Annotated in this window: 208 protein-coding genes, 20 tRNA genes and 1 riboswitch (2 of these 229 only partly in view); of the genes, 124 read left to right on the forward strand and 104 right to left on the reverse strand. The window is 45.0% G+C overall.

The window, feature by feature from the left end; translation table 11 throughout:
* Nucleotides 1-576, reverse strand: the 5' end (the start) of a protein-coding gene (gene recN / locus FLM53_RS11240; protein ID WP_176681901.1) for a DNA repair protein RecN. The gene continues 1,089 nt to the left of window position 1, outside the view; the window shows 576 of its 1,665 coding nt (coding positions 1-576); the start codon lies at nucleotides 574-576; its stop codon lies beyond the left edge, outside the window.
* A 593-nt stretch (nucleotides 577-1,169) separates the two neighbouring features.
* Here recN and FLM53_RS11245 point away from each other — a divergent pair.
* A complete protein-coding gene (locus FLM53_RS11245) occupies nucleotides 1,170-1,457 on the forward strand; it encodes a GIY-YIG nuclease family protein (protein ID WP_176681900.1) in 288 nt (95 codons plus the stop codon).
* 312 nt (nucleotides 1,458-1,769) lie between these two features.
* Here FLM53_RS11245 and nadK read toward each other — a convergent pair whose 3' ends face one another.
* Nucleotides 1,770-2,654 carry an NAD(+) kinase gene (gene nadK / locus FLM53_RS11250; RefSeq protein ID WP_017066747.1) on the reverse strand — a complete coding sequence of 295 codons (885 nt, stop codon included), beginning with the start codon at nucleotides 2,652-2,654 and terminating at the stop codon, nucleotides 1,770-1,772.
* A 143-nt stretch (nucleotides 2,655-2,797) separates the two neighbouring features.
* Between nadK and grpE the strand changes: the two genes are divergently transcribed.
* From grpE to dnaJ, 6 genes are all read left to right on the forward strand, one after another.
* Nucleotides 2,798-3,379, forward strand: coding sequence for a nucleotide exchange factor GrpE (gene grpE / locus FLM53_RS11255; protein ID WP_017629405.1), 582 nt, complete (start codon nucleotides 2,798-2,800; stop codon nucleotides 3,377-3,379).
* Nucleotides 3,380-3,759: 380 nt separating this feature from the next.
* Nucleotides 3,760-5,034 (forward strand): dicarboxylate/amino acid:cation symporter, encoded by a 1,275-nt coding sequence (locus FLM53_RS11260; RefSeq protein ID WP_017629404.1) that lies wholly within the window; start codon nucleotides 3,760-3,762, stop codon nucleotides 5,032-5,034.
* A 120-nt stretch (nucleotides 5,035-5,154) separates the two neighbouring features.
* A complete protein-coding gene (locus FLM53_RS11265; protein WP_176681011.1) occupies nucleotides 5,155-6,168 on the forward strand; it encodes an IS110 family transposase in 1,014 nt (337 codons plus the stop codon).
* A 445-nt stretch (nucleotides 6,169-6,613) separates the two neighbouring features.
* Nucleotides 6,614-7,651, forward strand: coding sequence for a polysaccharide lyase family 7 protein (locus FLM53_RS11270; RefSeq protein ID WP_176681899.1), 1,038 nt, complete (start codon nucleotides 6,614-6,616; stop codon nucleotides 7,649-7,651).
* A gap of 386 nt (nucleotides 7,652-8,037) precedes the next feature.
* Complete coding sequence (dnaK, locus tag FLM53_RS11275) at nucleotides 8,038-9,951, forward strand: molecular chaperone DnaK (protein WP_017631959.1); 1,914 nt, start codon at nucleotides 8,038-8,040, stop codon at nucleotides 9,949-9,951.
* Nucleotides 9,952-10,235: 284 nt separating this feature from the next.
* On the forward strand, nucleotides 10,236-11,384 hold the full coding sequence (gene dnaJ / locus FLM53_RS11280) for a molecular chaperone DnaJ (protein ID WP_176681898.1): 1,149 nt from the start codon (nucleotides 10,236-10,238) through the stop codon (nucleotides 11,382-11,384).
* 200 nt (nucleotides 11,385-11,584) lie between these two features.
* Here the strand turns inward: dnaJ and FLM53_RS11285 are convergent, their stop codons facing one another.
* Nucleotides 11,585-12,016: a type IV pilin protein gene (locus FLM53_RS11285; protein WP_176681897.1), complete on the reverse strand. Its 432-nt coding sequence runs from the start codon at nucleotides 12,014-12,016 to the stop codon at nucleotides 11,585-11,587.
* A gap of 102 nt (nucleotides 12,017-12,118) precedes the next feature.
* Here FLM53_RS11285 and FLM53_RS11290 point away from each other — a divergent pair, with 102 nt between their 5' ends.
* The 7 genes from FLM53_RS11290 to tadA all read left to right on the forward strand — a co-directional run bounded on the left by FLM53_RS11290 (nucleotide 12,119) and on the right by tadA (nucleotide 19,044).
* A complete protein-coding gene (locus FLM53_RS11290) occupies nucleotides 12,119-12,625 on the forward strand; it encodes a GspH/FimT family pseudopilin (protein WP_017631958.1) in 507 nt (168 codons plus the stop codon).
* Complete coding sequence (locus tag FLM53_RS11295) at nucleotides 12,606-13,238, forward strand: PilW family protein (RefSeq protein WP_176681978.1); 633 nt, start codon at nucleotides 12,606-12,608, stop codon at nucleotides 13,236-13,238. The genes FLM53_RS11290 and FLM53_RS11295 overlap by 20 nt, the downstream gene beginning before the upstream one ends.
* Nucleotides 13,235-14,575, forward strand: a complete 1,341-nt coding sequence (locus FLM53_RS11300; protein ID WP_176681896.1) for a hypothetical protein — start codon at nucleotides 13,235-13,237, stop codon at nucleotides 14,573-14,575. Before FLM53_RS11295 ends, FLM53_RS11300 begins: the two co-directional genes overlap by 4 nt.
* Nucleotides 14,565-15,014 (forward strand): prepilin-type N-terminal cleavage/methylation domain-containing protein, encoded by a 450-nt coding sequence (locus FLM53_RS11305; protein WP_176681895.1) that lies wholly within the window; start codon nucleotides 14,565-14,567, stop codon nucleotides 15,012-15,014. Before FLM53_RS11300 ends, FLM53_RS11305 begins: the two co-directional genes overlap by 11 nt.
* Nucleotides 15,015-15,312: 298 nt before the next feature.
* Nucleotides 15,313-16,875 carry an AbgT family transporter gene (locus FLM53_RS11310; RefSeq protein ID WP_048663708.1) on the forward strand — a complete coding sequence of 521 codons (1,563 nt, stop codon included), beginning with the start codon at nucleotides 15,313-15,315 and terminating at the stop codon, nucleotides 16,873-16,875.
* A gap of 186 nt (nucleotides 16,876-17,061) precedes the next feature.
* Entirely contained in the window at nucleotides 17,062-18,351 is a 1,290-nt protein-coding gene (locus tag FLM53_RS11315) for a hemolysin family protein (RefSeq protein WP_176681894.1), read from the forward strand.
* 126 nt (nucleotides 18,352-18,477) lie between these two features.
* The gene (tadA, locus tag FLM53_RS11320; RefSeq protein ID WP_176681893.1) at nucleotides 18,478-19,044 is read left to right on the forward strand and encodes a tRNA adenosine(34) deaminase TadA; all 567 of its coding nucleotides are present in this window, start codon (nucleotides 18,478-18,480) and stop codon (nucleotides 19,042-19,044) included.
* Between the two features lie 62 nt (nucleotides 19,045-19,106).
* Here tadA and FLM53_RS24020 read toward each other — a convergent pair whose 3' ends face one another.
* Together FLM53_RS24020 and mltF are read right to left on the reverse strand one after the other, a co-directional pair.
* Nucleotides 19,107-19,238 carry a hypothetical protein gene (locus FLM53_RS24020; protein ID WP_017059878.1) on the reverse strand — a complete coding sequence of 44 codons (132 nt, stop codon included), beginning with the start codon at nucleotides 19,236-19,238 and terminating at the stop codon, nucleotides 19,107-19,109.
* 301 nt (nucleotides 19,239-19,539) lie between these two features.
* On the reverse strand, nucleotides 19,540-21,108 hold the full coding sequence (gene mltF / locus FLM53_RS11325) for a membrane-bound lytic murein transglycosylase MltF (RefSeq protein WP_176681892.1): 1,569 nt from the start codon (nucleotides 21,106-21,108) through the stop codon (nucleotides 19,540-19,542).
* Between the two features lie 329 nt (nucleotides 21,109-21,437).
* Between mltF and purL the strand changes: the two genes are divergently transcribed.
* The gene (purL, locus tag FLM53_RS11330) at nucleotides 21,438-25,334 is read left to right on the forward strand and encodes a phosphoribosylformylglycinamidine synthase (RefSeq protein WP_176681891.1); all 3,897 of its coding nucleotides are present in this window, start codon (nucleotides 21,438-21,440) and stop codon (nucleotides 25,332-25,334) included.
* Between the two features lie 264 nt (nucleotides 25,335-25,598).
* A complete protein-coding gene (locus FLM53_RS11335) occupies nucleotides 25,599-26,132 on the forward strand; it encodes a DUF3332 domain-containing protein (protein WP_008223831.1) in 534 nt (177 codons plus the stop codon).
* 104 nt (nucleotides 26,133-26,236) lie between these two features.
* On the opposite strand, the gene dapD is transcribed toward FLM53_RS11335, so the two are convergent.
* From dapD to FLM53_RS11365, 6 genes are all read right to left on the reverse strand, one after another.
* Nucleotides 26,237-27,268: a 2,3,4,5-tetrahydropyridine-2,6-dicarboxylate N-succinyltransferase gene (gene dapD / locus FLM53_RS11340; protein ID WP_009848346.1), complete on the reverse strand. Its 1,032-nt coding sequence runs from the start codon at nucleotides 27,266-27,268 to the stop codon at nucleotides 26,237-26,239.
* A gap of 258 nt (nucleotides 27,269-27,526) precedes the next feature.
* Entirely contained in the window at nucleotides 27,527-28,168 is a 642-nt protein-coding gene (locus FLM53_RS11345; protein WP_048663700.1) for a MarC family protein, read from the reverse strand.
* Between the two features lie 228 nt (nucleotides 28,169-28,396).
* Nucleotides 28,397-29,386 (reverse strand): GGGtGRT protein, encoded by a 990-nt coding sequence (locus FLM53_RS11350; RefSeq protein ID WP_017631946.1) that lies wholly within the window; start codon nucleotides 29,384-29,386, stop codon nucleotides 28,397-28,399.
* Nucleotides 29,387-29,410: 24 nt separating this feature from the next.
* Nucleotides 29,411-30,103, reverse strand: coding sequence for an iron-sulfur cluster assembly scaffold protein (locus tag FLM53_RS11355; protein WP_017068533.1), 693 nt, complete (start codon nucleotides 30,101-30,103; stop codon nucleotides 29,411-29,413).
* A 194-nt stretch (nucleotides 30,104-30,297) separates the two neighbouring features.
* Nucleotides 30,298-30,382, reverse strand: a riboswitch (Fluoride riboswitch).
* 155 nt (nucleotides 30,383-30,537) lie between these two features.
* Nucleotides 30,538-30,831, reverse strand: a complete 294-nt coding sequence (locus FLM53_RS11360; protein ID WP_008223840.1) for a YebG family protein — start codon at nucleotides 30,829-30,831, stop codon at nucleotides 30,538-30,540.
* 88 nt (nucleotides 30,832-30,919) lie between these two features.
* Entirely contained in the window at nucleotides 30,920-31,816 is an 897-nt protein-coding gene (locus FLM53_RS11365) for a LysR family transcriptional regulator (RefSeq protein WP_123284286.1), read from the reverse strand.
* A 205-nt stretch (nucleotides 31,817-32,021) separates the two neighbouring features.
* Here FLM53_RS11365 and FLM53_RS11370 point away from each other — a divergent pair, with 205 nt between their 5' ends.
* From FLM53_RS11370 to recD, 4 genes are all read left to right on the forward strand, one after another.
* Nucleotides 32,022-32,972 carry a TDT family transporter gene (locus FLM53_RS11370; RefSeq protein WP_176681977.1) on the forward strand — a complete coding sequence of 317 codons (951 nt, stop codon included), beginning with the start codon at nucleotides 32,022-32,024 and terminating at the stop codon, nucleotides 32,970-32,972.
* A gap of 127 nt (nucleotides 32,973-33,099) precedes the next feature.
* Complete coding sequence (recC, locus tag FLM53_RS11375) at nucleotides 33,100-36,576, forward strand: exodeoxyribonuclease V subunit gamma (RefSeq protein WP_176681890.1); 3,477 nt, start codon at nucleotides 33,100-33,102, stop codon at nucleotides 36,574-36,576.
* A 393-nt stretch (nucleotides 36,577-36,969) separates the two neighbouring features.
* Complete coding sequence (recB, locus tag FLM53_RS11380) at nucleotides 36,970-40,644, forward strand: exodeoxyribonuclease V subunit beta (RefSeq protein WP_176681889.1); 3,675 nt, start codon at nucleotides 36,970-36,972, stop codon at nucleotides 40,642-40,644.
* A complete protein-coding gene (gene recD / locus FLM53_RS11385) occupies nucleotides 40,644-42,836 on the forward strand; it encodes an exodeoxyribonuclease V subunit alpha (RefSeq protein ID WP_176681888.1) in 2,193 nt (730 codons plus the stop codon). Before recB ends, recD begins: the two co-directional genes overlap by 1 nt.
* Before the next feature lie 52 nt (nucleotides 42,837-42,888).
* Here the strand turns inward: recD and FLM53_RS11390 are convergent, their stop codons facing one another.
* Together FLM53_RS11390 and argA are read right to left on the reverse strand one after the other, a co-directional pair.
* On the reverse strand, nucleotides 42,889-43,080 hold the full coding sequence (locus FLM53_RS11390) for a hypothetical protein (protein ID WP_008223046.1): 192 nt from the start codon (nucleotides 43,078-43,080) through the stop codon (nucleotides 42,889-42,891).
* Nucleotides 43,081-43,361: 281 nt separating this feature from the next.
* The gene (gene argA / locus FLM53_RS11395) at nucleotides 43,362-44,699 is read right to left on the reverse strand and encodes an amino-acid N-acetyltransferase (RefSeq protein ID WP_176681887.1); all 1,338 of its coding nucleotides are present in this window, start codon (nucleotides 44,697-44,699) and stop codon (nucleotides 43,362-43,364) included.
* Between the two features lie 161 nt (nucleotides 44,700-44,860).
* On the opposite strand from argA, the gene FLM53_RS11400 reads away from it, so the two are divergent.
* The 4 genes from FLM53_RS11400 (at nucleotide 44,861) to csdE (ending at nucleotide 47,921) form a co-directional block, all read left to right on the forward strand.
* Nucleotides 44,861-45,334, forward strand: coding sequence for a DUF2850 domain-containing protein (locus tag FLM53_RS11400; RefSeq protein WP_176681976.1), 474 nt, complete (start codon nucleotides 44,861-44,863; stop codon nucleotides 45,332-45,334).
* An 81-nt stretch (nucleotides 45,335-45,415) separates the two neighbouring features.
* Nucleotides 45,416-46,528 (forward strand): murein transglycosylase A, encoded by a 1,113-nt coding sequence (mltA, locus tag FLM53_RS11405; RefSeq protein ID WP_176681886.1) that lies wholly within the window; start codon nucleotides 45,416-45,418, stop codon nucleotides 46,526-46,528.
* A 113-nt stretch (nucleotides 46,529-46,641) separates the two neighbouring features.
* The gene (gene tcdA, locus FLM53_RS11410) at nucleotides 46,642-47,451 is read left to right on the forward strand and encodes a tRNA cyclic N6-threonylcarbamoyladenosine(37) synthase TcdA (protein WP_008223054.1); all 810 of its coding nucleotides are present in this window, start codon (nucleotides 46,642-46,644) and stop codon (nucleotides 47,449-47,451) included.
* A gap of 41 nt (nucleotides 47,452-47,492) precedes the next feature.
* Nucleotides 47,493-47,921, forward strand: coding sequence for a cysteine desulfurase sulfur acceptor subunit CsdE (gene csdE, locus FLM53_RS11415; RefSeq protein WP_176681885.1), 429 nt, complete (start codon nucleotides 47,493-47,495; stop codon nucleotides 47,919-47,921).
* Nucleotides 47,922-48,073: 152 nt separating this feature from the next.
* On the opposite strand, the gene FLM53_RS11420 is transcribed toward csdE, so the two are convergent.
* The 4 genes from FLM53_RS11420 to FLM53_RS11435 all read right to left on the reverse strand — a co-directional run bounded on the left by FLM53_RS11420 (nucleotide 48,074) and on the right by FLM53_RS11435 (nucleotide 52,031).
* A complete protein-coding gene (locus FLM53_RS11420; RefSeq protein ID WP_017631933.1) occupies nucleotides 48,074-48,553 on the reverse strand; it encodes a porin in 480 nt (159 codons plus the stop codon).
* Nucleotides 48,554-48,912: 359 nt separating this feature from the next.
* Nucleotides 48,913-50,124 (reverse strand): cysteine desulfurase CsdA, encoded by a 1,212-nt coding sequence (csdA, locus tag FLM53_RS11425; protein WP_176681884.1) that lies wholly within the window; start codon nucleotides 50,122-50,124, stop codon nucleotides 48,913-48,915.
* Between the two features lie 86 nt (nucleotides 50,125-50,210).
* Nucleotides 50,211-51,104, reverse strand: coding sequence for a 2-dehydropantoate 2-reductase (panE, locus tag FLM53_RS11430; RefSeq protein ID WP_176681883.1), 894 nt, complete (start codon nucleotides 51,102-51,104; stop codon nucleotides 50,211-50,213).
* Nucleotides 51,105-51,215: 111 nt separating this feature from the next.
* The gene (locus FLM53_RS11435; RefSeq protein ID WP_137001984.1) at nucleotides 51,216-52,031 is read right to left on the reverse strand and encodes an outer membrane protein OmpK; all 816 of its coding nucleotides are present in this window, start codon (nucleotides 52,029-52,031) and stop codon (nucleotides 51,216-51,218) included.
* Nucleotides 52,032-52,619: 588 nt separating this feature from the next.
* On the opposite strand from FLM53_RS11435, the gene FLM53_RS11440 reads away from it, so the two are divergent.
* Complete coding sequence (locus FLM53_RS11440) at nucleotides 52,620-53,966, forward strand: DUF4397 domain-containing protein (protein ID WP_176681882.1); 1,347 nt, start codon at nucleotides 52,620-52,622, stop codon at nucleotides 53,964-53,966.
* Between the two features lie 78 nt (nucleotides 53,967-54,044).
* Here the strand turns inward: FLM53_RS11440 and FLM53_RS11445 are convergent, their stop codons facing one another.
* The 4 genes from FLM53_RS11445 to FLM53_RS11460 all read right to left on the reverse strand — a co-directional run bounded on the left by FLM53_RS11445 (nucleotide 54,045) and on the right by FLM53_RS11460 (nucleotide 57,792).
* A complete protein-coding gene (locus tag FLM53_RS11445; protein ID WP_048657901.1) occupies nucleotides 54,045-55,403 on the reverse strand; it encodes an MFS transporter in 1,359 nt (452 codons plus the stop codon).
* A gap of 53 nt (nucleotides 55,404-55,456) precedes the next feature.
* Nucleotides 55,457-56,005, reverse strand: a complete 549-nt coding sequence (locus FLM53_RS11450; protein WP_176681881.1) for a peptidylprolyl isomerase — start codon at nucleotides 56,003-56,005, stop codon at nucleotides 55,457-55,459.
* Nucleotides 56,005-56,574, reverse strand: a complete 570-nt coding sequence (locus tag FLM53_RS11455; RefSeq protein ID WP_017631927.1) for a YajG family lipoprotein — start codon at nucleotides 56,572-56,574, stop codon at nucleotides 56,005-56,007. The genes FLM53_RS11450 and FLM53_RS11455 overlap by 1 nt, the downstream gene beginning before the upstream one ends.
* 66 nt (nucleotides 56,575-56,640) lie before the next feature.
* Nucleotides 56,641-57,792: a methyltransferase gene (locus tag FLM53_RS11460; protein WP_176681880.1), complete on the reverse strand. Its 1,152-nt coding sequence runs from the start codon at nucleotides 57,790-57,792 to the stop codon at nucleotides 56,641-56,643.
* A gap of 174 nt (nucleotides 57,793-57,966) precedes the next feature.
* Here FLM53_RS11460 and bolA point away from each other — a divergent pair, with 174 nt between their 5' ends.
* The 9 genes from bolA (at nucleotide 57,967) to nqrM (ending at nucleotide 66,086) form a co-directional block, all read left to right on the forward strand.
* Nucleotides 57,967-58,275 carry a transcriptional regulator BolA gene (bolA, locus tag FLM53_RS11465; protein ID WP_017064186.1) on the forward strand — a complete coding sequence of 103 codons (309 nt, stop codon included), beginning with the start codon at nucleotides 57,967-57,969 and terminating at the stop codon, nucleotides 58,273-58,275.
* Between the two features lie 521 nt (nucleotides 58,276-58,796).
* On the forward strand, nucleotides 58,797-60,137 hold the full coding sequence (locus FLM53_RS11470; RefSeq protein WP_128644399.1) for a Na(+)-translocating NADH-quinone reductase subunit A: 1,341 nt from the start codon (nucleotides 58,797-58,799) through the stop codon (nucleotides 60,135-60,137).
* Nucleotides 60,138-60,142: 5 nt separating this feature from the next.
* Entirely contained in the window at nucleotides 60,143-61,387 is a 1,245-nt protein-coding gene (locus FLM53_RS11475; protein WP_123306317.1) for an NADH:ubiquinone reductase (Na(+)-transporting) subunit B, read from the forward strand.
* Nucleotides 61,377-62,144 (forward strand): Na(+)-translocating NADH-quinone reductase subunit C, encoded by a 768-nt coding sequence (locus FLM53_RS11480; RefSeq protein WP_176681879.1) that lies wholly within the window; start codon nucleotides 61,377-61,379, stop codon nucleotides 62,142-62,144. Before FLM53_RS11475 ends, FLM53_RS11480 begins: the two co-directional genes overlap by 11 nt.
* A complete protein-coding gene (locus FLM53_RS11485; protein WP_008223083.1) occupies nucleotides 62,144-62,776 on the forward strand; it encodes an NADH:ubiquinone reductase (Na(+)-transporting) subunit D in 633 nt (210 codons plus the stop codon). The genes FLM53_RS11480 and FLM53_RS11485 overlap by 1 nt, the downstream gene beginning before the upstream one ends.
* A gap of 7 nt (nucleotides 62,777-62,783) precedes the next feature.
* A complete protein-coding gene (gene nqrE, locus FLM53_RS11490; RefSeq protein WP_009848375.1) occupies nucleotides 62,784-63,380 on the forward strand; it encodes an NADH:ubiquinone reductase (Na(+)-transporting) subunit E in 597 nt (198 codons plus the stop codon).
* 29 nt (nucleotides 63,381-63,409) lie between these two features.
* Nucleotides 63,410-64,636, forward strand: coding sequence for an NADH:ubiquinone reductase (Na(+)-transporting) subunit F (gene nqrF / locus FLM53_RS11495; RefSeq protein ID WP_017631923.1), 1,227 nt, complete (start codon nucleotides 63,410-63,412; stop codon nucleotides 64,634-64,636).
* Between the two features lie 174 nt (nucleotides 64,637-64,810).
* Nucleotides 64,811-65,815 carry an FAD:protein FMN transferase gene (locus FLM53_RS11500; protein WP_176681878.1) on the forward strand — a complete coding sequence of 335 codons (1,005 nt, stop codon included), beginning with the start codon at nucleotides 64,811-64,813 and terminating at the stop codon, nucleotides 65,813-65,815.
* 16 nt (nucleotides 65,816-65,831) lie between these two features.
* Nucleotides 65,832-66,086: a (Na+)-NQR maturation NqrM gene (nqrM, locus tag FLM53_RS11505; protein WP_004737624.1), complete on the forward strand. Its 255-nt coding sequence runs from the start codon at nucleotides 65,832-65,834 to the stop codon at nucleotides 66,084-66,086.
* A 135-nt stretch (nucleotides 66,087-66,221) separates the two neighbouring features.
* Here nqrM and FLM53_RS11510 read toward each other — a convergent pair whose 3' ends face one another.
* Nucleotides 66,222-67,463, reverse strand: coding sequence for a diguanylate cyclase (locus FLM53_RS11510; protein ID WP_176681877.1), 1,242 nt, complete (start codon nucleotides 67,461-67,463; stop codon nucleotides 66,222-66,224).
* 162 nt (nucleotides 67,464-67,625) lie between these two features.
* Between FLM53_RS11510 and dinB the strand changes: the two genes are divergently transcribed.
* Nucleotides 67,626-68,702 carry a DNA polymerase IV gene (gene dinB, locus FLM53_RS11515; protein ID WP_176681876.1) on the forward strand — a complete coding sequence of 359 codons (1,077 nt, stop codon included), beginning with the start codon at nucleotides 67,626-67,628 and terminating at the stop codon, nucleotides 68,700-68,702.
* A 64-nt stretch (nucleotides 68,703-68,766) separates the two neighbouring features.
* On the opposite strand, the gene FLM53_RS11520 is transcribed toward dinB, so the two are convergent.
* Nucleotides 68,767-70,701: an ATP-dependent DNA helicase RecQ gene (locus FLM53_RS11520; RefSeq protein WP_176681875.1), complete on the reverse strand. Its 1,935-nt coding sequence runs from the start codon at nucleotides 70,699-70,701 to the stop codon at nucleotides 68,767-68,769.
* A 145-nt stretch (nucleotides 70,702-70,846) separates the two neighbouring features.
* Between FLM53_RS11520 and FLM53_RS11525 the strand changes: the two genes are divergently transcribed.
* The 3 genes from FLM53_RS11525 to FLM53_RS11535 all read left to right on the forward strand — a co-directional run bounded on the left by FLM53_RS11525 (nucleotide 70,847) and on the right by FLM53_RS11535 (nucleotide 73,823).
* On the forward strand, nucleotides 70,847-71,320 hold the full coding sequence (locus FLM53_RS11525) for a GreA/GreB family elongation factor (protein ID WP_176681874.1): 474 nt from the start codon (nucleotides 70,847-70,849) through the stop codon (nucleotides 71,318-71,320).
* Between the two features lie 88 nt (nucleotides 71,321-71,408).
* Nucleotides 71,409-72,185 carry a YggN family protein gene (locus FLM53_RS11530; protein ID WP_176681873.1) on the forward strand — a complete coding sequence of 259 codons (777 nt, stop codon included), beginning with the start codon at nucleotides 71,409-71,411 and terminating at the stop codon, nucleotides 72,183-72,185.
* Between the two features lie 276 nt (nucleotides 72,186-72,461).
* Nucleotides 72,462-73,823: a sodium-dependent transporter gene (locus tag FLM53_RS11535; protein ID WP_176681872.1), complete on the forward strand. Its 1,362-nt coding sequence runs from the start codon at nucleotides 72,462-72,464 to the stop codon at nucleotides 73,821-73,823.
* A gap of 156 nt (nucleotides 73,824-73,979) precedes the next feature.
* On the opposite strand, the gene lipA is transcribed toward FLM53_RS11535, so the two are convergent.
* From lipA to leuS, 12 genes are all read right to left on the reverse strand, one after another.
* Entirely contained in the window at nucleotides 73,980-74,945 is a 966-nt protein-coding gene (gene lipA, locus FLM53_RS11540) for a lipoyl synthase (protein ID WP_017059920.1), read from the reverse strand.
* A 4-nt stretch (nucleotides 74,946-74,949) separates the two neighbouring features.
* Nucleotides 74,950-75,609, reverse strand: a complete 660-nt coding sequence (gene lipB, locus FLM53_RS11545; RefSeq protein WP_004737632.1) for a lipoyl(octanoyl) transferase LipB — start codon at nucleotides 75,607-75,609, stop codon at nucleotides 74,950-74,952.
* 195 nt (nucleotides 75,610-75,804) lie between these two features.
* Entirely contained in the window at nucleotides 75,805-76,083 is a 279-nt protein-coding gene (gene ybeD / locus FLM53_RS11550) for a DUF493 family protein YbeD (protein ID WP_026084358.1), read from the reverse strand.
* Between the two features lie 232 nt (nucleotides 76,084-76,315).
* Entirely contained in the window at nucleotides 76,316-77,497 is a 1,182-nt protein-coding gene (locus FLM53_RS11555) for a serine hydrolase (protein WP_017068508.1), read from the reverse strand.
* 93 nt (nucleotides 77,498-77,590) lie between these two features.
* Nucleotides 77,591-78,430 (reverse strand): septal ring lytic transglycosylase RlpA family protein, encoded by an 840-nt coding sequence (locus FLM53_RS11560; protein WP_176681871.1) that lies wholly within the window; start codon nucleotides 78,428-78,430, stop codon nucleotides 77,591-77,593.
* A gap of 3 nt (nucleotides 78,431-78,433) precedes the next feature.
* Nucleotides 78,434-79,555 (reverse strand): rod shape-determining protein RodA, encoded by a 1,122-nt coding sequence (rodA, locus tag FLM53_RS11565; protein ID WP_017631913.1) that lies wholly within the window; start codon nucleotides 79,553-79,555, stop codon nucleotides 78,434-78,436.
* A complete protein-coding gene (gene mrdA / locus FLM53_RS11570; protein ID WP_176681870.1) occupies nucleotides 79,555-81,447 on the reverse strand; it encodes a penicillin-binding protein 2 in 1,893 nt (630 codons plus the stop codon). The genes rodA and mrdA overlap by 1 nt, the downstream gene beginning before the upstream one ends.
* 6 nt (nucleotides 81,448-81,453) lie before the next feature.
* Nucleotides 81,454-81,924, reverse strand: a complete 471-nt coding sequence (rlmH, locus tag FLM53_RS11575; RefSeq protein WP_017068506.1) for a 23S rRNA (pseudouridine(1915)-N(3))-methyltransferase RlmH — start codon at nucleotides 81,922-81,924, stop codon at nucleotides 81,454-81,456.
* A 3-nt stretch (nucleotides 81,925-81,927) separates the two neighbouring features.
* Complete coding sequence (gene rsfS / locus FLM53_RS11580) at nucleotides 81,928-82,245, reverse strand: ribosome silencing factor (protein WP_004735247.1); 318 nt, start codon at nucleotides 82,243-82,245, stop codon at nucleotides 81,928-81,930.
* 66 nt (nucleotides 82,246-82,311) lie between these two features.
* Complete coding sequence (gene holA, locus FLM53_RS11585) at nucleotides 82,312-83,337, reverse strand: DNA polymerase III subunit delta (protein WP_176681869.1); 1,026 nt, start codon at nucleotides 83,335-83,337, stop codon at nucleotides 82,312-82,314.
* Between the two features lie 12 nt (nucleotides 83,338-83,349).
* Nucleotides 83,350-84,003, reverse strand: coding sequence for an LPS assembly lipoprotein LptE (lptE, locus tag FLM53_RS11590; RefSeq protein ID WP_176681868.1), 654 nt, complete (start codon nucleotides 84,001-84,003; stop codon nucleotides 83,350-83,352).
* 234 nt (nucleotides 84,004-84,237) lie between these two features.
* Nucleotides 84,238-86,814 carry a leucine--tRNA ligase gene (gene leuS / locus FLM53_RS11595; RefSeq protein ID WP_176681867.1) on the reverse strand — a complete coding sequence of 859 codons (2,577 nt, stop codon included), beginning with the start codon at nucleotides 86,812-86,814 and terminating at the stop codon, nucleotides 84,238-84,240.
* Between the two features lie 263 nt (nucleotides 86,815-87,077).
* On the opposite strand from leuS, the gene FLM53_RS11600 reads away from it, so the two are divergent.
* On the forward strand, nucleotides 87,078-87,548 hold the full coding sequence (locus tag FLM53_RS11600) for a zinc ribbon-containing protein (RefSeq protein WP_017631908.1): 471 nt from the start codon (nucleotides 87,078-87,080) through the stop codon (nucleotides 87,546-87,548).
* Nucleotides 87,549-87,658: 110 nt separating this feature from the next.
* Here FLM53_RS11600 and lnt read toward each other — a convergent pair whose 3' ends face one another.
* The 5 genes from lnt to miaB all read right to left on the reverse strand — a co-directional run bounded on the left by lnt (nucleotide 87,659) and on the right by miaB (nucleotide 93,386).
* A complete protein-coding gene (gene lnt, locus FLM53_RS11605) occupies nucleotides 87,659-89,173 on the reverse strand; it encodes an apolipoprotein N-acyltransferase (RefSeq protein ID WP_176681866.1) in 1,515 nt (504 codons plus the stop codon).
* 32 nt (nucleotides 89,174-89,205) lie between these two features.
* Complete coding sequence (gene corC, locus FLM53_RS11610; RefSeq protein WP_017631907.1) at nucleotides 89,206-90,096, reverse strand: CNNM family magnesium/cobalt transport protein CorC; 891 nt, start codon at nucleotides 90,094-90,096, stop codon at nucleotides 89,206-89,208.
* Between the two features lie 118 nt (nucleotides 90,097-90,214).
* The gene (ybeY, locus tag FLM53_RS11615) at nucleotides 90,215-90,676 is read right to left on the reverse strand and encodes an rRNA maturation RNase YbeY (protein ID WP_017631906.1); all 462 of its coding nucleotides are present in this window, start codon (nucleotides 90,674-90,676) and stop codon (nucleotides 90,215-90,217) included.
* Nucleotides 90,677-91,798 carry a PhoH family protein gene (locus FLM53_RS11620; RefSeq protein ID WP_176681865.1) on the reverse strand — a complete coding sequence of 374 codons (1,122 nt, stop codon included), beginning with the start codon at nucleotides 91,796-91,798 and terminating at the stop codon, nucleotides 90,677-90,679. It abuts the gene before it with no gap.
* Nucleotides 91,799-91,961: 163 nt separating this feature from the next.
* Nucleotides 91,962-93,386, reverse strand: a complete 1,425-nt coding sequence (gene miaB, locus FLM53_RS11625; protein ID WP_176681864.1) for a tRNA (N6-isopentenyl adenosine(37)-C2)-methylthiotransferase MiaB — start codon at nucleotides 93,384-93,386, stop codon at nucleotides 91,962-91,964.
* A 307-nt stretch (nucleotides 93,387-93,693) separates the two neighbouring features.
* Here miaB and FLM53_RS11630 point away from each other — a divergent pair, with 307 nt between their 5' ends.
* Complete coding sequence (locus FLM53_RS11630; protein WP_176681863.1) at nucleotides 93,694-94,869, forward strand: 2-octaprenyl-3-methyl-6-methoxy-1,4-benzoquinol hydroxylase; 1,176 nt, start codon at nucleotides 93,694-93,696, stop codon at nucleotides 94,867-94,869.
* Between the two features lie 68 nt (nucleotides 94,870-94,937).
* On the opposite strand, the gene FLM53_RS11635 is transcribed toward FLM53_RS11630, so the two are convergent.
* From FLM53_RS11635 to lolB, 25 genes are all read right to left on the reverse strand, one after another.
* Nucleotides 94,938-95,984, reverse strand: coding sequence for a lactonase family protein (locus FLM53_RS11635; RefSeq protein WP_176681862.1), 1,047 nt, complete (start codon nucleotides 95,982-95,984; stop codon nucleotides 94,938-94,940).
* 157 nt (nucleotides 95,985-96,141) lie between these two features.
* Nucleotides 96,142-96,226: transfer RNA gene (locus FLM53_RS11640), tRNA-Leu, on the reverse strand.
* Between the two features lie 81 nt (nucleotides 96,227-96,307).
* Nucleotides 96,308-96,382 (reverse strand) — tRNA-Gln (locus FLM53_RS11645).
* Nucleotides 96,383-96,424: 42 nt separating this feature from the next.
* Nucleotides 96,425-96,509, reverse strand: a tRNA-Leu gene (locus FLM53_RS11650).
* A gap of 81 nt (nucleotides 96,510-96,590) precedes the next feature.
* Nucleotides 96,591-96,665 (reverse strand) — tRNA-Gln (locus FLM53_RS11655).
* A gap of 42 nt (nucleotides 96,666-96,707) precedes the next feature.
* A tRNA-Leu gene (locus FLM53_RS11660) sits at nucleotides 96,708-96,792 on the reverse strand.
* A gap of 55 nt (nucleotides 96,793-96,847) precedes the next feature.
* Nucleotides 96,848-96,922 (reverse strand) — tRNA-Gln (locus FLM53_RS11665).
* A 42-nt stretch (nucleotides 96,923-96,964) separates the two neighbouring features.
* Nucleotides 96,965-97,049, reverse strand: a tRNA-Leu gene (locus FLM53_RS11670).
* 55 nt (nucleotides 97,050-97,104) lie between these two features.
* Nucleotides 97,105-97,181, reverse strand: a tRNA-Met gene (locus tag FLM53_RS11675).
* Between the two features lie 51 nt (nucleotides 97,182-97,232).
* Nucleotides 97,233-97,317: transfer RNA gene (locus tag FLM53_RS11680), tRNA-Leu, on the reverse strand.
* A gap of 69 nt (nucleotides 97,318-97,386) precedes the next feature.
* Nucleotides 97,387-97,461, reverse strand: a tRNA-Gln gene (locus tag FLM53_RS11685).
* 42 nt (nucleotides 97,462-97,503) lie between these two features.
* Nucleotides 97,504-97,588 (reverse strand) — tRNA-Leu (locus FLM53_RS11690).
* Between the two features lie 55 nt (nucleotides 97,589-97,643).
* Nucleotides 97,644-97,720 (reverse strand) — tRNA-Met (locus FLM53_RS11695).
* A 51-nt stretch (nucleotides 97,721-97,771) separates the two neighbouring features.
* Nucleotides 97,772-97,856: transfer RNA gene (locus FLM53_RS11700), tRNA-Leu, on the reverse strand.
* 69 nt (nucleotides 97,857-97,925) lie between these two features.
* Nucleotides 97,926-98,000: transfer RNA gene (locus tag FLM53_RS11705), tRNA-Gln, on the reverse strand.
* A gap of 42 nt (nucleotides 98,001-98,042) precedes the next feature.
* A tRNA-Leu gene (locus FLM53_RS11710) sits at nucleotides 98,043-98,127 on the reverse strand.
* 72 nt (nucleotides 98,128-98,199) lie between these two features.
* A tRNA-Met gene (locus FLM53_RS11715) sits at nucleotides 98,200-98,276 on the reverse strand.
* 77 nt (nucleotides 98,277-98,353) lie between these two features.
* Nucleotides 98,354-98,428: transfer RNA gene (locus FLM53_RS11720), tRNA-Gln, on the reverse strand.
* 28 nt (nucleotides 98,429-98,456) lie between these two features.
* Nucleotides 98,457-98,541: transfer RNA gene (locus FLM53_RS11725), tRNA-Leu, on the reverse strand.
* Between the two features lie 65 nt (nucleotides 98,542-98,606).
* A tRNA-Met gene (locus tag FLM53_RS11730) sits at nucleotides 98,607-98,683 on the reverse strand.
* Nucleotides 98,684-98,963: 280 nt separating this feature from the next.
* Nucleotides 98,964-100,055 carry a redox-regulated ATPase YchF gene (gene ychF / locus FLM53_RS11735; protein ID WP_017632894.1) on the reverse strand — a complete coding sequence of 364 codons (1,092 nt, stop codon included), beginning with the start codon at nucleotides 100,053-100,055 and terminating at the stop codon, nucleotides 98,964-98,966.
* A 10-nt stretch (nucleotides 100,056-100,065) separates the two neighbouring features.
* Entirely contained in the window at nucleotides 100,066-100,656 is a 591-nt protein-coding gene (pth, locus tag FLM53_RS11740; RefSeq protein WP_176681861.1) for an aminoacyl-tRNA hydrolase, read from the reverse strand.
* 200 nt (nucleotides 100,657-100,856) lie between these two features.
* Nucleotides 100,857-101,801: a ribose-phosphate pyrophosphokinase gene (locus FLM53_RS11745; protein ID WP_004739814.1), complete on the reverse strand. Its 945-nt coding sequence runs from the start codon at nucleotides 101,799-101,801 to the stop codon at nucleotides 100,857-100,859.
* Between the two features lie 27 nt (nucleotides 101,802-101,828).
* A complete protein-coding gene (gene ispE / locus FLM53_RS11750; protein WP_176681860.1) occupies nucleotides 101,829-102,704 on the reverse strand; it encodes a 4-(cytidine 5'-diphospho)-2-C-methyl-D-erythritol kinase in 876 nt (291 codons plus the stop codon).
* Nucleotides 102,701-103,348 (reverse strand): lipoprotein insertase outer membrane protein LolB, encoded by a 648-nt coding sequence (gene lolB / locus FLM53_RS11755; protein ID WP_176681859.1) that lies wholly within the window; start codon nucleotides 103,346-103,348, stop codon nucleotides 102,701-102,703. Before lolB ends, ispE begins: the two co-directional genes overlap by 4 nt.
* A 160-nt stretch (nucleotides 103,349-103,508) precedes the next feature.
* Between lolB and hemA the strand changes: the two genes are divergently transcribed.
* The 9 genes from hemA to ybaK all read left to right on the forward strand — a co-directional run bounded on the left by hemA (nucleotide 103,509) and on the right by ybaK (nucleotide 113,115).
* Nucleotides 103,509-104,768, forward strand: a complete 1,260-nt coding sequence (gene hemA, locus FLM53_RS11760; protein WP_017062312.1) for a glutamyl-tRNA reductase — start codon at nucleotides 103,509-103,511, stop codon at nucleotides 104,766-104,768.
* Between the two features lie 28 nt (nucleotides 104,769-104,796).
* Nucleotides 104,797-105,885 carry a peptide chain release factor 1 gene (gene prfA / locus FLM53_RS11765; RefSeq protein WP_017632898.1) on the forward strand — a complete coding sequence of 363 codons (1,089 nt, stop codon included), beginning with the start codon at nucleotides 104,797-104,799 and terminating at the stop codon, nucleotides 105,883-105,885.
* 4 nt (nucleotides 105,886-105,889) lie between these two features.
* Entirely contained in the window at nucleotides 105,890-106,762 is an 873-nt protein-coding gene (prmC, locus tag FLM53_RS11770) for a peptide chain release factor N(5)-glutamine methyltransferase (protein ID WP_176681858.1), read from the forward strand.
* A gap of 225 nt (nucleotides 106,763-106,987) precedes the next feature.
* Nucleotides 106,988-107,371, forward strand: a complete 384-nt coding sequence (locus FLM53_RS11775) for a SirB2 family protein (RefSeq protein ID WP_009848726.1) — start codon at nucleotides 106,988-106,990, stop codon at nucleotides 107,369-107,371.
* Between the two features lie 28 nt (nucleotides 107,372-107,399).
* A complete protein-coding gene (locus FLM53_RS11780) occupies nucleotides 107,400-108,209 on the forward strand; it encodes a SirB1 family protein (protein ID WP_176681857.1) in 810 nt (269 codons plus the stop codon).
* A gap of 22 nt (nucleotides 108,210-108,231) precedes the next feature.
* Entirely contained in the window at nucleotides 108,232-109,086 is an 855-nt protein-coding gene (kdsA, locus tag FLM53_RS11785; RefSeq protein ID WP_174571129.1) for a 3-deoxy-8-phosphooctulonate synthase, read from the forward strand.
* Between the two features lie 109 nt (nucleotides 109,087-109,195).
* Entirely contained in the window at nucleotides 109,196-110,209 is a 1,014-nt protein-coding gene (locus FLM53_RS11790) for an IS110 family transposase (RefSeq protein WP_176679512.1), read from the forward strand.
* A 652-nt stretch (nucleotides 110,210-110,861) separates the two neighbouring features.
* A complete protein-coding gene (gene ushA / locus FLM53_RS11795) occupies nucleotides 110,862-112,523 on the forward strand; it encodes a bifunctional UDP-sugar hydrolase/5'-nucleotidase UshA (RefSeq protein ID WP_176681856.1) in 1,662 nt (553 codons plus the stop codon).
* A 118-nt stretch (nucleotides 112,524-112,641) separates the two neighbouring features.
* A complete protein-coding gene (gene ybaK, locus FLM53_RS11800; protein ID WP_176681855.1) occupies nucleotides 112,642-113,115 on the forward strand; it encodes a Cys-tRNA(Pro) deacylase in 474 nt (157 codons plus the stop codon).
* A gap of 132 nt (nucleotides 113,116-113,247) precedes the next feature.
* Here ybaK and rluF read toward each other — a convergent pair whose 3' ends face one another.
* The 3 genes from rluF to FLM53_RS11815 form a co-directional block, all read right to left on the reverse strand.
* On the reverse strand, nucleotides 113,248-114,381 hold the full coding sequence (rluF, locus tag FLM53_RS11805) for a 23S rRNA pseudouridine(2604) synthase RluF (protein ID WP_176681854.1): 1,134 nt from the start codon (nucleotides 114,379-114,381) through the stop codon (nucleotides 113,248-113,250).
* A gap of 191 nt (nucleotides 114,382-114,572) precedes the next feature.
* The gene (smrA, locus tag FLM53_RS11810) at nucleotides 114,573-115,154 is read right to left on the reverse strand and encodes a DNA endonuclease SmrA (protein WP_029405392.1); all 582 of its coding nucleotides are present in this window, start codon (nucleotides 115,152-115,154) and stop codon (nucleotides 114,573-114,575) included.
* Nucleotides 115,155-115,325: 171 nt separating this feature from the next.
* Nucleotides 115,326-115,466 (reverse strand): DUF3149 domain-containing protein, encoded by a 141-nt coding sequence (locus FLM53_RS11815; protein ID WP_004739790.1) that lies wholly within the window; start codon nucleotides 115,464-115,466, stop codon nucleotides 115,326-115,328.
* A gap of 255 nt (nucleotides 115,467-115,721) precedes the next feature.
* On the opposite strand from FLM53_RS11815, the gene FLM53_RS11820 reads away from it, so the two are divergent.
* Nucleotides 115,722-115,798, forward strand: a tRNA-Pro gene (locus tag FLM53_RS11820).
* 88 nt (nucleotides 115,799-115,886) lie between these two features.
* Nucleotides 115,887-117,124, forward strand: a protein-coding gene (locus tag FLM53_RS11825; RefSeq protein WP_176679224.1) for an IS3 family transposase whose coding sequence is annotated in 2 segments (ribosomal slippage) — nucleotides 115,887-116,259 and nucleotides 116,259-117,124 — 1,239 coding nt in all. Because the reading frame shifts where the segments join, the coding sequence is not laid out codon by codon here.
* Between the two features lie 452 nt (nucleotides 117,125-117,576).
* On the opposite strand, the gene FLM53_RS11830 is transcribed toward FLM53_RS11825, so the two are convergent.
* From FLM53_RS11830 to FLM53_RS11840, 3 genes are all read right to left on the reverse strand, one after another.
* On the reverse strand, nucleotides 117,577-118,245 hold the full coding sequence (locus FLM53_RS11830; RefSeq protein WP_176681853.1) for a LuxR C-terminal-related transcriptional regulator: 669 nt from the start codon (nucleotides 118,243-118,245) through the stop codon (nucleotides 117,577-117,579).
* Between the two features lie 494 nt (nucleotides 118,246-118,739).
* Nucleotides 118,740-119,597 carry a curlin gene (locus FLM53_RS11835; RefSeq protein ID WP_176681852.1) on the reverse strand — a complete coding sequence of 286 codons (858 nt, stop codon included), beginning with the start codon at nucleotides 119,595-119,597 and terminating at the stop codon, nucleotides 118,740-118,742.
* Nucleotides 119,598-119,680: 83 nt separating this feature from the next.
* Entirely contained in the window at nucleotides 119,681-120,295 is a 615-nt protein-coding gene (locus tag FLM53_RS11840; protein ID WP_256867708.1) for a curlin subunit CsgB, read from the reverse strand.
* A 311-nt stretch (nucleotides 120,296-120,606) separates the two neighbouring features.
* Here FLM53_RS11840 and FLM53_RS11845 point away from each other — a divergent pair, with 311 nt between their 5' ends.
* The 3 genes from FLM53_RS11845 to FLM53_RS11855 are packed head-to-tail and all read left to right on the forward strand — an operon-like array spanning nucleotide 120,607 to nucleotide 122,358.
* A complete protein-coding gene (locus FLM53_RS11845) occupies nucleotides 120,607-121,083 on the forward strand; it encodes a curli production assembly/transport protein CsgE (RefSeq protein WP_239847249.1) in 477 nt (158 codons plus the stop codon).
* 10 nt (nucleotides 121,084-121,093) lie between these two features.
* Nucleotides 121,094-121,504 carry a curli assembly protein CsgF gene (locus FLM53_RS11850; RefSeq protein ID WP_176681849.1) on the forward strand — a complete coding sequence of 137 codons (411 nt, stop codon included), beginning with the start codon at nucleotides 121,094-121,096 and terminating at the stop codon, nucleotides 121,502-121,504.
* 17 nt (nucleotides 121,505-121,521) lie between these two features.
* Complete coding sequence (locus FLM53_RS11855) at nucleotides 121,522-122,358, forward strand: CsgG/HfaB family protein (protein ID WP_176681848.1); 837 nt, start codon at nucleotides 121,522-121,524, stop codon at nucleotides 122,356-122,358.
* A 76-nt stretch (nucleotides 122,359-122,434) separates the two neighbouring features.
* Here the strand turns inward: FLM53_RS11855 and FLM53_RS11860 are convergent, their stop codons facing one another.
* On the reverse strand, nucleotides 122,435-122,857 hold the full coding sequence (locus FLM53_RS11860; protein WP_176681847.1) for a hypothetical protein: 423 nt from the start codon (nucleotides 122,855-122,857) through the stop codon (nucleotides 122,435-122,437).
* Between the two features lie 119 nt (nucleotides 122,858-122,976).
* Nucleotides 122,977-123,864 carry a TraB/GumN family protein gene (locus FLM53_RS11865; protein WP_176681846.1) on the reverse strand — a complete coding sequence of 296 codons (888 nt, stop codon included), beginning with the start codon at nucleotides 123,862-123,864 and terminating at the stop codon, nucleotides 122,977-122,979.
* A 407-nt stretch (nucleotides 123,865-124,271) separates the two neighbouring features.
* Between FLM53_RS11865 and FLM53_RS11870 the strand changes: the two genes are divergently transcribed.
* Nucleotides 124,272-126,923 carry a beta-N-acetylhexosaminidase gene (locus tag FLM53_RS11870; RefSeq protein ID WP_176681845.1) on the forward strand — a complete coding sequence of 884 codons (2,652 nt, stop codon included), beginning with the start codon at nucleotides 124,272-124,274 and terminating at the stop codon, nucleotides 126,921-126,923.
* A gap of 536 nt (nucleotides 126,924-127,459) precedes the next feature.
* Nucleotides 127,460-128,152 carry an oligogalacturonate-specific porin KdgM family protein gene (locus tag FLM53_RS11875; RefSeq protein WP_017064150.1) on the forward strand — a complete coding sequence of 231 codons (693 nt, stop codon included), beginning with the start codon at nucleotides 127,460-127,462 and terminating at the stop codon, nucleotides 128,150-128,152.
* A gap of 239 nt (nucleotides 128,153-128,391) precedes the next feature.
* Here FLM53_RS11875 and FLM53_RS11880 read toward each other — a convergent pair whose 3' ends face one another.
* Together FLM53_RS11880 and FLM53_RS11885 are read right to left on the reverse strand one after the other, a co-directional pair.
* Nucleotides 128,392-128,832 (reverse strand): DUF411 domain-containing protein, encoded by a 441-nt coding sequence (locus tag FLM53_RS11880; RefSeq protein WP_176681844.1) that lies wholly within the window; start codon nucleotides 128,830-128,832, stop codon nucleotides 128,392-128,394.
* The gene (locus tag FLM53_RS11885) at nucleotides 128,822-131,635 is read right to left on the reverse strand and encodes a heavy metal translocating P-type ATPase (protein ID WP_176681843.1); all 2,814 of its coding nucleotides are present in this window, start codon (nucleotides 131,633-131,635) and stop codon (nucleotides 128,822-128,824) included. The genes FLM53_RS11880 and FLM53_RS11885 overlap by 11 nt, the downstream gene beginning before the upstream one ends.
* Nucleotides 131,636-131,936: 301 nt before the next feature.
* Here FLM53_RS11885 and gltX point away from each other — a divergent pair, with 301 nt between their 5' ends.
* Nucleotides 131,937-133,364: a glutamate--tRNA ligase gene (gltX, locus tag FLM53_RS11890; protein ID WP_176681842.1), complete on the forward strand. Its 1,428-nt coding sequence runs from the start codon at nucleotides 131,937-131,939 to the stop codon at nucleotides 133,362-133,364.
* An 89-nt stretch (nucleotides 133,365-133,453) separates the two neighbouring features.
* Here gltX and FLM53_RS11895 read toward each other — a convergent pair whose 3' ends face one another.
* From FLM53_RS11895 to FLM53_RS11980, 18 genes are all read right to left on the reverse strand, one after another.
* Nucleotides 133,454-133,918, reverse strand: coding sequence for an Sbal_3080 family lipoprotein (locus FLM53_RS11895; RefSeq protein ID WP_176681841.1), 465 nt, complete (start codon nucleotides 133,916-133,918; stop codon nucleotides 133,454-133,456).
* An 8-nt stretch (nucleotides 133,919-133,926) separates the two neighbouring features.
* Nucleotides 133,927-135,150, reverse strand: a complete 1,224-nt coding sequence (locus tag FLM53_RS11900) for a beta-ketoacyl-ACP synthase (RefSeq protein ID WP_176681840.1) — start codon at nucleotides 135,148-135,150, stop codon at nucleotides 133,927-133,929.
* Nucleotides 135,147-135,872, reverse strand: a complete 726-nt coding sequence (locus tag FLM53_RS11905; protein ID WP_176681839.1) for a 3-ketoacyl-ACP reductase FabG2 — start codon at nucleotides 135,870-135,872, stop codon at nucleotides 135,147-135,149. The genes FLM53_RS11900 and FLM53_RS11905 overlap by 4 nt, the downstream gene beginning before the upstream one ends.
* Nucleotides 135,869-136,333 carry a hotdog family protein gene (locus FLM53_RS11910; protein ID WP_176681838.1) on the reverse strand — a complete coding sequence of 155 codons (465 nt, stop codon included), beginning with the start codon at nucleotides 136,331-136,333 and terminating at the stop codon, nucleotides 135,869-135,871. The genes FLM53_RS11905 and FLM53_RS11910 overlap by 4 nt, the downstream gene beginning before the upstream one ends.
* Complete coding sequence (locus FLM53_RS11915; RefSeq protein WP_176681837.1) at nucleotides 136,326-137,525, reverse strand: beta-ketoacyl-[acyl-carrier-protein] synthase family protein; 1,200 nt, start codon at nucleotides 137,523-137,525, stop codon at nucleotides 136,326-136,328. Before FLM53_RS11915 ends, FLM53_RS11910 begins: the two co-directional genes overlap by 8 nt.
* Before the next feature lie 5 nt (nucleotides 137,526-137,530).
* Nucleotides 137,531-138,154, reverse strand: a complete 624-nt coding sequence (locus FLM53_RS11920) for a DUF3261 domain-containing protein (RefSeq protein WP_176681836.1) — start codon at nucleotides 138,152-138,154, stop codon at nucleotides 137,531-137,533.
* Nucleotides 138,151-140,523: an MMPL family transporter gene (locus tag FLM53_RS11925; RefSeq protein WP_176681835.1), complete on the reverse strand. Its 2,373-nt coding sequence runs from the start codon at nucleotides 140,521-140,523 to the stop codon at nucleotides 138,151-138,153. The genes FLM53_RS11920 and FLM53_RS11925 overlap by 4 nt, the downstream gene beginning before the upstream one ends.
* On the reverse strand, nucleotides 140,495-141,181 hold the full coding sequence (locus FLM53_RS11930; protein WP_176681834.1) for an outer membrane lipoprotein carrier protein LolA: 687 nt from the start codon (nucleotides 141,179-141,181) through the stop codon (nucleotides 140,495-140,497). The genes FLM53_RS11925 and FLM53_RS11930 overlap by 29 nt, the downstream gene beginning before the upstream one ends.
* A complete protein-coding gene (locus FLM53_RS11935; RefSeq protein ID WP_176681833.1) occupies nucleotides 141,168-141,671 on the reverse strand; it encodes a thioesterase family protein in 504 nt (167 codons plus the stop codon). The genes FLM53_RS11930 and FLM53_RS11935 overlap by 14 nt, the downstream gene beginning before the upstream one ends.
* 72 nt (nucleotides 141,672-141,743) lie before the next feature.
* A complete protein-coding gene (hutH, locus tag FLM53_RS11940; RefSeq protein ID WP_176681832.1) occupies nucleotides 141,744-143,288 on the reverse strand; it encodes a histidine ammonia-lyase in 1,545 nt (514 codons plus the stop codon).
* The gene (locus tag FLM53_RS11945) at nucleotides 143,266-145,065 is read right to left on the reverse strand and encodes a glycosyltransferase (RefSeq protein WP_176681831.1); all 1,800 of its coding nucleotides are present in this window, start codon (nucleotides 145,063-145,065) and stop codon (nucleotides 143,266-143,268) included. Before FLM53_RS11945 ends, hutH begins: the two co-directional genes overlap by 23 nt.
* Complete coding sequence (locus tag FLM53_RS11950; RefSeq protein ID WP_176681830.1) at nucleotides 145,058-145,420, reverse strand: 3-hydroxyacyl-ACP dehydratase; 363 nt, start codon at nucleotides 145,418-145,420, stop codon at nucleotides 145,058-145,060. Before FLM53_RS11950 ends, FLM53_RS11945 begins: the two co-directional genes overlap by 8 nt.
* An 88-nt stretch (nucleotides 145,421-145,508) precedes the next feature.
* Nucleotides 145,509-146,897, reverse strand: a complete 1,389-nt coding sequence (locus tag FLM53_RS11955; RefSeq protein ID WP_176681829.1) for an AMP-binding protein — start codon at nucleotides 146,895-146,897, stop codon at nucleotides 145,509-145,511.
* 6 nt (nucleotides 146,898-146,903) lie between these two features.
* Nucleotides 146,904-147,461, reverse strand: a complete 558-nt coding sequence (locus FLM53_RS11960; RefSeq protein ID WP_176681828.1) for a septation protein IspZ — start codon at nucleotides 147,459-147,461, stop codon at nucleotides 146,904-146,906.
* Nucleotides 147,461-147,718: an acyl carrier protein gene (locus tag FLM53_RS11965; protein ID WP_004739745.1), complete on the reverse strand. Its 258-nt coding sequence runs from the start codon at nucleotides 147,716-147,718 to the stop codon at nucleotides 147,461-147,463. The genes FLM53_RS11960 and FLM53_RS11965 overlap by 1 nt, the downstream gene beginning before the upstream one ends.
* Before the next feature lie 10 nt (nucleotides 147,719-147,728).
* Nucleotides 147,729-147,989: a phosphopantetheine-binding protein gene (locus tag FLM53_RS11970; RefSeq protein ID WP_176681827.1), complete on the reverse strand. Its 261-nt coding sequence runs from the start codon at nucleotides 147,987-147,989 to the stop codon at nucleotides 147,729-147,731.
* A gap of 105 nt (nucleotides 147,990-148,094) precedes the next feature.
* Nucleotides 148,095-148,865 carry a 1-acyl-sn-glycerol-3-phosphate acyltransferase gene (locus tag FLM53_RS11975; RefSeq protein ID WP_176681826.1) on the reverse strand — a complete coding sequence of 257 codons (771 nt, stop codon included), beginning with the start codon at nucleotides 148,863-148,865 and terminating at the stop codon, nucleotides 148,095-148,097.
* Nucleotides 148,866-149,648 (reverse strand): beta-ketoacyl synthase chain length factor, encoded by a 783-nt coding sequence (locus tag FLM53_RS11980; RefSeq protein WP_176681825.1) that lies wholly within the window; start codon nucleotides 149,646-149,648, stop codon nucleotides 148,866-148,868.
* A gap of 72 nt (nucleotides 149,649-149,720) precedes the next feature.
* Here FLM53_RS11980 and FLM53_RS11985 point away from each other — a divergent pair, with 72 nt between their 5' ends.
* The 3 genes from FLM53_RS11985 to FLM53_RS11995 are packed head-to-tail and all read left to right on the forward strand — an operon-like array spanning nucleotide 149,721 to nucleotide 152,480.
* A complete protein-coding gene (locus FLM53_RS11985; RefSeq protein WP_019824137.1) occupies nucleotides 149,721-150,110 on the forward strand; it encodes a hypothetical protein in 390 nt (129 codons plus the stop codon).
* A gap of 29 nt (nucleotides 150,111-150,139) precedes the next feature.
* Nucleotides 150,140-151,213, forward strand: a complete 1,074-nt coding sequence (locus FLM53_RS11990; RefSeq protein ID WP_176681824.1) for a methyltransferase — start codon at nucleotides 150,140-150,142, stop codon at nucleotides 151,211-151,213.
* Nucleotides 151,214-151,238: 25 nt separating this feature from the next.
* Nucleotides 151,239-152,480, forward strand: a complete 1,242-nt coding sequence (locus FLM53_RS11995) for an NAD(P)/FAD-dependent oxidoreductase (protein ID WP_176681823.1) — start codon at nucleotides 151,239-151,241, stop codon at nucleotides 152,478-152,480.
* A gap of 125 nt (nucleotides 152,481-152,605) precedes the next feature.
* Here FLM53_RS11995 and FLM53_RS12000 read toward each other — a convergent pair whose 3' ends face one another.
* Both FLM53_RS12000 and FLM53_RS12005 read right to left on the reverse strand, forming a co-directional pair.
* Complete coding sequence (locus FLM53_RS12000; protein WP_016791308.1) at nucleotides 152,606-153,112, reverse strand: hypothetical protein; 507 nt, start codon at nucleotides 153,110-153,112, stop codon at nucleotides 152,606-152,608.
* 139 nt (nucleotides 153,113-153,251) lie between these two features.
* Nucleotides 153,252-154,385 (reverse strand): flagellar assembly protein FlgT, encoded by a 1,134-nt coding sequence (locus FLM53_RS12005; protein ID WP_176681822.1) that lies wholly within the window; start codon nucleotides 154,383-154,385, stop codon nucleotides 153,252-153,254.
* Nucleotides 154,386-154,577: 192 nt separating this feature from the next.
* On the opposite strand from FLM53_RS12005, the gene FLM53_RS12010 reads away from it, so the two are divergent.
* Together FLM53_RS12010 and flgP are read left to right on the forward strand one after the other, a co-directional pair.
* Nucleotides 154,578-155,213 carry a FlgO family outer membrane protein gene (locus FLM53_RS12010; protein WP_016791310.1) on the forward strand — a complete coding sequence of 212 codons (636 nt, stop codon included), beginning with the start codon at nucleotides 154,578-154,580 and terminating at the stop codon, nucleotides 155,211-155,213.
* Nucleotides 155,214-155,222: 9 nt separating this feature from the next.
* On the forward strand, nucleotides 155,223-155,654 hold the full coding sequence (gene flgP / locus FLM53_RS12015) for a flagellar assembly lipoprotein FlgP (protein ID WP_016791311.1): 432 nt from the start codon (nucleotides 155,223-155,225) through the stop codon (nucleotides 155,652-155,654).
* A gap of 294 nt (nucleotides 155,655-155,948) precedes the next feature.
* Here flgP and FLM53_RS12020 read toward each other — a convergent pair whose 3' ends face one another.
* The 3 genes from FLM53_RS12020 to flgA all read right to left on the reverse strand — a co-directional run bounded on the left by FLM53_RS12020 (nucleotide 155,949) and on the right by flgA (nucleotide 157,679).
* Complete coding sequence (locus tag FLM53_RS12020) at nucleotides 155,949-156,374, reverse strand: flagella synthesis protein FlgN (RefSeq protein WP_016784737.1); 426 nt, start codon at nucleotides 156,372-156,374, stop codon at nucleotides 155,949-155,951.
* A gap of 62 nt (nucleotides 156,375-156,436) precedes the next feature.
* Nucleotides 156,437-156,754: a flagellar biosynthesis anti-sigma factor FlgM gene (flgM, locus tag FLM53_RS12025; RefSeq protein ID WP_017631743.1), complete on the reverse strand. Its 318-nt coding sequence runs from the start codon at nucleotides 156,752-156,754 to the stop codon at nucleotides 156,437-156,439.
* A 178-nt stretch (nucleotides 156,755-156,932) separates the two neighbouring features.
* On the reverse strand, nucleotides 156,933-157,679 hold the full coding sequence (gene flgA / locus FLM53_RS12030) for a flagellar basal body P-ring formation chaperone FlgA (RefSeq protein ID WP_176681821.1): 747 nt from the start codon (nucleotides 157,677-157,679) through the stop codon (nucleotides 156,933-156,935).
* 77 nt (nucleotides 157,680-157,756) lie between these two features.
* Here flgA and FLM53_RS12035 point away from each other — a divergent pair, with 77 nt between their 5' ends.
* The 60 genes from FLM53_RS12035 to FLM53_RS12330 all read left to right on the forward strand — a co-directional run bounded on the left by FLM53_RS12035 (nucleotide 157,757) and on the right by FLM53_RS12330 (nucleotide 218,793).
* Nucleotides 157,757-158,683: a chemotaxis protein CheV gene (locus FLM53_RS12035; RefSeq protein WP_017631741.1), complete on the forward strand. Its 927-nt coding sequence runs from the start codon at nucleotides 157,757-157,759 to the stop codon at nucleotides 158,681-158,683.
* 11 nt (nucleotides 158,684-158,694) lie between these two features.
* Nucleotides 158,695-159,522: a protein-glutamate O-methyltransferase gene (locus FLM53_RS12040; RefSeq protein ID WP_017631740.1), complete on the forward strand. Its 828-nt coding sequence runs from the start codon at nucleotides 158,695-158,697 to the stop codon at nucleotides 159,520-159,522.
* 255 nt (nucleotides 159,523-159,777) lie between these two features.
* Complete coding sequence (gene flgB / locus FLM53_RS12045; RefSeq protein WP_004736175.1) at nucleotides 159,778-160,173, forward strand: flagellar basal body rod protein FlgB; 396 nt, start codon at nucleotides 159,778-159,780, stop codon at nucleotides 160,171-160,173.
* Nucleotides 160,174-160,177: 4 nt separating this feature from the next.
* Nucleotides 160,178-160,591, forward strand: a complete 414-nt coding sequence (flgC, locus tag FLM53_RS12050) for a flagellar basal body rod protein FlgC (protein ID WP_017631739.1) — start codon at nucleotides 160,178-160,180, stop codon at nucleotides 160,589-160,591.
* Nucleotides 160,592-160,608: 17 nt separating this feature from the next.
* Complete coding sequence (flgD, locus tag FLM53_RS12055) at nucleotides 160,609-161,322, forward strand: flagellar hook assembly protein FlgD (RefSeq protein ID WP_010439286.1); 714 nt, start codon at nucleotides 160,609-160,611, stop codon at nucleotides 161,320-161,322.
* Nucleotides 161,323-161,371: 49 nt separating this feature from the next.
* Complete coding sequence (gene flgE / locus FLM53_RS12060; RefSeq protein ID WP_176681820.1) at nucleotides 161,372-162,676, forward strand: flagellar hook protein FlgE; 1,305 nt, start codon at nucleotides 161,372-161,374, stop codon at nucleotides 162,674-162,676.
* A 269-nt stretch (nucleotides 162,677-162,945) separates the two neighbouring features.
* Nucleotides 162,946-163,695, forward strand: coding sequence for a flagellar basal-body rod protein FlgF (gene flgF, locus FLM53_RS12065; RefSeq protein ID WP_017056855.1), 750 nt, complete (start codon nucleotides 162,946-162,948; stop codon nucleotides 163,693-163,695).
* Between the two features lie 21 nt (nucleotides 163,696-163,716).
* A complete protein-coding gene (gene flgG, locus FLM53_RS12070) occupies nucleotides 163,717-164,505 on the forward strand; it encodes a flagellar basal-body rod protein FlgG (protein WP_004739713.1) in 789 nt (262 codons plus the stop codon).
* A gap of 89 nt (nucleotides 164,506-164,594) precedes the next feature.
* Nucleotides 164,595-165,371 (forward strand): flagellar basal body L-ring protein FlgH, encoded by a 777-nt coding sequence (gene flgH / locus FLM53_RS12075; protein ID WP_176681819.1) that lies wholly within the window; start codon nucleotides 164,595-164,597, stop codon nucleotides 165,369-165,371.
* Nucleotides 165,372-165,464: 93 nt separating this feature from the next.
* Nucleotides 165,465-166,556 carry a flagellar basal body P-ring protein FlgI gene (locus tag FLM53_RS12080; protein ID WP_008218243.1) on the forward strand — a complete coding sequence of 364 codons (1,092 nt, stop codon included), beginning with the start codon at nucleotides 165,465-165,467 and terminating at the stop codon, nucleotides 166,554-166,556.
* A 10-nt stretch (nucleotides 166,557-166,566) separates the two neighbouring features.
* Nucleotides 166,567-167,484, forward strand: a complete 918-nt coding sequence (gene flgJ, locus FLM53_RS12085; protein ID WP_176681818.1) for a flagellar assembly peptidoglycan hydrolase FlgJ — start codon at nucleotides 166,567-166,569, stop codon at nucleotides 167,482-167,484.
* Nucleotides 167,485-167,694: 210 nt separating this feature from the next.
* A complete protein-coding gene (gene flgK, locus FLM53_RS12090; protein WP_176681817.1) occupies nucleotides 167,695-169,575 on the forward strand; it encodes a flagellar hook-associated protein FlgK in 1,881 nt (626 codons plus the stop codon).
* A 9-nt stretch (nucleotides 169,576-169,584) separates the two neighbouring features.
* Complete coding sequence (gene flgL, locus FLM53_RS12095; RefSeq protein WP_048661936.1) at nucleotides 169,585-170,775, forward strand: flagellar hook-associated protein FlgL; 1,191 nt, start codon at nucleotides 169,585-169,587, stop codon at nucleotides 170,773-170,775.
* A 410-nt stretch (nucleotides 170,776-171,185) separates the two neighbouring features.
* Nucleotides 171,186-172,322, forward strand: coding sequence for a flagellin (locus FLM53_RS12100; RefSeq protein ID WP_076651682.1), 1,137 nt, complete (start codon nucleotides 171,186-171,188; stop codon nucleotides 172,320-172,322).
* Between the two features lie 674 nt (nucleotides 172,323-172,996).
* The gene (locus tag FLM53_RS12105) at nucleotides 172,997-174,130 is read left to right on the forward strand and encodes a flagellin (RefSeq protein WP_102300543.1); all 1,134 of its coding nucleotides are present in this window, start codon (nucleotides 172,997-172,999) and stop codon (nucleotides 174,128-174,130) included.
* 587 nt (nucleotides 174,131-174,717) lie between these two features.
* A complete protein-coding gene (locus FLM53_RS12110; protein WP_017066381.1) occupies nucleotides 174,718-175,848 on the forward strand; it encodes a flagellin in 1,131 nt (376 codons plus the stop codon).
* 81 nt (nucleotides 175,849-175,929) lie between these two features.
* Nucleotides 175,930-176,355, forward strand: coding sequence for a flagellar protein FlaG (flaG, locus tag FLM53_RS12115; protein ID WP_176681816.1), 426 nt, complete (start codon nucleotides 175,930-175,932; stop codon nucleotides 176,353-176,355).
* Nucleotides 176,356-176,377: 22 nt separating this feature from the next.
* Nucleotides 176,378-178,405: a flagellar filament capping protein FliD gene (gene fliD / locus FLM53_RS12120; protein WP_176681815.1), complete on the forward strand. Its 2,028-nt coding sequence runs from the start codon at nucleotides 176,378-176,380 to the stop codon at nucleotides 178,403-178,405.
* A gap of 3 nt (nucleotides 178,406-178,408) precedes the next feature.
* The gene (locus FLM53_RS12125; RefSeq protein WP_132762574.1) at nucleotides 178,409-178,714 is read left to right on the forward strand and encodes a flagellar protein FliT; all 306 of its coding nucleotides are present in this window, start codon (nucleotides 178,409-178,411) and stop codon (nucleotides 178,712-178,714) included.
* 12 nt (nucleotides 178,715-178,726) lie between these two features.
* On the forward strand, nucleotides 178,727-179,137 hold the full coding sequence (fliS, locus tag FLM53_RS12130; RefSeq protein WP_004736194.1) for a flagellar export chaperone FliS: 411 nt from the start codon (nucleotides 178,727-178,729) through the stop codon (nucleotides 179,135-179,137).
* Nucleotides 179,138-179,366: 229 nt separating this feature from the next.
* Nucleotides 179,367-180,833, forward strand: a complete 1,467-nt coding sequence (locus FLM53_RS12135; RefSeq protein WP_017631778.1) for a sigma-54 dependent transcriptional regulator — start codon at nucleotides 179,367-179,369, stop codon at nucleotides 180,831-180,833.
* A 183-nt stretch (nucleotides 180,834-181,016) separates the two neighbouring features.
* Nucleotides 181,017-182,057: a PAS domain-containing sensor histidine kinase gene (locus FLM53_RS12140; RefSeq protein ID WP_017631777.1), complete on the forward strand. Its 1,041-nt coding sequence runs from the start codon at nucleotides 181,017-181,019 to the stop codon at nucleotides 182,055-182,057.
* Between the two features lie 33 nt (nucleotides 182,058-182,090).
* Complete coding sequence (locus tag FLM53_RS12145) at nucleotides 182,091-183,500, forward strand: sigma-54 dependent transcriptional regulator (RefSeq protein WP_176681814.1); 1,410 nt, start codon at nucleotides 182,091-182,093, stop codon at nucleotides 183,498-183,500.
* A gap of 132 nt (nucleotides 183,501-183,632) precedes the next feature.
* On the forward strand, nucleotides 183,633-183,944 hold the full coding sequence (fliE, locus tag FLM53_RS12150; RefSeq protein WP_017060684.1) for a flagellar hook-basal body complex protein FliE: 312 nt from the start codon (nucleotides 183,633-183,635) through the stop codon (nucleotides 183,942-183,944).
* 16 nt (nucleotides 183,945-183,960) lie between these two features.
* Nucleotides 183,961-185,703, forward strand: coding sequence for a flagellar basal-body MS-ring/collar protein FliF (gene fliF, locus FLM53_RS12155; protein WP_176681813.1), 1,743 nt, complete (start codon nucleotides 183,961-183,963; stop codon nucleotides 185,701-185,703).
* Nucleotides 185,696-186,757 carry a flagellar motor switch protein FliG gene (gene fliG / locus FLM53_RS12160; protein WP_176681812.1) on the forward strand — a complete coding sequence of 354 codons (1,062 nt, stop codon included), beginning with the start codon at nucleotides 185,696-185,698 and terminating at the stop codon, nucleotides 186,755-186,757. The genes fliF and fliG overlap by 8 nt, the downstream gene beginning before the upstream one ends.
* 125 nt (nucleotides 186,758-186,882) lie before the next feature.
* The gene (gene fliH, locus FLM53_RS12165) at nucleotides 186,883-187,683 is read left to right on the forward strand and encodes a flagellar assembly protein FliH (RefSeq protein ID WP_176681811.1); all 801 of its coding nucleotides are present in this window, start codon (nucleotides 186,883-186,885) and stop codon (nucleotides 187,681-187,683) included.
* The gene (gene fliI, locus FLM53_RS12170) at nucleotides 187,683-189,002 is read left to right on the forward strand and encodes a flagellar protein export ATPase FliI (RefSeq protein ID WP_176681810.1); all 1,320 of its coding nucleotides are present in this window, start codon (nucleotides 187,683-187,685) and stop codon (nucleotides 189,000-189,002) included. The genes fliH and fliI overlap by 1 nt, the downstream gene beginning before the upstream one ends.
* 18 nt (nucleotides 189,003-189,020) lie before the next feature.
* Nucleotides 189,021-189,458 carry a flagellar export protein FliJ gene (gene fliJ, locus FLM53_RS12175; protein ID WP_176681809.1) on the forward strand — a complete coding sequence of 146 codons (438 nt, stop codon included), beginning with the start codon at nucleotides 189,021-189,023 and terminating at the stop codon, nucleotides 189,456-189,458.
* 182 nt (nucleotides 189,459-189,640) lie between these two features.
* On the forward strand, nucleotides 189,641-191,791 hold the full coding sequence (locus tag FLM53_RS12180; RefSeq protein ID WP_176681808.1) for a flagellar hook-length control protein FliK: 2,151 nt from the start codon (nucleotides 189,641-189,643) through the stop codon (nucleotides 191,789-191,791).
* A 53-nt stretch (nucleotides 191,792-191,844) separates the two neighbouring features.
* Nucleotides 191,845-192,333, forward strand: a complete 489-nt coding sequence (fliL, locus tag FLM53_RS12185; RefSeq protein ID WP_176681807.1) for a flagellar basal body-associated protein FliL — start codon at nucleotides 191,845-191,847, stop codon at nucleotides 192,331-192,333.
* Nucleotides 192,334-192,340: 7 nt separating this feature from the next.
* Nucleotides 192,341-193,384 carry a flagellar motor switch protein FliM gene (gene fliM, locus FLM53_RS12190; protein ID WP_017631770.1) on the forward strand — a complete coding sequence of 348 codons (1,044 nt, stop codon included), beginning with the start codon at nucleotides 192,341-192,343 and terminating at the stop codon, nucleotides 193,382-193,384.
* Nucleotides 193,385-193,413: 29 nt separating this feature from the next.
* The gene (fliN, locus tag FLM53_RS12195; RefSeq protein ID WP_004739851.1) at nucleotides 193,414-193,824 is read left to right on the forward strand and encodes a flagellar motor switch protein FliN; all 411 of its coding nucleotides are present in this window, start codon (nucleotides 193,414-193,416) and stop codon (nucleotides 193,822-193,824) included.
* Nucleotides 193,824-194,264: a flagellar biosynthetic protein FliO gene (gene fliO / locus FLM53_RS12200; protein ID WP_176681806.1), complete on the forward strand. Its 441-nt coding sequence runs from the start codon at nucleotides 193,824-193,826 to the stop codon at nucleotides 194,262-194,264. The genes fliN and fliO overlap by 1 nt, the downstream gene beginning before the upstream one ends.
* Nucleotides 194,251-195,180, forward strand: coding sequence for a flagellar type III secretion system pore protein FliP (gene fliP / locus FLM53_RS12205; protein WP_176681805.1), 930 nt, complete (start codon nucleotides 194,251-194,253; stop codon nucleotides 195,178-195,180). The genes fliO and fliP overlap by 14 nt, the downstream gene beginning before the upstream one ends.
* 12 nt (nucleotides 195,181-195,192) lie before the next feature.
* A complete protein-coding gene (gene fliQ, locus FLM53_RS12210; protein ID WP_004739854.1) occupies nucleotides 195,193-195,462 on the forward strand; it encodes a flagellar biosynthesis protein FliQ in 270 nt (89 codons plus the stop codon).
* A gap of 6 nt (nucleotides 195,463-195,468) precedes the next feature.
* Nucleotides 195,469-196,251, forward strand: coding sequence for a flagellar biosynthetic protein FliR (gene fliR, locus FLM53_RS12215; protein ID WP_176681804.1), 783 nt, complete (start codon nucleotides 195,469-195,471; stop codon nucleotides 196,249-196,251).
* A 9-nt stretch (nucleotides 196,252-196,260) separates the two neighbouring features.
* On the forward strand, nucleotides 196,261-197,391 hold the full coding sequence (flhB, locus tag FLM53_RS12220) for a flagellar biosynthesis protein FlhB (RefSeq protein WP_017631767.1): 1,131 nt from the start codon (nucleotides 196,261-196,263) through the stop codon (nucleotides 197,389-197,391).
* Between the two features lie 256 nt (nucleotides 197,392-197,647).
* Nucleotides 197,648-199,747 carry a flagellar biosynthesis protein FlhA gene (flhA, locus tag FLM53_RS12225; RefSeq protein ID WP_176681803.1) on the forward strand — a complete coding sequence of 700 codons (2,100 nt, stop codon included), beginning with the start codon at nucleotides 197,648-197,650 and terminating at the stop codon, nucleotides 199,745-199,747.
* 27 nt (nucleotides 199,748-199,774) lie between these two features.
* The gene (flhF, locus tag FLM53_RS12230; protein ID WP_176681802.1) at nucleotides 199,775-201,286 is read left to right on the forward strand and encodes a flagellar biosynthesis protein FlhF; all 1,512 of its coding nucleotides are present in this window, start codon (nucleotides 199,775-199,777) and stop codon (nucleotides 201,284-201,286) included.
* Nucleotides 201,287-201,299: 13 nt separating this feature from the next.
* The gene (locus tag FLM53_RS12235) at nucleotides 201,300-202,187 is read left to right on the forward strand and encodes a MinD/ParA family protein (protein WP_017631764.1); all 888 of its coding nucleotides are present in this window, start codon (nucleotides 201,300-201,302) and stop codon (nucleotides 202,185-202,187) included.
* Entirely contained in the window at nucleotides 202,180-202,914 is a 735-nt protein-coding gene (locus FLM53_RS12240) for an RNA polymerase sigma factor FliA (protein ID WP_017631763.1), read from the forward strand. The genes FLM53_RS12235 and FLM53_RS12240 overlap by 8 nt, the downstream gene beginning before the upstream one ends.
* 42 nt (nucleotides 202,915-202,956) lie before the next feature.
* Nucleotides 202,957-203,325 (forward strand): chemotaxis response regulator CheY, encoded by a 369-nt coding sequence (cheY, locus tag FLM53_RS12245; RefSeq protein ID WP_008218307.1) that lies wholly within the window; start codon nucleotides 202,957-202,959, stop codon nucleotides 203,323-203,325.
* Nucleotides 203,326-203,438: 113 nt separating this feature from the next.
* Nucleotides 203,439-204,170 carry a protein phosphatase CheZ gene (locus tag FLM53_RS12250; protein WP_176681801.1) on the forward strand — a complete coding sequence of 244 codons (732 nt, stop codon included), beginning with the start codon at nucleotides 203,439-203,441 and terminating at the stop codon, nucleotides 204,168-204,170.
* 9 nt (nucleotides 204,171-204,179) lie between these two features.
* Nucleotides 204,180-206,360 (forward strand): chemotaxis protein CheA, encoded by a 2,181-nt coding sequence (locus FLM53_RS12255; protein ID WP_176681800.1) that lies wholly within the window; start codon nucleotides 204,180-204,182, stop codon nucleotides 206,358-206,360.
* 13 nt (nucleotides 206,361-206,373) lie between these two features.
* On the forward strand, nucleotides 206,374-207,504 hold the full coding sequence (locus tag FLM53_RS12260) for a chemotaxis response regulator protein-glutamate methylesterase (RefSeq protein WP_176681799.1): 1,131 nt from the start codon (nucleotides 206,374-206,376) through the stop codon (nucleotides 207,502-207,504).
* Nucleotides 207,505-207,514: 10 nt separating this feature from the next.
* Nucleotides 207,515-208,297 (forward strand): ParA family protein, encoded by a 783-nt coding sequence (locus FLM53_RS12265; RefSeq protein ID WP_176681798.1) that lies wholly within the window; start codon nucleotides 207,515-207,517, stop codon nucleotides 208,295-208,297.
* Nucleotides 208,284-209,420, forward strand: a complete 1,137-nt coding sequence (locus tag FLM53_RS12270) for a chemotaxis protein CheW (protein WP_176681797.1) — start codon at nucleotides 208,284-208,286, stop codon at nucleotides 209,418-209,420. The genes FLM53_RS12265 and FLM53_RS12270 overlap by 14 nt, the downstream gene beginning before the upstream one ends.
* A 70-nt stretch (nucleotides 209,421-209,490) precedes the next feature.
* Nucleotides 209,491-209,985 (forward strand): chemotaxis protein CheW, encoded by a 495-nt coding sequence (locus tag FLM53_RS12275; RefSeq protein WP_004739873.1) that lies wholly within the window; start codon nucleotides 209,491-209,493, stop codon nucleotides 209,983-209,985.
* Complete coding sequence (locus tag FLM53_RS12280) at nucleotides 209,985-210,497, forward strand: DUF2802 domain-containing protein (RefSeq protein WP_176681796.1); 513 nt, start codon at nucleotides 209,985-209,987, stop codon at nucleotides 210,495-210,497. The genes FLM53_RS12275 and FLM53_RS12280 overlap by 1 nt, the downstream gene beginning before the upstream one ends.
* A gap of 278 nt (nucleotides 210,498-210,775) precedes the next feature.
* Nucleotides 210,776-211,393 carry a cytochrome c biogenesis heme-transporting ATPase CcmA gene (gene ccmA, locus FLM53_RS12285; protein WP_176681795.1) on the forward strand — a complete coding sequence of 206 codons (618 nt, stop codon included), beginning with the start codon at nucleotides 210,776-210,778 and terminating at the stop codon, nucleotides 211,391-211,393.
* Between the two features lies 1 nt (nucleotide 211,394).
* A complete protein-coding gene (gene ccmB, locus FLM53_RS12290; RefSeq protein ID WP_004736228.1) occupies nucleotides 211,395-212,063 on the forward strand; it encodes a heme exporter protein CcmB in 669 nt (222 codons plus the stop codon).
* 147 nt (nucleotides 212,064-212,210) lie between these two features.
* On the forward strand, nucleotides 212,211-212,951 hold the full coding sequence (locus tag FLM53_RS12295; RefSeq protein WP_176681794.1) for a heme ABC transporter permease: 741 nt from the start codon (nucleotides 212,211-212,213) through the stop codon (nucleotides 212,949-212,951).
* Between the two features lie 14 nt (nucleotides 212,952-212,965).
* A complete protein-coding gene (gene ccmD, locus FLM53_RS12300; RefSeq protein ID WP_009848525.1) occupies nucleotides 212,966-213,172 on the forward strand; it encodes a heme exporter protein CcmD in 207 nt (68 codons plus the stop codon).
* A complete protein-coding gene (ccmE, locus tag FLM53_RS12305; RefSeq protein ID WP_017060655.1) occupies nucleotides 213,169-213,651 on the forward strand; it encodes a cytochrome c maturation protein CcmE in 483 nt (160 codons plus the stop codon). Before ccmD ends, ccmE begins: the two co-directional genes overlap by 4 nt.
* Nucleotides 213,648-215,618, forward strand: coding sequence for a heme lyase CcmF/NrfE family subunit (locus tag FLM53_RS12310; protein ID WP_017631755.1), 1,971 nt, complete (start codon nucleotides 213,648-213,650; stop codon nucleotides 215,616-215,618). The genes ccmE and FLM53_RS12310 overlap by 4 nt, the downstream gene beginning before the upstream one ends.
* 5 nt (nucleotides 215,619-215,623) lie before the next feature.
* Nucleotides 215,624-216,175 carry a DsbE family thiol:disulfide interchange protein gene (locus tag FLM53_RS12315; RefSeq protein WP_017631754.1) on the forward strand — a complete coding sequence of 184 codons (552 nt, stop codon included), beginning with the start codon at nucleotides 215,624-215,626 and terminating at the stop codon, nucleotides 216,173-216,175.
* A complete protein-coding gene (locus FLM53_RS12320) occupies nucleotides 216,172-216,663 on the forward strand; it encodes a cytochrome c-type biogenesis protein (RefSeq protein ID WP_132762565.1) in 492 nt (163 codons plus the stop codon). Before FLM53_RS12315 ends, FLM53_RS12320 begins: the two co-directional genes overlap by 4 nt.
* The gene (gene ccmI, locus FLM53_RS12325) at nucleotides 216,663-217,883 is read left to right on the forward strand and encodes a c-type cytochrome biogenesis protein CcmI (RefSeq protein ID WP_176681793.1); all 1,221 of its coding nucleotides are present in this window, start codon (nucleotides 216,663-216,665) and stop codon (nucleotides 217,881-217,883) included. The genes FLM53_RS12320 and ccmI overlap by 1 nt, the downstream gene beginning before the upstream one ends.
* A 124-nt stretch (nucleotides 217,884-218,007) precedes the next feature.
* The gene (locus FLM53_RS12330) at nucleotides 218,008-218,793 is read left to right on the forward strand and encodes a VacJ family lipoprotein (RefSeq protein ID WP_123301859.1); all 786 of its coding nucleotides are present in this window, start codon (nucleotides 218,008-218,010) and stop codon (nucleotides 218,791-218,793) included.
* 96 nt (nucleotides 218,794-218,889) lie between these two features.
* Here FLM53_RS12330 and FLM53_RS12335 read toward each other — a convergent pair whose 3' ends face one another.
* The 5 genes from FLM53_RS12335 to FLM53_RS12355 form a co-directional block, all read right to left on the reverse strand.
* Nucleotides 218,890-220,194: an outer membrane protein transport protein gene (locus tag FLM53_RS12335; protein WP_176681792.1), complete on the reverse strand. Its 1,305-nt coding sequence runs from the start codon at nucleotides 220,192-220,194 to the stop codon at nucleotides 218,890-218,892.
* A 255-nt stretch (nucleotides 220,195-220,449) separates the two neighbouring features.
* A complete protein-coding gene (locus tag FLM53_RS12340; protein ID WP_178992104.1) occupies nucleotides 220,450-221,643 on the reverse strand; it encodes an ISL3 family transposase in 1,194 nt (397 codons plus the stop codon).
* Nucleotides 221,644-221,790: 147 nt separating this feature from the next.
* Nucleotides 221,791-223,053: an outer membrane protein transport protein gene (locus FLM53_RS12345; protein ID WP_081230574.1), complete on the reverse strand. Its 1,263-nt coding sequence runs from the start codon at nucleotides 223,051-223,053 to the stop codon at nucleotides 221,791-221,793.
* A 297-nt stretch (nucleotides 223,054-223,350) separates the two neighbouring features.
* Nucleotides 223,351-224,079, reverse strand: coding sequence for a DUF3379 domain-containing protein (locus FLM53_RS12350; protein WP_176681790.1), 729 nt, complete (start codon nucleotides 224,077-224,079; stop codon nucleotides 223,351-223,353).
* Nucleotides 224,072-224,620, reverse strand: coding sequence for a sigma-70 family RNA polymerase sigma factor (locus tag FLM53_RS12355; protein WP_176681975.1), 549 nt, complete (start codon nucleotides 224,618-224,620; stop codon nucleotides 224,072-224,074). Before FLM53_RS12355 ends, FLM53_RS12350 begins: the two co-directional genes overlap by 8 nt.
* Before the next feature lie 562 nt (nucleotides 224,621-225,182).
* Between FLM53_RS12355 and fadI the strand changes: the two genes are divergently transcribed.
* Nucleotides 225,183-226,490, forward strand: a complete 1,308-nt coding sequence (fadI, locus tag FLM53_RS12360) for an acetyl-CoA C-acyltransferase FadI (protein WP_048607862.1) — start codon at nucleotides 225,183-225,185, stop codon at nucleotides 226,488-226,490.
* Nucleotides 226,490-228,706 carry a fatty acid oxidation complex subunit alpha FadJ gene (gene fadJ / locus FLM53_RS12365; protein ID WP_176681789.1) on the forward strand — a complete coding sequence of 739 codons (2,217 nt, stop codon included), beginning with the start codon at nucleotides 226,490-226,492 and terminating at the stop codon, nucleotides 228,704-228,706. The genes fadI and fadJ overlap by 1 nt, the downstream gene beginning before the upstream one ends.
* Before the next feature lie 301 nt (nucleotides 228,707-229,007).
* Here fadJ and FLM53_RS12370 read toward each other — a convergent pair whose 3' ends face one another.
* On the reverse strand, nucleotides 229,008-230,686 hold the 3' portion of the coding sequence (locus FLM53_RS12370; protein WP_176681788.1) for an insulinase family protein. It continues 1,099 nt past the right edge of the window; 1,679 of the gene's 2,778 nt are visible here — the last part of the coding sequence; its start codon lies beyond the right edge, outside the window; the stop codon is at nucleotides 229,008-229,010.

The raw sequence follows: 230,686 nt of genomic DNA on the forward strand, positions 1-230,686 counted from the left end.
ATACTCAAGAAGCTGCTTTTGAGCTTGGTTTTGTTGGCTGTTTTCACGTAACTCTTTTAGATGGTTATCCGCTTGTCGCCATGATTGGTAAGCGTTACGTGTCGACTTCAATAGGTTCAAGTGGCCTGCGTATTGATCAAGCATGGCCATTTGGTAGTCGCTCTTCATCAACTGATGGTGTGCGTGTTGACCATGAATGTTGATCAACAGTTGTCCCAGTGATTTCAATTGCGAAAGAGGAACCGGGCTGCCGTTGATGAACGCGCGAGAACGACCTTCTTTAGAGATGGTTCTACGTAGGATGCATTCACCGCCATCAAGCAGTTCATTGTCTTCTAACCAGCGAGTTGCATGCAGATTGTTCTCAAGTAAAAAAGCGGCACTGACTTCGGTTTTTTCTTCACCTTGTCTAACCATTCCTGCATCTGATCTTCCTCCAAGACATAAGCCTAAAGCATCGATAGCGATAGATTTACCCGCACCCGTTTCCCCGGTGATTGTTGTCATGCCTTTAGAGAGTTCTAGCTGTAAAGACTTAACAATAGCGAAATTATTAACACTTAAATGAGCCAGCATTTTTATTTACCTGTATAACCGAACAATACTGTATATAAGCTCAGTATATACTGTTTCTTTATACAGTAAAGTCGATAGGTGAAAATTTTTTGCGATAGCTCTCAGAATTGAATTTGTCTGTAGATCACTGAAAGCACGATAGATTCCCAACTCGGTCGTTCCTCCCTCTTGGGAATGACGGTTTAGTATGTGCTTGAGGTCAGTCAGAGTCATTCCCTAATGCGACGAAGGAACTAGATAGGGAATCTGTTTTTGTAGTTTGTTTGAGTGTCAGAGATTCCAGACACCTCACTCTTCGATTCTGGAGTGACGGTTCGTTTTGAGATTTTTGTTCGTTGTCGTCATTCCCTACAGCAACGGAGGATCGTGGTAGGGGATCTGTTTTTATAGTTTGTTTCAGTTGGAGAGATTCCAGATACCTCGTTCCTCGGTTCTGGAATGACGGTCATTTTTGATTTTGGTGCGGTTTTTCGTCATTCCATACAGCGACGGAGGAGCGTGATAGGGAATCTACTTAAGGCTGTTTCGCACTTATCTCGCACTTTTGAGAGTTAAATGTTTGCTAGCTTCAGGAAAAACGAACAAGAATTTCTATGAAAAAACCTACCGTTTACATTATGACTAATCGCACCAATTCAGTCCTTTATGTTGGTGTTACTGGGAACCTTAAGCAAAGGATCTGGCTACATAAAGCGGGAGAGGTAGAGGGGTTTACTAAGAAGTACAATGTTCACAAGTTAGTATATTTTGAGTCTTTCGAAGACTTCAGGGCTGCGATTGGGAGAGAAAAACAACTAAAGAAATGGAATCGTTCATGGAAGGAAGCGTTGATTAGTAAGCTGAATCCTAGTCGGCGCGATCTCTACGACGAACTATTATGAGATTGCCAACTAAGTCGTTTCTCCTTCTTGGTAATGGCGACGTTTTGAGGCTTGATGTTCGTTGCCGTCATTCCCTATCGTGACGAAGGTGCATGATAGAGATAGGTTCTGTGAGTGTGTATTTAGATGAGTAGGAGATTCCAGATACCTCGTCCCTCGGTTCTGGAATGACGGTCATTTTGAGTTTTAGTGTGAGTTATCGTCATTCCCTACAGCGACGAAGGAACGTGATAGGGAATCTCTCAGGTATTAAAAAAGGCTGACGAATGTCGTCAGCCTTTAAAATTTTCGGTTATTACTAGAGTCGTTTAGTTAAAACAACTTACTCGACCAGCCCAGTTTGTTACGTAGGACATGATAGTAGTTGTAGTCTTTCGGGTGGATCAGCTTGAGCACATTTGGGCTTTGGTAAATGTGGATCTCGTCACCAGGAGAAACGGGTAGTGAGATTTGACCATCGCAGCTGACTTCTTGAGTACCGCGGTTATCAGGCGATACGATCAGCTTGATGCGGCGTTTGCCATCGACCACCAGTGGGCGGCTTGAAAGCGTATGCGGGAACATTGGTACCAATGAGATCGCATTCAAACTTGATGACAAAATAGGACCGCCACCAGAAAGCGAGTAGGCAGTAGAGCCTGTCGGAGTGGAAACGATCAAACCATCGGAACGTTGAGAGAAAGCAAAGCTGTCATCGATGTACACTTCAAACTCGATCATGTGGGCAACTTGACCGGGGTGAAGTACTGCTTCATTGAGTGCGGCGTTGTGGCTTTTTATTTGGCCGTGGCGATGAATTTCCGTTTCAAGTAAGAAGCGCTCTTCTTCCATGAACTCGCCTTTAAGAACATCCGTCAGCGCGCTCTGGAAGTTTTCAGGGTTAAGATCGGTTAGGAAACCAAGGTTGCCTCGGTTAACACCGATCACTGAAATATCGAAACGTGACAAGATTCGAGCTGCACCCAGCATATTTCCGTCACCACCGACCACAATCGCGAGATCGGCGCGTTTACCTAATTCAATCAGGCTAGAAAAATGTTCTTTTGGGATATCGTCTAAAATTGTGGCGAGTCTGTCATCAACAAACACTTGATAACCCTCAGCACTTAACCACTGATAGAGCTCTCTATGAGTCTGAATTGCTTGCTGATCTCGAGGTTTACCGATAATGGCAATGACTTCAAATGGCTTTTTCATAACGTTTCCAAACGAATTAGGCTTGAATCAAAATTCTTCATCCCCATAATAAAGGCAAGTTGAACGTCTATGCGAGTGTTTTATATCAATTTGGGGTGCAAACACGCCTGTCACTTGCATTGAAAACGAATTCTGGAGATATCATGAGCAACGAAGAAAACAAAGTAACCGAAGAAGAGCTAGATCAGATCATTGCTGAAGCAGAAAAAGTGGAAGCTGCTGAGCTGAGCGAAGACGCTGCTGATGAGCAGGAAGCAAAAATCGCTCAACTAGAAGCTGCACTGCTATCTAGCGAATCTAAAGTGAAAGAGCAGCAAGATTCTGTTCTTCGCGCGAAAGCTGAAGTTGAAAACATGCGTCGTCGTAGCGAGCAAGAAATTGATAAAGCGCGTAAATTCGCTTTGAACAAGTTTGCTGAAGGTCTACTTCCTGTAATCGACAACCTAGAGCGTGCAATGCAAGCTGCAGATGCTGAAAACGAAGTGGTTAAGCCTTTGTTTGAAGGTGTTGAGCTAACGCACAAAACGTTCGTAGACACAGTGGCTAAGTTTGGTCTTAAAGAGATCAACCCTGAAGGTGAAGTGTTCAACCCTGAATTCCACCAAGCAATGTCTATCCAAGAAAGCCCAGATCACGAATCAAACACGGTTATGTTCGTGATGCAAAAAGGCTACGAACTAAACGGTCGTGTAGTTCGTCCTGCAATGGTTATGGTTGCTAAGTAATTAAGTCGCCAAGTGATTGTCTGGCACACTTACTGAATAAGTAGGGGCTGCAACATAATTCACTGGCTACCGTAAGATGAAAGAGAGGCATAGGCCTCTCTTTTTTTGTGCCTGTCATTTGAGAGTCCACGTAAATAGTCATCAAAATCGCATTAAGAATGTCGTTCTTTTTATTTTATCCATATCAACGATTTAGAGTTTTATATTATGAAACTGGTTGTTAATGAAGAAATGTTTTGATGTCACATTTGTAATGTTTTTGTAAATAAATACTTTTAATTGTTATCTTTGTATGTAAAATCCACTGCCATATAGCGATTTTAGTCGCATATATAACTATAAAAGTACAAATTTTAAACACAACAGACTGGAGAAGAACGATGGATAAATCGCTCTCAAGTAAGATTTTTGTAGGCTTGTTTGCCGGCCTACTTATTGGTACTGCTATTCAGTACCTATTCAGCGGTATTGCTATTTTTGACACTTACCTACTTGGTGCTGCGGAAGGCGCTGGTGGTATGTTCGTATCACTTATCAAGTTGCTGGTAGTGCCTCTTGTATACGTGTCTATTGTTTGCGGTATCGTTGAACTAAAAGATATCCGTTCATTTGGTCGCCTTGGTGGTAAAACCTTTGGTCTTTACATTATTAACACCATCATTGCGATTTCAGCTGCTCTAACGATTGGTCTTATTTTCCAACCTGGCGCTGGTGCAAACCTAGCAGGTACGGTTTCTGAGACAATTGCGCTTACAACAACTGAAACACCAGACATCTTCTCTCTTGTTGTTAACATCGTTCCTAGCAACCCTGTAGAAGCGTTCGCAAGCGGCGATATGCTACAAATCATCTTCATGGCAATTTTGACAGGTCTTGCTATTCAAGCGCTTGATTCTCGTGGTGGTCCAGCTATCAAGACATTCAAGATGGCTAACGAAATCATGATGAAGCTTATCGGTCTAGTAATGAGCTTGGCGCCTTACGGTGTATTTGCTCTGATGATTCAGCTAGGCGCAACACTGGATGCAGACACGCTAATGTCAGTTGCTGGCTATGTGGCACTTGTGGTTGCAATGCTTGTGTTCTGGATTTTCTTCTTCTACCCGATGATGGTTGGTTCATTCACTGGCATTTCTCCAAAGCAGTTCCTACGTGCAACTCGTGAGCAAGTTCTATTCTCACTATCTACAGCAAGTTCGAATGCAACAATCCCAGTAACAATGCGTACTCTAACTGACAAACTAAACGTATCTAAGTCAGTAGCAGGTTTCGGTGTACCACTAGGCGCAACAATGAACATGTCTGGTGTATCTATCTACATCGCACTAGCGACAATGTTCGTTGCGAACGCATTCGGTCAACCAATCAATACAGCTGATATCTTCACTCTAGGTCTAACTATCCTGCTACTGTCTATCGGTGCTGGTGGTGTTCCAGGTGGCGGTGTTGTGATGGTAGGTGTTCTATTACACCAACTAGGTTTGCCACCAGAAGGTCTAGCGATTGTTGCTGCTGTTGACCGTATCTGTGACATGTTCTGTACTTCATCTAACGTAGTGGGTGACACAGCGGTTAACACTATCGTTGCTAAGTCTGAAGGTGAAATTGGCGTTGAAACAAACGAAGAAGCTGAACTACAGAAAGCAGAAGCTTAATTCTTAATTAAGACTCGATAACTGGAAGCCCCGCTCAATGAGAGCGGGGCTTAATTATATGGTCCGCCTCACTCTCAAGCCCTTAAGCTTAGAGTAGGCTCTCAGAATGAGGTGAACCATATGTCTTCTATTCATATTTTAGGTATCGACCTAGGTAAACATTGCTTCCATGCTATCGCACATAACCGTTGTGGAGTGGTGGTTCTTCGTCGTAAATTTAATCGTAACCAACTCTTAATCTTTCTTAGCAAAATAGAACCAACAACTATTGCTTTCGAAGCCTGTGGCGGTGCTCATTGGCTTGCTCGAAAGTGTAGTGAGTTTGGGCATCAACCCCGACTTATTCCTCCTCAGTATGTTAAGCCTTATGTCAAAGGCAATAAAAACGATTTCATCGATGCTTCAGCGATCGCAGAGGCTGCGGGTCGACCGACCATGAGGTTTGTAGCTGTAAAAAGTGAAGAGGCTCAAGTCATCGCAGCGATTCATCGAGTCAGAGATAGTTATATCAAGGAGAGAACTGCCACTATGTCGCGGATCGGAGCGATCTTACTTGAGTTCGGCCTTAGCTTTCCCAAAGGGCATGCAAAGATGAAGTCTTTGTTTCAATGGTTAGCAGAACAAACCGTCTCATTACCAAAAAGCTTGCTATGTGAATTGATATCTATCCACGAGCATTACAAGTACCTTAATGAACAAATCAAAACTCAAGATAACAAGCTTCAAACTATTGTTAATAACAACGAAAGTGCTCAATTATTAAAAACTATCCCTGGAATTGGTGATCTTACCTCCACATTGTGTATTGCCGATGTAAGCTCTCCGAGTAACTTTACCAATGGCCGTGAGATGGCGGCTTGGTTGGGGCTTGTGCCAAGGCAATTCTCAACGGGAGGAAAGACCAAGCTACTTGGTATGAGTAAACGAGGGAATAAACACCTCAGAACTCTGTTTGTCCATGGGGCAAGGGCTGTACTCTCTAGACTAGAGACGACAGGGAAAGTGTTTGGAGAGTGGCTTGTGAATCTACGAGCCACCAAACCATTTAATGTAGTGGTAGTCGCATTAGCCAACAAGCTAGTGAGGATAGCTTGGGCGGTGTTATACCACCGCCAAGCTTTTAAGGCTGTTTAGCTATAACCAAGTTTGCAACGTCAATGAACGTGATGACAAAAACGGTCAATCGGCCAGATTAAGAACCTGACACAAAAAATAGCAATCAATGCTTTGGGCTTTTTAAGGATAATCTGGCGCGGATATCATCGTGGAGCTGGGAAGCTAGTGCTCCCAACAAGGACTCCGAATACATTAGCGCAAACCAACTCCGTTATTACTTAATTGTAGTTGCAATAACGGGGCGGACCATACATTTTTGTTGCTGCTAATAAGTGCTCGGTGTTGCTTGGCTAGTTAGTAGGTTAAAGAGGATCTCTGGTTGGTGCTAAGTCTCATTTTTTATTTTTATAGACACCTTATCGGTCATCAGTTTTCAATATTTAATGTAGATCACATATAATAATACAATATTATTTTATTGTTCTGGCAACCTATATTATGACGACATAAAGGAAACCAAATAATGAAGTTGTCCTACCTTAGCCTACTGACTGCTGGTCTTTTAGCGGCGCCTGTTCTTGCTTCTAATCACGATGTTGGTCAACAGTTTGACCTTGATCCGGCAAAAGCACCGGCACAGAACTTCGATTTATCTAAATGGAAAATTAACTTACCTGAGCTGACAACCGAGGGAGACCGTAAAGGTAAAACTCTGGAGATTGGTAAGAAGGAATTGTCGAATGTAGAAACGCCTTATGTTCACCCTAAATGGTTCTACACAGATGCTGAATCTGGTGCGATGGTGTTTGTGGCTCCAAATACCGCGCCAACCACACCAAACAGTAAGAATACACGTAGTGAACTGAGAGCAATGCTGGCAGACAGTTACTCAGCGCCGAACAACAACTTCGCGACTTCAAGCCATGACAATGCAGAAGAGTTTGGTTCTATTGGTGGTCAAATGACGGCAACGCTTTCTGTCGACCAAGTTAGTACTAGCGGCAACTACAAAAAGACAGGCGCATTCTCAGTGGTTATTGGTCAGATCCATGGCTCGGATAATGAGCCTCTGAAAATTGTTTACCGCAAATTGCCAGAGCATGAACACGGTTCTTTAACGTGGAACTATGAACTGAACCCGCCGACAGAAATGAAAGATGCGAAGGACGAAAACGGTAAGAAACTTCGTAAAGACATTCGCCATGATGTGTTTGGTCAATACAACTTGAAGAAGGGCAGTGCTGATCCTGCCGATGGTATTAAATTAGGTGAGGTGTTCTCATACGATGTGAATATCAAAGACAACATCATGCACTTAACCTTTACTAAGAATCCAAACTCATCTGACCCAGTCGTGAAGACATACGATGTTGATTTGGCAAAGGGTAAATATCAAGGACACGACATCGACCTTGGTTACGGTCAAGATTGGATGTATTTCAAAGCGGGCGCCTACAACCAGTGCAACACCAAGAAGTCGAGTTCGGCTTGTGAATGGCGTGGTATGGAGGCGGGTGACTACACTCAAGCAAGCTTCTACCAGTTAGTGCTAAATCAATAATTATTCCAGTGATATCGATATTGGCTGATACCCATATCGATTAACATCTATTTTAAAAAGACCTTCAAAGTGAAGGTCTTTTTTTATGTGAAAGAGAATATGGCGGATATTTTCTTTGCATAGCAAACACGCGAATATCTCTACTTTCGAGCCATAAGGGGGAAGGGGGGGGCCACTTTTTATATTTATGTAAAAAGATGCGCGAAAAAATAGATTTTTTTCACTTATTCCCTTGAAAACCAGTTTGCAGCCCTTATCTATGGTGCATACGAAAGCAAATTACATTTGCACTTTAATTTTGTGTATTAGGGTTGATTCTCTAATTACCACCCCCACATATGTGGGTATAGCAAAAACTTAATAGAATATATTTCGGAGATGGCCTGATGGGTAAAATCATTGGTATTGATTTAGGTACTACTAACTCTTGTGTTGCTGTTCTTGACGGCGACAAACCACGCGTAATTGAAAATGCTGAAGGCGAACGCACAACAGCATCAGTAATCGCATACACAGAAGGCGAAACGCTAGTTGGTCAACCTGCAAAACGTCAAGCTGTTACTAACCCTCAAAACACACTGTTCGCTATCAAGCGTCTAATCGGTCGTCGTTTTGAAGATGAAGAAGTTCAACGCGATATCGAAATCATGCCTTTCAACATTGTTAAGGCTGACAACGGTGATGCATGGGTTGAAGCGCAAGGCCAAAAAATGGCTGCTCCTCAAGTATCTGCTGAAGTTCTTAAGAAAATGAAGAAAACAGCTGAAGACTTCCTAGGCGAAGAAGTAACTGGCGCAGTAGTAACTGTTCCTGCTTACTTTAACGATGCTCAACGTCAAGCAACTAAAGATGCTGGCCGTATCGCTGGTCTAGATGTTAAACGTATCATCAACGAACCAACTGCTGCTGCTCTAGCTTACGGTCTAGACAAGCAAGGCGGTGATCGCACTATCGCTGTATACGACCTTGGTGGTGGTACATTCGATATCTCTATCATCGAAATCGATGAAGTAGAAGGCGAGAAGACTTTCGAAGTTCTTTCAACTAACGGTGACACTCACCTTGGTGGTGAAGATTTCGATAACCGCATGATCAACTACCTAGTAGATGAGTTCAAGAAAGAGCAAGGTATCGACCTTAAAGCTGATCCACTAGCAATGCAGCGTGTTAAAGAAGCAGCAGAAAAAGCGAAAATCGAGCTTTCTTCTACTACTCAAACTGACGTAAACCTACCTTACGTTACTGCTGATGCGACTGGTCCTAAGCACATGAACATCAAAGTGACTCGTGCGAAGCTTGAGTCTCTAGTTGAAGACCTAGTTCAACGTTCTCTTGAGCCACTAAAAGTAGCTCTAGCAGATGCTGACCTATCTGTAGGCGAAATCACTGACGTTATCCTAGTTGGTGGTCAGACTCGTATGCCTATGGTGCAAGCTAAAGTAACTGAATTCTTCGGTAAAGAGCCACGTAAAGACGTGAACCCTGACGAAGCTGTTGCAATGGGTGCTGCTGTTCAAGGTGGTGTATTAGCTGGTGACGTTAAAGACGTTCTACTACTAGACGTTACTCCTCTATCTTTCGGTATCGAAACGATGGGTGGCGTGATGACTAAGCTTATCGAGAAAAACACAACTATCCCTACTAAAGCGGATCAAGTGTTCTCTACAGCTGAAGACAACCAAAACGCAGTAACTATCCACGTTCTTCAAGGTGAGCGTAAGCAAGCGACTTACAACAAGTCTCTTGGTCAGTTCAACCTAGAAGGTATCCAACCAGCACCACGTGGCATGCCACAAATCGAAGTAACATTCGACCTAGATGCTGATGGTATCCTGAACGTATCTGCTAAAGATAAAGCGACAGGTAAAGAGCAGAAGATCACTATCCAAGCATCAGGTGGCCTGTCTGAGGAAGAGATCGAAGCAATGGTACAAGAAGCAGAAGCTAACAAAGAAGCGGACAAAAAGTTCGAAGAGCTAGTAACTGCACGTAACCAAGCTGACCAAATGATTCACGGTACTCGTAAGCAAGTAGAAGAAGCTGGTGAAGCTCTACCTGCAGAAGAGAAAGAGAAGATCGAAGCAGCTATCACGGCACTAGAAGAAGTTAAGTCTGGTAACGACAAAGAAGCTATCGACGCTAAAGTTCAAGAACTTATGCAAGCAGCTCAGAAGCTAATGGAAATCGCTCAACAACAAGCTCAAGCACAGCAAGCTGGCGCTGAAGCGGGTGAGCAACCTAAGCAAGACGACGATGTGGTAGACGCAGAGTTTGAAGAAGTTAAAGACGACAAAAAATAATTTCGTCGCAGAGTAGCCTGATTTCGTTGTCGGAAGTGCTCACCTACTAGCGTAGGCTCCGCGCTTCCTCCTAGAACTCAAGCTATCTGCTTAGAAATTTGTCTCGAAGACTTATTAATACGGGCGTCAGAGGTAACTCTCACGCCCGTAAATTTGTATTTAGACTTGTCGATCTAGATAATAGCTTTATTCGGCGTTTCAGCCGGCAGAACTTTTATCTAGATTGATACACAGACTACTGAAGTGATCATTCGGTAGTAGCAATTATTTTGGTGACCTAGAACATGTCAAAACGTGATTTTTACGAAGTATTAGGCGTAAGCCGCGATGCATCAGAGCGCGATATTAAAAAAGCGTACAAACGCTTAGCGATGAAATTCCACCCGGACCGTAACCAGGGTGACGACACCGCAGCAGATAAGTTTAAAGAAGTAAAAGTAGCGTACGAGATCCTAACCGATCCTCAAAAGAAAGCAGCTTACGACCAATACGGCCACGCAGCTTTTGAACAAGGCGGCATGGGTGGCGGCGGCGGTTTCGGCGGCGGTGGCCAAGGTGACTTCGGCGATATCTTCGGTGACGTATTTGGTGACATCTTCGGCGGCGGTCGTCGTGGTGGCGGTCAAGCGCGTGCACAACGTGGTTCTGATTTACGTTACAACATGGAGCTTTCTCTAGAAGAAGCGGTTCGTGGTGTTTCTAAAGAAATCGAAGTTCCAACACTTGTTGAGTGTGATACCTGTGACGGAAGCGGCGCGAAGAAAGGTTCTTCAGCGCAAACTTGTGGCACTTGTCATGGCCACGGCCAAGTACAAATGCGTCAAGGTTTCTTCGCGGTTCAACAGACTTGTCCTACTTGTAATGGTAAAGGCAAGATCATCAAAGACCCATGTAACTCTTGTCACGGCCAAGGCCGTAAGCAGAAGACCAAAACACTTAATGTTAAGATCCCTGCTGGTGTTGATACTGGCGATCGTATTCGTCTATCTGGCGAAGGCGAAGCGGGAGAGCAAGGCGCTCCAGCTGGCGACCTGTACGTACAAGTACACGTAAAAGAGCACAACATCTTTGAGCGTGACGGCAACAACCTTTACTGTGAAGTACCAGTAAGCTTCTCTATGGCTGCTCTAGGCGGTGAAGTTGAAGTTCCAACACTGGATGGTCGTGTGAACCTTAAAGTGCCAGAAGAAACACAAACGGGCCGTATGTTCCGTATGCGTGGCAAAGGCGTGAAAGGCGTTCGTGGCGGCGGTGTAGGTGACCTAATCGTTAAGCTAGTGGTAGAAACACCAGTTAAGCTAAGCTCTCGTCAGAAAGAACTACTACGCGAATTCGAAGAAACATGTTGTGGCGAAGCGGCAAGCAAGCACAAGCCAAAGTCTGAAGGTTTCTTCAGCGGCGTTAAAAACTTCTTCGATGACCTAACTAAGTAATCCCTTACTTAGCAACTTAGGTTGTTGATACCTTAAGTTATTGATGCTTTAAATTGTTGATACTTAAAGTTTTTGATAACAATAGAAAAGCCTGCTCATGTAGCAGGCTTTTTTGTGTCTGTAGGTTAGAGAAAAGAAGCTCATATAGGAAAGAACTGAGGTGTACGGGCAAGTTCTAGTTTTCTTGCAGGGTTATCTTGCTATTTCCAACATGCTTCCGGTTCTGAAATACCTGAGTGGTGCAATTCCAAAATATCGGTGGTCGACTCTAAGCAGTCATCGTTTGTTTGTTGTGAAAGTGGTTCAGCCTGAATCGAATAGGTGGTACTGCTAGCCGAAACTGCTAGCGTGTAGCGACTGGTATCCGTATCGCAAAACAAGCATGTCCCTCCAGAAATAACACTCTCCGCTGCCGACGCGTAGTTTCCCGTGTACAGCGTTTCTATCTCCAATTGGATCTTTGTCATATCAGCCATCGCTGTAACTCGATGCGCCTTGATTACATGGTTTGTATAACTTGGGTAGGCAATGGCGCCGAGTATCCCCACGATGGCGATAGCGATCAATAATTCGATCAATGTCATTCCTTTAATGCTTAAGTTGTTGTTGTTGCATATATTTCTTCGAATCATCGCGAGTAGTTTCCTTTCATAACTCTGTCTATTTTTCTCCGGTGGTAGCATCGGCGCAAGATTAAATACGGTTACGCATCAGATTACATAGGAATTTGGGAAATGACTCGCGGGTTTACTTTATTAGAGCTGTTAATAACAGTATCGGTTTTGTCGATACTGATAGCGACGGCTGCCCCGAGTTTTAGTTCGGTGACTCAAACCGTCAAGATGCAGCGACTCGCTGGTGAGTTGAATGGTTTTTTAATTCAAGCTAAGTCGGAATCGGTGAAAAGGAATCAAGATCTTTGGGTTCATTTCTCCATGGATAAAAATGAAGAGCAATCAACAGGGGAATGGAGCTTGTTGTTGAAACCGACCGAAGATCTCTCCGGCGAAACGCTGGTGATGTTATCGGGTCAACCGTTTCGAGATGTCTCGTTTTCTCATAACTATACAGGCGCAAGAATTAGTTTTGAGAGTGTGAGAGGGCGGCCAGCCAGAGGGACGATTTACCTTTCTCCAAACACGGCGTCTACAGACCGACTGTTGGTTAAATTATCTAGCCCTCCAGGGCGAATTAAGGTGTGCGGAGAGTCCAGTGCGCAGTATGGCTATGATGCGTGTTAGACCGACCGCGATAGCGCCGAGTAAACAACAAGGCACATCATTAATTGAGTTAATGGTGGCGTCTGTGATTGGTGTATTTGCGATTTCGATTATCGGTAGTGTCTTTATAACAGGGCAGAGAATTGCCAAAGACAAAGGCATTGAATTATTGCTGCTACAAAATCTAACAAGCACCATGCAGGTGATGAAAGAGGATATCCAACGAGCGGGTTACGATGGCTCAAACGGTTACTCAATCAAGTTATCTGGCGCGACTGATACCATTCAAGTCAGTGGCGGTGTGGCGGTGGGTTTTGTTTATTTCCGAGAAGGGTCGAGTAGCGATAAAGATCATCGACATATCGTTTACCGTAAGGATGGGACTCGGCTACAAATATGTGAAAAAGGCATGCTTGTTTCAGATGACCTCCTTTCGTTCAATGACGTCACATCGTGTTATTCATTGTTCGATGACAGTCTTATCGAAGTGGACGAGTTCAACATTAATTCTCAGGTATTAGAGCAAAACTCTATCAAGACCACGCTCACTGATATCAATATCACAGCTTCAATTCTAACCGCGGGTGTTTCCAAATCGCTTTCGGTCTCCATTAAACAAAGGAACTGGCAATGATGATGTTAAGAAACCAGCGTGGTGTGGTGACCTTGTTGATTACATCTGTGCTTTTAATTGGTGCGCTGGTGGTGACGTTAGGTTCATACCGCAGTGTTTTTCATCAGATCAAAGTGGCCCAAAATGAGGTCGAAGGTCGCAAAGCCCACTGGCGATCGGAAGGTGGCTTGGAGTGCACATACTCTTATCTACTCGAGTTAAATAAAACCATTCCTGACATCAAAGATTCGAGTACTCGCCCTGCTGATTTTGCCGATTGGTGCTCCCCTTATACAGGCCAACCTAAAGTCGAGATCTCTGATAGTGTGAGTTCTAATGCTTATATTGTGACGTCATCAATGGATACACATTCGCTCTATAAGACAATAAAGGAAAGCTCCTTGCTAGGCAGTGGGGCGATTCAATCAACAGGGCCGATTGAGCTCATCGGTACACTGAGTCTTAAACCGACAGCGAAAGAAGATCCTATTGATGGTAATGAATATGAGTGTGTCAGTGTTACTTTTGCTGATCTGTTCACCTATCAATATGATGCAACCCATAGTAATTCAGGGCAGGCATTGGGATTAGAGGTGCTTGATCCTAGTGCTGATGGCCCATTTTCTGGCTTCGATGGTATTTGCCATAGCGACTATAAAACAGCGATCCCTAAAGGTACCTCCGGCAGCTCTCATTCGATTTATGCTCCTGATTACTATGAAAAAGCGAACCCACCTCCGTTCCAGAAAGACTTTAACCCTGACCCAAATATGAATCCGTTTTACACCTTCTTTGGTGTTGCTAAAACCGACCAAAATATTGTCGACTTGTCACAAGATGCTGATTTGTTTAAGCATGTTCAGCTATTGAATGCGACTGACTGCGGTACTGAGATCATGGACCACTTTACCGCAGGGCAAAGCAAGGGGCTGTGGATTGAAGGCAACTGCCATATCAACGCTGCGGTGGCGGCCACAATCAATCCATCGCAGCTTCTGGTTGTGCAAGATGGTGTGTTCGCCTTGAATGGAGCCATGGCTTACAACGGAGTGATTTATCACTTGGTTGATTATCAAAAGAGCCATGTGAAAACTCGTGTCGATGACTTTTGGAAGGGGCTTGTGGCGAACAATGTATTTGCTCCTTTTATCAAAGACATCGATGACGTCAACGTTATTAAAAAAAGTGTCGGGATTCAGTTTGCGTCGGGTCTTCCTTCCGGTGGCCTTATCTTTGATTCCCCACTTGGTGTGACGACCATTGTGGGTGACATGGACTTAGATTTTCGTTCTGAATCTAACCCAAGCGATCCGCCTTCGATTTACCAATGGAAGCGAGGTTCATGGAATGACTTCTAAACAACAAGGTTTCAGCCTGATCGAGGTGCTTATCTCCTTTATGCTCATTGGTGTTGCTTCATTAGGGCTGGTTAAATTGCAGGTGTACGCGGAACAAAAATCAGAGTTTGCACTCCACAGTGTTGAAGCGTTGCATTTTGCAGAAAGACAGATGGAATATTATCGAACTCGCGTGTCGGATGTGAGTGGGGCGGTTGGGCTTATTTCTTTCTCGGAACTAAGTGAGGCGAACCATTGTCTCAACATAGCAAGTTCAGATCCCTTATCCGGTTTATCGGGCTCTGCGTATGCGATGACATGTGATGTAACCGATGCCAACGGGGCTTTGTATGGCGCTCTGAAAAACATTACTGTCACAATTGCATGGCAAGATCGTATGAACCGCGCACAAAGCATTTATCTAGAAACTATGCTCTCCAAATACAGTGAGTTTGATTGACCCTCAAGCAAACGTTTACTGCATGCCAAGGCTTACGCGACTCCTTTTACTGATAATTTTCACTCCTCGGACATTGTTTACGTACTAGTTAAATGACTGTATATGGAATGGTGTTTTTTGTGTTTTTATATTGTTGCTGTTGTATGGTATTTTTGCAAAATATGTCTCCATTTATGGAAAATGAGGTGGAATCTTGTGCTTTTTAATGGCGATTTAAATAGAATATGTGCTGTACCAATAGGCCGTGGTCAAAACTTATATTAGGCCTAAACAAAACAACATCACATATGGAGTTACAATGAGTAACCAAGCCGTAAAAAAAGCACCATCGACTGAGAAAATCAGTGGAATGGACCGCTTTCTAAACTTCATTGAACGCGCCGGCAACAAAATTCCAGACCCAGCAATCCTGTTCTTCTGGGCTCTAGTTATCGTATGGGTAGCATCTGCACTTTTGTCGAACCTTTCATTCGACCTAATCAACCCTCAAACGGGTGCTGCTCTAGAAGTTAACAACCTACTGACTGGTGAAGCGCTTGCTAGCTTCCTAGCGAATATGGTTACCACGTTCACAGGCTTCGCACCGCTAGGCATCGTACTTGTTGCTATGCTAGGTGTTGGCGTTGCAGATTCTTCAGGCTTCATTACGACTGGCCTTAAGAAGATGCTTAACTTCACGCCAGCTAAGCTACTAACGCCAATGCTAATTCTTGTTGCTATCGTGTCTCACACAGCAGCAGATGCAGGTTACGTTCTAGTAATCCCTCTTGGCGGTATCATCTTCCACGCAGCGGGTCGTCACCCTCTAGCGGGTATTGCAGCAGCGTTTGCTGGTGTATCAGGTGGTTTCTCAGCGAACTTCATTCCTTCAGGTATTGACCCGCTACTAGCTGGTTTCACTCAAACAGCGGCAAACGTTCTTGACCCTGAATACGTGATTAACCCTCTAGCGAACATCTTCTTTACTGGCCTATCTTCAGTGCTTATTGTTGCTATCGGTTGGTACGTAACTGAGAAGATCATCGAGCCTCGTCTTGCTAACACGCCAGTTGATGAAGATGCAGAAGCTGCACCAGATCTTGGTACTTTCACTGCAATCGAATCTAAAGCATTCAAGTTTGCAGGTTGGGCAATGGTTGCAGGTATTGGTCTGCTTATCGCGGCTCTTATTCCTGAAAACTCAGCGCTTCGTTCGCCTGAAGGTGAGCTAACAGCATTCTCTGCACCAGTAATGAAGTCTATCGTTCCTCTGATCTTCATCCTGTTCATCATTCCAGGTATCGTCTACGGCCGTGTAGCGGGTACTTTCAAGAACAGTAATGACGTAATCAAAGCAATGTCTGAGACGATGGCAACGATGGGCGCATACATTGTAATGTCGTTCTTCTGTGCACAGTTCCTATCTGCATTCGGTCAATCAAACATCGGTACTATGCTTGCGCTTTACGGTGCTGAAGGCCTGAAAGCGATGGACCTTCCTGGTGAAGCAACGGTTGTTGGTATGATTCTACTAACAGCTTCAGTTAACCTTCTTGTAGGTTCTGCTTCAGCTAAGTGGGCTCTTATCGGTCCAATCCTAGTTCCAATGCTAATGGTTGTGGGTATCTCTCCTGAGCTATCTCAAGCGGCTTACCGTGTAGGTGACTCTGTGTCTAACATCATCTCTCCACTAATGGTGTTCTTCCCACTGGTTGTTGTTTACTGTCAACGCTACGTTAAGTCGACAGGTATCGGTACTCTAGCTTCTCTAATGATGCCATTCTCGATTGCTATGCTGATCGGTTGGTCTATCTTCTTGCTAGCTTACTGGGCTCTTGGTATCCCACTAGGTATCCAAGCACCTTACACTTACACAATGTAAGATTGAACTAAGCAAAATTAAGCTTTATTCATTGCTAAGCCCGCACCGAAATGTGCGGGCTTTTTTTCGCTATTTTTTCGCTATTTTTTCATCTCCAAAACTTTTTATATCCAAGATAAAGGCACTCAGCTTATACTCCGGATTACGGCTAATTGTTGGCCGGTAAATTTAGGAAATCCAAACCACATGAAGATTCTGCTTTTAGTAGGGTTAATTGTTTTAAATGGTCTGTTTGCCATGTCAGAGATTGCATTGGTAGCAGCAAAGAATAGTCGGTTGAAACGCTTAGCCGAAAAACACCGTTCCGCTCAGGTTGCGCTTGAGCTCAAAGAAAACCCAACCCGCTTCCTCTCTACAATCCAAATCGGTATCACGGTAATCGGCCTACTCAGCGGTATTGTGGGTGAGGCGACGCTGTCTGCTCCATTGGCCGTTCAACTTGAACTGTGGGGATTGGACCCAACACAAGCGAACATCTTGTCTACTGCGGTTGTGGTGGTTGGTATTACTTACTTCGCGATCGTTGTCGGTGAGTTAGTACCAAAACGTTTCGCTCAATCTCAAGCTGAAAACATCGCCGTGTTAGTGGCGCTACCTATCTTCTGGTTATCTAAAATCGCAACGCCGTTTGTGTTTGCGCTATCGGCTTCAACCGAAGGCATTCTTAAGCTGATGGGGCGTGGCGGCGAAGAAGACAGCGTGACTGAAGATGATATTCATGCGCTCGTGAAAGAAGGCTCTGAATCTGGTGTGATAGAGCGTGGTGAGCAAGAGATGATTCGCAATATCTTGCAGCTTGATGATCGTCTTGTCAGCTCATTGATGACTCCTCGCAGAGACATCGATTTTCTGGATATCGACCAGCCTGTCGAGAACATTTTTAAGCAATTGCGTTCATCAAAGCACAGTGTGTTTCCATTGTGCCAAGATCACCTGAATAAAGTGGTCGGTACGGTGTCAGCCAAAGCCTTGTTAAATCAAGCTGGCAATTTAAGTATTCAAGTGATCATGGGGTTATCTAAATCTCCGATCTACGTGCCTGAATCGATGAAGGCATTGCGTCTACTTGGTTACTTTAAAGAGTCGGGCAGTGAGATGGCATTCATTGTTGATGAGTATGGTGATGTGCAAGGCCTAGTGACTCACTACGATATTCTTGAGGCGATTGCCGGAGAGCTATCGAACAACCCGAAAGATCTTTGGACAGAACAAGTCGAAGACGGACTGCTAGTGGATGGATTAATCCCCCTCAGTGAGCTTAAAAACCGCTTAGAACTTTCAGATCTAGAAGGTGAAAACGAGGGCTTCCAAACTCTGAATGGCCTCATCACATGGCTGCTAGGCCGCTTACCAGAAACGGGTGAGTTCGTTGAGTGTCAACAGTGGCAGTTTGAAATCATCTCAGTCGAGAACAACCGTATTGTGAGCGTTAAAGCGACGCAAATCGTTAACGATGTCGTTGAAGCGGCAAGCTAAATAGAGAGTTAACTCTCTAGATGGTGGCGATTGTTCATTATCTCTTTGTTGTTCATAGCCACCAAGATTAGGTATGCTTCACCGCATACCTATTTTCGTTTTTATCCTTTGTTTCTGGAGTTCCCTTTGTCAGACCATCAATTCACCCCTCAAGATGAAATCTTCATGCGACGTGCCATTGAGGTAGCCAAGCAAGCTGAGAGTGAGGGAGAGGTTCCCGTGGGTGCCGTGTTGGTAAAAGATGGTGAGATTGTTTCTGAAGGGTGGAACCGTTCGATTGGTAGCCACGATGCCACGGCACACGCAGAAATCGAAACCTTGCGTAAAGCGGGGCAAGCTCTGGAAAATTACCGACTGCTCGATACCACCTTATACGTCACGCTAGAGCCGTGCCCTATGTGTGCCGGAGCTTTGTTACACAGCCGAGTAAAACGCATTGTCTTTGGTGCACCTGACTTAAAAGCGGGTGCGGCGGGTACTGTCTTGAACTTGTTTGAAAGCCAAGCCTCGTACCACTATGCCGATGTTGAACACGGCCTATTAGAAGAAGAGTGTCGTGAGCAGCTGCAGGCGTTTTTCAAGCGCCGTAGAAAAGAGATCAAAGAGGAGCGAAAGCAAGAGCGTCTGTTGGAAGAGCAGCGTCTAGAAGCTGATAAGGTAAGTAGCGATAATAAGGTCAGTAATAAGAAATAGCTGCGAGCTTTAGGCACTCTCAACTCCAAGAGTGCCCGCGCCAAGTGACTTGGTTATCGTATTTACTCAGCAATCATCTGCATGAACGCACGGTTGCGCCAAATGATCTTCTTCTTGTTATTTGAAAGCATACGCTTACGACGGTTTGCAGCAACGGTCTTATCAAGGCGCTTCGATTTCAGTTTCTTCATCATTTCAATGATTTCCTATTTGTCGTCTGACTTTGTAGTTTGGACTAACGATTTAATTATAGTGTTGTTCGTTTATTTGGCTTGTCGCGCGCTTGGCTTACCCAGAAGAGCAGTTCTAGCGAAAACCCAGCACTGAAGTGCAACAGAGCGTAATTTTGATTATGGTGTGCCGTTATAAAGTTCGATTGTTACTGCAATATGACACATCGAGTTTCACGGCCTTTGTCGAGCTTATTCTTTTGCGCGCAGTTAAAAAAAGCACAATAAAAAAGAGCAATGCTTAATGGCATTGCTCTTTTAGTATCTATTGCGAAGACTCTGAAATGCTTACTGTCGATTCGGCAGCGCTAATGCTTGATTCGGCACCAGAAGTCTCTAGAGGTGGGATGACGATCAACCCTTCAAGACTCTCTTCTTGTTCCTTATTACGCTTATTTACATGGCCGATGATGCTTTGGTAATAACGGCGAATGTTCTCAACGTAATTTCTAGCTTCATCACCACGGGCATAGCCGTAACGAGTTTGGCTGTAGTACTTCTTCTGTCTTAACAGCGGCAGTCTGTCTTTCACATCGCCCCAAGCATCAGGATCGCCACCTTGTGCCTTCGTGAGGCGACGCGCGTCCATCATATGCCCGTAACCGACATTGTATGAAGCAAGGGCAAACCAGATCTTTTCATGTTGTGTGATTGAATCTGGTACTCGGTTCACGATACGACGAAGGTATTCAACACCACCTTGTACCGATTGTTTCGGGTCGAGACGGTTAGTCACGCCAACGCTTTTTGCAGTAGGTAGTGTCAGCATCATCATGCCACGTACACCCGTTGGCGAGCGTGCGACAGGGTTCCAGTGTGATTCTTGGTATGCCAATGCAGCAATCAAGCGCCAATCAAATTCTTGCGAGTACTTCTGAAACAGCGGTGACCATTTTGGTAACTTACTGTCCAGTGCGCGGATAAAGGCACGAGTATCAACGTAGTCAAAGGTGCCGATATGACCGATGTATTTCTCTTCCAGTGAAGCCAGTTCACCAGATTGTTTTAGGTTACCGAAGAACTCAATCAGCAACGCATACAGGCTTTCATCTTCCGATCTATTTAGGTACCAAGAGATAGGTTGGTCTTCTGTCAGCTCAAATGCCAAGGCTACGTCTGGATACAAACGCTGCGCCAGTGATAGCTCGATAGAGTCTGCCACCGTGAATAAACGTTCGCCTGTTGATACCTCTTTTAACAGGTCATTGATGTCTGCATTGCCGACCGCGTCGTAGATGAAGTCATCGTGTGTTTTCTGCAGCAGTTTAAGTGTTGGTTCAAAGTGTGAGTCTTTCACCACAACCAAAGATGGCGATAGCGTGTCACTTGATACCGCAGCTTCTGATTCAGCTTGTGCTTTTACAAACTCAGCCTGACGATCATTCTCAAAATTGATCAATTGCTCAAGGTTTCTTGGGCGCCATTGTCCCTTTTTGTACACGACCTGTTGGCTTACATAGTAATAAGCAGGCGCGGCGCGATAAGCGCGTGTCAGTTTGTTATTTTGCGTTAAACCTGTCGCGATAAGGTCGATTTCGCCTTTCTTCAACGCTGGAAATAAGCCAGATAGACGGTAAGCGGGTTTAACCTCAAGCTTTACACCAAGCTCCTGCGCAAACTCACGAGCTAACTCGTAATCTAAGCCTGCTGGACCATCAGGACCAATGTAATAAGAGAGTTGGTTGTTAAGGGTGCCGACACGAAGAACGCCGCGATCTCGTATCTGCTCAAGGACACTTTTAGGTTCAGATTCAATCTGGCATCCCGCTAGCCCAACCAGAGCGATAACGAGCAGAATGAATTTAGACGAAAAGATGAGCGTAAATTTAGGCATCAAAATGAAATCTCGAAAAGTGGAAGCCCCTTTATACCAAACCCCGCAAGGCTGGCAAAGCAGGTTTAATTAAACAGATGTAAAAGTGGTGATAAATGCAGCAAAAATACCATTTACGCAGAAAGATAAAAAAAATAACGCAAACGGTTGCTTTTGGTGTTACGTCACAAAAAGAAATGCTTTATAATGCGCTCGCATTGAAGAGGTGGAATCGGCATAGGTTTGGCAACCTTCGGGAATAGCTTCGAAGAAAACAGTTAGGTTGTTCCTATAACCCACTGAATTTATTCCAATACTACCTTAATCAACTGCATAAGAGACCTAAGCACATGAGAATTTTGCGTGGCTCCCCAGCTCTATCTGAGTTTCGTGTTAACAAGCTTTTAGAGCTTTGTCGTGAATTAAGCTTACCTGTAACAGGTATTTACGCTGAGTTTGCCCACTTTGCTGATTTAACGGCAGACCTAGATGAGTCTGAAGTTGAGAAGCTAGAAAAGCTACTGACTTACGGTCCAACGATTGAAGAGCATGAACCTGAAGGTTTATTGCTGCTTGCAACGCCACGCCCGGGCACTATCTCGCCTTGGTCTTCAAAATCAACAGATATCGCACATAACTGTGGACTGGCTAAAGTGTCACGTCTAGAGCGCGGTACTGCTTTCTACATTGAAACGTCTTCTGAACTTTCTGAGCTTCAACTTGTTGAGCTGAAAGCGATTCTGCACGATCGTATGATGGAAGTGGTTTTCACTGACTTCGAATCGGCAGCGGCACTATTCAAAGTTGCTGAGCCTGCTCCTTATGCGGAAGTTGACCTATTAACTGGCGGACGTAAAGCGCTTGAAGAAGCAAACGTTACCCTAGGTCTTGCACTTGCAGAAGATGAAATTGATTACCTTCTTGAAAGCTTCACTGAAAAGCTAGGTCGTAACCCGACTGACATCGAGCTAATGATGTTTGCACAAGCGAACTCAGAGCACTGTCGTCACAAGATCTTTAACGCTGATTGGACTATCGATGGCGTTAAGCAAGAAAAATCATTGTTCAAGATGATTAAGAACACCTTTGAAACAACACCAGAACACGTTCTGTCTGCTTATAAAGATAACGCAGCGGTAATGACAGGTTCTGAAGTCGGTCGTTTCTTCCCAGATCCAAAAACTCGTCAGTACAACTACCACCAAGAGAAAACACACATCTTGATGAAGGTTGAGACGCACAACCACCCAACGGCAATCTCTCCGTGGCCGGGCGCATCTACAGGTTCAGGCGGTGAAATCCGTGATGAAGGCGCGACTGGTATTGGTGGTAAGCCAAAAGCTGGTTTGGTTGCGTTCTCTGTATCTAACCTTAAGATCCCGAACTTCGTTCAACCTTGGGAAACTGATTTTGGTAAGCCAAGCCGTATCGTTACTGCTCTGGATATCATGCTTGAAGGTCCTCTTGGTGGCGCGGCATTCAACAACGAATTTGGTCGTCCAAACCTACTAGGTTACTTCCGTACTTACGAAGAGAAAGTAAACTCTCACGCAGGTGAAGAAGTACGTGGTTACCACAAACCAATCATGCTAGCTGGTGGTCTTGGTAACATCCGTGATGAGCACGTTCAGAAGAAAGAGATCCCAGTAGGTGCAAGCCTAATCGTTCTTGGTGGTCCTGCGATGAACATCGGCCTTGGTGGCGGTGCAGCATCTTCTATGGATTCGGGGTCTTCTTCTGAAGATCTAGATTTCGCTTCTGTACAACGTGAAAACCCAGAGATGGAACGTCGCTGTCAGGAAGTTATCGACCGTTGTTGGCAACTAGGTGATGCGAACCCAATCGCATTCATCCACGATGTGGGTGCGGGCGGTATCTCTAATGCACTTCCTGAACTAGTAGACGATGGTGAGCGTGGCGGTATCTTCAACCTACGCGACGTGCCAAACGATGAACCGGGCATGAGCCCACTTGAGATCTGGTGTAACGAATCTCAAGAGCGTTACGTAATGGCCGTTGCTGACGAAGACATGGCAACGTTCGACGCTATTTGTAAGCGTGAACGCGCACCTTACGCAGTGGTTGGTAAAGCAACGGAAGAGCGTGAACTTAAACTTGAAGATTCACACTTCGACAACACGCCAATCGACATGCCAATGGACATCCTTTTAGGTAAAACACCTAAGATGCACCGTGACGCGAAAACGCTAAAAGCAAATAACCCAGCGATTGACCGTTCTGGTATCGAAATGAACGAAGCGGTTGACCGTGTTCTTCGTCTACCAACAGTGGCTGAGAAAACATTCCTTATCACTATCGGTGACCGCTCGGTAACTGGCCTTGTTGCTCGTGACCAAATGGTTGGTCCATGGCAGGTTCCTGTTGCTAACTGTGCAGTAACTGCTGCAAGTTACGACTCTTACCACGGTGAGGCGATGTCTCTTGGTGAGCGTACGCCAGTGGCACTACTAGACTTCGGCGCATCGGCTCGTCTAGCGGTTGGTGAAGCAATCACTAACATCGCTGCGACGAACATCGGCGATATCAAACACATTAAACTGTCGGCTAACTGGATGTCTCCAGCGGGTCACCCAGGTGAAGATGCAGGTCTTTACGAAGCGGTTAAAGCAGTTGGTGAAGAACTATGTCCAGCACTGGGTCTAACTATCCCAGTGGGTAAAGACTCAATGTCTATGAAGACTAAGTGGGAAGAGAACGGCGAGCAGAAAGAAGTCACTTCTCCGCTATCTCTTGTTATCACTGCATTTGCTCGTGTTGAAGATGTTCGTAAAACAATTACGCCTCAGCTTCGCACTGACAAAGGCGCTTCAAGCTTAGTACTTATCGACCTAGGTAACGGCAAAAACCGTCTAGGTGCTACGGCACTAGCGCAAGTTTACAAGCAGCTTGGTGACAAGCCAGCAGACGTAGACAACGCAGCACAGCTAAAAGGTTTCTACGAAGGCGTTCAAGCACTTGTGGCTAACGACCAAGTTGTGGCTTACCACGATAAAGGCGACGGTGGTCTATTCGTTACTCTAGCTGAAATGGCATTCGCAGGTCACTGTGGTGTTAATGCTGATATTGCGGCGCTAGGCGAAGATGCTCTAGCAGCACTATTCAACGAAGAGCTAGGTGCGGTAATTCAGGTTCGTAACGACGACCTAGACGCTGTTCTTTCAACTCTTGCAGCAAACGGCCTAGAAGCGTGTTCACACGTAATCGGTTCTGTTGAAGCATCTGATGAGCTAGTGATTAAGTCTGGCGAGTCTGTAGTGATTGAACGTAACCGTACTGAACTTCGTACTATCTGGGCTGAGACAACGCATAAGATGCAAGGTCTACGTGATAACCCAGCATGTGCTGACCAAGAGCACGAAGCGAAGAAAGACAACTCAGACCCAGGTCTGAACGTGAAACTAAGCTTTGACGTAAACGAAGATATCGCTGCACCGTTCATCAACACAGGTGCTAAACCTAAGATGGCAATTCTACGTGAGCAGGGTGTTAACTCTCACGTTGAAATGGCAGCAGCATTCGACCGTGCAGGCTTCGAAGCAACTGATATTCACATGAGCGACATCCTAACGGGTCAAGCAGTACTAGAAGAGTACAACGGCCTTGTGGCATGTGGTGGCTTCTCTTACGGTGACGTACTAGGTGCTGGTGAAGGTTGGGCTAAGTCGGTTCTGTTTAACGACTCTACTCGTGACCAGTTTGAAAACTTCTTCAAGCGTGAAGATACCTTCTCTTTAGGTGTATGTAACGGTTGTCAGATGCTGTCTAACCTGCGTGACCTAATCCCTGGTGCTGAGTACTGGCCACGTTTCGTTCGCAACGAATCTGAGCGTTTTGAAGCGCGTTTCAGCCTAGTAGAAGTTCAGAAATCTGATTCTGTATTCTTCAACGGCATGGAAGGTTCTCGTATGCCAATCGCTGTTTCTCACGGTGAAGGCCGCGTAGAAGTGCGTGACAACGACCACCTAAACGCGATTGAAAACTCAGGTACAGTTGCTCTACGTTACGTTGATAACAACGGTAACCAAACGCAGCAATACCCGAACAACCCGAACGGTTCACCAAACGCTATCACAGGTTTAACAACGACTGACGGCCGCGTGACTATCATGATGCCTCACCCAGAGCGTGTATTCCGTACGGTTGCAAACTCTTGGTCTCCAGAAGGTTGGGGCGAGAACGGCGCTTGGATGCGTATGTTCCAAAACGCTCGTAAGAATGTAGGCTAATCACTTTCTTACAGGTCGCATTAATCTAGGCTAGGTTAATCAAAAATGAAAAGCGCAGATCGAAAGGTCTGCGCTTTTTTATTTCCTAAGATTTAGGAACCAGTGCGAAACAATTGAGGTTTGCAGTTTGCTGTTCTAAAAATCTCCACTACGCTAAATGTTATGGAATCAATTTGTTAGGCGAATAATTCTTGCACTCGAGCAAGGAAAGCTTCGTTCGGCTATGCAAAAACTGAATCAATCATCGTGGCATAAGAGGGATCTATGAAAACAACAATTACAAAAGCCGTTGCAGTGGCAGCGATTGTCATGTCGTTAGCTGGGTGTGTAGGTAGTAACGCGGTTACTGGGAAATTAATGAAGTTCAACGTCGAGGTGGTGGATAACCGTTACGCTCGTGCGGGCGTCAACTTCTTGCTTGCTCCGGTTTACGCACTAACCACCGCAGCCGATTACATTGTCTTTAACTCAATCGAATTCTGGGCGGGTAAAAACCCACTCACAGGCGCACCTCACATCTTTGATAGCAAAGTCGATACCATGATTGATGTGAACGACAGCCTAGACGATTCACTAAAAGAAGCGCCACTTGGTTTCAATAATCGTCAGATCGAATGGGGTGAAATGCAACAAATCGATGAGAATACGATTCGCATGGACATTACCTACAACGATGGCCAAAAAGCCGTTCTGACAGGTGTTCGTGATGGCGACAAGGTCAGCTACTACATGGATGGCACGCTAGTATCAGAAACTTCTATTCAAGCGCTTGAGCAGCTAGCCGCAGAGAAAGCGTAACCCTTTTAGTTTGATACCAATAAAAGAAAAGCCGCTGGATTTAACCCCAGCGGCTTCGTATTTTCTAGCATCTAGCATCTAGCATCTAGCATCTAGCGCTTAGATTAGTTGTTGCTGTGTAGCTCGCTGTTTAGTTCAACAGCAGACTTGTTCGCTAGACATTCAATTTGACCAGTGATCGAGTTGCGGCGGAACAGAAGATCAGAAACGCCAGCTAGGTCGCGAGCTTTAATGATTTCTACTTCGTTGCCTTCTTTATCTAGCATGCGAACCTTAGTACCTGCAGTTACGTAAAGGCCAGACTCAACAGTACAACGGTCGCCCATTGGGAAGCCAAGACCCGCGTTTGCGCCTAGTAGGCAGTTTTCGCCGATAGAGATAACCATAGTACCGCCACCAGACAGAGTACCCATGATAGAAGCGCCGCCGCCGATGTCTGAACCGTTACCTACAACAACACCTGCTGATATACGACCTTCAACCATGCTTACGCCAGTTGTACCTGCATTGAAGTTGATGAAACCTTCGTGCATAACCGTTGTGCCTTCACCCACATGTGCGCCAAGACGAACACGAGAAGTGTCAGCAATACGAATACCTGTTGGTACCACGTAATCCACCATTTTAGGGAACTTGTCTACGCAATCTACAGATAGAGCGCGACCAGCTAGGCGTGCTTCGATTTGACGCTCAGCCAGTTCAGGAAGATCGATTGGACCTTCGTTAGTCCATGCGATGTTGTGCAGTAGACCGAAGATGCCGTCTAGTACTGTACCGTGTGGTTGAACTAGGCGGTTAGAGATAAGTTGCAGCTTAAGGAAGCCTTCAGCAACTGATGCTGGCTTTTCGTCAGTCGCAAGAACAACAAGAACAAGTGGCTGCTCAGATGCTGCTGCTTTTTCTGCGAAAGATGCGTTTGCTGCATCGTCGTTTGCTGCGAATGCTTTCGCTAGTTCTGCACTTTGTGCTGCAGAGATTTCGATAGCTTGGTTGCCTTCAGTGTAACCTGCAACTTCACCAACAGCCGCTACTAGAGCATCGCTTGGGTTTAGAAGTGGGTTAGGGAAGAACGCTTCAATGATTTTATTGTCGCGGTTTTTGGTTGCCGTACCGAAGGCTAGTGAAAAGTAAGCCATGTTGAATCTCCATGTGTTGAGTCTTGATTTTGCTATTTCATAACAGCGGCTCGAATAACAAGCGCTGCCGTTAGCAAAGTTAATTTAATTGCGTTCATCATAAAGAGAGCGCCCTCGTTATGAAAGGGCGCATCGGGATAAAGTCTGTAAAATGATATTGCTTGTCTTTTGAGAGATGTTGATCTGCAATGAGAAAACACTGCAGATCAACACAAATTGATTGGTGCGTTAATCAACATTCTCCTGTGAATAGCCTCTTTAGATAAACAACGCCTTATAAGCTTGTTCAATCCCTTCAATCAACATCTGCATACCGATAACTGCGAGTATCAACCCCATCATTCGAGTAATCACGTTCAGTGCGCTTGGCCCTACGGCTTTCACGAAGCGTTCGCCGAATACAAATAATACGTAGGTTAATGTGCACAGAAGACCAAAGGCGACGATGGTAATTATGGTTTCGTAAATGCCTTCAGTGCTGGCGAAGTTCATCGCAGTGGCGATGGTGCCCGGGCCTGCCAGTATCGGCATGGCTAAAGGTGATACTGCGATGCTAAGCGCTGCGTCGCGTTGAGCGTCTGAGTTTACTTTCTCTTTCGCTTTGGCGTGTGTTGAATCACCTTGTAGCATGTGAAAGCCAATCAAAAAGACCAGAATACCGCCCGTGATGCGCAGTGCGTACAGCGTGATACCAAAGAGGTCAAAAATCAGTTTGCCAGATAGCGCAAACGTACTGACGATGACAAATGCGATAAACACTGAACGGAAGGCGATGGACTTGACCGTTTCCCTGTCGTTATCACCAGTTAATCCAAGAAAGATTGGGGTGTTGGCGATTGGGTTCATGATGGCAAAAAAGCCCATGAACACAGTAATGGTATGAATGATGAGCTCTTTCATATTATTCCTTTGAAAATATGCAGTTAAATACTAATGGTTGGTGTATTTAATCTTAGATACAAATAATTATTAGAAATAGATAGTAGAGCAAGTGTGAATAAAAAACAGCCAGCATAAGGCTGGCTGTTTGGTTTTAGTGATAGGTGTAGAGTTTTGGTCGCGCGTTATTGCTAGTTTCTCAATTAACAAGCTCTATACAACAGGTCGACAGTAGAGCTCACTTTGCCGTTATGCGTTTTGAGATTCACTCACTGCGACAGCCAATGCAACCGTAGCACCCACCATTGGGTTGTTACCCATACCGATGAAGCCCATCATTGCTACGTGAGCAGGAACAGAAGAGCTACCAGCGAATTGAGCGTCAGCATGCATTCTGCCCATGGTATCTGTCATGCCGTAAGACGCAGGGCCAGCGGCTACGTTGTCTGGGTGTAATGTACGGCCTGTACCGCCGCCAGAAGCAACTGAGAAGTAAGGCAAGCCTTGGCGAGTACGCTCTGCTTTATAGATACCGGCAACAGGGTGTTGGAAGCGTGTTGGGTTGGTTGAGTTACCCGTGATACTCACATCCACTTCTTCTCTGTGCATGATCGCTACGCCTTCACGTACATCATCAGCGCCGTAACACAAGATCTCGCCACGAGGGCCTTGTGAGAAGCGGCGACGTTCTGTTTCAACTAGCTCACCCGTTTGGTAATCAAATTGAGTGCGAACATAGGTAAAGCCATTGATGCGAGAGATTAGGTAAGCCGCATCTTTACCTAGACCGTTCAAGATAACTTTCAATGGTGTTTTGCGTGATTTGTTCACGTTCAGTGCAATCTTGATCGCACCTTCTGCAGCAGCAAAAGACTCATGGCCTGCAAGGAAAGCAAAGCAGTGGCTCTCTTCATTTAGTAGACGAGCAGCCAGTGCGCCGTGGCCGATACCGACTTGGCGTTGCTCTGCAACACTACCGGGTTTTGTGAATGCTTGAAGACCTTCACCAATGATATTCGCCGCTTGTTCAGCGTTGTTCGCTTTACGGAACAGAGCTAATGCAGCACCAAGAGTATAAGCGTCAGCGGCGCTTTCAAATGCGATAGGTTGAGTGTCCATCACTAATGCTTTTGGGTCGACATTGTGTGATAAACAGTATTGGTTTGCTTGCTCTAAAGAGTCGAAGTTCATTTCTGCCAATACGCGAGTTACTGATTCATTAAATTGAGTGTTCATCATATCTTTCCTCTTAATTGGCAAAAATTATTGTTGGCGTGGGTTAATGGTGGTTACGGCTTCGTCGAAGCGACCATAAGTCCCTGTCGCAAGGTCAGCAGCTTCGTTCGCTGGTACACCTTGGTTAATCGCCTTCATCATTTTGCCGAGGTTGAGATATTCGTAGCCAATCACTTCGCTGTGATCATCAAGTGCAAGCTTGGTCACGTAACCTTCTGCAAGCTCTAGGTAACGAACGCCTTTCGCTGAGGTTGAATAGCTGGTGCCGACTTGGCTGCGCTGTGTTTGACCTAAGTCTTCCAACGCTGCACCGATTTCTAGGCCACCTTCAGAGAAAGCAGACTGAGTTCGACCGTACACAAACTGCAGGAAGATTTCGCGCATCGCTACGTTGATAGCATCACATACTAAGTCAGTATTGAGTGCTTCAAGAATGGTTTTTCCGGTGAGGATTTCAGCGGCCATCGCGGCTGATTGAGTCATACCTGAACAACCAATCGTTTCGATTAATGCTTCTTCGATGATGCCGTTTTTTACGTTAAGAGTTAGTTTTGCTGCACCTTGTTGTGGTGCACAAGTGCCTACGCCATGGCTTAAGCCAGAAATAGCGATGACATCTTTTGGGCTAACCATTGCGCCTTCAACTGGAATTGGAGCTGAATTGTGAAGATCACCCCTTTGAATAGGGCACATTGATTGAATTTCTGAAGAGTAGTGCATAATGTTTTCTCACTTATAGAGCCATTTAAGACCTAGGGCGTTGAGAAAACAGGACGTGTTGGAAGAGGTGCGGCTAATTCACTACAGATCTTGAGTATCGATAATCCAAAGGTGTCATGGATCTTGGTCTTGATAGACTAAGTCCATTTCAAAATGGAGGAATAGCGATACGTCCAACAGTATTACCTGTTTTCGATTCTGTAGGAGTCATTAGCACTGTTCGGAAAGAACGGGCGGTTGAAGCAAAAGCTTAGGTGGAACCCCATCACCTGATGGCTATAGATTAGATCTTTATCACACTTTCATGCAAGCGAATGTTTAGAGCGATTTCGACTATAAACAAGCTTCATTATATTTCGATAAGTATAAAAAAACGCCAATAGCGAACTCTGATTAGAGGCGTCATTGACGTTTTTTAGAAAGCGATCAGCTAGTTATGCTGCATCTTCTTCTGCGTCTTCAACAGCTTCAAGCTTCTTAGCTTTTTTAGGAGCTGGCTTACGCTTAGCACCTAATGCGTAAAGAACTTCTTCTTTGTTCTTCGCTAGGTACATTGCAAGTTCTTCTTGCTTGCCTTCATCTTCAACTAAATCGCTTTTGCCTAACAGTTCAAAAAGCTCATCAGCCATATCCAGCATTTTGTCGTATGCGTCAGCTTCGGCTTTAGAGGTAAAAGTCATTTTCTCTTCTCCGTTGCGTTCCACCACGTACTTGACGATAACAGCCATGGTTAATCCTCTAAGTTTGATAAATTTTACTGGCTTTTTATACAGTTTCTGATGCGAAAAGTCCAGTTGGAGCCCGAACTATGCGGCCTCAATCTTGATGTGTAGCCCAGTCTTCACAATAACCCATGAAAGATTTCAGCAGTGGGCTTTGATATTTGTCTTTATGGACCAGCATCCAGAATCGACGTTTCATGTCGAGTGGTACATCAAGTGCTTTCACTCGGCCAGAATCAATCGCGCGTTGTGCCGCTAAACGCGATAAACACGCAAAGCCCAGACCTGCAGAAACAGAGTTGATGATCGCTTCCGTGGTGTTGAGCTCAAATGATTCGTACCAGTGCTCGATACGCGGTGCAACGGCACGCAAGAAAAACTCACGAGTACCTGAGCCTGATTCGCGCAATATCCAATGGCTGTCTTCTAAATCATGCAGAGCAACTTTGTCTTGTGAAACGAGAGGGTGTTGATTACTAACGATAATACACATCTCATCGCTACTGAACTGGCTAGATATCAATTCAGGGTGGAGTGTTTTTCCTTCAATTAGCGCGATATCCAGTTCATAATCCACCAACTTTTGGCAGATCAGCGCACTGTTTGAAATGAACAAGCTTTGATCTTGATGCTGAGTTCGTTCGCGAAAGCCAGACAGAATAAAGGGTGCGACCTGATTACCAATCGTGTCACTCGCGCCAACCTTGAGATTGCCACTTAATGGTTGGTCATCGCGGAACAAAACATCGATGCCTGCAGCTCTGTGAAGTATCTCATCGGCCAAAGGAAGTAACTTTTGTCCCTCCTGATTGAGAATTAATCGGTTGTTGACCCGGTCAAATAGAGAGTGACCTAACTGTTTCTCCATTTCGCCTAGTGCCATGCTGACCGCAGCTTTAGACAAAAACAGCGCTTCTGATGCGGCAGTAAGTGTCGAATGCTGGGTAATGGTGACAAACACTTTGAGTTGTTTGATTGAAATATTAGCCATCAGGTTCCTAGTTTTACGCTGCTGGTGGAAAGGGTCGTTCAGTATTGATGAACACTTGTTATATATAATTGGATATTGTTTAACGAAGCGCAAGCGTATTATGGCTTCAACAAGCTGATGAGTTCACAAGTTTAGTGAATTAAGTTTAAGAGAGGCTGACATGATTCAACGTATTAAATATAGATTAACAGGAGCTCCAACACCCATGGCAGGGTTAGCACTAGCAATCGCAAGCTTAGGCTGGTGCTGGGATGGCGTTTTAGTCGCACAAGGTATTTTGCACACTCCAGGCTTAGTGCAGTGGATAAGTGCAGGTATTGCAGCGGTATTGCTTCTTGTTTTAGCTGTGAAATTTTTGATTCATGGTCACCTATTGCGTGAAGATCTTGCTCACCCTGTTGTTGGCAGTGTGGTACCAACATTTGCTATGGGGTGCATGGTGGTATCAGCGTCTTTGGCGCCAATTTCTCAATTTTTACAAGAAGCGATGTGGTTGGCTTCTGTGGCTTTACACGTTGTGTTTCTAGTGAGCTTTTTGTACCACAGAGCTAAAAACTTTGAGATTCACCACATGGTACCAAGTTGGTTTGTACCACCGATTGGTATTATTGTGGCTGACGTGTCTTTCTCTGGTAATCCAGTTTTAGAGCCAGTAGCGAACGCGACTTTGGTATTCGGTTTATTGGTTTATGCTGTGATGCTGCCACTGATGGTTTACCGTTTGATGTTCTCTCACGAAGTGCCAGATGCTGCAAAACCAACGATTGCGATTATGGCAGCACCAGCGAGCCTATCTTTGGCGGGTTACTTAACCGTTACTGCTAGCCCTTCACCAGTGATCATTGGTTTATTATTTGGTATTGCAGTGTTGATGACGTTTATTATTTACATCGCGTTCTTCAAACTACTTCGTCTGCCATTCAGCCCAGGCTATGCAGCGTTTACTTTCCCAATCGTGATTGGTGCAACAGCGTTATTTAAATTGGCGGCTTGGATGCAAGTACAAGGTATTGAAGCGCACTACATCAGCCAAGTGTTCAATCTAGCGTACCTAGAACTGATTGTGGCAACCTTCGTCGTCGGTTATGTCGCGATTCGTTACTACATGAACTACAAACCTCATCGTGTTTTAAGTGCGGTAGCCGGCAGATTGTAAAGGCCAATAGTTCAAAAGATAAACGGACCTTAAGCTTTCGGTATTTCACAAGCTTATATTCCTCATCCAAACTCAGCACTTATGCTAATCTGGCAGTATATTGTGGCAAGATTAGCGTGAGTGCACTTTGTTTACTGTTTACCATTCCAATAAAGTTGATACTTTAAAAATTCTTCTCGTTCACTTGATCAAAAGTGACCCTTTAGCCAATCCTTTCGAAAAAGAGCAAATTCTGGTTCAGAGCCCGGGCATGTCTCAATGGCTTAAGATGGAACTCGCCAAAGAGTTTGGTGTAGCAGCAAATCTCGATTTTCCTCTTCCAGCAACCTTCATTTGGGATATGTTTACCCAAGTGCTTCCTGATGTACCTAAACGCAGTGCTTTTAATAAAGAAGCGATGACGTGGAAGCTGATGAGTTTGCTACCCGCGAAACTTGACCACCCTGATTTCTTACCCCTGCAGCGCTATCTTGAAAACGACGAAGATGATTCAAAGCTGTATCAATTAGCCGAGAAAATTGCCGATATCTTCGATGGCTACTTGGTATATCGACCTGAGTGGATGGCGATGTGGGAAGCGGGCGAGCCCGTTGCAGAGTTGATTGATAGTGAAGGGCAGCAAGAGCACCCTTGGCAGCCCATTTTGTGGAAGGCTCTCTATGATCAGACACTGTCTCAAGGCCAATCGAAGTACCACCGTGGTAACTTGTATCACGACTTTATTGAAGCGCTAGCCAACCAACAAGGGCAGCTACAACACCTGCCGAAACGTCTGTTTGTGTTTGGTATTTCGTCACTGCCTCCCCGCTACATGGATGCCTTGAAAGCGCTTGGCGAGCAGATTGATGTCCACCTGATGTTTACCAACCCTTGCCAACATTATTGGGGTGACATCCGCGACCGTAAATACTTGGCAAGAGTGGAAGCGCAGCGTCGCAAGCAGTTTGCATTAGTTGATGGTTTACCTCAGCTTGAAGGCGAAGTATCGCCACTGAAAGATGGTATCGAAGCCAACGTTGAAGATGAACTACACACCAGCCAAGCGGTAGGTAATAGCTTGCTTGCGTCTATGGGTAAGCTGGGCAGAGATAACCTGTTCTTGCTGTCTCAATCAGACAGTGAAGAACATGAGTTCTTTATTGATGTTGAGAGAGACAGTCTGCTGCATCAACTGCAAGCCGATATTCTCCAGTTAGAAGAACATCAAGATGATCACATCTTAGATTCCAGCAACCACAAACAAGTGGTTGAACTGGGTGATCGCTCGTTGACTGTGCATGCTTGTCACAGCCCAATGCGCGAGGTGGAAGTTCTCCATGATCAGCTATTGGCGATGTTTGATGCCGACCCAACATTGAAGCCACGCGATATCATCGTGATGGTGGCAGACATCAATGCTTACAGCCCTGCGATTCAGGCGGTATTTGGTAATGCTCCGGGTGAGCGCTACATTCCTTACTCGATCTCGGATAGAACGGCCGATCAAGAGAGCCCAATTCTGACCGCGTTCATGCAGTTGGTCGCGCTACCAAACACGCGCTGTTTAGCTTCTGAACTTCTGGAATTATTAGAAATCCCAGCGATGATGGCACGCTTTGGCATTGATGAATTTCAATTTGAGCAAGCTAAGCAGTGGGTTGAAGAAGCGGGTATTCGTTGGGGCGTCGACTCGTCTACCGCAACGGAGTTTGATTTGCCTGCTACTGAGCAAAATACCTGGCTATTTGGTATTCAGCGGATGCTGCTGGGTTATGCGATGTCGGATTCTGCAGGTTTGTTTGAAACTGAACACTCTCCAATTGCAGCTTATAACGAAGTTCAGGGCATTAACGCCGAACTTGCGGGTAAGTTAGCGCACTTTATTGATCGTATTGCCCATTACCGTCAACGCCTCACTGAGACGCAATCAATCGATATGTGGCGTGAAACCTTGCTGCAAATGATTGATGACTTCTTCGCCGTTGAGCTAGAAGGCGAGGTAGTGCTTAAGTCGATTCGCGATGCACTTTCTCAACTGAATGAACAGCTTGATGATGCCTTATACGAACAAGAATTATCACCAAGCATCATTTATCAGTACTTGAATAACAAACTGTCGGGCGCGCGCATTAGTCAGCGTTTCTTAGCGGGGCAAGTTAACTTCTGTACCCTGATGCCGATGCGTTCCATCCCGTTCAAAACCGTTTGTCTATTAGGAATGAATGATGGTGTTTACCCTCGATCAATGCCGCCAGAAGGTTTTGATTTGATGAATGGGCGCACTCGTCCGGGAGACCGTTCTCGTCGTGATGATGACCGTTACCTGTTTTTAGAAGCAATGTTGTCAGCACAAGAGTGTTTATACATTAGTTATGTCGGTCGCTCGATTCAAGATAATACTGAGCGAGTACCGTCGGTATTGGTTTCAGAGTTGATTGAGTACTGCCAGCAGAACTACTGCCTAAGTGACGATCAAGCGCTACCAAGTGATGATTCTGGTATCAAACTGACTCATGCGATCAGCTTTGAGCACACCATGACCCCGTTCAGCCCGGCAGCCTTTACACAAGGTGATGCGAGCCATGTATTGAGCTACGCCAAAGAATGGCTTCCTGCGGCTAACCGTTCCGGTGAACGCAGTGGTGAATTCAATCGTGCCTTGGATGACTATTTACTTGGTGCGACCTATCCATTAGAGCTCGATCTAGTTGAGCTACAGCGTTTCTGGCGCTTGCCGGTGCAATACTTCTTTAATCGCCGCTTAAAGGTAGTGTTTGAGCCACCGCTTCCGGTTATGGAAGACGATGAGCCGTTCGTGCTTAATGGCTTAGAGAGCTTCCAGCTTAAGGATGCCTTGCTCCAAGTACTACTCGATCACCAAGAAGGGGCAGATGAAGCGGTTTGCTTGTTTGTCTCTGAGCAAAAAGCCCAAGGTCGCTTACCGGTTGGTGCTTTTGGTGATATCGAGTTTGAAACTAATCGCGTTCAAGCGGAAGACTTAGCCAAAGAGATTCGATTTGTAAGTGGGCAGCCACAGCAAGATCTTGAGGTGAATATTGAGTTTGATGTGTTAGGTGAGGGGAAACCGGTTCGTTTGATGGGTTGGCTCACTCAAAACTATCAATCGGGCTTGGTGCGCTTCCGTAGCGGTAAAATTCGCTCGCAAGATTATTTGGCCGCATGGATCGATCATCTATGTGGTGCAGTGATGGGGCATGGCAAAACAACCCATATTATTGGCTACGACAGAAAAGAAGGCGTGGTTCACCAAACGCTACAACCGATTGCTGATGCGCAGCAGGCAAAGAGTTTATTGGCAGAGTTGGTAAGACTGTTTTATCAAGGTATGACTGCACCACTGCCTTACTTCCCGAAAACCGCATTGGCCGGCGTTGAAGCGGGCTTTAGCCGTGGTAAATGGGTCGATGATGAAGAGAAATCGCTCAAGAAAATGGCCGATACTTTTAATGACAGTTTCGCTTTCACTGGCGAGGGTCGAGATACCTACATCTCACGTATTTGGCCTAAGTGGGACGATGGGTTAGCTGCTGAGTCGCGTATGTATTCAACGCTTGTATTACAGGCGGCAAGGTTGGCGGCTGCCGATCTGGAAGATCAGGAGTAAGCTGCTGTGATCGATACGATCAATCGCGGGTGCGCTGAATTAATGAAAGACAAAAAAGAGTCGCTGGTAAGCATTTGGGATGCTTGCTTTCAATGTGAATGGAATCAAGGTACAGGAAATAAAGTGGCCGCCAGTAAATCATTATTAGTGTAGGGCGTTCGCTGTACGGCCACAGGTCAGAGGGACCATTATTCTGTGGTTCAAAGTAGGCAATGAGCATAAAACTCGAATCGCGCTCCTGAACTCGTGGGCGCATAGTAGCGAGGCGATCCGAATTGATCCGTGAGAGAGATCGCACTAACTATTAACAAATCAGCGTAGGACGTAAATTGAATGACGTTTTCCACGCTAGGTCACATTTGTAACAACATATTTATCAGAAGGCAGTAAGGCATGACGACCACAAGCAGTGTTCAGGTAATTGCTCCACAGACACTCAATACCATGACGTTTCCACTTCATGGCGCGCGTTTAATTGAAGCATCGGCGGGTACAGGTAAAACATTTACCATCGCTGGCTTGTACTTACGCTTACTGCTCGGACATGGCACGGCAGCACCACAAGGGGAGCTGTCGGAAGCAACCCGACACCATGAGCCGCTGACAGTAGACCAAATCTTGGTTGTGACCTTTACCGAAGCGGCAACCGCAGAGCTGCGAGATCGTATCCGTGCCCGAATTCATGATGCGCGCATCGCGTTTGCTCGCGGGCAAAGTGACGACCCAGTGATTGCGCCTCTGTTGCAAGCAATCGAAGACCACGCAGGCGCTGCAAAAACACTGCTCAATGCGGAAAGGCAAATGGATGAAGCGGCGGTATACACCATTCATGGCTTCTGTCAGCGAATGTTGACTCAAAATGCCTTCGAATCTGGCAGCCGATTTGATAATGAATTTGTGACCGATGAAAGCCACTTGAAAGCTCAAGTGGTAGCTGACTATTGGCGTAAGCAATTTTACTCGCTACCTATTCAACTGGCTGGTGAGGTTCGTAATATTTGGGGTTCACCGGCTGCATTATTAGCAGACGTAAATCGTTATCTGACAGGATCGCCGCTGAAATTGACGGTAGATGCTATGTCGGGTGATTTGCAAACTCTGCACAACCAGAACCTAGACAAAGTGAAGCAGCTCAAAGCGCTGTGGTGTGAATCTGAAGCGGACTTTTTGGCTTTGATCTCAGGTTCAGATGTGAACAAGCGCAGCTACACCAAGAAGTCTCTGCCGACATGGTTAGAAGCAGTGACGGCATGGGCGCAAAGTGACACCCATGATTATCAATACCCAGACAAATTAGAGAAATTCTCGCAAGCCACTTTAATCGAGAAAACACCGAAAGGCACCGCACCTCAGCATGCCGTTTTCGAAGCGATTGAAGATTTCTTAAATCACCCAGCCGACTTGAAAGCTCCGTTATTGGCACATGCGATTACCCATTGTCGAACTATGCTCGCTAAGGCTAAACAGCAAAAGCAGTGGTTATCGTTTGATGACTTGCTGACTCAGTTATCTGCATCGATTGATGTCGATGAGCAATCATTGCTGGTGGAAAGAATTCGCACTTTATACCCGGTGGCGATGATCGATGAATTTCAGGATACCGACCCACTGCAATACAGTATTTTTAGCCGAATTTATCTCGATAATCCGCAGTGCGGCTTGTTTATGATCGGTGACCCAAAGCAGGCGATTTATGGCTTCCGTGGCGCAGATATCTTTACCTATATCAAGGCGAGAAACCAAGTTAGTGCTCACTACACCTTAGGCACTAACTGGCGCTCAAGTGCCGATATGGTCAGTGCAGTAAACCAAGTGTTTATGAATTCGGACAGCCCGTTTATCTACGACCAAGACATCCCATTCTTACCCGTAGCTGCCAGTCCATCAGCCGACAAACGCCAATGGGTGATGAACGGAGAAACTCAGCACGCACTTACCTTTTGGCTGCAAGAGGCTGAAGACAAGCCGTTGCCAAAGGGCGAATATCACAATGCAATGGCAGAGGCGACGGCGAGTCAAATTCAAACCATTCTGACCTCTTCTCAAAATCAGCAAGCTTATTTCGATAACGGCAAAAAACAACATGCCGTGAATGCGGGCGATATTGCTGTCTTGGTTAGAACTGGTAGTGAAGGTCGTCTGATCAAGAATGCGCTATCCGAACAAGACATTGCAAGTGTGTATCTTTCTAACCGAGACAGTGTGTTTACCAGCTTAGTCGCACAAGATATCCAACGCTTGCTACAAGCTGTGCTGACACCTGAAAACGATCGAGCATTGCGCGCGAGCTTGGCCTCTGAGTTGTTCGCTCTGGATGCGGCTTCATTGGATGAACTCAACAATGATGAAGTGGTGTGGGAAAACGTTGTTAACGAATTTCGTGAGTATCGTAAGTTATGGCTACAGCGTGGTGTGTTGCCAATGCTTCGTAGCGTGATCAGTAAACGACATCTCGCGGAACGCTTACTGGAAGAAGAAAATGGTGAGCGCTCACTTACCGATTTGATGCACATTGGCGAATTGCTGCAACAAGCAAGGCAGGAACTCGACAGTGATTATGGTTTGTTGCGCTGGTTAGCAGAAGCGATCTCAGATGCGCAAAATGGTCTAGGCGGCAGTGAAGATGATATTCAGCGTCTTGAATCTGAAAGAAACTTGGTTCAAATCGTTACCATTCACAAATCGAAAGGTTTGGAATATGACTTAGTATTCCTGCCATTTGTGGCGAGTTACCGAGAAGCGAGCGAAGGAAAATTCTACGACCATGATTCAGATACCACGGTACTGGATATCACAGGTAGTGACAGTGCCTTAGCGCAAGCCGATAAAGAGCGACTCGCGGAAGACTTGCGTTTGATTTATGTAGCGCTGACTCGTGCGGTTTATGGCTGTTTCATTGGCATGGCGCCACTGCGTAAAGGGCGTTCAACCAAAGAACCTACCGGTGTGCATTTGAGTGCGATGGGCTACTTGGTTCAAAACGGACAAGAGCAGGGTATTGCCGAATTACACCAAGCTTTAGCGGCCATTGAAGGCAAAAATTCAAGTGTGCTGTTAGCCGAAACACCAACCGCGCATGAGCAAGTGTTTGTACAAACAGAGCAAGTGAGTGAAGACTTACATGCGAACGAGCTCAAGGCTTCAATCGACAGGGCTTGGCGTATCACCAGTTACTCGGGGCTTGTAAAGCAAGGCAGTCACGGTGCGAGTCATGACGCGACCATTGAGGTATCTGGCTTCGATATTGATTCGGCTGATGAGCAGGATGAGTCTGAGTTGATTGAACCTGAACGTTCTATTTTTACGTTTCCTCGTGGTGCGCGCCCAGGTACTTTCTTGCACACCTTGTTTGAGGATGTTGAATTTACCGAGCCAGCAACCAGCGAACATAACACGCAAGTAATTACTCACTTATTAGAGTCTGAACAATACGAACTAGAGTGGCTACCTGTGCTTCAGCAACTGGTCGATATCGTTCTTAACACAGCATTGGATGGCAAGAACTTAAAGCTAAGTGAGAAAGATTCGACGCAACGCTTAGTTGAGATGGAGTTCTTACTACCGATCGAAGTATTGGCCGCATCTGAACTGAATCAAACCATTCAATATCATGATCCATTATCGGCCAAAGCGGGCGACCTAGGTTTCCAAACTGTGCAAGGTATGCTGAAAGGCTTCATCGATTTAGTGTTCGAGCATCAAGGTAAATACTATGTACTTGACTGGAAATCGAATCATTTAGGTGATGATGTTGCCGTCTACCATGGTGAGGCATTGAAATCGGCGATGGCCGACCACCGTTATGACCTGCAATATCAAATTTATGCATTGGCGCTGCACCGTTTCTTACGTAGTCGTGTTGCGAATTACAGCTATGAACAACATTTTGGTGGGGTTTATTACTTGTTCTTGCGAGGCATGGACGGCCAATCTCAGCAGGGCATTTTCTCGGCTAAACCAACACTGGCGTTACTTGATGAAATGGATCAATTGATTGACGGTAAAGTGATAGACAGACGTTCAGCACAACTGAATGACGATGAAACTGGACAGATGGGGCTTTTATAATGACAACAACGACCATTAATACCAGCATAGAAGCTGCGAACACGGTGAAGCCCGTTTCACTTATTCCTGAGCAACTTATGGATGTACTCAAGTTTCTTGCGGATAAGGGTTCGATTCGTCAGTTGGATTATCAATTTGCCCGTTTTATTGCTCAGCAATCCACGAGTCACTCTCAAGAGATCGGCTTTCTCGCTGGGGTAGTAAGCCATGAATTAGGCAAAGGGCACATTTGTACTCAGCTTATACAAGCTCAAACAGCAGATTTAGCTCAGTTACTCGGTTTGTACGGTGAAACGGCACTGCAATTGAACCAAAAATTGTTAGGCATTGACTGGGTGACGGTACTTCAATCGTCAAACCTAGTAGGCACAACCAATGACTGTGTTAAGCCGCTGATGTTTGATGGACAGCGTGTCTACTTACAGCGTTATTGGAACTACGAGGTGGTACTGGCAAACACGTTAAACCGTTTAAGTAAGCCAGTTGAGTTTAATGTTGAACAGAAGAAGGCGCTGACAGAAACGCTCAATCAGCTCTTTGCTCGCAGTTATCATTTTCTGTTTAACGCTTTAGCGAAGGCTGAAGCAAACCAACAAACGTCTCAGGTATTACGCCAACAGCTGGTGTGTGATCATCTTGATATCGTCGATGAGCAACCTCTGAATTGGGGGGCAATTGACCAAGCGATTGTACAAGCCAAGCAAGTGACGGACTTAGATGTTCTAGACAGTTTGGTACCATTATCTGCATGTTTGAACTGGCAAAAAGTGGCGGCAGCGGTAGCGCTGAGTCGTCGTTTTGCAGTGATTTCTGGTGGACCGGGTACCGGTAAAACGACCACGGTCACCAAGTTATTGTCGGCTATGGTCGAGCAATCATTAAGCCAAGGCAAAACGCCAACGATTAAGCTAGTTGCACCAACGGGTAAAGCGGCGGCACGTTTAACTGAGTCGATTGGTAAAGCGATTGAGCAACTACCTCTAGCACCTGAAGTTAAGGCTAACATACCAACAGAATCGAGCACTTTGCACCGCTTGCTTGGCGCGATCCCTAATCGAGCGGAATTTAGGCACAACCGACGTAATCCACTTCACCTTGATATCTTGGTGGTGGATGAAGCTTCGATGGTTGATCTGTCCATGATGTATAAATTAGTGGATGCACTTCCTGAGCACGCAAGGCTTATCTTGTTGGGTGATAAAGACCAATTGGCTTCCGTTGAAGCGGGCGCGGTGTTAGGTGATATCTGCTCATTTAATTCAACAGGCTACAGCACGGCGCAAGGTAACTTGATTGCGGAGATGACAGGTTTTGACGCGATAGCGAATACACAGCAGGCAAAAGCTGGATCGGTTAACCCTCCGGCGATTGCGGATAGTCTGTGTATGCTGCAGAAGAGTTATCGTTTCGATGCTCGTTCAGGTATCGGGCAGTTGGCAAAAGCAATTAACAACGGGTCTGCGAATCAAGTCGACCAAGTGTTTGCTAAAGGATTTGGCGATATTGAGAACCATCCTCTATCGAGCGATAGCTACAACTTGATGTTGCGTACCTTGGTTAATGAATATGGTGCGTACCTCAACCGAATGAATGTGCCGTTGGAAGAGTTAGAAACTCAAGAAGCGAGAGCCAAATCTGTACTCGATTTGTTCAGCCAATGCCGACTGTTGTGCTCTATTCGAGAAGGTGATTTTGGTGTTAAAGGCCTCAACCATCGTATTGAAAGGGCGCTTGCCGCAAGACGTTTAGTGAATCCACACAACGATGAACTTTGGTATCACGGGCGACCAGTAATGGTAACGCGTAACGATCATGGCTTGGGCTTATACAATGGTGATATTGGTATTTGTATGCTTGAAGCGGATTCAAACCAGTCTGACTCAACTCCTCGCTTGAAGGTCTATTTTGAGTTGCCCGATGGCAGCGTAAAAGCGGTGCTACCAAGCCGAGTGCCTGATCATGAAACGGCTTATGCGATGACGATTCACAAATCTCAGGGCAGTGAATTTGATTTGACCTTAATGATCCTGCCGCCAGACTTCAGTCAAATTTTGACGCGAGAGCTTATCTACACAGGTATTACGCGTGCGAAGAAACGACTGATGATGTTCAGTGATACTAATGTATTAAAGCGTGGGATTAAGGTGAAAACAGAGCGAGTGAGTGGTTTAGGAAGCCGCTTAACTAGCTAAAGGTGATGTCGATGTATGTACAAAGCAACCATCCCTGGTTGCTTTGAGCGTGCTAGGAATCAGTGCCTAAAAACGCTCGAGTAAACGATATGTGGTTTATTTTGTATTTTGCTTGGCAATTCAAAATAAACTCTTTTAGATTCTCGCTCACAGGGAACACGCAGTGTACGTCTAGCCCTTCTAAGAATTGGTTATCAGCCATATCCCAAAAACTTTGCAGCGAGTTACAAACAATGGTTCTCATATCAATGTTGCTCTTTTTGCTGTTGTACTAACGGCAGAGCTACTGCTAGCGTGCTGACCGTTAACGGGTATAGCAATCCGTGCAGTTACCACCTCAATAAGTTCGATGTGACTATCGAGATGGCAATTCCTATAAAAACATTTGTTAATATTATTAAAGCGCTTAAATTCTATACAATAATTCGTGTGAGTGAAAGTGCATACTTAATAAATCTCATATAGAAAACGATTACATTTGCAATTATTTTTCTTTTGAACTGAGATTCTAGTCCAAAACTTTATTTACACATTTAACGCTAACATCTTTGAGTTGCGTTGATAGTTGTATAACCCCTGTTTTTCCATCGGTAACTCGTCCACACCGATCTCGTAAAATCCTTGTTCACGGAACCAATGAAGGCTATGTGTCGTTAGGACAAAAATCTGGTCGATATCGCGAGATTTCGATTGATGACGCATGTAATCCAGCAATAACTGCCCACGATTTCCATCACGGTAATCAGGGTGGATAGCCACACACGCCATTTCTGCCATGTGATCTTCCGGATACGCATAGAGTGCTGCACAGCCGATGATCAGCCCGTCCTTCTCAATAATGGTAAAGCGGTGGATCTCTTGTTCTAACTGCTCTCTTGAGCGACGCACGAGAATGCCTTGTTCTTCAAGCGGGCGAATAAGGTCAAAGATGCCGCCAATATCGTCGATCTGAGCTTGTCTTACTTGCTCGGCACTCGCCATAACCACTTGGGTTCCAATACCATCGAAAGAGAACAGTTCTTGGATCAGTGCGCCATCGACTTTGTAGCTGATTAAGTGACAACGAGGTACGCCTGCACGACACGCTGAGATAGCACCTTTCAGGAATCGCAATGTGCCAGTGCTCATGTCTTCGGCTGGGTTTTGAGATTGAGTTAAGCGCTCTAGAATAAGTTTGGCGTCTTTTGGGAAAAGTTCGGCGAGTACATTGCCGTTTTGATCCGTGACCCCTTGCTCAGAGCAAAAGCCAATGAGTTTGTCGGCTTTTAAACGAATGGCCACTTGAGTCGCAACCTCTTCAGAAAGTAGGTTAAAGCTTTCGCCTGTTACGGAACTGGCAATAGGGCCAAGCAGGACGATGGATCCTTGGTCGAGTGTGCGATTAATCCCTTCAATATCGATTCGACGGATACGTCCGCTGTGACAGTAATCCGTACCATCATCAACACCCAATGGCTGAGCTGTAATAAAGTTGCCACTCATCACGTTGAGTTGAGTGCCCGCCATAGGTGTGTTGTTTAAGCTCATTGAAAGACGAGCTGTAATGGCAAGCTGTAATTGACCCGCTGCCTGCATAGCAACACCCAGAGAATATTCATCGGTGACTCTAATATTCTTGTGATATGGCGTATGACAATCTTGTTTTGCTAACAGTTGGTTGATCTGCGGTCTTGCGCCATGAACAAGCACAATCTTGACCCCAAGGCTGTGGAGTAGGGCAATATCACTAATAATGTTGCCAAAGTTTCTATCGGCAACGGCTTCGCCTCCCAGCATAATTACCATGGTCTTGCCACGGTGAGCATTTACGTAAGGGGTTGATTGTCTGAAACCTTTTACTAGCGCTGTACTTCTTAATTTCACAGAACAAGTCCATTTTGTTTATTTATTCGATAATTTAGCATTTAAATTCAAATTTAAACAACACCTTTTTGGAATAAAGCGCAAACTATGCTCATCTAGGGTTCATTATATAAACGGTCTCAGTGTAGAATGCGCATAGCATCTTCATGAGTAGTTACCGAATGCAACAAGCTCCAGCAACAAAGAACAAAATCGACGAGATAACCACAGGTCTCTACAGTGAGGCAGAACAACGCAACCAATCTAAGTTTAAGCGTAAGATCATCGAACGTTGTCTCATGGTTTTGGCTCTGGTCGGTTCGTTCGCAGTGGTGTCACTTTTTGGTGATGTGATCACTCGATTGCAAGATGCAGCAACGCCAAATCACTTGCTTTATGGTACTTGGATTGAACAAGATGTTGCGCATTACGCGACGGATGAGTTTGTGTTGAATGCGAATGGTGTATCAGTGGCGGGTTCTATTGTTGCAACTAACTTTGAGTTTGATGGTAACTACTTTGAATATAAGACGGGCGATCAAACGTATCGTTTCCGCATGACCAATTCCGACAACACTGAAATGGTGCTTGATTCGGACAGTCACTACAATCCTGTCTTCCGCCTTAAAGGCCATATCGATCACTCAGTCCGATAGGTTATCTTATTGTAAACTCTTACAATCTAAGATTGTGTTATCTGACTGTTTTTGTCATCCTCGATGCATAGAATTTTTAGGATGACTCTTGTGATTAAAAAATGGCTTTCCCTTGTTGCCGCCTCTTTACTATTTGGCTGTGCTCAACCCACCGATCTTGCTCAACAACATCTTGATGATGAATTTCCTCGCACCTTAAATAAGGTCGATCAGGTTGAATCCAATAAACCAAGAGACTACACCGCATTCGCAGAACAAGCTGAGATGGTGGTATCCAAATCCCCTTCGATGGCGAAAATCTATGAGCCGCTTTATCAGCAACTCAATGAGTGGGCGCTGCAAAGCGGTGATCCAAGCCAATTAGCAAACTTTGGCGTTCAAACTGCTCAACTTGGTGGTGGCGATAAGCAAGGCAATGTTTTGTTCACGGGCTACTTCTCGCCAGTGATGGAATTACGCCATGAAGCGAATGAAGAGTATCGATTCCCTGTATATGGGCTTCCTGACTGTGATAAAAACTGCCCAACTCGCGAAGAGATCTACAACGGCGCTCTAGAAGGTCAAGGTCTTGAACTTGGCTACGCTGCTAACCGAATCGACCCATTTATGATGGAAGTGCAAGGCAGTGGCTTTGTGCATTTTGGCGATGATGACACGTTGCAGTATTTCGCTTACGCGGGTAAGAACAATAAGGCTTACGTGAGTATTGGTCGTGTTCTGATCGAGCGAGGCTTAGTTCCGCGTGAGAAGATGTCGTTGAAAGCAATCAAAGAGTGGGTATTGGCGAACGAGCCTGAAGTGGTGAAAGAGCTGCTTGAGCAAAACCCATCTTTCGTATTCTTTAGTGCGAGAGATGACTTATCGGTCATGGGTAGCGCTGGCATTCCACTGTTACCAATGGCCGCAGTTGCAGGTGATCGCTCTATCTTACCTATGGGAACGCCGATTTTGGCTGAGGTACCACTATTAAATGCTGATGGTACTTGGAGCGGTGCGCACCAACTAAGACTGTTACTGGTTTTGGATACGGGCGGCGCGGTTAAGCAGAACCACTTAGACCTTTACCATGGCATGGGCCCACGCGCAGGTACTGAAGCGGGTCATTACAAGCATTTTGGTCGAGTGTGGAAACTTGGCTTAGATGGCAGCGCGACTGAAGCACCTTGGGCTTTACCACCTGAAAAGGTCGAGTAAGCGACAATAAAATAGGGCATTGAAAGCGAATCGCTAATCCCCTAGACTTTTTATTCAAGAGTGCGTATAAAACGCACTCTTTTCTTTTTCTCAGAAATAAATTGGCGGCAACAATGCGTGAATTGACCACTCCAGCTTCAGAAAACTATGACCAACGATTCGGTGGCACTCGTCGCCTATATGGTAATAGTGAAGTCGACATACTTAGAGCGGCACATGTGTGTGTGATCGGTATTGGTGGTGTCGGTTCATGGGCTGTTGAAGCGCTTGCTCGCACGGGTTTAGGTGAGCTAACGTTGATCGATATGGATGACGTGTGCGTGACTAACATCAACCGTCAAATTCACGCAATGTCGGGCACGGTCGGTAAGAGCAAAATCGAAGTGATGGCCGAACGCGTTAAGCTGATTAACCCTGAGTGTAAAGTTAACCTGATTGACGATTTCATCGGCCCGGACAATCAGGCTGAATACCTGTCGAAAGAGTTCGATTTTGTTCTGGATGCGATCGATAGCATGAAAGCTAAGGCTTCGCTGTTGGCGTATTGCCGTAGTAACAAAATTAAAGTGATCACCACTGGTGGCGCGGGTGGTCAAGTCGACCCGACTCAAATCAAAGTGGCTGATCTGACCAAGACGATTCAAGATCCGCTCGCGAAGAAACTGAAAGACACGTTGCGTCGTCACCATAACTTCCCTACAAATCCTGCGCGTAAGTTTGGTATCGACTGTGTGTTCTCGACAGAACAGCTGAAATACCCGCAAGCTGACGGCAGTGTATGTGCTGCGAAAGCGACAGCCGAAGGTCCAAAACGAATGGATTGTGCGACAGGTTTTGGCGCAGCAACGGTGGTAACGGCGACTTTTGGTTTTGTTGCTGTTTCACGTATCGTAGAAAAGATCATTCAAAAGCACAGTAAGTAACTCATTACTTTACGCTTACTAAGAATTTACTGGACATAAAAATGACGTCATTCCCAAGTTCTCCATTCGGCCAAGAGATTACCAGTGATGATATTGTCGCAAAAATGCAGACTTTCAGCGGTTGGGAAGACCGTTATCGCCAAGTGATTCAATGGGGAAAGAAACTGCCAACTATGCCTGAGGGACTGAAAAGTGAACAGGTTGTGGTCTCTGGTTGTGAAAGCCAAGTGTGGCTAGTTTCCCAGAACATCGACGGTGTTTGGTACTTTTGCGCCGATTCAGATGCACGTATTGTGCGCGGCCTTATTGCGTTAGTGATGGCAGCATATGATGGTAAAACATCGGAGCAAGTTCAAGTGTTCGACATTGATGGCTATTTCGCAGAGATTGGCTTGATTACGCATTTGAGCCCTTCAAGAGGGAATGGCCTTAAAGCGATTGTTGAGCAGATTAAAAGCCTCTCAGTTTAAGCGCCTATCTGCTTGAGAACTCCTTTCTGTTTGAGAGCTGCTTTGTTTAAGAATTTCTCCGTACAGATAAGCAAGCGACAGTATTAAAAAGAAACGGTGCCCAGTGGCACCGTTTTTCATTTTAGCGGTTAACGAAATAAGTCGATAGAAAATTAGAAGTGGAATTCAGCGCTTACCGCGTAGCCATTCTCGATAACTTTTGCTTCGTACATTGTATATTCAAGAGCAACACGAGCAGGGCCAATCATTACACCCGCACCCACACCGTAGTAAACGTCGTTGCTGTCACCTAGGTTACTTTCAAAGTGTCCAATACCCGCACGGCCATAAATATCAAAGATAGTGATTGGCAAAGAAACTTTTGCGCTAGTTAGCCATGCATTCGAGTAAACGTGCTCGAAATCTTTGTGCGTATCGACAAAGTCAGCGTAGCCAGCTTCGATAGAAAGTAGGTCGTTGAATGCGTAACCCAAGTACAAGTTGTATCCGCTATTCTCATCTGTCATATCGATGTTTTCGTTCTCTACTTGGTACTCAGAATACAAGTAGCTTGCGCCAATGTATGGATCTGCTGAAGCTTGTTGAGCGGCAGTTAGCATTACTAGAGGAAGAACGATTGTTTTAAGTTTCATTGTGTTGTCTCTATCTAAAAAATTTGTATTTAAAGTGCTATTCCGTCAGCTCTAGGTCACCCATGATAAATGGCGGTTCTTGTTATTAATGGCGATAGTCAGTTTGTTATCTGCGGTTAACAAGAACGGGGTGCATTGTGTCTTTTTTTAGAAATGACTCATCAATGAAGTCTTAGAAATCGATAAAAACGAATAAGATGGATATCAAGAAAATATAAAGTCACTTAATATCAGTATTTTATGTTGAAAGTCTTTGGGCTGAAAAGAGAGCAGTATTTATTGGGGAAGTGGAACTATTCTGGAGGAGGGGACGTCTGGCTCAATTAATTGAACCAGACATTAATATCTTTGGTGGTGATTTAGAGCATATCGACGGCTTTTTCAATAGCTGCAATGAGCTTTTCGACATCATCCATATTGTTGTAAATGCCAAAAGAGATTCGCACGGTTCCTTTTACCTTGAGCGCATCCATTAATGGGTGTGCACAGTGGTGACCAGCTCGAACGGCAATCCCTTGTTGATCCAATAGTGTCGCAATGTCTTGATGGTGAACGCCATCCATTACAAACGTAATCACACTCGAGTTTGGCTTATAACCAAGGATCTGGATGTCATCTAACTGATTGAGTACTTGATAGGTTTTCTGTTGTAGCTGGTGGATGTGCTCTTCGACATCTTGTTGGTCAAACTGATGTAACCACTCAATTGCTGTACTCAAAGCAATAGCCCCTGCGACATTAGGTGTACCTGCTTCAAATTTGCCCGGTAGTTCAGAAAACGTCGTGCCAGAAAAAGATACACGCTCAACCATTTTGCCACCACCATGCCAAGGTGGCATCGCCTCGAGCAATTCAAGTTTGCCGTAAAGCACACCGATACCAGCAGGAGCATAGAGTTTATGCCCAGAGAATACGTAGAAATCCGCACCTAAAGTAGCGACATCCACTGGCTCATGAACAATGCCTTGCGCGCCATCGACCACAACAATGGCATCCATCTTATGGGCCTTCTCGATCACTTGCTCAATCGGTTGGCGAGTGCCAGTGACATTGGTTATCTGAGCCAGAGCAACAATTCTAGTTCGCTCTGTTAATAGAGAATCGAATGTATCAAGGTCTAATTCGCAGTCTGATGTCATTGGTACTTTGATGACTTTAGCACCCGTTTGTTCAGCCACAATTTGCCAAGGCACGATGTTGGCGTGGTGTTCCATTTCACCGACTAAGATCTCATCGCCAGGTTGAAGGGTACTTCTTGCGTACGTTTGAGCTATGAGGTTAAGTGCTTCGGTTGCACCGCGAGTCCAGATAATTTCCCTTGAAGACGTAGCGCCAATAAACTGAGCGACTTTATCTCTTGCTGCTTCAAACTGACTGGTTGCTTGCGCGGTTAAGCTGTGACTACCGCGGTGAACATTGGCATTTTGCTTAGAGTAATATTGGCTAATGGCATCAATAACCACCTGAGGTTTTTGTGTGGTTGCCGCGCTGTCTAAGTAAATCAACGGTTGTTGGTTGATGGTTTGTGATAGCGCAGGAAACTGCTCTCGGATGTGATTGATATCAAGCATCTATTCTTACCTAAATCTTGGAAATTGGTGCCAGCATTACGCTAAGCGGTATCGTTATTTTATCGCGACTTGTTAAGCGTTGCTGACTAATCTTGATGATTCCAGCTATTTTCTCGTTCTTTAACCATTGCGAACAGCTTTTGGTTAGTAGGTACTTCTATTTGATGCTTGAGTGCAGTCTTTAAAAGGTGCCCGGTAATGAAGTCGATCTCAGTCTTTCTTTGATAGAACATATCTTGCTTCATTGAAGAGTTGTTCTGTGCAGTGGCGCGTATAACCTTGTTGACGCTTGCTTCTAACTCATCAAATGAACAAGTAATACCTTCCGCCTGCATTACTTGCGTGAGTTCGTGAACGATGGAATTTAGCGTTTCGCTGAAGCGTTGATCGGCCAGTTCCCCATTCTTGACCTGTTCCAATCCTGTCAGTGGGTTGATAGCACAATTGATGGCGAGCTTAGTCCAAAGCGCAGTTTTTATCTCAGGGTTCCAATTCACGGTCGGTAGAGCGTGTTCCAACACATCAACCAAAAAAGTGCATTGCTGACCTTGGAGGTTAAAAGCCCCCAGTTGAGTTTGGCCTAACCCTGTGTGAGAGACACTGTTACGGCCAGGTTTAAAAGCTGCTTGGGTGGTGGTCGCCAATACTACCGGGTGAGCATCAATTTGAGCGTCTATCTCGTCTACTGCTCCCATTCCGTTGTGCATGAACATAAGGATGGTGTCAGGGTCGAGATATTGAAGTAACGGAGTGGTTGCTTCTTTTACTTGCCAAGCCTTGACCGTGACGATCACTAAGTCACTCGCAGATAGCTTTTCGATATTGTTGTTACTGAAGGAGAGTGAGGTTTGCTCATCAAGTGATAGGTCTATAGAGATGTCAGAAGATCGACTCCACAAAGAGACATTATGACCAGCTTGAAGTAGTTTTACGGCCCACAAAGAACCAACCGCTCCGGGTCCAACAATCGTGATGTTCACAGCAATACCGAGATAAGAAAGTGATGCTGCAAGGATAGCGAGGCATTAAATGAAAGCAATAAAAAATGGCACCCGAGGGTGCCATTTAGGAAACTTTTCTTAGAAGTTCGATTAGAACTTGTAAGTTACTGCAACGTAGTGACCTACGCCAGAAGAGTCAGCTTGTGAAGAAGCATCCCATGGTAGGTCTGCGCCATCTTTAAAGCCGTATACATCGCTGTATAGTTTCAGGCCGTAACCAACTGCGAAACGATCTGAGTGCCAGTAGATACCGTTGAACATTGCGCCGCCGTTGCTTACTTGAGCGTATTCATCTTTCATGCCGAATTGGTAATCAATGTAACCTTGGTAAGAGATGAATGAACCGTTCTCGAAGAAGTAGAAAGGTTTGAACCAGTTAGTCGAGATTTGGAAACCGTTCCAATCTTTAACACCTGAATCGTATGTACCGTAAAGGTTTAGACCCATTTTACCGAACCATGGAACCATTACGTCAGAACCTAGACCAACTTTCTGAGTGTTAACACCACCGTTGTTACCATCCCACTCGAAAAGAGTTGAAAGGTATAGCTCTTCAACTGGACCGAAAGAAAGATCTTTACCAGTTAGGCCGTCAAGAGACATACGAGGAGCAAACTTCATGAAGATTTTGCCATCTTTGTCTGCTTTGTCGCTGCTTGAGTCTGATGTTAGGTTAAATACATCAACATAGCCGTAAAGGTCGAAGATTCCAGAGCGACCACCAAATTCCATCTCTAGGTAATCATGAGTAGATTCGTAAGGACCTTTCTCGTTGATTGCACCCATGATGTTGAACTGCATCCACTTGTAATCGTTTTTGTGGATGTCGCCGTCAGAATAATCTGCTGCCATTACTGGAGCAGAAGTTGCTGCAAGTAGGCCAAGAGTTAAAAGTGATTTACGCATAATGGAACTCTCTATGTTTGAAATAAGTAACCCGCTAATCCGTGCGTGTTTATATGTCCGAATGCCGAGCATCATAGCGATTTTGTTCTCAAATAAAAGTGAGACGGAGTGAAAATTGCAATTATTATAGTGAGGTTGATCACACTAACGATCTAAATGATGGAACTTTAAGGTGGCAATGCATCTTGATGCACCCTGAGTTCTATTGATTTTGTGAAATCTGATTATTTTGTAGATAAATTGGTGAATTGCTGCTCTAAGCAAACGATTATACTAAATAGAGTGATATGCATATCAAAATCAACAGTATTCTTTTCTATGTAGTTTATCCCCAGAAAACGACTAAATCTCTCCTCAGTTAGATCCTCTCTTTGATCTATTTTTAACCAACTCCGTAATGGTGGTGGAATCAATTGATGAACAACTCATGTGATAAGTAATTTGGAATGTGAGCCTTATTACTTTTCCCATCACAGATATTATTGAGACAGTTCACTGCACTAAATACTGAGAGAGAGTATTTGAAGATTTTTTACTGAGCTTATCTTTTGTGTGACGAACTGGTCTAACTTTTTGGAGAGAAGACCGATGAAATATTCACCATTACTAGCGGTAGCAATATCAGCGCTGTTCATTGTCGGGTGTGATGATGACGATGAACCTACCACACAACTTCAAGCTGTTCATGCATCACCCGATGCTCCTTTGGCTAATGTTATCGTCAACAGTCAGGCTCGATGGACTGGTGTCGATTATGCTCAAGCGTCTGGGTACGCTTCAGTGACAGAAGGGCAGACTTCAGTGCAAGTTGATGTTCAACTTCCCGGAGAGGCTGTCGCAACCGTCATACCTCAAAGCCAATTTAACCTGAGCCAAGACCTCGATTATACTGTGATGGTGGTGGGCGATGCTGATGGTTCCAACAACCCTGTAGAAGCTTTAGTTGTTACTCGTCCTGCTGTGGGCACGGCAACCAGTTCTAGTTTAGATGTGCAAGTGGTTCACGCTGCTACAGGAGTCGGCGATGTAAACTTGTATGTCACAGGTCCTAGCGATCCATTGGGTGCACCGTTGGGGACGTTGGCTTATAAAGATTTTACCGATGTGCTTAATATTCCTGCTGGTCAATATCGTGTGAGACTTGAAACAGTCAGCGGTAGTGCTATTGCGTTTGATTCAGGAGAGATCACACTCTCAGCTGGTAGTGAGTTAACCATTGCAGCCGTACCGAGAGCAGATTCTAATAGTGCTTCACCTGTTAAATTGATGGTAATGGATGGTTCGGGCTCATCTTTAATCTACGATATGGCAGAAACGGCAGAAGTCAGAGTAGGACATTTAGTTGATGGTGCTCCGGATGTAGACCCATTTGTAAATGGTTCGGCTTTTGCGCCTTTAGCCGATTTGATGTTCAAGGAAATCCGAGGATTCATCGATTTGGCTGTCGGAAGCTACGATATTGATATCTTTGCAGATGGTACTACAACTAATGCACTGATTGATGCAGATGGTGTCGCTGTATTTGCTGGTATGGATTACAGCATCTATGCGGTGGGGACCGTGAGTCCACTGAATCTGGAAGCTTTGGTTGTTCCAGAAAACCGTCGCCCGGTTGCGACCAGTGCAGTATTGAATATTACCCATGCTGCGGCTAATCCAATTGCGGCTTCGGTTGATATTTACTTGACCGAGAATACGGGTATTGCTGGCAGCACTCCTGCGCTGAGTGATGTGAAATTTAAAGATTATGTGAATGGTATTTATGTTGCAGCGGGAACCTATTATGTAACGATTACCGTTGCAGGTGACCCATCAACAATAGCGGTTAATTCAGCACAGGCGATATTAGCTGATGGCGTGGTGTATCAAGTTGTGGCGATTGACGATTCGGCTGGCACAGGCTTCAACCTTATTGTGAGTGATACAACAGACTAGCGTTTACTAAATCATTAGTGACAAAGTAAAAGAGGGTAGCGTGATGCTACCCTCTTTCTATTCTGTCTTCTTTTTCTCTTATTCGTGGTTGGTTTTCGCTTTTTCTAGTAAATCTGTGAAAAAGTGGCGTAACGAATAGAGCATGATCAAACTTGGTATCACCATGAGAGCAGTAAGTATAAAGAAGGTTGACCAGTCATTGAGGTAATCAACCAACTCACCGCTGAAGGAAGCCAGTGTGGTGCGACCGAAGTTACCTAAGGATGCGAGTAAGGCATATTGTGTTGCCGAAAAAGCTTGGCCTGTTAATAACGTTAGGAAAGAGACAAACGCAACGGTAGAAAAGGCAGTTGTGAAGTTGTCGACAATGATGGTTGCCAAGAACAAGGTTTCACTCGGGCCAGTCTGAGCGATCCACGCAAACATTAGATTACTTGCCGCCATTGCCACACCGCCGATCATCAGCCCGCGTACAATACCGAATTTCACATTGAAGACACTGCCTACCAAAGTGAAGAATATGGTTGCTCCCCAGCCAATTAACTTGGAGTAATGACCGATCTGCTCGTTACTGAAACCTATCTCTTTATAGAAGGTAATCGACATGCGACCTAGGAAGGCTTCACCTATCTTAAATAGGAACACAAACAGCAATAGAGTAATGGCAACTTGAACGCCGTTTCTTTTGAAGAAATCATAAAATGGTTCAATTACCGTTACACTGAACCAAGCGACAAGCTTTGAGCCGACCACTTTATTGTGGCGCTGTTGTGCTTGCTCTTGTAGGGCTTCGCGTTGTGTATTTGGCTCTCCGACAAAAAGAGTAAACAGCATTAATACAACAACGACACCTGCCATTCCGTAATACACGCCATTCCAACCGATGGAGTCTGCATTAATAAAGGCAAGGTAGCCTGGTAGAGAATACCCTGTCCACCAACCAATTACCGCCATTGCAGAAGCTTGCGGCAGTTTTGATGCTTCGGATTTTGGGAAGGTATCAATACGAAATGCATCAATCGCGATATCTTGCGTGGCTGAGGCAATGGCAATAGCGAGCGCCAACATTGAGGTAAACGCCAAATTCTCTGCGGGATTGACGCCTGCGATGAATAAGGTGCCGATTAAAACAATGGTTTGGCAGAAAAAGATCCAACTGCGGCGCTGGCCGAGTATGGCGTGAAGAACCGGCAGTTTTACTCGGTCTACCAATGGTGCCCATAAAAAGTTAATCGCATAGACGGCAAACACACTACCAAAATAGCCAATGGCTGCTCGCGTTAAACCTGCATCTTTTAGCCAACCAGACATGTTGGATCCAATAAGAACCCATGGGAAGCCGCTCGAACAACCGAGCATAAACACCCAAAGTAGGCGTTTATCAAGGTAGCTGCGGAAAGTCTGCATCCAAGAAAGAGAGGGAGTGCCTGATGACATGGGGCGTCCTTGTATAGAAAAACGCCCTTAAGAAATAAGGGCGTTACATTGGATTACTTAAGAAGGGTCACTTTAGTGATGACGATTGGGTCGACTGGGATGTCTGACATGCGGCCCATTCGCTTGGTTGGAATCGTTGCCATCTTTTGAACAACATCAAAACCTTCAGTTACTTTGCCGAATACTGCGTAACCTGGGTTACCGCCTTTTGCGTTCAAGAAATCATTATCAGAGAAGTTAATGAAGAACTGGCGAGTCGCAGAATCTGGTGCATTAGTACGAGCCATCGCGATTGTTGCTGTATCGTTCTTCAAGCCATTGCTGCCTTCATTCTTGATAGGAGCATAAGTCGCTTGTTGATTCATGTCTTGATCGAAACCGCCACCTTGTGCCATGAAACCAGGAATAACACGGTGGAAGATAGTACCTTCGTAGCTGCCGTCAGCAACGTACTTTAGAAAGTTCTCAGCACTCACTGGTGCTTGCTCTTGGTTAAGCTCAATAGTGAAGTTGCCTAATGTTGTTTCTACGTTCACTTTAGGACCAGCCCAAACGCTCACGCTCACCAGCATTAGTGCAATAGAAGATAAAATGCGACCCATTAGAAACGTTCCTTCATGTAAGTTTGTAGTTCTTGGTCATTGGCAATCTCTTTCAATACCAAGTTGATTACATCGTTAAGCACCATCGCGATATCATCATTTGAAGCGCTTAATGCACCTGTGCGAGTTGCAGTACCATTGAATGTTTTAACGAGCTTACCTTCCGGTGTCTCAGCCGTTACTTCAAGCGTTACCTTACCGTCCATTTGGTTTTCCATAATGGTGTGTTCTACGGTAACAAGCGCCTCTTGAATCTCTAAAACAATCGAGTTTTCGCTGTTTACGCTTGCACGGTAACCTTGAGACTCTAACTGTTGTGCTACAGCGTTCTCTAGAGAAATACGCATGTTCTGCTTAGCGTGAATTGGCTGAATATTTGAACGGCCACTATCAACCAGTGCAACGTATTGAGCGGCACGAACATCTTTACTTGTTAGTGTGTATGTTTTGCCTTGTACTAGGTTGCTTGAGCTTAGTGAAGCTTCTGGCATTACATTGATCTGTTCTTGCTGAGGGGCTGAACATGCTGTCAAAGCCATAATAGAAGCAGCCAAAATCAGTTTTTTCATTCCTTTATCCTTTCTAAATTCACACCAGAAGCTCGGTATCTTAAATTCTTGTGAAGTCGTTTCTGCTTATTTATTAAAATTCGCAGGTTCTCTTGTTGCTTGTAATATCTCAAATTTTTGGTTTAGTTCAAGCGTTTCAACGTTAGCTTCACCAAATAGTCTTGCTAGTTTGACATCGTATCCGAGGTGTCGGTTGCCAATAACAATTAATTTGCCTCCATTGCTTAGAACATGCTTTGCATCACAGAACATTTGCCACGCAATGTGATCCGTAATCGCTTGTTGCTGATGGAATGGAGGATTACACATCACTAAGTAGGTGCTGTTTTTCTTGAAGCCATCTAAACAGTTGTTGGTGATGAACTGGAAGTTACCTTCTTCACCAAGGTTATCCTTGACGTTTTGGCGTGCTGATTCCACTGCCATAAAGCTTTCATCCACACAAGTGATACGAGCTTGTGGGTTCAATTGCCCAGCTTTTACACTCAATACACCGTTGCCACAGCCTAGGTCGATGATATGACGCAGCTCAGGATCTTGAGGGATGTGCTCTAGCATATAGCGAGCGCCTTGATCGAGTGCTTCGCCTGAGTAAACATTCGGTAAATTTTTCAAACGGATATCTTCACCGTCTACATCCCACTCAACAAACGGCTCAACGGTTTGAATCGGTTGGCAATTTGGAGAAGAGAAAACCAAGCGGTGCTTTTTCTTCGCTAGCGAGGTTTTGGTCTCGCCTAGGTACTTCTCGAAAAGGTTAAGTGTAGAGGTGTGGATCTCTTTTACTTTGTTGACACCGATCACTTGGCAGCCTTCAGGCAGTGCTTGGCGTAACTGACTTAACTGCCATACAAGGTGGCGGTTGGTCTTTGGTAGTTGCATGATCACAAGGTCGATACCGTGTGGGATATCATCCATGGTGTTTAAAAAGTTGACTCGATTACATTGATTACGCTGTAAGTTTTTTAGCGCACCGCGATGAGAAATAAATGAGTCGCTCATCATGGTGACATCATGATCTTTTGAGAACCAAGCGGATAGGGCACCAAAGCTGTCGTTCATGATCAGAATGTGTTTGCCGGGTTCAAGGTCCATCTCTTCAACATGACTGATCAGGTATTCGTCGCCCGCATCCCAAGCTTGAAGGGTTTCATTTGAACGTTTAGGGAAACGATGTAAGGTCAAAGTTCTATCGTGAAGGGTAAGTTCGGTTTTCATTGCTTGAGATACTTATGTAAGGAATAACAAGGATATTGTCTCAAATGCAGGCTGAACAAGATAGAAAAAACTCAAGCAAACCTATGCCATTCGCTATCAAATACTCAGACAGTCGACCGCTTAGGGTTTATACTCACCCCACGGATAATGCCAATACGTTATTAAGGAATCACAATGATCCAAGAAGTTATCGAAACAAAATTGCACAATGAGTTTTCACCAAGTCATTTAAACGTGGTCAATGAGAGCTATATGCACAATGTTCCGGCCGGTTCTGAGAGTCATTTTAAAGTGATTGTTGTCAGTGATGTGTTTGAAGGTTTACGTCTTATTGCTCGTCATCGAGCGGTAAATAAAGCACTTTCAGAAGAGTTAGCGAATAATATTCACGCACTGTCCATTCACACTTATACAAAAGATGAATGGATGAAGCAGCTCGATAATGTGCCAGACAGCCCTATGTGTATGGGTGGTGGCAAGTAACACAACGAGCATATTGAGAAAAGGCGGCGATGCCGCCTTTTTTGTCGCCAAACCTATGTGTTTTTCGTTGTTATATCACTCAAACTGATGGCAATTTGAACGGCTAAAAATACCTACAATGAGTAATGTTTTTATTAACAGTGTTTCAACATAACTCGTAAAATATTAGTTTGTGACAGAGTATTAATCTCTTGTTTAAAACACGTTTCAAAAGCCATTTTATCTGTGCGGCTCGTCAAATTTATACATATTTGAGAGTCCATATGCTTCAAATCTCACCAAATAAAGGCGGTATTCAAGTTATTGGTCATGGCATCAAGTTGTCAAAAAATGCTAGAATACGGCACCTGATAAATCTCACATGTTTTGTGTGATGAGTTTATTAAGATAATGTTGCGATTTTGGTATCTCAAATTTACCAAAACCGGACACTGTAATGTCGTGTCTAAGGGCGATTTTAAAACGTCCTGAATTTACGCAATTAAAAGAATCTTTTTCCCGATAAAGTAGTGCAAGTGCGTATGATTACAATAAAGAAGGGTTTGGATCTTCCTATCGCAGGAACTCCATCCCAGGTGATTAATGATGGTAAGTCCATCACTAAAGTCGCCTTGCTTGGCGAAGAGTACGTTGGTATGCGTCCTACGATGCATGCTCGCGTTGGTGATGAAGTGAAGAAAGGCCAAGTTCTTTTTGCAGATAAAAAGAACCCAGGTGTTGTATTTACTTCTCCAGCAAGCGGTAAAGTTATTGAAGTGAACCGTGGTGCTAAGCGTGTTCTTCAATCAGTAGTGATTGAAGTAGCAGGCAATGAGCAAATCACGTTCAATAGCTATGAAGCTAACCAACTAGCAGGTCTTGACCGTGAAACGGTTAAAACTCAGTTAGTTGAGTCTGGCGCATGGACCGCTTTGCGAACTCGTCCGTTCAGCAAGGTTCCAGCAGTTGATTCTGAAACTCAGGCTATTTTCGTTACTGCTATGGATACTAATCCACTAGCAGCTGAGCCAGAATTAATCATTAACGAGCAGTCTGATGCTTTCGTTGCTGGTTTAGATCTTCTTTCAACTCTGACTAACGGTAAAGTGTACGTTTGTAAAAAAGGTACTAGCTTACCTCGTTCAGCTCAGTCTAACGTTGAAGAACATGTTTTTGATGGCCCACACCCTGCAGGTCTTGCCGGCACGCATATGCATTACCTATACCCGGTAAATGCACAAAATGTAGCGTGGAGCATTAACTACCAAGATGTTATCGCATTCGGTAAGCTTTTCCTTACTGGTGAGATTTACTCTGAGCGTGTTGTTTCTCTGGCTGGTCCAGTGGTAAACAACCCACGTCTAGTTCGTACTCAAATTGGTGCTAGCCTTGAAGAGTTGACTGACAGCGAGTTAATGCCAGGCGAAGTTCGTGTGATTTCTGGTTCTGTACTTACGGGTACTGAAGCAACAGGTCCACATGCTTTCCTTGGTCGTTACCATCAGCAAGTTTCTGTTCTACGTGAAGGTCGTGATAAAGAGCTATTCGGCTGGGCTATGCCTGGTAAGAACAAGTTCTCTGTTACTCGTTCATTCCTTGGTCACCTGTTTAAAGGTCAGTTGTTCAACATGACAACGACTACAAACGGTAGTGACCGCTCAATGGTTCCAATCGGTAACTACGAGCGCGTAATGCCTCTAGATATGGAACCTACATTGCTGCTTCGTGATCTATGTGCTGGCGACGTTGATAGTGCTCAAGCACTAGGTGCGCTAGAGCTAGACGAAGAAGATGTAGCATTGTGTACCTTTGTATGTCCAGGTAAGTACGAGTACGGTCAACTACTTCGTGAATGCCTAGATACGATTGAGAAGGAAGGGTAATTTTCATGGGCCTTAAAAAGTTTCTTGAAGACATCGAGCATCATTTTGAGCCAGGTGGTAAACACGAGAAGTGGTTTGCGCTTTACGAAGCAGCAGCGACAGTGTTCTACACGCCAGGTCTTATTACAAAGAAAAGCTCGCACGTTCGTGATAGCGTTGATTTAAAACGTATCATGATCATGGTTTGGTTCGCGGTATTCCCAGCAATGTTCTGGGGTATGTACAACGCGGGTGGCCAAGCTATCGCAGCACTTAACCATATGTACGCAGGCGCTGAACTAGCATCTGTTATCGATGGTAACTGGCACTACTGGCTAACCGAAATGCTTGGCGCCTCCTTAGGAGCCGATGCTGGTGTTGGCAGTAAGATGCTACTTGGTGCGACATACTTCCTACCTATCTACGCAACGGTATTCATCGTTGGTGGCTTCTGGGAAGTTCTGTTCTGTATGGTGCGTAAGCACGAAGTAAACGAAGGTTTCTTTGTTACTTCTATCTTATTCGCGCTTATCGTTCCGCCAACACTTCCTCTATGGCAAGCAGCACTAGGTATTACCTTCGGTGTTGTTGTAGCGAAAGAGATCTTCGGTGGTACGGGTCGTAACTTCCTGAACCCTGCACTTGCTGGCCGTGCGTTCCTATTCTTTGCATACCCTGCACAGATTTCAGGTGACGTAGTTTGGACTGCTGCAGACGGTTTCTCTGGTGCAACGGCTCTTAGCCAATGGGCTCAAGGCGGCGGTAGTGCACTAATGAACGTGACATCTGGTGAAGCAATCACTTGGATGGACGCATTCATTGGTAACATCCCAGGTTCTATCGGTGAAGTATCGACTCTAGCACTTATGATTGGTGCAGCGATGATCGTTTACATGCGTATCGCTTCATGGCGCATCATTGCTGGTGTAATGATCGGTATGATTGCTGTGTCTACGCTGTTTAACGTGATCGGTTCTGATACTAACGCAATGTTCAGCATGCCTTGGCACTGGCACCTAGTTCTAGGTGGCTTCGCATTCGGTATGTTCTTCATGGCGACTGACCCAGTATCAGCTTCATTTACCAACAATGGTAAGTGGTGGTACGGCATCCTAATCGGCGCAATGTGTGTAATGATCCGTGTAGTTAACCCTGCATACCCAGAAGGCATGATGCTTGCGATTCTATTCGCAAACCTATTTGCTCCTCTGTTTGACCACGTTGTAATCGAGAAGAACATTAAGCGGAGACTAGCGCGCTATGGCAAGTAATAACGATAGCATTAAAAAGACGCTGTTTGTTGTTATCGCATTGAGCCTAGTGTGCTCAATCATCGTTTCAACAGCTGCAGTTGTTCTTAAACCTAAGCAACAAGCTAACGCAGTTCTGGATCAGCAAACTAAGATCCTTGAAGTTGCGGGCATTGACCTTGCAGGTGATATTCCAGCGTTGTACGCAGAGAACATCGAACCTCGTCTAGTTGATTTCGCTACTGGCGATTTCGTTGACGGCGATGCTGCTGCATACGACCAACGTAAAGCGGCAAAAGATCCAGCTCAGTCAATCAAGCTTTCAGCTGAAGAAGACATTGCTAAGATCCTTCGTCGTGCTAACACAGGTACTGTATACCTTGTGAAAGATGGCGCTGAAACTTCTAAAGTTATCATCCCTGTTCACGGTAACGGCCTATGGTCAATGATGTACGCATTCGTTGCGGTAGAAACTGATGGCAACACAGTTTCTGGTATCACTTACTACGAGCAAGGTGAAACTCCTGGACTTGGTGGTGAGGTTGAGAACCCAACTTGGCGCGCTCAATTCGTTGGTAAGAAATTATTCGACGAAAACCACAAACCTGCTATTCAGGTTGTTAAAGGTGGCGCTCCTCAAGGTTCTGAGCACGGTGTAGATGGCCTTTCTGGTGCAACACTGACTAGCGTTGGTGTTCAACATACATTTGACTTCTGGTTAGGTGATATGGGCTTTGGTCCGTTCCTAGCAAAAGTTCGTGACGGAGGTCTGAACTAATGTCTAGTGCAAAAGAAATTAAAAAGAGCATCTTAGCGCCGGTGTTGGACAACAACCCAATCGCGCTACAGGTTCTTGGTGTGTGTTCTGCTCTTGCGGTAACCACTAAGCTAGAAACAGCATTTGTTATGACTATCGCGGTAATGTTTGTTACTGCTCTGTCTAACTTCTTCGTTTCTTTGATCCGTAACCACATTCCTAACAGTGTGCGTATCATCGTTCAGATGGCAATTATCGCATCACTAGTAATCGTGGTAGACCAAGTGCTAAAAGCATACCTATACGATATCTCTAAGCAGCTATCTGTATTCGTAGGCCTAATCATTACTAACTGTATTGTAATGGGTCGTGCTGAAGCATTCGCAATGAAGTCTGCGCCAATCCCATCTCTAATCGATGGTCTTGGTAACGGTCTTGGTTACGGTTTCGTTCTTATCACTGTTGGTTTCTTCCGTGAGCTTCTAGGCTCTGGCAAACTATTTGGTATGGAAGTACTACCTCTAGTGAGCAACGGTGGTTGGTATCAGCCAAACGGCTTGATGCTTCTAGCACCTTCTGCGTTCTTCCTAATTGGTTTCTTGATTTGGGCAATTCGTGTGTTCAAACCAGAACAAGTAGAAGCGAAGGGGTAAGGTAGTCATGGAACATTATATTAGTCTGCTAGTTAAATCGATTTTCATCGAAAACATGGCGCTTTCTTTCTTCCTAGGTATGTGTACATTCCTAGCGGTATCTAAGAAAGTTAAAACTTCTTTTGGTCTTGGTGTTGCGGTAGTTGTAGTACTTACAATTGCTGTTCCTGTAAACAACCTTGTTTACACGCACATCCTAAAAGAAAACGCGCTTGTTGAAGGTGTCGATTTAAGTTTCCTTAACTTCATCGCATTCATCGGTGTTATCGCGGCACTTGTACAAATCCTAGAGATGGTTCTAGACCGTTTCTTCCCACCTTTGTACAACGCACTAGGTATCTTCCTTCCACTGATCACAGTTAACTGTGCAATCTTTGGTGGTGTATCTTTCATGGTAACTCGTGACTACAACTTTGCTGAATCTGTTGTTTACGGCTTCGGTTCTGGTGTGGGTTGGATGTTAGCTATCGTTGCTCTTGCGGGTATCCGTGAGAAGATGAAGTACTCTGACGTTCCTCCAGGTCTACGTGGCCTTGGTATCACGTTCATTACTGTTGGTCTGATGGCGTTAGGCTTTATGTCTTTCTCTGGTGTTCAACTGTAGGGTAAGCACCCAGTAATAAGGAATAACAAATGCAAAGCATTATTCTTGGCGTAGCGATGTTTACCATTATTGTATTGGCTCTAGTACTAGTGATTCTTTTCGCTAAGTCTAAGCTGGTACCATCAGGTGACATCACTATTGCTGTAAACGGCGACCCTGAAAAGGCGATCGTTACTCAACCTGGTAGCAAGCTACTTGGTGCCTTAGCTGGCGCTGGTATCTTCGTATCTTCTGCTTGTGGTGGCGGTGGCTCTTGTGGTCAGTGTCGTGTAAAAGTTAAGTCTGGTGGTGGCGACATCCTTCCAACTGAACTTGACCACATCACAAAAGGCGAAGCTCGCGAAGGCGAACGTCTTGCATGTCAAGTTGCTATGAAAACTGACATGGAGATTGAACTAGACGAAGATATCTTTGGTGTTAAAAAGTGGGAATGTACTGTTATCTCGAATAACAACGAAGCTACTTTCATCAAAGAACTTGCACTAGCAATCCCTGAAGGCGAAGAAGTTCCGTTCCGCGCGGGTGGTTACATTCAGATTGAAGCTGAACCACATCACGTGAAATACGCAGATTACGATATTCCTGAGGAATACCGTGGTGACTGGGATAAGTTCAACTTGTTCCGTTACGAGTCTATCGTTAAAGAGCATTCGATCCGTGCTTACTCTATGGCTTCATACCCAGAAGAGAAAGGCATCATCAAGCTTAACGTGCGTATCGCAACTCCGCCGCCAAACAACCCTGACGTAGCTCCTGGTGTGATGTCTTCATACATCTGGTCTCTTAAAGAAGGCGACAAATGTACTATTTCTGGTCCATTTGGTGAGTTCTTTGCTAAAGACACAGACAATGAAATGGTATTCATCGGTGGTGGTGCAGGTATGGCGCCAATGCGTTCACATATCTTCGACCAACTTAAGCGTCTTAACTCTACTCGTAAGATGTCTTACTGGTACGGTGCGCGTTCTAAGCGTGAGATGTTCTACATTGAAGACTTCGACGGCCTAGCGGCTGCAAACGAAAACTTCGTGTGGCACTGTGCACTGTCTGATCCTCAACCTGAGGACAACTGGGACGGTTACACTGGTTTCATCCACAACGTATTGTACGAAAACTACCTGAAGGATCACGAAGCTCCTGAAGACTGTGAGTACTACATGTGTGGTCCACCAATGATGAATGCTGCTGTTATCGGCATGCTGAAAGATCTTGGTGTAGAAGATGAAAACATCCTACTAGATGACTTCGGTGGTTAATCCACTTAAGTGATTGATATTATGGCTGACTCCTGCGAGTCAGCCATTTGTTTTTCTAAGACTGATTTTGACAACATACTGACTTATATAAGAAAGAGTAAGGTATTCAAAAGACCTATTTTTTACTCTTATTTTTCCTTATATAAATCCTCAACATTAGACAGGAGTAAGCAAGTGAGAATTTGGCTTGTTGCATTAACTTCTTTGATTTTTCTTGCGGGCTGTGAACAGCCAAGAGAGCAAGTGCATTTAAGTGGCCCAACTATGGGTACTAGTTACAATATTAAATACATCAACGGTGATGAATTTCCTGAGTCTAATAAAGTTCATACCGAGATCGATCGTCTACTTGAAGAAGTGAACGACCAGATGTCGACCTACCGTGAAGACTCTGAACTCAGCCGCTTTAACCAACACAAAGGCGCGGATGCTTTCGAAGTATCGGAACAAACTGCGACTGTTGTGAAAGAAGCGATTCGTTTGAACGGTCTTACTGAAGGTGCATTGGATGTGACGGTTGGTCCACTCGTTAACCTTTGGGGTTTTGGTCCTGAAGCGCGTCCTGAAGTGGTGCCAACAGATGAAGAACTGGCAGCTCGTAAAGCAAAAGTGGGCATTCACCACCTAAGTGTTGAAGGCAATAAGCTGACTAAAGATTTACCGAACCTGTATGTCGACCTTTCAACCATCGCAAAAGGTTGGGGTGTTGACGTGGTAGCTGACTATCTTGATTCAATCGGTATTCATAACTACATGGTTGAAGTTGGTGGTGAAATCCGTCTGAAAGGCCTAAACCGTGAAAGTGTGGGCTGGCGTATTGCTATCGAGAAGCCAAGTGTCGATGAACGCAACATTCAAGAGATCATCGAGCCTGGTGATATGGCAATCGCAACGTCGGGTGATTACCGTAACTATTTTGAACGTGATGGTGTTCGTTACTCACACATCATCAACCCAGAAACAGGAAAGCCTCTTCATCATAAAGTGGTTTCTGTGACTGTTTTAAACCCGTCCTCAATGACTGCGGACGGCTTATCTACTGGCCTTATGGTCTTAGGTGAGGAGAGAGGAATGGAAGTCGCAAACCAACATAACATCCCTGTGTTCATGGTGGTAAAAACAGCAGATGGCTTTAAAGAGATTGCTTCTGAAGCATTTAAGCCATACTTAGGTAAATAAGGTAAGCGAGATAATTATGAATACATTTCTGATTACATTTGGTGTTTTTCTAGCAGTGATCACAGCAATGTCGATTGGCTACATTATCCAAAAGAAAGTTGTGAAAGGCAGCTGTGGTGGCTTGGGTGCAGTTGGCATTGATAAAGTATGTAACTGCCCAGAACCTTGTGATGCACGTAAAAAACGTGAAGCACGCGAAGCATACCGCGAAGAGAAGCTTGCGGAGCGTCAGCAAAAAGAAGCGGCTTGGAACAAAGATCGTATCGCTTAACTGGCGATTCTGACTAGGGGCTAATTCAGCTCTCTAAAAAGCAAAGAGCCCAAGGTTAACGCCTTGGGCTCTTTTCGTTTCTACGCTTTCTTAGTGCTACACAATTTTCTGTATTAAATTCCTCGAGTATTGGAGCTACTCGTTAGCGAGTTGAAGATTATTACGAGCACATACTAACTGGTTTCGGCCTTGCTCTTTTGCGGTATAAAGCAGCTCGTCAGCGGCTTTGATTTGTTCATCTAAGCTACCAACCAAGTCAGTGACGCCGATACTCATAGTGACTTTGATAAGCTGTGAATCATGCACGACGTCTTGGTTTTGTATCGCCACTCGCATCGACTCTAAGGTTTCGACAAAGTCCTCAAATGGACCGCATGATTGAATACAAAACTCTTCACCACCGAAACGAACCGCAACATCATCTTTAAAGTGGTCTTTGATGATCTTGCCGACTTCCACCAGTACAGCATCACCACCATCGTGACCGTAGGTGTCGTTCACTTTCTTGAAGAAGTCGATATCCATCATGGCGATACTGCGCTGCTCACACCCCTTACACGTTTGATTGAACAGGTAACGACGGTTCCATAACCCGGTGAGGGCATCTTCATTGGCATGACGAAATAGTTCATTAGTGGCTTCTTTCATATCCAATAATTGGTGGATGCGGCAGAAAAACTCTTCTTGGTTGAAAGGTTTATATAGGAAGTCGTTAGCGCCAGCTTTGAGGAAGCGTGCTGTCATGGTGCGATCATCGCTACCAGACAGTCCAAGAATCGCGAGTTGATTACGGTCGTGATGAACTCGAATATCGCGGGTCATCGAAATGCCATCTTTATTCGGCATATCATGGTCGGTCACAACAAAAGTGATATCAGGATCGTTCTGAAGAAGCGTTAGCGCTTGCTCACCGTCTTCCGCTTGAACTGTTTGAATGTATTGATGTTCGAGAAGTTGGACGACATATCGGCGAACCACAGCAGAATCATCAACGACCAGCGCTTTATGGTGACGATTATTGGAGATTCGATTAACCAGAGGAAGCAAGTAGCTGACTGATGACATGCTGTCTTTGAGGATGTAATCAAGCACACCTTTGGCAAGCACTTGCTCTCGAAGTGTATTGTTGAACATGCCGGTTAGCACGATGATCTTTTGCTGGTAACCGAGTACCAGATCAATGATCTCGCCATCTTGGCCGTCAGGTAAACAGTAGTCGAGGACTGCACACAAGAAATCCGTTTCTTGCTCTAATATCGCTTTGGCTTCTTCTACAGATTCCGCCAGCGCAACTTCATAGCCATCGTTCTTAAATTGCTGGTAAAGATAGTTTCTGAATGCGCGACTATCCTCTACCACTAGTATTTTTTCACTCAAAAGCTATCCCTACTTATAGACTAAATACTCCTAACAATACTATCAGAATAGTGGGCGGCGAATGAAGTGAAACCTGTTGAGCTGGACTCCAGATCATTTTAAATCTGAGAATAATTGATTATACTGTTCATAGATACAGTTGTAAGGTTGAGTTATTTCCAAATGTGCAGTTCGGACCAAGAGAAAGTCAGAAAAATAATCCATGTCGATATGGATTGTTTTTACGCAGCTGTAGAAATGCGAGACAACCCGTCTTACCGAAATCGACCGCTCGCAGTGGGTGGGCATGAAAAACAGCGCGGCGTGTTGAGCACGTGCAACTACGAGGCGCGTAAGTTTGGTGTTCGCTCTGCTATGCCTACTGGTAAAGCGCTGCAACTTTGCCCTAATTTGTTGGTTGTGCCGGGAAGAATGTCAGTCTATGTCGAGATATCTAAGAAGATCCGCGAAATCTTTTCTCGATATACCTCAGTGATTGAGCCGCTTTCTTTGGATGAAGCGTTTCTTGATGTGACTGATTCAAAGCAATGTCATGGTTCGGCGACTCTCATTGCGGAATCGATTCGTCGTGATATCTGGAATGAACTCAATCTAACAGCGTCTGCCGGTATTGCTCCGATAAAGTTCTTGGCGAAAGTCGCCTCGGATATGAATAAGCCCAATGGTCAATTTGTTATTCCTCCTCAAGACGTGCAAGCGGTGATCGATGAATTACCCCTCGAAAAGATCCCGGGCGTTGGCAAGGTGAGTATTGAAAAGCTGCATCAAGCGGGCTTCTTTACCTGTAAAGATATTAAAGAATCTGACTATCGCGACCTGCTGCTCAAGTTTGGCCGCCAAGGTGCGTCACTTTGGAAGCGCAGCCACGGCATTGATGACCGAGAAGTGATCATTGAGCGTGAAAGAAAGTCGGTAGGCGTAGAGCGAACCTTCACTCAAAACATATCGACCTATGCTGAGTGTTGGCAGGTGATAGAAGACAAGCTCTTTCCTGAGCTCGAAACTCGCTTAGAAAAGGCTAGCCCAAGTAAAGCGATCATAAAGCAGGGGATAAAACTCAAGTTCGCTGACTTTCAGCAAACCACTATTGAACACATACATGCTTCACTCGATCGCGAACATTTCAAAGAGCTCTTGAGTGAAATACTGAAAAGGCAACAAGGACGAGAAATTCGCCTGCTTGGCCTAAGTGTGATGCTACAACCTAAAGATCAGATGCGTCAGTTGAGCTTCTTTTAAAGACAATGAGTTAGATGAATACCGACTAAGCCTCAAAGCCTAGTCGGTTTTTTATAGCTCAAAATTACCTAGGAAGCTGTTTTACTCGCGCTAAGGTATCACTGAATGGTTGTTGCTCTAACTTACCGTAGCCGACCATTTTGCTGGCTTTAAGCTTGGTTGAAAGTGGGGTGGCGATTCCACATAGAAAACGAGTAATCGCTTCGTCGGTAATCAATTGTTGGCTTGCTGAAATGAACTCATGGATCCATGTCATTACCGTTTCATCATCAATAGGATCAACATCAACGGTTGGCAAGGTTGCAACTTGACCGCGACATACAGAACAGTGACCACACTTGGTTGGCGCTTTATCATCGGCAAAGTAACTTGCAAGGCGTGAGCTTAGACAGGTATCGGCTTCAAAGAAGCTCAGCATCTGATTAAGACGATTGATTTCACTGTTCTCTTTTGCCTTAAACAACTTAGTTAATCGTTCAGATAATTGCATCATATCTTCAGAGGTATTGTGAATCGCGTAGACATCCGTGATCTGTTTGCTTTCTAGCTCGATCCAACCCTGTTCATTGAAGTAATCAATAGCGGCAATCACACGCTGGCGATCTGCTTGGAAGTGAGTCCATAGCGCCTCGAAGTCGACTTGGCACCAGACTCTTGCTTGTGGTGAACATTGGAAAATCGCTTCTACGAAATTACGACGTTCGCCTTGGAACTGTTCGCAGATCTGCTGCTTAGGGCGAATGAACTTAAATTTGTAATCCGCGAAGTAGCTGTACTTTGGCTCAATCACTCCTTCAATTTCGAGGTAAACCAGCAGTGTTTTAAGCGGCAGCTGACGAATGTTGGATTCACGCGATAGCTGATTAAGCATGATCTCCCATTGATTCGAACCTGAAGCATTAGTGCTTTGGTTTTCGTAGATCTCTTTTAATACAGCCTGGATTGATATGTTGTCTGGCGTATCGCCAAATACAAAGTTCTCTAGTGTGCTCAAGCCGTGTTTGTTCGCGAGCAAGATACACTCAGAAGCTTGTCCGTCTCGTCCTGCTCTACCTATCTCTTGCGAGTAGTTCTCTATCGATTTGGGTAAGTCAAAGTGAATTACTCGGCGAATATTCGACTTGTCCACACCCATACCAAATGCAATGGTTGCGACGATACAGTTGACGTCATCACTCATGAATTGATGTTGGATGGCATCTCTGTTTTCTGGCTTAAGGCCGGCATGATAAGCCACGGCATTTACGCCAGCATTACGAAGTTGTTGAGCGACCATTTCTGCTGTTTGTTGAAGAGTGACATACACAATAGTCGGAGCGAGAGAAGCTTGGTTAACAACATTACACAAGGTTTCTAGTTTGCTGGCTTGTTCGCAAGGTTGAATTGAAAGGTCTAGGTTCTGACGATAGAAGCCAGTAACCACAACGCGTTCTTCATCGATATCAAACTTAGACTTCATATCTTGGATAACAGAGGTTGTCGCGGTTGCCGTGAGCAATAGCACTTGAGGAATATTCAGTTGTTTTTGGTATTGAGGAAGTTTTAGGTAGTCTGGTCTGAAGTTGTGACCCCATTCCGAGATGCAGTGCGCCTCATCGACCACAAGTAACGAGATAGGTACTTGGGAGATAAACTGACGAAAGCGTTCGTTCTTCAGGCGCTCAACCGAGATCATTAGGATTTTTGTGTCACCGTTGCGTACGGACTGCATAACCTGTTGTGTGGTTTGTCTGTCTTGGCTTGATTCGATGGCAGCCGCGCTGATGCCTTTACTGTGTAAGAAGCTGAGCTGGTCTTTCATCAAGGCTAACAGCGGCGATATCACCAAGGTTAAATGAGGAAGCTCTAACGCGGGCAATTGGTAGCAAAGTGACTTGCCTGATCCCGTCGGGAATATCGCGGCTGTCGAATGACCAGATAGAACATTATCAATGACTTGCTTTTGCCCGTTTCGCAGTGAATCGAATCCGAATACTTGTTTTAGCTTCTGCTCAATCATTTATGTTCTACCTGATTTAATAAGTGTCGTATTGATGCTAAAGCGGGCGTCTATTCATGATAGCGTCGCTTGTTGAATCAAATGTCTTGCACCTGATTGTACCTAATTCTATTCTGTAGCTCCTATAGAAAAGCACCCCAATAGTATGAATAAGTCTGAGCTTCGACAAATAATCATTGAGCAACTCGAAACCCGATTACGTATCGCACAGTCCGCTACTCAGCGTGCCATTGACGCCGCAACCGATGAAGAGACAGTGCCAGAGCACAAGTACGACACCTTAGCTCTAGAAGCCTCGTATCTTGCCCATGGACAGGCGGTGAGAGTGCAAGAGTGTGAAGATGATATTCAGTGCTATCGAAACCTTGTATTGCGAGACAGTGAAAAAATTACGGTGAGCAGTTATGTGGTTGTGATTGACGAGCATGACCAATATAAACACTTTTTTATGGGGCCGAGAGTTGGTGGACTCTCTGTTATGTGGAATGATCATGAAGTTGCTATCGTGACCTCGAACGCGCCGTTTGGTCAGGCTCTAATGGGTAAAGAAGTTGGCGATGAGATTGAGTTTAAGGTTGCTGATAAACAGTTTTGCTACGAAGTTATATCTATCGACTAACTAACGGACTAATAGATATAAAACGTTTCTCTGACAAAGAAGCATAAACCCAAGGTATAGTAATTTGTCAGATTGATGAGAGGATGTTATGAAAAGCAATGTATTTATGAAAAATAATTTATTAATTGCATCACTAACAGCGGTTATTGCTGTTGTGAGTCTGCCAACGTTTGCAGCGCAGTGTCGAGTTGATTTGAAGAATGAATTACGAATCGATGACCAAAAAGTCGAAATCCATCAGTTGAATGGTGATACTGCGGTCTTCGATGAAAACAATGACCTCTATATCCATGGCGAGAAAGTTGAGCTCGATGCTGACCAACAAGCTGCGATAGAGAAGTATCGTGACAGCATGAGTGAGTATTTACCTCGCGCAAAGCAAATGGCTAACGAGAGTTTAGCATTAGCCAATGACGTTATTGATGATATTGCTGCTAGCCTAGATTCGCCTGAGTCGTTTGATAACGTAAAAGAGTCAATGAAGACGTATTTTGCTGAACTTGAGGCGCGTTACTACAAAGATGGCGAGCTAGTACTGCCAGCAGACAGTTTCGACTCGATGGCAAATAGCTGGTCTGAAGATTTCGAGAAGGCTAAAGAGATCTTTAACCAAGAGTTTATCTCGAGTGCTTTCAATGCGATGTCTGAAAAGATGAAGCAAGAGGGCGGGCTAAACCTGACTGAATTGGCTGATAGCATGGCGGATCTCAAGCTTAAAGTTGAAGAGCGAATGAAAGAACATGCTCAGCAAATGCAAGAAGAAGGCACCGAGTTCTGTGATTCGCTTGATGAGATGGCAGAACAAGAGCAAGAACTGCATGAAATCATTCCGAACCTGAAAGATTACCAAGTATTCACGATTTAATTCGAGTCTAGTGATGAATAGCAAGGGCACCAGTTGGTGCTCTTTTTGTTTGTATTGTTCACTCAATGATAAGTATCAATTTTGTGGTCGGACTCTGTTGATAATACTTTGGTGTCTATAGATGGAAAACTATCGAACTGGGTTGTTGTTAATTTTGTGGTTCTAAATAGCGTATTGATTGTAAAAATTAGAGAATTGTTCATTTATTGGTTGTGTCTATCATTGCTTTTGATTACTGTACTTCTCAACTAGTTCACTGATTTTTATGCGGGCAATATGGACCAACAATCTTCCTCTTCAAGAGAGCTATTTAGTTCTCGTTTGGGTTTTATTTTAGCAGCGGCTGGTGCAGCGGTTGGCTTGGGTAATATTTGGGGTTTCCCAACTCAAGTTGCAAGCAATGGCGGTGGTGCTTTTCTGCTTGTTTACCTAATCATGATCTTCGTGGTTGCTTTCCCTATGCTGGTGGTTGAGATGGCGATTGGTCGTCATGGTCAAGCGAACCCAGTCGATAGTATGCGTTCATTAACGGCTAACCCGCTAGGCAAGAAAGTCGGTGAATTTGTTGGTTGGATTGGCCTCAGTGTTCCAAGCGCAGTATTAGCATTTTATAGCATTGTCGGCGGTTGGTTGATCTGCTTCCTAATCGGCGCTGTTGCTGATCTTATTGGCCTAGAGGCGATTGCGGATTGGTTTAAAGGCTTCAGCGTTGAGCGTAATGTCTTTGGTACAGTTGCGTTCTACGTACTGACGATTTTGATTGTGCAGGGCGGTGTTAAGCAAGGTATCGAGAAGTGGTCGACGCGTTTAATGCCGGCACTGTTTGTGTTGTTCGGCCTATTGTTTGTCTACATCATGACGCAATCAGGCGCGATGGAAGGACTAAAACATTACCTAGTGCCAGACTTTGAGAAAGTGTGGGATAGAAAGCTGATTCTAGCTGCTATGGGACAAGGCTTCTTCTCGCTAACCATTGGTGGTTGTTCAATGCTGGTTTATGGCTCTTACTTAAGTAAGAAAGAGAACCTGCCAAAAATGGCGATGAACGTAACCTTGGTTGATACTGCTGTTGCCTTTATTGCGGGCTTAGTGGTTATGCCTGCGATGTTTGTTGCGATGCAAAAAGGCGTTCAAATCTACGCAGAAGATGGCTCGCTGTTAAGCTCTGACACGCTAGTGTTCACGGTTCTACCTTTAATGTTTGATAGCTTAGGTGTGCTTGGCCAGATCTTTGCGATTGTTTTCTTCTTACTGCTAACAATTGCTGCGCTGACATCTTCTATCTCAATGTTAGAAGGTCCAGTAGCGCTAGTGAGTGAGCGCTTCAATACTAGACGAACGCCAACAAGTTGGGTGATTGGTGGTGCTATTGCGCTATTTAGTGTGGTGATTGTTTACAATTTTGCTGCAATGTTTGGCATGGTGGCGATGATAGCCACTCAATACCTTCAACCGATTGCTGCATTGATGTTCTGTCTGTTTGGTGGCTGGGTGTGGAGTCGAGCTTCAAAAGTGAAAGAGCTTGAGCAAGGTTGCCCTGATTTTCAGCTTGGCTGGTTTGGTAAGGTTTGGCCGATGTATGTGAAGTTTGTGTGCCCAATCTTAGTCGCAACGGTAATCTGGGCTTCTTTCGGTTAATTGACCATAATTGTTCACTCGTCTTAATTTAACAAAGCCGCTCTCCTAGAGCGGCTTTGTTGTATAAGAACTATGGTGATTAACGTAACGGTCTGTCGATACTAAAAAGGCGCATACCCGAGGGGATGCGCCTTTAGAATAGAGTTAAGTAATTGCTTACTTAATTTCCATACCTTGAGCTTGTAGATCTGCGTGGTAAGAAGAACGTACAAACGGACCACAAGCAGCGTGTGTAAAGCCAAGTTCAAGAGCAATCTCTTTCAGCTCGTCGAACTCTGAAGGCGGCACGTAGCGCTCTACTGGTAAGTGGTGACGGCTTGGTGCTAGGTATTGACCTAGTGTCAGCATAGTTACACCGTGTTCGCGTAGGTCTTTCAGTACTTGAACGATCTCTTCTTTCGTCTCACCAAGACCCATCATTACACCAGACTTTGTTGGAATGTCTGGATGCTGCTCTTTGAACTTTTTCAGTAGATCAAGAGACCATTTGTAGTTCGCACCCGGGCGCGCTTTGCGGTATAGGCGTGGCGCTGTCTCTAGGTTGTGGTTGAAAACATCTGGCGGGTTGTCTTTCATTAGGTCAAGCGCAACGTCCATACGACCACGGAAGTCTGGAACCAGTGTTTCGATACGAATATTTGGGTTTAGTTCGCGAATCTCACGGTTACAGTCAGCAAAGTGCTGAGCACCGCCATCACGCAAGTCATCGCGGTCAACTGAAGTGATTACAACGTACTTCAGTTTCATGTCTTTAATTGTTTTAGCTAGCTTCTTCGGCTCTTCCGCTTCAGGAGCAACTGGACGACCATGGGCAACATCACAGAACGGGCAGCGACGTGTACAGATAGCGCCAAGAATCATAAACGTTGCCGTACCGTGGTTGAAACACTCGGCTAGGTTAGGGCAAGACGCTTCTTCACAAACTGAGTGCAGGTTGTTTTTGCGCATTGCTGATTTGATTTCTTGGATACGATGGCTGTCTGAAGGAAGTTTAATCTTCATCCATTCTGGCTTACGTAGCACTTCTTTCTGTTCAGCAGGCATATTCTTTACGGGAATTAATGCCATTTTGTCAGCGTCACGATATTTAACGCCTTTTTCCATTTGGATTGGTTTGCTCATGATTTTATGCTTCTGCTGTAATGTTACTGGTGGCTTGAATGTCTACTTGGTCATAGCCGAGTAGCTCTACGAGCTCTTGTATTAACTGTTGCTCAACGTTTTCTAGTTCACTTGGTCCGCCAAGTTGGCTGACCTGTGCCATTTCCATACCTTGATAACCACATGGGTTAATACGTAGAAACGGAGACAGGTCCATATCGACGTTCAGTGCTAGCCCGTGGAACGAGCAGCCACGTCGAATACGTAATCCGAGTGAACAGATTTTCTTGCCATCGACATAAACACCAGGAGCGTCAGGTCGGGCAGCTGAATCTATATTGTAAGCTTTCAGAGTATTGATTACGAGGTTCTCAATATGAGTAACCAAATCACGCACTCCGAATTTCTTGCGGCGGATGTTAATCAGAAAGTAAGCAACTAACTGACCTGGGCCGTGATAAGTCACTTGGCCACCGCGATCGCTTTGTATCACAGGGATATCACCGGCATTTAATACATGCTCAGCTTTGCCTGCTTGTCCTTGAGTGAAGACAGGGTTGTGTTCAACCAACCAAACTTGGTCTACGTCTTCTTCCGTGCGTTCGTCTGTGAACTTATGCATGGCTTTCCATACAGGTTCATAATCCTGACGGCCTAATTTTTTTACGATTAGCTTATTTTGCAAAGCGGCACTCCCTCAAGGATTAATAAAGTGAACGCATTATAAACGCGAAACATGATTCTAACTACAGACGGACTGCAAGGTTTTTCAACTTTCTTTGTATTTATTTAAAATTAAGTTGAATGAATTTGGTGTTGATACTGTGCTTTAAACAAAAACAGCGGCAATAAGCCGCTGTTTTTCATGCGTAATCGAAGATTACAGAACCATACGAACGATTTCGATCTCGCCCAGTTCTTTGTATAGGGTTTCTACCTGCTCAATTGACGTCGCAGTAATATTGATAGAAACAGAGTGGTAGTTGCCTTTCGCACTCGGTTTTAGCGTTGGGCTGTAGTCACCAGGAGCATGACGCTGGATCACTTCTAGCACTAGCTCAGTCAGTTCTGGCTTAGCGTGGCCCATTACTTTGTAAGTGAATGAACAAGGGAACTCTAAGAGGTCTTTTAGTTTTGCATCAGAATTGATGTTCATGATTAGCTCCAAAAGGCTAGACTTTCGCAAATTGGCGATAGTCGATAAAAAGCGTGTTCGGTCTGCAGACACGAGTAATAAGGCGGAATATTACGTGTAAATATCACCGAACTCAAGATCAACAAAAGCCGCACATGGCGGCTTTGGTTTCGTTAATGAGTAAATAATGAACTTACTCATTAGGTTAGCTTTCCAACAAGCTTAGGTTTTGTTTAGAACAAACCTTTTTACTTACTTAGAATAAGCCTTTGAACAGCAGTACTAGGTAATCCCACAGGCGGCTAAATAGGCTGCCTTGGTCTACGTCTTCAAGTGCTAGTAGCGGGTATTCAGCAACATCTTCACCATCAACTTGGTAGAATAGTTTACCAACTACATCGCCTTTGCTGATCGGAGCCTCTAGCTCTTTCTCAAGTACGAAACTTGCTTTTAGGTTCTTAGCTTGGCCACGAGGTAGAGTTACGAAAGTATCTTCGTCTACACCGAGCGCAACTGTGTCCTTGCTACCCATCCAGATTTTCTCTTCTACGAAGGTTTCACCAGCTGTGTGCGGTGCCACTGTTTCGAAGAAACGGAAACCGTAGCTAAGAAGCTTTTTGCTTTCTGTTTTACGAGCGTTCGCATTCTTAGTACCCATTACAACAGCGACTAGACGCATTTTGCCTTCTGTTGCTGAGCTTACTAGGCTGTAACCTGCGTTGCTTGTATGGCCAGTTTTGATGCCGTCAACGTTCATACTCTTATCCCATAACAGACCGTTACGGTTGTATTGGGTGATGCCGTTGTAAGTGAATTTTTTCTCTGAGTAGATACGGTACTCATCAGGAACGTCGCGAATTAGCGCCTGACCAAGTAGCGCCATATCGTAAGGCGTTGAGTATAGGTTCGGGTTGTCCAGACCGTGCACGTTCGCAAAGTGCGTGTCTTTCATGCCGATAGAGCTTGCCCAAGCGTTCATTAGGTCAACGAATGCGTCTTCAGAGCCAGCAATGTGTTCAGCCATTGCAACACAAGCATCGTTACCTGATTGAATGATGATTCCGCGGTTCAGCTCTTCAACCTTAACCGTTGTACCAACTTCAACGAACATCTTAGATGAATCTGGGAAGTTTTTAGCCCAAGCATTTTCACTGATTACAACATCGTCGTTTAGGTTGATGTTGCCACGATCAAGCTCTTGGCCGATCACGTAGCTCGTCATCATCTTGGTTAAACTTGCTGGAGAAAGTTGAGTATTCATCTCTTTCTCTGCTAGTACTTTGCCTGAATGGTAATCCATCAGAACAAAACCTTTAGCGGCTATTTGAGGTGCATCAGGAACAACAATAGGAGCGGCGAATGACGATGTAGCTATCGTTGCAGAAAGTGCAACAGAAGTAGCAAAAATCGATTTAACAAGTTTATTAGATTTAATCATTTTGAATGCAATTATTTGGTGAACTATTCATATATTAACAGAATCACTCTGTCACACCAGAGCGCTGATTACCAGAAGTAACTGTTAGATTAATTAGCGAGTTAGGGTGTGTTTTTTTATATAAGCTGACGGGTAACCCATTAGCTTAACTTGTTCTAATTTCTCTTGAGTCAGAGCATAGTCATGAAATGGCCCAAGCATCAGACGGTAGTTGTCATCATTTGGCTGCAAGAACGTTGCTACTTCTAGCTTTTCGCTTAGATCTTTGGCCAACTTCTCTGTTCTATCTTCATGCGGAGAGGTGGCAACTTGAATAATAAATTGCGGCAAAGCGGCCTTTTTCTTAGCGTCGGTTGGCATAGCTACAGTAATGACTTCTATCTCAACATTTGCAGTGCCAGTTCTCAATACATCGAGCTTGTAAGCAGCCGCATAACTAAGGTCAATGATTCGGCCTTCATGGAATGGGCCGCGGTCATTGATACGAACAATTGTGGTTTTGTCGTTGTCGGTATTGGTCACTTTTACATAGCTTGGGATCGGCAATGTTTTGTGCGCTGCAGACATCGAATACATGTCGTAAATCTCGCCATTTGAGGTTAAATGGCCATGAAATTTCTTACCGTACCAAGACGCTCTTCCTTTCTCGGTAAATCCTTCCGTCTCTTTGACGATTTTGTAGTCTTCACCGCGCAGTGTGTAGTTATTGTTACCACCTAAACTGTAGGGTTCATACTGAGGATGAGCATCCTCTAAATGCTCTACCGAGATAGGTGCGTCTGGCGCAATATCTGAATCAATATCGTAGCGACCCGTTGGTTTCTGTGAAGAACAACCATTGATTAAAACTGCTAGCCCAACAATAGAGAGGACTTTTTTAATTGGCAGCTCATCAACCAAGGATGCTTTTTTTGAAAACGTTGTAATAGACATCGATTAGGTCGCCTTTGAGAATGCTTTTCTGTGTGTGTGGATCGACATTAAAATACCAAAACCAGCCATAAGGGTAACCATTGAAGTACCGCCATAACTGACCAGAGGAAGAGGGACACCTACAACCGGTAGGATGCCGCTTACCATGCCAATGTTTACAAAAATATAGACGAAGAAGCTCAGTACAATACTGCCGCCCATCATTCGACCAAAGGCCGTTTGAGCTTGGCTAGCCAGTACTAAACCACGTCCAATAATGAACAGGTAGATAGCAAGCAAGAACAAAATACCGATCATGCCCCATTCTTCGGCAATAACCGCAAAAATGAAGTCGGTGTGACGCTCTGGGATGAACTCCAGTTGAGATTGAGTACCTTGCAGCCAGCCTTTTCCTGATATACCACCAGAACCTATCGCAATCTTACTCTGAATGATGTGGTAGCCCGCACCTAATGGATCTGATTCAGGATCAAAAAGGGTTCTTACACGTACTTTTTGATATTCACGCATCAAGAAGAACCACAGAATTGGTATGAACGCCCCAAGTGCTATCGCAGCACTAGCGATGATCTTCCAGCTAATACCCGCTAGGAATATCACAAAGATACCCGACGCAGCGATAAGGATAGAAGTACCTAAATCGGGTTGCTTCGCGATCAAAATCGTCGGTACAAACACCATTACTAGCGAGATCGCGAGCGTTTGGAAAGTTGGTGGTAGTGAGCGCTTACCGATAAAGCGTGCCAGCATCAAAGGTACCGCCAGCTTCAATAACTCAGAGGGCTGGAATCGAATAAAGCCGAAGTTCAACCAACGTTGCGCACCCTTAGAAGCCTCACCAAAGAACAACACGCCTAATAGCAAGATGACCCCGCCTGCAAACAGCAGCGGAGCTAAGGTTTCGTAGGTGCGCGGTGAGATTTGCGCTAAGAAAATCATCACACCTAAAGACAGGGCCATACGCATCGCTTGGCGATCCATCATCGCAAGGCTTTGTCCGCTTGCGCTGTACATGATCAATAAGGCAAAGCCCATTAAAACCAGAATGCCGAGCAATAATGGCAGGTCGATATGTAGCCTTTCGAATAAGGCTCTATTTCGTCCAGTTGAGGGATCAAGTTTCATTATTTAATTGGCTCACTTTGATAATCTTCTGCAAGGATAATATGGTCTAAAATCCTTCTTACTACTGGGCCGCCGTTAGAAGAACCGCCACCTGCATTCTCTAGAACGATAGTCACGACGGCTTCCGGGTCTTCAAAAGGCGCATAGCCAGTAAAGAGGGCGTGATCGCGTAAGTGCTCTGCGATTTCGTCCGCGTTGTACTCTTCATCTTCTTTAAGGCCGAATACCTGCGCAGTACCCGATTTACCCGCGGTTTGGTAAGACATCTTTTGGAATGAACGTCTTGCCGTGCCTTTTTTACCGTGGTTAGCCAGCCTCATACCTTCCTGAGCGATATCCCAATACTTCTTCTTAACCCCGGTTAGCGGTGGGTAAGTTTCAATGTCTGACATGATTTGTTCATCGAATGGACGACCGTTATCAATGGTTGAACGAAGTAAGTGAGGTGCTGTTACTTCACCTTCATTCACCAAAACTGATGTGGCTTTTGCAATCTGCATTGGTGTTGCAGTCCAGTACCCTTGACCAATGCCAACAGGGATGGTGTCACCTTGATACCAAGGCACACGGTGTCTGGCCATCTTCCAATCACGTGTTGGCATATTGGCTTTGCTTTCTTCGTAGATATCGATTCCAGTATAATCACCAAAGCCGAACATCATCATCCATTTGGATATGCGATCGATGCCGAGATCATAAGCAATTTGGTAAAAGAAGGTATCCACCGACTCTTCAATCGCTTTCTCTATATCCACAACACCGTGCCCCCAACGTAACCAGTCACGGAATGGTCTCGTTTTTGAGTTTGGTATCTTCCAATAGCCTGGGTCATTACGGGTTGTGTTCGGCGTAATGACACCTTCTTGCAGAGCAGCAACAGCCATGAATGGCTTGATCGTCGATGCTGGTGGATAAATACCTAGCGTGGCACGGTTAACCAAAGGGCGGTTTTTGTCTTGAAGTAGCGCGTTATAGCCTTTAGACGAGATACCATGCACGAATGCGTTTGGGTCGTAGCTTGGGCTCGATACCATGGCTAACACGCCATTGTCTTTCGGATCGAGAACGATAGCTGAACCACGACGGCCATCAAGTAACTTGTGTACGTATAGCTGTAGCTTGATATCTAAGTTGAGTACGATATCTTTGCCCGGAACCGAAGGTACAAATTTGAGGGTACGAATCACTCGTCCGCGGCTGTTTACTTCGACTTCTTGATAGCCTGCAGTACCGTGCAACATGTCTTCGTAATAACGTTCAATACCCAACTTACCGATATCACGAGTTGCTTGGTAATTGGCGTCTTTTTCTTCTCGCATCAAGCGCTGCATATCACGGTCATTGATGCGCGATACGTAGCCAATTACGTGAGTGAGTACATCGCCATACGGGTAGAAACGCTTCAAAGTTCCCGTAACCTCAACACCTGGGAATTTGTGTTGGTTTACAGAGAAGATAGCAACTTGTTCTTCAGACAGTTGATTAAGAATCGGTACCGATTTAAAGCGTCGTGAATTACGACGATCACGATTAAAGCGCTCGATACGTTCTGGTGGGATCTCGATTAATGCTTGCAGACGAGCAAGTGTGTCATCCATATCTTTGATTTTTTCGGGTATGATTTCTAGATTGAAAACAGGACGGTTTTCGGCAAGAAGTACACCGTTGCGATCGTAAATCAAACCACGGTTAGGGGCGATTGGAACGACCTTGATACGGTTGTCGTTAGAACGAGTTTTATAGTCTTGGTATTGATTGACCTGAATGTTGTACAGGTTAACAACCAACATCGACATCATGACTATGATCCCCGCAAACGCAACAAAAGCACGGCTAGTAAATAGTCGTGCTTCTGCTTTGTAATCACGGATTTGGCTACGTTTACGTAACATTAACGCTTATTCTCGATGATAAGGGTGGTTAGCAGTGATGCTCCAAGCTCGATACAAGCTTTCAGCCATGATAACGCGTACTAATGGGTGAGGGAGAGTAAGCGCAGACAGAGACCAACTTTGGTCTGCAGCCGCTTTACATGCAGGTGCTAATCCTTCAGGCCCGCCAATTAGGATAGATACGTCACGTCCATCCAACTTCCAACTTTCTAATTGCTCAGCAAGTTGAGGGGTATCCCACTTTCTACCTGGGATATCGAGCGTGACAATGCGGTTGCCTTTTGGAACTGCAGCCAACATCGCTTCGCCTTCTTTTTGAAGAATTCGTGCAATATCTGCATTTTTACCGCGCTTTCCAGCAGTAATTTCAATGAGCTCTAATGGCATATCGTGAGGGAAGCGGCGTTTGTATTCTTGAAAACCTTCTTCAACCCACTTTGGCATTTTTGTGCCAACTGCGATTAACTGGATCTTCAAAGCTTAGCCCCAAAGTTTTTCTAGTTGGTACAGCTCACGATGCTCTTCTTGCATAACGTGAAGCATGCTTGTGCCCATATCTAGAACAACCCATTCACCTTCTTGCTGACCGTCCATACCTAGAGGCTGCATACCCGCTTTACGCACTTCATCAGCAACATGCTGTGCAATAGAAGCAACATGGCGTTTAGAGGTACCAGTACAAACAATCATGTAATCAGTCACACTTGATTTGCCTTCTACATCGATAGTTACAATCGATTCTGCTTTCATGTCGTCGGCTTTGTCTGCAAGAAAGTCTTTTAGTTCTTCACGTAACACTGGGTGTTCCTTTAATCTGAATTTAGCTTTGTTTAGGGCTTGTTGACCCTAGAATATAACACGCTTTTATGCGTGGAATGGTATTGAAGCTGAAGGGATACAAAACTCTACGCTTAACTGATGAATTAGTGGCCATGGCGACTGCTCATATTGAGTTTTTGTCATCAATTCAGCTTGAGTGAGCAACGCGAACAAAGAGTGTAATCGAGAAATCGAAACTCTTGTTAGCGCGGCGTTATAAAGCGGCTTTTTAGATTGCCAGATGCGGTGTTTTTCGAAGACCTGGCCAATCGGCATCTGTTTCATTTGTTGTTGCATTTGTAATAACAGAGCAAGCTCACGTTGTATGCTACGCAGCAGAATAACAGGCTCGACACCCTCAGCCTCTAACTGTCTTAGGATTCTTTGAGCTCGATTGCCTTTACCTGCTAGCAACGCATCACTCCAATGGAACGGGGTAAAATGGTTGTGGCGACTCAGCGATTCTTCTAAGCGTACTAAAGTGAGCTTTCCATCCGGGTATTGTAGTGCCAGTTTCTCTAGACTTTGAGTCAATGCAAAAAGGTTACCTTCGTGCCATTGCGCCAGCATTTGAACGGCTTCAGGATCTGGAGATAAGCCAATTTGACGACAACGAGCCTGAACAAATTGAGGCAATCGGCCGACATCTGGAGTTAAACAGCTGACCCAATGCCCTTGATTAGAGAGCGCTTTAAACCATTTTGCACTCTCTTGAGCTTTAGTTAGCTTAGTACCAACTAAGATCAATAAGATATCGCTATGGATATGCTCGGATATCGCGAGTAGCTCTTTTGCTATCGCCGCATTGACACCCGACTCCGGAAGCTCAAGTTCGATGACCTGACGGTTAGAGAAGAGGCTGAGTGCTTGAGTGCAATCGTAAACTTCATTCCAATCGAGACTGTTATCGATCGCAAAGCGGTGACGTTCTTCGAAGCCTTGTTGCTTAGCCGCTTTCAGGATCGCTTCTCGGCTTTCTTGTAACAGCAGGGGTTCGTTACCAAAAATTAGGTAAACGTTGCTCAGCTGTTTAGACAGTTGTTCCGATAGACGGTCGGCAAAAATACGCATCAAATAAACCTATTATTCAGCAGATTCGCTGAGCTCTGGCTGTTCTTCTGAGCCTGGAGCAACCTCAACGTCTTCAACTTCAATATTTTTGATGTTGTACTGTTTTTCCAGCTCTTTAACCTGATTGTGTTCTAGTGCTTCCAGATCCATGCTGTCAGCGGCAATATTAGCTTTAAGGCGAGCCATTTGACGAAGGATTTGGCTTGTTGCCAGCTTACGCATTTCATCTTCGATCATATCGCGCTCAACCGATTTTGCGAGTGCAGTTAACGGGTTGTCTAAGTAGCTACGGGTTACGCTGGTTGAAAATGTTTTTGAGCCTAGCTCTGGGATCGTTACACGGTACGAAGCGTAGAAAGTGAGTTCAATTTCTGCCGCACGAGTATTTTGGTAAAGGGACAGAGTTCGCTCACCAACGCCTTCGCTAATGATATGTAGGTTAGGAATGTTCTCCGCAGGTGGAACAATTTCTACATCGTTCATGCGCAGCTGGCCTTTCATCATACGTGTAAACGTGCTGTATTGGTCGTAACTGGTCACAGAGATCTTGTTGAGTTCTTCTGGCACTGAGTAATCACCGCGTAGGTGGAAACCACAGGCACTCAATAGGCTAACGGTTAGAACAACAATAGTAACTTTCAATGAAGATAGTGAAATCAGGCGCATTATTTGATGGCTCTCATGAAGGTAGAATACTTATTTAAATACTTTAGCTTGCTGGCGTGAGGTTAGTCACTGAAAGTAAAGCGTTTAAATAAGTAGACAGGGCAATTTAATTACCCTGTCTAGAGACTGCTAAAAACGAAATAAGTTCGTTACAACAGTTATGTATGCAGACTAAAACCAGTTAGCCAGTTTTAGCCTGCAATTGATTAGTTAGCCAATGTTAGTTAACTATTATTAATTAGCAACGATGTTTAGAAGCTTACCAGGTACGAAGATAACCTTACGGATCGTTAGGCCATCTAGGAACTTTTTAGCGTTCTCATCGTTTAGACCAAGTTCACGAACTTGCTCTTCGGTCGCATCAGCAGCAACAGTCAGTTTCGCACGTAGCTTACCGTTGATCATTACAACGATAGTCTTCTCGTCTTCAACTAGCGCTTTCTCATCGAAAGTTGGCCATGTTGCTGAATCTACGTTTGATTCACCCAGTGCAATCCACATTTCGTAAGAGATGTGTGGCGTCATTGGGTAAAGCATGCGAACGACAGCTTTTAGTGCTTCATCAAGGATTGCACGATCTTGTACAGACTCTTGAGGTGCTTTCGCTAGTTTGTTCATCAGTTCCATGATTGCAGCGATTGCAGTGTTGAACGTTTGGCGACGGCCGATATCGTCCGTTACTTTCGCGATAGTCTTGTGGATATCACGACGAAGTGCTTTTTGGTCACCAGACAGAGCAGAAGCATCAACAGATTCAGCAGCGCCTTTAGAAGAGTGAGCGTGAACCAGTTTCCAAACACGCTTAAGGAAGCGGTTTGCGCCTTCAACGCCAGACTCTTGCCACTCAAGTGTCATGTCTGCAGGAGAAGCAAACATCATGAATAGACGTACTGTGTCAGCGCCGTACTTGTCTACCATCTCTTGTGGGTCGATACCGTTATTTTTCGACTTAGACATCTTGATCATGCCTGAGTGTTCAACTTCACGGCCTTGGTTGTCGACAGCTTTTTCGATACGGCCTTTACCGTCACGATCGATAGTCACGTCAGTAGGAGCTATCCACTCTTTCGTGCCTTTTTCATTCGTGTGGAAGAACGCGTCAGCTAGAACCATTCCTTGACATAGAAGTTGCTTGAACGGTTCGTCAGACGTTACGTAACCCGCGTCGCGTAGCAATTTATGGAAGAAACGAGAGTAAAGCAGGTGCATACACGCGTGTTCAATACCACCGATGTATTGGTCCACTGGTAGCCAGTAGTTTGCTTTCTCTGGATCTAGGATGTCGTCAGCTTGTGGTGAACAGTAACGAGCGTAGTACCAAGAAGACTCCATGAACGTATCGAATGTATCTGTCTCACGTAGAGCAGGTTCGCCGTTGAATGTTGTCTCAGCCCAAGACTTATCTGCCTTGATTGGGCTAGTTACGCCATCCATTACCACGTCTTCTGGAAGAATAACGGGTAGCTGGTCTGCTGGTACTGGGTGAACTTCACCGTCTTCAGTGGTTACCATTGGGATTGGCGCACCCCAGTAACGTTGACGAGATACACCCCAGTCACGTAGACGGAAGTTTACTGTTTTCTTACCTTTGCCTTCCGCTTCTAGCTTCGCAGCAATTGCATCGAATGCTTCTTGGAAAGCAAGACCATCGAATTCACCAGAATCGAACAATACACCTTTCTCTGTGTAAGCCGCTTCAGAAACGTCTAGCTCAGAACCGTCTTCAGGCTTGATTACTGGGATGATGTCGATGCCGTACTTAGTTGCGAATTCGTAGTCACGTTGATCGTGAGCAGGAACCGCCATTACCGCACCTGTGCCGTAATCCATAAGAACGAAGTTAGCAACAAAGACAGGAACAACACGACCGTTAAGAGGGTGGATAGCTGTTAAGCCAGTATCCATGCCTTTCTTTTCCATCGTCGCTAGTTCAGCTTCAGCAACTTTAGTGTTACGACACTCTTCAACGAACGCAGCAAGCTCTGGATTGTTCTTCGATGCTTTCTCTGCAAGTGGGTGACCTGCAGCGATACCAACGTAAGAAACACCCATTAGTGTGTCTGGACGAGTTGTGTAAACTTCCAGTGGCGCTTCTTCACCGTTAACAGCGAAAGATAGCTCAACACCTTCAGAGCGGCCGATCCAGTTGCGCTGCATGGTCTTAACCATTTCAGGCCAACCTTCAAGGTTGTCTAGATCGTCTAGTAGCTCTTGAGCGTACTCAGTGATCTTAATGAACCATTGTGGGATTTTCTTTTGTTCTACCGGAGTATCACAACGCCAGCAACAGCCATCTTCTACTTGCTCGTTTGCAAGTACAGTTTGGTCGTTCGGACACCAGTTAACAGAAGAAGTCTTCTTGTAAACTAGGCCCTTTTCGTAAAGCTTAGTGAAGAACTCTTGCTCCCAACGGTAGTACTCAGGCGTACACGTTGCGAATTCACGGTTCCAGTCGTAACCAAAGCCTAAAAGCTTAAGCTGGTTTTTCATGTACTCGATGTTTTCGTAAGTCCATGGTGCAGGCGCTGTGTTGTTCTTAACAGCTGCGTTTTCTGCTGGTAGGCCGAATGCATCCCAACCGATTGGTTGCATTACGTTTTTGCCTTGTAGACGTTGGAAACGAGATACCACATCACCGATGGTGTAGTTGCGCACGTGACCCATGTGCAGTCGGCCACTTGGGTACGGGAACATAGAAAGACAGTAGAATTTTTCTTTGTTTGGGTCTTCACTTACAACGAAAGTCTCGCTGTCATCCCAGTGTTGTTGAACCTTTTGTTCAATCTCTTGCGGGTTATATTGTTCTTGCATCGATGGTATCCGGTTATCTTGGAATTTGTGAGTTCGGTTAGAACAGAATCTTACAGATCGTCATAGAATACCTAAAGGAGCCTAGTACAACAATAGTTATACCCTTCATACTTGCAGTTGCTGCCTAGTAGATGGCGTAATTTTCACTGAATTTCGCAGGGCAACTATACTTAAGAGTATGAATTGCATTTGTTTGTGAGCGGGAGTGCATTGCGACACATCCGTTTGCACGCGTAAAAGTTGGTTATCTTAAGGAGGTTGTTATGCCGAAGAAAAAAGCACTCTATGAAGAAGTGGTTGAAGAGGTCATCGAAACGCTGAAGCATAGTCCTGAAGAGCTCAACAACAAAATCGAAACGTCAGGTAAGTTTGCGAAAGCCGCCAATGACATGACTAAAGATGAACTATCGCTGATTTCAGCCTATGTGAAATCGGACTTAAAAGAGTTTTCTGAAAGTTATGAAGAGAGTAAAAGCGGCCCGTTTTACTTGATGATTGCTGACTCTATTTGGCAGGGGCTTTTGGATATTACTGATCGTACCAAAGTGGAATGGGTTGAGCTGTTCCAAGATTTAGAGCATCAAGGCTTGTATCAAGCGGATGAGGTTATTGGTCTTGGTACACTAGTCTGTGATGAGTGTGGTCATCAAACCGAATATAATCACCCAACCACGATTATTCCGTGTATTAAATGTGGTTCGAAAGGATTTAGTCGCAAAGCGCTTAAGCCATAAAATACCGAGCGATAGCGTCACTAGTTCAAATCAGTGTCACTAATTCAAAATCGTAGCAATAAAAAAGGGTTGACCAAAATTGGCCAACCCTCAAACACTTTTCGTCGAATCTAGTCTTTTCTTCTCACAAACCAGCCAATCACTAAGCTCAACAAAGCCCAGATATACAGCGGCCAAGTACCGACCACGTGATAAGGGGTTTGACCATCTGTTGAAACAAGCTCAGCTTTTAATACTGCTGTTTCAAATTGCGGGATTTGCTTGATGATCTTGCCTTTGTGATCCGTTACTGCCGTTACACCATTGTTGGTCGAGCGAATAAGCGGCTTACCCAGCTCTAGAGCACGCATCTGTGCGATTTCCATATGTTGCAACGGACCAATTGAACGGCCGAACCACGCATCGTTAGAGAGCGTTAAGATAAAGTCCGTTTCATCGGTGACATTCTGTCTAACTTGATCATTAAATATGATCTCATAGCACAGCGCTGGTGCAAGGTGACGACCATTAGCAACGATGTTTGGCTGAACGTAATCACCACGGCTAAACGACGACATTGGCAAATTAAAGAACGGTGCTAACGGGCGTAGGATCTCTTCAAACGGTACAAACTCACCAAATGGTAATAGGTGATGTTTGTGGTAGCGTTCGTTTGGATCGTAGCTGTACTCGCCGTATGGATTTACACCAAGCGATAAAATGCTGTTGTAGTACTTCTTATCTTCAGACTGATTCAATACACCCGTGATGATCGAGCTGTTATTCATCTTGGCTGCACTGTCTAAGTTACGTAGGAAAGACGGAATCTCTACCTCAAATGCAGGAATAGCCGCTTCAGGCCAGATTATGATATCCGCATCCCAGTTTTCTCTGCTTAGATCGGTGTATTTCATCATAGTCGGCCAGCGATGACTTGGTAGCCATTTACTGTCTTGGTCGACGTTGCCTTGAATCAATACCACTGAAGTTGTTTTGTCAGGGTTTGGTGTCACCCAGTCGATATTGCGAAGACCAAAACCGGTGCTAAACACAACAGCAGGGATGACAGCGACACTCCAGGCTTTATTGATGATCGTATAAGCGAGCGCAGAAGCAGAGACTATAATTGCAAGAGTCACCAGCTCCACACCACCGATAGGTGCGAAAGAGCCAAGCGGAGAATCGATTTGGCTGTAACCTAGCCACAACCACGGGAATCCCGTCATTACCCAGCCACGTAACCAATCACTGATGAGCCACAACGCAGGTGCTGCTAGGAAAAAACGACTTAGGTTATTGGTAGGGAAGAACTTGTTTAAACTCCAGGTAAAAAGACCTGAATAAACGGCTAGATAGCCCACAAGCAGTGCCATCAAGAATAAGTTGGCTGCCAGTGGCATTCCACCAAAGCCATCAATACTGACGTATACCCAGCTGATCCCCGTTGTGAATTGGCCTAAACCCCATGCGTAACCAATCCAAAGTGCGCTTTTAGGAGAGCGGTTGTGGATCAATAACAGCAACAATGCTGGGCTGAGAATAGCAAGAGGCCATATTGAGTATGGAGCGAATGAAAGGGTTGTTATAGCGCCAACAAAAACGGCCGCAAGCGGCCGTAATAGGCGATGAATAAAAGTCTTAGTCATCTAATTTCTGTCATCTCTTTAGAGAGAAGTTGTTATTCTTCGATAGTCGGAAGAGGCTGTTCGTCAGGAATGGTTACCTGTAGCTGAATCACACGACGGTTATCTGCAGATGTAATTTTGAAATGGTAGTTTTCGATTTCTACAATTTCGCCACGAACTGGCAGGTGACCGAGTGCTGTCATCACCATACCGCCCACTGTATCCACTTCATCATCACTAAAGGCTGTGTTAAACGTGTCGTTGAACTCTTCAATAGTGGTTAAAGCTTTAACAGAGAAAGTATGCTTACTCAGCTTACGAATATCTAACTCTTCTTCATCGTCGAACTCGTCTTCAATTTCACCAACGATTTCTTCGAGGATATCTTCAATGGTTACTAGGCCAGAGACACCGCCAAACTCATCGACAACGATAGACATGTGGTAACGCTCTTCTTGGAATTCCTTGAGTAGGCGATCAACACGCTTACTTTCAGGAACAACAACTACAGGGCGAATCACTTGTTCGATGTCAAATGGAGCACTGTCTGAACCCAAGTACTTAAGTAGGTCCTTCGCTAATAGAATGCCTTCAACATGGTCTTTATCTTCACTGATCACTGGGTAGCGAGAGTGTTGAGCATCAGTAATAAGCGCAATCAATGTATCTAAGTCATCGGTGCGTTCAACTGTAACCATTTGAGAGCGAGGCAGCATGATATCGCGTACTCGCATCTCTGAAATTTCCATAACACCTTCGAGCATGTCGCGAGTGTCGTGGTCAATTAGGTCATTAATTTCTGAGTCGCGGATTACATCTACGAGCTCTTGGCGGTCTTTTACCTCGCCTTGAAATAGTTGGCCTAGGCGTTCAAAGAAGGACTTTCTACTCGGACCTTCAGATTTTTTACTTCCCTCAGAAGTGGGGGGGTTACCTTCGTTCATGATTTCTCAAAAAATAACGCTATCAGAAGTGTGATAGCACACATCACAACTCAGATTCCTGAAAATAACAGGTTCGATGAGTCATTGTTTCTCTGCAAACTACTTACCTAGAATCAATTTACTTTTCTAGAATGTAAGGGTCTTCAAACCCCATAGCTTGCATGATTTCTGTCTCGAGTGACTCCATCTCTTCAGCTTCATCATCTTCGATATGATCATAACCTAGCAGATGCAGACTGCCATGTACAACCATATGAGCCCAGTGTGCTAGCAGAGGCTTATTTTGCTCTTCTGCTTCTTTTTCGACAACTTGGCGGCAAATAATGAGGTCGCCCAGAAGATCTAATTCGATCCCTGGAGGAGCTTCGAATGGGAAAGACAGTACGTTAGTTGGCTTATCTTTACCACGGTATTCATGATTGAGCTGGTGGCTTTCTTCCGTATCAACGATACGAACCGTCAACTCGGCGTTCTCTTGAAACTGAGGAATTGTCTTGTCTAACCAAAGCTGAATATCTTGTTCGGTTGGAAGACCTTGCTCATTTTCGACCGCAATTTGCAGGTCTAGTTCAATAGACATCTATTTATCACCTTGTTCTGTAATCTCAGAACTATTTTGTGTTGCTAACTGTGTCGTAACTGTTTGCTGAGCCTCAAGAAGTTTGGCTTCGCGTTCTTCACGCTTACGCTTCTCAAACTCTTTACGCTCTTTCTGGTCTTTTGCTTCCCATTTCTCGTAGGCGTTAACGATACGAGCAACAACAGGGTGACGAACGACGTCTTCAGACATAAAGAAGTTAAAGCTGATGTCATCCACTTCGCTCAGTACTTCCGTTGCATGACGTAGGCCAGATTTCGTACCACGAGGTAAATCGATTTGCGTAATATCACCCGTGATAACTGCACGCGAATTAAAACCGATACGGGTTAAGAACATTTTCATCTGCTCTACCGTGGTGTTTTGGCTCTCATCAAGAATGATAAATGCATCATTCAGAGTACGGCCACGCATGTAAGCCAGTGGAGCGACTTCAATCACGTTACGTTCAATCAGCTTTTCAACACGTTCAAAACCGAGCATCTCAAAAAGTGCATCGTAAAGTGGACGCAAATATGGGTCGACTTTCTGGCTTAAATCACCAGGAAGGAAACCTAACTTCTCACCCGCTTCAACAGCAGGGCGAGTCAGTAGAATACGGCGAACCTCTTGGCGCTCGAGTGCATCGACAGCCGCCGCAACCGCTAGGTACGTTTTACCTGTACCTGCAGGGCCAATACCAAAAGTGATGTCATGGGTGACCATGTTCATTAAGTATTGTGCTTGGTTCGGAGTACGTGGCTTAATCACGCCTTTTTTAGTCTTAATCGTGACTTCTTTGCCATAATCAATTTCAGATTCGACGTGTTGCTCCAAAATGCCAGACTCAGTGACCGCTAAGTGCACTTGCTCTGGTTCAATATCGATAATGGTGCCTTTAACTGGAGCCGTTTCAACATAGAGGTGTTTGATGATGTCTAAAGCCGCAGCAGTAGTGTGAGGCTTACCAACGATGGTGAAGAAGTTGCTACGGTAATTAATCTCAACGCCAAGACGACGCTCAAGGTGCTTGATGTTGTCGTCGAATGGTCCGCATAAGCTAGCCAAGCGCTTGTTGTCGGCTGGCTCTAGATTTATCTCTAAGGTAACGATTTTATTGCTCAAATTAGCCTCTCATTTTGTGCCACTCGCTCTTAAATAAAACAAAGAGCAAAAAGCCCGATTTAGACCGGGCTTCTGATGGTGATATCCCTATTTCTAAGATGGTCACTTAGTTAGGTAATTTCAAGCTTTGTGTTTGCGCTTTGTGCTCAAACAGTTGTATTGCCTATGGCGTAAAAGTCGCTACACCTAGCTCATCTTCGCGTTTTGTGTTCGCCATCATTTGAGTCGGCGAGATCACGCTGCGAAGATCCATGTCTTTCTCAGTACGTACTACTTCACCACGTAGTGAGTTAGCAAATACTTCTGTGATTTTTACGTCTACGAATTGGCCGATAAGGTCAGCAGAACCTTCAAAGTTCACTACGCGGCTGTTTTCAGTACGAGCACGAAGTTCCATCAGGTTCTTCTTCGATGGACCTTCAACCAATACGCGTTGCTCTGTACCAAGCATTAGGCGAGAGTAACGCATTGCTTGTGTGTTCACTGTTTGCTGTAGTTCGTATAGACGATCTTTCTTCTCTTGCTCTGGCACGTCACATGGGTAATCTGCAGCAGGTGTACCTGGACGAGGAGAGAAGATAAAGCTGAAGCTCATATCGAAATCAACGTCTTTGATCAGTTTCATCGTGTCTTGGAAATCTTGGTTAGATTCGCCAGGGAAACCAACGATAAAGTCAGAGCTGATTTGAATGTCTGGACGCGCTTTACGTAGCTTACGAATAATCGACTTGTACTCAATCGCTGTGTGAGGACGCTTCATCATAGTAAGAATACGGTCACTACCACTTTGCACCGGCAGGTGAAGGAAGCTCACTAGCTCTGGAGTGTCTTCGTAAACTGCGATGATGTCATCACCAAACTCAAGCGGGTGGCTTGTTGTGAAACGAATACGGTCGATACCATCGATAGAAGCCACAAGGCGAAGCAGTTCTGCGAATGAACAGATATCACCTTCGTGAGTTGGACCACGGTACGCGTTTACGTTTTGACCAAGCAGGTTAACTTCACGTACACCTTGCTCTGCAAGTTGAGCTACTTCGAACAGTACATCGTCCATTGGGCGGCTAACTTCTTCACCACGCGTGTAAGGTACAACGCAGTAAGTACAGTATTTAGAACAGCCTTCCATGATAGAAACGAACGCCGTTGCACCTTCAGCACGCGGCTCAGGCAGACTATCGAACTTTTCGATCTCAGGGAATGAGATGTCCATCACTGGCGCGTCATTAGATAGAGAAGATTTAATCATCTCAGGAAGACGGTGCAGTGTTTGAGGGCCGAAGATAACGTCTACGTATGGTGCACGTTGACGAATGTGATCGCCTTCTTGAGTCGCTACACAGCCACCCACACCGATCACCACGCCTTCTTTCTTATCTTTTAGCGTTTTCCAACGACCAAGCTGGTGGAATACTTTCTCTTGCGCTTTTTCGCGGATAGAACAAGTATTCAGTAGTAGTACATCTGCTTCCTCAGGTACTTCAGTTAGCTCATAGCCATTAGCAGCGTTAAGCAGGTCGGCCATTTTTGATGAATCGTATTCGTTCATCTGACAGCCCCAAGTTTTAATTAGCAGTTTCTTACTCATTTTTTGTTCGCTCGATCGTTAGTTTAATTTAAGGGAGCAAATCGCCCAGTATTCATCTGCGAGGGCCATTTGTCATAGTTAGGTATTCATTTTATGACTGGCTCTAGCAGCAAGCGGCGTATTGTACTGGTTTCAAAACCGACTGACTAGTAGTCTGATAAAATCTCTTATGTAGTGGTTTTTATTATCGTTAACGCTAGACACAGCAAGGGATAACCCTTTTTTCAAATAAGGTTTTTGGTTACAAGTTAGTTATGAAAAAGTACAATCAAAAACAGTCAAAGAATCAAACTGATAAGTACAAAATATGAACAGTTACGATATTGTGGTCGTCGGCGGCGGCATGGTTGGTGCAGCAACAGCGATTGGTTTTGCAAAGCAAGGTCTGAGTGTCGCTGTGATCGAAGGTTTTGCGCCTAACGCTTTTGATGAGTCGCAAGCGATGGATATTCGTGTTTCCGCTATTTCTCAAGCATCTGTCGATTTACTTGAAGATCTTGGCGCGTGGCAACACATAGAAGCGATGCGAGTATGTTCTTATAAGCGCTTAGAGACGTGGGAACACCCAGAATGTCGTACTCGGTTTGATGCCGCATCACTAGATTTACCTCGTTTAGGCTACATTGTTGAAAACCGATTAATTCAATTGGGCTTATGGTCTCAGTTTGATGCTTATGGCAATTTAGAACTGTTGTGCCCTGAAAGGTTGGATTCTATTGAATTTGGCGAAACTAATATCGTTAAGCTTCAATCTGGTGCTGAGTTATCGGCTAAATGGGTGATTGGTGCTGATGGTGCTAATTCCGCTGTTCGTCAGCAAGCTGGTATTGGTATCACTGCTTGGGATTACCGACAGCACTGCATGCTTATCAATGTGGAAACTGAGCTCCCTCAACAAGATATGACTTGGCAACAATTTCTACCAAGTGGCCCGCGTTCGTTTCTTCCTCTGTGTTCTGTCGTTTCTGAAGGGAAAGAAGTCGGGCAGGGTTCCTTAGTTTGGTATGACTCGCCATCTCGTATCAAGCAACTGTCGGCAATGAGCCCAGACAAGTTGCGAAATGAAGTGCTTGCTAACTTCCCTGCGGAACTGGGAGACATCAAAGTCCTCAACTCTGGTTCGTTCCCTCTCACTCGACGTCATGCGCAATCTTACGTTAAGAACAACTGCATTTTGGTTGGAGATTCGGCACACACGATCAACCCATTAGCGGGGCAGGGTGTAAACTTAGGCTTTAAAGATGTTGCCGCTCTATTGGGTGTGACCAAAGAGAAAGGCGAGCTGAATCATTCTGTAGCAAGGCGTTATGAGGTGATGAGAAGAGGCGATAATCTGATGATGCAAAGCGGTATGGATTTCTTCTATAAAACTTTCAGCAATGATATTGGCCCACTGAAATTTGTACGTAATGCTGCGCTTAAGCTTGCTGAAAATTCAGGCCCGATTAAAGCTCAAGTATTGAAATACGCCTTGGGTCTTTAATTGAGCGTTTCAGACTGCTTATAAAGAGAAGGAGAGCGAATGCTCTCCTTTTTTGTATCTGTTAATTATTATTGCTGTTGTGTCACACAAACAGGCGCATCTAGCTCCAAAGAGTAGCCTGTGTAAACCAGAGAGCCATCCTCAATATTTCGTTTTAATGAGGTGATGTTATTGGAGTGCTGGTTTGCGGCGATAAGCCATTGCCCGCAGTCGGTAATATGAAAATCACGAGGAAAATTACCTTCAGTACTATAACTATCAATAAAAATAGGCATTTTGGTGGTCGGTTCGATTTTGAAACTACTGATCCTTGATTGGTGTCGGCAAGACACATATAGGAATTGTTCATCCGGTGATAGTTTTATTGCAGCCGTTGCTTCACCTTTCTCCATATTGGGAAGGGCATCTATTTCCTCCACAATGCTCCATACACCTAAAACCTTTTCCAATATTAGTATCGTTTCAGAGAGCTCACAGATCACATAGGCCTTATCTTCAGCCTTATTGAAGATTAAATGACGAGGTCCATTACCAGCAGGAGCTTTTATGGATTGCATTGGTTCGTCTAGAAACTCTTCCTGTTCTTCATCAAAGCAGTAAAAGTTGATTCTATCGGCGCCAAGATCGATGGTGACAAATTGTGGTGAGTTTTGTAAGAACAGACACTGATGGGCATGTGGTCCTGTTTGTCGTTCTTTATTTGGACCAGAACCAACCATTTTGATTGTTTTGAGTCGTTTATCGATATTACCGTTGATACTTAAACTAAAGATATCGAATGTGCCTGATGAGTATTGCGACGTAATAGCAAACTTATGGTTAGGATCAATCGTGATATGACAAGGGTGATCACCAGAGATAGCCCCTGAGTTATTAGCAGTCTTTGAGCTAGCATTCGCGATATGAATCAACTGTGGCTGTTTGGGTTGGTCAACTTCAGAAGCCGTGTAGATGCCGAGTTGTGTCGCTACGACAAAAGATGGATTGGTACATTCAGCAACGAGTTCTAACGGTGATAGCTTTCCGCTATCTAAATCTAATTGAGTCTGATACACGCCTTGGCTTTTACTGGGAGTATCTGTGTAGCAACCAATAGTTAAAGGTAGGGTTTTCATAGGGCAGTCATACTCAATTAGAAAATGGAGCCGACATTGTCTTATAAAAAAGTCATGAAGTGATTAGGTAGGAGAAAATACTTGGTGACCTGGATAGCAGATTTACATATTCCAGATAAAACAAAACCCAGCTAAAAAGCTGGGTTTCATTCAATGATGGTGCGGTCGGAGAGACTTGAACTCTCACACCTCTCGGCGCCAGAACCTAAATCTGGTGCGTCTACCAATTCCGCCACGACCGCAGCAAATCTTTATAGTCATACTGAATATTGGTGATTCAATAAGACGTTGTGCTCTTTGCTTTTGCAAGGAGTTATAAATAGTGGCTGGGCTACCTGGATTCGAACCAGGGAATGCCGGCATCAAAAGCCGGTGCCTTACCGCTTGGCGATAGCCCAACAATGAATGGTTATCTACTAAAAGAAACACATTCTGAATAATGGTGCGGTCGGAGAGACTTGAACTCTCACACCTCTCGGCGCCAGAACCTAAATCTGGTGCGTCTACCAATTCCGCCACGACCGCAGCAAATCTTTATAGTCATACTGAATATTGGTGATTCAATAAGACGTTGTGCTCTTTGCTTTTGCAAGGAGTTATAAATAGTGGCTGGGCTACCTGGATTCGAACCAGGGAATGCCGGCATCAAAAGCCGGTGCCTTACCGCTTGGCGATAGCCCAACAATGAATGGTCATCTAATGAAAGAAACGCATTCTAAATAATGGTGCGGTCGGAGAGACTTGAACTCTCACACCTCTCGGCGCCAGAACCTAAATCTGGTGCGTCTACCAATTCCGCCACGACCGCAGCAAATCTTTATAGTCATATCGAATATTGGTGATTCAATAAGACGTTGTAATAGTGGCTGGGCTACCTGGATTCGAACCAGGGAATGCCGGCATCAAAAGCCGGTGCCTTACCGCTTGGCGATAGCCCAACAATGAATGGTCATCTACTAAAAGAAACGCATTCTAAATAATGGTGCGGTCGGAGAGACTTGAACTCTCACACCTCTCGGCGCCAGAACCTAAATCTGGTGCGTCTACCAATTCCGCCACGACCGCAGCAAATCTTTATAGTCATACTGAATATTGGTGATTCAATAAGACGTTGTATAAGTGGTGGCTACTGCGGGATTTGAACCTGCGACCCCATCATTATGAGTGATGTGCTCTAACCAACTGAGCTAAGTAGCCAATAATAAATCTAATAGATTCATTATTTGTTCTCTAATGAAAGAGAGATAATGGTGCGGTCGGAGAGACTTGAACTCTCACACCTCTCGGCGCCAGAACCTAAATCTGGTGCGTCTACCAATTCCGCCACGACCGCAGCAAAGCTTTTACTCTAGCGAAGAGTATAGTTAAGAAGACTTATGGTTTGTCTAAGTAACGTTGTATGTGGCTGGGCTACCTGGATTCGAACCAGGGAATGCCGGCATCAAAAGCCGGTGCCTTACCGCTTGGCGATAGCCCAACTATGAATGCTTATCTACTAAAAGAAACACATTCTAAATAATGGTGCGGTCGGAGAGACTTGAACTCTCACACCTCTCGGCGCCAGAACCTAAATCTGGTGCGTCTACCAATTCCGCCACGACCGCAGCAAATCTTTATAGTCATACTGAATATTGGTGATTCAATAAGACGTTGTATAAGTGGTGGCTACTGCGGGATTTGAACCTGCGACCCCATCATTATGAGTGATGTGCTCTAACCAACTGAGCTAAGTAGCCAATAATAAATCTAATAGATTCACTATTTGTTCTCTAATGAAAGAGAAATAATGGTGCGGTCGGAGAGACTTGAACTCTCACACCTCTCGGCGCCAGAACCTAAATCTGGTGCGTCTACCAATTCCGCCACGACCGCAGCAAAGCTTTTACTCTAGCGAAGAGTATAGTTAAGAAGACTTATGGTTTGTCTAAGTAACGTTGTATGTGGCTGGGCTACCTGGATTCGAACCAGGGAATGCCGGCATCAAAAGCCGGTGCCTTACCGCTTGGCGATAGCCCAACTATGAATGCTTATCTACTAAAAGAAACACATTCTAAATAATGGTGCGGTCGGAGAGACTTGAACTCTCACACCTCTCGGCGCCAGAACCTAAATCTGGTGCGTCTACCAATTCCGCCACGACCGCAGCAAATCTTTATAGTCATACTGAATATTGGTGATTCAATACAACGTTGTCTTTTCTTTCTCGAAGAAAGAATGGTGGCTACTGCGGGATTTGAACCTGCGACCCCATCATTATGAGTGATGTGCTCTAACCAACTGAGCTAAGTAGCCATCTGAGAGCGAGACAATATAATATAATCTTGCTTTCAATGCCATTATCTTTTTAAAGATAATTACACTTTAAATTGTGGCTGGGCTACCTGGATTCGAACCAGGGAATGCCGGCATCAAAAGCCGGTGCCTTACCGCTTGGCGATAGCCCAACAATGATGTCTTGAAGACATCTCAATATGGTGCGGTCGGAGAGACTTGAACTCTCACACCTCTCGGCGCCAGAACCTAAATCTGGTGCGTCTACCAATTCCGCCACGACCGCGTTATTTCCTAAAAACTCTTTGTTACTAAAGACAAACTTTAATATCAAATAGAGTGCTTAGGAAATGGTGGCTACTGCGGGATTTGAACCTGCGACCCCATCATTATGAGTGATGTGCTCTAACCAACTGAGCTAAGTAGCCATTTCCATATTGTTGTTCATTTTGAAACGTTGCCGCTTCGCTGTGAACGGGGCGCATTATGCGGAGTTGAGTGAAACCCGTCAACTTTTTTTTTGAATAAATCGCGAATAAACATCTGTTCGGTTTCTTTTTAGGCAAAGAGGCGTATTTGTCGGCAAAAAACAGGTCAAAAAGGCGATATATATAGGAAGTTAACTTTCTGATGCAGGACTATTTCGAAAGGGTAAAAACAAAAAGGCCAGTGAATTCACTGGCCTTTTATTTGATGTTAAATCAACAATTATACGTTGAAACGGAAGTGAACAACGTCGCCATCTTTTACGATGTATTCTTTGCCTTCAAGACGCCATTTACCTGCATCTTTTGCACCGCTCTCACCGTTAAATTCGATGAAGTGATCAAAACCAACAACCTCAGCTCGGATGAAGCCTTTTTCGAAGTCAGTGTGGATCTTACCAGCAGCTTGTGGCGCTGTTGCACCTACAGGAATTGTCCATGCGCGAACTTCTTTAACGCCAGCTGTGAAGTAAGTTTGAAGAGTCAGTAGTTCGTAACCAGAGCGGATCACTCGGTTAAGACCTGGTTCTTCGATACCCATGTCTGCTAGGAACTCTTCGCGATCTTCGTCATCCAGCTCAGAAAGCTCAGATTCGATAGCCGCACAAACAGCAACAACAACGTTGTTTTCTTTTTCTGCGTATTCACGAACAGCGTCTAGGTAAGGGTTGTTTTCAAAACCATCTTCAGCAACGTTTGCGATGTACATTGTTGGTTTCAGCGTTAGGAAGTTTAGGTAGCCGATTGCTGCCGCTTCTTCTTTGCCTAGTTCAACAGTACGCGCCATACCGCCTTCAGTAAGAACTGGTAGTAGTTTTTCTAGTACTGTGATTTCGAACTTAGCGTCTTTGTCGCCGCCTTTTGCTTTCTTAGCGTTACGTTGAATTGCACGTTCACAGCTGTCTAAGTCAGCCAGTGCAAGTTCAAGGTTGATCACTTCGATATCTTCGATTGGAGATACTTTGCCAGAAACGTGAACGATGTTTTCATTTTCAAAGCAGCGTACAACGTGACCGATAGCGTCAGTTTCACGGATGTTAGCTAGGAATTTGTTACCAAGACCTTCACCTTTAGATGCGCCAGCAACTAGGCCTGCGATATCTACGAATTCCATTGTCGTTGGAAGGATCTTCTGTGGATTAACAATTTTTGCTAATGCATCTAAGCGTAGATCTGGAACCGGAACGATACCTGTGTTTGGTTCGATCGTACAAAATGGAAAGTTTGCTGCTTCGATGCCTGCTTTAGTCAGTGCGTTAAACAGAGTTGACTTACCAACGTTTGGTAGACCAACGATGCCACATTTAAAACCCATGATATAAACCTTATTCTGCTTTGAACGTATGTAAGCGATTTTGTGCTTTTGGTAGGCCATCTTTTAATAAGATGTCTAGGCTGCGAACCGATTCGTCAACGACGGCCTCGATACACTCTTGCTCTTTTTGTGGAGCTCTGCCTAATACATAACCTGCAACTTTATCTTTGTGTCCTGGATGGCCAATGCCTAACCTGAGACGATAGAATTCTTTATTGTTACCCTGCTTGCTGATGATGTCTTTTAGACCGTTGTGTCCACCATGACCACCACCTTTTTTAAACTTACCAATACCAGGAGGAAGATCTAACTCATCGTGAGCGACCATGACCTCTTCTGGTTTAATTTGGTAGAACTTTGCCAGAGCTGCAACTGCTTTGCCTGATAAGTTCATAAAAGTCGTTGGGATCAGCAAACGAAGATCTTCACCATGAACCATGATACGACCCGTAAGGCCAAAGAACTTTGGTTCGTTCTTCAGTGTCACGTTGTGTACACGTGCTAATTCTTCAACTACCCAAGCACCCGCATTGTGGCGAGTTTTGGCGTATTCTGGACCTGGATTAGCCAGTCCAACGAGAAGTTTTATTTGTTGGCTCAAGGTATGGATCTCTCTTGGGATTTCAAAAAGCGCCGTATGATATCACAGTTTATGAAAAAGGTGCGAGCTAGCTGATAGCACCATGATTATTCCGGGATGTGATAAACAACGGTCACTAGACATAAAAAAAGCACTTCATCAAATGAAGTGCTTAATTTCTTTCTCTAACGAGTTTCTAAAACAAAGCTAAATAGCCTTGATTAGTTGAACATCGCTGAGATTGACTCTTCGTTGCTGATACGACGAATCGCTTCAGCAAGCATGCGAGAAAGGCTAAGAGTTGTTACTTTACCTGTCGCAGCCATCTCTGGAGATAGAGAGATAGAATCCGTTACGATAACTTGGTCTAGAACAGAGTTCTTGATGTTGTTCGCAGCAGTACCAGAGAAAACAGCGTGAGTTGCGTAAGCGAATACACGCTTAGCACCGCGCTCTTTAAGCGCTTCAGCTGCTTTACATAGTGTGCCACCCGTATCGATCATGTCATCAACGATCACACAGTCACGGCCTTCAACATCACCGATTAGGTTCATTACTTCAGAAACGTTAGCACGTGGACGACGCTTATCAACGATAGCGATGTCAACATCACCTAGCGCTTTAGCAGTAGCACGAGCACGTACAACACCGCCAAGGTCTGGAGAAACCACAACTGGGTTTTCTAGGCCACGGTTCGCCATGTCTTCTAGAAGAACTGGAGTTCCGAAGATGTTATCAACAGGTACATCGAAGAAGCCTTGGATTTGCTCTGCGTGTAGGTCGATAGTAAGAACGCGGTCAACGCCAACGTTAGAAAGGAAATCTGCAACAACTTTTGCAGTAATTGGCACACGAGCAGAACGTACACGACGATCTTGACGGGCATAACCGAAGTAAGGGATTACAGCAGTAATACGGCCAGCAGAAGCACGGCGCATTGCGTCAATCATTACCACCAATTCCATTAGGTTGTCATTGGTTGGTGCACAAGTTGATTGAATCAGGAATACATCGCTACCACGAACGTTTTCATTGATTTGAACAGCGACTTCGCCATCAGAAAAACGGTCTACAGTAGCATCGCCAAGAGAGATGTATAGACGATCAGCAATACGTTGGGCTAGTTCAGGTGTTGCGTTACCAGCAAATAGCTTCATATCAGGCACGGTGGAAACCTCGGGTTGCGTCCAGTTTTAAATAGATTGTGGGTGGGCTGAGTGGTATTCAGCCAAAGTTTCTTTTAAAGGAGAAATGTTTCGTCCTTTCGCTACAAAAGCGGAAACTGTGTCAGGCAGTTGTTCCAACACCAATTCGGCTTCTTTTTTGCTGCTAAATTCAGCAAAAACGCATGAACCAGTGCCAGTCAATCTCGACGGCGCGTATTGTAGCAGCCATGAAAGTTGCTTATCAACCTCTGGGTACAGCATTCGCACAATTTTTTCGCAATCGTTTACGTATTCTTGCTCTAGAAGCGTTGATAGCGCTCGCTTCGGCGTATTTCGAGTTAATTCTGAATGTGTGAATATGTCTACAGTTGCTATGCTCACTTGAGGCTTAACAACGAGATACCATTTTTCATCCGGATTAGCGGGTTGAAGCTGTTCTCCAACCCCTTCCGCAAAGGCTGCATGGCCACGAACGAACACAGGAACGTCAGCGCCCAGCTTCAATCCGATCTCTGCGAGCTGATCATCAGACAGGTTGAGTTGCCATAGATAGTTAAGTGCGACCAACACGGTTGCTGCATTTGAAGAGCCTCCACCAATACCACCTCCCATTGGAAGTACTTTCTTTAACTCAATATCGGCACCGAAAAAGGTCGATGTATATTGTTGAAGAGCGGTGGCGGCTTTCCAAATCAGGTTGTCTTCGGTCGCAACGCCTGGGATTTCCGGTGTGATGGTAATTGAGTTCGTTTCTTTATGTGCCGTGATCGTCAGTTCATCGCCAAAATCGACAAACTGAAACAAGGTTTGAAGCTCGTGATAGCCGTTGTCACGTCGACCTGTGATGTAAAGAAATAGATTCAGTTTAGCCGGAGAAGGCCAATGCGTTGGCGTTGTAATCATTTTTTCAGTGTCCACTTCGAAACTACAATGTTGATTTTGTTATCGTCTTGCTTGAATGACAATCGAGTAGGGAGAGGGATGCTTTCTACATTCGTGTTGTCTTCATCTGATAGTTGCTTACTCGGCATCTCTGTATTTCGATAATTAGCGAAGTTCAGTGTCCATAGCTGGCTGCTGACTTGTTTGGTTAGAGACTCAAGCGTGTTAGTTGTATTTAACTGGTAGCTGTCAGCTTGGTCTGGAATGCCAAGGAACCATTGAGGCAGGTGATCAATAGGGATCTGCAAACCTGTCAGTTGCTCAACCAATACAGAGGCACTTGCGTGAGTAAATACTTGGTCATCATAGGTCACCACTTTGGCACCCGACGGATCTATAGTTAGGTTCAATGCGGTTTGACCGAGGAATGTCGTGAGCCTTAATTGACTTTGATTTGGTGAATGCTTCCAAATGAAGTTTAGGCTTTGGCGCTGCTCTGGAGAAATGTAGGCGAGCTTGCCCGAGGCTTGGTAGTTTTCTATCTGTAGAAGTCGGTTTTGGTGACTTTGCCACTCAACACTGGTCGGTTGTTCAGGTATAGAAGAGCAACCCACCATAATTATGGTCATAAAAATAAGAGACGTGATTCTACGAAGTTTGCTCATATTTGCTCACAACTTGTTCAAATTTATCTAAAAAACGCTTCAACTATAGCATTGAATTCACGAACTCAGGAAAACAAATCCCGCTTGCTCTTTAAATAGAGCCATGCATCAAGTAAAATTCGCCCCTTGTTTCCATTCCCTGATCGAGAACTTCTGATACATGTCTTTGCTTGCCGTAGGTATCAATCACAATACAGCGTCGGTTGAATTGCGAGAAAAAGTCGCTTTTGGTCCAGATAAATTATCTGAGGCACTCAAGCAACTTAACGCAAATGCACACGTGAATGGAAGTGTCATACTTTCTACCTGTAATCGAACTGAAGTGTATTGCGACGTTAAAGGCGTGGCTAAAAACAAACTCATCGATTGGTTGTCGGTTTTCCATCAAGTTAGCCCTGAAGAGCTAAAGCCAAGCCTTTATATCCATGAAGAGCAAGCCGCGATTAAGCACTTAATGCGCGTTGCTTGTGGTTTAGACTCTTTAGTCTTGGGTGAACCGCAGATCTTAGGTCAGGTAAAGCAAGCCTATACGGACTCGCGAGAGAACAAATCCGTTGACGCTTCAATGGAAAAACTATTCCAGAAATCATTTTCTGTTGCGAAGCGTGTTCGAACTGAAACGGAAATCGGCGGAAGCGCGGTTTCTGTTGCTTACGCAGCCTGTACCTTAGCCAAGCATATTTTTGAATCCATAGCAGATTCAACCGTGTTATTGGTTGGTGCGGGTGAAACCATAGAATTGGTGGCTAAGCACCTTTCGGCGAATGGCTGTACAAAAATGATTGTGGCGAACCGAACTCGAGAGCGTGCTTTAGGGCTGGCTGAAGAGTTTGGTGCTGAAGTGATCAGTTTGAATGAGATCCCTGATCATCTTCATCGAGCGGATATCGTGATTAGCTCAACCGCAAGTCCGTTACCTATTATCGGTAAGGGTATGGTTGAGACTGCTCTAAAAACAAGAAAGCACCAGCCTATGTTATTGGTTGATATTGCCGTTCCTCGTGATGTTGAATCGCAGGTTGGCGATCTGAATGATGCTTACCTTTATTCGGTTGATGACTTGCAGTCGATCGTTGATGGCAATATCGAACAACGCAAAGTCGAAGCGATTCAAGCTGAAGCGATCGTCAGTGAAGAAAGTGCCGCGTTCATGAGTTGGATGCGCTCGCTGCAAGCGGTAGACAGTATTCGAGATTACCGTAAATCGGCTAACGAAATCCGCGAAGAATTATTAAGCAAAAGTTTACAATCGCTTGCCGCTGGCGGTGACCCTGAAAAAGTTTTACTCGAGCTCAGCAATAAGCTCACAAACAAATTGATCCATGCTCCAACGCGCGCACTTCAAAGTGCAGCTGAGCAAGGAGAACCTGCAAAATTAATGGTCATTAGACAGAGTTTGGGCTTAGAAAACCCTCAATAATATTAGACCTCCAACAAGATAAGACATTATGAAAGCCTCGATTCTAGTAAAGCTTGAAACACTTGTTGAACGCTATGAAGAAGTTCAACATCTACTTGGTGATCCAGATGTAATCGGGAATCAAGACAAATTCCGTGCACTTTCGAAAGAGTACTCTCAACTTGAAGAAGTGACAGCTTGCTTCCAGTCATACCAGCAAGCGAAAGAAGATCTAGAAGCTGCTGAAGAGATGGCAAACGAAGACGACGCAGAAATGCGTGAAATGGCTCAAGATGAAATCAAAGACGCAAAAGCAGCGATTGAGCGTCTGACTGATGAGCTACAGATTCTTCTTATTCCAAAAGATCCAAACGATGAGCGTAACTGTTTCCTAGAAATCCGCGCAGGTGCGGGTGGTGATGAAGCTGGTATCTTTGCTGGTAACCTTTTCCGTATGTACTCTAAGTTTGCAGAGAAGAAAGGCTGGCGCGTTGAAGTAATGAGCAGTAATGACTCAGAACAAGGCGGCTACAAAGAGATGATCGCTAAGATCAGTGGCGACAGTGTTTACGGCACAATGAAGTTTGAATCAGGTGGTCACCGTGTACAACGTGTGCCTGAAACAGAATCTCAAGGCCGTGTTCACACATCTGCATGTACTGTTGCTGTTATGCCTGAGATCCCAGAAGCTGATCTTCCAGAAATCAAAGCAGGCGACCTTAAGATTGATACCTTCCGTGCATCAGGCGCGGGTGGTCAGCACGTTAACACCACGGATTCAGCAATCCGTATTACTCACTTACCAACAGGTACAGTAGTAGAGTGTCAAGACGAGCGTTCTCAGCATAAAAACAAAGCGAAAGCGATGGCAGTTCTTGCAGCTCGTATCGTTCAAGCTGAAGAAGAGCGTCGTGCGGCAGCAATCTCTGACACACGTCGTAACCTTCTAGGTTCTGGTGACCGTAGTGACCGTATCCGTACGTACAACTACCCACAAGGCCGTGTTTCTGACCACCGCATCAACTTAACTATCTACCGTCTGAACGAAGTTCTGGAAGGTGATATGCAAAGTCTGCTTGATCCTGTTCTACAAGAACACCAAGCTGACCAACTTGCAGCATTGGCAGAAAATAACTAACGATATGCAGTCTGCTTATACGGTTGAAAGTGCATTAAAAGCAGCAATCGTGCAGCTACAAGAGGGCGATAACACATCGCCCTCGATTGATGCTGCGGTACTGCTATGTCACGCTTTAGACAAACCAAGATCTTACCTACTCACTTGGCCTGAGAAGCATCTCACCTCAAAACAAGAATCTGAATTCAATACCCTACTAAAACGTCGTTTAACCGGTGAGCCAGTGGCTTACATTGTTGGTGAGCGAGAGTTTTGGTCATTGCCGTTAAAAGTTTCTCCTTCTACTTTAATCCCTCGTCCAGACACTGAACGTTTGGTGGAAGTGGCTTTGGATAAAACCTATGGCAAACAAGGTGCGATTCTAGATTTGGGGACGGGTACAGGTGCGATCGCATTGGCGTTGGCGTCTGAAATGCCAAACAGAACAGTGATGGGTATTGATCTGCGCCCTGAAGCTCAAGAGCTTGCGACAGAAAATGCGAAGCGCTTAAACATCACCAACGCCACATTTTTACATGGCAGTTGGTTTGAGCCTTTAAGTAAACTCGCTTCTGATGGCAACGATACCAAGTTCTCTTTAATTGTCTCTAACCCACCTTATATTGAGAAAGATGACCCTCATTTATCTCAAGGGGATGTGCGTTTTGAGCCAATGACCGCATTGGTTGCGGAAGAGAAAGGACTGGCTGACATTCGATACATTTCTGAAAATGCACGTGGCTTTTTGGAAAATGAAGGCTGGTTGGCGTTTGAACACGGTTACGACCAAGGCTTGGCGGTGCGTGAGATAATGCAGGCGCTCGGTTATCTCGAGGTTGTCACAGAGAAAGATTACGGTGGTAATGACCGAGTGACATTGGGTCGTTACTGTTCATAGGCAGTGATTGTTCATAGATAGTGACTGTCCATCGGCTGCGGTTAATCGTCTTGTGAGCAATAGATGATGAACTTGCTAAATTTATACCTTTAACTCGACAATACATTTCACTCGATAATGCAATTAACGTAGAAATACAGAGAATTAACGCGGAAATACAGAGCATTAACGGGTATTGTGTGGCTCGTGTTAACGAAAGCACATATAAAAATATAAAGGAATACCATGTACGAAGGTTTGAAACATTTTCACTTACTAACGATTGCGATAAGCGCACTGCTGCTTTCGATTCGTTTCGCTCTTATGATGGCTAACTCTCCGAAGCTTAAGCACCCTTTCTTGCAGCGTTTTCCTCATATCAATGACTCGTTGCTACTGCTATCGGGTATTGGTTTGATTTTTATCACTGGCTTTATTCCATTTACACCTGCAGCACCATGGTTAACCGAAAAACTAACCTGTGTTATGGCTTACATCGCATTGGGTTTCTTTGCGCTTAAGCTAGGTAAGAACAAGCTATTGAGAGTTTTCTCTTTCTTCGGTGCACTTGGCTGGTTAGCAATGGCAGGCAAAATCGCAATGACGAAGACACCAACATTTTTCGGTTAATTATCTCCTTATTTTCGGTTAACTATCTATGTACGAATTTTTTGATGAAGACTTTGACCAGCTAGAATTAGCTGAAGGTGCATTGATCTTAAATAAAGCGATTAATCCAGAAACTCAAGACAGTTGGGCTGAACAAGAGCTGGCAAGATTGTTTAAAGAAGCTGAGTTTGCTTTGGTTCATGAAACCGACGAACAACAGAAGTTTGAGTCCTTTATTCGACTATTCTTCTATGAATGGGGGTTCGCTGGCGATAAAGACGCGTACTTCTCTTCAGAAAACGCATTCATTGATAAAGTGCTTGAGAGAAAGAAAGGCATTCCAGTAAGCCTTGGCGCGATCTTTCTTTTTCTAGGTCGCAAGCTAGGCTTTCCTGTAGAAGGTGTCTCTTTCCCGACTCAGTTCTTGCTTAAAGTGAGTTGGTACGGTCAAGCTGCTGTCTATATTAACCCTTACAACGGCGAGTATGTTGGCGAGCAAACCTTGCGTGCATGGCTGATTGGACATGATGGTCCATTAGCCATGCTTAAAGCGGAGCATTTAGAAGTGGCCGACCACCCAACCATTATTGGTAAGTGGCTAGCACTGCTTAAGAGTGCACTGCTAAGAGAAGAGCGTTATACGCTTGCATTGAAATGTACTGACCTAGCATTAACGTTTGTACCGGATGACCCGTATGAAATCCGCGATCGTGGCTTTATCTATCAACAGCTAGACTGCCACCAAGTAGCAGCAACGGATTATCAATACTTTATCGACCAATGCCCAGATGACCCTGCATCTGAGTTACTGAAATCTCAAGTGAACGTCATGAACGAAAAGACAGTGGTCGTTCACTAATTAATAATTATTTAGAGAGAATATGATGGAACAGAAAACAGTTCACATTGGCGACATGCCAATTGCTAACGACAAGCCATTTACGCTATTTGCAGGCATGAACGTTCTTGAATCTCGCGATCTAGCAATGCAGATCTGTGAGCACTACGTAAAAGTAACCGAGAAGCTGGGTATCCCTTATGTATTTAAGGCGTCTTTCGATAAAGCGAACCGCAGCTCAGTTCATTCGTACCGTGGTCCAGGTATGGAAGAAGGTCTTAAAATCTTCCAAGAGCTAAAAGATACATTCGGCGTGAAGATCATCACTGATGTTCACACTGAAGCACAAGCTCAGCCAGTTGCAGATGTGGTTGATGTTATCCAGCTTCCAGCATTCCTAGCTCGTCAAACTGACCTAGTTGAAGCGATGGCGAAGACTGGCGCTGTAATCAACGTGAAGAAGCCTCAGTTCATGAGCCCGAACCAAGTTGGTAACATCGTTGATAAGTTTGCTGAGTGTGGCAACGACAAGATCATCCTATGTGAGCGTGGCGCTTGTATGGGTTATGACAACCTTGTTGTGGATATGCTTGGCTTTGGTGTAATGAAGAAGTCTTCAAATGGCAGCCCAATCATCTTCGACGTGACGCACTCTCTGCAAATGCGCGACCCTTCAGGTGCAGCATCTGGCGGTCGTCGTGAGCAAACGGTTGAACTTGCGAAAGCGGGTCTTGCGACAGGTATTGCGGGTCTGTTTATCGAAGCTCACCCGAACCCTGACCAAGCTCGTTGTGACGGTCCATCTGCACTGCCTCTAGATAAACTAGAGCCGTTCTTGAAGCAGATGAAAGCACTTGATGATCTTATCAAAGGCTTCGAACACATCGATATCAAATAATCGAATTTCAAAGTATCAAGAGCCGGCATAAGTGCCGGCTTAATTATATGGTCCGCCTCACTCTCAAGCCCTTAAGCTTAGAGTAGGCTCTCAGAATGAGGTGAACCATATGTCTTCTATTCATATTTTAGGTATCGACCTAGGTAAACATTGCTTCCATGCTATCGCACATAACCGTTGTGGTGTGGAGGTGCTTCGTCGTAAATTTAATCGTAACCAACTCTTAATCTTTCTTAGTAAAATAGAACCAACAACTATTGCTTTCGAAGCCTGTGGCGGTGCTCATTGGCTTGCTCGAAAATGTAGTGAGTTTGGGCATCAACCCCGACTTATTCCCCCTCAGTATGTTAAGCCTTATGTCAAAGGCAATAAAAACGATTTCATCGATGCTTCAGCGATCGCAGAGGCTGCGGGTCGACCGACCATGAGGTTTGTAGCTGTAAAAAGTGAAGAGGCTCAAGTCATCGCAGCGATTCATCGAGTCAGAGATAGTTATATCAAGGAGAGAACTGCCACTATGTCGCGGATCGGAGCGATCTTACTTGAGTTCGGCCTTAGCTTTCCCAAAGGGCATGCAAAGATGAAGTCTTTGTTTCAATGGTTAGCAGAACAAACCGTCTCATTACCAAAAAGCTTGCTATGTGAATTGATATCTATCCACGAGCATTACAAGTACCTTAATGAACAAATCAAAACTCAAGATAACAAGCTTCAAACTATTGTTAATAACAACGAAAGTGCTCAATTATTAAAAACTATCCCTGGAATTGGTGATCTTACCTCCACATTGTGTATTGCCGATGTAAGCTCTCCGAGTAACTTTACCAATGGCCGTGAGATGGCGGCTTGGTTGGGGCTTGTGCCAAGGCAATTCTCAACGGGAGGAAAGACCAAGCTACTTGGTATGAGTAAACGAGGGAATAAACACCTCAGAACTCTGTTTGTCCATGGGGCAAGGGCTGTACTCTCTAGACTAGAGACGACAGGGAAAGTGTTTGGAGAGTGGCTTGTGAATCTACGAGCCACCAAACCATTTAATGTAGTGGTAGTCGCATTAGCCAACAAGCTAGTGAGGATAGCTTGGGCGGTGTTATACCACCGCCAAGCTTTTAAGGCTGTTTAGCTATAACCAAGTTTGCAACGTCAATGAACGTGATGACAAAAACGGTCAATCGGCCAGATTAAGAACCTGACACAAAAAATAGCAATCAATGCTTTGGGCTTTTTAAGGATAATCTGGCGCGGATATCATCGTGGAGCTGGGAAGCTAGTGCTCCCAACAAGGACTCCGAATACATTAGCGCAAACCAACTCCGTTATTACTTAATTGTAGTTGCAATAACGGGGCGGACCATACATTTTTGTACCTGTTACAAAACGAGTTACCGTTACTTCGATATATTCAAGCCAAGTTAATGTACATTTTGAAATGTTATAACGTATCATTTAAGGCTTTGATTAATAAAATGAATTTAACGAGGATCACTTAATTACGGCGTTGAATTGAGTAAATCACAAATAATCTAAAAAATTATGAAAACGTTTGCCTGTGATCACTTATTTGCTCAAATGCAACTTTGCCGCTTTGTTACACACTCGATAGCGGATTAAGGTGATCTATCCTACATAAATATGAAATCACTCTGTTAGGTTTACTGTCTTAATTTAAACTACTTCAAGTTTTACCATTCTCTAACGATGTTTCTTAACTCGACATCGGCTAAATGAGAGCGGTTGAAGCAGTGGATTCCCCTAAAAAGTTCAAAGGTATGACAATGAAGCAACGCCTTATTCTAAAGACAGCACTAAGTGCTGCAATCCTAGCTACTTTAGCTGGTTGTGCGTCTCAATCGACCCATGATTGGAACCAAGACGAAACTTACAAGCTAACTATTCTTCACACTAACGACAACCATGGTCGTTTCTGGCAGAACAAATACGGCGAATACGGCATGTCTGCGCGTAAAACGCTAATTGATCAACTTCGTGCGGAAGTTGAAGCAGAAGGCGGTAGCGTGTTGCTTCTATCTGGTGGTGACATCAACACAGGTGTGCCAGAGTCAGATCTTCAGGATGCTGAACCTGATTTCAAAGGTATGAACAAGATTGGTTACGATGCAATGGCATTGGGTAACCACGAGTTTGATAATTCACTAGACGTACTACAAAAGCAGATCGATTGGGCTAACTTCCCAATGCTGTCTGCGAACATCTACGATAAAGCGACAGGCGAACGCAAGTTCCAAGCTTACGAGATGTTCGAAAAGCAAGGCATCAAGATTGCGGTTATTGGTTTAACAACTGAAGATACTCAAAAGATTGGTAACCCTGAGTTCATCGCTGGTATCGACTTCCGTGACCCTAAAGAAGAAGCGAAGCAACTGATCGCTGAACTTCAAGAAACAGAAAAACCAGATCTTATCTTCGCAGTGACTCACATGGGCCACTACGAAAATGGTCAGCGTGGCGTTAACGCACCGGGTGATGTGGCATTAGCACGTTACCTAGATGAAGGTGACCTAGACATGATCGTTGGTGGTCACTCGCAAGAGCCTGTATGTATGGAAGGCCCTAACGTTGCGAAGAAAAACTTCAAGCCGGGTGATGAGTGTAAGCCTGATCTTCAAAACGGTACTTACATCGTTCAAGCTCACGAGTGGGGCAAATATGTAGGCCGTGCTGACTACGAATTCCGTAATGGCGAGCTAGAGATGGTGAGCTACAATCTTGTTCCAGTTAACCTTAAGAAAAAAGTTAAGATTGACGGCAAGAAACAGCGTGTCTTTATTCAAGATGAAATCGCACAAGACCCAGAACTACTTGAGTTCCTACGTCCTTTCCAAGAGCAAGGCCAAGCACAGCTAGAAGTTCAAATTGCTGAAACTAATGGCAAGCTTGAAGGTGACCGTAACGTTGTTCGTTTCCAACAGACTAACCTAGGTCGTTTAATTGCGACTTCTCACATGGAGCGCGCAAAAGCAGACTTCGCTGTGATGAACTCGGGTGGTGTACGTGATTCAATTGAAGCCGGTGATGTAACCTACAAAGACGTACTAACAGTACAACCTTTTGCAAACATCCTGACTTACACCGACATGACGGGTAAAGAAGTTCTAGATTACCTAAATGTAGTTGCAACTAAACCAATCGATTCTGGTGCTTACGCACAATTCGCTGGTATCTCAATGACAGTAGCGAACGGTGAAGTATCTAACGTATTCATCGGTGGCAAGCAACTTCGTTTAGACGAAACATACCGCTTCACAGTACCAAGCTTCAACGCTGCTGGTGGTGACGGTTACCCTAAACTGTCTGACCACCCTGGTTACGTAAACACTGGCTTTGTTGATGCAGAAGTACTGAAAGAGTACCTAGAAGCAAACAGCCCAGTAGACGTGAACAAGTACGCACCTTCTGGTCAAATGGTTTACAAGTAATTGAACCCAATAAATTTAATCACTAGGTGCTGAATTAGATTGACTCTAGCACCATGATAAATTTAACTAAAGCGACGCCTCGGCGTCGCTTTTTGTTTATCTATCGTTTGGATTTGTTATGACCCCAGCCATCAATCTCGCCAAGAAAAAGAAAATCGCTCACAGCGTTCATCAGTATCATCACGATGCCAACAATACCAACTATGGTTTGGAAGCCGTTGAAGCGCTTGGTCAGGATCCTAAGCGTGTGTTCAAAACGCTTTTGTTCTGTTTGAACGGTGTGGCTAAAGACTTGGCTGTGGCGGTTATTCCTGTGGACCAAAAGCTAAACCTAAAACTTGCAGCAAAAGCAGCGAAAGGTAAAAAAGCAGAGATGGCGAATCCTGAAATTGCACAGAAAACCACGGGTTATGTGGTGGGTGGTATCAGCCCGCTTGGTCAAAAGAAAGCATTGCCTACCTTTGTACACTCCACTGCGACGGATTTTGAAACGATATGTGTGAGCGCAGGAAAGAGGGGCTTGGAAATCGAGCTAGATCCAAAGGACTTAGCCTTGCTTACCCGAGCTCAATTTACTGATTTGTGTTTGTAACAGACAGGCGATAATAAAAGCCATTAATCTGTCGAGCTAAATACCGTCTTCGTACCTAGTTTTGACTTAGCCAACAACAAAAAACGCCCACTAAGATAACCTAGTGGGCGTTTCTGTATTAAAGAGTAAATATTACTTCTTAAGACCTAATGTACCACCAACGCGCTTAGGTGCCGGTTTGTTTGGTCTGTTTGAGTCTTGGCTACGGTTTGTTGGCTTGCCGCTTCTACGATCGTTGTTATTACGGTCTGTACGATTACGATCCGAACTGTTTCTATCTGAATTAGAACGCTCTGAACGAGAGTTCGATTTCCAGTTCTCGGTATTGCCGCCGCTTTCATTATTTGATGAGTTACGACCACGCTTTGAATTAGGCGCATGACGGAATTCATCGGCATTGTTACCGCGGTAGGTGCGAGTACGGTTCTCTTTTTGGTTACGGCGCGCTGTTGAAGTTTGGTTCTCTTCACGGCTATCAAAAAGTTTAGCGTCCGTCGCTTTGCGAATGCGTTGGCCTTTCGCGTTCATCTTTGACGCATCTTCAGTACTTACTGAACCTTCACACATCGCTAAGATTTCAGTGATCTCTTCGTCGCTCAGGTAGCGCCATTTACCATTTGGAATACCATCTAAAGAGATGTTCATGATACGTACACGGCGAAGTTTGAAAACTTCATAACCAAGCGCTTCACACATACGACGGATTTGGCGATTCAGGCCTTGCGTTAGTGTGATTCGGAATGAGAACTTAGTCTCTTTCTCTACTTTACATGGCAAAGTCACCGTATCCAGAATAGGCACACCCGCTGCCATTTTCTGTAAGAACTCCCCTGTAATCGGCTTGTCGACACGAACCACGTACTCTTTTTCGTGGTTGTTACCTGCACGAAGAATCTTGTTTACGATATCGCCATCATTGGTCAGGAAGATAAGACCGTCAGACGGTTTATCAAGGCGACCAATTGGGAAAATACGCTTATGGTGACCAATAAAGTCAACGATGTTGCCTGGAATATCTCGCTCTGTAGTACAAGTAATACCGGTCGGCTTATTCAGGGCAATGTAGATAGGTTTTTCTTTCGAACGAACGGGCTTGTTGTCGATCTCAACGTCATCACCTGGCATTACTTTCGTACCCATCTCTGGGATCTTACCGTTGATAGTAACTCGGCCAGCATCAATGAGTTTGTCGGCTTCGCGGCGTGAGCAAAAACCAGTTTCACTGATGTACTTATTAAGGCGTTTAGCTTGGGATTCTTGTGACATGATATTCTCTTAGCGTTTCACAACGGAAATTTAGATAAACAAAAAGCAACTACAGGGCAGTTGCTTTACGTTTGAATTCTTTAACTGACGACAATTTTAGCACCTAGTGTCTACTTCGGCACTAAATATCTATTGTCTAGCAAATTGGAGTGACAATGAGCGTGTCGTCGAGGCTATCAATACAACTTGTACTAACTTGATCGCTTCTGGTGTCGCTCTCTGTTTTCGAGCTTTTTGTCATTACTCTTTCTCAACATGACGTAGACCGCGCCTGTTCCACCATGAAATTGTTGCGCCGAATGCACACACTGGACATCATTAATTTGAGTCAACCAGTTGGCAACATAGCTCTTCATCATCGCTGGTGGATTCGAACGTTCACCTTTGCCATGAACAATGATGACGGTACGAACATCCATCCTTAAACATTGACGTAAAAATGAGAGCACTTCATTACGTGCGTCTTTGAGTGTCTTTCGATGCAGGTCTAGCTTAGCTTGAATAGGGTACTTACCTAGACGTAGCTTTTTGTATACGCCTTCCTGAACGCCATCTTTCTTATAGGCGATAACATCATCTGGCTTCACCATCGGGGAGTAATCGAGCGAGAGGTAATCTTTCTCGTCATCAGACAGCCACATTGCGGCTTCACGCTTGGCTAGCTGAGATTCCGTTACGCGGTGTACTTTCTGGTGTTCAGCGGTGTCATGGTCGATACGTTTCACATCGCCCATCATTTCTTGGAATAGATCTAAATCGTCATCATGAGACATAGTGTGCATCTCAAGTTAGAGAAGGATAGGTTAAGTATACCTAAGTTGGGGCTGGGTTTAAAAATGAAAAAACCGGAGGAGACAAGAGAAGTCAGCTCCGGTGCAAAGCGTTTTAACGTTTACTTATCAAGTAAATGATACTTAACAGCAAATGATTTAGGCTGAGCGACTCTAGTGAGGAGATTTGTCAGTCATAACTTTGTAGATGAAGAAGCCTCCATAAAACATCATGAGACCCAGAGCCCCGAAGATTACTATCATTGAAGATAGTCCCACCGCATTACCAAATAGGAGATCTAGCCAAAAGTCCATGTGTATACCTCAAAGTTATATGACATGGATTAGTGTATTAACAAGCATTATCAATTCACTGATCTGGATCAATCCTGTTTCATAAGTTAAATACTTGTTGGCAACTGTGTGTTTTTCGTCACATCATGCTCGTTGTTGTATGTCTTTTGTTCGAACGATTCAAAATCGCAATAAATATGAGAAAAAGCCCTTGCGGATAAATTCAGAACCCGTATTATACGCTCCATCGACAGGCAATGAGCCAGTTAGATATTTCGGTGAATAGCGCAGCTTGGTAGCGCATCTGGTTTGGGACCAGAGGGTCGGGGGTTCGAATCCCTCTTCACCGACCACATTAAAGAAAGCCGTAGCAGAAATGCTACGGCTTTTTTGCATTTGAATGTCTCGTCCTGAAATGTGTTTACACATTGAGGACGAATTATGACTACTTCAAATAATACCTACGTTAAGCGCACTCAGCGTGATTACACACTAGGCTTTAAATTACAGGTCGTCGCCGCTGTAGAAAGAGGCGATATGACATATAAACAAGCCCAAACCATTTATGGTATCCAAGGCCGTTCAACCGTTTTAACCTGGCTTCGAAAGCACGGTAAGATGAATTGGGCGCAAAATCCAAGGATGAATGTCATGAGCCAATCACCTAAGCCTAAAGAATCGCCTGCACAGAAAATAAAACGTCTTGAAAAAGAGTTGGAAGACGAAAAAATCAAGAACCTCTTCTTAAATAGAGTGGTTGATATCCTTGATGCTGAGCACGGAACCAGTCTCAGAAAAAAGTATCTAGCCAAGGAGCCAGAAGCCTTCAAAAGCAAGAAGGAATAAGTCTAGTTCGAGTATGTAGGCTTTGCGGCATAACAAGGCAGAGTGTTTATCAACGAGAAAAGCGAGCTCATCACCGTCGGTTAGAGCTTAAACCGATTAAAAAAATGGTGTTGGATATTAGGCGCTATATGCCTCGGGTTGGTACTAGGAAGCTCTATTTTTTAATAAAACCCAGACTACAAGAACAAGGTATCAAGTTAGGCCGAGATGCGCTTTTCAACTACTTACGCGCTGAGCGATTGTTGGTAAGACCTAAGCGTAGTTTTACAAAAACGACCAATAGTCGGCATTGGATGAAGAAACACCCGAACTTATTAAAGGACTACAAGCCATGTAGTCCAGAGAGTGTGTTGGTGAGCGATATAACCTATGTTCAATCTGATGAAGGAGTTCACTACCTATCATTGGTTACAGATGCTTTTAGCCGAAAAATAATGGGTTATGAGCTGAGTAATGAAATGAAAGCGACGGATGTCGTGAAAGCGCTAGATATGGCTATCAAAGAGCGTCGATATCATCATTCTTGTATCCATCATTCAGATCGTGGTCTACAGTATTGCTCAGGTGTATATCAAGATAAACTGAAAACTAGCGGCATAATGCCTTCGATGACAGATGGTTATGATTGCTACCAAAATGCCTTAGCAGAAAGAATAAACGGGATCCTGAAACAAGAGTTCTTACTTGATAGGTGTAAGAGTCTTGAGGAGCTTAAACGACTAGTAAAAGAGTCTATCAATATCTATAACAATATGAGGCCGCACCTCAGTCTCATGATGAAAACTCCAAATGAGGTGCATGAAAAAAGCCAACAGCTGGCGCTGTTGGCTTAGTAGAAATACTGTCAACGTATTTTAGGACGAGACAGAACGTTTCGTTTTGGTTTAGAGCCCAAGCGGGGTTCGCCTGATGTTCAAAATAAGCTCTTCATCGGCCGCATTAAAGAAAGCCGTAGCACTCTTTGCAATAGAAGGGGCTACGGCTTTTTTGCATTTGAACGTTTCGTTTTGGTTTGGGACCCAAGTGGTGTTCGCCTGATGTTCAAAATAAGCTCTTCAACGACCAAATTTAGAAAGCCTGCTCAATGAGTAGGCTTTCGTCGTTTTAAGCTATTGTAAACAGGGTTTGAATTAGAATAGGGTTCGCCTGATATTAAAAATAAGCTCTTCACCGGCCGCATTAAAGAAAGCCATAGCACTCTTTGTAATAGAAGGGGCTACGGCTTTTTTATATTCTGTAATTGTGTCGATCGCCTATCGATCGTTTGTTGAGTCTAAGCCTACTCTTATTGAACGAACTCACTCGTTGCAATGTTGTTTTTCACCCAAATCAGAGCCTGTAAGCGATTCTTCACCTTGATTTTTTTAAACGTGTTGTGAAGGTGTGCTTTGACCGTATTCTCACTGACATAGAGGGTATCTGCTATCTGAGTGTTAGATGCTCCATCACCGAGTAACTTAATGATCTGCTGCTCGCGTTTGGTCAGCTTGAGGTAATGAGGGCTGGTTTTGGCGCATTGTCTGTCTCTATAAAAACGGATGTATTTATAGATCAGTTTTCTGCTCATCCACATCTCGCCTTGCAAAATGCAGTTAAAGCCGGCCACGAGCTTTTCAAGGGTGTCCGACGTATAAAAAATGCCGACAAGATACTGCCATTTAAGCATTTCTGAATGTGGAAAGTCGTCTGGTGTATTGAGTAACACTTCATGAACGTTACTTGCGACGTCATCCCTGATCTCTTGATATTTTTCAATGTACTGTTTACTCATTATCGGAAAATCAATAATAATTAGATCTAAGCCTTGATTCTGTAGGGACTTAATACTTAACCGTTCTGGTGATATGAGCCTTATGTTGAGGTTAACTTTTTGTTCTATAGACTCTTTAAGTAATATTGATTGTAAATTGTTCTCCGCAAGTAAAATGGCGTTATGAGCTTCCAGCTTAGCCATGTGGAACTCCTTGTCTTAACTCATTACTTGAACTTTAGGTGTTTTAGTTTAAAGCACGTATTGTTATTTTGCTAACTTTTAAGGTTAATTATTCATCAAATTTATGAAATGAATTTAATAGTATTGTCGAAGGTAAAATAATACTTAAGTAGAAAGAGGGAATTACCGAGATTTATGGCTTTATTTTATTGATTGTACAGTCTTTATGAATTTTCAAGATCCCCTTGTTTGGATGAAGCTTTATAGTGACTGGAAACTGATTTATATTAAGAATCAACGTCGTAACACCACTTTTTGTATTCTGATTGAAAGTAGAATGGGTGTTCGTACTTAATGTTAATGAAGATGCCACACTGTTATTTACGGTCAGAATAAGATTTTTATTTTTTATCAGGCACTGTACTGAATTTAAATCATAAGCAAATCCATTTAAATGGTAAGAAATAAATAAAACGGCGACCAGCGCCGTTTTAGTATGTGCATTAACAAGCATATTAGTTTTGGTTTATTAGACCAACATTGCCGTATGCACCGTTACCTGAAACATACGCAGCATCATACGAAGTTTGATGAATTAGGAATTCATTAGCGCTACTGCTCTGTAGGTTAACCATGGCAGTTGATTCTCGTCCAATTTGTTCCGTGAAAACTCGGTTGCCATCACCTGAAATTTCGATGTCGACCAAATTGTCTCTAGCGGGACCAATGTTGCGAGTATCAACGATACTTTGGACGTAGTTGCTATCACCAGTAACATTGATATCAACATCATTATAATCAGCATCTCGGTCGCTGAACTCAGTATATGTTACATTTGAATGACCATTGACTTGCACATCTGCTTCATTGAAGTCAGCACCGCCAAGAGCTTTGACTACAGAGATATTATCATCGCCCATTTGGGTGACACGCAGATCATTGTTTTGCCCCCAACGTTCAACTTTTATTTTAGCTTGGTTTCGCAATCCATCTTGTTTAACCCAAGCATCGTTATGTTTGTAACGTAGCTGAACCTCTGCCTCATTTAGATTACCGCTCTGTTGAACAACTACGTCTGAATTATAACTGGCATGTGTATCGACAAGCGCGACATGACCATTAGTAACACCTGATGTGTTTTGGATAATGGTTACATTAGCCATATCGCCACTCCCCATTTGCCACACCGCTGTATTGTCCATAGCTAAAGGCTGAATTGCATCAACTTTACTCTTGATACCAAGGTCTGCTACTCCCTCAATGACTCCCGTTGCTGGCTCAGATGCAGGAAACGGAGCTGGCAAATCATCTGCGTGAGCTACGTTTAAACCAATAACGGCACCGACTATAATTCCAAGTTTTGTAAGTTTCATAAGTTGTATCCTTATACATTTCCATGTCGACGTTGTTGTTGCTTCATAGAGAAGCAACTCGAATCAAGCGTCCATACTGCGCGCTAATTTGCTTGATTGATGTAGATTCTCATTGAGCTCGACGCGTTTACGATTGCAAAATCATGCCCATTTTGAGAAATTCCCGAATTGTCCCCTCCAGCACCAGCCATAAATGCAGTATTGTTGTTTCCTTGTTGATCGATACTCAGTTTGCTGCTGCTTCCAGAGAAATTAGCTTGTCCAATAACTGCTAAATTGTTATTTCCGTCTTGGGAAATTAGCGCTTCAGAATTGACTCCGATCTGACCAATCGCTGCATAGTTATTTGAACCATTTTGATCAACCAAGGCAGTATTGTTTCGCCCAGTTTGACCTATAAATGCGGAATTAGAACTTCCGCGTTGCGTTATCTTTGCTCTGTTGTTCGCGGTAATACCAGGACTGCGTTGTTTAATTATTGCTGTTGAATCAGAAGCATTAGATATATTAATTTCTGAATAATTATCTAAATCTCCAGAAGGAAAGTTTTCCAAGTCGTTATAATCATTAATAATATCCTGACTAACATTATGTAAAAAATCGCCCTCTATATCTGATGCGATAGCATTATTAAAACCTCCTGATAAAAAATATAAACAAGTTAAGCTGATAAGTGATGCTTGCCCAATTACCATCATCTTCGCCTTAAAGTGTTCGTGATTATGATCCCTACTAAAATAAATTTCGTAGGGAGGTGAGTGAACCTATTTCTTATCGAAATCCTAGGCTTTGAATTTACGAACAGCTATAAACTTAAAGTTGAAAATATTTTGGTTTAGATATGAAATTTAATTAGTATTCAGCTGTCTTCTGCCAACCTTAGTTAATCAATTCCCTTCAGAAATTAACCCCAAAGTTTATATATGCCACTGTAAGCATGAATTACGCTTTATTCAGATTCGACGAATCACATTCTCATTTTGTAAATGGACTTTGAATGGGAGCACACATGAAAATCAAGCTGCTTACAATAACTCTGCTTTCTTTTGCTATTCACGCAGAAGAAAAGAGTCATGGTCTTGAAAATGCTGCTCCTTTAGAAAACGGACAAAAATTTGAGGATTCGACAAACAAACTTAAGGAAAAATTCAACGACTTTAGTGAAGTTGATGGAATCATAGTGGACAGAACCATCACGCGGCTCGGAGAGGATTTCTATTTTTTCTTCTCGCAATCGCTCAATGATAGTTATCCCGACCTTAAGGAAAATTTGACGGTAAAAGAAAGGCCAACGGCGTTATCTGGAAGCATCATAGAGGTTCAACACTCTAGGAAACCGATCTTTCGTACGGCGTTGTCCCCAGGTCGTAGACAAGCAAAAGAACGTGCTGCCGATGCAACAAGAGTGGTTGGAAATTACATTATCCGATGGCAAGCGGAACGGATCTTTCAGGACACTTACGACCTAGACCATGATGAATTCTAAGGAGCCAAGGATGTCGATATTTTTCAGAAAGGCTGCGCTCATTGCGCTGCTCGTTTCGCCTTCAGTTTATGCAAGCGAGTTGGTTTATACGCCCGTAAACCCAAGTTTTGGCGGAAACGCTTTAAACAGTTCTCACCTTTTTAATCACGCCAATGCCATTAATGATTTCGAAGATCCTAGTGCTCGGGACATTTTTGATGAACAAGAATCTGCGTTAGATCGATTAGCATCGAGTTTAGAGTCTCGTTTGATTAGCCAATTGCTTGCGGATGTCGGTAATGGCAACACAGGACAACTAGAAACCGATGACTTTTTCTTAAACATTGTGGATGACTCTGGGACTTTGTTGGTTCAAATCGTCGATAAAGCGACAGGAGAATCAACCGAAATCAGCGTATCAGGACTCAACCCAGACCTCTAATTCACAAGGATTGTGCTATGAAATCGATCATCATCGTCTTCCTGGCCTTTGTGTTGGGAGGATGTACTTACTCTATGCAAATTCCAGAGACTTCTGAAACGCCCAAGCTGATGCCCAGAGGATCAACGTATACAGACCTGATCTCCCTGCCTCAGCCTCGCGGTAAAATTCTCGTGTCAGTGTATGACTTTAGAGATCAGACAGGACAATATAAACCTCAACCCAACAGTAACTTCTCAACGGCGGTACCACAGGGCGGTACATCGTTGTTGACCACAGCACTGATAGATTCACAATGGTTTGTTCCTCTAGAGCGTGAAGGCCTCCAGAATTTGTTGACCGAACGTAAGATCATTCGTGCTGCTCAAAAGAAGGATAAAGTCGTCAATAACCATGGGGCGGATTTGTCATCCTTGAGCTCGGCAAACATTGTCATTGAAGGTGGCATTGTGGCTTACGATTCCAATATCGTAACGGGCGGGGCTGGTGCGAAGTACTTGGGTATAGGTGGTTCAGGGCAATATCGAACTGATCAAGTGACCGTGAACTTAAGAGCTGTGGATGTAAGAACGGGGCAAGTTTTATTGAGTGTCACCACATCCAAAACCATTTCTTCACATGAGATTGGCTTCGGTGCTTTTCGATTTGTCGATTACAAAGAACTCCTCGAAGTTGAAATGGGTTATAGCCACAATGAACCGGTTAATATCGCGGTAATGTCGGCCATTGATGCTGCGGTGATCCATCTAATCGTTAAAGGCATGAAGCGTGGAATGTGGTCGCCCGGTGACCCGAACGCAATCAGACATCCAATTATTGCACGCTACTTAGCGGCAGACACAGATATCCTTTAGTAAACCGAGTAAGCAGCAAAATAGGGCTATGCGGAAAACGGATTTTTCCCTTAGCCCTGTTTTTTATATTAACTGATCAGTTCACATCGCAGGTAATGTCTTTGATTGGCGTCTCTGAGGTAACAAAGCAAACATAAGCTTCAACAGGGTTATTTGGACCAATCCGAATGTAACCTGCCTGTACTTCATCTTCGTTAAAAGTCACCGAGTGAGAATTACCCGTCTGACCATCGTAGAAGCTTGCTTCAAAATTACTATTCATTTGGCTTGCGATACGGTTACGTGTCGTTGAGGTCGTGAACGTAATGTTTGCGCATCGCATAGGCGGCTTTTCAGTAATCAGAAACTGTCCGCTTTCTTTATCTAACACACCGCCTTTGGTGTCTGGCTGAATGTCTATCGGCTGGAATTGTTCGATCGTACAAGTTTCTTTGGCAGACGCTACTGTGGGCATAAGGAGCGCTAGGGCTAAAGGGAAAGCAAAAAATACTGGTTTCATGAGAACAACACCGTATGTAAAAAGAGCGAAAGATAATAGCACCGCTATGGTGTCATTAAATGTAAAAATTCTGTTATTAAGGACATGCTTTTATAATGAAAAGGTCATGTCCTTGCTAACTAGCTGCCTTCGTCAACCTCGAACTGACACTGAGCTTGTTGGCTCTGTGATTGTTGAGTGACACTGAACCCCTTATCTTCTAACAACTGTAAAAGGTTACCATCTCCAATCAGGTGTAAAGTTCCGACGACCAGCACGTAGTGTCCATTTGAGTCGAGTTTCCAATCTTTGGCAGATAGCTTGTTTGCCCAATCAACGTTGCGATCCGTTAGGAATGCTTTCTCAAGCTCTGTTGGCATTTCAGACAACTTCGCAAAATCCTCAAGTTTGGATTCATCGCCCGCTTTCCAGCTTTCAATGAGGCAATGTACGACACGGTCTGTTTGGTCAAATTCTTCAATGCTTGTCACTAGCCATTCTTTTCCGGAATCTTTTTGTCCTGCGATGAGGTCTATTTGAAATTGTAGTGGCTCTAAGCTGATCACTGGAACGTCTTGTATCGTCGCTTTATAGGCAAGTGTTGCGTCTACACCGCCCGCTGAGCCGTAACCAAGGTTTTTTAACTGCTGCATTTGTATCGACAGAGATGTCGCCCAAGGGGGGGAGCTTAGTAGTTGTTGTGTCGACATACCCAAAGACATAGAAATGCTTGTTAATAACTGTTGTTGATCTTCGCTTAATACATCGGCTGTGGTGACTGTGGTGGTAGGGTACACCACGCCTTCTGTCTTTCTTATATCCGTCTCGATAATTAATCCGTCGCTCTCTTTTAACGTGTCAGTGATTTGGGTGGGAAGCGGGTACATGCTCTCGTCTCCAACATGTACGGAACCTAAGATGGTGAGGGTCAGATCATCCTTTTTAGCTTGCCAATAAAGAGGTTCGGCGACAGCTTGCTTTGCTGAAAAGGCAAGTGTGAGTAGCGTAAGGTACAAGAATGTGCGCAAAGAAAGCTCCTTTAGAAAGACATAAGCTCGTTAAAAAAGATTTTGACGGAGTTTTTTAACGGTTTTTTTTGAGAACGATGTCACGTTGTTTGTACGAAAAGTATTACAACACGAGCAAACTCTAAAACTTTTCTCTCCAAGAACGACACGATTTTATGAAATTCTATGAAAAGATTGTGATTTAATTCTCAGTTATTACGTCAAAATAAAAGTGACGGAAGTGTCGTTAAGTATAACCTTATGATTTTATTAAAATTAAATTTATCAGTATTTTTGAGATTTGAAGCCGATCACTGAATTGGCCTGATTTAATTCACGCCAAAAAATAAGGCCATATAGTTTATCTAACTTTCAGAAGCGCTCCACTTTGCTTCTTACTCAATTTTTTAAATTTATGGGTGAATACGATGTTGAAGAGAAACTTACTATCTGTAGCGGTATTGGCTGGCCTGACGGGTTGTGCAGTAACACAAGCACCAGAACAACAGGTTGTTAATGCACTGGCTGATAACCTTGATGTGCAATATGAAATTCTAACCAATCACGGTGCGAATGAAGGTATGGCTTGTCAGGATCTCGGCGCTGAATGGGCATCATGTAACAAAGTGAACATGACCCTGACCAATGACGGTGAAGCAATTGATTCGAAAGATTGGACCATTTACTTCCACAGTATTCGCCTTATTTTAGATGTTGATAACGAACAGTTTAAAATCACTCGTGTAACGGGTGACCTACACAAACTAGAACCTACAGATAAGTTCGATGGCTTTGCGGCGGGTGAAGAAGTGATTCTTCCGCTGACGAGCGAATACTGGCAACTGTTTGAAACCGACTTCATGCCGGGTGCATTCGTAACGGCGCCAAACGCAGAACCTAAGATGATTGCTTCACTGAATACGGAAGACGTCGCGTCATTCGTAACGGGTCTAGAGGATAACAACCTTAAACGTACACCAGATGACAATAACGTAATGGCTACAGCGGTGACGCGTTTCGAAAAGAATGCTGATCTGGCAACTCAAGATGTATCAACAACGCTACTACCAACGCCAATGTCGGTAGTAGCGGGCGAAGGTTCTGTGAGCATTGCTGGTGGTATTGCCCTACCAAAAGACGCATTCGATGCTGATCAGTTCGCTGCAATTGAAGAACGTGCAGATGTGGTAAACGTAGATGTGAGTGGTGACCTTCCAGTAAGTGTTACCGTTGTTCCTACTCAGTTTACGGGTGATTTAGCGAAATCTGGCGCTTATGAACTAAGCATCTCGGAAGAGGGGATTGCGATTAAAGCGTTTGATAAAACAGGTGCTTTCTACGCAGTTCAGTCTATTTTTGGCCTAATAGACAGTCAGAACGCTGAATCATTACCACAACTGTCGATCAAAGATGCACCGCGCTTTGATTACCGTGGCGTGATGGTGGATGTTGCTCGAAACTTCCACTCAAAAGATGCCATCCTAGCAACGCTAGACCAAATGGCAGCATACAAGATGAATAAACTGCACCTTCACTTAACAGATGATGAAGGCTGGCGTTTAGAAATCCCAGGTTTACCAGAGCTAACGGATGTAGGGTCTAATCGTTGTTTTGATTTGGATGAGCAAAGCTGTTTACTGCCTCAGCTAGGTTCAGGTCCAACAACAGACAACTTTGGCTCTGGTTTCTTTAGTAAAGCGGATTACGTCGAGATCTTAAGCTACGCAAAAGCGCGCAGCATCGAAGTAATTCCAGAAATTGATATGCCAGCACACGCTCGTTCTGCTGTGGTATCAATGGAAGCGCGTTACACTCGCCTAATGGCGGAAGGTAAGGAAGCGGAAGCAAATGAATACCGCTTGATGGATCCACAAGATACATCGAACGTAACCACGGTTCAGTTCTACGATAAGCAAAGCTTCATCAACCCATGTATGGAATCTTCGACTCACTTTGTCGATAAAGTGATCTCTGAAGTGGCGGCAATGCACCAAGAAGCGGGCGTTCCACTAACGACTTGGCACTTTGGCGGCGATGAAGCGAAAAACATCAAGTTAGGCGCTGGCTTACAAGATATTAATGCAGAAGATAAAGTGGCTTGGAAAGGCAACATCGATTTGTCTAAACAAGATAAGCCATTCCAACAGTCTCCACAGTGTCAGTCTTTGATCGCTGATGGCACAGTAAGCGACTTCGGCCATCTGCCAAGTCACTTTGCAGAGCAGGTGTCTAAGATTGTCGCTGACAAAGGGATTCCTCATTTCCAAGCATGGCAAGATGGCCTGAAATACAGCGAAGGCGAGAACGCATTTGCAACCGAAAGCACTCGCGTGAACTTCTGGGACGTTCTTTACTGGGGCGGCACTTCATCAGTATACGATTGGTCTGCGAAAGGGTATGACGTGATTGTTTCTAACCCAGACTACGTATACATGGATATGCCATACGAAGTAGATGCAGCAGAGCGCGGTTACTACTGGGCAACGCGTGCAACCGATACTCGTAAGATGTTTGGCTTCGCACCAGAAAATATGCCACAAAACGCGGAAACATCATTAGACCGTGACGGCAATGGCTTCTCTGGCAAAGGCGAAATTGAAGCGCAACCTTTCTACGGTTTGTCTGCACAGCTTTGGTCTGAAACAGTTCGTACCGACGAGCAGTATGAATACATGGTGTTCCCTCGCGTATTGGCAGCAGCAGAGCGCGCATGGCACAGAGCGGATTGGGAAAACGACTACAAAGTGGGCGTTGAGTACTCTCAAGAAACTAACCTAGTGAATAAGCAGGCTCTAAACAGCGACTTCAATCGCTTCGCGAATATTGTTGGTCAACGTGAACTGGCTAAACTTGAGAAAGCAGGCATTGATTACCGACTACCAGTACCGGGTGCTCAAGTTGTTGATGGTAAGTTGGCGATGAACGTTCAATTCCCAGGTGTAGAGCTGCAATACTCTGCTGATGGTGAAAACTGGCTAACGTATGATGAGCAGCAACGTCCATCGGTTTCTGGTGAAACGTACATCCGCTCTATCTCTGAAAGTGGCGAGAAAGTAAGTCGAGTAACGTCAGTTAAATAATCGATAAGCAACATTAATAGAAGAGCTCCCTAGCTATTACCTTACTTAAGGTTAAAAGTGGGAGCTCTTTTTGTTTGTTGCGAATTAGGCTCTCATCCAAAACGGGAACATATAGAAACCGTCTTGGTTTATAACGTCAACAATGCACATAAGGTGAGGTTCATCGCAAAAGTGACGCGCTTCTCATTATTCTCTTCAAAAAATAAGTCCCTCATAAAAAACTCTAAATCAGGTGTGATTCAATTAACTGAATCTAATTTTGCACCGTAAAATAATGTGATCCCGATCTGTACATTTTTCCATCTTGAGTTTTTTATCAATTTTTATATTTTTAAGTGTTTGATTTTAAAGTGTTAAATAACTTGTTCTTTTTTGATAGTGAGAGAGATCACTCTGTCCGTTCTTTTATTTTGAAACGCAAATTAATTCGAGCAACATAGATTTCATGCCAGGGAGGCGACCAACTACTCAAGCGGTGAAGGTGAATGATGTACCGAAGATATGCCGCTGAAAAAATCAAACTAAGGCAGTTTACTATGAAAAAAATTATCGCTCTAAGTGCTCTTTCTCTTGCTTTCGCTTCTAGTGCTTTTGCTGGTTCTTCTTACGTAACAGGTAACATCCAAATTCACGATGACGGCCGTATCCACGGTTCTGACATGACTTCTACGTTAGAAGCTGGTCACACGTTTGACAACTCTCTAGGCGGCTTCACGGTTTACTCTGAGTTTGATGGTATCCAACTGGGTAAACTTGAATCTGAAAATGGCGGTGCAGGTAATACTACTCCTGGTATCACTGTAGGTGGTGAGCAATCTTTCAATATTACTGACAACCTATGGGTTGCTGCTGGTTACCAACACCTATTCTCTGCGGGTGAAAGCATTCAGTTCCGTCCATTAGTTAAGATCGGCTACAACTTCGATAACGGTATCTCTATTAGCAACCGTACTCGTGCACACATTGATGATACTTCTGCTAATGCTGACACAGACTACCGCATGGATAACCGCATTGCTTACACGGTGAATGCTGACCTAGCGCTTAGCTATAACAACGTATACATGATTGATGCAGAAGCGATGGACCACGAGTTACGTGCAACATGGACTCGTCAAGGCGTTCAACCTTACTTTGAGTTCCGTAGCCAAGCTAACGGCGTAGACTTCGCAAACGGCGATTCTAAGCAGAACAACGCATTCGTATTCGGTGCTTCTTACGGCTTCTAAGCGGATTTATTTGGCGGTTTAGTCAATGAGACTATCCGCGAAATAGCTTTTTTGCCAAAGCACTTCCTTCGTGAATGAGCGAGGGGATCAAGCGGCACTAACAGCCCGGTTAGTGTCGCGACAAGATTTGCTTTACTGTCCAAAAGCAAAGAGCCTAGTAAGTAAACCACAGTCTTGGGTTTGCTTAATACTAGGCTCTATTTTTATGCTTTCAATTCTACTTTAGGTGAATTGGTACTCTAGTTACCTTTGTAGTGACGGTACTCAAACACCTGACCTTTATCATTAAACGCGTACACAGAGTACTCGTCTTTCTTATCGCCATACTCCATACCCGGTGAGCCCATTGGCATACCCGGAACTGCTAAACCAATCGCATTACGTGGTGGGTTTTCTAAAAAGGCTTTTACGTCTTCTGCGGGAATGTGACCTTCAAATACATAACCGTCGATCTCTGCGGTGTGGCAAGAAGCCAGCTCTTGCGTTACGCCTAGCTTTTGCTTGATATGGTTCATATCATCGTGGAGCTTCTCTGTTACATCGAACCCGGCATCACGCATATGCTCTGTCCATTCTGTGCAGCAGCCGCAGTATGGAGATTTGTGGTTTAGAACATCAGTAGCCAAAGCCTGTCCTGAAATTGCAGCGAGTGCAGTAAGAGTCATAACTTTACGAATCATGGTTAACCTCATGAAGATGGTTTTTATTAATATTAGAATGAGTTGGTTTGAACAATCTCAGCCTGTTGGCATTGCTTACGACAGTAATTGACGACATCGCCATAGCTGCTCCTGCAACTACTGGGCTAAGCAGAAATCCAAAAAACGGGTAGAGCACACCGGCTGCAATAGGGATACCAAGCGAGTTATAGATGAAGGCACCAAATAGGTTTTGCTTCATGTTTCTCACGGTCGCTTGGGACAGTTCTATCGCGTTACTTACAGACAGTGGCGACGAGTTGAGAAGTGTCATTTGTGCACTTTCAATCGCAACATCACTGCCACTGCCCATTGCGATACCTATGTCGGCCTGAGCAAGCGCTGGTGCATCGTTAATGCCATCTCCAACCATAGCCACACTCTTATATTGTTGTTGAAGCTGAACAATATGCTGAGCTTTCTGCTCTGGTAGTACTTCTGAGATAACCTCATCGATACCGACACTTTTACCAATCGCTTGAGCAACAGAATCGTTGTCGCCTGTTAATAGCACGGTGTGAATTCCGGCGGATTTTAGTTGAGCAATGGCTTGTTTACTATCTATTTTTAAGGCGTCTGAAATGCCTAAGATGCCTTCCAGTTTTTGGTCGATGACGACGAAGATTGGCGTCCATGCTTGTGTGCGGCAAAGTTCGATAAAGTCATTGCCCATTTGAGTATCAATACCAAGTTGGGTTAGGTATTTAAGAGAGCCGACTTGAACGTGTTTTCCGTTAATGTTGGCTTGTACTCCAAGGCCTCGGCGGTTTTCAAAATCGCTGTGTGGGAGCGCTGAAACTTCGAGGTTCTCGGCATACTGGCAAACGGCTTTCGCAAGCGGGTGCTCTGAACCGACTTCAACCGAATAGGCGTAAGCCAACAGTTCTTGTTCTGATAGGTTGTGATAAAACGCCTGCTGAACGCTTGGTTTACCTTGGGTTAGGGTACCTGTTTTATCAAATACGACCGCGTCAATCTTGCTGGCTGATTGCAACACATCGGCGTCTTTGATCAGAACGCCAAACTCAGCGGCTTTACCTACGCCGACAGTAATAGAGAGCGGAGTCGCTAGGCCTAAGGCACACGGACAAGCGATGATCAGCACGGTCGTTGATACCACAAGCATGTAACTTGCACTGGGTTGTGGGCCAACAAAAAACCAAACTAGGGCGGCAACAGCTGCGATCGCGACTACAACGGGTACGAAAATAGCAGAGATGGAGTCGGCAAGTTTTGCTATCGCAGGTTTACTGCTTTGTGCTTGGCGAACCATCTGGATGATGCGAGCTAACATAGTGCTTGAGCCAATCCCTGTCGCTTCAATAACTAAGCTACCATCGCCGTTGATGGTGCCCGCAGAAACGCCATCACTCACCGATTTAACGTTGGGGAGTGGTTCACCAGTCAGCATGGATTCATCGATGTAAGACTCGCCAGATACCACAACACCGTCAACTGGCACTTTCTCACCCGGTTTGACGCGTACCTGCATGCCGACTTGGATAGCTTCTACAGCAATGGTTTGTTCTTTGCCATCGACGATAACTACCGCTTTTTGAGGCTGTAAGTTAATCAACGCTTGTAGTGATTTCGTGGTGCGAGCTTTGGCTTTGGCTTCGATGTAGTGACCCAAAGATATAAGACCAACGATCATCGCGCTCGCCTCAAAGTAGACATGGCGAGAGGCTTCAGGGAACCATGATGGAATCAGTACGACCAGCATTGAGTAGAACCATGCCGCACCTGTACCCAAAGCAACTAACGTATCCATGGTCGCGCGCTTGTGCATCAGTGATTGCCACGCGTTAGTGAAAAAGCTACGACCTGAAGTGGCCAGCAGTACCAAACAGACCACACCGATTAATCCCCAAGCCAGTTGGTCGTTAAATGTCGTAATGGTCATGCTGCCGCCGAACACACCCCAAGCCATCAGCGGAGCTCCAAGCAGTAGCGCACTTACTGAGTTTTTCAGGAAGGCCTGTTGAGTACGAAGTTGTTGCTCTTGCTGTTTTTGTTGTTGTGTTGCCGCATCATCAACAAACTCGGCGCCATAACCTGCGGCTTTAACCGATTGGATGAGTTCGTTTTCGATCAGGTCACGTGTTTTAGAGGTGAAAACCAAGGCTGTCTGTTCAGCAAGGTTGATCTGAGCTTGATCGACTAACTCGTTCTTTTTCAGTGCTTTTTCGACTGAAGAGACACAACTCGCACACGTCATCCCCTCAAGAACAAGGTGATAAGTATATTGACTCGCAACGGGTTCAGTAGGCGTTGTTTTTGTAGATGCAGATTCGTTATCTTCTTCTAAATCTGAACTCGGTGAGAGGTCATGGGCTTCAGAGTAGGGAGTTGCGTGATAACCCACGCTTTCGACCAACTTAATTACCTCGGATTCAGAAAGCAGAGTGATCAGTGATAATTCCTGTTTGCTGACTTCTAGGTTTGATGCTTGCTCGGTTTGTTCAAGCGCTTGAGTCAGTTTGTTCACGCACTTACCGCAGTTAAGGCCGGATAGCGAAAGGTGCAGCTTGTTACCCATGCTGTAGCCAAGTGTCGCTAACTGTTCGTTGAGTTGAACGTAACTAAATGGAGTCGAAATATCGATGTAGGTCGGCGATATATCATTGATCGTCGTGTTGTCGAGATCAGCAAATAGTGTGCGGACTTTCTTCGCACAACCCATGCAATTTAGGCCGTTGAGCGCGGTTGTGTAGTGGTTCATATCGATACTCCAATTCTCATCTACGCCTAACATAAACCTTCCCGTAAGGGTAAGGTCAAACATAAATTCAAGAATTTGATCTTAGTGGTGTGTTAACTGGTGGGTTCTATTTGGGAATGGGAGAGGGGAATAAAGGATCCGTAGCTATAATCTACTGGTTAAGACAATAGTTTTGCTACTTTGAAGGCGGAATTCGGCTTTCTATAATCGCTTTCGTACAACAACAGCACATTAATCATTCACTACTGATTGTAGATTTAAGCGGTGGTGATAAAATAGCGCCCAAAATTTAGTGATATTTGGCCATTACAGGCTTTGTAATCGGCTCCACTAAAAGAATCACCTACATAATCAAGGTATTTAAATGACGGTTAAAACTCGTTTTGCTCCTAGCCCAACTGGCTATCTTCACGTTGGTGGTGCACGTACTGCACTTTACTCTTGGCTATTCGCTAAAAACCAAGGCGGTGAATTCGTTCTACGTATCGAAGACACAGACCTTGAGCGTAACTCTCAAGAAGCGGTTGATGCAATTCTAGAAGGCATGCAATGGATGGGTATGGAATGGGACGAAGGTCCTTACTACCAATCTAAGCGTTTTGACCGTTACAACGAAATGGTTGATAAGCTACTTGCTGAAGACAAAGCATTCAAATGCTACGCGTCCAAAGAGCTGCTTGATGAAATTCGTGCACAGCAAGAAGAAAACAAAGAGATGGCTCGCTACGATGCTAACCACCCTAAAATTGTTGCAGCAAACGAAGCAGCAAAAGAAGGCGATGCGTGCGTTATCCGTTTCCGTAACCCTAAAGAAGGCAGCGTAGTATTTGATGACCAAATCCGTGGTCGCATCGAAATCGCTAACAGCCAACTTGATGACCTAATCATTCGTCGTACAGACGGCGCACCAACATACAACTTCGTAGTTGTAGTGGATGACTGGGATATGGGTATTACACACGTTGTTCGTGGTGAAGATCACATCAACAACACACCTCGTCAAATCAACATCTATGAAGCACTAGGCGCGCCAGTTCCAACGTTCGCTCACTGTGCAATGATTCTAGGTGATGACGGTGCGAAACTTTCTAAGCGTCACGGTGCTGTTTCTGTAATGCAATACCGCGACGAAGGTTACTTACCAAATGCACTAAACAACTACCTAGTTCGTTTAGGTTGGTCTCACGGTGACCAAGAGATCTTCTCTCAAGAAGAGATGATTGAGTTCTTCAGCCTAAACGCAATCAGCAAGTCTGCATCTGCATTCAACACTGACAAGCTACTTTGGTTGAACAACCACTACATCAAGACTTCTGAGCCTGAGTACGTTGCAAAATACCTGCAATGGCACCTAGACGCACAGAAGATCGATACAACAAGCGGCCCAGCTATCACTGAAGTGATCAAGCTAGTTGGCGAGCGTTGTAACACGCTTATCGAACTTGCTGAGCAATCTCGTTACTTCTACGAAGATTTCTCTGAGTTTGAAGCTGGCGCAGCGAAGAAACACCTACGTGGTGTTGCTAAAGGCCCACTAGAACTTGCTCTTGCTAAAGTTGAAGCACTTGAAGATTTCACTACTGTAAACATCAAAGACGGTGTGATTGCAGCAGTATGTGAAGAGCTAGAGATCGGCATGGGTAAAATCGGTATGCCACTTCGCGTAGCAGTAACAGGCGGCGGTCAGTCTCCTTCTGTTGATGCGGTGATGGAGCTTGTTGGTAAAGAGCGCGTAATCGCTCGCATCAAGATGGCTCTTGAGTTCATTGCTGAGCGTGAAGCTAACGCTTAATTGAGTGATTGCTAGAATCAAAAAAGGGTCAGTAACGTGGTTACTGACCCTTTTTATTTGTCTCGAGCTTTATTATCTAAACAACTTCGTTATAGCTGGTCTTCGGCAATCATTTGAGTCGCTTGCGCGGCTGTTTTCTTATCGAATAAGATGTCCATCATCGCTTTGATGCGCTCCATATCGTCACCAAATTTCGAAAAGTTGCCGCTATTCGGAGCTTTAAAATCAACATTGCCTACGCGCTGCTGATCTTGATAAGCCGAGATCTTAGCGTCTGCGACAAAGGTTCTGAAATCCCAACTCCAACGAGATACGTAATCTAGCGTAATATCTTCTGGATTGTGCTCTGAACCGTCGGCAACGACCTTACATTTGACTTGGTTATTCAGACACCAGTCGAGCATTGAATCGAGGAAGACCGCACGAGTTTTCTCGTCCTCAACTATCGTAACCTGTTCGATTGTATTTGCCTCAGGCAGTGCGTTTCCTGAATACTTAGGGGCACTACAACCTGCGAGTAAAACGACAACAGCAGCAACTAACCAATTTTTCATTATCTATCCTAGATTTTTTTGAAGATGATTGAAGTGTTGATTCCGCCAAAAGCAAAGTTGTTGCTCATCAGGTATTCAACATCCAATTCGCGACCAGAGCCTGTGATGTAATCTAGCTTGCCGCATTGCTCATCGACATTCTCAAGGTTTAGGGTTGGGCTGAACCAACCGCTGTGCATCATCTCTAGACTTAACCACGCTTCAATCGCACCACACGCGCCAAGCGTATGACCAAAGTAACTCTTGAGAGAGCTGATTGGCACTTCACCAAAGATATTCGCTGTCGCGTTACTCTCTGCAATATCGCCTTTTTCAGTCGCCGTACCGTGCGCAGAAACATAGCCAATCTTCTCAGCAGGAAGCTGTGCGTCTCTCAATGCTTTCTCCATACAAACTTGCATGGTTTCCATCTGAGGTTGGGTCACATGAGCGGCATCGCAGTTGCTAGCAAAACCAATGATTTCAGCGTAGATCTTTGCACCGCGAGCAACAGCATGTTCATACTCTTCAAGAACAAGCGTACCGGCACCTTCACCGATAACCAAGCCATCACGCTCGCTGTCGTATGGGCTAGGGGATTTCTTGGGTGTGTCGTTTTTTAAACTGGTAGCAAAAAGGGTATCGAAAACGGCAGACTCAGTAGGGCACAGCTCTTCACCTCCACCGGCAACCATTACGGTTTGGTAACCGTGCTTGATCGCTTCATAGGCATAGCCAATGGCTTGGCTTCCAGAAGTACAGGCGCTGCTGGTAGGAATCACACGGCCGCGTAGACCAAAGAACAGACCTACGTTTACCGCAGCTGTGTGTGGCATCATTTGAACGTAAGTGGTTGCTGTGATTGCTCGTGTCGACTTTTCGTTCAGCATCACACCGAACGCGCCAACGGCATCAGTACTGCCAGTAGAAGAGCCGTAAGCGATACCAGTCTCACCATTGGTCAAAATGTCGTGGCCAATCAGCCCTGCTTGCTCGAGTGCATTCTCAGTAGCAACAGTGGCTAGACGCGATACACGGCCCATGCCACGTACTTGCTTACGCTTATAGTGTTTAGGCAGTTGGAAGTCATCAATAGGCGCGGCAAGCTTTGTGTTCAGACCATCATACTGCTCAAAGCTTGGCATATATTGTGTGGCATTTTCACAGGCTTTTAGTTTTGGTTCGATGTGCTGCCAGTCGTTACCAAAGGCAGTTACGCCAGACATACCTGTTACAACAACGCGGTGGGTCATACTAAGCCTCCATTAACTGAAATCACTTGGCGAGTTACGTAGCCTGCAATATCAGACATTAGGTAGCTGACTAGGCCTGCCACTTCTTCCGGCTCACCCATTCGGCGCAGTGGTACTTGAGGAAGCGCATGATCTTTTACGTGTTCGTCAACCATACCGGTATCGATTAAGCCTGGAGCCACACAGTTTACGGTGATCTTGCGTTTTGCGAGTTCTAGAGCAAGAGACTTAGTCGCGCCAATCACACCTGATTTTGCTGCTGCATAGTTGGTTTGACCGCGGTTACCCATGATGCCTGATACAGACGCTAGCGTGACGATACGGCCACCTTTACGCTTTTGCACCATAGGCATCACACAAGGGTGAAGTACGTTGTAGAAGCTGTCTAGGTTGGTATGGATCACGCCATCCCACTCTTCTTCTGTCATAGCAGGGAACGCAGTGTCGCGAGTAATACCCGCGTTGTTTACCACACCGTAGTAAGCGCCGTGCTCTGCAATATCAGACTCAAGCTTTTCGCGACATTCGCTGCGGTTGCTGATATCAAATTGGATAAGACGCCCTGCGCCACCCAGTTCGGTGATCGATTGTAGAGTCTCTTCAGCACCTTGCTTGTCACCCATGTAATGAACGGCAATTTCAAATCCGTCTTTCGCGAGTTGAATAGCGATCGCTTTACCAATGCCTTTGCTGGCACCAGTGACTAAAACCTGACGGGTCATGATGGGCTCCTAGTTTTCATTTCTTGTAATTTTTGTTCGGTCGGCACGTAAACGTTGAGTTGGCATTGAGCCACCAACTCGCCTTGGTCTTCGACTCTTGCGGTAAACACAGCCATACCGCTGTCTTCCATAAGCTGTTCGGCGTAGATATCAAGGGTCTGACCTTGAGTAAACTTATCGCACAGTGATTTGTAGCGACGAGAGCCGAGTAAGAATCCGATTGGAGGAGTGGTATCGTTTTTGAGTGCGTGGTATCCAGACCATGCCGCTACAGATTGCGCCATAAACTCGATGCCAACATAAGCGGGGACCGTTTGAGATTCGGCGTCAAAGAACAGATTGTGGTCACCAATATCAACCTGACAGTGGATCGACAACGCCTCTACGCTGATAGCACGATCGATTAATATCATCGGATCATCGTGAGGGAGGAGTTGGTCTACAGAAGGGATATCAGTCATTTACTACACCAAAAATCAGGCTAATGTTGTTGCCACCAAAAGCGAATGAGTTGCTTAAGATGTTCTTTACTTTAAGTTTCTGCGCACAGTTTACCAAATCAATCTCAATATCTTCAGCTTTATCCTGACATTTTTGTAAGGGAAGCGGTAAGTCATATTTCAAAATATGCCACGCAATTGCAGCTTCAATCGCACTTGCTGCTCCTAGAGTATGCCCGGTGAGCGGCTTGGTTGAGCTAACGGGAACCTTGTTTGCAAAAATACGGTGGATGGCTTTGCTTTCCATTGAATCATTGAGTGGTGTCGCAGTGCCGTGAGCATTAATGTAACCGATGTCTTCTGCTTGTAAGCTTGCAGAATTTAACGCTTTTCTCATGGCTTGCTCAGCGCCATTTCCTTCAGGGTGAGGCGCTGAAATATGGTGTGCATCAGAGCTATCACCACAGCCTAATAAGGCAATATACGGTGAGTTTTGGGTTGGACTTGTTGGTGCGAGCTTTGTTTTACTGAGCAACATAAACGCCGCTGCCTCACCAATGTTGATGCCATCTCGAGATTGGCTAAATGGCTTACAATGTGTGGTCGAAAGGGCTTCAAGACCATGAAAACCATTGAGCGTCAGCTTACACAGCGTATCAACACCGCCAACCAACACAGCATCAGCCATTCCTGAATCTAATAAACGTTGGGCAGTGAGAAATACACGGCCACTCGATGAGCAGGCGGTCGAGATCGCGTAGCTTGGCCCGGTTAATGACAAATATTGGCTAACGAATTCAGAGGTATTGCCTAACTCTTGTTTCGAGTAGTGGTAATCATCAGGAAATTCACCGTGTGCCAGCTTATGTTTGAATGCTGCCTCACCGTCTGAGATACCCGAAGTACTGGTGCCGATAACTACTGCAATTCTGTCTGCACCAAATTGCGATTTTGCTTGTTCGACAGAGTTTTCAATTTGTTTTAGAGCCGACAGCGCCAATTGATTATTGCGAGTGGCGTATTCCGCTTGAGCTGGTGGAATCTCTGGTAGCTCGCTTGCTACCTTACCAACGACAGTGTGCTTGCCGTCGTTCAGCATATCGCTCACTTCAACCATGTTTGATTCACGTTCGTCTTTGAGACATCCATGAATGTCAGCAATACTTGCGCCTAACGCTGAGTGGAAACCACAGTCTTGGATATAAATAGGCATAGTGTTTAGCTCTTACTTGGGTTATCGACAATCGTTGAGTTCAACGTTTGTATAGTGATGATGTAGCCTTGGGTCAAATGTTTGAACACAATATTGCCTGTCGTTTTGTGTGTACCAGGATCGGCTTGGTAATCAATTCGAATGATTGCCTGCTGGTTGTCATCAAACACGGTGCGGCTGTTGTCTGTGTCGACTAAGTGCCAGCCGATACTTTGTAGAGGCTGAGCCCACGCTTCTGTTGGCCATAAGGTGAGCATTAAATTAAACAGTACCTGTTCGGGCTGCGGCAGTGTAGCCCCAAGGCCAGATAGCACTTGTGTTTTAATAGCTTGGTTTTGGTATTGCAGCGATAGGATGCGCGTACCCCAAGAAGAGAAGCCCGCTAAAACGACCTTTTCGGGAGTGACTTCAACTTGAACAGGTAACTGTTGGGTGTCGTCTTGCCAAGTCGCGCTAATCAACTGACTTGCCGTCAATGAGTACCCAAGATCCCCAGGAAGAGGTAGGGCTAATTCTGTCTCTTGATCGATTGCGACACTTGCACCTGTCGGTTGTTGAGAAACCATTGAACAGGCGTTGAGTAGTAACCCTAGCACGACGGTGAGTGCTATCTTGATTGTGTTGTTCATCTAAAGGCCTCGCGAGGTTTAGTTTTTTCTGTGGCCTGTTCGCTGTTGATTGCGAGTGGGGAAAGAAGCCACGCCACAAAAATACCGGTTAACACGGTAATGCCGAAGCTATGAATGGCATGAGTCTGGCTCAACGACAGTAAGCCGAATGAAAGCAATGTTGTGAGACCCGATAAGGTGATCGCTAATAATGTGCTCAGCGACTTCTTCTGCTCAGCAAAGAACAGGGTGTAGTCGATACCAATCCCTAAAATTAGAATCAAACCTAATAGATTAAATAGGTTCAGTGTTGAGCCCAAAGCTCCAGTCACCGCCAAACCCGCAACGCCTGCAATCAATGACGGCAGCAGCATCAACAGACTTTGTTTCACGCCATAGCGCCAACCTAACACCATGCCAATAGCCGCTAATGCTATCAGTAACAGCTCGGTAATTTTGACGCGGTACTCAGCGAACAGATATGAGATTTCATCGGCTTTATTGAGGTATTTCACACCTTGTTGTTGAGCAAAATTTGAACCTAACCAATTTGAGAATAGATCAGAATCAGTGACCTCTTTGATCATGATGACCGATGCCGCTTGGTTATCGATGGGTTGCAACCAAAGTGGGCGAATCGGCTCTGATACTGGAGATGCCAAAAACTCATCCAGTGTGATGGGGTGGTATTTTGGTAGCTCTGGGAAGCTCGACCAACCGAGTGTGGTTTGTAAGGTAGCGCTTTGGTTAGCGTAGAGTTTCTTAACCAACTGATAGTTGTCGTGCTGCTCTTGCTCACTTGGCAGGTGCTGATTGACGCTGCGATAACCTGAGATGCCTTGCTGATCGACCAACGAATCTAACTTCGAGCTGATCAACGCTAATTTGTTCAGTAACGCCTGATTGCTGTTCGCCGTCACTAAAAGCATGTTTTGAGCGCTACCTAGGCCAGAGATTTCTGAGATGGCTTGCTCTTGCTGTTTTAGTTGTTCAGGCATCGCTTGTAGCTGGCGGATATCGTCGTCATAACGAACTTGGCTGATTGACGCCAAACTCACCACGGTCACTATTAAAGGTAAGCCGATTCTAAATTTGGGATTGCTCCACCAGTTTAGCCATGTGCACCAAAGGCTAGCCAACGGTAGCGCACGCTCTTGGCTTGGTTTGAAGGCCAATACTGGGTACCAACACACCACACTGGCATAAGCGGCAATAAGCCCGATAGACGAGAACAGAGCGAGTTGTTGTAGACCAGGGAAGGGGGCAACCAGCAGCCCTAGATATCCGATCAAGCTGGTGATTAAACCTAGAGTAATCGCAATGAAGATATGCTTTAGGCCTTTATCACTCTGCCACTGACTTCCCGCTGCCAAACGGTCAGTGAGGTAGTGAAAAGAGTAATCGATGGATACGCCAATTAAGCTTGCGCCAAACACCAAGCTGAATAGGTGGACCTTACCGAAGATAGCGACGGTGCTCGCCAATGCGACCAATAATCCCGTGCTGATTGAGAGCAAAGACAAGGCAAGCGGCAGTGCGCTACGAAACGTCAACCACACTAATAGAATCACGCCCGCCAATGAGCCTAAGCCAATGGTACTGATTTCAGACTTCGCACTTTGGGTACCGTAATTTGCGTAGAAAACCACACCAGTGTGCTGAACTTTGACGTCAAATTGCTTCTCAACTTCTCGCTCTAAAGTATCTAATGCTGGAAGTTGTTCTTGAATCGCTAAGCTATAAGGAGAGCCTGCTAACGTCGCGGTAACAAGAATGTGTGATTGATCTTGTGATTGTGCGGTTAGATAACCTTCTTTAATCCCAAAGTTACTCGAACGGGTGCCGACCTCGCTTATATAGTCACGAAATAACAGGAACGGGTCTAAGGTTAACTCGGTCGCTGTCACGCCTGAAAAAGGGTTGTACAAGGATTGAATCACATATTGAGCACGTGATTCTGGTGCATGAGTTAATGTTTCTTTCTGTTGTTCGGTCAGCAGTTGAGCGCGATGACGAAAATAGAAGTCGCTCCATTGGCTTTGTGTACTGGCGTTGATCTTGCCTTGAACATGTTTGAAGAGAGCTGAACTGTCAGAAAAGGCGTCTTGATTGAGCGATTTCTCAAAGGCTTGGGTTGCCGCCATAGTGCTCTTGATATCAGAGCCGCTCAAGATGAACACCACTTGCTCACTCATCGAGTTGGAAATCTGCTGAAAAGCTTGTTCAACCATAGGATCTTGCTGATTCTCAGGTAGCAATTTCATGATGTTGCTTTCGATGGGCACTGAGGAAGAAAAAGCGAACTGTTTGATCAACAGTCCGCTAAAAAGCACCACGATAACTAGCCAAACAAGGGCAAGCTTAGAGTTGAAATTGTTGCGCTTCGGCATCTGACAATACTTCCGGTTGATGGCTTAGCTGGCTGAATTCGATCACCGTGCTATCTCCACGAATCTCTTTTAGCTCGATTCGCTCAATATCACTGTTGCCTTGTAGTGTGATGGCTTCAAATACTGCATTCATTGGCGCATTTTTTGGCGTTAGGGTAAGTGTCCACGAATTGTTGCCTGTATTCTCGTCTGGGCTTTGTATTACTGCAGGCTCGAATGACAGAGAGAATTGTTCTTGAAGTTTTTGTGTGTCACCGTGGAACACCGATAGGAAAATATGGCTGAAATAAAATGCCATTGGGTTTTCTTTATCGGTGATGATTTTCGCGGGTTGATCAGCAAAACTTTGACTCAGTTTGTTATCAGTGAGCACTAAGTTCACGGGAAACGGTGTGGTTTGCGTCCAAAGTAGGCCACTTGATTTGTCTAACAGGAATGTACCTTGCGACGTCAAAGGTTGGGCGAACATTTCCATATTTCGTGTTTGAGTAAACTCGCCACGCACAATGCTATTTTCGCTCAACACCGTTTGCAGTTCTGAAATAGAACCGACGGAAGCTGTGTTCTGATTAGCAGTAGCAAGGCCACTTGCCATCATCGCAGCGAGTCCTAACAGCAAGACGCTAATATGTTTACGACTGCGTTTAAACAGACTCATGATTCACCTGTTGTGGGTTAGAGGCTTGAGATTGATGTTCAGCAGCTAGAGGTAAGCAACCAAACTGGTGCCAGTGCTCGACTTTATCGGTAAACACTTTCGGAGAAGCGAAACACATCTCTTGTTCTTCAATGGTCACGGCAACCTGCATGGTGTGTGCTCGTGTCATGCGAGCGCCTGTTAGAGCATCATGAATTTCATAATCAACTCGCAGGCGGTTTTCCCACTCGGTGAGCTTCGCCGTTACCTTAATCTCGTGATTAAACGGTATCGCCTTAATGTATTTCACGCGCGTGTCGATGATAGGCCACATGTAGCCAGAATCCTTCATCTCATGATAGTTGTACTCAATCTTATCCATCATGATGCGTCTTACTTCCTCAAAAAATCGGAAGTAGTTACCGTGATAGATCACGCCCATTGGGTCGGCATCTTGGAATGAGGTGATAAGTGTCACCTCAGATTGTAATGGATGAAGGATTTCAGACATAAATCGCTCTCAACAATATGCGTAAAGGGGTAGCTACTTTATGAGGTTAACTACTCTATGAGTAAAGTTCTTTTAATAAAGTGACCAATGCTGACTTTGAATACGAGAAATAAAGTGGCGCAGATCGCCTTCAAGCGGGCGATCCTCGACAATAAACTCAAACTCTTTCAGTACTTCGTCGCGAATGTGCTTGAGGTTCTCACTCATGTGGTGCTCATCAAGTTCATTGTGGCGTTTACGAAGCTCAAGCGCCTGTGTACCTGCAAGTAGTGAGGCTGCTGCTACTTGTTCGGTTAGCTCTAGAACACGTAAACAGTCACGAGCTGCAATAGTACCCATGCTCACTTTGTCTTGGTTGTGACACTCAGTTGAGCGAGAGAATACGCTTGCAGGCATGGTGTGTTTCAGTGCTTCTGCTGTCCAAGCTGACACGCCGATCTGTACCGCTTTGAATCCGTGGTTGATTGGCTTACGCTCACCTTCAGCGCCTGTTAGGTTGAATGGCAGGCCGTTATTGAACTTGTAGTCCATTAGCTGCGCCATTTGGCGATCAAGCAGGTCAGCAAGGTTCGCGACGGCTGTTTTTAGCGTGTCCATTGCCATCGCGATATGACCACCGTAGAAGTGTCCACCGTGCAGTACGCGCTCATTATCACCATCGATAATTGGGTTGTCGTTGGCACTGTTTAGTTCGTTCTCAATCATCTGGCGAAGCCAAGGTAGAGAGTCTTGAACCACACCGATAACATGTGGAGCACAACGCAGAGAGTAACGATCTTGTAGGCGATCACTGTTACGTGGTGGGCGATCTGCTTGCAGATCATCACGTAGCCATGCCGCAACTTGTTGTTGACCTGGATGAGGTTTCACTGCGAACAGCGCTTCATCGAAGTGGAAGTCATTGCCATGCATACCGACAGATACCATAGCGGTGATCTTGGTCGATAGCTGAGCTAGATATTCCGCGCGCTTATAAGCGATACAAGCTAATGCCGTCATCACAGACGTACCATTCATCAATGCCAAGCCTTCTTTTGGCTTAAGCTTGATAGGGCTAATGCCTAGCTCTTTGTAGACGTCACTGGTTGGGCGCACTTCACCTTTGTATATAACATCACGCTCACCAATCAGCGCGGCTGCTAAGTAAGAGAGAGGTGTTAAATCGCCACTGGCACCCACTGATCCTTCTTGAGGAATACGCGGTGAGATGTCTTGGTTGATTAGGGTAACGATCTGGTTAAGTAGATCGTGAGTCACACCAGATACGCCTTGTGATAGCGAACAAAGACGAGTTGCAAGAACTGCTCGAGCTTGCTCGTGAGACAGTATTTCACCTAAGCCACAACCATGGAAGCGTGTAAGGTGAAGAGGAAGTTCATCAACAAGGCTTGGCGGAATCGCAACCGTACAAGAGTCACCGTAACCCGTCGTTACACCGTAAATCACGCCTTCTTCTTTCAGTAGGCGTTCTAAGAAAGCGACACCACGGTCGATCTTAGATATGAATGCTTCACTTGAGTTCATCGAGGCTTTCGCGCCTTGTGAGATAGCGACAACATCCTCAATCGTGAGGTGTTCGGCACCAAAGGTGATGCTATTTGGATTCTTTTTCGTCATGGTGCTTGCTCAATGTCCAAAAATTAAAAAAGTTGTACCACTGAAGCGGTGCTTTCAGTGTGTAGTGCTGAAGTCGGTCTGCGTATTGTTGAACGACTTGCTTTAAAGATTGTTCGCGGGTCTTTCTAGGTAATTCGATTTTGTCGCTAAAATGCTCAAAATAGACATTAAAGTGCGGTTTTTTCTGCGAGTCGTCACGTAAACCAAACAGTAAAAATACGGGTGCTTTGAGAACCGAGGCTAACATAAATGGTCCTTGAGGGAACGGAGCTTCCTTACCTAAGAACTCTGCCCATACCGAGCGGCTCTCTTTGCTGGTGGAAGTTCTATCGCCAACAATCACGATCCATTCGCCTTGCTCCAACTTCTGCTGTAACAAGATTGCTGTATCAGGCCCCATCGAGGTCACTTGAATCAAGTTTAAGTCAGACTGCGGGTTCACGGCTTTCATCACAGAGTTAAAACGTTCTGCGTGCTCTGTAAAAACCAAAGCATTGATTTTGATGTTCGAGTGCCTGCGACCCAAAGCGCGACACAATTCGATGTTGCCTAGGTGCGAGCCTAAAATCAGTACACCTTGCTGGTTTGCTACCATATTTTCGAACTGGTCTTGGCCATGAATAGTGAGGTTCTCTGCTGAGAAATCGCCTTTCCATGCCGCAAGCTTGTCGAGCATCGTATGCCCAAACGAAAGCAGGTGGTTATAACTGGTTAGCTCTGTAGGTAATTCTATGTTCTGCTGCTCTGCGTACGCCTTTAGTTGAAACAAGTATTGTTCAGAAGCGTTTCGAGCGCGCTTGCCTGTTAAGTGGTAGTAACGCATCACACCACGCAGAATGAGGTTGAACACACCGCGACCTAACAAGGTATAGATGGTTAATAACAGCTTGATGCCTAATACTGTGCCGCGTTCTTGAGTGCGAGACCAGTGGGGTTGTTCAGAAGCCTGCGGTTCTGAATCCGTCGATAAACTTTGGTTATTATCAGCTGAATCGGATTTGAAATGGCGGGCAATCAGTTTTGGGGCTCTTGGCAACATGCCGAAGAAAAGACGCGTATGCATCCAACTGATTTTGACGTTATCCCACAACGCATCGAAATGAGAGATGCCATTTTCAGGATAGATGACTCGAGTTTCAACGAAGTCGATGTCGCAACCTTCCCAATACAGGCGAACCAAAATCTCGATATCGAAGTCCATTCTCGAACCAACATCGTATTTGCTAAGCACCGCTTGTGTTTGGTTGATTGGGTAAGCTCTAAAGCCACACATGCTGTCTTTAATTGATAAAGAAAGGGTTTCTATCCATACCCAAATGTGTGTCGCGTAGCGCCCGTAGAGCCTTGCTTTAGGCACACTCTCGTCGTAGACAGGCTGGCCTGATATCAGACGTTGTGGTTTAGCTTGTGATGCCTCAATCAATGCTGGTAAGGCTTCAAGGTCGTGTTGCCCATCAGCATCTATCTGAATGGCGTGGCTAAAACCGAGTTCGTGCGCTTTTTTGATACCGGCTTTTACTGCGCCGCCTTTACCTTGGTTTTGCTCAAGCGTGACCAAGGTTACGTTTGAATTCTCTGCTAGGGGAGCCAGAAACTGTTTTGTGGTGAGTTCACTGCCATCGTCGACGATGATGATCGGCAACTCAAAGTGATGGAGCGACGAGACCACAGCAGGCATGGTTGCGCCATGGTTAAAGCACGGGATAAGGAAGCAAGCGTTGTAGCTGCTTTCTTTTGTTGGGTGTTGAGAAGTAACCTCGACGGGAGCGCTATTCACTTTTCTCTCCCAGCTTCATTTTGCCTGAAGAGTGGGTCTGTTCACCGTTGTTTGAGGTGTAACTGAAGCTGAGCTTGTCTTTGTCTACATCCCATTTGAGTGATAACTGGATTGTAGCGTCAGGCAGGATAGGCTCTTGGAACTTGATCACTTCCATGCCTTTAAAGAAACCAGGGACGTTTAGCTCTTGGACAGCGTAGTGAAGTGCCCAATCGATTTGCGTGACGCCCGGTAGAATAGGGAAGCTCTTGAAGTGCCCCTTAAAATCGGTGATATCTGCGCTAACATTAAGTGTCAGGGTCGATTCATTCTCTACCGTATCTACAGCAATGATGTTTGGTTTTCTCTTATCCATAGGGCGTGCTTAGAATCCTTGGGCAAATATTGGTTCTTTGACAAAAATATAAAAAGATAATCTCAGTGTAAAATACGATCAGCGGTTTCTATGATTTTATCAGCTGTTCTATGTGAGATGTTAATCGCTTGCCTTGGCTGTTGAGAGGAATCTCATCAACAATACGGTACTTTCGTGGGATAGCGATTGGTTCTAACCACTTTCTGAGTTCTGTACGCAGCATCAACCAGAATTTACCTTTGCTCCTGGTCGATAAAGTCGCTTGGCCTTCATCTGATAATACCAAAACCGAGGCCAAGATTAATCGCTCAGGCTCCTCAAATGGAATTACCACGCATTCGCTTATCCAAGGCAGTTGCTCAAGTCGTTTCTCCACTTCAACCAGTGATACTCGTTTCTCTTCTATCTTGATCACTCGGTCGGTTCGGCCCTTCAATATGAATTGATTCTCCGAGACCATTTCGCACTCATCAGCGGTTTGGTACCAGTTGTTCTTATCTATGTAGGGCGACAATAACTTAATGCAATTCTCACTGTTGAGACTAGCCTTAATACAGTCAAAAAGCTGCCAAGGGGTTTGAGCGCTCTCTTGCTGTCGAAATGCGATACCACCTGTTTCTGTGCTACCAAAGACTTCAATCGGTAAATGACCAAGTAGATCTTGTGACTGGTGAGCCGACTCGGTAGGCAATGGACCACCCGAAGAGAAGATTCCTGCAAGTTGTACCTTGTTGGTCTCGTGCTTTAGTCGTTTGAGTAGCGCAGGGCTGCTGATCAGCACACAGTTTTGATTTGCGTGAGACAAGATCTGTTCTGGGTATTCAAGGTTGTGTCGAGCAAATGGAACCCCAGAACATAGCGGCCATAAGATTCTAAACAGCAAACCATAGATATGTTGATGAGAAACGGTGCTTTGGATTCGGTTTCCTTTGAGTAATTCGCCCCAGTTTTTGTTTAACTGAGCGGTCTCAATATCTAGGTGTTCTAACGTTTTATCTATCGCTTTTGGCGTACCACTTGAACCTGAAGTAAACAGAGTTAATGGGACAGTTGCCAAATCAATGGTCGTAAGATCATCGGTTAGAAGCTTTTGTACTTCGGTGCTTGAGTCCAATAAGGTTTGGATATTGCGAACGTCACTCACCTCAACTTCGCCAATCGAGTCATCAACTAGCAGGCAATCAAACTGTTCACTTAACTCAGCAAGCGCACAAGGTTGGTAGTTACCCGGTAAGATGATGTGTTTGTTGGCTGCTGCACACGCCAAAAATGCTATCGAAAATAGGTAGCTATCTTGGGTACAAATCGCAACTCGTTGTAAAGGGGATGAAGATAAAAGGTGCACGAGTTGAGATAAGTCGTCGTTAAAGGTTTGCCACGTAATCTCGCTATTGTCGTCAAAGCAGACAATAGATTCAGGGGCTCTGTTTTGGCTGAGAAGCTCAGATAACGAGGTGTAAGATACGGTTTGGGTCATAACAATTTAACTCTGACGAATGCGCTGTCTTACTACCCACTCTCCTGCAAAGAGTAACCCGGCGAATAAATAGCTCAGTAAGCCATTGTAGAGGGTCCATATTTCAAGAGGTTGGAAGCAGGTGCAAAGGGCGATAGAGCCATTGATAACAAAGAACAAGCACCAAATTTTGGTGACTTTTCGCGTATAATCAACGCCACTTTGCGGAAGTTCAGGCTCTTGAAGGCGAGCAAGGCGTTCGATAATGGTTTGTGGTTGCCATAGGCTTGAAGCGAATACGACCAGCATACAAACATTAACGATAACGGGATAATAAGTTAGCCAGCCATGTTGCTTAAAGGCTAAGCCCAAGGCCAGCAGAACAATACCGGCACTTCCACTGATCCAAGCTAGGTGTTTTAGCTCTTTGATTTTAGCCTGACCGCCGGTGAAAATGCGGACAGCAAAGATAGCGGCCAAGGCGATACCAACGGTTTGTAGGCCAAACTTGTTGAGTCCAAAGTAAACCGCTATTGGATAAGTGAAAAGTATGATTGCCGACAGTAAAGTCAGCAGAGGACGCATTATGCGTCCTTCAATAGTTCAACCACAGATTCTACAACGTCATTAACGGTGCGTACTGCTTTGAACTCTTCAGGCTTGATCTTCTTACCTGTTACGTTCTGTAGATGAACGACCAAATCAACCGCATCAATGCTGTCTAGGTCTAGATCAAGATAGAGATGAGCTTCTGGCGTGATATCTTCAGCGTCAAGCTCGAACAGCTCGATAAGCGCATCTTTAACCTGGTTGTATACTTCTTGTTGGTTAGCTTGTGTCATAAAGATCTGTCTAGTTGTTCGTTTGAGATGAGATGTAGTTCGCTAGGTTTTCAACCGATGCAAAATGCTGGCGAGTATTTGAGTCATCGGCATCGATAACAACGTTGTACTTTTTCTTGATAGCAAGACCAAGCTCTAGCGCATCAATAGAATCTAATCCAAGTCCATCACCAAATAGTGGAGCTTCCGTTTCAATCTCATCGATGCTCATATCTTCAAGGTTCAATGCGTCGATGATCAGTTGTTTCAGTTCGTTGTGTAATGTTTCCACTTTGGCCTACTTAATGCTTTATCTAAATGCTGCTTTAAGGGGGCGATTCTACATTATGCGAGGTATTTTCGAAATGCTGATATCGCCTGTTGTTATATTGAGGAACTAAATGTTTTCTTCGGAAGGGAAAATAGTGTGTGCAAGATGATGATTAAGGCGTCTTGCTGCCGAAGTTAAATTATTCGAATTCTCAATAAATGGTGCGACTTCTATTTTACCTTTCACCGCGACATGAAAAAAGGGTTTCGTAGCAGGAACTTGATACCATTTTTTTTCTTTCGTTAAGAATGTCGGAGAAACTGTAATATGAATCACGCGTAAATCGGTTTGTGTTCGAGTCGCGATTTGTGCGGCACCACGCTGTAAGGATGGTTCAATTCCGGGCGTTGTGCGAGTTCCCTCGGGAAAAACAAGCAGTACGTTTCCACGAGAAAAGCGTTCTTCACAGCGTTCTAAAAGATCGTCAGGTGTTTGGTTAGGAATATAACCCGCGGCTTTGACGATCCTCTTCATAAATGGGTTTTCCCAAATGGCCGCTTTAACGAGGCAATCACATTGAGGAAGTTGAGAGGCGATCAGCACATAGTCAATCAAGCTTGGGTGATTGGCGACGATGATGCAGTTGCGATCTTCACGCAGTAGTTCCGCACCATCAATTCGGTAATCAATCGCGCCAGTGAATCTCATGATCTGGCAGAACGCATTGAATGAAAAACGAATCAATCGCTGAGCCTTAAGCTCTCGTTGAATGGTGTCTGACGTGATGAGTGCGATCGATGGCAAGATCAAGAAGCTCAGCACTAAGCCACCTAAACCGAAGATGGTGAAGCAGAGGCCTGTCGCGAATACTCGCCAATATTGGTCGACCTTGCTCATTTATACTGCTCCGGCTTTAGCGTTATTTACCCAAGTCCAATCTTGGTGTTTGCCTGCCACTGTCCAGCTCTTTGAGTCTTGAAGGATGTTCTGTAGCGATTGCAGGCCTTGAGGCAACTCAGCTTCTGAGTTTTCGCTGGTTACGGCTTTTGATAACGATACGTTTCTTGATATCGATGCGGCTCTTGATACCGAGTAGTCATTGCCAGAGGTGAGCACTAAACCCAGCGCATAGTCGGCATAACTTTGAGTTTCGAACTCTTGGTAGAGCTCAGGTAGAGGTTGGTCGAAATCGATAACTAACACACGATGCGACGGGTATTGGTGAAGGTAAAGATAAGCTTCAATCAGAGCGTTATGGAAAGTATCTTGCCCAGCAGCAATAGAGGTCAATGGAATCGGCGCTTTTGCGGCAATGGTGGTTAGCCCGGCAGCGGTATTGTGTACCGACTGTGAGAAGGCCATTGGTGAGGCATCGTCACCTTCCAATATCGACTGAATCAATGTCGCAGTTCGGTGCAGTTCACCGTGTCGGCTGGCAAAAACCAGATAATCAATCGAGGTGTCTTTTAATAGCGTTAATGCGGTTTGGACGGCAAGCTTACTTTGTAGGCTCATTCGGCGGCGCATCATAGGAGGGATCGCTTTGAATTCCGTTGAGCCGTCTTGTGGCCAATCTAAATGAGTGCTCCACGCTTGCCATTCGGCATCGGAATTGAGACCGGCAGAATTTGCAGACCATTTCTCAATATTGAACGACATTAATTGGGACTGATTTGACATAGAGTATTGATTTGCTTTGGGTCTAACTAAATACTATGCGTGCTTATAAATAAACACAGATAAGGAATTTAAATGAAATTACTAAAAATAGCCGTTTCAATGTTATTCATATTCGTTCTTGCAGGGTGTGGACGTGTCCAACCTGTAATGAATGTTGAGGATACTCCAGTTGCACTTAATCTTCAAAGTAAACAGGTGAAATCAGCTATTTATGAATCGGCTGAGAATCGAGGCTGGTTGGTTTCAGAAATAAAACCTGGCTTGATCCGTGCAGAACTGTATGTTCGCTCACACCATGCTGTGGTTGAAATTCCTTATAGCGACAAGTTTTACTCTATTCTTTACGTTGAATCAGAGAATTTGAAGTATGACGATGGTGAAATACACCGTAATTACAACCGCTGGGTTAATAACTTAAACGTTGATATTAAACGTAAGCTTGCACAAATGGCTGCAGAGTAACCCTCTATTATTTTAAAGTTAGGTTTTTCGTGTCGGAATATAAATTAGATCCATTCAATGCATTAGAAGCAAAAACAGAAGCTCAAAAATTGTCTTTCGCTCCTATTGTTTTTCATACTGCTCGTACACTTCGTGATTTAGGTATTTTAAAAGCCTTGGATGATGCGGGTAGTGATGGTTTACCAGCAGAGACGCTTTCTGAATTAACCGGAGTATCCGAGTACGGCGTGAAAGTTCTGCTCGATATGGCGTTGAGTGCTCATATTGTGACTTGGGAAAAGCCTAACTACAAAATGGCTAACCTTGGCTTCTACCTTTTGCATGATGGCATGACTAACGCAAACATGGATTTCACTGCTGATGTTTGTTACGCCGCGATGATGCATTTAACGGAAGCGATTGAAGAAGGTACACCTGCAGGCTTAAAAGAGCTGGGTGATTGGGAAACTATTTACCAAGGCTTGTCTCAATTGCCAGAAAAAGCAAAAGAGAGCTGGTTCAAGTTTGATCACTTCTATTCCGATCGTTCATTCCCTGTACTGCTCGAGAAGGTCTTTAGCAAGGAACCTAAAACGCTGGTGGATATTGGCGGTAACACGGGTAAATGGGCAATGCAGTGCTGCAATCACGATGCAGACGTTGAAGTCACCATTGTCGATCTTCCGCAGCAGCTAGAAATGGCAATGGCAAACGCTAAGCAACATGGTCACCAAGATAGAGTAACGCCATTCCCTGCCAACATGCTCGACAAACAGCAAGCGTTGCCGACAGGCGCGGATGTGTGGTGGATGAGCCAATTCCTTGATTGCTTCTCGCCAATGGAGATTCTGAGCATATTAAAGCGTGTTCGCTCTCATATGTCAGAAGAAACGACGGTCTATATCCTTGAACTGTTCTGGGATGCACAGAAATACGATGCGGCTTCTTATAGCTTAAACGCGACTTCGCTGTACTTTACGTGCTTGGCCAATGGCAACAGCCGTTTTTACCGCAGTGAAGACTTCTTAGAGATCGTTGAAGAAGCTGGCTTTGAAGTAGTGACACGTACCGACGATATCGGTCTTGGTCATACACTGCTTGAATTGAAAGCTGGCGCGCAATAAAAAATAACAAACATGGCTTAAATTAATGAAAAAACTGTCAACTCAAGTAGTTATCATCGGAGCTGGACCATCAGGGTCTATTGCTGCGTCTTTGCTTCATAAAAAAGGCATCGATGTTCGAGTGATTGAAAAGAGCGTATTCCCGCGCTTTTCTATTGGTGAAAGCCTGTTACCCGCTTGTATGGAAGTGATTGAACAGGCTGGGATGGCTGATGCAGTAATCAACGCCAACTTCCAATACAAAGATGGCGCAGCCTTTCGTAAAAATGGCATTTATACCGCGTTTAATTTTGAGGATAAGTTCTCTGCTGGGCCGGGAACTACATTTCAGGTTCAGCGCGGCGCCTTTGATAAGGTGTTAGCAGACACTGCCGAGGCGCAAGGTGTCGCTATTGATTACCAACATGAGTTGATGGGGATTAACTTCACAGACAATCGCACCATTTTAGAGGTTCAAGTACTTGATGGAGAACGCTATCAGCTAGAAGCGCAGTACGTTCTGGATGGCAGTGGCTTTGGTCGAGTGCTACCGAAAATGCTTGATTTGGAAGAGCCGTCATCGCTTCCTCCTCGCAAAGCCATTTTCACCCACATTAACGATCATATTGCAGAGGTGGATACCGACCTTGAATATGACCGCAATAAAATTCTTATATCTGTGCACCCAACCAACCCTGATGTTTGGTATTGGTTGATACCGTTTAGCAACGGAGTGTCTTCATTTGGTGTGGTGGGGGAGCCTAAGTTCTTTGAATCTTACCCAGAAGATAAGATTGCCGCGATCAAGCAATTGGCAATGGAAGAGCCGGGTTTGGCTGAGATACTGGCAAACGCTGAGTACCCAAACCCTGCGGGTGAAATCGGTGGTTATTCAGCTAACGTGAAACATCTTGCGACAAACAAATACGCATTGCTGGGTAATGCGGGGGAGTTCCTTGATCCTGTGTTCTCATCGGGCGTGACGATTGCGATGAAGTCGGCACAGTTTGCGGTTGAGTGTGTGGAAAAGCAGCTTAACGGTGAGAAGGTTGATTGGGAACGCGATTATGCAGATCCGTTGATGGTTGGCGTAAACACCTTTAGAACGTATGTTGAAGGGTGGTACTCAGGTACCTTGCAGGATGTGATTTTCTATCAAGATCCAAACCCGAAGATTAAACAAATGGTGTGCTCTATTTTAGCGGGCTACGCATGGGATCAAACCAATCCTTATGTGAAAGACTCAAAACGCCGATTGACGACACTGGCAGAGATCTGCCGAAGCTAGGTGGTCTATTCCGTGTGTGAGAACATCTTCAAGCACCAAGGTGACTAACCTAAAAATAAAAACAGCCGCAAATGCGGCTGTTTTTGTATCTGAAAGTATGGAAATTCAATTCAATCGAGTGAAAGCTACTTTAGGTCGATGCTGTTCAATCGTCCCATAAAAACGAGCAAATCGATCACATCTTTGTGAGCATCAAGCAGTGCGCGTTTGGTTTGGCTATAAGCGGCAAGTCGACCGTGCTTTCTGATTGAGCACACCTTAGTTTTGTATTTGTAATCACCATTCTCAGAGAACACACGCCATTTGGCGATATAACACTCATCACGGTGTTCGGGGTCACTCTGCGTTGGGTTTGGTTTGAATACGATTTTAGGCTCTAAACTATGAGGTAGGCGCGTCATCAAGTAGGGCTCTTTGAGGACTTTAGGCCAAAACTTACCCCAAAGCTCTCTGCCCAGTTCATCTCTTAACTTAATGGTTTTCTTCAGTGCCTTGTCTTCACCCATACGAACAAAGCCGACAGATCTGTGTAGCACAGTGTCTTCGGGTGTATGAATGTGGATCTTAAAAGCGGTTTTACCTTTCGAGATAAAGCGGTAACCGGTAGCACCAATTAGATTATTCTGGCTCATAGTTTGCTAAATGATGATTATGTTATTAATAAGGTTACGACAAATACGTTAAAACCGAAACTAATCATCATGAAAAAAATAAAGCCTTAACAAAAGTGCTAAGGCTTTATTAGAAACTCTGAGACGAGCGTGTCGCTAACTACATGATTTTCTGCATCACATCACCAATTTGAATGCTTCCCGCAAGGCTTGGTTGATCAATCGTCAGTTCCGCTTCGTTTTCATAAACGCGAGAAACCGTTAGGGTGATATCGCTTTGAGAAACCTTGTTGCGTGGCAAACCGCGTTGGTCGATAAACGAACCTGTGTGCCACAACTGAAGCTTGTCACCTTGTTGAACACCATGCATTCGGCCCAAATCAATGGTCACTGTATTGCCGTAGACTGCCGCAACCTCTGGCAGGGTGATCTTACACGATACTTCTGATTCCAAGTCCAGCATGATATTACGGCTGACGCGAAGCATCATGCTGCCATAAGTGGATGCCCAGAAGCGCGCGCTGCGTGTATCGACTTCACTGGTCTTAGCAAATGGCCATTTTGCCACTTCACGATAGCTACGATTGTAAACTTGATGACCTGTTTTTCCGTCAAACACTTGCATCTCGAGCGCGAACTGACGGTTGATAACATCGTCTTTCAAAAGCTTAGATTCGATGGTCGCCGTTAAGTCGGTAATGTCGCCACCAATGATGTACTGCGCACCTGTGTCTTGAGCGATCATCTTGATCACTTCAGGTCGACGCTTGTCGATGTCATAGTTGGTTGTGCCAACAGATACAAAACTGCGAGACTCTTGCGCTAGCTGTCTGTCAACCACATGGCTGAAATCATCGCCGATGTTATAGATTCTTCCCATCACGGCTTGTTGAGGCGATGCCACATCAATATTGCCGACCAAAAATGTCTTCTTATATTGGCTTTCATGGCAAGCATTTGCCGAAGGGTAGATATCGATCCTTGCGGTGATCATTAAATTGCCACCGCGTGTTCTCTCTTTATCAACCAAGATGTAGCGTACTTCGTGGTTGGTAAACTGGAACTCTTTCTTGCTCGAATCTAGATAGGGCGTGAGGTTGGAGATACTACCAATATCAGCGCCTGAGAACTGAACTGCCTTGTAAACCGCGTCTTCCAGAGCGTGGACCCTTGCGCTTTCTTCTGTCGATACGATCGCTGCGGTACCGGTAACTTCATACCAAGAGGCATGAGCACTGAAGCTTATGGTTATCAGTGAACTTATTGAAAATAAGTAAGAAATTATTTTTTTCATCTATTCGTTACCAGTTGGGTATAAATATTGCTTAACAAATAACTATAAGCTTGAAGCTGACTTAAGTGCGTTTTTCTTAATCTGAACCATTAATGAAAAGCAAAGACTGTTCCAACATTGTAATCCATTGAAAAGAATAATGGTGAGAACATATTGGAACAGGTAGCACTAAAACTATCTGGAGATAAGAGAATGAAAAAATGGCTCGTAGTAGTGAGTGTCATGTTATTGACCTCATGCGCTTATTCGCCAATCTACAACGGCAAGTCTGAGTATTCAGGCAGTCAGTTTATGTTGATGGACAGCCCTCGTCATACCATGGATTTTTTCGTTGAAAGTATGACCGAAGATTTGATCGTGTCGAATACGAGTATTTCAGCAAGAACGCCGATTGCGATTACCTCGTTTGTTGACCTGCAACACATGGACACAACAAACTGGCTCGGTAACTCAGTATCAGAAGGTTTCATTCATCAGTTTCAGCGTCGCGGCTTCAAGGTTGTTGATTTTAAAACGACGGGTTCTATCCAAGTGACTCACCAAGGTGACTTTGCGTTAAGCCGTGATTGGAAAGACTTAGCTCAAGAGCAAGACGTTCAATACGTGCTGACAGGCACTATGCTTCGCCAAGAAGGCGGTGTTCTAGTGAATGCTCGTGTGGTTGGCATGCAAACACGTATTGTGGTGGCTTCTGCACAAGGCTTCTTGCCTGCTGACCGTATTGGTCGTGACCTCGATACTCTGAACAGTATTCGAACTCAAGATGGCGTGATCATTCGTTCTGACCCTACGATCAGCCAGCCTTATACTGTTATTCTTCGCCCTTAGGAGTTCGAGATGAAGAAGTTAATGTTTGTTGTTGCTGCTTTATTGCTTGTTGGCTGTCAGCCATTGCAGAGTATGAGACCTGATGATTTCTTAGTGGCTGTTGGCTACGCGAGTATCAGTGAACAGAAAGGTCGTAATGACGAAGAGAGACGTATCCGTGCGATGAGAGCCTCTAAGATCGATGCTTATCGTGAGTTGGCTGAACAGGTTTACGGCATGCGAGTAAGCGGCCGTGCAGAACTTGAAGATCAACGCCTTGGTACAGAGCGTACGTCAGGTGCGGTTGATGGTGTTATCCGTGGTGCTGAGGTCGTGCGCAGTTACCCTGTGGGTGATAGCTACGTGACCGAGCTCCAATTGGATATCCGCAAGATGGATCAATTACGTAACTATGGCGAAGTTCAGGCAGTACCTGAAAAGAGACAACAAACACTATTCTAGTTTTGGTCTTTGAATCGAATATTCTATTCAAAGATATTGGCTGTCACTCGCTTTCCAGATGGCGTATCGGCAACCAATAACTAACATGAATGTAAAAGCGGCAAGTATGAAAATACTTGCCGCTTTTTTGTTTATCGATTTTGTCAGGGCGTTCAAAGGCTGATTAGAAATTTTGATAAAGGATAACGGCGGGAATAGTCTGAGATACAGATACAGATACAGATACAGATACAGATACAGATACAGATAGACGGTTAATAAGGGGGATTACTGAAGAGGAAGAGTTAACCTTAACTAAGCTTTTACGTTGGTTCCCAGCGTGGAAATAGTATGCGTTTGACCACCGGCATTGTAGGTCATGCCAATTTTTCCGTGGCTTTGCTGCATCATATTGCTGAGTTTTTTGAAGCTAAGGTGTGCTCGATTCAAGGCTTCGCCATTAACCAGGTTCGCTTGATGGCAATCATGCACTATGGACTTGATGGTTGCGACTAACTGAGCGAGTTCAGGATTCTCGGTCAGCTCTGAGATATTGGTATGGGCAGCGATGCGTTGATCGGTTGATCTTAGCTGTTCGACAAGAACTACTTTTTCTTTGGCGATTCGCTCAATATCATTGGATTGTCGGCTCGTGATCGCGGTTTTCTCTGAACTTAATAATTCAGATAAGGCTTTGGCATTTTGAAGTTGAAAATTAACTAAGTCTGCTAGTGCCGCCATAACGTAAACCTATCAATAACCTCGTGTGCTTTAAGTTAACCACTTAATCTAAGGGGTAGTGCTTAAAGACCTTTTAATTCGTTTTCGAACTTGATCATGTTGTCAGCCAGTTTTTCTGGATCAACCGTGTATGAACCGTTCGCAATTGCTTCTTTGATCGCTGCTACTTTTACAGAATCAAAGCTTGGCTGTGCTGCCATGTCTTGATGGAGTTGACCAATCGCTTTGCCTTGTTGGCTTAGAGAAACCGCATCTTTGCTTGCTGGTGATTTAGTTGACACATCAGAACGTGATGCCTCAGAACTAGAATCAGAGCGTACTGCTGATCGGTTGGTGGTCGTTAGGGTTTGCCCTGAACGAATATTATCAATGCCTGCCATAGTTAAGCCTTTTTCTTCAAAAATGGGAACCTGTACAGTCAATATCGACCAAGGGTTCGAATACTTTAGCAATTTTTAGCTCAATAGTCGAAAAGAGACCAAACACTGCTGCTGTGATTTTCAGCATTAGAGTTGAGAGCAAAATCGCTAACGATACCGTCAATTTAGAAGTAAAGAGTTAAAAGTAAACCGTGACTTCAGACATGCTGGTAACAATTCCTTCAATTATACGCTGTGATTTATCATTTTTCACTCTTACTTGATCGCCCATTGAGCCATCGGTAAGTGCAGTGCCCTTGGTGGTAATGGTCATGCCACCTTTTACTGCCTGTATGATAACCTTCTCGTTTCGGCATACGACACAGATATCGCCTCTTTCAACAACATCTCCCGGTCTTAGGTTCTTTTTAACCTTTGCACCGACGACTTGCTCTGGAGCGGTGAAACCTTGACGACGAAACTTGTTAAGAGAAATCATCGCGGTGGTCACATCGTATTGACCAACAATTTCGCCTCTCGCGAGTGCTCTGGTTGTCGTCACAAGCGGTACTGACATCGAAAGGCGTACCGGTACATAAACTCGCCACTCATCAGGAACACATTGCACTAAAACCGTAATACTGCTGCGGGTATTGGTGGTGGTTGAGGCACTTGTCTCGAGAGGGATTGGGCAGTCTGTTGCTTTGATTCTTGAGTCAACATTTGCTGAATTAACAAAGAGTTCGCCGCCTCGTGGCTGTTCAACGGTATCAAGGATGTGTTGCTCCGCCGCAGACTGAATTATCTCAATTTGTTCTGGGGTCGCAGCTTGCACAAAAAAACTAAACAATATTGATAAAATGCCGATAAACTTAGCGACAGTTTTAAAAGTAGCTCTACACATTGCTATGGAAAGAGGTGGCAAATTTGTTTTATAATACGTCATTCCGTTTCTCTGGTGGTTCGTAGCCTGCAGTAGACTAACACTTTTTATACAAAAAAGTTTGATATGGAGATGAGCTCATGACGGGTATTCTTGATTCGGTGAATCAGCGTACGCAACTCGTCGGTCAAAACCGATTAGAATTACTAACCTTTCGCCTAATGGGGCGTCAGCGTTACGGCATTAATGTTTTTAAAGTAAAAGAAGTGCTTCAATGCCCTAAGCTGACGAAGATGCCAAACTTGAACCCACTGGTTAAAGGTGTCGCACACATTCGTGGCCAAACGATCTCTGTGATTGATTTGAGCTTAGCGATTGGTGGCCGCCCTACAACGGATGTTGAAAAGTGTTTTGTGGTTATCTCTGAGTTTAACCGAACCATTCAAGGTTTCTTGGTAAGTTCAGTTGAGCGCATTATTAACATGCACTGGGAATCGATTCTTCCGCCGCCAGATGGCGCAGGTAAAGCCAACTACCTAACAGCGGTAACCAACATCGATAATGAATTAGTCGAAATTCTAGATGTTGAAAAGATTCTTGCTGAGATTTCACCTGTTGATGAAACAATGGACAGCAAAATTGCTGAAGAGATCGCAGAAGTAGAACAAGAGAAAGAATTGGTTCGCCGTATCTTGATTGCTGATGATTCGACGGTTGCTCGTAAGCAGGTTCAACGTGCTATCGAGTCGATTGGTTTTGAAGTTATCTCAGTGAAAGATGGTAAAGAAGCCTACGAGAAGTTGATGCAGATGTCAGCCGAGGGCAGTATTTACGACCAGATTTCATTGGTGATTTCAGATATCGAAATGCCAGAAATGGATGGATACACGCTGACTGCTGAGATTCGTCGTCACGCAGAATTGAAAGATTTATACGTAATTTTACACTCATCATTGAGTGGTGTATTTAACCAAGCCATGGTTGAGCGCGTAGGGGCTAACTCCTTCATCGCGAAATTCAACCCTGATGAGCTTGGTGCAGCGGTTAAAGCTGCGTTAACTAACTAAAAGAGACATTAATGACTGCTATAACAATAAGTGATCAAGAGTATCGCGATTTCAGCCGTTTCTTAGAATCTCAATGTGGCATTGTATTAGGTGACAGCAAACAGTACTTAGTGCGCAGCCGTCTAAGCCCATTAGTAACGAAGTTCAATGTAGCGTCGTTATCTGATTTGCTAAGAGATGTAGTGACAGGTCGAAACCGTGAGTTGAGAGTGGCAGCAGTGGATGCTATGACGACGAACGAGACACTTTGGTTCCGAGATACTTACCCGTTTGCTGTGCTTGCGGATAAACTTCTACCGGAAATAGCGGCAAATAAACGTCCTATTAAGATTTGGTCTGCGGCAAGCTCTTCAGGCCAAGAACCATACTCAATGGCAATGACGGTGCTTGAGACTCAAGCTCGTAAGCCGGGTATGCTGCCAAATGTATCGATTACCGCAACTGACATCTCAGCAAGTATGTTGGATATGTGCCGCACGGGCGCGTACGATAACCTTGCATTGGGGCGCGGACTTTCTCCAGAGCGTCGTCGTACCTTCTTTGAAGATGCGGGCGATGGTCGAATGAAAGTGAAAGACAACGTGAAGCGCATGGTGAACTTCCGTCCTCAAAACTTGATGGACAGCTATGCACTGTTAGGCAAGTTCGACATCATTTTCTGTCGTAACGTGCTGATTTACTTCTCACCTGATATGAAGTCAAAGGTACTTAACCAGATGGCAAATAGCCTCAATCCTGGTGGTTACTTGTTATTGGGTGCGTCGGAATCACTAACAGGCTTAACGGATCGTTTTGAAATGGTTCGCTGTAATCCAGGCATCATCTACAAATTAAAGTAATGGTTGGCACCACAATCAGGTGCGACGTTACTGTCTAATTTCAAAACCCAGCCAAGTGCTGGGTTTTCTTTTTCCTGCTTAACCTATATCTTTAAGTCAGAGTGACATTCCAATTTACTCTATTTTTTGGCTTGTATATTGCAAGTTTACCCACGAGTAACCTGTAAAAGTATTGATAGACCACTTTTTTTTAAAAGTTGGTATATATATTGCTTTGGTTATTTCATAACAGTCAGTTCTTGAGTTGAGGTTTACATGGCTATTTCTTTTGACAATGCTTTAGGCATTCACCAACACACAGTTGGTGTACGTGAGCGTAACGCTGAGGTGCTTTCCACCAATATCGCGCAAGCAAACACGCCTGGGTATAAGGCAAAGGGATTAGACTTTAAGAAATCGCTGCAAGCGGCAAGTTCTGGGGCAAGCATTGGTCTTAGCCGCACAGATGGTCGGCACATTTCTGCCTCAACAACGGTGAACGGGGAAACGAAGTATCGAATTCCTACACAACCTGATACAGGAGATGGCAACACGGTTGATTTGGATTTGGAAAGAAACCTTTTCATGCAAAACCAAATTAGGCATCAAGCCTCTCTCGACTTCCTAGGAAGTAAGTTCAAGAATTTAACTAAAGCGATTAAAGGGGAATAATTAGATGAGCTTATTTAATGTATTCAATGTGACTGGTTCTGCGATGAGTGCTGAATCTGTTCGTCTAAATACGACCTCGAGCAACCTTGCGAACGCGGACAGTGTAAGTAGTTCTGCTGAAGAAACTTACAAAGCTCGCCACGCAGTGTTCGGCGCTGAGTTAAATCGAGCACGCAACAGTGACCACACTGTGCCTGTGAAAGTATTAGGTATTGTTGAAAGCGATAAGCCGCTAAGCGCGGAGTACAACCCAGATCACCCATTAGCGAATAACGAAGGCTACATCTACAAGCCGAACGTAAACGTTATGGAAGAGATGGCAAACATGATTTCGGCATCACGTGCGTACCAAACGAACGTACAGGTTGCTGACTCGAGTAAACAAATGCTGCTGCGTACGCTGCAGATGGGTCAATAAGGATAAGGAGGTAGCACATGGCTGGAATCAACAACAATGTTGGTCAAAGCGGCTTGTCCTATGTTGACCAGCTGAAGAGTCTTCAAGATGGCGCTAAGAAGCCCGACGAAACAACAGGTAAGCAGGATCTTAAACAAGAAGATTTCTTATCTTTGTTGACTAAGCAATTAGCACAGCAAGACCCTTTCAAGCCGGTTAGCAATGACCAGATGATTGCGCAAATGGCTTCATTTGCGACCGTAGATGGCATTGGCAAAATGAATACACAGTTTGAAAGCTTGAATTCATCAATGACCTCTAACCAAGCACTGCAGGCCTCCTCTTTGGTTGGCCGTGATGTATTGGTTCCTGGTGCGGCAGGTGTGAAACCCGGTGATGGCGGTATGGCGGCAATGGTTAAGCTTCCTCAGGCAATGGACAATGTAATGGTCCGTGTTGAGAACGAAGTTGGCCAATTAGTTCGCACATTTGATATCGGCTCTAAACCTTCGGGTGACACACGTGTTGAATGGGACGGAAAAGACGAAGACGGTAACCCATTGCCGGCCGGTAAATACAACGTGAAAGCGTCGGGTTTGCTGGATGGCGAGAACACAGAGTTCCAAGTTTCCAGTTATGCGAACGTGAACAGTGTGCTTCTTGGTAAGGGTGATGGCAACGTACTACTCAATCTGGCTGGTTTCACATCGCCAGTACGACTTGCTGAAGTACTAGAAGTTGGTAAAGCGTAGCTCTTTATTGAGTGACTATGCTAGCTAGATAGATTAGGAGAATATTGGAATGTCATATGTAGCTTTAAGCGGCCTATCCGCTGCACAATTAGACCTGAATACAACCAGTAACAACATTGCGAACGCAAACACATTTGGCTTTAAAGAGTCTCGTGCTGAGTTCGGTGATGTTTACTCAAGCTCGTTGTTCACTAACGCAAAAACAACTGCTGGTGGTGGTGCGCAAGCTAGCCAAGTAGCGCAGCAGTTCCACGAAGGTTCGAGTATTTATACAAACAACCCAATGGACCTACGTGTCAGTGGTACAGGTTTCTTTGCAGTATCGAAAGATCGCATGGTGCCAGAGATTAATGAACTAACGCGTAATGGTGCATTTCACCTAAACAAAGATAACTACATGGTTACAGCTAACGATGAGTTTCTTTTAGGTTACGATGTTGATCCTAACTCGGGTGAAGTTCTTTCTTACGCACCAAAGCCTCTCGACATTCCTGCTGAGTTTGGTAAGCCAAAACAGACAGAAAACATTGAAGTAGGGGTTAACCTGCCTGCAAACGGTGATCTTAAAGACCCAGCTGCATTTAACTACCAAGATGCTGATACTTATAACCGTGCAACGTCTTCGACGGTATACGATTCTATGGGTCAGTCTTACAAGTTGACGACTTACTACCTCAAAGATCAGACTCAACCAAACACTTGGCAAACGTACTACACCATGTCAGATGAGAATGGCGAAAAGCCAATCAACATTACTGGTGGTGATGCGACAAATGCACAAGGCCATGTTGGTCACACAATGAAGTTCAACAATGACGGTACGTTAGCGAGCCTGAACAATGGTCAGCCGATTAACTCGGAACCACTAGGTGCTGGCGCGAACCCAATTGACTTGAACGGTGCGGATCCAACACAAGTGCTTAAGTTTGGTCTAGATTCTTCAACTCAGTTTGCTGCTCCGTTTGAATTGACTAAGTTTGATGAAGATGGCGCGACAACAGGTTTCTTAACCAAAATCGATTTCGATGAGTACGGCAGTGTTCTAGGTACTTACTCAAACGGTGAAAACGTGATGCTTGGCCGTGTAGGCTTGGTTCGTGTACCAAATGAGCAAGGTCTAGATAAGAAAGGCGGCACTCAATGGGATTCTACTAATGACTCAGGTGACAAAATCTGGGGTGAATCGAATAAAGGTTCATTTGGTAGCATCAACAACGGCTCTCTAGAGCAGTCGAACATCGATATGACTCAAGAACTGGTTGATTTGATTTCTGCTCAACGTAACTTCCAAGCGAACTCGCGTTCTCTAGAAGTACACAACCAGCTACAACAGAATATTCTTCAGATTCGTTAATCGTTTAAAGCGTTTGAATCATCTGCGAATACCCAATTCAATGTTATTGAATTGGGTATTGTTGGTGAATTTAATATGGCTGTTTGTCCTTTTATTTGCCGCCCCTATTGCCGCACGGTAATGCCACTGGCAACAATTCTTCCTGAATGATCCTTTGATGATCACCTTTCTTGTTTGTTTTCTATTTAAATTATTGATAAATAACAGTTAAAAATATTGGCACAGTGTTTGCTTTATTAGCCCCAGAAGATGATTTTTGGAGCAAAATTATGGATCGCGCACTGTTTCTTGCCATGAGTGGCGCTAAGCAAAATATGCAAGCTTTGCAGCTACGTGCAAATAACCTTGCCAACGTAAGTACAACGGGTTTCCGTGCTGATTTAGCACAAGCACGTTCAATGCAAGCGTATGGTGAAGGCATGCCTACTCGTGTTTTCAGCATGACAGAGCGCCCAGGTCATAATTTCGCTCAGGGTAGTGTGGTTACTACTGGCCGAGATCTAGACGTGACTATTCAAGGTGATGGTTGGATTTCAGTGATGGACAACACTGGTCGTGAAGGTTTAACACGTAACGGCAACCTAAGAGTTGACCAAAACGGTTTACTAACCAACGCAAGTGGTCACTTAGTGCTAGGCGAAAACGACGCACCAATCACGTTGCCTATCCCAATCAGTAAAGTAGAAATTGGTACAGACGGTACGATCTCTGTCATTCCTCAAGGCGCTCCAGCGGAAGAATTGGCCGTGGTTGATCGTATTAAGCTTGTACGTCCAGACAACCAAAGTTTGTTTAAAGATACGAATGGTCTATTCCGTTCGAAAAACCCAGATCAGGCATACGAAGCAGATGCAGCGGTAACGTTGCTAAAAGGTGCTATCGAAGGCAGTAACGTAAATGCCGTAGGTGAAATGACCAGCTTAATTGACTTACAACGTCAGTTTGAAATGCAGGTCAAGATGATGAGCACAGCAGAGGAAATGGACAAGTCGTCTGATTCACTGCTTCGTATGAGCTAATAGAATTTAAAGGAAATTGCTATGCATCCAGCATTATGGGTAAGTAAAACAGGTTTAGACGCCCAACAAACCAATATCTCAACGATTTCGAACAACCTTGCCAACGCCTCGACCATTGGTTTTAAAAAGAGCCGCGCGGTATTTGAAGACCTGTTCTATCAGAATATCAACCAACCGGGTGGTCAATCGTCTCAGAACACTGAGCTGCCAAGTGGTTTGATGTTGGGTGCTGGTTCTAAGGTAGTAGCAACTCAAAAGGTTCACACTCACGGTAACGCACAAACAACGTCGAACAGCCTAGATATGATGATTGAAGGCGACGGCTTCTTCCAAGTTGAGATGCCAGACGGTGAAACAGGTTACAGCCGTAATGGTCAGTTCACACTGAACGGTGATGGTGCAATCGTAACATCGGGTCAAGGCTACCCGCTACAACCTGAAATCGTTATCCCAGAAGATGCGATCTCGGTGACAGTAGGTAACGATGGTGAAGTATCGGTTCGTCTTCGTGGTGAGCAAAACAACGTCGTAGTTGGTCAAATCACAATTACAGACTTCGTAAACCCAGGCGGTTTAGAACCAGTCGGTCAAAACCTTTACTTGCCGACAGGTGCAAGTGGTGACCCACAAGAAGGTGTTCCGGGTTTTGATGGCCTAGGTAACATCCGCCAGTCGATGCTAGAAACATCGAACGTAAACGTAACCGAAGAGCTAGTGAATATGATCGAAGCTCAACGTGTTTACGAGATGAACTCGAAAGTTATCTCGTCGGTCGACAAGATGATGAGCTTTGTTAACCAGCAGCTGTAATTGGTTTATTTGCCGCTTACTTGTTTCGCATTAATCGACGTGTTTGCCACTGTCTACTATTTACAACGACTTGTTGAGAGTATATCGCCATGAAACGTATTTTTTGTTTAGCCCTGTTTTTGTCTATGACTGGCTGTTCTGTATTGGAGCCAATTGAAACGCCAGCGCAAGAGAATGCGACCACAGTGGTTGATGCGGTAGAAGGCGATAAGTCGGCGGAAGAAAGCTCAGGCATTATCGACACGCTTCGTGGCAGAACCGATCCTATCGCTGGTGACCCAGCATGGGCGCCAATAAATCCAAAAGAAAAACCAGAGCATTACGCAGCGGCAACAGGCTCTCTGTTTAATATTAACCATATTGGCAGCATGTACGATGATTCAAAACCGCGTGGTATTGGTGACATCATTACCGTGGCGCTGGATGAGAACACTCGAGCGACCAAAAAAGCTAACGCTGACATGTCTAAGTCGAACGATGCCTCTATGGAACCTCTGGCTGTGGGCGGGCAAGAGCTGACGATCGACAAGTACAACTTCTCTTATGACCTGAGCAATACCAATACCTTTGCAGGTGATGCGTCAGCCAACCAAAGTAACAGCATCAGCGGCTACATTACCGTTGAAGTTATCGAAGTATTAGCTAATGGCAACCTAGTGGTTCGTGGCGAAAAGTGGATGACACTGAACACGGGTGATGAGTACATCCGCCTGAGCGGCACTATTCGCCCTGATGATATTGACTTCGAAAACACCATCGCTTCAAACCGTGTTTCTAACGCACGAATTCAGTACTCAGGCACTGGCGTGCAAAAAGATATGCAAGAGCCTGGATTCTTGGCACGATTCTTTAATGTATCTCTGTAGAGCTTGAGAGGGTGTCGGCTTACTGACTCTCTCGTAATTATCTAATTTCAAGCTAACTCATTATAAATTAAAGCAATACAGACAGGTTACTCAATGAAAAAACTGACACTCGTACTATTCGGCATGCTATTTCTTGCCACCAGTGCTCATGCTGCGCGTATTAAAGACGTGGCAAAAGTGGCGGGTGTTCGTAGTAACCAACTTGTTGGTTATGGTTTGGTCACAGGCTTGCCGGGTACTGGTGAGACAACTCCCTTTACCGATCAAACATTTAACGCAATGCTGCAAAATTTTGGCATTCAATTGCCGCCCGGCACTAAGCCAAAAACCAAAAACGTAGCGGCCGTTATTGTGACTGCTGAACTGCCAGCCTTCTCTAAGCAAGGTCAGGAAGTTGACGTAACCGTATCTTCTATCGGTTCGGCAAAAAGCCTACGTGGTGGCACGCTGCTACAAACCTTCCTAAAAGGTCTTGATGGCCAAGTGTATGCCGTAGCGCAAGGTAACTTGGTGGTCAGTGGCTTTAGCGCGCAGGGTAATGACGGTTCTAAGATTGTCGGTAACAACCCTAACGTTGGCATCATCTCTAGCGGTGCAACGGTTGAACAAGAGATCCCAACGCCATTCGGCCGTGGTGACTACATCACCTTCAACCTAATCCAATCCGATTTCACAACGGCTCAGCGTATGGCTGATGCGGTTAATAATTTCCTAGGCCCACAAATGGCTTCAGCGGTAGACGCAACTTCAGTAAAAGTTCGTGCACCGCGTGAAATCAGCCAACGTGTGGCGTTCTTATCGGCTATCGAAAACATCGAGTTCGACCCTGCAGAAGGTTCTGCAAAAATCATCGTAAACTCTCGTACTGGTACGATTGTGGTTGGTAAGCACGTTCGCCTAAAAGCGGCAGCGGTAACGCACGGTGGTATGACGGTTGCTATCAAAGAAAACCTAAACGTAAGCCAACCGAATGCATTTTCAGGTGGTCAAACGGTAGTCGTTCCTGATTCAGATATCGAAGTCACTGAAGCTGATGGCAAGATGTTCAAGTTTGAACCGGGCTTAACGCTGGATGATTTGGTTCGCGCAGTCAACGAAGTAGGCGCAGCGCCTTCTGATTTAATGGCAATCCTTCAAGCACTGAAACAAGCGGGTGCGATTGAAGGCCAATTGATCATTATCTAAGGAATAAAGCATGATTAAGAATAACAATGACATCGGCTTTATTCACGATATCGGCAGCCTAGACCGTCTTCGTCAACAAGCGGTAAATGGCGAAGAGGGCAGCGAAAAGGAAGCACTGACGGCTGCAGCAAAACAGTTTGAATCGATTTTTACTTCTATGTTGTTTAAATCGATGCGCGATGCAAACTCAAGCTTCAAGTCGGACATGTTGAACAGCCAGAACGAGCAGTTTTATCGCCAGATGCAAGATGACCAAATGGCGAGTGAGTTGAGCGCTTCAGGTTCGCTTGGTCTTGCGGATATGATTGTCGCGCAGTTAAGTGCGGGTCAAGCAAGCGACGTGACAGAGGATAAGGTTCGTAGTGAAGGCTTTGATACTTCATTGCAAAGACCTCAGTACTCAGGTCGCTCAGAAGATAGAGCATCTGAAGTTCAATCTGCGTCAGCGGCTAAACAACCCGTCTCTTTCGATTCCCCAGAGTCGTTTGTTACCTCAATGAAGCCTTACGCAGAAAAAGCGGCAAGCGCTCTTGGTGTGGATTCATCTCTACTATTGGCCCAAGCGGCACTTGAGACAGGTTGGGGTTCTAAAATGGTTAAGAACTCACTAGGTAACAGCAATAACCTATTCAACATCAAAGCGGACAGAAGTTGGAAAGGCGATAAAGTCGCGACTCAAACACTCGAGTTCCATGGTAAAACTGCCGTTAAAGAATCGGCGTCTTTCCGTTCGTACTCAAACTTTGAAGATAGCTTTAATGACTATGTGAAGTTCTTAAACGAAAACCCAAGATACGAAACGGCATTGCAGCATCAAGGTAATTCAGAGAACTTCATCAAAGGTATTCATAAAGCGGGTTACGCAACTGACCCTAACTATGCAGATAAGGTATTGCGCGTTAAAGCTAAGATTGATGAGATGAACTAATCACCTTTAATGAACATTGAGAGCTTGCCATTGGCAGGCTCTTTTCTTATCCATCACCTCAAATCTTACCGCGTTACCCAAAGATATCTTCTTACACTTCAATAAATTATTGTCCTTTAGTTCTTATCTTTCTCTATTGGCACATATATTGCTTTTTAAACTGGTAGTTAATCAGTTCATCCTGATTTTGTTAAGTTTTTTGGGGGCATTATGGCGTCGGATCTTCTGAATGTAGGGGCACAAAGTGTTCTTACCGCTCAGAGACAGCTAAACACCACAGGTCATAACATTTCTAACGCCAACACAGAGGGCTATAGCCGCCAATCTGTGATTCAAGGTGTGAATGACCCGCGCCAGTACGGTGGTCAAACCTACGGTATGGGTGTGCATGTGGAAAATGTTCGCCGCTCTTGGGACCAATTTGCCGTCAATGAACTAAACCTATCGACAACCAATGCCGCTAACAAAGGTGATACAGAAGCGAACCTAGATATGCTGTCGAGCATGTTGTCATCGGTGGCTTCGAAGAAGATCCCTGAAAATCTCAACGAATGGTTTGATTCGGTGAAAACATTGGCCGACACACCGAATGATGTTGGTGCGCGAAAGGTTGTATTAGAAAAGGCTGGGCTATTAAGTAAAACGTTGAATGAGTTTCATGAAACGGTTCGCCAACAGTCTGATTCTACGAACAAAAAATTAGACATGGGTATCGAGCGAGTTAACCAACTGGCTTACGAGATCCGTGATGTACAACGCTTAATGATGCGAACTCCTGGGCCACATAACGACCTACGAGATCAGCACGAAAAGCTAATTAATGAGCTGTCTGGTTATACCAAAGTCACGGTAACGCCGCGCTCAAACGCCGAAGGATTTAACGTCCATATCGGCAATGGCCACACTTTGGTTTCAGGTAGTGAAGCAAGCCAACTGAAAATGGTTGATGGCTTGCCCGATGCGCATCAGCGTCGCTTGGCGATTGTTGAAGGGAAGTCTTTAAAACCGATCACCAGCAGTGATATCGACGGAAAAATCGGTGCCATGTTAGACATGCGAGACGAGCATATTCCAGCAATTATGGATGAGCTTGGCCGTTTGGCGACGGCGTTTTCGTACAAGGTAAATAGTCTTCAAGAACAAGGTTTAGATCTCAACGGTAACGTGGGTAAGGACCTGTTTACCGATGTGAACTCAGAGCTGGTGGCAAAATCTCGTGTCACGGCCAGTGGGCAGTCGAAAGCGGATGTTGCGGTATATATCGATGACACCTCTGCCTTGAAAGGTGGTGAATACGGCCTTAAGTATGACGGCAGTGATTATGTTGTGACTAAGCCGAATGGCGAAACCGTTAAGGTGACGACCGACTCGAGTGGCAACGCATTTTATCTTGATGGTATGCGAGTAGAAGTGCGTAATCCTCCTGAACTTGGCGAGAAGCTATTACTGCGCCCAACGCGTAACTTTGCCGCTCAGATTCAGATGGAAACCAAAGATCCAAAAGACATCGCTGCACAAAGTTATGAAGCTTCGACCACTTTTGCCAAAGGTACGGCAGGATTCAAAATCCTAGAAGCTGGTCAGCTGCGTGAGTTTGAAGTGATTGTGTCACCAAAGGGTGAGCAGTTTGCGGTGACGGATCCGAAGGGCAACATTTTAATGCAGCCGCAACCATATCCGCCACAAGGGCCTGTGACCATCAATGGCACCACCTTTGAGCTAACGGCTGGCGCGGTGGCGAACGATAAATTTACGGCAAACCTTGTCCCATCAGAAGGCGACAACGGAAACCTACGTAAGTTACAAGACCTCCAAACAGGCAAGATCTTGAATGATGGTGAGTCTACGATTTTAGATCTTTACCACAACTTGAATACCAATACGGGCTTGAAGTCTTCAACGGCAAATCGCTTGAGTGATATCGCGACCTTAGAAAAGCAGTCAGCTCAAGAACGTATTGCTTCGATTTCGGGGGTTAACCTCGATGAAGAAGCGGCAAATATGATGAAATTTCAGCAAGCGTACATGGCTTCTTCACGCATCATGCAAGCAGCCAATGACACGTTTAATACTATTTTGGCTCTGAGGTAGGAAGTATAAATGTTGAATCGTATTTCTAGCTTCCATAACTATCAGTCAGTACAAAATGACTTGCGCCGTCAAGAGAACAAGGTGCATCACAACCAAGCGCAACTCGCTTCTGGTAAGAAGCTGCAGTCGCCGAGTGATGACCCGTTAGCGACGCACTATTTGCAAAACATCGGTCAGCAGTCAGAGCAGCTTAAGCAATATGTTGATGCGATTACTTTGGTCAGAAACCGTCTTGAGCATCATGAGGTATTGGTTTCCAACACTGAAGGTTTTGCTGATGAAGCAAAACGAACCGTGATGGAAATGATCAACGGTGCGCTTTCCCCTGAAGACCGTTTAGCGAAAAAGCGTGAGATCCAAGAGCTAGCGAATAACTTCCTGCACTTGGCCAACTCTCAAGATGAGTCGGGTAACTATACATTCGCGGGCACTAAGCCGAAGAATCAGCCTTTCTTTCGAGATAACGAAGGGAATGTGACGTATCAAGGTGATGACTACCAACGCAAGATGCGTGTGGCAAGCAGCTTTGAAATGGCGATGAATGATCCTGGCAGCAAGATGTTTATGGAAATAGACAACCCGTTCGGTGATTACGAGCCTCAATATGAGCTTGAACCTGCGTCTGAGTTATTGCTCGGGCGTGCGACCAACAGCGATGAAGATGGGTCTACTTATAAAGTGACTTTTGTCGACATGCAGACGGGTAATTTCGCTTATCAGCTTGAGAAAGACGGCGCAGTGGTTGCGGCAGAAGATTTTGATCCTTCGACAGGCATTGTTTACGAAGGGCTGAATATTCAAGTCAAAGGCCAGATCACTAAGGGTGATTCAATCACCTTGGAGCCGAGAGAGACATTTTCGATCTTTGATACGTTCAAAGAGGCGGCAGAACAGGCAGAAAATCCTGTGTCAGATGCATCGGCAACGGCGAAATTGCACCAAGTAACAGAAGAGTTTCATGCTGCGTTTATCCATCTAACCAAGGCGAGAACCGATGTCGGTGCACGCTTGAGTACCTTGGATATTCAAGAACAACAACATGAAGATTTTAAGTTGTCTTTGGCGAAAGCGAAAAGCAACTTTGAAGACTTGGATTATTCGAAAGCCATCATTGAATTCAATGAAAACTCTCGTGCGCTCCAAGCTTCACAACAAGCGTTTGGCAAAACAAAAGACCTAACCTTGTTTAACTATATTTAACGATCTAGTGGTGAACTGCTGTTCATCACGGAGTCGATTCTTTGCCTTATGTGCTATGCCATACGTGCGAATGACTCCAATGCTTGCCGCTTTTTTGTACGAAACATTTTGTTTTTCAAGATAGCGGCAAAAAACGGCAATCAGGAGGGTATACGTTGTTTCACCCTCAAAGAACAAACAATCATAATCGCGTTTAATTTTGTGTAAGTTTTTGATTTTTATTTAATTAAAAAATTATTTATACAAAATTAAACTTGGCATACAACTTGTATCTGTGTTGGTTATAAATGATTAATACAGATCTTAAACCCTGAATAGGGTTTATCGAGTAATACACGGTCAGTGCTTATCCATATGAGAGTAAAGCTGGCCGCTTCGCAGAAAGTTTGCGAACTCATAAGGAGAGCAAAATGGCTATCAATGTAAGCACTAACGTATCTGCTATGACAGCACAGCGTTACCTGAATAAAGCGTCTAATGACTTAGCGACTTCTATGGAGCGTTTGTCATCGGGTCACAAGATCAACAGCGCAAAAGACGATGCTGCGGGTCTGCAAATTTCGAACCGCTTAACGGCACAATCGCGTGGTCTTGATGTAGCAATGCGTAATGCTAACGACGGTATTTCGATTGCTCAAACAGCAGAAGGCGCGATGAACGAATCGACTAACGTACTACAACGTATGCGTGATCTAGCGATTCAATCATCAAACGGCACTAACTCTCCAGCAGAGCGTACAGCACTGAATGAAGAGTCAATGGCACTTCAAGATGAGCTTAACCGTATCGCGGAAACAACCTCTTTTGGTGGTCGTCGTCTATTGAACGGTTCATTTGGTGAAGCGTCGTTCCAGATTGGTTCTAACTCTGGTGAAGCGATGATCATGGCGTTAACTAGCATTCGTGCCGATGATTTCCGCATGGGTGGTACTACGTTTGATTCAGAAAACGCGAAAGATAAAGATTGGCAAGTGCCGCCAACCGCAAGCGATCTTAAGTTCGAATTTAAGACTAAAGCGGGCGAAGACATCATTCTAGATATCAACACCAAAGCAGGTGACGATATTGAAGAACTGGCGACTTACATTAATGGTCAATCTGATCTAGTGAACGCATCGGTTACCGATGAAGGCCGTTTACAGCTGTTCGTTGCTGAACCTGACCTTGAGGGTTCAATGTCTATCTCTGGTGGTCTAGCATCTGAGCTAGGTATTAAGAGTGAAGGCCGTGCTACATCAGTTCAAGATATCAGCTTAACAAGCGTTGCAGGTTCACAGAACGCAATCAGCGTAATTGATTCTGCAATGAAGTACGTAGATTCACAGCGCGCTGATTTGGGTGCGAAACAGAACCGTCTAAGCCACAGTATTAATAACTTGGCAAACGTACAAGAGAACGTAGACGCTTCTAACAGCCGAATCAAAGATACGGACTTTGCGAAAGAGACGACGCAAATGACCAAGTCACAAATTCTGCAACAAGCAGGTACTTCGATACTTGCTCAAGCAAAACAGTTGCCTAACTCTGCAATGACATTATTGCAATAGTTATTGGTTGAACTTGCTGCTCGTGTTCAGACGTGAGCCATGCAGCAAGGGAAACTGGCAAGCATACTTACTATTGAGTGTTTAGCTCTCTCATCTCTCACCTGCTATCCATTTTTACGGTAAGAATGCAACGGCAAGTCGGAAATGTGTTCATTTCTCGATGATCTCCACACAGGCTCTGACGCGCCAACTAGCCCCGGTTCTCTCAAAGGAAAAGGGGCTTTTTCCTTTCTGACGTCTACCTTTCTGTTTCTTCACTATCTACTTAGTGCGCCTAGCCGCTTTTCAACTCCAGCTCTCAACTCCAGTTCTCAACCTTGAATTAACTTCACCTGCTACCGCGGAACATAGCTCACTTCAATGTACTAAATCTGTCCACATAGAGGATCTTTGATGATCGATCATTTCTATACGTTGACCAATTTCTACGGCGATCAGTCTGTTTTTTAAACAGTTCGAGATCTTGTACCAATTGAAGTCTGCAGTTGTTATAGAAAAATGTAATCTTTAAGTGTCTGAAAAATATTAATTTAATAATTTTTTTGTGGTTTTTTAAAAGTTTTTCTAAAGCTTCTGAATTTCGCGCCGTTATTAAAAGTAACTTTGAGAGAACTACTTTGGTTTTCCGAGACGTCGGAAACCGCTATACCGGAAAATCAATTGGAGAAATCACCATGGCAGTGAATGTAAATACAAACGTATCAGCGATGACAGCGCAACGTTACCTAAACAACGCAAACAGCGCACAACAAACATCAATGGAGCGTCTAGCTTCAGGTTCTAAAATCAACAGCGCAAAAGATGATGCTGCAGGCCTACAAATCTCGAACCGTTTGAACGTTCAGAGCCGTGGTCTTGATGTTGCTGTACGTAACGCGAACGACGGTATCTCTATTGCACAAACTGCTGAAGGTGCAATGAACGAGACAACGAACATCCTGCAACGTATGCGTGATTTGTCTCTACAATCTTCAAACGGCTCAAACTCAAAATCTGAGCGTGTAGCGATTCAAGAAGAAGTAACAGCACTGAACGACGAACTAAACCGTATCGCGGAAACGACGTCTTTTGGTGGTAACAAGCTGCTTAACGGTACTCACGGAACTAAGTCATTCCAAATCGGTGCGGATAACGGTGAAGCGGTAATGCTTCAACTGAAAGACATGCGCTCTGATAACGCTCAGATGGGTGGTAAGAGCTACCAAACTGAGAACGCGAAAGACAAAGATTGGAACGTTCAAGCTGGCTCTAACGACCTAAAATTGTCTTTCACTGACAACTTTGGTCAAGCACAAGAAATCGACATCAGCGCTAAAGCGGGTGACGACATCGAAGAGCTAGCAACTTACATCAACGGTCAACAAGATTCTGTTAAAGCGTCTGTTACTGAAGACGGCAAGCTACAAATGTTCACAGGCAACAACAAAGTGAGCGGCGATGTGTCTTTCTCTGGCGGTCTTGCTGGTGAGCTAGGTATTCAAGCAGCTAAAGACGTAACGGTTGATACTATTGACGTAACATCTGTTGGCGGTGCGCAAGAGTCTGTAGCAGTCATCGATGCGGCACTTAAGTACGTAGACAGCCACCGTGCTGAGCTAGGTGCTTTCCAAAACCGTTTCGACCACGCTATCAGCAACTTAGACAACATTAACGAAAACGTTAATGCATCTAAGAGCCGAATTAAAGATACCGACTTCGCGAAAGAAACGACTCAGATGACTAAGTCTCAGATCCTTTCTCAAGCTTCAAGCTCGATTCTTGCTCAAGCGAAGCAAGCTCCGAACTCGGCACTTAGCCTACTAGGTTAATCGATTAAAAAGCCACGTTGACCAAAAGTGTTGACGTAAGGCCTCCACAAATTAGCTCGTGGTGAGAGATGAGCGCTAAACAGACCCAGCTTCGGCTGGGTTTTTTATTGCCTGCTATTTGGCAAAGTGGAGAATTTGGGATAGTGGTAAAGGCAAGAAGCGAGATTCCCTATCACGTTCGTTCCTCACTGTAGGGAATGACAGGAATTGGGAAATGATGATTTCCTCGCTTACTACATCGAAGCAGTCTTTCGTCATCCCAGAATCGAGTAGAACGAGATATCAGGGATCTCTTTTGGTTTAATATTCAACACCACGCTCATTAACTTAAATAATGGGGCAACTTTAGCGAATGTCGCCCTATTAATTGAAGCCCGATCACACTTTCCTTTGTTGTTGAAAAGAATATGAAAAAAAGCGCATTTTTTATTAAAGCTTCTAATTAAGGGGCCGTTAAAGGGATTGAGAGAAATGATATGTACCAATGTAAGGTGAGAGAGACACTGGTGCATAAACAAAATTGACATGTATTTGTGTGAGGTGAGAGTCACACAAATACATTAAAAAATGCCTAAAGGAGATCAACTATGGCGATTAATGTAAGCACAAATGTGTCTGCAATGACGGCTCAGCGCTACCTAAATAGCGCGGCTGAAGGTACTCAAAAATCAATGGAGCGTTTGTCTTCTGGCTATAAAATCAATAGCGCAAAAGATGATGCTGCAGGCCTACAAATCTCTAACCGCTTAACGTCGCAAAGTCGTGGCCTAGATATGGCTGTAAAAAACGCGAATGACGGTATCTCTATTGCACAGACTGCTGAAGGTGCAATGAATGAGTCAACCAACATTCTGCAACGTATGCGTGACCTTTCTCTTCAATCTTCAAACGGTTCGAACAGCAAATCTGAACGTGTTGCGATCCAAGAAGAAGTCTCTGCTCTAAACACAGAACTTAACCGTATTGCTGAAACGACCTCTTTTGGTGGTAACAAGCTTCTTAACGGTACTTACGGCAGCCAATCTTTCCAAATCGGTGCTGACTCTGGTGAAGCAGTAATGCTATCTATGAGCAACATGCGTACTGACACTCAAGACATGGGTGGCAAGAGCTACGGCGTTACAGAAGGCAAAGATGCTTCTTGGCGTGTAGGTGCAGGCGCTGACTTAACGATCAAATACAACGATAAGTTTGGTGAAGCGCAAGAGCTATCTATCTCTGCTAAAGAAGGCAACGATATCGAAGAGCTAGCAACTTACATCAACGGTCAAAGCCAAGACGTTAAGGCGTCTGTAGGCGAAGGCGGCAAACTGCAACTTTTCGCATCAAGCCAAAAAGTTGAGGGTGACGTTGAGTTCGGTGGCAGCCTTGCTGGTGAACTAGGTATCGGTGCTGGTAAAGACGTTACTGTTAACGACATCGACGTAACATCGGTTGCGGGTGCAAACGAAGCAGTATCTATCATTGATGGCGCTCTAAAATCTGTAGATAGCCAACGTGCTTCTCTTGGTGCTTTCCAAAATCGTTTTGACCACGCAATCAGCAACTTAGACAACATCAACGAAAACGTTAATGCATCTAAGAGCCGTATCAAAGATACCGATTACGCGAAAGAAACAACGGCAATGACGAAGTCTCAAATCCTACAACAGGCGAGTACTTCTATCCTAGCTCAAGCAAAACAATCACCATCAGCAGCTCTAAGCTTATTGGGCTAAACTTACTTCGGTAAGTAGCGGTAAACTCTACTCTGGGTAGAGTTTTACTGTATGGCTCATAAAGGAGGGAGGGAGAGTGTTATGGAAATATCATCCAACGCATCGAACATCCAGCCTTATGGCTCACCTAATGGCACTAAATTTGCAAGCGATGAAGGTAGTAGTGCGTCGAGCACTTCACGACTGAAAGAAGCAACACCTTATGACAAGGTAGAGAAATCGAAAGAGGAAGCTACCGAAGCGGCGATTCAATTAGCTCAACATAGACAAGAGCTTAATGATGAAGAACGAGTCAAGATGGTGGAGAAGGTAAACGAGTTTATCTCTTCTCTCAATAAGGGTGTTGCCTTTAAAGTCGATGAAGAGTCAGGTAGGGATGTGGTGACCATTTATGAGACCACAACTGGTGATATTATTCGCCAAATACCTGATGAAGAAATGCTTGAAATTCTAAGACGCCTAGCAGCCCAAAACTCGAATAGTCGAATATTTGAGGTGAAGGTTTAAGTCGTATTATTGAGGTGGTTTAATGAGTTTTGGCCCAATGGGGATTTCGTCTGGCATGGATATCAATTCTATGGTCAGCAAAATTGTTGATTCGGAGCGTGTACCTAAACAGCAACGAATCGACAATGAACGAACGCGAATCGATACCAGTATTAGTGCCTATGGAAGACTCAGAGAATCCCTTGATTCGATGAAAAACCTGATGACAAACTTTCGTCAGGAAAAAGCTTTCGCTGTGCGAACAGTGGAAAGTACCGATGAAGCGCTTGTCTCTGCAACCGCGACTACCGAAGCGATCGCTGGCAAATATGCCATCGATGTGTTGCAGCTTGCCCAAAGCCATAAAGTGGCTTCTGATGTGCTATCAGAAGACATGAAATTTGGCCCAGGTAAGCTGCAGGTTTCGCTTGGTGATGACAGCTTTGATGTACAAGTTGGCGATAGATCGAAACTGATCGATATCGTTCGAAGCATAAACGGTGCAGATAGCAACCCAGGCGTTCGTGCATCTGTTATCAATGATGTTGAAGGCCCGCGACTTATTGTTGCCTCGAACCAGTCCGGCTCCGATCAACAGATCAGCATTAACGTCGAATCTGATGCTGCCAATCCTCTCAAAAAACTCGAATACAAAACCCTGGAAGAGCGTGTTAAAGCGCTAGAGAAAGCGCGCCTTGCCGCTCAAGACGTTCTTGCTCTGACACCCGCAGGAAAAGCCGCACAACTTGTTGATGACGCGACTTCGAACGATGATCCTAATGCGAGTGAAACACTCGATGAAGACGGCAATGTCATCCCTGCATCCCAAACCGATTCTACCTCCGTTGCTGACGAAGATTCTCAAAGTCTTAGCTACGGCGAACAAGCCGCTGCCGACGGTCAAGCTGCCCTTGATGCAGCTAAAGCGGCAAAATCTGTCATGCCTGAAGACAATATTCCAGGTTGGACCGAAACTGCCTCTGGTACGCTTCTTGATTCTTACTACACGCCAGAACTAGAGCTTGATGAAAAAGCGATAGAGAAAGCACCCGATGTTCCGGGGTGGTCAAATGCTGCCTCAGGTACATTGACAGATTCCTATGTGACGCCAAAAGAAGCCCAGCAAAAGCTTGAGGCTGAACAAGCGCGTATCGAAGAAAAGATCTCACAAGAAAAAGCAGAGCTCGCTGAGAAAGTTCAAAAAGGCGAACTGACCGCTGAACAAGCCAAAAAAATTGAGCGTGCCAAACTCGATCCGGAAGAGCGTGAGCAATTAGAGAAGGTCGATAAAGCACAAGCTGACCTAGCTCAGGCTCAAGAGTCTTTCGATACCTACAGTGGTATGACGGAAGTTCAAGCCGGACAAGATTCAATGGTTGTCTTGGATGGCGTTGCACAGCTCTCAAGTAACAACAATGTGATTGAAGATGCGGTAGAAGGAATCGATATTACGGTAAAAGGAAAAACACCCAAAGATAAGCCGCCGGCAGAGATTGGTGTGGAGTACGACCGTAATAGTGTTCGCCAAGACATTGAAGCTTTTGTTAATTCTTACAATCAATTTTACCAAGTGTCTAAAAACTTGGCGGGCGTTGACCCTACGACCGGCCAAAAAGGGCCGCTGTCTGGCGACAGTACCGTGCGTAACGCTGACTCACGATTGAAAGGTGTGTTCTCATCAAGCATTGAAGGCGCGCCTGATAACCTAAAGTCTTTGACCGAGTTTGGTATCACGACTACAAGACAAGGTTCGTTAGAGATCAACTACGACATGCTCGACCGCCAACTGAACAACAACTTCGACAAGTTGGGCGAGTTCTTCGGTGGCAACAACGGTTTTGCTAAAAAAGTCGAAGATGCGATTCAAGGTATCACAGGTATCACAGGCTCGATTCGTACAAGAGAAAAGAGCTTAGTCGAACAAAACTACCGCTTAGCGGATGACCAAAGCGCGCTTGATCGACGCATGGATAGCTTGGAGAGCCGCACTCACTCTAAGTTTACTGCGATGCAAGACGCGACCAGTAAGATGCAATCTCAGCTTGGCAGTATGATGAATGCGTTGGGCTAATCGATGAATAGCCAGCTTCAAGAGCTTTGTGAACTAGATCAACTAATTATCTCTAAGCTCGAATTTAGTGAAATTAATGCTGAAGAAATAACGCAGCTTGTCGATAACAGAGAACAGTTATTGCAAAACGTGCTTCAATTAATCGACTCACACCCCGACGTTAAGCAAAGTTCTGAATGGTTTGAAGCCATTACCAGAACCAGAAAATTGGTCGAATTGATGCAGTCTGAGACGAGTAGAGTAGGTAAGACCCTACACAAATACCGTCACGGCGCTAAATCAGTTCAACAATACAAAAAGTTTTTATAGAAGAGGTTTACTATGCGCGGTTCTTTACAGGCATATAAAAAGGTATCAGTGGATAGTCAGCTAACAGCTGCCTCACCGCATAAAATTGTACAAATGCTAATGGCAGGTGCTATCGAGCGTCTGATTCAAGGCAAAGCGGCAATGCAAGCTGGCAACATTCCAGTGAAAGGTGAGCGACTTGGTAAGGCTCTAGATATCATTATTAGCCTACGTAGTTGCCTGTCTATGGACGATGGCGGTGACATTGCGAAAAACCTAGATCAACTTTATGAGTTCATGATCACGCAAATTTCTGCGGCAAATCACAAAAATGACCCACAGCCTATTGATGATGTTATCGATATTATCCGCGAAATTAAGAGCGCTTGGGACCAAATTCCGAATGAATATCACAACTTGACGTCTGCTGACGTAGGTATTTAAAGAAAAATTGCAGTTTTAACCAATCTCATATCCCTTAATTGGTTGGTTGCCTTATTTTTTTAATCAAATAAAATAGAAGCCATTAGATAGCCTAATGGCTTTTTTTCGTTGCTGATTTCCTAAATTTGTCCACGTAAAACATAATCATTGATACATATCTCTGTTTTATAGATTACGTCGCTCACCGTTTTTCTGCATCGCACCAAAATAAAGGCAATAATTCCTACTTATGCAAGGTTTGGCAAAACTGCTTGTCGTCGACGATAACGCTCAAGATCGTCACAATTTAAGCACAATATTAGAGTTTGTAGGAGAGAGCTGCGAAGTAATCAGCTCTGAACAAGCGCGCAAGGTTGACTGGTCACAACAGTGGGCCGGCTGCATCATTGGCTCAATTAAAGGTAAAGGCTTCAACGCATTACTGAATGAAAAGCTTGTTCACGCCAATCACATCCCACTATTAGTGATTGGCAAAAATAATCACCCGGTTGACGAGCTCACTAACTTTGTTGGTGAACTTGAACTTCCTCTTAACTACCCGCAATTAAGTGATGCATTAAGACACTGTAAAGACTTCTTAGGTCGCAAGGGTGTTCAAGTTGTCTCTTCGGCACGCAAAAACACACTGTTTCGTAGCCTAGTCGGTCAAAGTGCTGGCATTCAAGAAGTACGTCACTTAATTGAACAAGTCTCTTCGACAGAAGCGAATGTACTGATTCTTGGTGAATCAGGTACGGGCAAAGAAGTCGTAGCACGTAATATTCATTATCATTCTAAGCGTCGTTCTGGGCCTTTCGTGCCAGTGAACTGTGGTGCAATTCCGCCAGACTTATTGGAAAGCGAACTGTTCGGCCATGAGAAGGGCGCATTTACGGGGGCGATTACTGCACGTAAAGGCCGCTTTGAATTGGCTGAAGGTGGCACACTGTTTCTTGATGAGATTGGCGATATGCCAATGGCGATGCAGGTTAAGCTGCTACGCGTCTTACAAGAACGATGCTTTGAGCGCGTAGGTGGCAACAGCACCATTCAAGCTGACGTTCGTGTGATTGCGGCAACACACCGCAATCTTGAAGATATGATCGACGATGACTCGTTCCGTGAAGATCTTTACTACCGCTTGAATGTATTCCCGATTGAGATGCCAGCGCTGCAAGATCGCAAAGAAGACATTCCATTGTTGCTTCAAGAACTAATGACACGAATGGAAGCGGAAGGCAGCATGCCTATTTGCTTTACGCCTCGCGCGATTAACTCTTTGATGGAGCACTACTGGCCGGGCAACGTTCGTGAGTTAGCGAACCTAGTTGAGCGCATGGTTATCCTCTATCCAAATAGCTTGGTTGATGTAAACCATCTACCAACTAAGTATCGATACAGCGATATCCCTGAGTTCCAGCCTGAGTTTAATAGCTTTGTGTCTGAAGAAGAGCAAGAGCGTGATGCACTGGCTGATTTGTTCTCAGAAGATTTCAGCTTTGATCAGCAAGATGATATCGCTGACAACGCAAATGCACCTCAAGAGTTACCACCAGAAGGGGTAAATCTGAAAGAGCTGCTTGCGGATATGGAAGTGAATATGATCAACCAAGCTTTGGAAGCGCAGGGCGGTATTGTTGCTCGTGCGGCTGACATGCTTGGAATGCGCAGAACCACTTTGGTTGAAAAAATGCGTAAATATAACTTGCAGCGTTAGTGTCCAGTTTTATACGAAAGTGAAAACTAGCACGCACATTTTAGCTATTTCCTAACGCTAGCTAAGTGAACTGATAAACCATAGTCGAGTTGTTGCTTGCTTAACTATGTGATAAATATAGCAAATAGCCTGATCCGTGTTTTACGTGTCAGGCTGTTTTAGTATTTGAGGCAAATTTTTGACATGCACGTATCTAACGAACCAGAAAATCAATCACACCTAGATTCTGTCGAACAGCAGGTTGAGCGCTATAAGCAAGTGCTCGATGTGATGCCAGCAGGGGTCATCTTGTTAGATACACATGGCGAAGTGAGAGAAGCCAACCCAGAAGCGCACCGTATTCTTGGGGTTGAGCTCGTAGGCGAGAAGTGGTTTTCGGTCATTCAAAGTGCTTTTGACCCTAAAGACGATGATGGACATGAGATCTCATTGAAGAACGGACGAAAAGTACGTTTGGCGATTTCAGCTTCAACCACGGGTCAACTTATCTTGATTACCGATCTGACAGAAACTCGTCTTCTTCAGTCTCGTGTGAGTGATCTTCAACGCTTATCGTCGTTAGGCAGAATGGTAGCCTCGCTTGCCCATCAGGTTCGTACTCCGCTTTCTAGTGCGATGTTGTATGCTTCCAACCTTGCCGCGCCAAATCTACCACCGGCAACAAAGACACGTTTTCAATCTAAGCTTATGGATAGATTGCATGACCTAGAGAAGCAAGTGAATGACATGCTGTTGTTTGCCAAAGGCGGCGACAACAAGGTGGTTAAGCCATTTACTGTCGCTGAATTGATAACCGAATTTCACCCTATGGTGGAAGCGGCACTAAAATCCAACCAGATTGACTATTGTCAGGAAGTTGAAGGCGAAGAGACTCAAATGTTTGGCAACGCCAACGCCATCGCGTCAGCGTTAAGTAATCTGGTTTTGAACGCGGTTCAAATTGCTGGCAAGGAATCGCAGATTGATGTGTTTTTTAGACCAGTAAACGGCGAGCTTAAGATATCAGTACAAGACAGTGGCCCCGGCGTACCGAAAGAGCTTCAAGGTAAAATTATGGAACCATTCTTTACCACTCGCTCTCAAGGGACTGGCTTAGGCTTAGCGGTTGTACAAATGGTATGTCGAGCGCATGAAGGCCGACTGGAATTGATCTCAGAAGAAGGTGATGGCGCATGTTTTACTATGTGCTTACCGTTAGAAAGAAGCGCTTCTACTGAAGACTAATAAGTTTTAACTGAATTTACACTGGAGAATCCTATGGCTCAAAGCAAAGTGTTAATCGTCGAAGATGATGAAGGTCTACGCGAAGCCCTTGTCGACACTCTCGCGCTGGCTGGCTATGAATGGCTGGAAGCGGATAGTGCGGAAGATGCTCTGGTCAAATTAAAATCCAACTCCGTTGATATTGTTGTGTCTGATGTTCAAATGGCAGGCATGGGCGGTTTGGCGCTACTGAGAAACATCAAGCAGCACTGGCCGAACTTACCAGTGTTGTTGATGACAGCTTACGCCAACATCGAAGACGCCGTTGCAGCAATGAAAGAGGGCGCGATCGATTACATGGCGAAGCCATTTGCGCCTGAAGTATTGTTAAACATGGTGAGCCGCTATGCTCCCGTAAAATCGGACGACAATGGTGATGCCATTGTTGCCGATGAAAAAAGCATTAAGCTAATGATGCTGGCTGATAAAGTTGCGAAAACAGATGCTAATGTCATGGTTCTTGGGCCTAGTGGTTCAGGTAAAGAAGTGATGTCTCGTTATATTCACAACGCATCTAGTCGTAAAGATGGTCCGTTTGTCGCGATCAACTGTGCAGCAATCCCAGACAATATGTTGGAAGCGACCCTGTTTGGTTACGAGAAAGGCGCATTTACTGGCGCTATTCAAGCTTGTCCGGGTAAGTTCGAACAAGCGCAAGGCGGCACGATTTTGTTGGATGAGATCAGTGAAATGGATCTTAGCCTTCAAGCCAAACTACTGCGTGTCTTACAAGAGCGCGAGGTTGAGCGTTTAGGTAGTCGTAAGAGCATCAAGTTAGATGTTCGTGTGTTAGCGACCAGTAACCGAGATCTCAAACAGTATGTTTCTGAAGGGAATTTCCGTGAAGACTTGTATTACCGACTGAATGTATTCCCAATTTCTTGGCCACCACTGTGTGAGCGTAAAGGCGATATTGAGCCTTTAGCCAAGCACTTAGTTGAGCGCCACTGCACCAAACTTGGCATGCCAGTGCCAGTGATGTCAGCGCAAGCGATCAGCAAACTCGTCAATTATCCGTGGCCAGGCAATGTTCGTGAATTAGACAATGTGGTACAGCGTGCGTTAATCTTAAGCGAGCAAGAGAATATCTCTGGTGAGCACATTCTGCTTGAAGGTGTCGATTGGCAAGATGCAAGCAGCCTACAACAAATCGTTGAAGGTAATGACGTTGCGGCGCCAGACATTAAGCCGATTGCTGAAGCAAATCCAATCAGTAAAGTGGCGGCTAGCAGTGAAGGGCTCGGTAATGAGCTTAGAGATCAAGAGTATGCGATCATTCTTGAAACCTTGATCGCGTGCAATGGTCGACGCAAAGATATGGCGGAAAAACTGGGCATTAGCCCTCGTACATTGCGTTATAAGTTGGCGAAAATGCGCGATGCTGGAATAGATATCCCAAACTGAGGATAGATTAGTAGTGTCAGCTTTCTGACTAGTGTAATACGATATCTAGTCAATTTAATGTGTGGCACGCTAATTGCTCTGTCAATAATACAGCTAAATAGATAGTCATAATTTTGACTCCTGAGGTAGTAGATGAGAATAGATGGTTTACAAGGCGAAATGCAGGCAATGATGGTCGAAGCTGCCAGCGCGCGTCCCGCAGCAACGGGGCAAGCGGTCGGTGCAGATTTTGGCAACATGCTGACTAATGCCATCAATAATGTGAACTCATTACAGAAGACCTCAGGTGATCTTCAAGCTCGTTTTGATAGCGGTGACCAAAGCGTGTCTCTATCAGACGTGATGATTGCTCGAAATAAATCTAGTGTGGCTTTTGAGGCGACGATCCAAATTAGAAATAAATTGGTCGAATCGTACAAAGAGCTGATGAACATGCCGGTATAAGTTAGGTAGTTAAATAGTGGCAGATAATAGTCAAACAACAGATTTAACCGTGAGCGATAGCAACGACCACGCACTTATTGCAGGCTCTGAGCTAGACGGCGAAGGGCAGAATCCCGATCTAGGTGAACGCAGTTCATCGAAGTTCGATATGGCCGTAGGTGACCTCGATTTACTTCGTCAGGTCGTCCTAGTCCTTTCTATCTCTATCTGTGTAGCGCTGATTGTGATGCTGTTTTTCTGGGTTAAAGAGCCAGAAATGCGTCCATTAGGGGCCTACGAAACAGAAGAATTAATCCCGGTTCTTGATTACTTAGATCTGCAAAAGATCGAGTACTCTCTTGAAGGCAATACCATCTCTGTTCCTGCCAGCGAGTACAACTCGTTGAAGTTGAATATGGTTCGAGCGGGTTTGAACCAAGAGCGAAACGCGGGTGATGACATCCTCATGCAAGACATGGGCTTCGGTGTATCACAACGTTTAGAGCAAGAGCGCCTTAAGCTAAGCCGAGAAAGACAGCTTGCGAAAGCCATTGAGCAGATGAAACAAGTACGTAAAGCGCAGGTTTTGTTAGCCTTGCCGAAGCAAAGCGTTTTCGTGCGTCATAACCAAGAAGCCTCTGCTTCTGTATTCCTAACTCTAAAAACAGGTACTAACCTCAAGCAGCAAGAAGTCGATTCTGTTGTGGATATGGTGGCGAGTGCCGTTCCGGGGATGAAAACTTCACGCATTACCGTAACCGATCAACACGGTCGACTTCTGAGTTCAGGTTCTCAAGACCCGATGTCAGCGGCACGTCGTAAAGAACACGAGTTAGAGCGTAACCAAGAGCAAGCGCTGCGTGAGAAAATTGACTCTATCCTGATTCCGATTCTTGGGTTTGGTAACTATACCGCTCAGGTTGATATTCAGCTTGACTTCAGTGCTGTGGAGCAAACGAGAAAGCGTTTTGACCCGAACACGCCAGCAACACGAAGCGAATACACATTAGAAGATTATAACAACGGCAATACTGTGGCTGGCATTCCGGGCGCGTTGAGTAATCAGCCTCCGGCAGATGCTTCAATCCCGCAAGACGTTGCTCAGATGAAAGATGGTGCTCTGACAGGCCAAGGTTCGGTTCACAAAGAAGCGACCCGAAACTTCGAGCTAGACACAACCATCAGTCACGAGCGTAAACAGACTGGTACGGTGAACCGTCAAACAGTTTCTGTCGCGATTAAAGATCGTCAATCGTTGAACCCAGATACAGGTGAAGTTGTTCACACTCCAATACCTGCAAGCGAAATCAATGCAATTCGCCAAGTGCTGATTGGTACGGTGGGCTTTGACGAAACGCGTGGTGATTTGCTCAACGTATTAAGCATGCAGTTCGCACCTCAAGTAACTGATGTTGTCGCTGATGTGCCGATTTGGGAGCATCCAAACTTCAATGATTGGGTTCGTTGGTTTGCGAGTGCGCTGGTTATTATTGTGGTGGTATTAGTCCTTGTTCGCCCTGCAATGAAGAAACTGCTTAACCCAGCCGCTGATAACGACGATCAAATGTACGGCCCTGATGGTATGCCAATTGGTGTCGACGGCGAAACCAGCCTAATTGGCGGTGATATTGAAGGTGGTGAGCTGTTTGAATTTGGTTCAAGCATAGACTTACCTAACCTGCACAAAGACGAGGACGTGCTCAAAGCAGTACGTGCACTTGTAGCGAATGAACCAGAGCTAGCAGCTCAAGTAGTTAAGAATTGGATGACAGATGGCTAACGAAATTGTTCCACAACAAGCTGAAGGCGGTGATGTGCTTGATGTCGCGAGTGTGGATATCGCCTCAATCTCAGGTGATGAGCGCGCTGCGATCTTGTTGTTAAGTTTAAACGAAGAAGATGCGGCGGGTATTATTCGTCACCTAGAACCTAAACAGGTTCAACGTGTGGGTAGTGCGATGGCTCGTGCAACGGATTTATCACAAGAAAAGGTAGGCGCAGTGCACCGTGCTTTCTTGGATGATATTCAGAAGTACACCAACATTGGTATGGGCAGCGAAGACTTCATGCGTAATGCGCTGGTGGCTGCTCTGGGTGAAGACAAGGCGAATAACCTTGTTGATCAAATCCTTCTGGGAACCGGCTCTAAAGGTTTGGATTCTCTTAAGTGGATGGATCCTCGTCAGGTGGCGAGCATCATCATCAACGAACACCCGCAGATTCAAACGATTGTATTGTCGTACCTCGATGCTGATCAGTCAGCAGAGATATTGTCTCAGTTCCCAGAGCGTGTTCGTCTGGATCTGATGATGCGTATTGCTAACCTTGAAGAAGTTCAACCTTCAGCACTTGCTGAACTGAACGAAATCATGGAGAAACAGTTTGCGGGTCAAGCCGGTGCTCAAGCAGCCAAAATTGGTGGCCTGAAAGCTGCGGCTGAGATCATGAACTACATGGACAACAACGTTGAAGGTGTCTTGATGGATCAAATCCGCGATCAAGACGAAGACATGGCAACTCAGATTCAAGATCTTATGTTTGTCTTTGAAAACCTTATTGAAGTTGATGACCAAGGTGTTCAACGACTGCTGCGTGATGTTCCGCAAGACATTCTACAGAAGGCGCTTAAAGGTGCTGATGAAGGTCTGCGTGAGAAGATCTTCAAGAACATGTCTAAACGTGCTGCCGATATGATGAGAGACGATATTGAGGCGATGCCGCCAGTGAAAGTCTCTGATGTAGAAGCGGCTCAGAAAGAGATTTTGGGTATTGCGAGGAAAATGGCCGACAGTGGCGAGATTATGCTGTCTGGTGGCGCCGACGAGTTCCTTTAATACAGAAACCTCAAAAGCCCCACACCGTTGGGGCTTTTCTTTATCCAATCTCGAACCACAGATTAATTAAGTTTAACTGCTTGAATTTACAATGCAGTTTGACTCACTCATAGATAGGTACTGATATGTCAGGTGATAGAAAACGCGGCTTCCTTCGCCCTGAAGAAGATAATACGGTTGCCCAACCTCAGAAATGGGGGCTGCCTGACTACACCTCTGATGTGAGTAAACAAGCCAAAGAAACGGCGTTTAACTACGATCCGGGTTGGATGCCTACGGTAGAAGAAGCCATTGAAGATGAAGAGCTTGTTCTGACTGAAGAGCAAATCGAACTGATTAAGCAGGGCGCTTATCAAGAAGGCCTGCATCAAGGCCAAGAAGCGGGCTTCAAACAGGGCTACGAAAAGGGCAAAGAAGAAGGTTTTGTCGCAGGTCATGCTGAAGGCAATGAAGCCGGTAAGCTTGAAGGCGTGACGGCTGGTCAAGAATATATCCAACAACAAGTCGCCATCTTTATGGGACTCGCGAACCAGTTTGCTCAACCTTTGGAGCTAATGAATGCTCAGGTTGAGAAGCAACTTGTCGACATGGTGTTAACCATGGTCAAAGAAGTGGTTCACGTTGAAGTTCAAACCAACCCACAAATCATCTTAGATACTGTGAAAGAGTCGGTCGAGTCACTGCCAATCTCTGGTCACGCGATTACCTTGAAGCTTAATCCTGAAGACGTTGCAATTATTCGCTCTGCGTATGGTGAAACCGAATTGGACTGCCGTAATTGGACGTTAGTAGCCGAGCCTGCACTCAACTGTGGTGATGTCCAAATTGAAGCGGGCGAATCGAGCGTGAATTATCGAATGGAAGAGCGCGTGAAGAACGTGATTCAAAGCTTCTGCGGCGCTAATCGTCATCAAGGCCATGTGTAATGCTTGAGTTAGCAAATCGTCTCAGCCAATACAAAATCGAAGGGCTAAAGTCACGACCCGTTGCCTCCGGTAAATTGGTGCGTGTTGTCGGCTTAACCCTTGAGGCAACAGGCTGTAAAGCGCCGATTGGTAGCTTGTGCTTGGTTGAGACCATGTCTGGTCAGATGGAAGCCGAAGTGGTTGGCTTCTCTGGCGATAACCTATTTTTAATGCCAAGCGAACAAATCACAGGGATCTTACCCGGTGCTCGAGTTACACCAATGACCTCTGAAAGTGGCATTCCTGTCGGGATGGAACTGCTTGGTCGTGTCATTGACGGTGTCGGTAATCCTCTAGATGGACTTGGCCCAATCTATACCGAGCAACGCGCTTCGTTTAATGCAGAGCCTATTAACCCGTTAGCACGTAAACCAATCTCCGAGCCGCTTGATGTTGGCTTAAAGGCGATTAACGGCTTGCTGACCGTAGGTAAAGGGCAGCGTATTGGTCTATTTGCGGGTTCTGGTGTCGGTAAATCCGTAACACTAGGCATGATGACCAGAGGTACAACTGCGCAAGTGGTTGTAGTTGGTCTTATCGGTGAACGTGGACGTGAAGTAAAAGAATTTATCGAAGAGATTCTCGGTGAAGACGGTCGTAAACGGTCGGTGGTCGTTGCGGCTCCTGCAGATTCATCACCTTTGATGCGATTGAAAGGCTGTCAAACGGCACTGACGGTAGCGGAATACTTCCGTGACCAAGGTTTAGATGTTCTGCTATTGATGGATTCACTGACTCGTTTTGCACAGGCTCAGCGTGAAATTGCCCTGTCTGTTGGCGAGCCGCCTGCAACCAAAGGTTATCCGCCTTCTGTTTTTGCTAAGCTTCCAGCGCTGGTGGAGCGTGCAGGTAACGGCAACGATGAACAAGGTTCAATCACTGCTTTCTTTACCGTGTTAACCGAAGGTGATGACTTACAAGATCCGATTGCCGATGCATCGCGAGCGATTCTTGATGGCCACGTTGTGTTATCACGTGAGATGGCAGATGCGGGTCATTACCCTGCGATCGACGTTGAGAAATCCGTCAGCCGTGTGATGCCTCAAATCACCACCGAAGAACATGTCTTGATGTCGAAAGCGGTCAGACAAGTGCTGTCTATTTGTCGCAAAAACCAAGACTTGGTATCGATTGGTGCTTACAAACCGGGTACTGACCCTGCGATTGATAGCGCCTTCACCTTGAAGCCGAAACTGGATGAATACTTACAGCAGAAGATGAAAGAAACGGTTCCTTACGACATGTGCGTCAACATGTTGAAGCATGTGTTGGGTGGCTAATGATGAATAAGGTTAGTCATGGATAACGCATTAGAGTTTCTTCTCGATCAAGCGAAAGACCAAGAAAACCAAGCCGTATTAGCGCTGAATAAAGCCAATGCAGAGCTGCAAGGTTACTACGAACAGGTCGCGCAGATTGAAAAGTATCGACTGGATTACTGTCAGCAATTGGTTGACCGTGGCAAGGCTGGGTTAACCGCCAGTCAATATGGTCACTTGAATCGCTTCTTAACCCAATTGGATGAAACGCTTTCTAAACAGAGGGAAGCAGAGCATCACTTTAAAAATCAGGTCGATAACTGCCAGAACTACTGGATGGAACTGCGTAAAAAACGCAAATCTTACGAGTGGTTGGTGGAGAAAAAGCAGAAAGAGAAAGCCAGATTGCAAGATCAAAGAGAACAAAAGCAGATGGATGAGTTCTCAACGCTGTTGTATAGCCGAAAGAAGATGTGATCCTAAGCCACGAATGACATCGGTGATATCTGCTAGATTGTACTATCGAAACTTATAGGCATGTTTCTTGCTCCGTTTTATATAAAATTGCGCCTTTTGCCTGCCTAAGGTATGAAAAGCGCCCGACTTTCTTTTTGTTGCCGATTTTGTGGCAGCAAAGCTAGTAGATAGAGTTTGTATATATGAATGTTAGTCCTTCCTCAAATTCAGCGATCAACAAAACGTCATCGTTTTTGGAAACCGGTTCTGCCGCTTCAAAGGTAGAAGAAACCGGCGATTCAAAAGGTTTTTTTGAGTCGTTTAAAGAAGCGCTCGGCTTTGAAGAAAGTGACAGCAAGGCTGCAGTAAAAGACGCAGAAAGTGCTTCAAAATCTGAAGGCAAACAAACCTCTTCTGAAGGTGATACGTCTTCTGAAAAGGCTAACAGTGAGTCGGCGGGGAAAACGCAAGGCGATTTAGCTGAATCAAAGAGCACAGATGCGACTAGCGAGTCTCAAGCCAAACAAGCTGCTACAACAGTAGGCGCTGAAAAGGTGTCTGTTGAAGATGCGAAGACCAATAAGTCAGGTGTTGAACAAACGGCTGAATTAGATTCGCAGTCGAAAGACAAAGCCTCATCGAACATGGCGGGTGACGATACCTCTGCTGAGAAAGCTCAATCCCAAGGTGAACAACTTCAAGTAGCTTCTGCTGGTCAACATTCAAAAGATCAAACTGCAGAATTAAAAGCCAAGGATGCTTCTCAGGCCAACGCAGCGATGAGCGAAGGCAATAAATTACTTGGTCAGTTGGATGAGGCAAATAAAACGCTTAATAAGACACCGAACGGCAAAGGCTTGCCTCAGCAAGCCCAGATAGACCAAGTTCAAAGTAATATCACGGGTGCTCCTATTGCAGGAGCCTCCGTTGCGGGTCTGGCGACACAACAAAATAATACGGCAAACACAGAAAGCGCTCTTGAAGTGGACTCTGAAATTGCGGTGCTTACTGGCGGTAAAGGTGTTTCTCAGCTGACTGATGATGAAATCCGACAGCTAATGGACAAAGGCGTGACCCCTGAGCAGATCGAAGCAAGCATGAGCCGAGAGCTGAACCAGAAAAATGCGGCTAGCGCAGTTGTTACCGATCAAAGCCAAACACTCTCACCAGCTGAACTCGAGCTAGCGAAACAGGTTGATGCTCATACTAAAGCGCTGAACCAATTGAATGCTCAGATTGAATCAGAGCAGTCTGTTGTGGACGGTTTGCTACAAAAGCAACAAAGCGGCGCTAAGTTAACGGTTGATGAGCAAGCTGCCTTAGCTAAAGCTACCTCTAATATAGAAGTGTTGAATCAACAACTAGCCAATGTTCAACAGCAAGCTACTGCTTTACTAAGCCAAGCCCCGAATGCGAGTGGCACCTCAGGCAACCCAACCGCGATTGATTGGGATAACGCAGATTCGAATGAAGCTAAGGCTATAGCAGGGGTAGCATCGACAGCAGCTGTTGCGACCGCTGCTCAGCAAGCGACATCACAGGCCTCGTCTCAAGCTGCCGCCAATGCTGTTTCAGACAAGGCGACAATGCTGCACGCCAATAATGCGCACGCGGCCCAACAGGCTGCGGCTCAACAAGTTAACCTTGCTTCACCTCAACAAGCTACGTTAGACCCCGCTTTAACTGCGCAAGGGGTGGCGATGAATGCAGCACCTGCCGCGACCAAAGCAGGCTCAACGGACATGTTACTTAAAGCTGGAGCCGGAGCAGCGGCACTGTCTGGTCTTGGAAAAGCGGGTGCTAAAGAAGACTCTAAAGATTCGACATTTGCTCAACAGATTGCTTCTGCAGCGGGTATTCAAGGCGCTGCAACTGCGGGTTCTGCGCCAACCCGAGCTGAGATTCAAGCTGCTCAACAAGCACCTTTGCAGCTGACTAAAGAACTCGCGAACGAGCAGGTCGCGGAAAAAGTGCAAATGATGATGTCTAAGAACCTTAAGAACTTAGATATCCGCCTCGACCCACCAGAGTTGGGGCAAATGAAGATTCGAATGACCATGAATAATGATGTGGCAAGCGTTCATTTCACAGTGAACAGCCAACAGGCGAGGGATGTGATAGAACAAACCCTACCTCGTTTAAGAGAGATGCTTGCTCAGCAAGGTATGCAGCTTGCTGATTCGTCTGTTCAACAACAGAATTCAGGCCAAGGGCAAGATAGATACAACAATGGTGAGCAACAATCCGGCTCTAACCGCACAAATGATGCTCAAGGTGATGAAAACCTTGATAGCGGCAGCAATCTTGAATTGAATGTCGCATCAAAGCGTGATGGAATTAGTTATTATGCCTAATATCAGGCCTATAGCAGCTCGTTAGTGGAAGTAACAGGAAGTTAAAGAACAGTATGAACGCAGAACTAGATCCAGCTAAAAAGAAAAGTAAGCTCCTCATTATCATAATTGCCGTAGTCGTTTTACTGCTTGGCGTTGGTGGTGCACTGTTCTTTTTCCTAAGCTCAGATGATGGTGCTTCTGAATCTCAGTCTCAACCCGCAAATGCTGTGGTCGCTGCTGAGCCTGTTATGTATGTTAATATTCCTCAGCCTTTCTTGTTCAATGTGACCGGTGATAAAAAAGATCGCCTAGTCCAGATAAAAGCACAGCTGATGGTACGCGGCAGTAAGAATGAAGACCTCGCGCGTTACCACTCTCCACTTGTCGAAAGCACACTGCTAGCAACGTTCGCTTCGGCAACGGTTGACCAACTGCGTTCCCCAACAGGGCGAGTTGAACTGCGTGACAAGGCGACTGAAGATATTAAAGCCAGTCTGTCTCAAGCTGTTGGCCAGCCTGTGATTGAAAAAGTGCTATTCACTGACTTCGTAATTCAATAGGTAATTTGTGACCGATTTATTAAGCCAAGACGAAATTGATGCGCTGTTACACGGCGTTGATGATGTTGAAGAAGTTGAAGATGTCTTAGAAACCGAAAATGACAACGCGGTCAATTTCGACTTCTCATCTCAAGATCGAATCGTCCGTGGTCGAATGCCGACCCTTGAACTTATTAACGAGCGCTTCGCACGTCATATGCGTATCAGCTTGTTTAATATGTTACGTAAAACGGCTGAAGTGTCGATCAACGGCGTACAGATGATGAAGTTTGGTGAGTACCAAAACACATTGTATGTACCCACAAGTTTAAACATGGTGCGTTTCCGTCCGTTAAAAGGTACGGCGCTGATCACCATGGAAGCACGTCTTGTTTTCATTCTCGTAGAGAACTTTTTTGGTGGTGATGGTCGCTTCCACGCCAAGATTGAAGGTCGTGAATTTACGCCGACTGAAAGACGTATTATCCAGCTGCTGCTGAAAATTGTTTTTGAAGATTACAAAGAAGCTTGGTCTCCAGTGATGGGGGTTGAATTTGAATACCTGGATTCTGAAGTGAACCCAAGTATGGCGAACATTGTGAGCCCAACAGAAGTGATCGTCGTGAGTTCGTTCCACATCGAGGTAGATGGCGGTGGTGGTGACTTCCACGTTGTAATGCCTTATTCAATGGTAGAACCGATCCGTGAATTACTGGATGCGGGTGTTCAATCAGATAAAATGGAAACCGACGTTCGTTGGAGCACAGCACTGCGTGATGAAATCATGGACGTGCCTGTTAACTTCCGTGTCAACCTTCTAGAGCAAGACATCTCCTTGCGCGACTTAATGGAGTTGCGCCCAGGTGATGTGATTCCAATGAATATGCCTGAACACGCGACCATGTTTGTTGAAGAACTGCCGACGTACCGTGTGAAAATGGGTCGTTCGGGTGAAAAGCTCGCGGTGCAGATTTCTGAAAAAATTCAAAGACCACATGTGGTCAAAACTGATCTCGCCTTTCTAGGCAAAGACTTAATGTCTGAGCTAGAAAATAGCGATGATGACGAATAGCAAAATAGATAAAAGTATAGGAATTGGTAATGGAACCTAGTGAAGATCAAAAGCTAGCAGACGAATGGGCTGCAGCACTTGGTGAAGACCCTTCAGCGCCGTCAATTGATGTTGATGATGTGCTCGCGGCACCACTTGATGAGCTAACCGATTCATCGTCTCCGATTTCTGAAGATGAGCGTCGTAAGCTGGATACCATTATGGATATCCCAGTGACCATTTCGATGGAAGTGGGTCGCTCTCAGATCAGTATTCGTAACCTACTTCAATTGAACCAAGGTTCGGTTGTTGAGCTTGATCGAATTGCCGGTGAGTCACTGGATGTGATGGTAAACGGTACCTTGATTGCTCACGGTGAAGTGGTTGTAGTAAACGACAAGTTTGGTATCCGTTTGACTGACGTAATTAGCCAAACAGAACGAATTAAGAAGCTGCGTTAATGAGCCTTTTGTCTCAAAGACTAGCGGGCTCTTCTCTCGGAATGACAGGGTTGTTACGAGGAACCTTGGGAGTTGGGCTATTAACTGCTCCTTCCATCGCTTTTGCTGCAACGCCGCCTTCTCTTGATTTAGCGACCACCTTTGGGTCGCTAATTTTCGTTATAGCCTTCATCTTATTTATTGCTTGGCTACTGAAACGAATGCAAGTGCCAGCGATGTCCAATCAGCAAGGTTTGGCTATTGTTAGGCAAATCCCAGTGGGCACAAAAGAGCGCATCGCTATCGTGCAAGCGGGTGATGAGCAGTTCTTAGTGGGCATTACCACACAATCTATTCAGCTGATCTCTAAGCTTGATAAACCTCTTACTCAGGAGATGCTGGAAAAAAGTACATTCTCAAGTCAGCTTTCCCAGCTCATGAAAAAAGATGCAAACAAATAACGGACTTTTGAACTCATCTTACTTTTGCCAAGCCGGATTTTTCCGCGCGGTGAAAGTGCTGCTGGTTCAGCTTACTCTTCTCTGTACCCTGGTATTCAGTGTGTCGGTATTCGCACAGGCTGAAGACGGCACTGTAATCCCTGCCAACACCGCGGGTTCAGAGTCGGTCACCATCAGCACGATGGAACAAGACCAAGCCAAATCGACCACCATGACCACTGGCAGCTTGACGGGTAATGGGGGCGGCATTCCTGCTTTCACCATGACAACCAACGCCAATGGCGGCGAAGACTACTCGATCAACCTGCAAATTCTGGCGTTAATGACCATGCTCGGCTTCTTGCCTGCAATGGTGATATTGATGACCTCGTTCACCCGTATTGTGGTGGTGATGTCTATCTTGCGTCAGGCGATGGGTTTGCAACAAACGCCTTCCAACCAAGTGATTATTGGTATCGCGATATTCTTGACCTTTTTCATCATGTCACCCGTGATCAATCAGGTTAACGAGCAAGCGGTTCAACCCTATTTGAATGAACAGATATCGGCGCGACAGGCATTTGATGTTGCCCAAGGCCCGATTAAGTCCTTCATGCTGAAACAGACCCGAATTAAAGATCTAGAGACCTTTGTTGAGATCTCTGGTGCGGAAGTGACCGACCCTGAAGATGTTTCGATGGCCGTTCTGATCCCAGCGTTTATCACATCGGAATTGAAAACGGCTTTCCAGATAGGCTTTATGCTGTTCTTGCCGTTTCTGATCATCGACTTGGTGGTAGCGTCGGTATTGATGGCGATGGGTATGATGATGTTGTCACCGATGATTGTATCCTTGCCGTTTAAGTTGATGCTGTTCGTTCTTGTTGATGGTTGGAACTTAATACTCTCCACACTCGCCGGCAGTTTTGCCTTGTAGCTGGGGGAAATCATGAATCCTGAAATATTCGTAGAGTTGTTCCGAGACGCACTTTGGATGGTATTAATCATGGTCTGCGCCATTATTATTCCTAGCCTGCTGATCGGTTTGGTCGTGGCTATCTTCCAAGCGGCGACCTCTATCAACGAACAAACATTGAGTTTCCTGCCGCGTTTGATCGTGACCTTATTGGCCTTGATGCTGTTTGCACACTGGATGACTCAGATGATGATGGAGTTCTTTTTTGAACTCATCGAACGCTTGCCTCAAGTTCTGTATTAAATCGATATGGAATACCCAACGAGCCTTGTACTAGAGTGGTTAGCCAATTATTTTTGGCCCTACACTCGCATCTCAGCCATGCTGATGGTGATGACGGTCACCGGCGCACGCTTTGTGTCGCCGCGTATTCGTCTGTATTTAGGTTTGGCGATTACCTTCGCAGTGATGCCTGCGATTCCCGCTGTTCCGAAAGAGATTGAGCTGCTCTCTTTCCGAGGTTTCCTAACCGTCTTTGAGCAAATCGTGATTGGCGTGGCGATGGGCTTTGTCACTCAGTTCATGATTCAAACCTTCGTTATGCTCGGCCAGATACTCGGTATGCAATCGAGCTTGGGCTTCGCCTCTATGGTCGACCCTGCAAACGGTCAGAACACGCCAGTACTTGGACAGCTCTTTATGCTACTTGCGACCATGTTCTTCTTGGCGACCGATGGTCACTTGAAGATGTTGCAGCTAGTGGTATTCAGTTTTAAAACTTTACCGATTGGCAGTGGTTCTCTGACCTCTGTTGATTTTAGAGAACTCGCATTGTGGCTCGGCATCATGTTCAAAACGGCATTGGCTATGTCACTGTCGGGAATTATTGCGCTGCTGACGATTAACTTGTCGTTTGGTGTAATGACGCGTGCAGCACCTCAGCTAAACATCTTTTCTTTGGGTTTTGCATTTGCGCTACTCGTGGGTCTGTTACTTTGTTGGTACATCCTTGGCGGCTTGTATAGTCACTATGAGCTGTTCTGGATGCAAGGCGAGCAACAGATATGTCGTCTAATCCGGTTAGATTGCTAGGAGACTGAAATGGCAGAGTCAGACGGTCAAGAACGCACAGAAGACGCCACGCCCAGACGCTTGCAACAGGCCAAAGAGAAAGGGCAGGTTGCAAGGTCAAAAGAGCTAGCGTCAGCGTCGGTACTTATTGTCGGTGCGATTGCATTGATGTGGTTTGGCGAATCAATGGCGAAGGCTTTGTTCGAGGCCATGCAGCGTCTGTTCTCTTTAAGTCGCGACGAAATCTTTGACACCAATAAGCTGCTGGAAATCGCTGGTGGCGCACTGGTGAACTTGTTGTTTCCGCTGTTCTTAATTCTCATCACCTTGTTTGTTGCGGCTGTTATTGGCGCTGCAGGTGTAGGCGGGATTAACTTTTCGATGCAAGCTGCGATGCCCAAGGCGTCTAAGCTCAATCCTCTGAGTGGTATCAAGCGTATGTTTGGCCTACAAAGCTGGGTTGAACTGCTCAAATCTATTTTGAAAGTAGCCCTTGTGTCAGGCATGGCGATTTATCTAATTCAAGCTTCTCAACATGACTTAATGCAGCTGAGTATGGATGTGTATCCGCAGAACATTTTCCATGCCTTGGATATCTTGCTTAACTTCATTCTGTTGATCAGTTGTTCTCTGCTGATTGTGGTGGCTATCGATATCCCATTCCAGATCTGGCAACACGCCGATCAGTTGAAGATGACAAAGCAAGAAGTGAAAGACGAATTTAAAGACACTGAAGGTAAACCTGAGGTGAAAGGTCGAATTCGTATGTTGCAAAGGGAAGCGGCTCAGCGTCGAATGATGGCTGATGTACCTCAAGCGGACGTGATCGTCACTAACCCGGAGCACTTCTCGGTGGCTTTACGCTATAAGCAGAACCAAGATAAGGCGCCAATTGTGGTCGCCAAAGGTGTGGACCACATGGCGATGAAGATTCGTGAAATTGCCCGTGAAAATGACATCTATATTGTTCCAGCACCGCCATTGGCGAGGGCGCTTTATCACACAACAGAGCTCGAACAACAAATTCCTGACGGTCTGTTTACTGCAGTAGCCCAAGTACTCGCTTATGTTTTTCAACTGAAACAGTATCGAAAACGCGGGGGAGAGAGACCAAAACTGCAAGATTCTAATATGCCGATCCCACCTGATTTACGTCATTAGATCAATTGCTTGAGCTCAGCGTGATGAACCCTGATAATAGGGGAATAGTTATTGCTCTTTTCTAAGAGGCGATGGCGATAATTTGACGTAAGATGTTGGTACAGTGTTTGCTATATCAATTCCGAACATAATAACTGGTTCATGATAATCCCGTGTATTATCAACCTGTGTATTATTAAACATAGCAACATAGCTTAGACCTGAGCTTCAATACGCTTGGTGAGATAGCTACAACATAGCGAACCTGTCTAGATTTATGAAATTCACCCTGCCTTTTGCGGACAAGCTACCGAAAATCCCTAACCGTGCCATGCCTGCGATTGGTGCACCTGTTATGGTACTTGCAACGCTTGCTATGGTGGTGTTGCCCATTCCTGCGTTCTTGCTGGATATGTTCTTCACCTTCAACATTGCGCTGTCTATGGTTGTGTTACTGGTTTCGGTTTATACCCGCAGACCTTTGGATTTCGCCGCTTTCCCGACAGTCCTTCTGATTGCGACACTACTTCGATTAGCGTTGAACGTTGCTTCGACACGTGTGGTTCTACTGCATGGTCACGAAGGTGGCGATGCGGCTGGTAACGTAATTGAAGCCTTCGGTAACGTGGTTATCGGTGGTAACTACGCGGTCGGTTTAGTGGTGTTCTTGATTCTGATGATCATTAACTTCATGGTTGTAACCAAAGGTGCAGGCCGTATCTCGGAAGTAAGTGCGCGTTTCACCTTGGATGCGTTACCGGGTAAACAGATGGCAATCGATGCCGATTTGAACGCGGGGTTGATCGACCAAGATCAAGCACGTCTGCGACGTTTTGAAGTAACCAAAGAAGCTGATTTCTACGGTTCAATGGACGGTGCTTCTAAGTTTGTAAAAGGTGATGCGATCGCTGGTATCCTTATCTTATTCATCAACATCATTGGTGGCTTGAGCATTGGTATGGCTCAGTTTGACCTTGGTTTTGGCGAAGCAATCGAAATCTATACGCTACTGACTATCGGTGATGGTCTGGTTGCACAAATTCCATCGCTATTACTTTCTATCGCTGCCGCGATGATGGTAACGCGTCAAAATACCGATGAAGACATGGGGCAGCAGCTTGTCTTCCAAATGTTCGACAACCCAAAAGCCCTGATGATCACTGCCGCTATCCTTGGCATCATGGGTATTGTTCCTGGCATGCCGCACTTCTCATTCTTGAGCCTGGCTATTGTCGCGGGCGCGGGTGCGTATTACATCGATAAGAAACATAAGAAGAAGGCTCTGGAGCCAAATCTTCCCGCGGCAGTTGAAGCCAGCGGAGAAACTGGCTCGCAGAAAGAGCTTTCTTGGGATGATGTTCAGCCCGTTGATATCATTGGCCTAGAAGTAGGTTACCGCTTGATTCCACTGGTAGACAGAGACCAAGGCGGTGAACTACTAGAACGCGTTAAAGGCGTACGTAAGAAGCTGTCTCAAGACTTTGGCTTCTTGATTCCTGCGGTACATATCCGAGATAACCTAGAGCTGACGCCAAATAGCTATCGAATCACCTTGATGGGGGTTGCGGTAGGTGAGGCTGAGATTAAGCCAGATATGGAGCTCGCGATTAACCCGGGCCAAGTATATGGAATGATCGATGGCGAGCCGACGATCGACCCAGCATTTGGGTTAGAAGCGGTATGGATTCGTGAAGAGCAACGTGAACACGCACAAGCCCTCGGCTACACAGTTGTAGATTCATCGACCGTGTTAGCAACACACTTAAGTCAATTGCTCACCAACAACGCATCGCAGTTGATTGGTCACGAAGAAGTTCAGAACCTGCTTGAGATGCTTAGCCGTTCAACACCTAAATTGGTGGAAGGCTTTGTACCGGATCAGTTACCACTGGGTGTGGTTGTGAAAGTTCTGCAGAACCTACTCAATGAAGCTATTCCAATTCGTGATATTCGAACAATAGTCCAAACTTTGTCGGAGTATTCAGGTAAGAGTCAAGAACCTGACATACTAACAGCGGCTGTTCGTATCTCATTGAAACGACTAATTGTTCAGGAAATCAATGGTATAGAGCCAGAATTGCCTGTTATAACCTTGATTCCTGAGCTGGAACAAATCTTGCATCAAACCATGCAGGCATCCGGCGGAGAATCTGCTGGTATTGAACCTGGTTTAGCCGAACGTTTACAGACCTCCCTCAGCCATGCCACACAAGAGCAAGAGCTGAAAGGTGAGCCAGCGGTGTTACTGACCTCTGGTGTGTTGCGTTCTACTCTGGCTAAGTTCGTGAAAAACACGATCCCAAGCTTGAGAGTATTATCTTACCAAGAGATACCGGACGAAAAGCAGATACGCATAGTACAAGCTGTTGGTAATTAAGCCGCCTAATTAGAACGGACGATCGAATTGAAAATTAAACGATTTTTTGCAAAAGATATGCGAACTGCGCTGCTCCAAGTTAAAGAAGAACTTGGTTCGGAAGCGGTGATCATGTCTAACAAAAAGGTCGCAGGTGGCGTGGAAATTGTTGCCGCTATTGATGGCGAATCCAGCCCATCGACAGCGCCTCAGAGACTCAATAAACCTCAGCAGCCTGCACCAAGCCAATATACGCAGATGGCCGCTCCTGCAGCACCATCTGGACGTCGTCAACTAGACGATGACAAGGTTAGCCTTCAGTCGAATGCTGAAGGTGGTCGCTCAATGACTAAACGCTTTGCCAACATGCTTAAGCAGTACAGTCATGGTGCAGACGACGAGCCACAACATCGTGCTGAAAACGAAGATTCGTTGTCAGCCCTACTGAATCGCCAATCAGGCAACAGTCATTTGTCGCAAAATAATCAGCAATCGAGCGGTAACCTCGATTCTGCATTTGCTCGCGAAACGGGTTTATCCAAACTGATTGCTGAAGACCGTCGAGTCGAGCGCCCAGCTCCTCGTCTGGATCCTACTCGCTATGATCGTGGTCGTGAGAATAGTCAGTCCAAAGGTTCAGATACTGAAATGGAAACGATGCGCGAAGAGATGACCTCGATTCGTCGTCTTTTAGAACATCAAGTATCTGGATTAATGTGGCAAGAAGTTGAGCGTCGTGAACCCCTCAGAGCCATGCTTATCAAACGCCTTGAACGTATGGGTGTTTCGGCTGAGCTTGCGGATCAAATGGCTTGCTACATTCCGGAAGATACCAAACCAGCCCGAGCTTGGAAGGCGTTATTAGCTCTGGTTGCTGACCAAATCTCTGTTACACAGAAAGATATTTTAAAACGCGGCGGTATTGTGGCTCTGCTTGGCCCGACCGGCGTAGGTAAAACAACGACGGTTGCAAAGCTCGCTGCACGTGCTGCCATGGAATATGGCGCCGACAATGTGGCACTAGTGACAACAGACACATATCGCATAGGTGCACATGAGCAGTTATCGATTTATGGTCGAATTATGGGTTGTCCTGTAAGAGTTGCTAAAGATTCTAGTGAATTGGCCGATGTAATATATCAGTTACGTAATCGTCGCCTAATTCTGGTCGATACTGCAGGCATGGGACAACGAGATGTTCGCCTATCTGAGCAGTTAGACACACTGATGCAAGAGAGTGGTTCCGTTATTAATAGTTACCTTGTGTTGCCAGCAACCGCGCAGCGCAAAGTGCTACAAGAAACAATTGAACACTTTAGAAGAATCCCGTTGTCGGGGTGCATCATGACTAAGCTGGATGAATCCCTAAGTCTAGGTGAATTCATCAGTGTCGTAATACAAAATGCATTACCAGTTGCTTACATAGCAAATGGTCAACGAGTTCCTGAAGATATCGTTATAGCTCAGCCAAAGTACATGATTGCTAAGGCCAATGAGCTATTAGAAAAATCTACAGAGAATGAACCTCATTACTGGAACAGCGATTCTGAAGGGCTCTAGGCGGCGGATAAATATGAACGAAAATATGATACATGATCAAGCTAGCGGCCTCCGTCGCTTAACCAAGCCTTCACTCACAAAAGTTATTGCTGTAACGGGTGGTAAGGGCGGCGTTGGTAAATCTAACGTGACCTTAGGTATGGCTATTTGTATGGCGCGCCAAGGTAAAAAAGTCATGGTACTGGATGCCGATTTAGGCCTTGCGAACGTCGACATCATGCTGGGAATTCGTTCTAAACGAAACCTTGGTCATGTGTTGGCAGGTGAATGTGAACTTAAGGATGCGATTGTCGAAGGTCCGCACGGAATTAAAATTATTCCAGCGACATCGGGTACACAGAGCATGACTGAGCTTTCACATGCACAGCATGCGGGTTTGATTCGAGCATTTGGTTCGCTTGAAGACGAGATGGACATCTTGTTAGTTGATACCGCTGCGGGTATCTCGGACATGGTGATTAGCTTCTCAAGAGCAGCGCAAGACGTGGTGGTTGTGGTTTGTGATGAACCAACCTCAATCACTGATGCATATGCACTGATTAAGCTTTTGAGCAGAGAACATCAGGTTCAGCGATTCAAAGTTGTTGCAAATATGGTCAGAAGCTACCGCGAAGGCCGAGAATTATTTGCAAAGTTGACTTTGGTCACAGAGCGCTTCTTGAATGTGAGCCTCGAACTCGTAGCATGTATTCCTTTAGATGATAAAGTACGTCAATCAGTCAAGAGACAGAAGATCGTAGTCGATGCGTTCCCTCGCTCTCCAGCTGCATTGGCAATCAGCTCTTTGGCTAACAAAGCATTGACCTGGCCAATACCAAAAACACCAAGCGGACACTTGGAGTTCTTTGTTGAAAGGCTGCTGAACCGTACTGAATTTGTAGAGGAACCATTTGGTGAATAAAGCGCTTACTTACGACCAACACGCTAATCACAATAGCCAACAGGCTTTTTTTGAGAAGTACTCTGTGTTGGTTAAACGTATCGCTCATCACTTGTTGGGGCGATTACCGCCTAATGTATTGGTTGATGACTTGATTCAAGCTGGCATGATCGGCTTGATTGAAGCGCAACAAAACTATGATGGTACCAAAGGCGCAAGCTTTGAGACGTATGCTGGTATTCGAATTCGCGGAGCAATGTTAGATGACATTCGCCGAGGAGATTGGGTGCCGAGATCGGTTCATAAAAACAATCGAGAAATCAGTAGTGCAATCGCGGAATTAGAGGGCACACTCAACCGCGACCCAAGCGATGCCGAAGTGGCAAAGCACATGGGACTCAGTTTAGAGCAGTACCACAGTGCTTTAACCGACATTAATTGCTCAAGACTGGTTGGGATCGAAGATTTAGGCGTTTCAGATGATGTAATATCTCCGAACGAAGACTCTCAAGATAACGCGCCTTTTCAAGGGGTTGCTGATGAGTCATTCCGCCAAGCTTTGATCGATTCGATAAAACAGCTTCCGGAAAGGGAAGGCCTTGTGCTTTCGCTTTATTACGACGAAGAACTCAATTTAAAAGAGATTGGGGAAGTATTAGGTGTCAGCGAATCTCGTGTCAGCCAAATACTGAGCCAATCTATGCAGCGTTTACGCACTAAGTTAAGTGCTTGGACACAGAACGACTAACAACACTGATTTTATTCAGTGGAGGCTAATTTGAACAAAAACATGAAAATTCTCATTGTTGATGATTTTTCAACGATGCGCCGAATTGTTAAAAACCTACTTCGCGACTTAGGTTTCAACAACACTCAAGAAGCAGATGATGGCTTGACCGCGTTACCTATGCTGAAAAAAGGCGAATTTGATTTCGTGGTAACTGACTGGAACATGCCGGGCATGCAAGGTATTGACCTGCTTAAACACATTCGCGCAGACGCAGAACTTAAGCACCTTCCAGTGCTTATGATCACAGCTGAAGCGAAACGTGAGCAGATCATCGAAGCAGCGCAAGCGGGTGTTAATGGTTACATTGTGAAGCCTTTCACTGCCGCAACTCTGAAAGAGAAACTAGATAAGATTTTTGAGCGCTTATAAGCACTCATAATAACCTGTTTTAGGCGCTTCTAGAGGGACATTAACTTTTTAGTTTCCCGTTTATCTCTATAGCTGAAGCGTCACAAAATATGCGGAGTAAGGCCGAACTCAGGATGATTTCATTAGAACAAGCAAAAAAATTAGTAGAGCTGCTTGAGAACGATGAGCAGCAAGGTGCTGATTCTCTTGTTAGAAGCATTTATGAAGATACTTTTAGTCTTCAAGACAATCCAATGCTTCAAGAAATAGGTAGTCTGACTCGCGACCTCCATGACTCTTTGACACAATTCAACTTTGACGAGCGCATTAGCGTAATCGCAAATGATGAAATCCCTGACGCTAGGGATCGCCTTCAGTATGTCATTGATAAAACGGAAGTTGCGGCGAATAAAACGATGGACGCTGTCGATCGCTGTATGCCAATTGCAGACAACCTACACGAGTGTTTACTTCAAGTAAGGCCTCAATGGAATGAACTGATGCATGGCCGCATTGAGCTGGCACAATTTAAAGCTTTATGTCACCGCATTGATGGATTACTTGTCCAAGTAGAAGGCGATAGTACTGAACTACGCGGACAACTGACTGAAATCTTGATGGCTCAGGATTTCCAAGATTTAACTGGGCAGATAATTAGCAAAGTTATTACCTTGGTAAATGAGGTTGAAGGACGTTTGGTAGAGATTCTCACCGTATTCGGAGCGAATCAAATCGAACCAACGCCTGAAAAAGAGAAGAAAGCATCTATTGCTCCTGAGGGTCCAATCATGAACCCAGAAGCGCGCGAAGACGCTGTTGCATCTCAAGATGAAGTCGACGATTTGTTATCCAGTCTTGGATTTTAAAGGTAACGTATGAGCTACGATTTAGACGAAGATATTCTTCAGGACTTTTTAGTCGAAGCAGGAGAGATCCTTGAACTCCTATCAGAGCAACTGGTAGAGCTTGAGAATAACCCTGACGACAAAGACCTATTAAATGCTATTTTCCGTGGTTTCCATACAGTTAAAGGTGGTGCTGGTTTCCTAGCATTGACTGAGCTGGTGGATACTTGTCATGGTGCTGAGAATGTGTTCGACATTCTAAGAAACGGCCAACGCAGCGTAACATCAGGTTTGATGGATACCATGCTACAGGCTCTAGATACAGTTAATGTACAGTTTCGAGCCGTGCAAGATCAGGAACCTCTAGTACCAGCTGACCAATCTCTATTGGATGAGCTTCATCGTCTCTGCAAACCAGAGTCTGCTGATGAAGTTGCACCAGTAGAAGCACCAGCACCTGTAATCCCTGAACCTATTGTTGCAGCGCCTGAGCCTGTTGTTGAAAGCGCAAGCATCAGCGCGTCTTCTGTTGATGATATCTCTGAAGACGAGTTTGAACGCCTACTTGATGAGCTTCATGGTAAAGGTGGTTCACCAACATCGGCTTCTGCACCAACACCGCCGCCGGCTCCAGCTGCACCTCAGCCTGTCGCAGACAGCGGTGATATTACTGACGACGAATTTGAAAAGTTATTAGATGAATTGCACGGTGCGGGTAAGAGCCCGACAGCGGCAAGTTCAACGCCTCCACCACCGCCAGCACCTCCTGCAGCACCTGTTTCGGCGATGTCTGAAGGCGATGATCTGATGACGGACGAAGAGTTCGAGAAGTTACTAGACCAACTGCATGGTTCAGGTAACGGGCCTTCAATTGAAGAGCTTGATGCAGCGACTAAGCCAGCAGAAGTTAAGCCAGCGCCAGTTGCACCACAAGCTGCGCCTAAGCCTGCTGCTCCAGTTGCGGTTAAAGCTGAACCGAAGCCGAGCGCTCCAGCAAAAGCTGAAGTGAAAGCGCCAGCGAAGAAGCAACAAGCTGAAGCAACCGTTCGTGTCGATACATCAACACTCGATACCATCATGAACATGGTGGGTGAATTGGTATTGGTTCGTAACCGACTTGTCAGCCTTGGCTTAAACAGCAACGACGAAGAAATGTCGAAAGCTGTTTCTAACTTAGATGTTGTTACTGCAGACTTACAAGGTGCGGTAATGAAGACTCGTATGCAGCCGATCAAGAAAGTATTTGGTCGCTTCCCACGAGTTGTCCGTGACCTTGCTCGTAGCTTGAAGAAAGACATTGTTCTTGAGATGCGCGGCGAAGAGACGGATCTTGATAAAAACTTAGTTGAAGCACTTGCTGATCCCCTGATTCACTTGGTGAGAAACTCTGTCGACCATGGTATTGAAATGCCGGAAGATCGTGTTGCCGCAGGTAAATCGAGAACGGGTAAAGTAATTCTGTCTGCCTCTCAAGAAGGCGACCACATTGAACTGGCTATCGTTGATGACGGTGGCGGTATGGACCCAGATAAGCTTCGCGCTATCGCGGTTAAACGTGGTCTGATGGACGAAGACGCTGCATCTCGCTTATCAAACAAAGAGTGTTTCAACCTAATCTTTGCTCCTGGCTTCTCAAGCAAAGAGCAGATCTCTGATATCTCTGGTCGTGGTGTAGGTATGGACGTTGTGAAAACAGCGATCAACACACTGAATGGCTCAATTGATATCGATTCAGAGATGGGACAGGGCACCAAGATCACGATCAAGGTTCCACTGACGCTAGCAATTCTACCTACCTTGATGGTCGGTGTTGCTGGTCACCCATTCGCATTGCCATTGGCATCTGTAAACGAGATCTTCCACCTAGATTTAAGCCGCACTAACGTGGTTGATGGTCAACTGACGATCATCGTTCGTGATAAGTCTATTCCGTTGTTCTACTTGCAAAACTGGCTTGCGCCTAAAGCGGGTATTGTTGAACTACGCAAAGGACACGGCCATGTTGTTATCGTACAACTGGGCAGCCAACGTGTTGGTTTTGTTGTTGATACGCTTATCGGTCAAGAAGAAGTAGTCATCAAGCCACTTGATAAACTACTGCAAGGCACGCCAGGAATGGCAGGCGCGACAATCACAAGTGACGGACACATTGCATTGATTCTAGATGTGCCGGACTTGTTGAAGCAGTACGCAGCTGCGTCAAGAATTTAATTTAAGGATAAATATGGCGATTAAAGTATTAGTCGTTGATGATTCGAGCTTTTTTCGTCGTCGCGTTAGCGAGATCATCAACTCAGAGGCTCGCCTAGAAGTCATCGATGTAGCAGTAAACGGCAAAGAAGCGGTCGAGAAAACAAAGAAGCTAAGACCAGACGTGATTACAATGGACATCGAAATGCCTGTTATGGACGGCATCACAGCCGTTCGTGAAATTATGGCTGCGTCTCCAACGCCTATTTTGATGTTTTCATCGTTAACGCATGACGGCGCGAAAGCAACGTTAGATGCGTTAGATGCCGGTGCTTTGGATTTCTTACCTAAGAAGTTTGAAGACATCGCTCGTAACCGTGACGACGCAGTCGCACTGCTTCAACAGCGTGTGATTCAGATTGCCGCTAAGCGTGCATTCATGCGTCGCACACCTGTTGCACCGCGAGCTACTGCAACGACTTCAACATCAGCGCCATTACGCCAACCGATGTCAGCAGCGACTTCGGCTGCTACTTTATCTGCGAAGCCTGCAGTTGCATCAGCAGCCAAGTTTAGAGCTTCGGGTAAGAAGTATCAGCTAACGGCAATTGGTACGTCGACTGGCGGTCCGGTTGCACTGCAGAAGATTTTGACCCGCATCCCTGCCAACTACCCACATCCGATTGTGTTAGTTCAGCATATGCCAGCAACTTTCACTGCTGCTTTTGCGAGCCGATTGAATACCTTGTGTAAGATTGAAGTGCGTGAAGCTCAAGATGGTGACGTGTTGAAACCTGGTGTGGCTTATCTTGCGCCGGGTGGCAAACAGATGATGGTTGATGGTCGCCCTGGTTCTGCTCGCTTAAGAATTATCGATGGCGGCGACCGCATGAATTACAAACCATGTGTGGATGTGACTTTCGGCTCTGCTGCGAAGATCTACGGTGACAAAGTTTTGTCTATGATCCTGACCGGTATGGGCGCAGATGGTCGAGAAGGTTCGCGTATGTTGAAAACGGCGGGCTCGACAATTTGGGCACAAGACGAAGATAGCTGTGTTGTATATGGTATGCCTCAAGCTGTAGCAAAAGCTGGCATTTCTACTGAAGACCTACCTCTAGACCGCATCGCGGAAAGGATCTTGGTTGAAGTTGGGTTAGCTTAGGTAAAACGAGATGATTGTTTGGAGTGTTGCAAACCAAAAAGGTGGTGTTGGTAAAACAACCACGACAGTGACCTTGGCAGGCTTGCTTGCCTTAAAAGGACACCGTGTTCTGTTGGTTGATACTGACCCACATGCATCACTGACCACCTATCTGGGTTACGACTCAGATACGGTGGAGTCGAGCTTGTTTGACTTGTTTCAGCTTCGTGAGTTTTCTGCGCAGACGGTAAGACCACTGACGTTGCAAACCGACGTTGAAGGCATCGATATCATTCCTGCACACATGTCATTGGCAACACTTGACCGTGTGATGGGTAATCGAAGCGGCATGGGGTTAATCTTGAAGCGTGCATTAGCGGCTTTGAAAGGTGATTACGACTACGTGCTGATCGACTGTCCGCCAATTCTTGGTGTGATGATGGTGAACGCATTGGCGGCGAGTGATCGTATTTTGATTCCGGTACAGACTGAGTTTCTGGCAATGAAAGGTTTGGAGCGCATGATTCGCACTCTAACCATTATGCAGAAGTCTCGTAAAACACCGTTTAAGGTGACGATTGTCCCGACGATGTACGACAAGCGAACCAAGGCTTCACTGCAAACATTAACACAGCTCAAAGAGGATTATCCGAACCAAGTTTGGACGTCTGCTGTGCCGATTGATACCAAGTTTAGAGATGCAAGCCTAAAGCGCTTGCCAGCCTCTCATTTTGCATCGGGTAGTCGTGGTGTATTTGCTTACAAACAACTGCTTATTTATCTCGAAAGGTTGGCGATAAATGAGCGCGAATAAAGAATCAACAATAGCGCGACCAAGTCTATCGAGTGAACAAGCACTGGATGACTATTTTACCGCGCTGTTAGGCGATGAAAGCTTCGATTCGGACGATTTTTTTGTTGACGAGTCTAACGACGAAGCACAATCTGAAGAGCCAGAGCCAGAGCCAGAGCCAGAGCCAGAGCCAGAGCCAGAGCCAGAGCCAGAGCCAGAGCGTCAATTAGCGAGTCATCATTCAAGCTACGCGGAAATTCGCGCAGCTGAGTTTGAAGTGCCTAATCTTGAGGATGTTCAAAAGCTACTGAGTCGCTTAGAAGCAACCAATGTGGTTGATGAACTGAATCTTGATGAGTTAATGGATCAGAACACTCAGAAAATCGCTCAGCAAACAGACATGCAAATGTTCGATGCTGCGGTTGAATCTGTTCAAGTGTTTGAAGAACCAGAAATTCAAGATTGGAATCTTCCAGAAACCGATTTATCAATTGCTGTGGAGCCTTTGGTCGAGTCACCGTCAATTGAAGAGCAACAAATTGAAGTTGAGTTCGTCGCTCAATCTGAGTTAGTAAAAACTGAACAAGCCGAGGTGATAGAACCTGAGCTTGAAGCACCTTCCGTCGAGCCAGTTGTTGAGCTTGAAACTCAAGCTGGAGGCGCAGACCAATTTACTTCTTGGGAAAGCCAAACTCGAACAGAAGACTTTCAAGTACTGTATTTTGATGTGAATGGTGTGACCTTCGCAGTGCCGCTTGATGAACTCGGCGGTATCCATCGCTTAGAAGAGGTCAATCACATTATTGGTAAACCGACTTGGTATTTGGGGTTGCAAACCAACCGTGATAGTCAGCTAGATGTGGTCGATACCGCAAAATGGGTGATGTCTGAGAAACTATCAGGTGACGAATACAAAGAAAACTATCAATATATAGTGATGCTTGGAGAAAGCTTATGGGGCCTTGCGGGCACTGAGCTCAAAGGCACCGAGTTACTGAATACTGATAAAGTACGCTGGCGAGAAACGGCGGGAAAACGCCCTTGGCTCGCTGGTATGGTAAAAGAAAAAATGTGTGCTTTGATCCATGTCGAAGCATTAATCGCCATGCTAAACGCAGGGCTAGATGTAAAAGCATTGAGCTAGTACTACGATTGGTACAACAAAAGCATCAAGTTAATAATAGTGGTCGGTAACGACGGCAAGAGGATTATCTATGTCTCAAATGAGTGAAGTTGAAGTAAGAAAAGATCAAACTAATGACGAAGTACTTCAATGGGTAACATTCCAGCTAGAAGAAGAAACTTACGGCATCAATGTAATGCAAGTACGTGAAGTACTACGTTACAGCGAAATTGCTCCGGTACCGGGTGCTCCAGACTACGTGCTAGGTATTATTAACCTGCGTGGTAATGTTGTTACTGTTATCGACACTCGTTCTCGCTTTGGCTTGATGCAAGGTGAGATTACAGACAACACTCGTATCATCGTTATTGAATCTGAGCGTCAAGTGATTGGTATTCTAGTGGATAGCGTTGCTGAAGTGGTTTACCTACGTTCTTCTGAAATCGACACAACACCAAGTGTTGGTACTGATGAAAGCGCGAAGTTCATCCAAGGTGTAAGCAACCGTGATGGCAAGCTGCTTATCTTAGTAGATCTAAACAAACTACTAAGCGAAGACGAGTGGGATGAGATGGCTCACCTGTAATGTTTGAAGCGCTTCCTTTAACCCCTGTCACTCTGATTGCCGGAGTCGGGGTTTTTACGTTATTCATCCTGATTTTGATTAGCAAAGTAAAACGTGCGATTCAAAAGCAGCTTGATCAGTCACGTCTTCAAGTTCGTAACTTGGACAAAGAGCTACAGAAATCGAGTAAGCAATTACTTGAGGTGCGTTCTGTTGTGGTTGGTCTTGGTCAGAAAGTGACTGAGCAGCAAGATCTGATCAAGCACTTGAATGAACGTATTGTTGAGTTGGAACATGCGGATACCGATGGACGTTTGTACACGCGTGCAACGAAAATGGTTCAGCTTGGAGCTGGGATTAACGAACTGATCGAAGAGTGCGAATTGCCCAAAGCGGAAGCTGAGCTAATGATGTCTCTACAAAATAAGCTCGCTGGCAAAGAGAAAATTCCTTCGCTAAGAAGTAATCCTTCATCATTTGATGAACAACCTGCGTCTTCGCGTGATCGCAGAGCCCCACCTCGACGTCGATAAATTGAGCGCTTATTGCGTATCGAGCACTTGATGTTTATCACGCATTCCTCTTAAAAGAAGCTTCGGCTTCTTTTTTTATGCCTGTCTGTTGTATATAGAACGATGTTTATAAGTGCTTGTATCTACGACAATATCTTGTTTGTTGATTTAAATGTGTAAATTGTGATGCGGTGGTAACAGTTTCTTACGGAGTTTGTTCTATCGAAAACGCCTAGTCCTGTTTTGTCACCATGTTGGTGTGCTACTATAGCCCTCTCATTACTCGACTAAATTTTCCTATGCTAGAAGTCTCAAATCTAACTGCTATTCGTGACGACAGGGTTCTGTTTGAATCGTTGTCTTTTCAATTAAAACCAGGTGAGCTGGTTCAGGTTGAAGGTCGTAACGGTACTGGGAAAACGACACTCCTTAGGATTATCACTGGTCTGGGTGATCGCGATGACGGCACTATCTCTTGGGATGGTGAACCCATCGAATCGAGTCGAGATGTTTATCATCAAAATTTGCTTTTTCTTGGTCACCAAACGGGCGTGAAGCGCGAGCTTAGTGCCTATGAGAACCTGAGTTTCTACCAGTCGATTCACAGTGGTGGTTCGAGCAAAGAAGACCTTTACCATGCTCTGGCTCAAGTAGGTCTTGCAGGTAGAGAAGATGTCCCTGCTGGGCAGCTTTCTGCAGGTCAGCAGCGCCGAGTGGCGTTGGCTCGTCTTTGGTTGAGCAAACAAATGTTGTGGATTCTCGATGAACCGCTGACTGCGATTGATAAGCAGGGCGTGAAAGTTCTCGAATCTCTTTTTTCTCAGCATGCAGACAACGGTGGCATCGTGTTATTAACCACACACCAAGATATGTTTGCTGATAGCCCGAAACTAAGAAAAATAAAGTTGGGTGAGTAATATGATCTCTTCTATGACCACGATTATCCGACGTGAGTTGCTTATCGCATTCCGACGCCAAGCGGATATCTTTAACCCTCTGTGGTTTTTCATCATTGTTATTACGCTTTTCCCTTTAAGTATCGGCCCTGAGCCCAACCTACTTGCGCGCATTGCTGCGGGTATTGTTTGGGTGGCTGCTTTACTTTCTGCATTGCTCTCTTTAGAGCGCCTTTTCCGCGATGATTTTCAAGATGGCGCCCTCGAACAGATGATGCTCATGCCCATCCCGTTGCAGTTGGTAGTATTGTCCAAGGTCATAGCACACTGGTTGTTGACCGGGTTACCATTGATTCTAATCAGCCCATTGTTGGCTGTTTTGTTGTCATTAGATTTTGATACATGGCTCTCAGTTGTGTTGACCTTGCTGGTAGGTACACCCGCATTGAGCTTTATTGGTGCGATTGGTGTTGCGTTGACCGTTGGGTTACAGAAGGGCGGAGTCCTGTTAAGCCTGCTAATTCTGCCGCTTTACATTCCCATTTTGATTTTCGCGACGTCAGCGATTGACGCTGCGGCATTGGGCGTTGCGTACAATGGGCAGTTGGCTGTGCTTGGGGCGATGTTAATGGGTGCGATGACTCTGACACCTTTTGCGATCAGTGCCGCACTTAGAGTGAGTGTGAACTGATAAGGGTTCCGTTATCGTATAGCTAATGTGAACCAAATGTGTCGATTGGACTCATAGAGTCAGCAAAACTGAAAGCAAGACAAATAAATTATTATAATTATAGCTTTAATAGCTGTAAGCAATATGAAGTAAGAGTGAGATTACAACATGTGGAAATGGCTCCATCCCTATGCCAAAGCAGAAACCTCATATCAGCTTGCTGGTAAACTTCTGCCATGGTTTTCGATCCTAGCGCTATTGTGCCTATCCGTCGGTACCGTGTGGGGGCTTGCATTTGCGCCTTCAGATTACCAACAAGGTAATAGTTTCCGAATCATCTACATCCATGTTCCGTCTGCAATCTGGTCTATGGGCGTTTACATGTCTATGGCGATTGCTGCATTTATCGGTTTGGTATGGCAGGTAAGACTATCTGATATGGCTGCACTGGCGATGGCACCGATTGGTGCTGTATTTACCTTCATTGCACTATTAACGGGTGCGGTTTGGGGTAAACCAATGTGGGGTGCTTGGTGGGTTTGGGATGCACGTTTAACCTCAGAGCTGATTCTTCTATTCCTATACTTGGGTGTGATTGCACTTCATCACGCGTTTGATGACCAAAAAACAGCCGCTAAAGCAGCGGGCATTTTGGCAATTGTTGGTGTTATCAACCTACCTATCATTCACTTTTCAGTAGAGTGGTGGAATACACTTCACCAAGGCGCGACGATCACTAAATTCGACAAGCCTTCTATTTCAAGTGACATGCTATGGCCGCTTCTTCTTAACATCTTCGGCTTCGCCTTTTTCTTTGGTGCTGTGACTATGGTTCGTTTCCGTAACGAAATCATCAGTAAAGAGAGTCACCGTCCATGGGTCCGCAAACTTGCGGCCGAAAAAGCGTAGTAGGGTAGGTAATTATGTATTTTGAATCTTTGAGTGATTTCTTTGCCATGGGGGGCTACGCCTCATATGTATGGAGTGCATTTGGAATCACATTCCTCGCGATGATCATCTTACTGGTGGTAAGCGTTCGTCGTGGTAAGCAATTACTAAATGAAGTACAAGCTAAGATTGATCGTCAAGCTCGTATCGATGCAGCAAAAAATATGGAGAACACTCTATGAACCCAAGACGCAAAAAGAGGCTGGGCATTGTCTTAGCGATCTTTTTTGGTATCAGTGCGACTGTTGGATTGATGGTTTATGCACTTAACCAGAACATGGATCTGTTCTACACGCCAACTGAGCTGGTTAACGGCAAAGATGGTAAAAAGCCTGAAGTTGGTCAACGCCTACGTATTGGTGGCATGGTCGTAGTCGGCTCTGTAAGCCGTGACAATGAATCACTACGTGTAAGCTTCGATTTGGCGGATGTAGGCCCTAAAGTAACAATTCTATACGATGGTATCCTTCCTGATCTTTTCCGTGAAGGCCAAGGTATTGTTGCTCAGGGTGTGCTTAAAAATGCAACGACAATCGAAGCGTTTGAGGTGTTGGCAAAGCACGATGAAGAGTACATGCCTTCTGAAGTTGCGGAAGCAATGAAGAAAACCCATGAGCCTTTGCAATACACGACTGAACAAAAAGAAGGAAATGCTCAATGATAGCCGAGATCGGCCATTTTGCGATGATCCTATCCTTGGGATTAGCATTGCTGCTCAGCGTGCTCCCATTGTATGGAGCCGCTCGAAATAACACATTATTGATGAACAGCGCACGACCGTTGTCGTGGGGTATGTTCGGATTCTTAGCGATTTCGTTCTTTATCTTGTGTTACGCGTTTTACACAAATGATTTTACGATTCAATACGTAGCAAGTAACTCGAATAGCCAACTGCCTTGGTACTACAGAATTACTGCGGTTTGGGGCGCTCACGAAGGCTCATTGCTGCTTTGGGTTCTAATCCAAGCGGGTTGGACGGTTGCTGTTGCGACGTTTAGCCGTGGCATGCCTCAAGAGTCTGTGGCTCGCGTATTGGCTATCATGGGTTTGATTACTGTCGGCTTCTTGCTGTTCATTATCGTAACGTCTAACCCGTTCCTACGTACACTGCCTTTCTTCCCTGTTGATGGCCGTGACTTGAACCCTCTATTGCAAGACCCGGGCTTGATCATTCACCCGCCAATGCTTTACATGGGTTATGTAGGTTTCTCGGTAGCGTTCTCTTTTGCGATCGCTTCTCTAATGAGCGGTCGTTTAGATACGGCATGGGCTCGTTGGTCTCGTCCTTGGACAATCGCTGCTTGGTTATTCCTAACTGTAGGTATCGCACTAGGTTCTTGGTGGGCTTACTACGAACTTGGCTGGGGTGGCTGGTGGTTCTGGGATCCAGTAGAAAACGCTTCATTCATGCCTTGGTTGGCAGGTACTGCATTAATGCACTCACTTGCGGTAACCGAAAAGCGTGGCACATTTAAAGCTTGGACAGTATTGCTGGCTATCTCTGCATTCTCGCTAAGCTTATTAGGTACATTCTTAGTTCGTTCGGGCATCTTGGTATCGGTTCACGCGTTTGCGTCGGATCCTGCTCGCGGTATGTTTATCCTTGGCTTCCTAGTCTTCGTTATTGGTGGTTCACTGCTGTTGTTTGCTGTTAAAGGCGCATCGGTTCGTGTGCGTGGTAACTTCGACCTGGTTTCTCGTGAAAACGCGCTGCTTGGTAACAACATCTTATTGATTGCAGCTCTAGTGGTTGTGTTAGTAGGCACGTTATTACCTCTAGTTCACAAACAGTTAGGCTTGGGCTCGGTATCTATCGGTGCTCCATTCTTTGACATGTTGTTCTTCTGGTTGATGATTCCTTTCTCGTTCCTGCTTGGTATCGGTCCTCTGATCCGCTGGAAACGTGACAACCTGTCTAAGCTTGTTAAACCAATGCTGATTTCAGGTGCATTCTCACTTGGCTTGAGTGCGCTAATGGTTGCTCTATTGGCTGACCGCTTCAGTGGTACTGCGTTTGCTGGTTGGGTAATGGCATTCTGGATCATCTTCATGCACGGTTTTGAACTGCATGAGCGTGCGACTCACCGTCATACGTTTATGAAAGGTTTAACTAAGCTACCTCGCAGCCACTGGGCGATGGTGTGTGGTCACATCGGTTTAGCGGTAACAGTGATTGGTATCGCAATGGTGCAAAACTACAGCATCGAACGTGATGTTCGTCTAGCACCTGGCGAAAGCTACCAGCTTGAAGAGTACAGCTTCCTGTTCACCGGCGTTCGTGACAAAGATGGTCCAAACTACGATGGCTACATTGCTGACTTTGAAATTACTAAAGAAGGTAAGTACATCAACACGCTTCACGCGGAAAAACGTTTCTACACTACTGCTAAGTCTATGATGACAGAAGCGGCGATTGACCGTGGCGTAACACGTGACCTATACATAGCAATGGGTGAACGTTTGGACGACAACAAGTCTTGGGCTGTTCGTATCTACTACAAACCGTTTGTACGTTGGATCTGGGCTGGTTCTTTGATTATGTCGATTGGTGGTGCTATTGCTATCAGTGACCGTCGTTACCGTTTCCGTAAGCCAACCAAAAAGTCGGCTCAAGAGCAGGAGGCTTAATTCGAATGAACAAGAAGATTTTATTCATTCCTTTGATTGCGTTCATGGTTCTAGCTGGAATCTTTGCAACGCAATTAATGCGCAACCAGTCGGGCGATGACCCGACTAAGCTTGAATCCGTGTTGATTGGTAAGCCTGTCCCTGAGTTTGACCTAGAAGATCTAGAGCAACCAGGTAAGCTGCATGACCAAGCGATCTTTAAAGGTGAGCCGCTGCTTCTTAACGTGTGGGCGACTTGGTGTCCGACTTGTTATGCAGAGCACTCTTACCTGAACAAGCTCGCTGATCAAGGCGTTAAGATTATTGGTCTTAACTACAAAGATGATCGCAACAAAGCGGTTGGTTGGTTAAATGAGCTAGGCAACCCGTATCTAATCAGTCTTTTTGATGGTAACGGTATGTTAGGTCTAGACCTTGGTGTGTACGGCGCTCCTGAGACTTTCCTAATTGATGCTAACGGCGTCGTTCGTTACCGTCATGTGGGCGACGTGAATCCAACCAACTGGGCATCGACGCTTGAGCCGATGTATCAAGACTTGTTGGAGGAAGCGAAATGATTAAGAAGGCACTGATTACTCTATTTGCAACGTTTGCGATTTCAGCGACAGTTTCTGCTGCACCTATCGAGTTCCATGAATTTGATAACGTCGACCAAGAGCAGCAGTTCAAAGAGTTGAGCAACACGCTTCGTTGTCCTAAATGTCAGAACAACACCATTGGTGATTCGAACGCTGAATTGGCGGTCGATCTACGCCAAAAAGTGTACGAGATGACAAAGGACGGTAAGTCGAAGCAAGACATCATTGATTACATGATCGCTCGCTACGGTAACTTCGTTACTTACAATCCACCGCTGACACTAGCAACTTCAATCCTTTGGGTTGGTCCATTTGCTGTGGTTGTGTTTGGATTTGGTTTGATCATCTTACGCAGCAGAAAGTCAAAATCGAAAGCGGCAGTAGAGTCAGATAAAGACTGGGATGCAGACAAAGAAGCACGTTTAAAAGCGTTACTCGATGAAGAGAACGACGGAGACAAACAGTAATGACTCTATTTTGGATTTCTACCATTATCCTTTCGCTAGCGGCAATTTTCTTAATTGTTCTGCCCTTCATTAATAAGAAGGCGAACAACGATGAAATGCTTCGCGACGAGTTGAACAAAGCATTCTATAAAGATCGTCTAGTTGAGCTAGAAGTAGAAGCAGAAGAAGGCCTTGTTGATAACCAGCAAGAGCTGATCGCTGATTTGAAACAATCTCTGCTTGATGATGTTCCTACGCAAGAAGAGATGAAGAAGACTCACATCTCAACAGTTGGTGTAGTTGTACCGTCGATCATTCTTGTCGTTGTTGTGACTTATGGTATGTACTTTAAGTTCGGTGCATTGGACAAAGTTCAACACTGGCAAGAAGTGAGCTCGAACCTGCCTGAATTGTCTAAAAAGCTAATGTCATCAGAAGGTGGCGCGCTAACGGATGATGAACTTGAAGATTTGACGCTAGCACTTCGAACTCGTCTGCATTATCAACCGGAAGATTCTACAGGTTGGTTGCTGCTTGGTCGTATTGCTTTGGCTAACCGCGACGCTGAAACAGCAAAAGATTCCATGGAACGAGCGTACAAGCTTGAGCCTAAGAATGAAGATGTTCAGTTAGGTTTCGCACAGGCACTGATGCTTTCTCCTGATGAAGCAGACCAAAACCAAGCTCGTCTGCTTCTGAGCCGTTTGATTCAAAACGATTACGTTGACCTTCGTGTGTTCTCGTTACTAGCATTCGATGCATTTGAGCGTCAAGATTACCCAGGTGCTGTGAAGTACTGGAGCATCATGCAACAGATGATTGGTCCTCAAGACAGTCGTTACGAAATGCTTTCACGCAGTATTGAAAGTGCTCAGCAAAAAATGGGCAATGCCATGGGTGTTGACCAAGGTAAGACTGTTGCAGTAACGCTTGAGTTATCTGGTGATGTGAACGCGGATCCAAACTCAGTGTTGGTTGTTTCAGTACACAGAGCCGATGGCTCACCAATGCCTGTTGCTGCGGCTCGTTACCCATTGGGTACTTTCCCTCGTACCGTTGTGCTTGATGATGGCAACAGCATGATGGAAGGCCAGAAGCTGTCTAGCCTTGAAACTCTGATGGTTAGAGCTAGGCTTGATACAGATGGTAACGTTTCAACTCGCGATGGTGATTGGTACGGTGAAAGTGAAGTGGTTGAACTGGGGGCTCCAGTGACCATTGATATCAATAAGCAATATTAATCATCACTTTGCATAGGTGTTAGCTATTCCGATTTGTTGATAAACGGTATAGACTTAGCCAAACAATTGAGGCCAGCGATTGCTGGCCTTTTTTATTATTTGAATTCCTTATGGAAAAGGTGATATGTCTATCAGTGTTTTAAGACTCTCGAGTTTACTCTTTATCGCAAGCTTAACGGTGGGTTGCTCTAGCGCACCAGATGAGAGCGTTAACGATGATAATCTCGAAACCTCGGAATACGTCGAAGAGTCCCACCCAAATGATCCTTTTGAAGGCTTCAACCGAGCGATGTGGGATATCAACTACGAATATCTAGACCCTTACTTAGTTCGTCCTGTTTCTCTCGCTTATGTTGACTACACCCCTGTACCGGTTCGTTCTGGTATCTCCAATTTTCTAGCCAACTTAGACGAGCCATCAAGCATGGTGAATAATCTCATTATGGGCAATGGTGAGAAAGCACTCGACCACTTTAACCGCTTTTGGATTAACTCGACTTTTGGTCTGTTAGGCTTGATCGATATTGCCAGCGAAGCAGGGATCACCAAATACGATGACAAGTCATTCTCTGATGCGATTGGTCATTATGGAGTAGGGAACGGACCGTACTTCATGGTGCCGGGTTATGGCCCACTAACCACGCGTGAAGTAACTGAAACCGTTGACGGTTTGTATGTACCTTTGTCTTTCTTGAACTTCTGGGCGAGCCTAGGCAAGTGGGCATTTGAGGGAATGGAAACTCGAGCTCAGCTAGTATCGCAAGAAGCCTTGTTAGATGACTCTCCAGATCCATACGCTTTAACGCGTGATGTTTATATTCAACGTCGTGACTTTAAAGCGGAGATTGAACCTGAGGAGGTTGATCTTGATGAAGAAGACTTCATTGATGGCTATTTAGAAGATTACTAAATAGAAGCTCCTGAATAACAGGTAAAAGAAAGGCTCGATGTTGAAAACAACATCGAGCCTTTTTAATGCTTATGACTTTAAATTAAGTCAAACAGATTAGAAGCGGTAGTTTGCTTGGATACCTACTAGCCAGATGCTACCTGTTACTTCACCTTCGAAGTCACCACCAAATGGTGCAGAACTTGCGTCATCTTCAACCATTTTTGCGTCTTTCGCTAGGATGTAAGTAAAGCCTGCATCTAGTGTAAGTTGCTCAGACCACTGGTAACCAGCACCAATACTCAACCAAGTACGGTCAGTCTCAGGAATAGTTGCCGTGCGGTGCTTTTCGCTTACTGCAGATGTGTCGTATGCGATACCAGAACGTAGAGCAAGCTTAGGTGTCATTTGGTAAGTAGTACCTACAGCAAAGCGGTAGTTGTCTTCCCAGTTTTCTTGCTTGATATCTTGAGTTCGCGCAGGACCAAATTCAGGGATATCAGCTACTAGTTCTTCAAAGCTGCTCCAGTTAGTCCAGTTCACGCTCGCATGCACAGCGACTTTATCTGATAGTTGATGGAAGCTTGCAAGTTCGGCAGTAGCTGGTAATGCTAGTTCCATTGAGCCGTTGTATTTTGACTTCACTGGAGAGCCTAAAGCACCAGCAACAGCATCAAAAGCGACACCGTTAGCATGGCCTTCAAGCGTTAGGTCTACTTCTGATTTGTAGGTAAAGCCTAAGCGGTTATTTTCATTGATTTGCCAAGCTGTACCAACTTGCCAGCCCCACGCTGTGTCATCACCTTCCATGTACTTTAGAGCAGTACCTGGTTGCAATGGAACTAGAGAGTTCGCAGTAGATACAGCACCAAAGCTACCTTCAGCCATAATGTAACGAATACCACCACCGATAGATACGCTTTCAAGTACTTGGTATGCAGCGTTTAGGTTCAGCTCCATTGTGGTAACGCTTGCTTCGTTACCATGGTTTGCGCCACCAAAGTCTTTACCTAGATCTGTTTCCATGCCGTAGTTAGTACCGGCAGCGAAACCTAAAGCAAATTTTTCGTTGTACTTATGAGAAACATAAAAGTTTGGAATAACTGCACTGTGTGCAAAATCACTAGAATTTGATGAAGTCGTTTTGCCCACCATAGACGTAGAAGTACCGTCGATATCAATGTTTGGATCAACATAGATAGCGCCAACAGAAACCTGAGTACCTTCTAGGTAAGTCAACATTGCTGGGTTACGCCATTGTGCGTCCGCCCCGTCAGCCATTGCTGCTTCACCAGCGTATGCACGGCCAAGACCTGTTGCCGAGTATTCTGCTAGTTGAAAACCTGCCGCTTGAGTTACGGTAGAAGTCGAAAATAGTCCAACTGCCACTGCAGCAGATAGAAGTGTCTTATTCATTTTCATTATTATGTTCGCTGAATCATAAGTATTTAGTGGCGTGATTCTACTTTTAGAGTCATTACTTTAAAAACGAAATTCGAATAAAATAGTGTTTTAGGGATTTAATGAGTAATTGTGGCTAATTATTAGGTAAATAGTCTGAATGTTTCGGCTGTGTTGCGAAATTTGAGCGTACACTTGTAGTCATATATTGACCTTGCAGGCTACAGCTGTAAGCTTAAATTGAGATTGGTCAGTGGTTTAGGCAATAAAAAAGGTTCATCGCGGCTTTCCGGGGAAAGCCGCTTTTATCTTCAAGAAGAAGTAGTCTGTATCTCGATACCCATACCCCATTCGCTTGATTAACTTTATTTTGTTGTTTATCCCTTCCAATGTGCAGGTGTTGAGCGGATAAATTGCCGATGCAATAATACCGTGAAGATAAGGCCTCAGTTTTCGTGCGAACTCTTTCAATGGCTTAACTCCACTCTCTTGCACTTGTGCCCACCATACCTCCCAGAGCCCCTTAGCATGTGCTTCTGATTCACAATACCAAAGCTCTTTGAGTTGTGAGCCGAGTATATAAGTGGTCATTAAGTCCTTATTGATGTTCAATATTTCGGTAAGGTAGCTATCTTGCCGTGGATTTAAGTTGCTTCTATTTTTCAACAATACCCAGCGTGAGCGCTTGACCCATTGCCTCGTTTTTTTATCTTGCTTGAGTTTGTTGGCTTGGTCGACTCTGACTCTATCCATCACCTCACGACCGAACTTAGCCACAACATGGAATAAGTCGTAAACGATTTTTGCGTTCGGGCAGTGCGCTTGAACTTCAAGGTCAAAAGCCGTATTCATGTCCATCGCGACCGCTTCGATATTGTTGCCATGCTTGCCTAACTGCTCGAAGAACGGTCGTATGTCCTTGCGGCTACGGCCTAACCCTATCCAAATGACTTGGTGAGTCTTAGCATCAGCGATGACTGTGGCATATCGGTGCCCTTTAAAGATGGCGAACTCGTCCATGACGAGTTGCGTTAACTCCTCCCATTTCACCGAAGGTACAACTTGGCGAAGTCGACGTTTATCTATCTCTTTAATGGTGTGCCAATGAACGCTCGTTAACTGGGAGATATGCTTAATTGGAAGAAGAGGCAGTAATTGTTCTATATAGCTTTTTAGGCGTTTTGTTATACGAGCATAAGGCTCCAACCAAGATAGAGACTCTGTTTTTATGCCGCAGTCACGACACTTAATCCTTCGAGTTTGAACGGAAAGTTCAACAGGAACACTGAACAACATCGCCTCTTTCACATGACGCCATTGATACTCATGGATAGCCTCGGCTTCAAGACCGCAAAGGCATTTAGCCTCAGAGTTAGGTTTAAGAGTCAGGGTAATAAGTGATGCTGTCTGGTGAGACTTTACTATTTTAAAGCCTTCCCAGAATGAAGATAGGAAAGTATGATTCGGCATGAAAACGGTAGTTTGTGTATGATTTTTGTTTGGCGACTAAACCATATCACTTACTACCGTTTTGTTTTTAGTTCCCGCTAATCCGCGATGAACCATAAAAAAGGGTCGCATAAAGCGACCCTTTGGATATTTATAACCTAGCTTATATTAGAAGCTACGGCTGTATTGTAGACCTAGTAGGATTGCGTCAGCGTGTGTAGTTGCGCTAACAGATGTCGCACCTAAACTTTCTTCAACTTTAGTGTCATCGCCTAGTAGGTAAGTGAAACCAAAGTCTACGTTAGAGTCTGTATTAATGTGGTATGTGAAACCAGCAGAGAACCACTGACGATCTGAGTCTGGAACTGAGATAGAAGTTAGTGAGTCTTGTGCACTTGTGTCGTACATATAACCAGCACGAAGAGTCCAATCAGTGTTTAGGTAGTAAGTACCACCAATAGCGTAGTGCCAACCATCTTGCCATTTGTAGTCTTTTTGGTATGCGCCAGTACCACCACTCAACGCGTACGCTAATGTTGATTGCGTAGGGTCTAGGTTCTCAAAATCAATTGAGTCAAATGCACTCCAACCAATCCACTGTACAGAGTAGTGAACTGCGAACTTAGTATCTTCGATTTTATGGAAGCCAGAGAATTCAGCCATATCTGGTAGAGGAAGAGTGATTTCCTGACCGTTATCGTCTTCAGCTGTGAACTCTGGGCTATAGCGGTATGAGAAACCAAAGCGGTTATTTTCGTCTAGCTCGTAAACTGTACCTACATTGAAGCCCACAGCCCAACCAGTTGCACCGTCTACGTCAAGTAGGCTTGTACCAGCAGCTTGGCCAAAACCGATACCAGCTGTACGTTTCATTGTGCCTTCACCATAAATCAGGTCTAGACCCGCACCGAAACTCCATTGGTCGTTCAGACGGTATGAACCCGCTAGACCAAAGTTGATGCTCATTACATCTGTTAAACCGCCATATTCACTAGCTAGGTAATCATCTGAAAATTCAGTTTTAGTACCGAAGTTAGAGTAAGCGTTCACACCCCAAGCAAACTTTTCATTAACAGGAACAATGAGGTGAATATTTGGAGCTACAGAAGTGTCGCCTACATCATCAACACTATCTACAGGAAGAGTTCCTGCTTGCGTTGTATAACTAGCATCTTTTACTTCAATCATTGAAGTGATTGTTTCAAAACCAAGAGATAGCTCAGTTTTGTCAAATAGTGCCATTGCTGCAGGGTTACGTGCCATTACTGACGCGTTATCTGCGATTACTGCATCACCAGCGAAAGCACGGCCGATGCCGGTAGCTGATTGTGCGTTAAGTTGGAAACCTGCTGCCATCGCTTGCGAAGACGCCAGTGTAATTGTTACTGCTAAAAGAGACTTTTTAAACAGACGCGTGTTGTTGGTAGTCATTCATTTATTCCTTTATATATCCGCCTCTACAGGGCGATTAATTTGAGCAATTGCTCAATGGTGGCTGATCCTATTCGCAAGTATACGATATACAAATCCGACCATTGGAAATTTTGAGTGGAAAATTATGGAAATGACGCCTATCTGGCATGGAAATGGTGCGAAATGCTGTTTTTTAGAGTTTTAACTCTAGAGATATTGATGGGGTGAATGGTTTTCCGGTTTGTTTATAAATAAAGCCCAGCAATATCAGTAATATAATTGCTGGGCCTTTTGTTACGGGGCTTTAAGAGCGAATTAGCTCATCGGTTTGATCATTTTTGTCAGCTTTTCGGCGATTTTGGAAACATCCTCACCATTTTCACCCACAAGGATTAAGCTGCTACCATCGACGGGTGTTACCGAGCCGGACATGCCTTTTTCATCAAAGTCGATAGGTTTGTCTGTCGGAATACCAGTTAAAAACAGTGTTACTTTGCCTTTTACGCCTTGGAAGACCATATGTACTGCGTTGGATTTACCAAAGCCACAGTGGTTTAGGTAATAAACGTGGTAAGGGAAAGCGTCATCAAACTGAAAAGCAAATGGATTCATTTTTGCGTTGATCTGCTGCGATGTGACCTGTTCATCGATGTTACTAACAAAGCTCTTCTCATCAACAACATGCTTCATCGCCGTATCAACTAAACTAGCTTGTGCAGGTGAAACGAATGCATTTCCCCAATTCACTTGGCCAACTAATAAACCAGCAACAAACGCCACCGAGGCAGCCATTGCCATTGCTCGTCTCGCAAACGTAGGCCTTACTACTTTGCTTTCTTCGCTTGAGGTCTGATTGAACAGAATACGATCAGCAAGATCGTCTGGCACATCCACATTCATCGCAGAGTGGATCTGTTTATCAAGCGTTAGTACATCGTCTAAGAAGTTACTATTGACTTCGCTATTCGCGGCCGCATCAACAATATCTTGTGTACGTTGTTTAGGTTCCGACAATACACGACGACGAAATTCCAAATCATCCATTATGTTGCCCCCTCTCTGCCTCTTCTGTATCCAACAGCTCTTTCAACTGATTTCGAGCTCTGAATAAACGTGTCATCACCGTGTTTTTGTTGAGATCGAGAATATCGGCAATCTCATCACCACTAAAACCACCAATCACTTGCAAGAAGAGAGGTTCACGGTAATCAACTTCAAGTTTCATGATCTGGGCTTGCAACCACTGATGCTGATGGTGCGGGTCATCACTGACACTAGCATCGTTACCATGATCGTCTATATCAACCAGATCAAACTGTTTGCGTTCAAAACGTCGAGCGTTCTCGCGCCTCAAGATGGTAATCAGCCAAGATTTAGCGGCTTTTTCATCTTGAAGGCTATCAAGTGACTTCCATGCACGAAGGCAAGTTTCTTGAACTAAGTCTTCGGCAATGCTTTTGTCTTTGCATAACCAATAGGCGTAGCGAAAGAGGTCACGATGATAGGCACGCACGAGTGCTTCGTATTTTCTTTGTTTGTCCATATCAGAGTTGACCGGACGCTTGGCTGTTTTCTTTCCAAACATTTTTATTATTGACACACGAGCCTCCATAATTGCTCTGCGTATAGCTGTCTTCTATACGTTGTGCTTCGTTTTTATATTCTGTTTCGTTTTTAGAGCTAACGATCGGCAGGAAATCGTAAAATCACATTAAAATTGATCTACTTCAAAATCTAAGGCCTCGAACCCGTTATAGTACACCTTGTCGTCTAGTTAGTCATTCGTGGCTAGCATGTTGAGCAAGACGACACTTCCTTTTGAAGGCTGACTTTACTTTCTCCTAATCAGGAAACTGATTATTTCAATTGGCGTCAAGTTAATTGCTTTATACACATTCCGACCACACAGCTTTGTGTGGTTTTTTTTTGCCTCAAGAAAACCAATCCCTACAAAGCGATAACAGTATTTGCTTACAATAGTTTAGTCTCTTACGACAACCTTACCCCCAAAAAGGTTCGCCTGAATGTGCAGTTATATTTTCAAACAGTGAGATACTCGTATCACGTTTATTTAAACGCTCGTTTGATTTAATTAACAACTTCTTTACAATGCTTCAGGTCAGACCTCTTAACTTTAAGGAGAAACCATGGGCAAACAGGAAGTCAAAACGCGTTCTGGTGAACGTGTTGCCGTTGTCGCTGGATTACGAACCCCATTCGCTCGTCAGAGCACAGAATTTAGTCAAGTGCCTGCGGTCGACTTAGGCAAAATGGTTGTGAGCGAAATGCTTGCAAGAACTGATGTCGATCCTGCGCTTATTGAACAAGTCGTTTTTGGCCAAGTTGTTCAGATGCCAGAAGCACCAAACATCGCGCGTGAGATCGTATTGGGCACAGGTATGGACATCAATACCGATGCCTACAGTGTGACACGAGCGTGTGCGACCAGTTTTCAAGCGGCAGTCAACGTAACTGAAAGCATTATGGCAGGCACGATTGATGTCGGTATTGCGGGCGGTGCGGATTCGTCTTCTGTATTGCCAATCGGTGTTTCGAAAAAGTTAGCGGCAAATTTATTAGCGCTGAGTAAAACCAAGACCATGGGTCAAAAGCTGAAGATTCTTAAAACCCTTTCAGTCAAAGACCTTATGCCAGTACCGCCAGCTGTTGCTGAATACTCGACCGGTTTATCCATGGGACAAACTGCTGAACAGATGGCGAAGACTCACGGGATTACTCGCGAAGCTCAAGATGCACTTGCTCACCGTTCTCACTCTCTGGCTTCTCAAGCATGGAAAGAAGGCAAGATCAAAGACGAAGTAATGACGGCATTCCCGGCACCTTACAAAAAGTACCTCGCGGAAGACAACAACATTCGTCACGATTCAACCGTTGAAGGTTATGCGAAGCTGCGCCCTGCATTCGACAGAAAATACGGTAGCGTAACGGCAGCCAATGCAACACCTCTTACTGACGGCGGCGCTGCGGTTATGTTGATGCGCGAAGGCAAAGCGAAAGAGCTAGGCTTAGAAGTGCTTGGTTATATTCGTGGCTATGCGTTCTCAGCAATCGGTGTTGAAACAGATATGCTGATGGGCCCGACTTACGCGACTTCTCAAGTATTGAAGAACACAGGTCTAGAGCTGTCAGATTTGACGTTGATCGAGATGCACGAAGCATTCGCTGCACAAGTGCTGGCGAATGTGAAAATGTTTGCTAGTGATGAGTTTGCTCAGAAGAATCTTGGCCGTGATAAAGCGATCGGTGAGATTGATATGGAGAAGTTCAACGTACTGGGTAGCTCAATTGCTTACGGACACCCGTTTGCTGCGACTGGTGCGCGCATGATGACTCAAACGTTACGTGAACTGAAACGTCGCGGTGGCGGCTTGGCACTGAACACAGCTTGTGCAGCTGGTGGTTTAGGTGCAGCAATGATCTTGGAGGTAGAATAATGTCTACGACTCTTGATGCAACAACAGAAAAAGAAACAGTCGCTCAACCTGATTCAACGTCTGCGACTGAATCAACCAAAAAGAAAGCGACGGCATTCTCTCTTAACATCGACGACCAAGATATCGCTTGGCTAGCGATCGATGTACCAGGCGAGAAAATGAATACACTACAAGCCGCCTTTGCTGAAGAGATGAAAGCGATCTTTGAGCAGTTAAAAGAGAAGCAAAGCCGCGTTAAAGGCCTAATCGTTCACTCACTTAAGCCAGATAACTTTATCGCGGGCGCTGATGTTCGAATGCTGGATGCGTGTAAAACCGCTGATGAAGCGCAGTCTCTTGCTCGTCAAGGTCAGGAAATGTTCCAAGCGCTGTCTGATCTTCCTTACCCAGTCGTTGCGGCAATTCATGGCCCATGTCTTGGTGGCGGTTTAGAGCTCGCATTAGCGTGTGACTACCGCGTATGTACCGATTCAGATAAGACGCGCCTTGGTCTACCTGAAGTTCAACTAGGCTTACTACCAGGCTCTGGTGGTACACAGCGTCTGCCTCGTTTGATTGGTTTGCTACCGTCACTCGATCTTATTCTTACCGGTAAACAACTGCGCGCTAAAAAAGCGAAATCGCTTGGTGTTGTGGATGCTTGTGTGCCAGATACTATTTTGCTTGAAGTTGCGAAAAGCTTCGTTGAAAAGAATACGGGCAGCAAAAAAGGTAAGCGTCTGGCGTCTAAAAGCCAAGCTTCGACCAAAGAGAAACTGATTTCGCGCAATGGCCTTGGCCGTAAGGTGATTTTTGAACAAGCGTCGAAGAAGACTAATCAGAAAACACGCGGAAACTACCCAGCAGCGGATGCGATTCTTGATGTGATTCGTTATGGCCTAGAGAACGGCTTTGAAAAAGGTCTTCAGTACGAAGCGAAGCGTTTTTCTGAGCTAGTAATGACTTCTGAATCAAAAGCCCTTCGCTCAATCTTCTTTGCAACCACTGAAATGAAGAAAGAACACGGTGCCGACGCAGAGCCAAAAGCGGTTAAGCGCGTTGGTGTTTTGGGTGGCGGTCTTATGGGCGCAGGTATCAGCCATGTGAGCGTGGCGAAAGCGAAAGTGCCGGTTCGTATTAAAGATGTATCAAACGATGGTGTCTTGAATGCGCTTAACTACAACTACAAGTTGTTCGATAAGCAGCGTAAGCGTCGTATTCTGAGCCGAGCTGGCCTTGAAGGTAAGATGCTTCAGCTGTCTGGTGGTATAGACTTTACGAGTTTTAACCATACCGATGTGGTGATTGAAGCGGTATTTGAAGATCTCGACCTTAAGCAATCAATGGTTGCGGACATCGAAGCCAATGCCAAGCCAGAGACTATCTTCGCGACCAATACGTCTTCATTACCAATTCATAAGATTGCGGAGAAGGCGCAGAGACCAGAAAATGTAGTCGGCCTTCACTACTTTAGCCCTGCAGAGAAAATGCCGCTAGTTGAGGTTATCCCTCATGAGACAACCTCAGAAGAGACGATTTCAACGGTTGTAGCATTAGCGAAGAAGCAAGGCAAAACACCTATTGTTGTTAAAGATACGGCAGGTTTCTATGTAAACCGTATTCTTGCTCCGTACATGAATGAAGCAGCACATCTGCTATTGGCAAATGAGCCGATTGAAAAGCTCGACAGCACGTTATTGGACTTCGGTTTCCCGGTTGGCCCAATTACCTTGCTAGATGAGGTGGGTGTTGATATCGGCGCTAAGATTATCCCGATTTTGGTCAATGAATTAGGCGATCGTTTCCAAGGCCCTGATGTGTTCGACATTCTTCTGAACGACAACCGTAAAGGGCGTAAGAGTGGTAAAGGTTTCTATACTTACAAAGGTAAGAAGAAGGAAGTCGATAAGTCAGTTTACAAACTGCTTAAGCTGCAACCTGAACCTAAGCTAAGTGATAACGACATCGCAATGCGTTGTGTATTACCAATGCTCAACGAAGCGGTTCGTTGTCTAGACGATGGCATTATCCGTAGCCCTCGTGATGGCGATATTGGTGCTATTTTCGGTATCGGTTTCCCTCCATTCCTAGGTGGTCCATTCCGTTACATGGATCAAATCGGTATTAAATCATTGGTTGAGATGATGAACGACTTCGCTAAGAAGTACGGTGATCGTTTTGCACCATGTGATGGCCTACTGACACGAGCTGGTTTGGGTGAGTCTTTTTATAAATAACTCTCTAGCTCGCTAGTTATTAAGCCCGTATCAAGCAATTGATGCGGGCTTTATTTTTTATCGGAGTATCCAAAAGGAATGAGATTCCCGACTCGGTCGTTCCTCCCTCTCGGGAATGACGTTCTAGAGATAGAAAGTAAGCTATTGCGTTGCTAAGACAGGTGTCAAACACATCTCAATCAAAACTGTCGTCATCTCCTAAAGCGACGAAGGAGCGTAATAGGAGATCTGCTTTTATATTGCACCCAATAAAAAAGGTTGATGCTTTCACATCAACCTTTTGATTTTTTAAACACTCTTATTAGCCAAGCTCAGTATCTTTCGGGCGCAGTTGAAACTCATCAATTGAGCCTATTTCCACACCCGCCGACAGTTTATCTTCTTCCTGATGAGCATTACCGTGAGCGTGCATAATCAAGCGATTGGCCGTGCGTGGCTTCAGTTGGCTAACCACAAAACGCATCATGTCAGAGCGAGTGAGCCCCTTGAGCTCTTCAAGCACACGCTCTCTCTGATTGAATTCCATATCCTTATTGCCAATCGCAACCCATAAGCGTTGAGCACGACCTCGCAATGTCGTATCGGGAGTTGAAATCTGATTCCAGAGACCACGCTTACTGCTGTGCCATTGGTAGTCATTAAGCTCCAATAACACCATATAAAAGGCGTTGAGAAACTCATCTATTGAAGCCAACAAATCGACTGGAGCGGCATTAGGAGACTGCACGTACAACACAATACCTGGGTGTCGGTTTAGCGGCATATTGCCAGTGCCAACCATGTAGCCCAGTTGTTGTTTAGTGCGAATCTCATGGAAGAAAGTGGCCGACATTAAGTGGTTAGCGAGTGAGTACAGCGCGATATTTTGAGGTGAAATATCAGGACATTGGTAATAAACCACGATCGCCGAATCATCTTGATTACAGACGACTTCACGTTGGAAGCTGCCGTTTTCACCCAGCATAATTAACGGTCGCAGTGACTCTTCATAAACTTGATCTTGAACGCGTAGGGCATCCTTTAGCGTTTCAGCCATCTTATGAGCATCAGCTTTTTTCCAGTCGCCATATACAAACATCTCAACATGAAGTTCAGCCAAAATAGATTGAACGAATGAAGATAACTCATCGACTTCAATTGTCTCTAGTGCTTCAATCAATACCGCATAAGGAGGATTGTTAGGCTGTAAGATCCCTGTCATTGCATTAAATAGCTGCGAAATAGGACGATCTTGTGACGCGTTATTCCAGTTTCTTAGCAATTGATGCTTAATTGTTTCGAAGCGTGTTGGACTAAAGTCGCGTGCTTGAAAGCGTTCAAGAATCATATTGAGTAGTTGTGGCTGCTTTTCGCTGAATCCAGACAGAGTCAGCGTGACACCACCTTGATGGGTATACATGTTGTAACCCATACCAGCAATTTCAGCCTGATAGGTATCTTTCTCCAGAGAATCTAAGAACATCTCTACACATAAGCGTGTTTTGACGATGTTCCTAGGGCTAGCGACCGAGTGCGGGCTATCAATAGCGATATACACCACACCTTTCGGTACTCGAAATTGGTGGTCTTGCAGGTGCCACAGCTTAAATCCGTCCAACTCTTCTAAGAGTTGTGGGTGTTTAGCGTCGCCTTCGAGTTCTGCCGGATCTAAGTCATAGCAAATAAAAGGGTTTTTGCTTGGAAGCTCGAACTGCCAACCGGGGTTGATGCACATAAAGCATTGGGTTTGCTCTGAGCTAAAAGGTGTCACAGAGTAGGGCGTAAAGTACCATTTTGCTTCTCTGTCATACTCGAAGCCTTGGGCAACAATTGTTGCGCGCATGTTGTCGACGGTTAAGTAGGGAAGCAAAGAGCGCTGTAATTCGTCATCGAAATGCGACATTTTGTAATCGCCATACACTACGTCTTGTTCTTGGTAGTGCTGCATGTTGATCACCAAATGGCTAACGACATCAAGTGGTCTTGCTGGTTCTTGGAAAC

It is taken from the genome of Vibrio sp. Scap24, from assembly GCF_013394185.1.
Taxonomy (GTDB): domain Bacteria; phylum Pseudomonadota; class Gammaproteobacteria; order Enterobacterales; family Vibrionaceae; genus Vibrio; species Vibrio pomeroyi.

What these genes read in the sequence shown, in the direction of transcription:
- FLM53_RS11245 (WP_176681900.1), top strand. Translation starts at nt 1,170, where the DNA reads ATGAAAAAACCTACCGTTTACATTATGACTAATCGCACCAATTCAGTC.
- nadK (WP_017066747.1), bottom strand. Translation starts at nt 2,654, where the DNA reads ATGAAAAAGCCATTTGAAGTCATTGCCATTATCGGTAAACCTCGAGAT.
- grpE (WP_017629405.1), top strand. Translation starts at nt 2,798, where the DNA reads ATGAGCAACGAAGAAAACAAAGTAACCGAAGAAGAGCTAGATCAGATC.
- FLM53_RS11260 (WP_017629404.1), top strand. Translation starts at nt 3,760, where the DNA reads ATGGATAAATCGCTCTCAAGTAAGATTTTTGTAGGCTTGTTTGCCGGC.
- FLM53_RS11265 (WP_176681011.1), top strand. Translation starts at nt 5,155, where the DNA reads ATGTCTTCTATTCATATTTTAGGTATCGACCTAGGTAAACATTGCTTC.
- FLM53_RS11270 (WP_176681899.1), top strand. Translation starts at nt 6,614, where the DNA reads ATGAAGTTGTCCTACCTTAGCCTACTGACTGCTGGTCTTTTAGCGGCG.
- dnaK (WP_017631959.1), top strand. Translation starts at nt 8,038, where the DNA reads ATGGGTAAAATCATTGGTATTGATTTAGGTACTACTAACTCTTGTGTT.
- dnaJ (WP_176681898.1), top strand. Translation starts at nt 10,236, where the DNA reads ATGTCAAAACGTGATTTTTACGAAGTATTAGGCGTAAGCCGCGATGCA.
- FLM53_RS11285 (WP_176681897.1), bottom strand. Translation starts at nt 12,016, where the DNA reads ATGATTCGAAGAAATATATGCAACAACAACAACTTAAGCATTAAAGGA.
- FLM53_RS11290 (WP_017631958.1), top strand. Translation starts at nt 12,119, where the DNA reads ATGACTCGCGGGTTTACTTTATTAGAGCTGTTAATAACAGTATCGGTT.
- FLM53_RS11295 (WP_176681978.1), top strand. Translation starts at nt 12,606, where the DNA reads ATGGCTATGATGCGTGTTAGACCGACCGCGATAGCGCCGAGTAAACAA.
- FLM53_RS11300 (WP_176681896.1), top strand. Translation starts at nt 13,235, where the DNA reads ATGATGATGTTAAGAAACCAGCGTGGTGTGGTGACCTTGTTGATTACA.
- FLM53_RS11305 (WP_176681895.1), top strand. Translation starts at nt 14,565, where the DNA reads ATGACTTCTAAACAACAAGGTTTCAGCCTGATCGAGGTGCTTATCTCC.
- FLM53_RS11310 (WP_048663708.1), top strand. Translation starts at nt 15,313, where the DNA reads ATGAGTAACCAAGCCGTAAAAAAAGCACCATCGACTGAGAAAATCAGT.
- FLM53_RS11315 (WP_176681894.1), top strand. Translation starts at nt 17,062, where the DNA reads ATGAAGATTCTGCTTTTAGTAGGGTTAATTGTTTTAAATGGTCTGTTT.
- FLM53_RS24020 (WP_017059878.1), bottom strand. Translation starts at nt 19,238, where the DNA reads ATGATGAAGAAACTGAAATCGAAGCGCCTTGATAAGACCGTTGCTGCA.
- mltF (WP_176681892.1), bottom strand. Translation starts at nt 21,108, where the DNA reads ATGCCTAAATTTACGCTCATCTTTTCGTCTAAATTCATTCTGCTCGTT.
- purL (WP_176681891.1), top strand. Translation starts at nt 21,438, where the DNA reads ATGAGAATTTTGCGTGGCTCCCCAGCTCTATCTGAGTTTCGTGTTAAC.
- FLM53_RS11335 (WP_008223831.1), top strand. Translation starts at nt 25,599, where the DNA reads ATGAAAACAACAATTACAAAAGCCGTTGCAGTGGCAGCGATTGTCATG.
- dapD (WP_009848346.1), bottom strand. Translation starts at nt 27,268, where the DNA reads ATGGCTTACTTTTCACTAGCCTTCGGTACGGCAACCAAAAACCGCGAC.
- FLM53_RS11345 (WP_048663700.1), bottom strand. Translation starts at nt 28,168, where the DNA reads ATGAAAGAGCTCATCATTCATACCATTACTGTGTTCATGGGCTTTTTT.
- FLM53_RS11350 (WP_017631946.1), bottom strand. Translation starts at nt 29,386, where the DNA reads ATGATGAACACTCAATTTAATGAATCAGTAACTCGCGTATTGGCAGAA.
- FLM53_RS11355 (WP_017068533.1), bottom strand. Translation starts at nt 30,103, where the DNA reads ATGCACTACTCTTCAGAAATTCAATCAATGTGCCCTATTCAAAGGGGT.
- FLM53_RS11360 (WP_008223840.1), bottom strand. Translation starts at nt 30,831, where the DNA reads ATGGCTGTTATCGTCAAGTACGTGGTGGAACGCAACGGAGAAGAGAAA.
- FLM53_RS11365 (WP_123284286.1), bottom strand. Translation starts at nt 31,816, where the DNA reads ATGGCTAATATTTCAATCAAACAACTCAAAGTGTTTGTCACCATTACC.
- FLM53_RS11370 (WP_176681977.1), top strand. Translation starts at nt 32,022, where the DNA reads ATGGCAGGGTTAGCACTAGCAATCGCAAGCTTAGGCTGGTGCTGGGAT.
- recB (WP_176681889.1), top strand. Translation starts at nt 36,970, where the DNA reads ATGACGACCACAAGCAGTGTTCAGGTAATTGCTCCACAGACACTCAAT.
- recD (WP_176681888.1), top strand. Translation starts at nt 40,644, where the DNA reads ATGACAACAACGACCATTAATACCAGCATAGAAGCTGCGAACACGGTG.
- FLM53_RS11390 (WP_008223046.1), bottom strand. Translation starts at nt 43,080, where the DNA reads ATGAGAACCATTGTTTGTAACTCGCTGCAAAGTTTTTGGGATATGGCT.
- FLM53_RS11400 (WP_176681976.1), top strand. Translation starts at nt 44,861, where the DNA reads ATGCAACAAGCTCCAGCAACAAAGAACAAAATCGACGAGATAACCACA.
- mltA (WP_176681886.1), top strand. Translation starts at nt 45,416, where the DNA reads ATGACTCTTGTGATTAAAAAATGGCTTTCCCTTGTTGCCGCCTCTTTA.
- tcdA (WP_008223054.1), top strand. Translation starts at nt 46,642, where the DNA reads ATGCGTGAATTGACCACTCCAGCTTCAGAAAACTATGACCAACGATTC.
- csdE (WP_176681885.1), top strand. Translation starts at nt 47,493, where the DNA reads ATGACGTCATTCCCAAGTTCTCCATTCGGCCAAGAGATTACCAGTGAT.
- FLM53_RS11420 (WP_017631933.1), bottom strand. Translation starts at nt 48,553, where the DNA reads ATGAAACTTAAAACAATCGTTCTTCCTCTAGTAATGCTAACTGCCGCT.
- csdA (WP_176681884.1), bottom strand. Translation starts at nt 50,124, where the DNA reads ATGCTTGATATCAATCACATCCGAGAGCAGTTTCCTGCGCTATCACAA.
- FLM53_RS11435 (WP_137001984.1), bottom strand. Translation starts at nt 52,031, where the DNA reads ATGCGTAAATCACTTTTAACTCTTGGCCTACTTGCAGCAACTTCTGCT.
- FLM53_RS11440 (WP_176681882.1), top strand. Translation starts at nt 52,620, where the DNA reads ATGAAATATTCACCATTACTAGCGGTAGCAATATCAGCGCTGTTCATT.
- FLM53_RS11445 (WP_048657901.1), bottom strand. Translation starts at nt 55,403, where the DNA reads ATGTCATCAGGCACTCCCTCTCTTTCTTGGATGCAGACTTTCCGCAGC.
- FLM53_RS11450 (WP_176681881.1), bottom strand. Translation starts at nt 56,005, where the DNA reads ATGGGTCGCATTTTATCTTCTATTGCACTAATGCTGGTGAGCGTGAGC.
- FLM53_RS11455 (WP_017631927.1), bottom strand. Translation starts at nt 56,574, where the DNA reads ATGAAAAAACTGATTTTGGCTGCTTCTATTATGGCTTTGACAGCATGT.
- FLM53_RS11460 (WP_176681880.1), bottom strand. Translation starts at nt 57,792, where the DNA reads ATGAAAACCGAACTTACCCTTCACGATAGAACTTTGACCTTACATCGT.
- bolA (WP_017064186.1), top strand. Translation starts at nt 57,967, where the DNA reads ATGATCCAAGAAGTTATCGAAACAAAATTGCACAATGAGTTTTCACCA.
- FLM53_RS11470 (WP_128644399.1), top strand. Translation starts at nt 58,797, where the DNA reads ATGATTACAATAAAGAAGGGTTTGGATCTTCCTATCGCAGGAACTCCA.
- FLM53_RS11475 (WP_123306317.1), top strand. Translation starts at nt 60,143, where the DNA reads ATGGGCCTTAAAAAGTTTCTTGAAGACATCGAGCATCATTTTGAGCCA.
- FLM53_RS11480 (WP_176681879.1), top strand. Translation starts at nt 61,377, where the DNA reads ATGGCAAGTAATAACGATAGCATTAAAAAGACGCTGTTTGTTGTTATC.
- FLM53_RS11485 (WP_008223083.1), top strand. Translation starts at nt 62,144, where the DNA reads ATGTCTAGTGCAAAAGAAATTAAAAAGAGCATCTTAGCGCCGGTGTTG.
- nqrE (WP_009848375.1), top strand. Translation starts at nt 62,784, where the DNA reads ATGGAACATTATATTAGTCTGCTAGTTAAATCGATTTTCATCGAAAAC.
- nqrF (WP_017631923.1), top strand. Translation starts at nt 63,410, where the DNA reads ATGCAAAGCATTATTCTTGGCGTAGCGATGTTTACCATTATTGTATTG.
- nqrM (WP_004737624.1), top strand. Translation starts at nt 65,832, where the DNA reads ATGAATACATTTCTGATTACATTTGGTGTTTTTCTAGCAGTGATCACA.
- dinB (WP_176681876.1), top strand. Translation starts at nt 67,626, where the DNA reads ATGTGCAGTTCGGACCAAGAGAAAGTCAGAAAAATAATCCATGTCGAT.
- FLM53_RS11520 (WP_176681875.1), bottom strand. Translation starts at nt 70,701, where the DNA reads ATGATTGAGCAGAAGCTAAAACAAGTATTCGGATTCGATTCACTGCGA.
- FLM53_RS11525 (WP_176681874.1), top strand. Translation starts at nt 70,847, where the DNA reads ATGAATAAGTCTGAGCTTCGACAAATAATCATTGAGCAACTCGAAACC.
- FLM53_RS11530 (WP_176681873.1), top strand. Translation starts at nt 71,409, where the DNA reads ATGAAAAGCAATGTATTTATGAAAAATAATTTATTAATTGCATCACTA.
- FLM53_RS11535 (WP_176681872.1), top strand. Translation starts at nt 72,462, where the DNA reads ATGGACCAACAATCTTCCTCTTCAAGAGAGCTATTTAGTTCTCGTTTG.
- lipA (WP_017059920.1), bottom strand. Translation starts at nt 74,945, where the DNA reads ATGAGCAAACCAATCCAAATGGAAAAAGGCGTTAAATATCGTGACGCT.
- FLM53_RS11555 (WP_017068508.1), bottom strand. Translation starts at nt 77,497, where the DNA reads ATGATTAAATCTAATAAACTTGTTAAATCGATTTTTGCTACTTCTGTT.
- FLM53_RS11560 (WP_176681871.1), bottom strand. Translation starts at nt 78,430, where the DNA reads ATGTCTATTACAACGTTTTCAAAAAAAGCATCCTTGGTTGATGAGCTG.
- rodA (WP_017631913.1), bottom strand. Translation starts at nt 79,555, where the DNA reads ATGAAACTTGATCCCTCAACTGGACGAAATAGAGCCTTATTCGAAAGG.
- mrdA (WP_176681870.1), bottom strand. Translation starts at nt 81,447, where the DNA reads ATGTTACGTAAACGTAGCCAAATCCGTGATTACAAAGCAGAAGCACGA.
- holA (WP_176681869.1), bottom strand. Translation starts at nt 83,337, where the DNA reads ATGCGTATTTTTGCCGACCGTCTATCGGAACAACTGTCTAAACAGCTG.
- lptE (WP_176681868.1), bottom strand. Translation starts at nt 84,003, where the DNA reads ATGCGCCTGATTTCACTATCTTCATTGAAAGTTACTATTGTTGTTCTA.
- leuS (WP_176681867.1), bottom strand. Translation starts at nt 86,814, where the DNA reads ATGCAAGAACAATATAACCCGCAAGAGATTGAACAAAAGGTTCAACAA.
- FLM53_RS11600 (WP_017631908.1), top strand. Translation starts at nt 87,078, where the DNA reads ATGCCGAAGAAAAAAGCACTCTATGAAGAAGTGGTTGAAGAGGTCATC.
- lnt (WP_176681866.1), bottom strand. Translation starts at nt 89,173, where the DNA reads ATGACTAAGACTTTTATTCATCGCCTATTACGGCCGCTTGCGGCCGTT.
- corC (WP_017631907.1), bottom strand. Translation starts at nt 90,096, where the DNA reads ATGAACGAAGGTAACCCCCCCACTTCTGAGGGAAGTAAAAAATCTGAA.
- ybeY (WP_017631906.1), bottom strand. Translation starts at nt 90,676, where the DNA reads ATGTCTATTGAACTAGACCTGCAAATTGCGGTCGAAAATGAGCAAGGT.
- miaB (WP_176681864.1), bottom strand. Translation starts at nt 93,386, where the DNA reads ATGAGTAAGAAACTGCTAATTAAAACTTGGGGCTGTCAGATGAACGAA.
- FLM53_RS11630 (WP_176681863.1), top strand. Translation starts at nt 93,694, where the DNA reads ATGAACAGTTACGATATTGTGGTCGTCGGCGGCGGCATGGTTGGTGCA.
- FLM53_RS11635 (WP_176681862.1), bottom strand. Translation starts at nt 95,984, where the DNA reads ATGAAAACCCTACCTTTAACTATTGGTTGCTACACAGATACTCCCAGT.
- ychF (WP_017632894.1), bottom strand. Translation starts at nt 100,055, where the DNA reads ATGGGTTTTAAATGTGGCATCGTTGGTCTACCAAACGTTGGTAAGTCA.
- ispE (WP_176681860.1), bottom strand. Translation starts at nt 102,704, where the DNA reads ATGATTACAACGCCAACGCATTGGCCTTCTCCGGCTAAACTGAATCTA.
- lolB (WP_176681859.1), bottom strand. Translation starts at nt 103,348, where the DNA reads ATGAGCAAACTTCGTAGAATCACGTCTCTTATTTTTATGACCATAATT.
- hemA (WP_017062312.1), top strand. Translation starts at nt 103,509, where the DNA reads ATGTCTTTGCTTGCCGTAGGTATCAATCACAATACAGCGTCGGTTGAA.
- prfA (WP_017632898.1), top strand. Translation starts at nt 104,797, where the DNA reads ATGAAAGCCTCGATTCTAGTAAAGCTTGAAACACTTGTTGAACGCTAT.
- prmC (WP_176681858.1), top strand. Translation starts at nt 105,890, where the DNA reads ATGCAGTCTGCTTATACGGTTGAAAGTGCATTAAAAGCAGCAATCGTG.
- FLM53_RS11775 (WP_009848726.1), top strand. Translation starts at nt 106,988, where the DNA reads ATGTACGAAGGTTTGAAACATTTTCACTTACTAACGATTGCGATAAGC.
- FLM53_RS11780 (WP_176681857.1), top strand. Translation starts at nt 107,400, where the DNA reads ATGTACGAATTTTTTGATGAAGACTTTGACCAGCTAGAATTAGCTGAA.
- kdsA (WP_174571129.1), top strand. Translation starts at nt 108,232, where the DNA reads ATGATGGAACAGAAAACAGTTCACATTGGCGACATGCCAATTGCTAAC.
- FLM53_RS11790 (WP_176679512.1), top strand. Translation starts at nt 109,196, where the DNA reads ATGTCTTCTATTCATATTTTAGGTATCGACCTAGGTAAACATTGCTTC.
- ushA (WP_176681856.1), top strand. Translation starts at nt 110,862, where the DNA reads ATGAAGCAACGCCTTATTCTAAAGACAGCACTAAGTGCTGCAATCCTA.
- ybaK (WP_176681855.1), top strand. Translation starts at nt 112,642, where the DNA reads ATGACCCCAGCCATCAATCTCGCCAAGAAAAAGAAAATCGCTCACAGC.
- rluF (WP_176681854.1), bottom strand. Translation starts at nt 114,381, where the DNA reads ATGTCACAAGAATCCCAAGCTAAACGCCTTAATAAGTACATCAGTGAA.
- smrA (WP_029405392.1), bottom strand. Translation starts at nt 115,154, where the DNA reads ATGTCTCATGATGACGATTTAGATCTATTCCAAGAAATGATGGGCGAT.
- FLM53_RS11815 (WP_004739790.1), bottom strand. Translation starts at nt 115,466, where the DNA reads ATGGACTTTTGGCTAGATCTCCTATTTGGTAATGCGGTGGGACTATCT.
- FLM53_RS11830 (WP_176681853.1), bottom strand. Translation starts at nt 118,245, where the DNA reads ATGGCTAAGCTGGAAGCTCATAACGCCATTTTACTTGCGGAGAACAAT.
- FLM53_RS11835 (WP_176681852.1), bottom strand. Translation starts at nt 119,597, where the DNA reads ATGAAACTTACAAAACTTGGAATTATAGTCGGTGCCGTTATTGGTTTA.
- FLM53_RS11840 (WP_256867708.1), bottom strand. Translation starts at nt 120,295, where the DNA reads ATGATGGTAATTGGGCAAGCATCACTTATCAGCTTAACTTGTTTATAT.
- FLM53_RS11845 (WP_239847249.1), top strand. Translation starts at nt 120,607, where the DNA reads ATGAAAATCAAGCTGCTTACAATAACTCTGCTTTCTTTTGCTATTCAC.
- FLM53_RS11850 (WP_176681849.1), top strand. Translation starts at nt 121,094, where the DNA reads ATGTCGATATTTTTCAGAAAGGCTGCGCTCATTGCGCTGCTCGTTTCG.
- FLM53_RS11855 (WP_176681848.1), top strand. Translation starts at nt 121,522, where the DNA reads ATGAAATCGATCATCATCGTCTTCCTGGCCTTTGTGTTGGGAGGATGT.
- FLM53_RS11860 (WP_176681847.1), bottom strand. Translation starts at nt 122,857, where the DNA reads ATGAAACCAGTATTTTTTGCTTTCCCTTTAGCCCTAGCGCTCCTTATG.
- FLM53_RS11870 (WP_176681845.1), top strand. Translation starts at nt 124,272, where the DNA reads ATGTTGAAGAGAAACTTACTATCTGTAGCGGTATTGGCTGGCCTGACG.
- FLM53_RS11875 (WP_017064150.1), top strand. Translation starts at nt 127,460, where the DNA reads ATGAAAAAAATTATCGCTCTAAGTGCTCTTTCTCTTGCTTTCGCTTCT.
- FLM53_RS11880 (WP_176681844.1), bottom strand. Translation starts at nt 128,832, where the DNA reads ATGATTCGTAAAGTTATGACTCTTACTGCACTCGCTGCAATTTCAGGA.
- FLM53_RS11885 (WP_176681843.1), bottom strand. Translation starts at nt 131,635, where the DNA reads ATGTTTGACCTTACCCTTACGGGAAGGTTTATGTTAGGCGTAGATGAG.
- gltX (WP_176681842.1), top strand. Translation starts at nt 131,937, where the DNA reads ATGACGGTTAAAACTCGTTTTGCTCCTAGCCCAACTGGCTATCTTCAC.
- FLM53_RS11895 (WP_176681841.1), bottom strand. Translation starts at nt 133,918, where the DNA reads ATGAAAAATTGGTTAGTTGCTGCTGTTGTCGTTTTACTCGCAGGTTGT.
- FLM53_RS11900 (WP_176681840.1), bottom strand. Translation starts at nt 135,150, where the DNA reads ATGACCCACCGCGTTGTTGTAACAGGTATGTCTGGCGTAACTGCCTTT.
- FLM53_RS11905 (WP_176681839.1), bottom strand. Translation starts at nt 135,872, where the DNA reads ATGACCCGTCAGGTTTTAGTCACTGGTGCCAGCAAAGGCATTGGTAAA.
- FLM53_RS11910 (WP_176681838.1), bottom strand. Translation starts at nt 136,333, where the DNA reads ATGACTGATATCCCTTCTGTAGACCAACTCCTCCCTCACGATGATCCG.
- FLM53_RS11915 (WP_176681837.1), bottom strand. Translation starts at nt 137,525, where the DNA reads ATGCCTATTTATATCCAAGACTGTGGTTTCCACTCAGCGTTAGGCGCA.
- FLM53_RS11920 (WP_176681836.1), bottom strand. Translation starts at nt 138,154, where the DNA reads ATGAACAACACAATCAAGATAGCACTCACCGTCGTGCTAGGGTTACTA.
- FLM53_RS11925 (WP_176681835.1), bottom strand. Translation starts at nt 140,523, where the DNA reads ATGCCGAAGCGCAACAATTTCAACTCTAAGCTTGCCCTTGTTTGGCTA.
- FLM53_RS11930 (WP_176681834.1), bottom strand. Translation starts at nt 141,181, where the DNA reads ATGAGTCTGTTTAAACGCAGTCGTAAACATATTAGCGTCTTGCTGTTA.
- FLM53_RS11935 (WP_176681833.1), bottom strand. Translation starts at nt 141,671, where the DNA reads ATGTCTGAAATCCTTCATCCATTACAATCTGAGGTGACACTTATCACC.
- hutH (WP_176681832.1), bottom strand. Translation starts at nt 143,288, where the DNA reads ATGACGAAAAAGAATCCAAATAGCATCACCTTTGGTGCCGAACACCTC.
- FLM53_RS11950 (WP_176681830.1), bottom strand. Translation starts at nt 145,420, where the DNA reads ATGGATAAGAGAAAACCAAACATCATTGCTGTAGATACGGTAGAGAAT.
- FLM53_RS11955 (WP_176681829.1), bottom strand. Translation starts at nt 146,897, where the DNA reads ATGACCCAAACCGTATCTTACACCTCGTTATCTGAGCTTCTCAGCCAA.
- FLM53_RS11960 (WP_176681828.1), bottom strand. Translation starts at nt 147,461, where the DNA reads ATGCGTCCTCTGCTGACTTTACTGTCGGCAATCATACTTTTCACTTAT.
- FLM53_RS11965 (WP_004739745.1), bottom strand. Translation starts at nt 147,718, where the DNA reads ATGACACAAGCTAACCAACAAGAAGTATACAACCAGGTTAAAGATGCG.
- FLM53_RS11975 (WP_176681826.1), bottom strand. Translation starts at nt 148,865, where the DNA reads ATGAGCAAGGTCGACCAATATTGGCGAGTATTCGCGACAGGCCTCTGC.
- FLM53_RS11980 (WP_176681825.1), bottom strand. Translation starts at nt 149,648, where the DNA reads ATGTCAAATCAGTCCCAATTAATGTCGTTCAATATTGAGAAATGGTCT.
- FLM53_RS11985 (WP_019824137.1), top strand. Translation starts at nt 149,721, where the DNA reads ATGAAATTACTAAAAATAGCCGTTTCAATGTTATTCATATTCGTTCTT.
- FLM53_RS11995 (WP_176681823.1), top strand. Translation starts at nt 151,239, where the DNA reads ATGAAAAAACTGTCAACTCAAGTAGTTATCATCGGAGCTGGACCATCA.
- FLM53_RS12000 (WP_016791308.1), bottom strand. Translation starts at nt 153,112, where the DNA reads ATGAGCCAGAATAATCTAATTGGTGCTACCGGTTACCGCTTTATCTCG.
- FLM53_RS12005 (WP_176681822.1), bottom strand. Translation starts at nt 154,385, where the DNA reads ATGAAAAAAATAATTTCTTACTTATTTTCAATAAGTTCACTGATAACC.
- FLM53_RS12010 (WP_016791310.1), top strand. Translation starts at nt 154,578, where the DNA reads ATGAAAAAATGGCTCGTAGTAGTGAGTGTCATGTTATTGACCTCATGC.
- flgP (WP_016791311.1), top strand. Translation starts at nt 155,223, where the DNA reads ATGAAGAAGTTAATGTTTGTTGTTGCTGCTTTATTGCTTGTTGGCTGT.
- FLM53_RS12020 (WP_016784737.1), bottom strand. Translation starts at nt 156,374, where the DNA reads ATGGCGGCACTAGCAGACTTAGTTAATTTTCAACTTCAAAATGCCAAA.
- flgM (WP_017631743.1), bottom strand. Translation starts at nt 156,754, where the DNA reads ATGGCAGGCATTGATAATATTCGTTCAGGGCAAACCCTAACGACCACC.
- flgA (WP_176681821.1), bottom strand. Translation starts at nt 157,679, where the DNA reads ATGACGTATTATAAAACAAATTTGCCACCTCTTTCCATAGCAATGTGT.
- FLM53_RS12035 (WP_017631741.1), top strand. Translation starts at nt 157,757, where the DNA reads ATGACGGGTATTCTTGATTCGGTGAATCAGCGTACGCAACTCGTCGGT.
- FLM53_RS12040 (WP_017631740.1), top strand. Translation starts at nt 158,695, where the DNA reads ATGACTGCTATAACAATAAGTGATCAAGAGTATCGCGATTTCAGCCGT.
- flgB (WP_004736175.1), top strand. Translation starts at nt 159,778, where the DNA reads ATGGCTATTTCTTTTGACAATGCTTTAGGCATTCACCAACACACAGTT.
- flgC (WP_017631739.1), top strand. Translation starts at nt 160,178, where the DNA reads ATGAGCTTATTTAATGTATTCAATGTGACTGGTTCTGCGATGAGTGCT.
- flgD (WP_010439286.1), top strand. Translation starts at nt 160,609, where the DNA reads ATGGCTGGAATCAACAACAATGTTGGTCAAAGCGGCTTGTCCTATGTT.
- flgE (WP_176681820.1), top strand. Translation starts at nt 161,372, where the DNA reads ATGTCATATGTAGCTTTAAGCGGCCTATCCGCTGCACAATTAGACCTG.
- flgF (WP_017056855.1), top strand. Translation starts at nt 162,946, where the DNA reads ATGGATCGCGCACTGTTTCTTGCCATGAGTGGCGCTAAGCAAAATATG.
- flgG (WP_004739713.1), top strand. Translation starts at nt 163,717, where the DNA reads ATGCATCCAGCATTATGGGTAAGTAAAACAGGTTTAGACGCCCAACAA.
- flgH (WP_176681819.1), top strand. Translation starts at nt 164,595, where the DNA reads ATGAAACGTATTTTTTGTTTAGCCCTGTTTTTGTCTATGACTGGCTGT.
- FLM53_RS12080 (WP_008218243.1), top strand. Translation starts at nt 165,465, where the DNA reads ATGAAAAAACTGACACTCGTACTATTCGGCATGCTATTTCTTGCCACC.
- flgJ (WP_176681818.1), top strand. Translation starts at nt 166,567, where the DNA reads ATGATTAAGAATAACAATGACATCGGCTTTATTCACGATATCGGCAGC.
- flgK (WP_176681817.1), top strand. Translation starts at nt 167,695, where the DNA reads ATGGCGTCGGATCTTCTGAATGTAGGGGCACAAAGTGTTCTTACCGCT.
- flgL (WP_048661936.1), top strand. Translation starts at nt 169,585, where the DNA reads ATGTTGAATCGTATTTCTAGCTTCCATAACTATCAGTCAGTACAAAAT.
- FLM53_RS12100 (WP_076651682.1), top strand. Translation starts at nt 171,186, where the DNA reads ATGGCTATCAATGTAAGCACTAACGTATCTGCTATGACAGCACAGCGT.
- FLM53_RS12105 (WP_102300543.1), top strand. Translation starts at nt 172,997, where the DNA reads ATGGCAGTGAATGTAAATACAAACGTATCAGCGATGACAGCGCAACGT.
- FLM53_RS12110 (WP_017066381.1), top strand. Translation starts at nt 174,718, where the DNA reads ATGGCGATTAATGTAAGCACAAATGTGTCTGCAATGACGGCTCAGCGC.
- flaG (WP_176681816.1), top strand. Translation starts at nt 175,930, where the DNA reads ATGGAAATATCATCCAACGCATCGAACATCCAGCCTTATGGCTCACCT.
- fliD (WP_176681815.1), top strand. Translation starts at nt 176,378, where the DNA reads ATGAGTTTTGGCCCAATGGGGATTTCGTCTGGCATGGATATCAATTCT.
- FLM53_RS12125 (WP_132762574.1), top strand. Translation starts at nt 178,409, where the DNA reads ATGAATAGCCAGCTTCAAGAGCTTTGTGAACTAGATCAACTAATTATC.
- fliS (WP_004736194.1), top strand. Translation starts at nt 178,727, where the DNA reads ATGCGCGGTTCTTTACAGGCATATAAAAAGGTATCAGTGGATAGTCAG.
- FLM53_RS12135 (WP_017631778.1), top strand. Translation starts at nt 179,367, where the DNA reads ATGCAAGGTTTGGCAAAACTGCTTGTCGTCGACGATAACGCTCAAGAT.
- FLM53_RS12140 (WP_017631777.1), top strand. Translation starts at nt 181,017, where the DNA reads ATGCACGTATCTAACGAACCAGAAAATCAATCACACCTAGATTCTGTC.
- FLM53_RS12145 (WP_176681814.1), top strand. Translation starts at nt 182,091, where the DNA reads ATGGCTCAAAGCAAAGTGTTAATCGTCGAAGATGATGAAGGTCTACGC.
- fliE (WP_017060684.1), top strand. Translation starts at nt 183,633, where the DNA reads ATGAGAATAGATGGTTTACAAGGCGAAATGCAGGCAATGATGGTCGAA.
- fliG (WP_176681812.1), top strand. Translation starts at nt 185,696, where the DNA reads ATGGCTAACGAAATTGTTCCACAACAAGCTGAAGGCGGTGATGTGCTT.
- fliH (WP_176681811.1), top strand. Translation starts at nt 186,883, where the DNA reads ATGTCAGGTGATAGAAAACGCGGCTTCCTTCGCCCTGAAGAAGATAAT.
- fliI (WP_176681810.1), top strand. Translation starts at nt 187,683, where the DNA reads ATGCTTGAGTTAGCAAATCGTCTCAGCCAATACAAAATCGAAGGGCTA.
- fliJ (WP_176681809.1), top strand. Translation starts at nt 189,021, where the DNA reads ATGGATAACGCATTAGAGTTTCTTCTCGATCAAGCGAAAGACCAAGAA.
- FLM53_RS12180 (WP_176681808.1), top strand. Translation starts at nt 189,641, where the DNA reads ATGAATGTTAGTCCTTCCTCAAATTCAGCGATCAACAAAACGTCATCG.
- fliL (WP_176681807.1), top strand. Translation starts at nt 191,845, where the DNA reads ATGAACGCAGAACTAGATCCAGCTAAAAAGAAAAGTAAGCTCCTCATT.
- fliN (WP_004739851.1), top strand. Translation starts at nt 193,414, where the DNA reads ATGGAACCTAGTGAAGATCAAAAGCTAGCAGACGAATGGGCTGCAGCA.
- fliO (WP_176681806.1), top strand. Translation starts at nt 193,824, where the DNA reads ATGAGCCTTTTGTCTCAAAGACTAGCGGGCTCTTCTCTCGGAATGACA.
- fliP (WP_176681805.1), top strand. Translation starts at nt 194,251, where the DNA reads ATGCAAACAAATAACGGACTTTTGAACTCATCTTACTTTTGCCAAGCC.
- fliQ (WP_004739854.1), top strand. Translation starts at nt 195,193, where the DNA reads ATGAATCCTGAAATATTCGTAGAGTTGTTCCGAGACGCACTTTGGATG.
- fliR (WP_176681804.1), top strand. Translation starts at nt 195,469, where the DNA reads ATGGAATACCCAACGAGCCTTGTACTAGAGTGGTTAGCCAATTATTTT.
- flhB (WP_017631767.1), top strand. Translation starts at nt 196,261, where the DNA reads ATGGCAGAGTCAGACGGTCAAGAACGCACAGAAGACGCCACGCCCAGA.
- flhA (WP_176681803.1), top strand. Translation starts at nt 197,648, where the DNA reads ATGAAATTCACCCTGCCTTTTGCGGACAAGCTACCGAAAATCCCTAAC.
- FLM53_RS12235 (WP_017631764.1), top strand. Translation starts at nt 201,300, where the DNA reads ATGAACGAAAATATGATACATGATCAAGCTAGCGGCCTCCGTCGCTTA.
- cheY (WP_008218307.1), top strand. Translation starts at nt 202,957, where the DNA reads ATGAAAATTCTCATTGTTGATGATTTTTCAACGATGCGCCGAATTGTT.
- FLM53_RS12250 (WP_176681801.1), top strand. Translation starts at nt 203,439, where the DNA reads ATGATTTCATTAGAACAAGCAAAAAAATTAGTAGAGCTGCTTGAGAAC.
- FLM53_RS12255 (WP_176681800.1), top strand. Translation starts at nt 204,180, where the DNA reads ATGAGCTACGATTTAGACGAAGATATTCTTCAGGACTTTTTAGTCGAA.
- FLM53_RS12260 (WP_176681799.1), top strand. Translation starts at nt 206,374, where the DNA reads ATGGCGATTAAAGTATTAGTCGTTGATGATTCGAGCTTTTTTCGTCGT.
- FLM53_RS12265 (WP_176681798.1), top strand. Translation starts at nt 207,515, where the DNA reads ATGATTGTTTGGAGTGTTGCAAACCAAAAAGGTGGTGTTGGTAAAACA.
- FLM53_RS12270 (WP_176681797.1), top strand. Translation starts at nt 208,284, where the DNA reads ATGAGCGCGAATAAAGAATCAACAATAGCGCGACCAAGTCTATCGAGT.
- FLM53_RS12275 (WP_004739873.1), top strand. Translation starts at nt 209,491, where the DNA reads ATGTCTCAAATGAGTGAAGTTGAAGTAAGAAAAGATCAAACTAATGAC.
- FLM53_RS12280 (WP_176681796.1), top strand. Translation starts at nt 209,985, where the DNA reads ATGTTTGAAGCGCTTCCTTTAACCCCTGTCACTCTGATTGCCGGAGTC.
- ccmA (WP_176681795.1), top strand. Translation starts at nt 210,776, where the DNA reads ATGCTAGAAGTCTCAAATCTAACTGCTATTCGTGACGACAGGGTTCTG.
- ccmB (WP_004736228.1), top strand. Translation starts at nt 211,395, where the DNA reads ATGATCTCTTCTATGACCACGATTATCCGACGTGAGTTGCTTATCGCA.
- FLM53_RS12295 (WP_176681794.1), top strand. Translation starts at nt 212,211, where the DNA reads ATGTGGAAATGGCTCCATCCCTATGCCAAAGCAGAAACCTCATATCAG.
- ccmD (WP_009848525.1), top strand. Translation starts at nt 212,966, where the DNA reads ATGTATTTTGAATCTTTGAGTGATTTCTTTGCCATGGGGGGCTACGCC.
- ccmE (WP_017060655.1), top strand. Translation starts at nt 213,169, where the DNA reads ATGAACCCAAGACGCAAAAAGAGGCTGGGCATTGTCTTAGCGATCTTT.
- FLM53_RS12310 (WP_017631755.1), top strand. Translation starts at nt 213,648, where the DNA reads ATGATAGCCGAGATCGGCCATTTTGCGATGATCCTATCCTTGGGATTA.
- FLM53_RS12315 (WP_017631754.1), top strand. Translation starts at nt 215,624, where the DNA reads ATGAACAAGAAGATTTTATTCATTCCTTTGATTGCGTTCATGGTTCTA.
- FLM53_RS12320 (WP_132762565.1), top strand. Translation starts at nt 216,172, where the DNA reads ATGATTAAGAAGGCACTGATTACTCTATTTGCAACGTTTGCGATTTCA.
- ccmI (WP_176681793.1), top strand. Translation starts at nt 216,663, where the DNA reads ATGACTCTATTTTGGATTTCTACCATTATCCTTTCGCTAGCGGCAATT.
- FLM53_RS12330 (WP_123301859.1), top strand. Translation starts at nt 218,008, where the DNA reads ATGTCTATCAGTGTTTTAAGACTCTCGAGTTTACTCTTTATCGCAAGC.
- FLM53_RS12335 (WP_176681792.1), bottom strand. Translation starts at nt 220,194, where the DNA reads ATGAAAATGAATAAGACACTTCTATCTGCTGCAGTGGCAGTTGGACTA.
- FLM53_RS12340 (WP_178992104.1), bottom strand. Translation starts at nt 221,643, where the DNA reads ATGCCGAATCATACTTTCCTATCTTCATTCTGGGAAGGCTTTAAAATA.
- FLM53_RS12345 (WP_081230574.1), bottom strand. Translation starts at nt 223,053, where the DNA reads ATGACTACCAACAACACGCGTCTGTTTAAAAAGTCTCTTTTAGCAGTA.
- FLM53_RS12350 (WP_176681790.1), bottom strand. Translation starts at nt 224,079, where the DNA reads ATGGATGATTTGGAATTTCGTCGTCGTGTATTGTCGGAACCTAAACAA.
- FLM53_RS12355 (WP_176681975.1), bottom strand. Translation starts at nt 224,620, where the DNA reads ATGTTTGGAAAGAAAACAGCCAAGCGTCCGGTCAACTCTGATATGGAC.
- fadI (WP_048607862.1), top strand. Translation starts at nt 225,183, where the DNA reads ATGGGCAAACAGGAAGTCAAAACGCGTTCTGGTGAACGTGTTGCCGTT.
- fadJ (WP_176681789.1), top strand. Translation starts at nt 226,490, where the DNA reads ATGTCTACGACTCTTGATGCAACAACAGAAAAAGAAACAGTCGCTCAA.